This is a genomic window from Paucibacter soli (assembly GCF_037482845.1).
Classification (GTDB): domain Bacteria; phylum Pseudomonadota; class Gammaproteobacteria; order Burkholderiales; family Burkholderiaceae_C; genus Paucibacter_B; species Paucibacter_B soli.
Genome location: NZ_JBBHJW010000009.1, coordinates 1 through 226,371 on the forward strand (window position 1 = coordinate 1; position 226,371 = coordinate 226,371).

Here is a 226,371-nt window from a genome sequence, read left to right on the forward strand (position 1 = left end):
TCGTAAGCGTGAACGGGCGGCCGTCATTGGTCAGGAACACCGGGCCTAGCTGGACCAGGCCGCGCCACTGAGAGCGCCAGGCTGTCACCCCCTGCCCCATCTTCACCCGCTCGGCGAAGTAGGCATCCAAGGCGTCGCATAGCTTCGAGTTAACCCAGTACACCGGCCGGGCCCGACCGTTGAAGCTGATGGCCGCGCGAACCTCCGACCGTCGCCTGAACTCGCCGCGCTCATCGAGCACGTCGGCGACTTCGAGTAGGGCAACTTCGGTGGCTGTCATTCCTGTGCCGTACAGGACATGCAACAGCGCCACATCGCGGGCTGCCGTCTGCCCGGTGACGGCCGCCACCTTGAATGCGTGGCGCATCGCGGCGTCTTCGATCACGGGAGCCTTGGCCATCGGAATAGTCCTCCAGGCCACGAGAATACGAGACGATTTCGGCAGCATCACGCCAGAACTGTCCGCAAAGCCGCGCCAACCCTACGAATCTAGGAAACTTGGGCCGAACAGTCCTTCCCGTCCGGCCATGAAGAAGCCCCGGCATCCGATGAAGGATGCGCGGGGCTTGGGGTGTTGAGAGTGCGGTCGGTCAGACTTTTCGCCAGCCTCGATATGGGTTGAAGACACAGGTCGTTGGCAAGACTTGATACTCGGTGCGGAGTACCTCGTTCGGGCAGCGCTCCAAGTAGTCGAGCTGTGCCGACATCTGCAGGTGTTCTGCCAAGCTGCTCTCAGCCCGGTAGAACTCACCTGCCTTGCGGATCGCCAACACGACTGCAAGCAAGCAGTCCTGCGGTGACAGCAACGTCGTCGGGGTGGGATTGGTTCGTCGTCATTTTCATTGTTCTCCTGTTTGATGGAGAGCACCGGCCCGGAGGGCATTGAGCGCCCTCCGAGGATGTTGAAATCAGCCTCGGGGCCGCTCTGCCATAGCCAACAGTTCCTGAGCCGCCTCAGCTTCTTCGGCGTCGTTGAGCTTTGGTCCGGTCTTCAGCGCCATGGATCCCTGACGCAGGTATGAATCGACATGCTCGCCAACTTCGTCCTTCGGCATTCCCCACTTCATTGCGAAGGTGTCGATAGCCGAGTCACGACGTACTGCCAAACTCCATTCCGGAGCCACTTTTTCGAGACGTGAGAACTCAGCGTCGAGTTCAACATTGTTGGTGTTCATTTTCAGTTTCTCCTATTTGTGAAGAGCACCGGCCCGGGTGGGCATCAGATGCCCATCTGGGTGAGGTGACTAGATAAGCCGGCAGTCTTGGCTCAGGTCGCGGCCATCAATGGCTGCGTCCAGAACGTCAAGAGCCGCGTAGCCCGTGATCCAGTGGTGGTCCGAGCGTTTGACAGCGCCTTGAATGACTTCGCGAGCTTCGCTCAATGAGGTCACTGCAGGGTCATCGCGAAGTTCCGCGGTTTGCTTCGCCAACGCAACAGCCTGGCTGAGCGTGTACTGTGCAAACGGGTGCTTGACGTCATTGGCGCCAAAGGTCGCCGAGCGTTGCGAATCTACGTTTCCGATCATTTTCAGCCTGCATTGTTGCCGTAGGCATCGAGAGCAGTCTCGATAGCTGCTTCCAGCACACCAGGCGGCGAGTCGGCCAGCGCAAGCGCCATGGACTCCAGGGCATCACGATAGCCTGATTCGTACCTGTGTTTTCCAGGAAGTGCTTCAGCAACCTTCGAGGCAATTGGTTCAAGACGCGCATTGCGTGCGTTTCCGCTCATTTTCCGTTTCTCCTATTTGGCGGAGAGCACCGGCCCGGTGGGGCAGCAAGTGCCCGTCCGGGTTGGTTTTGATTCAAGGCTCGTCGCGTTGGTTCCAGTCGCCCGTTGTGAGGGCGGTAGTGGCTGCGTCTTCTGTTGGCCAGTATTCGACGGACTCGCGACTGCAAGGCCCGTCGTCAGTCGCCGTTCCGATGTAGAAGCCAGCCTGAGAGCGAAGCACCTGCAGCGGAAGACGCATGCCGCAGTAGGCGAAAGCATGCTGTCCACTTCGTGTGGTTGCCATCATTTTCAGTGCCTCCTTCAGCCGATCTGCAGATTGCCGTCAGGTCGGGTGAACATGCCCTTTGTGCAAGGCCGCGTGGACTTGCCGTCAGGCCACTTCACGACCAGGCGGCGACCGGTGCAGCCCTCCATCTGGCAGCGATAGCCGGCTAGATTGCTGGCGACACCAGTCGTCAGTCCGTCTCTACTGACGACTGAAGCTGTCTTTCCGTTGTTCGTCATTTTCCGTTTCTCCTTGAAAGGCAGAGCACCGGCCACAAAGTCAACAGGTGATGCTCAGAGTTTGACCCTTACTGCTGTACAGATATCACGCACGGTTGGCGCCGACAAGGCCCATCAGGGCGTTTCAAGGAAAGTTGGCGCATAGGCTTCTAGTTCGGCACGGGACGGCCAAACCGGATTTCGACGAGGGTAAACGCAGCCGAAACCGAATACCCGGTCTTCCTAGCCCATCGCCTTCATTGAAGCCTTGGCGTCCGCCCACTTTTCGGCGTCCGCCTTGCTGCATTCGATTGCTGTCGTACAGCGCCCTTGGGCCGCCGCCTTAGTGGTTGGGTACTTTACGGCTGTCACGTCGCCAGCGATAAGTCTGACTGCGACATCGCAGATCAACTCGTGCCGGCTGCGTTCTGACCCAGCAGCGCGGCAAGCCACGGCCTTCAGGCCGGAGAAGGAAAGCGCCGAGCCTGGCGTCCTGCCAGGCGAGTTGGCACGTTTCCGGTCCATGTGATATCTCGATTTCGTGAGCATCAAGGCCTATCGATTCCAACTACGCACTCGACCGGCGGTCGAGGCTCAGTTGCGTCGATACGCCGGCATGGGTCGGCAAGTCTGGAACAGAGCCTTGGCCGAGCAGCGTGCACGGCATGCCCGCGGCGAGAAGTACGCCGGCCATGCCGAGATGTGCAAATGGCTCACAGTCTGGCGCAACGCGCCGGCGACTGCTTGGCTTGCTGAAGGCCCGGTTCACCCGCAGCAGCAGGTGCTGCGGCGACTCGATGAGGCGTACAAGCGGTTCTTCGCCGCTGCGAAGGCAGGACAAGCAGGAGGCCGCGGCCGCACCGGACCACCGGAGTTCAAGCGCTACGGCGATGAGCCTGGCATCCGCTTCCCCGACCCGAAGCAGTTCAGCATGGATGCGGCCAACGGCCGCATCAAACTGCCCAAGCTCAACTGGGTGCGGCTTCGCATGAGTCAGCGGGTCGATGGTGTGCTGCGCAATGTGAGCATCACCCGCGAAGGTTCGAAGTGGTTTGCGTCGATCCAGGTCGAGACTCGCGAAACTGTGCCGGCGCTTGGTGTTGCGCCAACGCTGGGAATCGACCTGGGGCTGGCGGCGTTCGCCGCCACCTCGGCTGGATTCCTGGTCGCGCCGCTCAAGGCGCTGGCCAGGCAGCAGGTGCGCCTGCGGCGCTACCAGCGCAGCGTTTCTCGCAAGAAGAAGGGCTCGGCCAATCGCAAGAAGGCGGTAGCCCGGCTCGGCGCGCTGCATCGTCGCATCGCGCATCAGCGCAGCGACTGGCTGCACAAGCTCTCCACCGACTTGGCCGACCAGCACCCGGTCATCGCGCTCGAAGACCTGCGCATCAAGAACATGTCGGCCAGTGCCAAGGGCACCGTCGAAGCGCCGGGCAAGAACGCCCGAGCGAAGGCCGGGCTGAACCGCGGCATCCTCGATGCCGCATGGGGCGAGTTCGCCAGGCAGCTCACCTACAAGGTCCAGTGGCGCGGTGGCCAGGTCATCCTGGTCAACCCGGCATACACGAGTCGCACCTGTCGCATCTGCGGACACGAGTCGGCTGAGAACAGGAAGAGCCAATCGCTCTTCAACTGCGTGGCCTGTGGCCACACAGAGAACGCGGACGCTCACGCCGCGAAGAACATCTTGGCCGCGGGGCACGCGGTCTGGTCGATGGAAACTTCGACCGTTGCCTGTGGAGGAGAGGTCAGTCGCGCAGCGGCCCAGCGTCAAGCTCGGTCGAGGCGCGCAGCTCCGATGAAGCAGGAACCCACCGAAGCAAAGGCTTTGGTATGAGCTTGTCTCATTCCAAGTCCAGCGCAGTAGGAATCCTCGGCCTTCAGGCCGGGGAGGATGTCAATTTGAAGCAGATTTCGGCAGACCCTCAAGGGTCGCTGCTTGACATGAAGCGAGGTGGGCCGTCGCTTGCTGGCAGTGATCCAGATCCTTGAGCATGGACACGATCTCGTCTTCGGTGATCGGCTCTTTGCGGGCCAGCTTGGCATAGGTCGCCTGGATGTCGGAGCGCATCGATCAGGCCTCCAAAACTGTTCCGCCGGCTGCAATGACCGCAGCCTTGATGGCGTCCAACTTGTCCAGCGGGGCCTCGATCATCAGTGCCGCCGTGCTTTGAGCCTTCAGCCACTCGCTGGCGTGGCTGACCATGTCCATGTCATCACCGTCGTCATAACAGACGATGCCGCCACGGATCTCCACCTTGTCGGTGTCCTTCATCGACTCGACATCGAGATCATCCGTCTTGGTGCCATTGACGAAAATTTCATTGTCGTCGTGAAACGCGCCATCAGGCCACCACGCCGGATCCTCGTAGTACCGTTTGAACTGCGCGCCGGTGAGAGTGATGCTCATAGGTTGACTCCTTATGCAGTTGAGATATCACGCACTGTTGGCGCCGACAAGGCCTGTCATGGCATCAGGCTCAGGCATGCGCCTTCGCAGACCTCGCCGACCACCTTGTGCAGAGCCCCGGTCTCTGGCGAAACCAGGTCTTCGGCCCACTCGAATCTCATGAGCTTGAGTGCGGCCCCGAAGATCGCTAGACACTCCATGCCATGCTGCTGGGCAGACAGGTAGATGATGCCCTGATAGCCCGCTGCCGCGGCCTGCTTGGCCAGGTCTTGAGTGAATCCAAACCGCAAGGACTGGAGAACGGGCCTGGACGATGCGTGCGGCCGCAGGTCCAGCAGCTTGATCTCGGCATCAGCGCGCATGCAGAGCAGCTCGCGCTTGGCGACTTCAGCCAAGGACAGCCACATCTTCTCGCGCCTGGCCAGGGCTTCGTAGGCTGCTGTGCAGGGTTGCATTGCGAAGTAACCAACAAGGTCATCATGGAGGTCAAAGCGACCCCTCATGAGGCCAGGGGGCGCCAGGCGCAGCTTTCCCACTCGACGTGTGCCAGGGCGCGGCTTGGAGCACTGAATTCGAAATACTGCTGTTGTGGCCGGCAGCAGATAGGCCGGTGATTGCTCAAATTCGTTGAGGTCCATCGGGAGGGATCAGGTGCCCTCCGCTCCCGCCAGCTCCATCACCCTTGCCAGCTCGCCTTGCTCAATGGCTTGGCGCGGCGTTCTGCCGTCCAGGCCGCCTTGCGGCGTCTCCAGAAATCCCAGGATGGCCCATCCATCAGTCACATCAAGTGCAGCGGACAGTCGCTGGATCGCTGGCCACATCGCCGGCTCGAACTGCCAGCGCGGCAGCTTGAACCCGCGCGTGGTCTGGGCGAGGCCGATGGCCCTGCCCTTCTTGATCCATGCGTTGATCGTGACTCTCGATGTTCCAGCCATTTCAGCGGCCTGGTCTGTATTGACCATGTCCTCAGCTTCCAGCCGCTTCATTCGGTCAGCTTGACCCGAAGCGATGAGCGCGGTTGTGGCCGCCAGGGACATGTAGGGTGAATGTCGGTCGGCTTGGGCGCCCATTGGCCGCCCAGGAGCGGAAGTTGTTGTCGAAAGGTGCTTCATATCGCTTTCGCGTCCCTCTGGGGGTCAGGGCAAGTTTCGGCCGTCTACCTTGCTAGTGCCGAAATAGCCATTGGCACGCACTGGAGTGGTCCAAGTGGCGATTTGCAGGTTCACGCGCTGCAGGAAACTGCGGGCGAGCACCCACATCAAGAGTGCTGACTTCCGGCAAGCGTCCGCAGCGAGACTGCATCCAACCTTGAGCAGGTGGCGAATGATCCGCCGGTCTTCGACTGCGTGCTGGACCTCATCCAGCGCAGAAAGAATCGAATTTAGGTTGTGATGCGCTCGGCGCACCGTGGCAACAAGCGACTCGTACGGCGACAGCGCTTGATTCAGGACATCTTCTAGATCATCCTGAGTTAACGCAGTCTTGTCGGCAAAACCTCGAAGTCTACGAATCTGCTCCGCAGCCCTGGCAGCCATTCCACGAGACTGGCGCCCACACCCCCGATGCCGCTGCAGTCGCAGGTCGGCGAGCACACCATCAAGGCGCGCATCGCTATCCGCAAAGCAGTGGGTCAGCTCAAGGAGCTCCATGGGGATCTGTTAATCTCGTTAAGTTCGTAAACGGATTATAGGCACAGTTTTCTGGAGGTGCACAAGGTCCGGGTGACGACCTTCTTAGTATCTCCGGCCTCAAGCTCCTCGAATCTGCACCCAACGACTTGCCAGCATGGACACATAGTCCCTCGCCTCGACGGCGCGCCCATAGAGCCCCAGGGCCCAGGCGTCATTGACTTCGCAGACCACGGTCTCTCCGGTGTCCAGCACCCCGACATCGAGCCCATACGCCGCCGGCGCACCCTTCGAGTCCGACATCAGATCGACCGCCCGTCGCACCAGGTCCGCGTCTGGAGTCGGCGCCTCGTCCTCGCCGTCCTGGTCGTACCTGGCCGAGCCAAGGATGAGCCCGCCCTGGACGTAGACGCGCCACTCGCAAAGGAATCGGACCGGCTCGGCAACGTAGACCATGGTCTCCGGCTTCAATCCGCGCGTGACTTCCAGTTGCTCGAGGTCGTGCTCACTGTAGGTCTCATCGGGTGCCGAAGGATCCCAAACGAAGCCAGTGAAGATCTTGGTCGTGACCGGCTTGATGAACTTGCGCCCCCGAACTCTGTCCAGCGGCATCACGTCCAGTTGGCGGCCTAGCAGTACATTGAGCTCGACTGGGTAGCTCATGGACTCGGGTTCATTGATCCCGGCAACCCGCATGGCCTCGCGCACGAACTCAACGGTGCCCACCGGCAGCGCGCCGGCGCGGAGCAGGCCCGCGTGCTCCACCAGCTGATGGATCTCCACGCGGTGTATGGGAATGTCGCGCATCAGCGCGACCTGGCCGACGGCGTTGTGCTCCGTAGCCATGGCCATGCCGGGCAACTGGGGTTGTCGAAGAATCGAAGACGGCAGAATCATGATCGGGTCCAATGAACCTCCCGCCACTAAGCGCGTAGCGCTGTAGTGGGGGTTTCCTGGCTCGCGCCGGGAACTTCCTGCTTCGTCGACATGAGCCTCGGGCGCCTTGGCGCTCGAGGGCTTACCGGTGTCTCCACAGGCGTAGCTTCGGACCGTTCCGGCCCTAGGATTTCGGAGACTGCGGTCGAAGGTTGGCGCCGCAGGCTGCCAACCTTCTTTTTCTCCCGCAGGGTGTAGCTTCCCGAGACCACGGCCTCGACCCCGCGGCGCGCGATGACGCGCGCTGCGTTGGTGTCGGCGTTCTCGGCATGCCCGCAACGCTGGCAGACGAACCGGCTCTGGCAAATGTGCGCTGGTCGGTTGTCCGCATGAGTGTGGCCGCAGGCCGAGCACTCTTGCGAGCTATGGTGTGGCGGCACCTCGATGCAGAGCTTGCCTGCGGCGAGGGCCTTGTACTTCGTGAAGAGCTTCGTCTCGCCCCAGCTGCTCGCCAGGATGGAGCGGTTGAGGCCGCGCTTCTGCGCGACTTTCTTCCCTGGCGCGTCCACCGTGCCGGCGGCCGAGCGGGTCATGTTCTTGACCTGCAGCGCTTCGAAGACGAATAGCAGACTCGGGCCGTCAACCAGCGCGCGGCTGGTCTGGTGCGCGAAGTCCGTGCGGACGTCGGCTGCATAGAGCCCGGCGCGCGCCGCGCGCTGGCTCGCCTTGCGCCGGTTCCTCGAACCCTTGACGCGACGAGCGGCCCGGCGCTGCCAGCGCTTGCGCTGCTGCTCCTTCTTGGCCAGGCGCCGCTTCTGGATGTCGAGCAGCTCGAAGGCCCGGGGCGGTGCAGCGCCTGCGGCGACGGTCGCCATCAGCGGTACAGCCACACCGCGGTCCAGGCCAACGGTCTTGGCCGCAAGCTCGGCCGCGGTGAAGCTGCGCAGATGATCGAGCGTCTCTTGCTCGGTTGGAGTGACAACGCCATGGCCAGCCTCGTTGCTGAACGAGACATGCCACCGCCCGGCGTTGACCGACACATGGATGGACGCCGGTGGCGTCCATCCTGGCTTGTGGCCAGCGATGTGGTCCTTGAAGGGCAACTCGCCGCAGGGAAATTTCTTCGTGCCGATGAGCAGCCTCCAGGCGGTGACGACGCCATCGGCGTCGTGCTTGGCCGGCACGAACTCGAACAACTCGGAGGTGAGCCACGCCGACTGCTCGCCGTGGCGCGAGGTGATGGTCGGCCGGCGCGCCAGGCCTTTGAAGAAGCGCTGGTACGCCTGGTAGAAGCGCACCGCGCCGTTGCGCAGCACATGCGAAGGCACTTCGCGCAGCCAGGCGGTATTGGCGTCTTCGCATCCGCCACCATCGCCGATAAGGTGCGAGTACGCCTGGTCCACCGGCGCGTGCTGCCCAGCGAAGGCGGCGAAGCGCCGCTGGAACGCTCGGTAGTAGCGGTCCTCCCGAACCTTGGCGTTCTTGATGAAGCGTTGGCAGCCAATCCAGCGCGCGAGCACACCGGCGACTTGGTCGTCGGGGTAGGCGCGGAAGCGGTAGCCGGTGCTCATGTTGCTGGTGTATTAGCTATAATATATGCTAGGCCGCATGAATCAGCAACCGCATCGCTCCTCTTCTCACGCTGTATTCCAGATTAGGCTGCACATTGTTTTGGTGACCAAGTACCGGCGCAAGACTCTCTCGCCTGAGTTGATCGACTACCTGCGCCAGGCCTTCGGCGAGGTGCTCGCCGATTGGCGCTGCGAGTTGCTGGAGTTCGGTGGCGAAGCCGACCAAGCGCATCTGCTGGCCGACATCCATCCGGCGCTGAACATCTCGACGCTCATCAACAACCTGAAGACAGCTTCAGCGCGCCGGTGCGGCGCTCGCTTTCGCGAGCACCTGGCCGGCTTCTACAAGAAGCTGGCCTTCTGGCACCGGGCCTACTTTGCCTCCAGAGTGGGCGGCGTCACGCTCGATGTGGTGAAGCAGTACGTCAGAACCAGGGGACGACGGACAAGCCAGGCCGTAGACCCAAGTCCGTGGAGGCTCTCGCAGGGCGCGAGAGCCTCGCCCGCCAGACCCCTCCTGGCGATTCGGCTCACGCCTTGGGGCAACCCTCCGGGCTGCCAGCTCGCCTAGGAAGGGGAATGCGCGGACGCCGCGTGGCCTGGCCAACCGGCGCCCGAAGGTCTTTCTCTTGGGCGCCGTTGCGCAAGGTCTGCAGCAGGATGGCTGTATTCAGGGCGTCGTCAGAACCACTGTGCTGGCGCCCCTGGAAGTCCAAGCCGAGCTCCTTCAAGGCGGTCTTGAGTCCAACGCCGTCGCTAGATCCCTTGGGGCGCTGCCCACCGGAGACCTCATAGACCATCGATGTCAAGAGTCGCTTGATGTCGAAATGAGGCAGGCCCTCGAATGGGTTTTCAACGCCGGCACCGACGCATTGCTTGTGGAGTAGGTTCTGGTCCTGCCCCCACGACACCCATGCCTGAGCACCAAAGTCCGTCGCCAGGGCCTGGATCAGCGGGGCTCGTTGCTCAAAGATCGGCAACCCTTCCAGCTCGTGCGGGTAGATGCCCGTCAAGTGGGTGCAGAACTTGTTCACCTCGGATCGGGTCGGCCTCACCTTGATGGAGATCGCCCGCGCGCGATCAATCTCCTCGCCCCGGATCCACTGGTAGGCGCCGACCTCGATGATGTCCGAGGTTCCAGGTGTCACCCCGGGCCCGCAGGTGTTCTCGAAGTCGATCACCAGCAGGCGCTCCAGGGAGAGCACGTCGTATCGCTGCGGGGTTCGCATGGCTCCCTCTCAGGCGGAAGGGACGCGGCGCTTATCGCGCGCGGTGGCCTGGCTCGCGCCGGCGATTGCCCGGCGCATCCGATCCACCATCTCTTGTGCGGCTGTGAACTTCTCCACATCCTGTGCCATCAGGCAGCGAAGCACCTGGGCGTCGAGGAAGTTGTTGCGCTGGTCATCACTCAGGTGATCCCATCCAGCGCCATAGCGTGTCTTGGCTTCAGCAAGGATGGTCTGGGCGCGGCTTTGATCCCAGGCCGACACCTTCGCTGGCGAAACTGGCTCACTCACATGAACAGCGTTTCCGACGTGCGTGCCGTTGGCAGCATCGAGCGCGTAAACCTCCGAGATCCGAGCGCTTTCGATGGACTCGCAAACGACAGTGAAGTTCACCACGAAGCTTGCCGCGTCAGCGCCATCCCCATCTTGATCTGGCGTGCAGAACACCTTGCGAGTGATCTCCCTTCCGGGGGTCATGCCCTCCCAGCCATTGCTGGCCTCCACCTCGACTCCCGGGCCGAAGTTGTCGGCGGCAAAGGCCATGTCGGCCTGCTTGGTTCGGATTGTGTGGAGGTTCAATCGAGTTCCTTGGTTCTATCGCTTGGGCCTAAATATCACACGAGCTTGGCAATGCCAAGGGAGGTCGCAGGCTCCCGTTTTGGCAAGCTGGCACAGGAGAGTGGGTGGGGTTTGGGTGTGTTCCTTGGTGAGAAATTCTCTCTATTTCATGGCTTTGTGTGTGGCTAAGTGCCCGTTACCATTGAACATTTAGTGTGTATATGATATCTTATCAGCAATGCAGAGATGCAGTCATCACCTTCAAAGCCTCACCCGAAAGACCTGAATCATGAACGCTCCCATTGCCCATTCCGTCCTGGCCGCAGCTGCTATGGAACCCCAGCAAGTCAGTGTTGACGTGTTGCAGGAAAAGTACGCCAAGGGTGATGAGGTTGGCTTTCAGCCGATTTACGCCCGGGTGGCAAAGGCATTGGCCGCTGTCGAGGTTGAAAGCAAGCGCGAAGCTGTGGAGATCGAGTTTCTGGCTGCCCTCAACGCCGGTTTCGTTCCCGCAGGTCGCATCATGTCCGCAGCTGGCACCGAGCTGGAAGCCACTCTGATGAACTGCTTTGTGCAGCCCGTTGGTGACTCCATCGGCAAGCCCGACAAGGATGGCTATCCTGGCATCTACACTGCCCTCAAAGAGGCAGCTGAGACCATGCGTCGCGGCGGTGGTGTTGGCTACGACTTCTCGCGCATTCGTCCGAAGGGTTCCTGGGTGGGCTCGACTCACTCGAGTGCCTCGGGTCCGGTGAGCTACATGCACGTCTTTGACCGTAGCTGCGAAACCGTCGAGTCTGCCGGTGCCCGTCGAGGCGCTCAGATGGGCGTCCTGCGTTGCGATCACCCCGATATCGAAGAGTTCATCCACGCCAAGGACAAGGGCGCCCTGAAGAACTTCAACGTGTCCATCGGCGTGACCGATGCCTTCATGGAGGCTGTCGAGGCCGGCGCTGATGTGGACCTGGTGCATTCGGCAGCCCCTGGTGAGCCGCAGAAGGCCGCTGGCGCCTATCAGCGCGAAGATGGCAAGTGGGTCTATCGCAAGGTCGCCGCCCTGGATCTGTGGAACCAGATCATGCAGGCCACCTACGATCATGCAGAGCCTGGCATCCTCTACATCGACCGCATGAACTCGGAGAACAACCTCTGGTACTGCGAAGTCATCGAGGCAACCAACCCCTGTGCCGAAGAGCCCCTGCCTCCCTATGGCTGCTGCGATCTGGGCTCCATCAACCTGACCCGTTTCGTTCTCGATGCCTTCACTCCGAATGCCCGCATGGACATGGCCGGCATTGCTGCGCTGAGCAAGACCGCCATTCGCATGCTCGACAACGTGCTGTCCGCCACCTACTGGCCGCTGCCTCAGCAGAAGAAAGAATCCGACAGCAAGCGTCGCGTCGGTCTGGGCTACCTGGGCCTGGGTGATGCGCTCGTGATGCTGGGCCTGCGCTACGACAGCGAAGAAGGCCGTGCCATGGCCGCTGAGATCACCCGCGTGATGCGTGATGCCGCCTACATGGCATCGGTCGATCTCGCCGAGGAGAAGGGTTCGTTCCCTCTGCTTGACGCTGAGAAGTTCTTGCAAGGTGGCTTTGCCAGCCGCTTGCCTGACTTCATCAAGGACGCAATCCGCACCCGTGGTCTGCGCAACAGCCACCTGTTGGCCATCGCCCCCACTGGCACGATCACTCTGGCCTTCGCTGACAACTCCAGCAACGGCATCGAACCGGCCTTCTCCTGGACCTACACCCGCAAGAAGCGCATGGTCGACGGCAGCTTCCAGGACTACGAAGTGGCTGACCACGCCTGGCGCCTGTATCGCCACCTCGGCCACGACATGACCAAGCTGCCGGAGCAGTTTGTGACGGCATTGGATATGTCGGCCGACAACCACATGAAGATGCTGGAGGCTGTGCAACCCTTCCTGGATACCTCGATCAGCAAGACCGTGAACGTCCCCGCTGACTACCCCTACGAGGACTTCAAGAACCTGTACATGGATGGCTGGAAGGCCAACCTGAAGGGCCTGGCCACCTACCGTCCCAACTCCGTGATCGGCTCGGTTCTGTCGGTCACCTCGGCTGCTCCTGCACCTGCCCCTGTGGCTCCCGTGCTGGCTGACGTTGATCCGATGCGTGTGGCGTTGGAGAACCGCGCTGAAGGCGATCTCGAGGCCGTTTCGAAGCGCGTCAACTACTACACCAGGGAAGGCAAGCAGTCGGTATTCCTCATCATCAGCTTCGCCCAGGTCGACGGCGTCGTGAACGGCAAGCCGGTGAAGATCGAGCGTCCCGTCGAGTTCTTCCTGCCCTCGAACCAGATCGGCCAGGGCCAGCAATGGGCCGCCTCGCACATGATGCAGCTGTCGCTGTCGGCCCGCTACGGCGTTCCGATTGTGAAGGCCCTGAAGAACATGGCCAAGATCACCTGGGAAAACGGCTCAATCATGTACGGCACCGTCGACAAGGCTGATGGCAGCAAGGGTGGCCTGTTCCATGGTTCCGAAGTGGCCGTCATCGGTCACGCAATCAAGGAAGTGCTGATCGATCGTGGCTTCCTGGACGCCAACGGCAAGCAGAACTCTGTCGAAGTGCTGGCCGCAAACCTGGCCAAGCGCCAAGGCTGCTTCCGGGCCTCTGCCGTCGACGCTGCTCCCGCGGCCACTGAGGCCGTTCGCACCGGTGTCGAAGCGATGTTCCCGGCTGGCACTGGCAAGAAGTGCAATGACTGCGGCGCTAGCGACGTCCATGACATCAACGGCTGCACCAAGTGCCTGAATTGCGGCACCGTTGGCGCCTGCGGTTGAGCTTGCGGCCCTGGGACTGCTCAGGGTCTATCTGAACAGAAAGCCGCCTAGTGCGGCTTTTTTGTTTCCTAGGAAACGGACACACGAATGCGCAAAGAGCCCCGCCCAATGACGGCCCAATCTATGCGGCTGGCGACACAGATGTCGGCAGCTCGAGTGTTGGATCTGCTGAAGCTGGCAAAGAAATTGCAGGACGATCCTCAGCAATGCAATCGTCTGGCGGAGCAGCAATGCAAGGCCTGTTTCTATTTCGTCGGGTTGGCCGGGCAGGCCTTCGCGGTTCAGCCTTGCATGTGCTGCGGCGTGGACCAGCAGTACAGCAGCACAAAAACGTCTGCCATGTGCGTTCCTTGCGCGAAGTCCGGGGGACTTTGTCGACACTGTGGCGGGGACTTGGGCCTGGACACGACGCGGGGAATCTGGCCTTCGGCCTATCGTGGCGACGAAGGGACCAACAATCCCAGGCCATGACCCCTCCTCTGCCAGCTTGCAAAAAATGAACTCATCACGCCCAGGCTTGCCTTGCGCTTGCAACAGGAAGTGCTATTTCAAGTGCATCATCCGTCGCCATCCAAACCATCGAACCACCTTTGCTTTATGACCACCCTTTCCACCCCGATCCAAGTCGCTCTCTGCGTTCGCAGTGAGGACACTCCTTTCGCTTCGGCTGTCGCTTGCTCGCTGCTGCCGATCCCTGCAGGCTTCTTCGATCTCCCGACTTCACTGCGCGGTCGCAAGGTCAATGAGTGCTGCGAGAACGACCCCAGCTGGAAGCAGCTGCTTCCGTATGTCGTTGCGTTGGATGACTCCGGAGACATCTTTGCCTATACCCGCGGCAAGGCCGGCGCCGAGGGCCGCTTGCATGGCAACATCAGCATCGGCTTGGGTGGCCACGTGGATCTGCCGCCGGAGGCTGGCCAGCCCCTGGAGTCCCACCTGGTTGCCGAGGCCAACCGTGAACTCGACGAGGAGGCTTGCCTTCCTCCTGCCCATCTGAAGTTCGAGGGTCTGATCTGCGATCCAACCAATGAAGTCGGCCAGGTCCACATCGGCCTGCTGTCCATCCGCCAGGTCAGCGCCTCCGAGAAGGAGGCAATGATGGCTGAAGCCGGTGTCGTCGAGAAGGGTATGTTCGTGACCCTGGACTACCTGCTGCAGCCCGATGTTTTCGAGCGCCTTGAGAACTGGTCCAAATGCGCCGTTTTGCACATCGCGCAGATGCGCGGCGCAGCGCCGGTTTCGCAGAAGGACCCCGTCGCAGCCTGAGACCGCTCTGCGGGTGGCGCCAAGCCCGGCCGCGCGCCGGGCTTTTCTTCGCTCCATATCCAGCACAGGAGGACTGCTATGAATCCAGCAACAGAGGTCTATGGACTGCCGAGCGCCTTCCAACTCGCAAACCTGGCTTCTCAGAAGCCGCGCGTGCTAAATGGCGCGGTGAGCGTCAAGCGCTATCGCATCACGGTCGAGGAGATCGAGGAGCCCAAAGAAGTGCTGGCCGGCCGCCTGCGCGCCCTGCTGCAGTCGAAGCTGCACATGGACTCTCAGGCGGCGATCCGCCGCTATGCCGAACAGTTCGACATTCCCCTGTGAGTCGCGGTGCGCACGAGTCGACTTGTTCATTCGATGTGGAAGTGATATCTAAACCACATACCCAACTCTTCAACATTCACCATGCCCACCTCCGCTCCTGAAACCCGCACCGCTCGCGTCCAAGAAGCCTTCATCGCCGAGATCCAGAAGAACGGCATCCTGCATGCGCTCGAATGGATTGGTGCCTGGTATCAGAAGGCCGCGGCCGCCCATCTCGAAGACGAGCTGTCCCGTCAGCTGGGTGGTCATGCCCGCGACCGGGAGCTGGTCGCGCTGGCCTTGACCGATATGCTGCTGTCTGACGGCTCACTGGTTGCAAACTACAGCAGCGGCCCCGGCGAGAACCTGATGCGCCAGGCCACCGTTGCCGAGGTCTCGCGGCGCCTGCGCGAGATCACCGCCCATCAGCGAAGCCAGCAGCTCGATGCCATCCATGCCCGCCTGACGGCTGCGGCAAAGCCTCAAGCTGAAGCCGGCGCGGCCGCCTGACTGTGAGCGCCGTGCAACTTCGCGTCGACGCCGTGCTCTTCGAGTACGAGCAGCCGCTCATCGTTGCCGCGATGGACGATGTGGGGCGCCGCTTTGTCGGTGTTGCCTATGGACCCGATCTGGAGGGCCTGGACCAGAGCTTCGTCTTCATCGAGGCGTCTGCCGAGCAGCTGGCCGACTTCACTTCCGGTGCCGTCGATCTGCGCTCTGTGATCGACGAGCGCGAGGGCATGGTCCTGACCGGCGTTGCCGAGGGCAATGCCGGTGACCTGGTTGACTGCCAGGTCACCGCCGGCGTGCCCGCGCAAGCGAGGCCGGGCCCGGGTTTGGTTCTGCCCGCGGAAGTTGTGCGAGTGGTCTCTGGCCAGTTTGTGCCCGCTGCCTAAATTGCGACTCTGAGGAGATTGTCGTGCCCATCGATACCGTCACCAACCTTTCACGCGCCCAGAAGATCAAGGCCTTGCTGGCCGAGCTGGTCACTGAAACCGGATGCACCGAAAAGGAAGCCCTGGTCGACCTGATTTGCAACACCATGCACTACGCGCGGATGCGCAACGCAGATACACATGATTTCGAGGCCTCGTTCAATGAGGCCCTCTACACCGCGCGCAGTCAGCACGAGGTCGAATTCAATGAGGATCCGGAGGGGGTTGCTGATGTCCGGGACGCTCCCGCGCTCCTGGCTATGGATTCGATTCCGGCGACTGCTCGAAAGGTGCGCCGTCCTCGGTGAGAATGCCTCATGCCCAGGCTCACCGCCAATTCACTTCTGCAGCGCGCTATCAGCCCAGCGGTCCTGGATCGCGAGTCATTGGCGGACGCCTATGGAAAGAAGGGCGAGACAGCTGCGCAGGCCATGGACCTGGCCGGCAAGATTCAGAACCTTCGCGGCCGTCGATTCGACTCCCTGAGCGAGGATGAGCTCAACGTGGCCATGTGCGCATTTATCTACGCGGAGCAGTGGGAGCAATCCCTGGCCGAGTCCAGGCCCGGCAAGGATGTCGAACGCCGGGCGCGCCGCAATGCGGCCTACTTCAAAACCCTCCGACATCAAATCTGGGGCAAGACCCAGCTCGAAGTCAGTCTTGAGCGCGGGACCAGGGTGAACATCGAGTCCCTCCCCTGACCGCGAGACCAGCATGAAAAGCCGCCCGAGGGCGGCTTCTTCATTGGTGCATTGTTTCAGGCTTTGTCAGCTGCAGGTGCAGTTTGCGGACTCGACGCAGTCGGCGCAGTCGGCGCACTCGGTGCGTTTGTCGGAGCCGCCTGCTTGGGCTTGGCCGAGGCCTTCTTGGCTACCGGCTTCGGCGCAACCTTCTTCACGACTGCCTTTTTCGGTGCAGACGCTTTGGTCGCAGCGGCAGGTGCCGCCGCTGGTTTCTTTGTGGTCGGCTTGGTGGCTGCAGCTTTCTTCACCGGAGTCGCCATCTTCACGGCTGGCTTGGTGGCAGCAGCCTTTTTCACCGGAGCCACCGTTTTCACGGCTGGCTTGGCGGCGGCAGCCATCTTTACCGGAGCCGCCATCTTCACGGCCTTCTTGGTAGCCTTAGGAGTCGACTTCTCGGCGGGCGCTGATTTGGCCTTGATTGCCTTGGTGACCTTCTTTGCGGCGCCGATCAGGAAGTCCTCGATCTTCTTGCCTTCAGCGACAGCGGCTCGAATCCAGCGCGGCTGCGCGCCACGACCAGACCACGTGTTGGCGCCGTCGGTGTACTTTGCGGGTACCTTTGCCTTCACAGGTGCCGGCAGGGTGGAAACAGCAGTCACAGCATCCTTGGCGGTGCCGAAGATGTCTTCTGCAGTGATTCCGAACTTTGCGACGTCCTTCTTGATCCTGGCAATGACTTTGCCTGCGCCCTTTCGGGCCTGTGCCAACCTCGCCTGGAGAGTGGCAATCTGACGTTCGATCTGAAGTGGGGACAGTGCAGCCTTGGCCATTTGGAACCTTGCAGTGGAGATTCGCGAAGTCTAGCGCTATAGAGCCATGAGATCTCGTATTCGCACAGGATGCGTGGACTGCATGGTACGTCGGCACATTCAATGGAGCGAGAACGAGCTCAGGTTGGTCTCCACGCACTGGAACTGCACCGGGAGCAAGTCATCACGAAAATCACCGGCGCGCTCGATTCCGAACATCCGGACCTCAATGGCGTGCTTGATGGCCTTGAGGACGCAGAAGCCGGCCAGGCTCATTTGGGCGACATGTTCATTGAACGTCGGCTTCTTGAGGAGCGTGCACTGCTCATGGATGAACTCGAGCACTTCCCTGGGATTCCCGGACTCTGGGCAGTGACCGCAGAACGACTCGATGTCGTCCTGCACTTGCTCGGAGAGCCAGACCTGGCCATCGTGAAAGTTGATCGATGGAAGGTAGGGGTTGATTGCGAAGAGATTGAGCGATTGCAGCGTGTACATGCCATGTAGATATTGCACGCGATCAAGTTTGCCCAGTCCCCTTGACGATATTCGTGCCGTCAAATATCTAGAGTCATCCGCAACCACTGGAGGAATCCTTGAAAAAACTGTCCGCTCTCATCGCTCTGGCACTGGCCGGCGCCCTGCCCCTGGCCAACGCGGCCGACTCGCCCAAGCCCGACGCCAACGCCGTGTGGAAGGATGTCGCCAATTGCATGCCGGCCGCCCGCGGCAAGGTGGCCTCGGTGAGGGCTGGGAAGTTCGGCGGCCAGGCTGGTGTCGAGGTCAAGGTGAAGTTCGACAAGGGGAGCAAGACGTTCGCATCGACGGTGGTCGGTGCCAGGGTGGACGACTTCAAGGTCGGCACCGCCTTCTGCGCTGTCGACTACACGACCGACTGAGGGCGCTATGGCCAAGAAGTCCAAGAACGGCAAGGCGCTGAAGCCCGGCAAGGCCTATCAACAATCGGGCCGCTCGTCCAAGGACCCCTCGTGGATGATTGCCGTCAGCGAAAATGACTATCTGTGCGGTGCTGATGGTTGCATTGTCTTCTTCAACACTGCGCGCGAGGCCGAGAAAGCTTATCGCGCTCGCTATCCCACCTGAGCTCGGTCCCGCTCCAGATCATGACGGCCCACCATCCATGGCTGAGGGGGCTGCGCCCAAGCGGTCTGGCACGAAGTGCCTGGAGGAAACGCCGACCTGTTTGGGGGCAGGGGAATCATCTCCGGGCTGACGCCCTGTCAGGCCGGGTTCGTGAACTCAAGTCACGAAGCCTTGTACGACTTCAACCTATGTGATATCCGATAGTGATGCAGCGTCGCAAGGTTACCTACAAGCTCTACCCCTCGGCCCGCCAGGCCGAGGGCCTGCTGGCGCTGCTGCGCCAGCACAAAGAGCTGTGGAACGCAGCGCTCGAGGAACGCATCGACGCCTGGCGCAAGGCCGGCAAGAGCATCTCGTACGAGGACCAGTGCCGCTCCCTAACGCAGCTGCGCGGCGAGTTGCCCGCGGACTGGGCGACGATGAACTGCTCGTCGCAGCAAATCACGCTGCGCCGGCTGGACAAGGCTTTCAAGGCCTTCTTCGAGCGGGTGCGCCGTGGCGCGTCACCAGGCTTCCCGCGCTTCAAATCCCTCTCGCGCATGCCGGGAATCGGCTTCAAGGGCCATGGCGATGGGTGGCGCTTCGCGCCGAACATCGCCAACGACGGTCGGCCGGACGACTTCGGCGTCATCCACTGGGCCAAGCACGGCACGCTGCGCCTGCAGGGCCTGGGGCATATCAAGTGCCGCGGCCAGGCGCGCGCGGCCGGCGTCATCAAGAGCTGCGAACTGCTGTACAGGCATGGTGAGTGGCATGTCTCGGTGACGCTCGAGTGCGCCGATGCGGATGTCGCGCGCCGGCGTACCGAGCATCACGCGATGGCGGCCGACTGGGGCGTCAGCCGCCTGCTGACCATCGCGCGCACCGATGGCCCGCATCGCGAGGCCGTCGAGCTCGAGGACAACCCGCGCTGGTACGCCGGCGCGCAGGCTCGCCTGGTCGAGCTCGACCGGGCGGTGAGCGCCAAGCGCCGCGGTGGCAAGAACTGGCGCAAGGCCTGCGCCGTGCGCGGCGCCTTCAAGGCCAAGCTCGCACGTAAGCGCCATGAGCACCAGCATCAGCTGAGCGCTCGCCTGGCGTCTCGCTGCTCGGTCTTTGCAACCGAGAAGCTCAGCATCAAGAACATGACGGGTTCGGCCGCCGGCACGGTGGAAGAGCCTGGCACGAATGTCCAGCAGAAGGCTGGACTGAACCGAGAGATTCTCGACACCGCTCCGGCGGCGTTGCTTCAGAAGGTCGCGTACAAAGTGCAGGAGACTGGCGCGCTGTACCTCGAAGCTCCGACGAGAAAACTCAAGCCCTCGCAGACCTGCCCAGCCTGCGGCACTGTGACCAAGAAGCTGCTGGGGCAGCGCTGGCACTGCTGCCATGCGTGCGGGCACGAGGAGGACCGGGACTCAGCCGCAGCGCGCGTCGTGCTGCGCTGGGCGCTGGGCACATTGGATTGCGGCCAGGAACTGGCCGAAGCGGCTTAGCCGCCGCGAGACCGCCTCCAACCTACGGATTGGTGGCGGTAGTTCATTTCGGTGGGCCTACTTGTTTCCGCCTCTTGATGATCCTCACACGTGGTGATACTTCGATCCCATGAACACGCCCGTCCTCTTTGACCGCGCTGAGATGCTGTCGATGCTTCCGGTCACCATCAGCGACCTCAAACACGCCGAGCGCGGCCGCCGGGCGCCGACCAATGGGAACATCCGTGCAGCCCTGTATGCCTACGTGATTCGAGAGCTCTTTTCGAAGGAGCGCTTCTTCTTCGAAGAGTCGGTCGACGGCGGTCGCGGTGGTCTCTTCATCAAGGGATATGTCCGGGACGTCTGGCAGTACCTCGAGGAGGCTTACGACCTCATCCATGGCACCGACTTCGAGCGGGACTTTCGCGCGCAGATCGCGCCGGCGTGGCTTCATGCGGCCGAAGAGCGTCCGGCCATCGATCCAGCTGTGCGTGCTTTGCTTTCGCACCTGGTTCGTCGCCTGCGCAATGCGCGAGCAAGTCTTCGGCGCGCCGTGGAATCGAAGCATCCCGATGTCGCCATCGAAAACGCGCGCGGTGCAGCCCTCGAGGCATGGAATAGTTACCAGGCCGCCAAGGCTGTGGTTGCCGGCGCTTAAGCCCTATGACATCACCTCGTCGCACATCCAGAAGTGTCTTGGTGCCGGTTCGCCGGCTGGCCCGGCACTGCAACCCCTTCGATCCGGTCTGGGACACGCCTGACCTGCGCCGGCATCGAATCACACTGGCCCAGGTGCGCAAGTGCATCGAGCTCCGCCAATTTGAGCCGACGCCCTTCAACCCGGCATCCGACTGCCCCACCTGGCGGCTTTCGCGGCACGCGCGCCGGGTCGCCTACCTGGCGGTCCATGGCTGGGGTGATCCCATCCACATCGACGTCGGCGTGCCTGCCATGTGCTGCCATGTTGATTGGCTTGTCGAGGATGGGAATCACCGCCTCGCCGCGGCCATCGTGCGCAACGATGAGCACATCGCCTCGATCATCTCGGGCAGCCACGACTATTGCCGCGAGATCCTGGGCGTTGCCCCTCGATAGCGGGCGCTGCGCCTCTTCAGCGCCATCAAACTATTGCGGCGTCTTTCGACTCATCAGCCGCCTCCGCGCGTCTGCACCGCGTTCGATGGCCTCATCACTTGGTGGCTGGGTCAGACCGCCTGCTTCCCGCTCCTCGCCAAAGTTCACGGACTCGGCGTTCGTCTGCCAGTCCCTCAGCGCAGCAACCAGATCCCATCGCTCAGCGAGCTCACCCAGAAGCTGATGATCGAGCGCCGCCATGTCGACATCGACCGGTGGCAAAGTGACGCGAGACCTATCCAGTCCGGCCAGGTGCAGCCATTGAAGCAGCGCTGCCTCAGGTCGAAAGGTTTCGCATTGGCTGCCGGGCTGCAGCATATCGAAGCGATCCTGAGAGTTCTTTGGGAAGAACTTCTCAGCAAGCCCCAGAAACCGAAAACGGTCACCAGATGAAGTGACAAGTTCACCAAGCTTCGGTCGCTTGGTTGCCGACGATGGTAGGACCGCGGTAACCATCTGGTCTGTGCTGTTGTTCAGGAAGCCGCACTTCCCGAGCACCGAATTCAATGAGATTACGGCGCCGGCGCGAATGAACTGGGCAACTTCTTCCATCTCGGCCGGAGGGACTGCGCGCTTGTTCAAGAACACCCCGCTTGAGACTCTACGAAGAGCGCCTGCCGACACCAACATGTCAGCAGTCACGCGAGCGGTGCTTGCTGACGCTGTGGGCCTGAATTCGCGGACGAAGCTAAGCAGTTCTGCGGCCGTGTAGACCCGGCGCGCCGATGCCGTGGCGAGCCCACCAAGAAGGGCGAACTTCCAGTCTGCGCCGCCTTTGTATGTTTGCTCGTTGTCGATGCTCTTCTTGTCGTCGTGCTGCATGGTCATTTATGAAGTCTTTCCGCTCATCAAGTCAACTTGAAGTCTGAAAGGATCACAAGTCCGGCGCTAGGAACTCCATCTTGGGCGGCCTTGTTGTTTGCGGCATTGACGTTTCAATGCGTATATGATATCCTAAATGCAGCTCAGAATGGAGCTATCCACCATGAATGCACCCGACAAAGTCCCCGCTCAAGCCCCTTCGGAATTGGTCCTGGACTTCGACTCTGACGAGCCGCTGCCGGTCTGCCCGATGCGCAAGGACGGCATGGGTGCCGGCGAAATCTGCGAGGCTTGCCAGTGATGGTGGCCCAGCAGCCCAGGAATGCCATGTCGGTCGACGAGATCCGCGCACGTGCGGACTCGATGGTGCTGGCGCATGCGCGCCGCGATCTGCGCATTCCGCTCGATGACTCGGATCGCTCGGTCCTGGCGCCCTTTGGTCGCCTGGCTCGCAAGCGCTTGTTCCGTTGGGGTGTGCTGATTACATGCCTGGCCCTCGCCGTCGTTGCCGTGGTGCGCTGAAGCTATGTCCCCTCTTCTCAAGACGGCCGAACAGCGGCTGGGTGAAGTCGAGTTCGAGTTGAATCAAGCTCGCGCAGCCCTCGCCTTGGCCCGCGCAGCCCTCGCCCAGTCTCAAACCGGTGGCGGCGGTTCTGACGGTTCCGGATCGCATCTCGATCCATCGTTGCTCGACCGGGCCGCGCGCTGCGCGGCGGACCATCGGGCGCTGACTCATGGCGACTTCATCGCTGCGCTTCGTCACCAGGTGGAACCTGACCCGGGAATGCTGCGTTGCACGAAGGCGCTCTATGCGTGCGATGGCGACTTCCAGAGAGCGCTGGAATCGTTTCGAAGTGGGGCCTGGACCGTTGGCGTTCTCGTCGACAGTAGGCCTCGCTAGGCCTATACCGGTCTCTGTTGTTTAGTGTCACCGGCCGCCTGCGGGCGGCCTTTGCTTGGCCGGGCGCGCCGATGGCCGCCTTGTCCGAAAAGGAATTCAGACATGAGCAAGGCAGCATTGAAGCGCGGCACGTTCCGCTATGGCGAGATCCTCGGCCACGTGGGCCTGGACGCTGCAACCGCCGCCACGGCCGCAGAGTTCGCGTCGGACTACTACGCCTCGCAGGAGGCCATCGAGTTCTCCGGTGACGACGTCGAGACGTTCGAGGTTCCCGAGTGGTTCCCATCCATCGAGTCTCTATTGCCGGCAGCTCACCTGGCGAAGTTCGGGCTGCGCTGGTCTGGGCGGATCAATTACAACGAGCTCATCGCCACTCTGGGCGTCGACCAGCATGTCGACGACATCTATGGCACCGTCCTGTGTCTGGTGCTGCACAACGATGGTCTCACTTTCAAGCAGGGCGGCGTCTCTCACAAGCCGGCCGCCGGCGACTGGTTCGTCTTCAACGACCGCGTGAACCATGGTGTGAAGGAGGCCAAAGGCGCCTCCGTCTTCTTGGCGATGACGCTCCCCCTTGTTCCCCTGGAGGCATGATGCTGGCCGATCCCAATGAAGCGAACCTGGCCGCCAGGTCGTACGCCGAGCAGGAGGTTCTCCAGCTCCTCGCCGGCCACACCTATGAGCAGGTGCGCGAGATCACTGGTTGGTCTCGCGGCCGCATCTACCAGGCGGCATGCCGCCAGGGCGCGCGCAAGACCGAGGAGCGCATCCGCCAGCGCGCGGCAGCTCGCGAGCAGATGCAGGCCGACTTCCTCTCGGAAATCCTCGGTACGACAGCTCACATGGACGTGCTGGACTTCCTGGATGGACTTCCTGACGACACCGTCGACCTCTTCCTGACCTCGCCGCCCTACAACCTTGGGAAGAAGTACGGCAACAGCGGCGTCGACGCCATGCGCTTCAGCCGCTTCTATGGTTGGCTGGTGATGTGCCTGAGCGAGATGTCGCGCGTGATGAAGCCGGGCGGCACGCTGTGCCTGAACCTGGGCCAGACTCGCGACTGGACCGAGCAGTTGTACCCGATGGATGTCATGCTCTTCGAGGACCTGCGCCGGATGGGTCTCATCTACCAGACCCGCGTGGTCTGGACCTTCAAGCACGGCCTGACCCCAAAGAAGCGCTTGAGCGAGCGCTACGAGACCATCCTGGTCTTCTCCAAGGGCCCGCAGCAGACCTTCAACGCGAACGCCGCGCGCGTGCCCCAGATGAATCCGGGTAAGCGGGCCTACAAGGGCCCGAACCGCGGCCAGCTCTCTGGGCACCCGCTTGGCGCGGCGCCGTCGAATGTCTGGGACGACATCCCGCAGGTGAAGGCCAACCACGCAGAGAAGACCGATCACCCGTGCCAGTTCCCGGTGCCGCTGGTCAAGCGCGCCATCCTGCTCTACACCAACGCCGGTGCACTGGTCTGCGATCCGTTCTCCGGCAGCGGCTCGACGCACGAGGGCTGCATCCTGACGGGCCGCGGTTTCGTCGGCGCCGATCTCTTCTATGAAGACACCCGGCGCAAGCGCTTGGCCAAGGTGATGCCTGAGCTGGTGAGCCTGCTGCCCGGCGTGACCGACCAATCTGTTGCCGTTTGGCAGGCCGAAGCTCGCAGGGTCGACCTGGCCGCAAACCCGATCAGCGACGAGGCCGAGCTCGCGATGCTGTGCGAGTAGCCCGGGGCGGCAGAGGCGACTTGCGCGTTTGGTTCGAAGTGATATCTCTCCTGCGAACCTGGAGATTTTGATGGCCACCTGGATTGCTGCATTCAACCACCCGACCAAGAGCTGGAGCACCGGCGGAGCCGCGTCGGAATACGCGCGGCCGCACTGGGACCTCTACGAGGTCAAAGCGAGCGACCGTGATCGCGCCCAAACGCTCGCGCGCGGCTTGCGAGCAAAGCAGCGCAACCTGCCCGCAAAGCAAGCCCTCCTCCTGGCCAGCCTGCTCAAAGAAGCCGACAGCCTGGCGATCCAGGGTGAGGCCGAGTCGTGGATGGAGGTGACGGTCAACGAGGCGGCCGCCTCGGCGTCGCTTGTGGCAAAGGGACTGCTGCTGGCCAAGGATGAATCGTGTCGGCACGTCAAGCTCACCATCTGCTCGCGTAACCAGCTGGGCCTTCCTGCCCTCTGAGCGGGTTGCACTTCGAGTGAAATGTGCTATCTCAAGGCGAGCGCAAAGGATTCCCATGACTGCCACCGACACCGATCAAAAGTTCGCCCTCATCTTCAAGCCGGAGGTCCCCGGTGATGGGCATCGTCTATTCAAGGAACTTGCGACACAGCGCATCGTGATCGCCGATGCGTCGGGCAGCACGCCTGACCGTTGTGACGATGGCCCGCTCTACGTCACCCATGGCGCCCAGATCGAGATCGTCCTCAGCACATCGGGCTCCGTTGTCGCCGTTGTCCGGGCCACCGACTCGGCAGGATGCAAGGCCCGCGTCTGGACTTCGCCTGCTACAGCAGCTGCGCTGCAGAAGCTCGTGCCACTGACTGTGATGGTCGAGGACAAGAAGATCGTCGACCTCCTTGCTGCTTTCGAGGTCCTGGGCTTCGATCCCATGGTGATTCGGGAGAAGCTGGGCTACGGTGACTACGAGTGGCAGGGGCGCCGGGTGAGCTATTTGCCGGACAACGACGAGGTCCGCTGCGAGCACTTCGACATTCCGCCGGCTGTCGCGGCTTGCGTGCGCTTCGCGTACCAGAATAGGTTCACGGGTCGCTTCACAGCCGGCGGCGTCGAGCTGTTCTGCCACGGCTGAGGACTCTTCTGTGGCTGTCTACGTGGACGACTTCGAGATCGAATGGCGCGGCATGAAGATGTCCCACATGATTGCTGACTCCGACGAAGAGCTTCACGCAATGGCCGCAAAGATCGGAGTTCAGCGTCGTTGGTGGCAGTCGCCAGAGAAGACCTCTGGCAGCCACTACGACATCTGCCTGTCCATGAAGGCCAAGGCCATCAAGCTTGGCGCCATTGCGATCACGGATCGCCAATGCGCGTCGATGAACCGTCGCCGGCAGGTCACCGGCGTTCTTGGCGACCCCGAATCTTCCGTTAACTGGGTGCGCGCCTATCGGGCGCATCTTCGCTCTGGCTTGCCCCTTCTTGCGCCGCCGCTAGCGGCCTTCCCTGGACAATCTTTGGCACACTCTCCTAAGCAACATGAACTCGGCTTTTAAGGCCACCGCAATGAACGACGACATAGAAGAACGGATGGCCAAGCTTCGTCAGGCCGGCGAGCGCCTCATCAAAGAGGTTGGCTGGTACGTGCAGAGCGTTGCACCGGTGGCGGGTGAAGAGGGTTGTGCCTTCAACTATTCGGTCGGCCTGTATGACAAGGGGCTCCCTGAGATCCTGGTGCTGGGTCTTCCTTTGCAGGTTGGCCACGAGCTCATCAACGATGTTGCGCGCTACCTGATCGCCCAGAAGGCTATGGGCTCAAAGCTTGCCGGCGAGGTCAGATTGCCTCGCTGGCCGACTTCCTTCGTGCTGCTGGCCGCCGATCCCGCGCAGGTCGGCGAGTATGCCTATTGTGCAGTCTCTCGCAGCCAGGGCGCAGCGCAGTTCCTGCAGATCGTGTGGCCTGATAAAGAAGGTCGCTTCCCTTGGGCTCATGGTGCGACTGACAGTTTCCGCGCAGCGCAGCCGGTTCTGGCCACGGTGAACTGATGGCCGAGGTCGGCTTCTTGGAAAGGCTGTTGCGCGCCGAAGCTGAGCTTGGCCTGGTCGGCGCACGCTTCATCTTGGCGGCTGGACGAGGATACGGTGCTCACGCTTCCTCAGACGACTTTCCGCGCGGCATTCCTCAAGCTTGCTACGCAAACGCATTTCGGTTGTCACAGGAGGATGAGCGTCTTACGTATGTCGAAGGTGTCGCCTTGAGTCTCGGGATCGTCCCTATCGAGCACGCTTGGTGCGTGAACCGCGAGGGGCTGATCGTGGACAACACATGGGATGGTCGAGAGCAGCAGTATTACGGGGTCGCCTTCGACAGTGCGTGGATGGCTGGCCGAGTGCTATCGCAAGGCCGCTTTGGAATCATGCCTGAACTGTTTCCGCGCGATCTGCTCGACCTCGATCCATCAACCTTCTTGGCGATGCCAACGCCGTCACAGGCACTTGCGGTCCGAAGTCTCTTCGCTGTAGTTCTCGATGAGATTCGCCAAAGGTCCCGCTCCAACCAGCGGGCGGATCGAAAAGGCGGCTGAGCGGACATTCGCCATGTGCGACTGCCATCAGTTCGTCGTTAAGAATTAAGCAAGCTGGCAGAGGAGTGTGGGCTGTTTTTTGGCCTGCGCTCGACGGGTTGCACTTCGCAGAGGATGTGATATCTCATCTCCAACGCAATCAACTTTTCGCCTGGAGATCAAGATGACCAAGACCCTTCGTTTCGCATTCGTGGTGACTCTGACTGCAGCTCTTGCCGCTTGCGGCGGTGGCGGTGGTTCCTCGACTGCTCCGTCCACTCCCACTACGCCTACCACTCCGACCACTCCGGTTCCGGTGGTTTCTGACGCTGGCAACCTGAAGACTTCGGCGGCTGCACCGACCTATGCTGCCGGCACTCTGGCCGAAAGCGCCTATACGGCCCTGAACACGGTGCGCCTGGCCGCCGGCGCTGGCCTGTTGTCCCAGGACGCTCAGATCGACGTGGCAGCGGCAGCGCACGCCAAGTACCTGACCACGAATCTGTCCACTGTGACGAGCTATCACAACGAAGATTCGAGCAAGTTCGACTTCTACGCGGTGACCCCGGGCGACCGCATCGCCAAGGCTGGCTATTCGGCTGCGTTCAGCACCGAAGCCGTTGGTGGGACTGGCGCCTCGCAACTCGGCGCGGACTGTGTCCTTGGCCTCTTGAACACGGTCTATCACGGTGCGGCGCTGCTGTCGCGCAACTCGGCCGTCGGCTTCGGCTTCGGCCTCGATGGTGCTCAGATCCCGCTGTGTGTGGCTGACCTTGCAAGTCCGGTTGCTGACAAGATCGGTCAGGTCCCCGCTGTGGCAAGCTTGGTTGCGTACCCGTACGCCGGCCAGAAGAGTGTGATGGAAACCTTCTATGTCGGCGCTGAGTCGCCGCGTCCGTCGGCAGTTCTGTTCCCGAATGCGACGGCCGGCACTCCGGTCCTGGTGAGCGTGCGCAATGCCGACTACTTGAACTTCCAGGATGCTGGCACCCTGAATGCTACGGTCACGGAATTCAGCCTGAAGGATGCGGGTGGCAACGCCGTGGCGGCCGCCGTCGTCGCGAACTCCGCTTTGAAGGGCCAGGGCGTGACGCTGAACGCTGACGCCAACTTGGCCGAAGGCTTTGCTGTGCTGGTGCCCCTGGCGCCGCTGGTGAAGGGTCAGACCTACACCGCTACGTTCACGGCCACGCTGAAGGCTGGTGGCGCCGCGCTGACCAAGACCTGGTCGTTCTCGACGAACCAGTGATTCCGGCGAGGATCTGAACAAGGGGCTTCGGCCCCTTTGTTCAAATTGTGTACGCCTCCTTCCGTGCGAGTGGTAAAACACTTGGCCGCCCTAGGCCCAGCTTCAACCAATTTCGAGGACCGACATGACCACAAAACAAGCCGAACTCTCCAAGATCCATAAGGCAATGGAGTTGAACAAGCAGCTTTTGGAGGTTGTGAATGCTCCCGCGACTAAACGCCTGACGGCGCTGTAGTCGGGGCATCTGGGCATGAGGCGAAGCTCATGCCAAGACACCCGCCGGCGAAGCCGGACGGTTAGAGGCCCCGCGCAACGCCTGGGCGTGAGCCCAGATGTCGGCGAGGACCAACGGCATTCTCGTGACAGGGCCGGAGCTTTTGCCGGCGTCTGCCTTGTGTTCGTTGCTGGGCTTGATGCCCAGCAGCATCGCGAGCCCGCGGGCTGCGATGTTCAACGCGCCGTTCAGGTCCGCGTTGTAGCGCTTCCCGCTGGCGAACTTCGCCAGCTGCGCGTTCTCCTTCGAGCGGTGCACCTTGCCCGAGCCGTCGTAAGCCCAGCGGCTCGTGCCGCGGGCGAAGACCTCGAGCATGCGCAGGCCCTGCTCCTGAGCCTTGTGGGCCAAGCACTGGACGAGCGCACGATGCTGGAAGCGGTGGAACCGCTTCCTCATCGCACGGCTGGGGCCCTTCGGCCGCCAGCCCTTGAGGTCTTCGATGACGAAGGCCTTGGCGCCGTGCGCCGCGGCGAACGCCGCCAGCTCGGACGCCAGAGTCCGAGCCGCATCGAGGCTGTAGCCCGCGATGCGCCGGTGCAGCGCCACCGCGTGGCGCTCACCCCTACCCACTGAGCCTGAGAGGCTCTGCTTGCCAGCGATGGCCGCTGCCAGAGCGTCGCGCCGGTCGTTGTGCCTGCCGCACGTCAAGAACGTGCGGGCTATCACCGTGCCGGTAGAGTCGACGATGGCGGCGGTCGCCGCGGTGTTGATGCCCACGTCGACGGAGCACACCCGAGAGGACTCGGGCGCGCCGGCGGCGAAGGACTTGTTCGTGAGGTACTTTGGTGGCCGCATCACACCGGTCAGCTCGACCGGGCAGGACAACCAGACCTTCGCCCCGCGCTGCATCAGCGTCGGGCACAGGTCCATCTTGTTCGCGGCGGGCAGCAGCCGCTTGAAGCGGCCCTTGAGCGCCAGCGGTGCGCTGAACGACCAGGTGCCGTCGGCGCGCAGCAGCTTCACCTGCACCGTGCGCAGACCTGCGCCCACCAGGATCATGTTCCCACCGTACAGCGACGGGAACACGTTGCTGAAGCCTAGGCGCGGAGGCCGAGAGCCGACGGCGCGGGCCTTGCCGCCAATCTCGCCGTCGAGCCAGTTCGAGTAGTTCGACAAGAACGAAGCGACCGCGCCGTAGGCGTGCTCGATGGCCGCGCGCCGCAGGTAGCTCGGCATCTTGCCGAGCAGGCGGTCCAAGACCGCATAGCGCACCACCGGTCGCCTGGCGGTGGCATGAAACAGCGCTTCGACAGCCTGGCACTTGGACTTTGCCTTGGCCAGGCTCGGCCAGTGCACCAGGATGACCCCGCTCAGCGCGCGCACCGCACGGCGGTAGGCGGCAATGGTCCGCTCCACATCGGCACGAACCTCAGGCGAGGTTGTGAGCGAATGCGCTTCGGTGCGGATGATGGTACTGGACACATATACAGTATACTGTGGCGAGATTAAATCGACACGGTGAAGTGTCATGCCTGATGGCCTGAAGACAAGCAAACACGCGGCTTACAGCCTTCACTACCACATCATCCTGTCGATTAAATACAGGCACAAGTGCTTGACGGCCGAGATGCTGGAGCGCCTGCGCGCCATCTTCTCGGACGTGAGCCAGTCGTGGCGCTGCAGGCTCGTGGAGTTCGGTGGTGAGGCCGACCATGTGCATCTGCTGGTCGAGGCTCACCCTTCGATGAACCTGGCTCGCTTCGTTGGCAACCTGAAGACCGTCAGCTCGCGCTACGTGCGCAAAGAGTTCGCCAAGCACTTGAAGCGGTTCTTCTGGAAGTCCCGCTTCTGGAACAACGCCTACGGCGTTGTGAGCGCCGGCGGCCACGCGAGCATCGAGCAGCTGCTCGACTACATCCAGGACCAGGAGACACCGCCGTAACCACTCCTGACTGAGCGCGCATGGCGCGCGCACAGCGTGCCGCTTGACCCGCGACTAAGCAGGTCGGCTCCGCCTCCAGGCACTTCGTGCCAGCCTGCTGTAGTCGGGGGATGCGCGGCACATTTGCTCAAGACCATTCCCGGCAGCAAGGTTCCATTCCTGGGGCACATGTCGCTGCAGTGGATCGAGCAGTCGCTGATCCTGCGCAATGGTCTGGACCTTTCCGAGCAAGAACTCTCCGACCCTGAAACCTGATTCGAACCATCGGAGCCGCCTGACCGGCGCCGATAATTGCCACCCTTTCACTCTTGCGGCGCCTGTTCAATGACCCAACTCAGCCATCTCACCGCCGATCATCTGTCTCGCTTGAATGCGAGCTGCGAACTGGTGGAGCGCGAATATGTCACCCGCGAGACCGGCGAGGTCGTTCCATCTTCTTCCTCAACGGATGCTTCCCACGCGGCAGCGCGCAAGCATCTGGCCGACACCCTGGCGTCGATCCCGGATAAGGCCGTTGTCGAATTGCTCGCGCTCATGTGGCTTGGTCGCGGAGACAGCGGGACGGATTTTTCTGAGATCCTGGAACACGCTCGCAAGGACTTCGACGCGCACACTCGCGGCTACCTCGCCGCCAAGTCGCCGCTGCGCTCCTACATCGCCAAGGGCCTGGCCGCGTCTGGCGCGATCCCGCGCTAACTCGAGAGTTCCATAGGGAATTCCGCTAGGCTTCTGGCGAGGCCTGGCGTGCTCATGTATGTTGCATTTCGCAGCGTATGTGATATCTCATGTTCAATCCGATTGACTTTTCGGCACTGAACATGACACACGCAGCCCAACTGAGTTTCTTTGACCTCTTCGACGCCGAGATGGCGCCGTCGCTGGTGACGCCTGTTGCTGCTGCTGCGCAGATTGCTCTTGCTGCCAATGATCCTCTGGCAAGCGTTGAGGCTGTTGGTGGGTCGCTGGTCCTGCCTGGCGACGAGGACGTCGAGGCGCAATTCCAATCGGTCTACAACCTCTCTACGGAAGATAAGGTTGCGCGCTCCAAGGCTGCAATCCATCGCGTCTTTGACGATGGCCACCCCATCGTTCTGGCTTACTCGGCCGGCAAGGATTCGACCGTCATGCTGTACCTGGCGCTCGAAGTCGCTGTTGAACGCAAGGCCCAAGACCTTCCGATGAACCAGATCCTCATCACGCACGCCTCGACCCTGGTCGACAACCCTGCGTACGAGGAAGTCACGCGCCACGAGATCGCGAAGATCCGCGCCTTCATCACCGAGCACGACCTCCCTGCCCGCCTCGACATTGCCAGCCCGTCTCTGAACGACACCTGGGCGGTGCGCATCATTTCCGGCCGCGCGCTGCCCACCTTTGCGAACAGCTCTTCGCGCGACTGCTCCATCTCGCTCAAGATCCAGCCTCAGCAGCGCCAACGCAAGGCCGCCCTCAAGGAGCTGTCCGTGTCCGGCGCACCGGTGGTCATGGTCGGCACGCGATTCGACGAGTCCGCATCCCGCAACGCCCGGATGAAGCTCCGCGGCGAGACCGACGACAAGGTCTGGCTCGAAGAGGTCCGCTCGCCCGTCGGCAAGAAGATCCGTGATGAGCTTCGCTTGTCGCCGATCTGCTTCTACAGCCAGGAAGACATCTGGGTGATCCTGTCTGAGTTGCAGAGTGGCGAGCTTCAGTCCTACACCGATGCTGCATCAATCTGGGAGGCCTATCGTGATGGTGGCAACACAAGCTGCGCAGTGGTGTCAGATGACGTGATGAAGGCCTCCGCTAAGGCCTGTGGTGCGCGTTTCGGATGTTGGAGCTGCGCGGCCGTGGGGCGAGATAAGAGCCTGGAGTCGATGATTGAGTCTGATGAAAAGTACGCATTCATGCGCGGTCTGAACCGCCTGCAGCGCTTCATTGTCGACACTCAATACGACATGGCTCGTCGCCAGTGGGTTGGTCGCACCGTCACCAAGGACGGCTATATCGCCATCGCTCCTGACGCTTACTCCCCCAAGATGCAGCGTGACCTTCTGCTGTATGCGCTGACTCTGGACAAGAAGGAGCGTCAGGCTGCGCGTGAACTTGGCATTGAGCCACGCTTTGAGATCGTGACTCTGCAACAGCTGATCGCCATCGACATCATCTGGTCGATGCAAGGCCACCAGCCTCGAGCGTTTGAGGCCGTGCACCTTTGGATGGACGTGAACGAGAAGGGCAGCGACTACTTCCCGCCGGAAGTCGGCCAGATCGCTGCGGCCGACAAGAAGGTGCCAAAGCCCGTCTGGCTGAACGTTGGCCGTGACTATGACTCTGATGCTGGCTACTCCAGCTTCTACACCGGCGCCCGCAACATCATGGCCGACCTGGTCGGCGCGACCGAGACCGGTGGCTGCCAGCAGAACATCGAACTCGGCGACGGCCGCGTCGTCATGGGTGTGGACAAGTCGGACTTCTTCGAAGTCGACGCCCAGGGTGCCGAGGACTTCTTCTTCTGGGAGGTCATTGAGAGCCGCGTGCACGAGCGCAAGGGCGACCTGGACTCCGGCGAGGCCTTCCGCCACTACCAGATGCTCGGCACGTTCTCCACGGCCCGTCGTCACCTGGGCGAGCAGGACTACATGCTGCGCCGCGCCGAGTGGAAGCGCCGCCATGGCGTCTATCAGATGACCCGCGAGCAATTGCTGTCAGCCAGCGTCAGCGACGCCCAGCGCGCTGCCGGTCTGCGCGCCCCTGAGGGCGTCAAGTCTCTGCCTGAGCGCTACCAGGAGCGCCTCGATGCCGAGCATGCCCGCCGCACTGCCGGCGCCTGGCGGCCGGGCGCGCCGCAAGTCGACATGGAGGCGATCCGCCGCGGCGAATTGAAGACCCGGTACTTGCCTGCGGACTCGGCAGTGGCCGCCTAATGTGGCAGACTCGCCTGCAAAGCCCCCTCTTTGGATTTCGCCATGACCCATTTCGAGCTCACCAAGCCAGTCCTCACCAGTCTCACGACACATGGCTCCTTAGGTCAGCGCTTCGAGGTGAAGCAGATTAAGCGGGGCGGGTTGATCGGCAGCATGCGCGTCCTGCTGGGCGGCATCGTCGTAGCGGAGGCGCGCGAAATGAGTCTGACGGCACCAGAGTCCCTCATTGTTCGTCTTCAGTTCCACGGCGGTCGCAATACCTGGATGGTTGAGCTCGAGCGTGTCTCTCCGTACCGCATCTATCCGCGCGCAGACTGGTGGGGCACCCTGCCAGAGATGATGGCCGCATTCCAGCGGGCTACCGGCATCGAACTCCCCGCCATCTCAATTGCCGACATCGGCGTTGGCATCTCTGAGTACACCGCCAAGGGCGTCTCCGTGCTTCCGGGCAATCCCTGGCGCCTCGAGGTCGGCCAGACCTACCATGTGACACGGGATCGACTGGGCGACCATCGTCGCTTCCAGGTCGTCGAACGCGCCGGCCGCGTCGAGATTTGCTTCGAGTCTCCCGACGGATTGAGTGAGTCCTTCGACCCTACCCTTGTCCTCAATGAGATGGCCTGGCTCACCCTCAGGAGGGTTGATGCCTCCGAGCAGTTGGTCGCTGCGCCGGTTGCTCAGCCGGCCGCGCGGAGCATGCGCCCTTGAACCTCTGCCAGGCAGGTGATCGCAATGCGCGGCAAACCTCGGCCTTCAGGCCGGGGAAGGATAGCGCCGCGCCTGGCGTCCCGCCAGGCGAGTTGGCACGGGCCGGCAACTGAGGGGCGCACCCAGGTCGATATCCAGCTCGCCTTGCGCGATGCGCAAGCGTCCGGTTGCTGAGCTTGCGCGGCGCCAAGAATTTCGTCACGCGTTATGATTCATCGATGAGCGTGAACATCAAGCCATCCATATCGTCCAACGCATCTGCTGCTGAAACCCGGACCGCGGCCAAGCGCGGCCGAAAGCCTAAGGGCGACGAAGCAATGACAGGCTCACAGCGTCAGTCTCTGTATCGGGCGCGGATCAAGGATGCCTCGCTAACTGCGGCAGTCAGCCCTGAGCAGGTTCCAAGAGTTGCCCTTATGGATCGTCTGAACGAGTCCTTGGCCAAACTGGACGACCCCAAGAAAGGGCGTTGGCACCCCCGGCACCGCGAATACGCCGCCTTGGTTGTTGCTGAGCTCAAGAAGCGTTACGGCCTCTGAGCCGGCACGGCGGTCTGGCCGTAACCGACGGCTGCGGCATCCCAATAGTCGCTTGCCTTGCGCTGGTGTATACGGTATCATCTGCACTGCGTCATTCGGTTGACGCCAGTGGCATATGGAACGAAAACCCCTCTTTGGCGCGCGCGCGGCGCAGCTCGCCCAGCAAGAGGCCGCTGACATGGCCTCTGGGATCTGGGCATCCTGGCTCTGTGACGCCATCCGCAAACACAAGTACGACGACATGCTCACTCTCCTGAGGGGGAGTGACCGTTTCCCGCGGCCGCGAGAGGCCGTGCTTGCCGGACTGAAGTTGGATGGAATTCAGGGCAACTCCAGCGCCAGGATGCTTGCCCAGGTTTGCATGGACTCCAGCAACGTCCATGCCCTCGCCTTGATAGCTGAGCAGCAACCCAGCGGCATCACATTGGCTGACTGCTGCCGCTCCTACGTCAAAAGCGGCGTACTCGAGGTCAGCAGCGATCTGTCGCTGCTTCAGCTTTCCATGAAATACGGGAACGCGGAAGCCTTGCGCTTGGCGCTGAAGTATGAATCTGGCCATCCATGCGTATCTGGAACCGAGGACATCTTCCGTGGTGGCTCGGTGCACTATGAGGCGCTGCGCGAGGCCGTTACTTCTACAAATTGTGCTGCCTCTGCTCTCTACGCGAAATGCTGCCGCGTGGCTCTCGAGTTCGGACTCCCCTTCGCGCACACAAGGGCTGAAGGAGTTTCCACCATGAGCGACCTCTTCTTCCGCAACCGCTGGAATCGCGATCACCTTGGTGCCGTTCTCGTCCCGCTGTTGGCGGACTACGTAAAGGCCGGCTTGCTCGATCTCGATGCAGTCAACACGAACGGTCATCGACCAGTGGCCGCAGCAATCTTCGTCGGCAATGGTGAGGCCGCGGCTGCAGCCATTGACCTCGGTTGCGATTTGAAAGGTGCCATTCAAGGAACCGCGGCCGCCGATCTCCTCGCACTTGCCGGTGAGCAGTGCACTGGTGAAGCGGTCGCGCAAGTGACTGCCGCGCTCATGAGGCGCCAGGTGCGCAATCCGGCAGCCCAAGAGGGAACCAAGTTGGCGACGATTCAACCCTCGCGCCGAGCTGCGCGGATTGGGCTCTGACGATGAGGCCTCACGACACCTGGCCCAACGACGTCAGCCTGGCGGTTGCTGAGCACCGGCACGAAGATCTGCTCGAGCTCTTCGCCGGCCCTGATGCCCGCAGCCGAATGCTCCTTGGATTCGTCGTTCCTCCGGATCTCGACGGTGGCTATTGCTTCGCGCAGCTCTGCCTCCATCACCGCAACATCGACGCGCTTCGCCTGATCGTCGAGCGCGCGCCCGCCGGCATCAGCTACCAGGACACGATCACCTACGACTGCCACCATGGCACCTCGTCGCTCTTCAAGACGGTGACCAACCTGCCCATGGAGGCGCTGAATTGCAGGTCAGCCGCCGCATTGCAGCTTGCTGCTGAGCATGAGCCGAAGAGTCCGCACTTCAAGACTCCGATCAAGGCCCACGGCAACAAAACCTTGCACCTGGCGGGCCTGGACTGGCTCTTCCAGAAGAGAACGACAGCGGCTGACGCCGCCGACCTGGCCGACGCCTGCAGGGTCCTGATGAAGATGGGGGCTCCGGCCCATTCGAAGGATGACGGCTCCCTGAGCCTCGTCACCATCCTCTTCTCGCGCGCCTGGCATTCGTACCCGGCGGCTGACCAGCTTACCCAGCTGGTGCGCGACTACGTTGCGGCCGGCGCAATCCAGCTTGCTGGTCGAGGCCCCGCCAATCAGGACCAGTCACCGCACGCCGCCTACGGCAACACGCCGCTGGAGTACGCGATCAAGGCCGGCAACGGTTTGGCCGCGGCCGTGGCCATTGAACTCGGCGCCGACATGAAGGCGGCCACGCCGGCTGGTCACGAATGCTTGATCTCCTTCGCCAAGGATTTCGCCGTCCTTGATGACACTCAGACGTTGGTTCCTCGAATCACGGAGGCAGTCATGCGTCGCCAGATTCGCGCCGTCGAAGCCCAAGAGGCAACGCTCTCCTCTGCCAGCTTGCCACCAACATCTCCACCGCCCCGCGTGGGGCGACTGGGCCTTTGATCGCGCAGATCGGAACGCTATGTACCCAACCATCTTCGAGTTGATCGACGCCGCCGACGCTGAAGGCGTGCTGCGATTCACGTATCCCACCTACCTGAACGACCACCTCTCGGCGAACCGGCAGAAGGCACTGGCCGAGATGGTCGAGCGCGAACTCCACAACGCTGGCTTTGCATTGCCGCGCATTGTGCGTGGCCAGTGGGCAGACGTCGTCCAGGCCCAGGCCACCAAGAACGGCGCCGGTGAATGGGAAGTCCGCATCAACCTGGCCAAGGCCCTGCTGTTGCTTCGATGCCGCGCCCTTGGCCTCGACGATGGCAACGGTGCCACTCAACCACTCCCGGACTCATCCGAGCCCCAGGTCAACCTTTCGCTCTTCGATGACCCAAGTTGTCGGCCAGCTCCGACTCGACGCACATCCAGGCCCTGACCTCGCTTCCTGAAACTCATCACTTTTCAATTTGGAGTCCTCATGAGCACGACGAAACAAATGAGCTACGGCGGCGCAAACGCTGTAAAGATCCTTGCGGCCGAGCGCATGGGGATCACTGTTGCCCTGTCGGATCTAGCGAAATCACTGCTCCGCGGTGAGGCGGTTGATCCATCAGCCGGCGTCGCAATTGAACGTGAGGCCGTTCGGTTGCACAACGCCATCCGAAAGGACGGAACCCGTCTCCCGGTGGCGAATCGACATGCCCAGGACGTTCTCATGGAGTATGGATTTGAAATTCCGTACACCTCCCCTGGTGCCGTTGCTCCCGCGAGTCGGCTTGCACGCCCCGGCGTTCATTGATCGGCACCTGAGGATTTAGGCTAACTAAAGCGATCAATGTCTCAGACACGATACTCGTCTCATCAGATCGGCGCCCTGCGACGCAAGATTGGGCCCATCCACGCCGCCATTGATGCCGGCGACATGGAGGTCTTCAAGCAGCTGCTGCTCGTCAACGATGCCGACGGCGCGCCCAGGGTTGCAGATGAGATGGCCAGGGCCTTGATGGCCGGCTACCCAGCTGACGATTCTCCGAAGCCTGATATCTGGTCGCTTGGCGAGCGCTGCCTTCACCGGAACCAGCCTGAAATGCTTCGGGTCGCCCTCAGCGCGCGCCACCCTGATATGGTCAATAGTCTCCTGGCTGGCTCCAAGGCCTCGTGGCTCACGAACTTGTGCACCAAGCACTTTCTGGGTGAGTTCGCCAGCAACAGCTTGGTGGCAGCCGCCGATTGGAACGATCTTCCATGGGCTGTCCCCTTCATCAAAATCGTTCTTGAGATCGATCCTGATGACCGCGGTCTCTGGAGTATTACGGCCGGGACCAGCAGTGCTGCCATGGTTGCAGCAGCCCAGATGGAACTGCAGGTCGAGGCTGCCCTGCTCAGTTCGGAGCCGGTGACCGCCGGCGTCGCCTCCAGGCCGCGGAGAGATCGCCATGTCTGAGCCAGGCTTCATTCAATACGACGGGCCCAACCATCTGCTGGCGCAGCTGAAGTCTGGCGACATCCGCCCTAATGAGAAGGCGCCCTTGGTGCGCGGGGACGACAAAGTCTGGGCCCGGTCGATCCACGTGGCCGTCCTCGAGAACATGCTGTGGTCGGACGATGGAACGGAGTTCGAGCAGTTCAAGGACTGCATGGAGGCTCTGCTCGAGCTCAAGCTCTTTGACGAGCACATGTCACTGAACGACTCCGCACGACTCTTTGCGGACTCGATATGGTTGGACGACAGGGAATACGTCTGTGACCTGATGCGTCGCTTCATCGAGCTCGACTTCCTCAAGGTCAACGAGATCATTCCCGGGGAGCTCGACAGCCAGGACTGCGAGCGCAGCGTCTACGGCATGAAGCCGCTCGCCGCCGCCATTTTCCTGGGTCACCCAGATGCCGTCCGGATACTTGACGCCGCCGGCGCCAGCTGGAATCTTGGCCCAGTGATTCGAGATGGGCAACCACGCATGGCCGTTGAGTTCGCGCAGGAGTGCTCCGGACTCGTCTATGGCGCGCCCGAGGTCTTCGCCTACTTCACCGAGAAGCTGATGACTCAGCGCATCGACGCCATCCTGCCAGGCCCGGCAGATGATTCCAACGACACCCCTCGCCCAGGCCGCCGCGCCAGGCTATGAATCCACGGACACCCAATGACTTCACACCTGAAACTCATCACCTTCCCCGCCTCGATGTCTCCCGAGCAACTGCAGGCGGTCGACGCCATGCGCGGTCAACACACTGGTCGTGTGTACGCCGTGCTGCCGCGAACGATCCCGCTTGAAAAGGTCGTTGCCATCCGAGTGGATGGCGCGAACGTGGACATCGAATTCGACGCCTACGAGAACATCCGGGCCGGTGCCGTCCGCATCAAGCAATCCCGCTTCGATGATCCTGTGATGGTTCGCTTGCGCATGACCCATCAATCTGTCGTCCTCGACACTCTGGCGCGGCAGTCTCATGGCCGGGCAGCGGATATCGACATCTCCCATGACATCCTCTTCAACGAGGGCACGTTGCACGAGCACGCCTATCTCGGCGCCGCGAAGGACGATCTCCTGGCATTGGTGAAGTCGGCCACGCCGCTCGAGCCCCAGACCGGTTTCATGGAATATGCACCTGCTGAAACGACGATCTCCAGCTTCGTGAGTGCGATCCAGAAGTGGTTCGCCAAAAGCGTAGAGGGCAGCAAGACTGTCCTCTCTGCCGACCCCAATGTCTGCTCCCATATGCTCTATGTCACCTACCGTGACGAGTTCCGGCTGCACAACGCGGCCGAGGTCAAGGCGGCCATCAAGGGCTCGAAGGACCCGGGTGTTCAGCGCGTCCTGAACGATCTCTGGGGCGTCACGCCGACAGCGACAGCTGCAGTCGACACCCCCGAGGGCTCCCTGCGGACTCGCCGGCCGCGCCCATAAAGCATCTGCAGCTCCCGCGCCTTCCGGAACGTCGGCGCCGGCGCGCCGAGCAAGAGCACTCTGAACTGCGGTGATCCTGGACGCCGGCCGCTGTGTATCGTATACTGTATGTGCTGTTGCAGCTTCACCTGCCGCGGCGCCTCAGCCACACCTGGCAGACGGCCAATGAGATTTCACTACTCATGCTGATCCGTTGGCGTCGCCATGCCCTCGACCTCCGCCCTCCCTGCCCGCGCCAAGCCTTCGAGCGACGATCTCGCCAAGGCTGAGTCGATCCGCGCGTACCTGAGCTCGAACACCATCGACATGGACGGCATGGGCGCGGACGTTCTTGAGGCGGTCAACTCACTGCCAGAATCGATCAACGCACGTGAGTGGGTCAGGGGCGGCTTCTCGGGCTCGAAGTTTGGTGCTCGACAACTCTCACTTGCAGAGAAGCTTGTCCGCTATGAGAGCGTCCGGGCCATTCGACTTCTTGTACAACACAACACACTCGGCCTGGACTTGGACGACCTATGCACCGTCTACCGCAATCCTCAGTACAAGAGCGAACTGGAGACCATTTCGCTTGTTGCGACGTCAGTTCTCGAAGCTGATTCACCGGGAGGCGTTTCCCTCGCTTTGCAGCTTCAACCTCATCATCAGGATTTGACCAGGCTCCATTCCTTTGGGACGACGCGTGCGACCCTCCACTACATCGCTCTACATCGGGGCATCCGAGGTGAAGGTAGCGATGGCGCGCTTGGGCAAGGGCATCTGAACTGCGCGCGACTGTTGCTCGATCATCAAGCGCCAATCTTGAACTACGAATACCGGGATGCGTCGGTCGTTGGAGCTCTCTTTGGTGCGGGCTGGAAGGGGGATGCGGCCTTTAGGGCGGAGGTGGCGTTGAGCTATTTTCGTGCCGGTCTCCTGGATCCCAACAAGCCGCTACCGTCCAATCAGCGCCCATTTGGCTCGCAGCTCCCATTGGCTGCGACGTTCCGACAAAAGAACGCTCACGGCGCGGCGGTGTTGCTCGCCATGGGTGCGAACGTCCAGGAATCCCTGCCGCATAGCAACACCGACCTGATTGAGTTTGCTCACAAGATATGGGATGACCCTGAGATGGTCGCCCTCATTACCGCCGGCCTCATGGAGCGCCGCATCGAGACAGCGGCCGCGAATCCCCAGCAAAGCACGGCTGCTCAGTCAATGCGCTCCCAACGGCTTGGACTCTGAAAGACCTCAAAATGAAACACGCCATCTACGTCAAGCTCTGGTCCCCCTCTCTCGCGCACACGTTCGAGCTGACGCGGTCCGCAAAGCTGCACGGCGAAGGCGCCGCGCCTGAGCTGAGCGAGACGGTCTTTGAGGCCACGATTGCTGCATTCCGGGTCTTACCCGACGGCTTCAAAGAGCAGGCCGCCCAGATCAAGCTGGACCAGGTTGCCTGGGAACACTTTCGCGACAACGTCGCTACCGACGAGTTCATTCGCGATTGCATGGGACTCAGCGAGACCAGCCTTCGGATGGCCGTCGAAGCCCAGGTCAACTGGATGACAAATCACTACGAACATGAGGAGTGCGGCTCAATCTGGTCGGACCCCCACTCCTGCGCGTGCGACGACGAATGCCCTGAATGCGGCGTCTCGGTATCGCCCGACTTCAGTGATAAGCACACGCTCCTCACCGAGCTGAACGACCGGCCTGGTGTCTACGGCCTCACCGGCACCAGCCACCAGGCCAAGCACAAGGGGCCTGGACCGGCGACCGTGGAGTCGACCGTAGCCTCTCACGGCGCGCGCCAGGTGCCGCGCCCCGCTCCCTGACAGCCATTCGAGCGAGACATCCCCCATGAATCCGCACTCCATCTTCATCACCACCTGGTCGCCAGGCGACACCTTCGAGTTCGAGCTGACGCCCGCGACTACCTTGCGCCATCCAGGCCCCGAATCCGGGGTGCTGATCGACTCGCAGCCAGTGTTCGAGGCGACAGTGAGCCTGGTCAAGAACTACCCAAATGGCGACGGCGAGCTACTTGAGAAGGTCAAGCTCACCGGTGAGCAGTGGCTCGACTTCCGCGAAAACCTGAACGTGCCCGGCTTCATGAAGGACATCCAGGAGTCCGGCCACACCGGCCTCAAGGGCCACATCCAGAAGAACCTGATGCCCGGCCCGGTCGACAACCCACACTACTTGGCCAACGCTGTGATGTCTCTCATGGGCTCCGGCTTTGCCGCCATCGGCTACACGATGATGTCCACCGAGGGAGACGAGCGCGTGCGCCGCTGCCACATCGCAGTGGACTACATCGACGAGAACGACGCTCGGTTCGCCTGGAACGTGGGCACGACCGAGGTGACGCCGATCTGCGCCCAGACCAGCCCCAAGCGAGTCTCCTCTCACTCTCCCAGCGGCTTCCACTACAACATCAGGCCCGGCGGCCAGTTCAGTGTGTCGATGTCCTGCAATACGCCGGCGGAAGCTGCGCTTGCCATCAAGCTCTTCACCCAGCCGGACTCTCCGGATGGCAAGGTCAGGGGCCCGATGAGCTACAGCAAGGCTGACCTGGCTGCCCTCCTGAGCTCGCTCGGCCAGGCGGCCGCGCCTGGTGCTCGGAACCGACCGCGGCCGCAGTAAAGGTGCCGAGCCCATGAGTCAGCCGATCACACCGACGTCGTACAAAGACATCGTTCCCGCAATCTACCGCGGCGACGGGCAGTTCATCATCGACGCGCTCCACGCCCTTCCCGTCGGCGCCAAACCGAAGGAGCTGATACGCAGGGGGCTCGAGTCGCAAGCCGCTCATGGCGGCCTGCGCTCCTTTGCTTGGCATTGCGTCCAGGCCGATCAGCCTGGCGTGCTGTCCTACTTCCTGCACGCCAACGGCCTCGGCATCACGCTCGACGACTGCTGCAATCGCCGTGTCTACACCCCTCAATCGGCCGATGAATACCGCAGCCTGGCTGAGGAGTCAGTCCGTGCCAGCAACTACTACTGCCTGCGGCTGGCGCTCGAGCTCGAACCCGAGCAGGAGGCGCTGACTTTCTCAAGCTTCGCCTACGAGTCCGCCAATTGCTCGCTGCACTACATGGCCTTGGCCGATGCAGTGGAGCAAAAATCCGCTGAAGCCTTGCACTGCGCGCAATTGCTGAGAGATGACGGCGCACCGATCTTTGTCACCACAGGCGGCCAACAGTCGACCCTTCATGCTCTGCAGCGAAAGTCCTGGCCTGATGAGCTCGCACCCCAGCTCGGCGCCGCGCTACGCAAGTACCACGAACTCGGCCTTGTCGATCTCGACATGCCTGTGCCCAACTGCAGCTGGACCCGGTATGGCGTCGGCCACCCTCCGCTGCTTCACGCGATCGTTGCCGGATATCACTACCTCGCCGGCGAGCTCATCAAGCTCGGATGCGATCTGGATCTCGACTTCGACAAGAAGTTTGCCGGCAGTTGCTCGGATCTGATGGACCTGGTTGACCAGGCTGGCCTGGCGCAGCCCGAGCACATGCGGGCGCACCTGACCGAAGCGCTGATGTCTCGCCAGATCGGGACCTCTCTGGCGGGTGTTGATCCGACACCTTCGGAGTCGACTCTTCGCCGCCCCTCGCGGGTCGGTCTCTAAGCGGGCTGGCAGGATGGAAGCGACGCAATTCAAGACCAGCGATCTCATTGCGGCCATTGGCGCCGGCGACGCGGCTGCTGTCATCGAGCTCCTGCAGCTTCGCGCCCAGTGCAATGGCGAGACCCTCAGACAAGCCGTGCGCAAGGGATTCCAGCTCGACTCCGAGCATGCTTCCTTGGCCAACCTCTGCATGAAGCATGACCAGGTGCAGCTGCTGGAGCACGTCCTGGCAGCAGAGGACCTTGGCCTGACGCTCGACGATGTCCTGACCAGCCAGGTTTGGCGCAATGGATCCCAAGGGTTGAGCAGGCGGTTTCAGACCAGTTCACTTCCCCTCGAGGCCGTCAGCCACGGCTGTGCCGACGGCGTGCGCTTGGCGATGCGACTTCAGCCTGGCCATGAGGACTTCACGAAGGGACACGACTTCCTCGGCTCGACTTGCTCGCTGCACTACATGGCTCTCTACCGCGGCATCAGCCTCGGCCACACCTCGCACCTGGCGTGCTGCGAACTGCTGCTCGAGGCCGGACATCCGGTTCATGAGGTCGCCCGCCCGAACAGCCCAGTGGAGAGCTGCTTCTTCTGGTTCGAATGGGACGACGAGAACCGTGATCGCTATCTGGCACTGACCAGGAAGTACCACGCAGCTGGCGCGCTCGATCTGAACAAGCCGCTCGAAGGCGATACCCGCAGCAGCTGCCACGGGAGTGTTCCATTGGCCGCGGCCATTGCGACGGGCAACAAAGCCGCGGCGCGCGAGCTCATCCTGCTGGGCGCCGATGTCGCGCTGGCAACGCCGGCCGAGCACCCAGACCTGCTGTCCTACGCCAGGTCCTGGAAGCTGTCCGATGAAGAAGCCATGGTCGCGGGGCTCACCGACGCCCTCATGCACCGACAAATCGCGGCATCAATCCAGCGACAAGAATTGTCACCCGCTGGCGATGTGGCAAATATTGTCACCCGTGACGAAATTCGATCAACACGAAGCAGAAGGGCTGGCCTATGAGCGAGCATTTGGACGACGATGGCCTGGTTTTGATGGCCGAAAAGGCTGCGCTGGGCTTGCCGGCACTCTCTGCGCATCTGGACGACGTCACAGGCGTCAATGGCGAGCGCTGGTTGAGCGAGACCTCTGGCCTCAAGAACGCTCCTCTCGAGCACAGCAGCCTCCAGTTCACCACGCTGAACTCCGAGGATCCTGAGCTCCTGATCGCCATGGCGACGAGTCCTGCATTCAAGACCATCGACCGGGTGGTCGCCTCCATCCGTCTCCTCCAGATCCCGCTGTCCAAACTCCCCTCCTCTTGCCAGCCTGCTGAATACGAGCTGCTGTGCGACCGCGCGCAGCAGCAACTCTCCGCCCTCCTCGTGGATCATCCGGTGCTGCTGCACCCGCGCATCTTCATCAAGAGCCTGCCCATCAGCGGCGCGGAGATGGGCCCCATTGCACACGTGATCGCCAACTCTCCCAGAATTGAGTTCCCACGAGCGCGCCATGGAGTGGACCTGGCCAAGATTGAGGCCTTCGCCAAGCACCCTTGCGTGCGCGTCGGCTTCACTTCATCGTCTCCATTCGCCCTCAATAGGGAAGCCAAGAAATACTATCGCTTCCAGGGCATCACGCTCGTGAGGTTCATCTCAACCCTTTCGCGCAGTTCGACCCGGGCGCTGGTGTCCATCATGGAGCTGGATGATCTGCGCCGTAAGGGGTTGAAGAAAGCCCCAGCAAGCTTCCTCGCGGTCAGGGATGGCAACGTGGCCACGGCCCTGCAGATCCAGTTGCGCCGCTCGTTCCAGGTCGCTTGCGGCCTGGTCGCACCCGATGCCTCGAGCTTCGAGTTGAACGCGGATGGCTTCATCGCCGCACTGGCCAAGTCCGGCCATCTTGATGTGGGCATGCTGCTGCCCAATCTCAGCACCTCGCTTTGGTCCTGGGGCGGCGTCTCGAACGACAAGAAGGCCGACAGCCTTCGCGCTCTGGTCCACGGCCTGGTCGCTCTCCAACCGCCTCAGCTTCGCACGCCAACGCAAGAGGTGATGGGCCAGCCCTCCACTACCGTCGAGGCGGCCCAGTGGGTGATTCGCGGCATGCTGCAAGGGAGCTCATCCGGTATCAAGCGCATTCCTCAGGTCGACGGCGCCGGCGCCGCGGCCTTTGTCGACGTCATGGTCGAGTTCGATCCTGAGGGCGCCGCCAGCGGCCGCCTGTACGACCAGATCGAGTCCGCCCTGGCGGGCAACTACAAGGACTACTGGGTCTCTGCCTTGACGGCGAGGAGGATGGCCAACGTCATCAAGGCAGCTGATGCCGAGGCGCCGGTCCAGGCCCCAGCTTCGATTCCACTCAGAAGATCCCGCGTGCTCTGAAGCTCGCAAGAGCTCACTGGGCCGCTTGTTGAGCGCGAACCTGTGATGTAGTATCTATTCATAATCAATTCACAGAGAATCCATGGTGACCCTCTCTCGCGATCATCAGCTCATCCTGGGACTCCTGTCCAGTCAGGGGATTGCTTCGTCGAAAGAGTTGCAGGACATCACTGGTAAAAGCCAGCCCACGGTCTCCCGTTTGATCTCTGAATTGAGCTCTCAGGTTCTCGTTTTTGGGTCCGCCAGAGCAACCCGCTATGGCCTCCCAAAATCTATCAGAGGATTCCCGGCTCAGCACGCCGTTTACTGGACCTCTGAAGATGGCCGGATTCATTCCATCGGCAAGATCACTCTGCTGGCCAACGATGTCCTGCACGTCGAGTCCGACCTGGTGTCGAGCACGACAACTGGTGAGCTGCCGTGGTTCCTGTCGCCGTTGAAGGCTCAGGGCTTTCTTGGCCGCCTGCTGGCTCAGCGCCTCGAGCCCCAGGGGCTCGGTGCCAACCCAGAGCACTGGGGTCTGGAGTCGATTTTGTATGGCGCCCTGCAGCTGCACGACGCCCCGGGCTCCATTTCCATTGGCGACCCCACCTCCGGATCGAAGCACGACATCCTCCCCATTGATCCTGATGGCCTCGCTGAGGGCCTGGACCGGATGGCGTCGGATGTGGCTGCCACGCTTCCGGCTGGATCCTCGGCCGGCGGCGAGCAGCCAAAGTTCCTGGCGGCTCTGCCTGGCGGGCGTCACGTGCTCGTGAAGTTTTCGCCTCCGCTTGGGGCCCCCTTCGGTGATCGCTGGGCGGACCTGCTCAGCGCCGAGGATCTCGCAAGCAAGGTGCTGCGAGAACATGGGGTTGAGACTGCGAATTCGACTGTCGTGCGCACGAAGACCCGCGCCTACCTGATGAGCGACCGCTTTGATCGGGTCGGCGCCCGCGGCCGCAAGCACGTCGTCTCTGTGGGCGACGTCCATCGAGAGTTCGTGGCTGACTCGTACGCCAACTGGGCAACCACTTGCCAGGCTCTGGCCGGGCAGAGGCGACTCACCAGCGAGGATGCCGAGCGCGCCAAGCTCGCATTGCAGTTCGGCCGCCTCATCGGCAACACCGACATGCACTCCGGCAACTTGGGGCTCTTTGTGAGGCCGGAGGATATGGCCCGCGGCCGCTTCTCGCTGGCGCCGATCTACGACATGCTCCCGATGCGCTGGCGCCCGAACCCAATGTTGGGTGGCCTGCCCGACTACCAGGTCTTCGATCTCGACCCGATGAGTGTTGATGGCCCAGCTGCGGCGCCGGCGCTGGCATTCTGGAGCACCCTCACCGAGCACGACGGCGTCAGCAAGGGTCTGCGTACGCTTGCTGCCCAGGTGCGCGATCTGCTGGCCCAGCAGATGGGATCCGCAGCTACCGCATCTTCGAGCGCGCCCACTCCTTCTCTTCGTCGCCCGCATCGCCCGAAATGACACTGTGCGCCGAAGCCACACCCGCCGTGATCGCCCTCGCCTGTGTGGGGTCCAGGGACAATTGGCAGACTATGGTCCTCTGCGAAGTGCCCACCCGGGACTACCGCTGGGCGTTTTGCTCAGCATCTGAGACTATGCCCTCGGAATCGCCTTCAACCCGCCGCCGCCGCTCCAGGGGAACCCCTGAGCAGCACGAGCTTTCGATCTATGCCGCCATCAGCCCCAATTTCCTGGTGTTCAGCAGTGTCGTCAGTTCATTGCCGACCGAGTTCCGGTCAAAGGCGGCGCCGCCGTTCCTTTTGCGAAGATGGTGAGGTGGAACTATCCGAGCACGGTCAAGAGCCTGTTTGCCGAGTACGTTGCCTGCGGTCTCGTGGACATCAACTCCGATGTCGATGGCGGCTTGCCCATCGAGCGAGCCATTGAGCAAGGCAATGTCCAGGCCCTCGAGATGTTCCTTCACCACGGCGCCGACGTACGCTTGGTTCCCTCCAAGGGCTGGCTCGATGCCCGCGCGGAGCGCCTGGCGAAGTTGCAGTCGCAGCCGAACATGCGCCCGCCAAAGCGCCCAAAACCGGTCGTGAAGGACGCCATCGAGTTCGCTGCCAAGCATTGCCGGGACCGGCATGTCATACCTCTGATTCAAGCCCGACTGAGAGAGGCATCTATGAAGCTCGTGATCGAGGAGGCAATGGCGTCGTCTGGTGTGCAGCCCAACTCTGAGGTGGCTCCTGCCGCCCCCACTCGCCGGCGCGCCGCGGCCAAGCTCTGACCCCACCGTGGCCGAAGATTTTGCTTGATTTCCACTGCGTATGTGATATCATGTGGACTCGCGCTGGATGCTGGCCGAGGTGGTTTTCGACTTCCACTTTGGCTGGCTGCCCAGCAAAGCAGGTTCCAGGATGGCTTGGTCGGCAGCTCTCGAGCGGCGGTCGACTAACCGGTCTCAGTGGCATTCATATTGCGATGTCGAAAATTTCGAGATCGGCGCCATCTTGGAGCGCTGCTTCCTGACCATGGGTGCCGTGTGCATCGTGGAGCCAGGGCTGTAGTAGGCAGTTTCCTCAGCTGGTGACGGCGCCCTCGATCTTCGACGGCGCCGTTTTCCATTCAAGGCCTCGATTTCTGATGACGACACCACTATCGGCTATCCAAGACACCGGCGATTCGCCCGGCGCCGCCGAGCTGTCGACAGGTGAGGCCGCCGCCGACCCCATCGCTGACCATTCCTACTCCCTCGGGAACGTCTTCATCAACGCGAACCAGCGTGATGGCACCAACGCTGAACTGGCTGAATGGGCCCGAAAGTTCCTGCCATCGGAGCTGGAAGTGTGTCGCGCGATGATCGCCTCACGGACTCCATGCACGCTGTTCGAGAACGGCGTGGCCATGAAGTTCCTGGAGCGCCACGATTGGGCCCGGCACCCTGAGATCGTCGAGCTCTTCAGGGACTATGTGGCGGCCGGCATGCTCGATGTCGACGGCCCGCTGCGCAACGGCAACGTCTTCACCGGTGTTGGCACCCCGCCGAACAACCTGGTGCTGCCGCTCGAGTTCGCGATCATCAACGACAACCTCGACGCCTTCCGCGTATTCCTCGAGGCCGGCGCTGATCTGGCCAAGATCCCCTCGCGAGACTGGACTCAGACCTCTAACACACGTGCCAAGAGCGATGGCACGCCGCCGGCTGACATCTACGAGGTCATCACCGCCAAGGTGCGGAATCCAGCTCTTGGACCCCTGATGGCTTCGGTGGTCACCGAGGTCTTGATGCGCAAGCGCATCGACGCCACCCTTGATGGCCACGAGATGCCCGCGGGTCCCCGCGCGCGCCGCGCTGGCCGAGTTCTCTGAGGCCAGCATGAAATCGAGTCCCGCATCTTCCCTTGAGTCCGAGCGTGTCGAAGCGCATTCGCTGGCCTACTTGGGCGTCTTCCTGCTTGTGGAACGGATCCTGAACCCGCTACCGCCCGGCAAATCGGTTCCGCCTGGCCATCCGCCCAACGACGGTACCGAACCGCGCGTCGCGCTCGCTGAGCGGCTGAGTGCTTGCGCTGACTTTCGGGCTCGCGGGATCGGCATCAAGAGTCCGTTCTACACCGATCACGCGCCGGCCGCATTCATCGCAAGCCAGTTCCTGACCCGGCATGGATGGAGCGGCTTCCCTGAGGTTAAGAGCCTGCTGGGCGACTACGCCGCGGCCGGCTACCTCGACATCAATGACGCAATTGGCGGTCTCGGCAGGGAAATGTTTCGGACTCGGACTCGGCCCGATGCGTGCCGCCCGGCCGAGCTGGCCATCGCCAACGGCCATCAGGAGGCCTTCGAGCTACTCCTGGAGATGGGTGTCGACCTGAGTCTGCCGCCTACCTGTGACTGGCGGTCTCTTGATCTTCGTGGCCCCGAGAACTACCGCGGCAATGGCATCGCGCCGAACCTGCGTGAGCTCATCCACACCCTGCCGCTGACCGAGCAGATCGCCGGCGCCATGAATGCGCAGCTGGTCGCCTTCGAGATGCGCAAGCACGTCGATGGTGTCCAAGCCTCGGGCCTGGACACGTCAGATCAGTCGAGGCCCGCCTCTCGGCGCGCCGGCCGGGCCCTGTGATGTCGACCTCGAGCTCACCTGCTACCGAGTCCCACCCGGTCATCAACGGGATTCTGGAATCGCTTGCCCAGCTTTCATTGCCTGGCAAGCTCATGGTCTTCGGATCAGTCGCGCGCGCGGGCTCGAAGCCTTCTGACGTCGATGCCGTTGTCGACCTGCGGCCCCTCACGCGCAAGCAGTACCTGGCCACGGACCCGGACGGCGCCCAGCTCCGGCCCCTGCTCTACCTGGCGGAGAACCGGTATGGCTGGTTCGATCCCTTCCTGCGCTTCGCCAACGACGACCTGCTCGTTCGCAGTGACGATGCCCGCAAATGGGTGAAGGCCCAGAACGCCGCGGCGATCATGGCGAACATGGACCGCGATTGCATCCCCTTGTCGGACGCCATTGAGTTGCGCCGGCCGCCGGCCGCCGCCGTGCCATCGACTCCGATCCTGGCCTATCACGGCACCGTGGCTGCTGAGGATTTCGACAAGTTCGAGTTCACCGAGGACATCGGCTTTCACTTCGGGCCCATTGAGGCGGCCAACCGCCGCCTGGCCGACATCCTCGAGTTTGGGGACCCCGAGGACCTGCAGAATGCCCGGGTCCTGGTCTGCAACCTGCACCTGGCCAGGCCGCTGCGCCTGGCTGACTGCTACACCTGGGGATCCCAGAACGTGCTGTCCGCCCTACACGGCGCCGGCGCGCTGACTGACGCCCGCTATGAAGAGCTGAGCTCGGACGGTTACCTGGATCACGAGCTGTTCCGTGAGATCGTCGAGGCCGCCGGCTACGACTCCGTCGTCTACTCGAATGCCACCGAGGGTGGCGGGGATTCGTACATCGCCTTGCGGCCGGAACAGGTCACCTTCGTGCTCGAGACGATCCCGACGCCTCCAGCATCCCCTCCAGCATCCGTGCCCGCGGCCGCGGCAGCTCCATCAGCTCGGCGTCCTCGCCCATGAACGACACCACACCTCTCCTGGTCCCGGAGCGACTCTCCGGACTCGTGGCGCCTGACGGCCGCCCGGCCGCCGAGCACTTCCAGCGCTGGTTTGGCGGCAGCCAGGTCGTTGACGCCCAGGGCGCCCCTCTCGTCGTCTTCCACGGCACGGGCCTGGACATCGAGCGCTTTCGCGAGGGTCCGGCGTTCTTCACCTCGGACCCGGAGATGGCCAGCGGCTACGCGCGGCGCGCCGGCGACGGCGGCAACGTGATGCCGGTGTACCTGGCCCTGAAGAATCCCAAGCGCATGGACTTCTTGCCGCCGCACGTGCCCTCGTACTACGAGCGGCGCCGGCGCGCGCTCTATTCGCAGGGCTATGACGGGATCGTCACCTCCGACGGCGTCTGCGTGGCCTTCTGGCCAGGCCAGATCAAGAGTGCATTGGGAAACAGCGGCTTGTTCCGCGGCGACAGCAACCTGGTCAATGACCTCGAGCCATGTCAGTTGGCGCCGACGCGCCTGGTGAGTCCGCCAGTCCAAGCCCAGAGTCCCGCCTCCGCGCCTCGCCGCGCGCGGCCACGTTGACTGGTCAAAAAACCTCATACTCCGCATCCGTGATGAAACCCCTGAAGCCACACTTCCGCCCCCAGAGTCCGCTGCAGCTCGAGCACGTCATCGCGCCCAATGGCCGCTCGGTCGCCGAGAACTTCAAGGCCTGGTTCCGGGACTCCAAGGTCGTCGACGCCGCGGGGCACCCGCTGGTGCTGTATCACGGCACCACTCAGGACTTCACCGCCTTCGACAAGAAGTGCATCGGTGACAACTTCCGGGCTGACGAGGCCGGCTTCTTCTTCACCTCGGACCCGAAATCGGCCAGCGACTACGCTGAGAACGACACCGTGGGCCTGAACAAGCGTCTCGAGTGCCACGTCATGCCGGTCTATGTCGCCCTGCAGCGGCCGCTGATCGTTGACGACGCCTTCCTGCGCAGCGAGGGCATGGAGCGCCTGGGAGTCACCGAGGACACGATCAGTTTCTGGGACGTCTACCAGTCCCTGATCCTCGAGTGGGCCAGTGATCGCCGCGCCGACGGCGTCATCTTGGTCGACAACAGCTACCGGCCCACCGGTGAGCCCACCCGCCTGGTGGTTGCGTTTGAGCCGCACCAGGTCAAGAGTGCACTGGGGAACTCTGGTCTCTACGCCCCTCTGAGTGCCTCGCTGCATGATCTCCAAGTCGGACCCGGGCTTGTGGCTACGGCCCGCCGGCGCCGCGCGATCAACCCCTGAGCTGCGCGCCGCTTGCAGCCGGTGGCGCCAGCTCGGCGCTGTGAGCCGGACGCTCCTCGCGCAAGCACCTCGGCAGGTGATCGACCCAGCCGAACGCCAGCATCGCCGCGGCGACCACGGCACCGGCAATGAGCGCGGACCTGGTCCGCACCTCTCCAGCCTCGGCTGGGCCTGGACCTGCTGACTTGACCTTCTGTCTGTTGGCCACCTTGCTCAGCAGCAACTCGAGCACGAAGCCGCTGCCGATGGCAATCAGGGCGGCCAGGGTGATTCGTAGCGTGTCGACCTCGACGATCCGGAAGCACCCGGCTGGCGCATCCATCTCCGCCATGCGACCGGTGTCGGCGGTGAAGAGCAGCCCTTGGGTAAAGCTGTTCGCGTAGAGCAGGCCGAAGAGCCCCAGCACCAGGAGGCCGATCATCATCAGAGCGACGCCGATGGTCTTGCCGGCCCGGACTGGGCCTGCGCCACCTTGGCGACCCTGCTCGAGAAGGGCTAGGCGCGCGAGTTGCCCGAAGCACGCCACCGGCGCGACGAAGGCAATGTGGTGAGACAAGCTGGCATGGGGGAGGAGGCGAAACAGAGCGGCTGAGATGACCAGGCTCATGCCCCAGATGGCTGGCCACGACGTCCACACCCGGCGGATCCCCACCTGCGCGATGGACACCGCGATGACCGGAAACGGGCCCAGCAGCATCAGCATGTCCAGGAGATCGAATGGATTGAAGGACATCAGCTGGGCCTCGGTTCGGCATTGTTGAGGGCGACGACGCTGCGACACATGGTAGTTCGCGCCGCTGATCCACCAGGCCGAGGCCATGGTTCAAATTCCCAATGCCACACCGTCTGTGCGTTATGCGACCAACTGGAGTCGATTCACTGCATACCGTAGTGACTTCATGGCGTTCCGTCATGAGTCGATTGCAAGCGCCTTCGGATTCAGGCGCTTTGGCTTCGATCAGCCTGCGCCTGAGACCTCGTACTCCGCGGCAACCTTGAACCCAGTCAAGCCAGCATTGGCAATCTTCGCCCACAACTCTTCACAGACAAGCACCGAGCCAGCGATGCCCGTGAATGGGCCCCCCGTCTCAATGAATCCTTGCGGGAGAGCCATCTCCGGGTGCTGCAAGGTCAGGGGGAAGATGTACTGCGAGCCCTTCTTCTTGAAGAGCTGAGCACCCTTCGACGTGAATCCGATCCTGTAACCCTCGGCACCATCGATGTCGAGTTGCGTCGTTCGAAGGAATGCATCTGCTCCGACGATTTGGCCTGCCTTTTGAGAGAAGGCGATGGAGAGCGTTGAAGCCCTCGGAAAGTCCGGCAGCTGCCTTGGATCGATTCCAAGAGCATGCATCTGGATGCTGCATTCGACCTTGTCGCCGACCCAGTCGAGGTAAGAGTCCATGCCAGATGAAGTGGCGTTGAGCTCAATGCCGCGCACGTACTCCAAACACACCAGCTTCAATTTGATCCCCTGAAAATCTGTTCGCCTTGCCCTTCCAGGGACAAGCTGGAAGGGCGGAACTCTCGGCCCGATGAGCTGAGCTCATCACTCAGCTCCTTCAGGGCGGTTCGGACACCAGCGCATTGCTCAGCATCGAAGCCCGTCACCAGCTTGTCCAGCACATGCTGGAAGTAGTTTTCCTTGTGCAACTTGGGGTGGTAGGCCCCAGTGCAATTTGATTCCTTTGGGTCCTTTCGATTCGGCAAAAAGACACCATTGATCGCATCGTTGATGTCGATCTTGCATCTCTCCAGCATTCTCCGGGACAAATCTGAAAGCGATGGCTGTTCAGGCGTGCCGCCATAGCCCTTTTCCGGAACGATGTGGTGTGCAGCACACCCAGCCGGGCCGACGCCCTTGCCTGCGGCTTTCATGTTGCCGCGCAGCTTGTCGGTCACCTTGAAGATTCCGATCTCCTGCTGCAGCTCATAGGCGGCATATGCGTACTTCGGCTTCGTCCAGTCATCTGGCGTCGTAGGGCACGTGAGTCGCATCCCCAACCCCTGCTGCGTCAGCAATGAACTTCCAGGATGGAATTCCCCGAGAGCATCGAATTCGCCGCCACCCGCAGCGCACCTCTTCACGTAGCCATCGACGGCGATGGCTGCAACTCCAAGTGCACCGCCAATCAAGATGTTCTTCGGAGTGAAGTCCAGCAGCCCTGCCGACGCCTTTGTCGGCGCGGCCAATGCAATCATGATGAGCACAACGAATCGGAGCGGATGGCAGGTCATGCTTTGAGATATCACAGGGCCCTCACACCTTCAAGTGCTCAGCCACCAAGCGCTTTACTCGTGTACTCGATCCAGCGACGTCCGCGCGCTATTCGACCAACGGCGGTCGATTCAGTGCATAACGTAGTGACTTCATGACAAATGGCTGTGAGTTCATCGCGAGTTCCATCTCCAAGTCACCCTCCACCCGCCAGGTCGAACCCCCCGCTCTGCCAGCTTGCTCCTGAAAGCCATCGGCTGTCAGCCCCGTGCCAACATCAGCTCCTCTTGACCGTTCGTAAAAGACGAACAACAATCTGCTCGCGGTTGGCAATAGAGCGGGCCGCACTCTAGGAGATCCCCATGACATCAACGCGCTCCCTGCGCGCCAAGGCATTGCTCACCCTTCAGAGCATCGGCCTCGCCCCAATCCCCGACGTGCCAGACGAGATGGCCGGCAACCTCAGTGCAGCGGAATGCCAGGCCGCGCGCCAGTTGCTGCTCATGACCCAGGCGGAGGCCGCGGAGTGGATGTCCACGACACCGGTGAGTGAGAGAGCCTGGCAATACTGGGAGGCTGGTAGACGTGCTGTCCCGGCCGACGTGGCCATGACCTTGCGCAGCGCCTGCATCAGCCGCGACATGGCCATCGCCCGCGCGCTGGAGGCGATCCACCAGGCCCCTGGCCAACGCCAGGTGGGCGTCTGGTACGCCAAAGTGGATGACTGGAAATGGACCCTGCGACGCCATGGCTTGGACTGGAAGCTGCACAACAGCGTCGTTGCCCATCTCACCGGGCAAGGCCTGGTCAAACTGGTCGGCTTTGACGAAGCCGCCTACCTCGCATGGAGCCGGGACCTGCCCAAGATCACGTCGGATGGCGAGATGACCAGGCACGCCGAATGGGCCCGAAGCACCTTGGCGCCTCCGCCTCGAGGTTGACGACGGCCGCACTCAGTTCTGGGTGCGAATCTCTGCCGCAGTGAATAACATATTCTGTACAATGTTGTCAGTTTTCGTCCGTTGATCGGGCGTCACCGACATTTTGCGGCACCAGCTGCACTTCAGGACGTGCCCGTGGCAGAACCGACCCCATCACCAGAGAGCCAGGGAGGCCCAAAGGCCGACCTGGCCAAGGGCTTCGAGATCATCTTGCCTGCGTTCTCGGAAACCAGTCGCCTTGTTGAGCCCAGCCCGACCCTGTTCAGGTTCCACGTTGACCAGGCTTTCATCGACCACGTCAATGCCATGTCGAAGCTTGTCGGAGATGCGAAGGCGATCTCCATCAAGACTGGCAAGTTTCCTGGCCAAGAGCTCGTCCGGTCAGACCATGAAGGCACAGGCATGTGGACCTTGGTCGTCGACGATGAGACCTTCCATTTTGTCCCCGACCAGGGCGCTGCAGGCACCAAGACACTCACTGTCTTCATGGGCGAGCTGGAGGACGCCATCAACGGGGAGCTCATCACACTCGTGCATCGCTGGTACGGCGGCGCCTTGCTGGTGAACAACGGCACCAACAAGCTCGAGAAAATGGACAAGCTCGTCGACCGAGCCTTCCCTGACCTCCAGGCGGCCGAGTTCGCCCTGAAGATGTCGTCGACGATTCAGGCCACCCTGGCCACCAAAGTTGGTGCCGAGAACTCGACCTCGGGGTCGTCGCCTGCCACGGCGACTCAAACCTCACGCCGCCGGCGCAACGTCTGATGGGCTCGACAGCTTTTCTGGCAGCCGGCGTTGCTTCTCACATTGGCGCCGATCCGAGCGTCAAGCCAGGTTGTGGCTCACCGGTTCGCGACAAAGGCGTTTGTGGATCACTTTCGGTCAGATGTGAGCGACAAGCTGGACAGGCCTGGACTCCCCGGCTCGGCCATCAACGGACCCTTGGAGCAAATGCATGAGCACGTCCGAAGAGCTGCGTCGCCGACACCTCACCGCGCTCAAGAGCGTCTTGGAGTTCTCCAACGCCAGCGACATCTCATGGTCCCGCGGCGCCGCCCAGGCCTGTGCCAGTGAAATCACCCAGGTCCGTAGCTACATCGCCAATGGCGTTCCTTGCGGGCCAGGCGCCACCGATCTCCTCGAGTTCTTTCTCGCCGCGCGCTGGGAGGGTCGAGTGGACTTCGAAGGCCTCTGGCAGGACTACGTGAAAGCCGGCTTCGTCAAGCCCGCGACGGTGCTCTTCATCCGCTATAAGAATGGCTTCGTGCATGCCCTCCCCTTGGAAGCGGCGCTGCTGGCCGGTAACCTGAAGATGTTCGACGGTCTCCTCCAGAGCGGCGCGAAGGTCCTGGATGTCCCCAGCCGTCCCTGGCGCCCTTCGAAGAAGACTGGCAAGTGCTCGATCAAGGGCATCGAGGGCTTTATCAAGTTCTGCATCAAGGATCCGACCAAGCGCATGCCGTTCGAGGCCTCAGCGCTGGCGGCATCGATGGCCGAGGTGATTGAGCGCCGCCTGGCCGGCAAAGAGCCAATCGAACCGGTCAAGCCTGCGAAGCCCGTGAAGGCACCCAAGGCCGCCAAGCCACCGAAAGTGGCAAAGCCCGGGAAGAAGGTGAAGCAAGCTGGCAAAGAGGAAGGGGCTGCTGAGCAGCAAGCCGATCTGTTCTACGCGACACCTGAGCCATCAGCTGAAGCTGAGATGCCGAGGCCTTTCCTGGACCCGATGACTGGAATTCGCCCTGGGCCGACAGCGCCAACTGTTGCAGCTCATGCAGCTCCTGCGGTACCGGCGTATCCGCTTGGCATCGAGACACGTTCGGCGCCTATCGTGAACCCCCGCATGCGCCGCGGCGGGCTTTGATAAAAGCAAAGCGGCAGGCCGATATCGACCGCCGCCAAATCAAGGACTCATTAAAGGATGATGAGCTTGTCGCCGTTCCAACGGAAGTTGGCCTCGTCATCTTTCCAGTCGTAGCCCGGGAACATGCGCTTGTAGCTGCAATTCCACATGGTGTCGCGGATAGCTCGGCACTTCGAGTCCATCTGGAACTCGATTTTGAAGCCTTTGTTTGCTTCAATGGCGGCCTTGATATCTTCGGCCTTTGGTTCTTTGTTTGCGGTGCCGCTGCAGCCAACAAGACCCAGCGCAGCCAAACACGCTATAGCAAGCAAACTCTTCATCACCCGATTCCTTTCATGAAACTGCAAAATTGCAGCCAGCAGTGTTTCGGGTATCTTATTCGCTGTTTATTGATCCCGCGCAGTTGCAGAGAAATCAATATGACTGGATTCGTCACCCAATCGCGAACCAAAGCCTTACAACGGCATCAGGCGGCCGTAGCGACGCGCCAATTTGGTTTCGTGGCGGTAAACCCGCGTGCGAACCTCTTCGATGCGGCGCAGCTTCGGCTCTTGTTTGGCGCCAAGGAGCAGCGACACGGCGGCGCAGAGCATCAAGCCCATGGCCATCAGGCCTTCGTTCTGCAGTCGCGCCTGGCCGGCGAGTGCGCCGAAGAGGCAAGGGGCAACCGCCATCAGCAGAACCGCTTTGATCTGCGCCTGGCGGAGGATCTTGGTCATCGAGGTGTAGGAGGTGCTCATGGATTTGAGATATCACACCCAGCGCGACCATCAAGTTCATATACGGTTAAAAATATTTGACAACAGCGGTCTAGCTTGGTACTCTTCCACCATCATGTTGGCGATTCCATATCTCAATGAAATCGTTCGGACCCGCAGGTCCGATATGGGCATTTCCCAGACACTGCTCGCGAAGCTCAGTGGCCTCTCCCGTGTCACTGTCACCCAAATCGAGAGCGGAACCATCAAGGATCTGAGCGTCGGCCGCACGATGCGGTTGCTTTCTGAGCTGGGTCTTTCGTTGCACCTCTCTCCCGCTCGCGGACGTGAGAAGGCGTTGAAGCCGACCATGTCGGCGGTCGAGCAGGCCGCGCTCTCTGCGAGCGTCAGCTACCGCTCGCGTCTGAGCCCCGAAACCCTTGCGCGTGCCGTTGTCACCGGCGAGATTCCGGAGGGCTTCGAACCGCACATGAACGCGTTCCTTGACGATGCCTCTGCAGCCTTGTTGGCTAACGTGGTCGAGCAGGTGCATCTGCAGTCCTCGTTGCCGCGGTCGTTGATCTGGTCCAACATGCGCGCCCTTGCGGCCAGTCTTGGAAACAAAAGGCCCCTTTGGAAATGAAGTCAGTCGATTTCTCGCGGCCCGGTGATTGGCAGGTTCTCCTCCCCCACGCTCTGCGTCTGATGGCTCACCTCGAGTCCGAGACGGATAGTCCAGTCTGGACCTTTGGGGGCGGCACCGTGCTGATGCTTCGGTTGGCGCACCGCCTCAGCAAGGACATCGACCTGTTCGTTGATGACCCTCAGTATCTGGGGTACATCAATCCTCGCCTGAGCGATGTCGCCGAAAGCATCAGTACCGACTACGAAGAGAATGCCGAGTTCATCAAGCTGCGCCTGACTCACGGGGAAATCGACGTCGTTGTCGGATCCTCATTGACGCCGAATCCTTTTGAGACGGTGTCGTACGGTGACCGTTCGATCAGGGTGGAGACCTGCTCAGAAATCTTGGCCAAGAAGATGTGGCACCGAGGGAATCGTGCCAAGGTGCGCGATCTGTTCGATCTCTGGTCGATTGCCACCATGGAGCCTGAAGCCATCGCGGCCGCCGCGCCATTCATGCAGAAGCATGGGCGCGCCTTCCTGGATGCGTTCGCCAACCCGACTGCACTCCAGCGGAGTGATCTCGATCAGATTGAGACCCTTGGTCTACGACCCACGCTCGAAGAGTGCGTCAAGGTCGCGAGCGCCGTCATATCCCCTCTTCTTGAGCCACCCGCCCCATCTCTTCGGCGTCGTCGACCGTAAGTCGATCAGCGTGCGCTCACCTTGCCAACCTCGACTTTACGGTCGCGGCACCCTGGCCCGGATCTGGGGCTGAGCGTCAGCAGCCGCCTTGATGCTTCGCTGCATCAGCTCCTCCGAGATGGCTGATGCAACACGTTCTGCCCTCGCCGCGCTATTGCTGATGTGCTCGTACGAGATGAACCTTGCATAGCTGACGATGTCCTTGAACCCAGTTCCAGCAATCGCCAGGGCTTCATCGGCGCCGGCGCGCACAAGCACCCTTGCAGCGTGCGCATTGAAGCTGAAGCATGCCAGACGAGCGCGTCTTTGACGTGCCTGGCGTCAGACTCGCACATGATCCGGATCATGAAGCTCTGAAGGGCCTTGTAGTGAAGGCTCTGCTCGTTGGCGGAGGCATTCAGCTCTTCCGGCGACAGGCTGCCGATCAGTTCACCCAGGGCCTTGGGGTCGGAGTTCCAGGCCGCCTCAAAGGCGGCTTCCAGTTTGGGGTTGGTGCTCATGCTTGCGTCTCGTGCATTGTGAAATCTCATTGATGCGCGAGCCAGCTATCAGCCGGCGAGCTCGACAGCCTGGCCGGACGCGAAGCGAAATGGGTATATTGTACGCTGCGCCAAGTCGGACGCAATCACCCCAAGAGCTTCGACACCCCTTCTCTGAATGCTTTGGCGCCACCATTAGCTGGATGCCTGACCTGGGCCTGGACTCGCACGCGCAGCTCGCCCAGGATCTCCTCCGACACCTTGCCGATTGCCACGACACGGCCGCTTGGGAAGAGGTCCATGAACTGCTCGAGCAGCGGGAGCCCGATCTGCAGCTCCTGTTTGGTCGGCTTCCGGTTGGTGAGCCAGGCTCCATCAGCTTTCATCGGGTCCGGGGCAAAGGCGTTCCAGAGTGCGACATCTCGCGTGTCGATGCCAGACTGCTTCAATGCACCCCAGACGATGGTGGCTGTGGGCTCGTTGGCGCCCAGCGCGGGGGTCTTCTTGGTCACCTGGCTGGTGCGCTGGCCGCCGCCGGCGATCACGTCCTCGGCGTTGATGCCGGCCTTGGCCAGGTTGCCCAGCAGGATGCGCTCGCTGGTCATGGCGATCCCGGAGAAATGCCCTCCCTGGTAGCCCAGAGCCTCAGCGATGAGCATCAGCTTGGCGCGGCCGGCGCGCTCGGTGAGGTAGCGGTGCAAGTGGTCAGCGCGAGCGGCCGGTGACCGCGGGCCGAGATCGTGAACCGGGTCGATATCCCGCCAGGGGTTGAAGACGCCAGGCAGGCGTGGCAGCGCCTGCAGGGCCTGGACGAAGTCGTCGATCTTTGTCGTCATGGCATTGTTTGGCTGGGGAGGAAATTTCCAACGGCGTCTTGGGGCAAGAGGCCACACGTGATTTCACCGGCGCCCAGTTCTTTCAGGGCTTGTGCAAGCGTGGGCTTGTTTCTCAGCATGCTTCTCTCGCACTCTTCTTGCGCGCGGATGAGGTCGCTGATGAACTGCGAAAGCGGCAAGCACCCATGGGCCGCCAGCCTGCTCTTGATGACACCTGAGGCACTACCGTTCCTTGGAATGAACAACAATGGGCCGTCGCCAAATCGTTCTGGAACCGTGAGCATCAGGCATTCGCCAAGAATCTTCGACACGCAGGACATGGCTTGCCTCGAGATCCATGTCGGTACCTGAACAATTTCGTAGCTGTCGAGAAGTTGATTCCAGAGCGGCACATTGAGGTACGAGACAACTACATCTGCGGCGAGCGGGACCACTGCGCCCAGTCGTCTGGCGATGTAGGCCGCTCCAGCAAAGTGATGGGACCCGCCTGCGTTGGATAGAAAGAGTCTTCCATCCCACATCGAAACATGAAACTGGTCGATGCCAGGTGCATGGATGACCCTGATCTCAGGATGCCGAAGCATCATTTCCAGGCCCCTTGTGTCAACTGATGCCCCTTGCTCCTCTGCGAAGTAGCACCCGAACTCATCGACGTCTTTGAAGGGTAGTTCAGCAGACTTGCTGGCCGCGATTCCGTCGACATCAAGAATGTCGCACTGGAAGTTGGGGAGGATCCTTGTCTTCACCAGCGAACTCGACAGTTCGCTGCACTTCAGTTGGCCGCTTGAGATGCTCGCGACCGTTGAATTTCGATCCCAGGATCCGCAGTGAGCCAGGAGATCCAGGCGCAGAACCGACTCCCCAAAGATGCCAGCGCGCGGCAGCCAGGGGTCCATCGATAGAGGCTTCTGCCACGGACCAGGAAGCAGCCCATCCAGCTTTCCCCAAGCAAGGATTCGTTGGCGCGCCGAGAAGTCGGGCAGCCCCACCCAGCGCCGCCAGATGGGCCACTCGTTGAACTTCAATACTTCAGGTGGGATGCTCATTTGCTGTGGCAACTCTATTCGCGACCGAATGCGAATCTCGATGCAATTTCTCGTTCCGAACGCACTGGCTGTAGGGATATCACAAACTGGGCTCTAGCACACGACTTGTATAGGTGCTCTTCGTTGTACCAGCGCACGAGTGCTGTGGCCCAGCGGCGCGCTTGCAGCAGGTCTTCGAACGGTTTGACGGGCAGCTCCGGGCGGTACTTCAGGGTGCGGAACAGGGACTCCGAATAGGGGTTGTCATTGCTCACCGAGGGGCGGCTGCGGCTGGGCGCCACGCCCAGGCGCTGCATGGTCGCCAGCATGGTTTCGCCCTTCATCGGGGAGCCGTTGTCCGAGTGCACCACGAGCTGACCAGCGGCGATGCCGTGTCTGGCGCAGATGTCCTGCAGCAGCCCCGCCGCCAGCTCCGCGCTCTCGCAGTCAAACACCTGCCAGCCCACGATCTTGCGGCTGAAGAGATCGACGAACAGGTACAGATAGAAGTGGATGCCGCGCACGCAGGTGGGCAAATAGGTGATGTCCCAGCAAAAGATCTGCTCGGGCCGTGTCGCCGTCAGCGCGCGCGGTCTGCTGCGCTTTTGCGGCGTGCGCTCCAGCCGGCGATGGTGCATCTGGCCGGCCTGATGCAGCAGCCTGTACAGCGTCGATTCGCTGGCGATGTAGCGGCCCTGGTCGGCCAGGCGGGGCACGATCTGGCTGGGTGGCAGGTTCTTGAACTCGTCGCCGTTGAGCACCGCCATGGCGGTCTTGCGCTCGGCTTGGCTGAGCTTGTTGGCGGGCTCCGCTCGCTCGTGCAGGCCCGCCACGCGGCGATCCCCGCCTTGGCCTTCGGGGCGCTGCCAGCGCTGCACGGTGCGCGCGGACAAGCCGATCTGGGCGCAGGCCGAATCCAGCCTCGCGCCGGCCGCGCAGGCTTCGTGAATCAGCCCCAGCAGAGTCTGGCGCTGTTGGGTGCAAGTCATCAGTCCTCGTCCCCCAACAGCGCTTGGAACTTTTTTTGCAGCACCAGCAGCGCTGCCGCCTCGGCCAGGGCGCGCTCCTTTCTGCGCAGCTCGCGCTGCAGCACCTCGTGCCTGCCTTGCAGGACCTTGAGCTCGGCCTTGGCCTCGCGCCGTTCCTGGGCCGTCTCTGGCTCAGGGCCGCTGCAAAAGGCTTCGCGCCAGGCCGTCAGCTGGTGCTCGAACAAGCCCTTCTCGCGGCACCAGGCGTGCAAGGCCTCCCCGCTGAGGCCGTGGCTCTCCTGCAGCGCCAACAAGCGCTCGGCGGCGCTCCATTGGCGGGCCGGCAGGCTTTGCGGGAGGCTGCTGGGCATCACGACCTCAGCTTTGCCCTTGCGCGACTCCTTGAGCCAGCCCTTGAGGGTGTGCAGCGGCATGTTCAGCTCTGCCGCAACGTCGTCCAGCGTACGCGATCCGCGCTGCCTGGCTTTGCTCAGCGCCTGCTCTTTGAACTCAGGCGTTCTTCTCAATTTCTGCATGTGTACTTGTCGTTCCGATGCGGGTCACCCGCTGGAAAATGGGGACGACAACTATTCTGACGCGGGGGGGGGTTTGGCAACCACCAAATTGACTTCTCCAAAAAGATCCCTATTTCGCGCAACGAGATTGTCACGTTCCTCATCTTTGAGTGGAACCAGGACACCAACACGTCTGGGCCCCGTCGGCAGATTCATTTCTGGACTTAATCGTTGCCAACGAAAAGGCCCGCATGTGCGGGCCTGGACTCACATGCGCCGCGGCCTGAAGGGCGAGGCTGGCTGCGCAACCGGGTCAGGCGGCCTGTGCCAATGCCGACGGGAACATTGGCACCTGGTTCAGGGCCGCAACCGAGAGCAGGTGGCCAGCATCGGTCAGACCAGCGCTGCGCAACACCTGAGCGACTTCGCGGGAGCGTTCGAAGGCCTTGGGCAGGATGAGCAGGAAGCCGTCAGGAGCACTCCAGGGCAGGCTCAGATAAGCCCATGGCGTCTGCAGGCGACTCATGAGCTCGTGCAGTTCCGTCTCCGGCGCGCGGCAGCTGACCAGGGCATCGGAATCGTCGGCTGGCTCGGGAAAGCCAACGAAGAAAATGTCGTACTGGTTGACCAGGTTGATGACCGCTGCCATGTTGATGGTGTGCATGGTCAGTTGAGCACCAACCTTGATGTCGGTGCGGGTCTGCAGGGCAATCCATCGTGCCGCGGCAAAGTGGTGACTGCCGTCGCAGTTGCTGAAGAAGAAGCGCTCATCCCACTGGTGCCAGACGAAGTTGTCTGGCGGCGCTTTGGGCTCGAGGCCTTCGACCCAGAGTCGGACGTTGCCCTTGCTGAGCAGCGCGCGTGCCGCTTGCGGAGTGACGTCGCTTAGCAGGTCCGTGCAGTGGGCTGTAGCGAAAGCGTCGAGCTCGGGGAAGTTCTCGATTGGGCTCTTCGATGCGGACAGGCCCTGGACCTCGCGGATGCTGAGTTCAACGTGGCCGACGCGTTCCTGGCGGGTCACGGCGAACTGCGCAGGACTCTGGCGTGACGCGACCATGCCGCCAAAGCCGTCCGGTTGCCACAGCAACAAGTTGGCGTTTGCGTTGCCGACGTGGTGCCACGGGAAGACATTGGCCAGGGCTGCGGTCATGCCGTCAAACCCTGGGGGCAAGGCTTGCATTGTCTTGGCGTACGCAGACAAGGCTTCGAGATTGGCCGTTCGGCCGCTGAGTGTGTGCCACAAGCCGCGAGCAATGGCTTGGAGGGGGTTGAAGATGAATTCCATGATCTGGAGGGTGCTCCGAAAGTTGGTGGTATCAGGTATAGGCAAAAGTTCTAAATGGCCGCGCCACGAGGCTCTTCCACCCCTCCCTGCTGCCAGCCTGCTCACTTCACTTCAGCTATGGCTCATGCGAGCAAAGTGACTCGATACGGTACTTCGGCAAGATATCACATACACGCCTCATGTCCAAAGTATTGACGTTGCATCATGACTTCATAACGGGCGGGCATGAGTTGATTTCATTGTTCATTGAAGTCAATTCTCGCGCCACATCGTGCAGTAGCGCACACTCGGTGCCATATTCGTATGTGATATCCTATACGCAGTCTCATTGTTCACATACTCCAGTACGCCCTCCCGGGTGATTCCAACAAAGACCTGCCCGGCGACGAATTGGCCTCTGAGCTTGGAACCGACACCGACATCCAGCATCCAGCATCCATATGGGCACGAACGTATCTCCCTCTGAAGTTGTCGCACCGTTTCGGTCGCACCGTATTGACGAGTGGGCCGTCGTCTATGACGCGCCAACATCTCAGCCTGGACGCCTTGCTCTTAGCTCCAGTGTCTTTCGCGGAATGCGTGACAAGGATGCGGCGATTGCCTATGCCGATTTCTTGGCTGCCAAGTTCAAGGAACTCAAGGCGCCGCACTCTGTCTTTGTGGTGGCTGGACCTACCAGTACGACAAAGTCTCCCTTCGAGGTGGTCACCGCGAGCGGTGGCTACTCGATCATTCACCGGACTCAGCCACCATCGGGTGCGTTGCTCAGGGGAATCCTGAGGGGTGCGACCCGCTCGACGCGCCTGGTTGGCGACGTCCAGGACCCAGTTGCCCGAGACATCCTGGATTCCCAGTACCTGGGCGGCCTGGAGAACGAACTGCAACGCCTGGATCTAGGAGAACTCGAGAAGTTCCAAATCATCGGGGCTGGCGCATCTTCCGTGGTGCTCGGCTCCGGCAGCAAGGTGATCCGCCTGGGCCTTGGCGACCTGCCGCGGCGCGACAAGCTCGATGAGGTCCTGCAGGCGGAGTACGTTGGCAAGATCGGGGACCTTCGTTATGAGGTGTTGCCGTTGGTGGTCGTTGTCGGGATCACCCCCATGCACGTCGAGGCGCTGGCGCACAGTCTGGCAATGCGCGGATACGAGTGGGGCGATCAAGGGGCGGACAACGTAGGACTTCTGGATGGCCGGCCGGTCATCTTCGACTCGGACAGCGTACGACCTACTGCGGCGAATCGGGAGACCGCGCTGGCGCGCTCGGAAGCGCCTGGCGGCGCGGTCATAAGCGAGCTGGCACAGGAGAATGTGTCGGACAAAGCACTCTTCGATGCGATGTTTGCCGCAGAGGAGTTGCACGGCGAGCTCGAACTGCCTGGCGTCATTGCCGATGTTGTGGCTGTGCGCGGCGGATCCTCGGCGATCTACGGCTGGACTGGCGACGGCACCGGCCGGACTCGTGCAGCACTTCAGGCCCTGAAGGAATACGGCAACGGCGTCCTTGAGGTTCATGACCCGGGTGAGCCCGACTCTTCTAGCTTCGACTACTGGGCAAAGATGCTCCAGGAAGGCTTGGTCACTTCGCTCTTTGACGCGCTGGGTGATCGAATCACAGTCAGCAATAGTTTGGCGGATTCTTCGGCATCAACCAAAAAGCGTGGACCGCGGACGTGAGCATCGCTGGCAAAGGTCTGGATGAACTGGCCTGGTTTTGCGGCAGCCGGGTGGTTGATGCCGCCGGCAATCCACTGATGGTCTTCCACGGGACCCTTTTTGCTGAGTTCGATGAGTTCGACATCAGTGCGGAGAACGCCTACGAAGGCGGGGCCTTCTTCAGCACGAGCCACGCGGTGGCCAGCCATTTCGCAGATCCGGATGTTCGGGGCCTAGATCACGACGATGAGGACCTGCAGCCAGGCGTGATCCCTGTCTATCTGTCGATCAAGAATCCAAAGCGACTTGGTCCTGAGGATGTGTTTCGAGCGAACAATAGCCACAGCTTCGATGTCATGCGAAAGGCACTCGCTAAGGCGAAGCTGGAAGGGTACGACGGGGCTCATATCGTCGGCATCGCTGATGGCGACAAGACTGCAGATCAATGGGTCGCATTCCATCCGGATCAGATCAGGAGTGCAATTGCTCATCCGATGCCCGCGGTTCGACATGCCCAGCCGCGGCCACGTACGCGGAGGCACCCGTGATGGTTCCAAGCGGTCCTGATTCACAAGCTCGACCAACCCCGCCACCAATCCCACGAGAGCATATGCGTCCATGAACGCTGATAAGACGTGTGTTCAGCAGGACCGGGATAGTCTTGGTCTTGGTGAAAAGCCCCACTGGAGCTTTCCTCGCCTGGTGCAGGAGTTTGAGAATTAGCCCACTTGCCCGGCGCTGGCTGAGATCCTGGTGAAGCACGATCCCGGCAATCAAGGCATTGGGAATCTCGCCGGCACGGTCGCTCATTCGCTCATCATGCAGAGGCTGATGCAGGGCCATCTTTGGCATCTGGGTCAACTCGGGGTCCTTGTCGAGGGTGACGAGCGCGTCTCGATTGGGGATGCGCCTGATTCGCAAGGCGATGGTTCGATGCCGTTGGCTTCGCGCCGACGCCGTTTGGGGTTGTGATGGCACACATTCCTGGTTCCACAGTGAAAAATGACTACCGCCTGGCAGAGAACTATGCTGCCAACTCTGGTTTCCTGAAGCATGCCGGCCGCCACGTTGAACTGTGCGCCTACGACGATGGCGAAGGAGGCGTCGATCCTGAATGCGAGCTGCGTGTCGCGCTCGCACGCATGCGCGACGCTGGTCATGAGTCGGCCGTGGTGAAGCTCCGCGAAACCAAGGCGGGGATCGGGATCATCGCTCTCAAGGGGAAAACTGACCTCCAGATACACGACGAGCTCTACGAGAAGTTTGATTGGGCACTGGTTGCGCACGCCGGAAAGATGGGCGCCTTCATTGTGCAGTCTCATGTGGTCATGGAGCACGAGTACCGCATGGTCGTTGTCTCCGGCTATCTCGTTGGGGGCGCAGGTTGCATAGAGGAGTTCACCCCTCTGGACAATGGAGGTTTCCATTTCGACACCCGAACTCGTCGCAGTCGCGGCTCGTTTGGAAGCAAGTGCAGTGTGATCGACTCTCATCCAGAGATCGTCAAGCAGTACCTGAAGGCTTCTCCTCAGATCATTAAAGACCTGCGGGAAGCCGAATACGGGACTGGCGCAGACGTTCCCCATGGCCCCGAGACCTTTGTGCTCGACCTTTGCCTGGTCAATGGCAACGTCGCAGTGGTGGAGGTCAATCCTGCGCGCAACTTCGGCCTATATGCCATGAACTACCAGGGGATCATGGTGGCTATGAGGTGGGTCGCAAATCGCCACATTCACGGTGACGGACCGACGCAAATTGTCACCAGCCCCAAGCCCTATTCCACAGCAAAGAAGATGCGCCCATGAACAAGACCATTCAAAAAGAGTCCCGCGGTTTCACGTTGATCGAAATCTTGATCGCCTTGGCCGTGGTCGGCATCCTGGTGGCGGTGGCGCTACCTTCCTATCGCGACTATGTGACGCGCTCGAAGCTTTCGGAAGCCACCGATGCCGTGGTTCCAATGCAGATGGAGCTCGGCCAGGCTTGTATGGGAAAGTATCTGGCAAACGCAACGAATTCTTCGTTGAAGCTTCGATCCCCTACTTCGTATGCGACGAAGACCGCAGTACAGTCGATTTCAGTCGATGGCGTGAGCGCCTCGTTGGCGAAGATCACCGTGAAGCTGAATGCCTTCGGCGCAGTCCAATCTGGCGCATCACTGATATACGCTGGAAGCTGCTCTTCCAGCGGCGGCCTCAATTGGAAGATTGATGCTTCCTCCACCCTGCAGAAGCAGTATCAGCCAAGAGTCTGACAGCGCCTACTTCATCGCCCCTCTATCGTCCAATCCATCGGTTACTTGCCGATCCGCTGTGTATATGCTATCTTGTACATAGTCAGATCTTCCTGTTCGCACTCCTCTTTGCGTCACCTTCGCGCTTTCAAGGAGTTGTCGAATTGGTCGCCTTTCTTGCTGCTTTGGCATCGGCGCGTCATCTTTTTTAAATGACGACTCATGCACAAACATGTCATCTCATCCTGAGATGAGAACGCGCCTATGGACCCGAAATTCGACACACTGACTCCGGCCTTTCTCGATGGGCTCACGAAACCCTTCCTGGGAATCAAGCCTGACTGGAGTCAGGGTCATACATCTTTGGTCTCGATAAGCAGCAACTCATTGGCGTCGAATCTCAAGACCACGGATCAGTTTGTCCACTTCATCCCGGGCGAAGATTTGATCTCTCGAGCGGGTCTGATGGCGTTGGCACAGGAGGTTGCCTTCGATGCCAATATGGCTCTGATTGAGCTCAGTGCGCTTGGTAGCCTGAACGTCAGGTGCATCGGATCCAGCGGCGTCGGCACTGCAGTGGAGATGATGTCCCGGGAGGCGATCTCCAAGCGAGTCCATCAGCTGCTTGATTGGCACCCGCATCTCTTGCACCCGAACCTTCTCGTCTACAGCTCTTCAACCCGCGATAACTGCTCGATGCTGAAGCACCTGGTGGCCTCAGGCGTGGAGCTGGACCCCCAGTTGATGAAGCGCCTGGCCGACCGCCATGTTCTGCCTGGCCACAGCTTCATCAAGAACCTTGGTGTGCCCGATGACCAGCAGGCTGAGCTCGTGGAGTTCGCGTTCAGCAAGGGCTTCCACAGAATTTCCGCAGCGCACTCTTTGCTGGCTGTCTTCGGCCGGCCGGAGATGGTCGGCGAGACCATCATGGAGCGACTCGGAGAGTCGGCCGGCGTCGCATCGATTGTGTGCGACCGCCAGTTCCGCGGCTTCGTCAAGATGCTCGAGCTCATCCAGAAGATCCAGGATGCCGCCGGCGGCGACGACGCCCGGGCCGAGTGGTTCATGCAAGGCGGCGAAGCCCTGGCGATGACCGACATGGCCTGGTCGAATGCCAAGCACCAGCACCCCGTTCTCATCATGATCTTCAAGGCGGCCGCGACCGCGGTTGCGGTGAACGCGACTCGCCCTGGTAGCGTCGCTGGATTCCCGGCCCGACCCATCGAGTCCTTGGCAGCCGGTCTCAATGGCATCCTGAAGCCGGAGTTTCGGCTTCCGATGTTTTTGCTCTCGAACAACCAGCTCCTGAAACTCGTCACTTTGTGCGCACAGGCAAGTGAGCACGGGTCGCTGATTAAGCACTACCGAGAGGGCATGACATCGACAGCCAAGCGGATGGAACGCCACCCAGAGGCGATCATCGAGTGGGCTCTGACTCGCGAGACTGGAGTCGACGGCCCGATCAAAGTTTCCGACATCGAATTCGACCTGGATCGCTATACGAAGCTGCTGGGTGGGCGGTTCGTCAGCGAGATCATGGCCAAGGTCACCGCAGCACAGATGTCCCAGATCATCGATAGCAAGACATCGAATTCTGTCCAGGCCCTGGGCCTGGACGCATCCATGGAATCAGAAACTGCAGCGTCGGCACCCGCCAGGCGCAGGAGCCGAGTTCTGTGAGCACCGAACTAGTCGTAATCACCTCACCCATCACCTCACCCACAGTCAAGGCCGCAAAGGCATTGGTGACGGCATGGACGGCCGGCATTTCCCATGGAAACGCGCTACGCGAGTGGCTGAAATCAGGCGAGCACAAGGATCTCGCTGCATGTCGTTACGCAATCGCGCGAGGCGACCGCTGCACGAATCACTTTGGCGACAGCATTGCTGCTCTTCTGTTCTCGAAGCATCGTTGGATCGAGTCCAAAACTGAGCAGACGCGCCAGTTGATGATGGACTACGTCGCCGCCGGTCTAATCAAAGTGGAATCGCCTCTAACCTTGAGTGAAGGCGATCCAAGCTTTGCCTACAACAGGCTCATGCCCCTTGAGCTCGCGATGGTCTGCACGAATGCGGAAACGACCTGCGTTCTCCTGGAGTCTGGCGCAATGGATGTGACCAAATTTGACGCCGTCCTGACAGATTTCGGCACCGGCGAGCCTCGGCCAGGAGAGGCCTTCGACGCCTTCGCACGAAGCCAATTCGCAAGCGCCCCGGAATCCCTGGCTAGGTTCACCGAGATCATTCTGCGTCGGCAGCTGGAAGGATTGACGGCGCCGGTTGCAGCTTCGGAATCGGTCGAGGTGGCGGCTACAGCGCCACTCCGGCGCAAGAGGGTGTTGTGATGTCCAAAGCAACCTCTCCGACACCTGACCCGATCCGCTGGTCGGCAGTGCGTCGCAAACAGCTCAGACGCCGGCGCGGCGATCACCTTCGTCGGGATCCGATGGAACTTCGATCACCGCGACGAGACGGCTGCATTGATGCGTGAGTACATCGACGCTGGCGTGCTCAAGCTCGACGAGCCCATGGTCATGAAGCTCGACTACTTCAACCGCAAGCCAGTCGATTACGAAGAGAACCACGGCCTGCTGCCGCTAGTGGCAGCCATGAATAATCGCAACTTTGAGGCGACCCTGGCGCTGGTGCGTGCCGGCGCCGTGGCGGTGACGGACTTCGCCGGGCACTTGTTGCCAGGTGCCCTCGATGGCGCCACCGATCCTCACCAAGTTGGCTTTGAGCTGTACGCGAGGCGCCAATGGGGCGACCTGGTTCACGCGCATGCTAGGATCAACGAAGCCATCATGAGCTGGCGGATTCAGCTGGCATTGGCGTCGGGGCCTGGACAGGACTCGGTCTCCACCCCATCGGCAGCATCTGCGCCACGGCGGCGCGCGGGGATGTGATCGCGACTGCCACTACGGCTCCAACTCGCAAGTTCATCATGAACGACCCGCTGAAGGACCTGCAGCGCCTGGATGACATGGAGCCGGAGCACATCCACGGCGAGCACTTCATCGTGCTCTGGGAATTGACCCGGGAACCCGAGTCGCGGCGTGATGATCTCGAGAGGGTTGCCCAGGACTGCATTGACCTCGCCAACGTCGGTGTCGATTGCCTTAAGAAGGGGCGTCCTCACCTCGCGATCCGGAAGTTCATCAACGCGTTCTGGAATGACCGCTCGGTCGACACGATGGCCAGGGTTTTCAAGGCATACGTCGACACCGGGATCATCGACGTCGACCAGGCCCTCGATGGCGAGCTCGCCCTGGCAGGCGCCATCCTGAACGGCAATATCCACACTGCCGAGCACCTAGTGCTGCATGGTGCCTCTACTGTGGGGCAGGATGGTCAATGCCTGATCGATCTGGCCAGAACACACTTCGGCCGCGACTCGATCTTCAAGGCGCCTCCAGAGGATCAGGAGAAAGCCGCAGCTCGATTGCTGGCCGCCTCGCTAAAGCATCAGATCCAAGATCGATTGATCGAGGCGCCAAAGGATCAATTGGCTTCACCACCAAAGACCCGGCAAAGGCTCGGAGCGCTCTGATCTCTATGCTCGGGCTCCATGCTTGGGGGACCCCAAGCTTTTGCCATCATTGGCTTTCAGACTGAGCCCTCTCAGGCTAAGGCGTCAGCATGCTCTGGCGCCAATGGCCCATATTGGGTTGCCACATAACGCGATCATTTATTCCGTTATGTATCTTCTTGCAAATCTACTTCGTCCACATTCTTCTGGCGTTTGGTGATCTGCTCAACAATCTTGCAAACGCTTTCAAGCTATCAGGGTAACTGTCACGAATTTTCCACGTTATCTTCGAAGGCCTCCATGAGGAAACATCTCGAACGCAGCAAGAAAAAGCCTCAGCAATGAACTCGTGGAATCCGGCATTATTTGGCCCAAATATGCGCCGAAAAGAGCGATATCCTGGAAACACAGGCTCCAGCTTCACTGTTGGTGTCCGACAAGGCCATCTCGACCTCATCGCCGTCGGGTGTCCGTATTGTGTAAAGTGACTCCTGGATAGGTATCGATCTCGGGCACAATGCTTGCCGCTCACCTTGCGAGACTCCAGTCTCCACGCCCTGAATACTTTCATTGCGCGGTTTAGACTTCGAGAAGTGAAGTGCGTTGGCCAGTGACCAAACAGAGCGTGACCGAGTTCATGCGCAAGCAGATCTGCTCTTCTGCTCCCTCGGTACCTGGCCGTGTCCACTGATATCGTGCCGGACTGTGAGGAGGCGATCATGCGATTCTTTCCTGGAGCCAAGCAAGATTGCTGCTTGACCACAAATCGTATGTTGCCAACTTCCTGCAGTTTCGATCCGGACCAAGGATCTCTGAGCCTATTTAAAGGCCTCCTTAGTTTCTTAATATCAGTCTCGAGCAAATCTATAGTTGATTTCGCAACCATACTAAATAAAATCCCTTTGTCGACAAGGATTTGTGGCGCAGAACCTCTTGTTCCTGATGTATTCATTTAGTTACTTGGTCTGGGCATGTTTGTGTCGAGGCGTCACATTTTATCGAAGTTGGCATACTTCAATAGTATCGATCTGTAGATGAGTCATCAAACTAATTGCGGTTCAATTTTTACCGATATTAACCAATCCATACTTGAAGTCTCCAGTATTCAAGATATGAAGAAGGTGCTGATTCGATTTGCTAATAGCCTCGACTGCGATATTATGGCAGCCTCTGCCATTACTGATTTGCCACACGACGGCATAGAATTAATCACCGTCGATAACACTCCAACCAGTTACCTTGAAATATACAACGACGTTGAGTCAAAGCAATTCGATCCAATTTGTCGGCACTGCAAAACTCAAAACACGCCGATTGTCTGGGATCAGTCAACATATGCCAATATCGGCCTAGGCGAATTGTGGGAGATACAAGCGCAGTACGGCTACAAATCGGGCATGACCATCGCGCTTCATCTGGGTGGTGGGCGCCACTTCATGTTCGGGATCGACCGTGACGAAAAGCTTCTCGAGCGCCGAGAGGTCCTGACTTCACATGTCGCCAAGCTGCAGTTGTTTTCCGTTTTCGCACAAGAGTCCGCTTGGCGACTGTTGACCAACAGGCCCACGATCCAGGAGGAAGTGCACCTCACGCCACGAGAGATCGACTGCCTCAGGTGGACCATGGCAGGCAAAACGGCCTGGGAAGTCGGCGTGATCCTTGGGATTTCCGAGAGAGCTGTCGTTGCCTATATTGGTAACGCAAACATCAAGTTGAATTGCACCAGCAAGTACCAGTCAGTGTTGAAGGCGATTCAACTGGGGTTAATACGGTAGTCCTGTCAAACCGTCACCTTGTCGGCGCATTTCACTTTGGTGGCCTCGCTCCTCTTGTAGGCGTTTTTGTGCGTCGACTTCACGCATGAGTTCCTTATTTGGGCCTGGACTTGTCTTTTGCGCGCGATTTCATCTGGGTATTTTTTTAGCTCGGCCAGGCCGAGGTGCTGCTTTCTGGCAAATGGGGCACCACGAATTCTTGTTCTTGACGTTGTCCCAGTTGGCACCCCATTCGTGACCGGCGAAGCAGCGCCATTTAACGGGCACCTTGGCGCTTTTGTAGGCGCCGGATAGGCACAGGCCTCCCATTCTCTGTGCATGGGCCTGCAAGAGCTTCAGTTCAGCCTCCTTGAGCAGGTCGGTCTCTATCCTGGCGCACTCGGCGCACCAAATTCCGCGCGCCAGGTTTCGAGATGCAATGTCGAACTCGTGCTTGCGTGCGCAGCGCACAGTGAGCAAGTAGGACCTCGAACCTTCAACCGGCGGCCCTACAAGCAGCAGGATACCCATCCTGACCGCGCTATACCGCTTGAAGGTGTCCACACGAGCCTTGGCAAAGCCAGGCCGCTTGACGTCGACGATGCCGGGCTTTGACTTGTGCTCTGGGCCCGTATGCTTCCGCGGCTCAGTCTTCATGACGGTTCTTCATGTTCGTTCTAGCGTTTCTTGATAAATGTCAAGATAGCTCAGGGCTCCGCAGAAATCGCGTCCAAAGGCCCGGAAATCTGCAAAAAGGGCCCGTTTAGGCTTCAGTGAAGTGTTCGCGGGTGCACTTCTGACGCTTCGGTTTCTTCCTGAGCCTGGATGGCGTCCTGAGCAACCAGGCGCCATAGCTCCAGGGTTAGGAATCCAACTTCGACTCGCACGCCTGTGTCTTCGAATAGCCCGGAGCCGAGCAGGGGCGCGCGCAAGGACTCGTTCTCGTCGACAGTCTTGGCCAGGAACATGTCGGGATAGATGTTGGCCTCTGGCACGTTCACGCTGATCTGCCCCCACGGCGTGTTGTTGTGGACCAGGTAGATGGCCAGGCGCCCGTTCTTGTAGCGGGTGCGCATGACGTCGACCTCGAGTCCGTCATCGATGAGTGAGCCCAATCGAACTGGAAACTCATCGGGCTTTGGTGGTGGCGGCGGCGTTGAGGTACTCATCTGCGAAGCATACCAACTCATGGGACAGTTAGGCATCATATTGACAGTGTTTGTGATATTTCGTACACTGCGATTCGCACCCTCTCGTTGCGGTCTCTTCTTTCCAATTCCATTCGGAACACGCCGAAAGCATCATGACGACCTCAACACGCCCCTCTCTTGCCGTGATCTCTGCCCTGGATGAGCCTATCGCGTTCGTGGGGGTCGCCAAGACAACTCTCGCCGAAGCTCCCGTGGCCGAGCCGTTTGACGCTGTCGCTGAGGTCGCCAATATGCTTGACGGCATCACCGCCAAGTCGACGCGCACTGAACTTGGTGAAGTCCTCAGGCAGGTTCGGTGCTCCACCAATCCGGACTTGCTCACGGCCAAAACTGCGGCCATGTGCTTGAGGAAAGTGAGCCATCTCGTCGCCTCCAACGAGAAAGAATTTGGGTTTTTTGCCTGGAGCGAAGGATACGTTCATGACCTTGGCGCCCTCATCAGAGAAGCGGCTGACGAGGATCTTCGCCTGGCCTACGAGGTTGCCATCTCCATGAGTCGGCATCCCATCGAGTTGCGGGACACGATTTCCATTGCTCAGTTCGGCTGTCTGCAGGGCTTGATTAGAGACCTCAAGAAGGAGCCGGATTTCAAGGAGATCCTTCTCGAATTGAGCTCCAAGGTCCCGGGCTTTCTGGCTCATCTGCCGGGTCCGTGGGAGCACGGCGCTGTCATCACCAAGGACATGGCGGACACTGCAACGAATAGCATTGAGCGGTTCGCATACGCCCCGGATACAACGCATGCATTGCGTGGACTGGCGCTGGACCGCCTCGCCTCCATCAGGAGGCTCTTCGATCTCGATTGGATGCCGCCGCGCGAAGCCATGACGGAGCTGCGCGTGCGCTTCAGCTGGGATCGCGCAGTTCGATTCAAAGGAGCTGACGACGAGCACTTCAAGCTGATCCTCGAGAAGGCCGTAGAGAACCTAGCCGGCCTTGGGAATCCCTTGGCGCATATCAGTCTCAACTATCAACAGTTTCAGAAACGACTACGAGAAATCGCTGGCTTCTCCGAGCGCATTCAGCAGTTCGACCTCATCAAGGACTTCTTCACCATCGCGGCTCCTCGTCTCTCGCTCTACGGGCATCAGGTTCCGATGCGCGCAATGCGATTTATTGCCGACGCGCACAAGCCCGAGGTTGCCAGCAAGATGCTCATCGCGGCTGCTGCCTCGGCCAAGGATGGCCTCCTGGCGGCGCCATCCGTGGATGCTGGATTCGTGGTCAGAAATTTCGCCCACTTCTGCGCTTCCATCGTGCATCGCCAAGACCCTTTGGATGCTGGGGCCAGGTATAGGAACGTAGCTGACGCCAAGGAAGTGCACAAGCTGATCCTCTCCATCGACTGGGAATCACTGGCTGTTGACATCCCGACGCTTGATGTCGACTTCCGCGTGGCTGAGCGCAAAGCCACCATGGATTCAAGGTCGGCTGTCCGCGCAGTTCGCTTCGCCTTTGTCGAGGCCGGCGTCATTGAGTTAAGCCGCCTTCCCAAGAAGGATCTCACCATGGCGAACCTCGGGCCCATCCTGCTCAGGTCCCCGAAGCGCCTGGCTGAGGTCACTGATCTCGAGTCGTTCAAGCGTCTGGCTCGCCAGGCCAGGATCCCAGTGCGGATTCCCAGCGAGGCTACTGCGACCTCTGCGACCTCTGCGCCCGCCCCCAGCAAGGGTGCCGCCGAAAACGGCCCCGAGATCGCCGCATGCATGCGACGTCAGATAGAGGAAGTCTCGCAGTCTCCAGCAGCGCAGCTGCAGGTCTTCGGCCGTGTGCGTCGCGCGCTCAAGCCCTAAGGGCCTGGACATGGAACCCGATGCCTCGAGCATCGTCGTTGAGCGCCACCTCGGCGCTCACGCCTACTTCGCCAAGATTGGCGATGTCGTCGTCGGCAAGGCATCGGCCTGGACCGACTCGGCCGGCAGCTTCACCATTCAGGAAGTTGTCGTGCACGCCGCCTTCAGGCGCCGCGGCGTGGCCCGCGCGCTCTACTCGCGCATCGAGGCAGAAGCCGGCAAGCTGCTCGTGCCCGCCGTGTCGCTGAGCGACGATGCCTTCGAGTTCTGGAAGCGCTTCAGGCCAGAAGCCGTCGCGTTGGACCTGCGACATCGTCGTACTGAGTTCATGGATCAGAAGGTCGAAAAGTCTGGCCGCCTGGCCACGATCATCCGGGTCAGCGCCCGCGTCGTCACTGCGCGCTACGACGATGCCGTCGAGCGCGCGAACTCCGAGACCTGCATCCATCGGCGTGAACTCGACCAGGCGCTGGCCGCCGGCCGGGCCCGGGTCATGTCCACCCGAATCGCGCAGATCCACGAAGCGCCAGCGGCCGCTGAATCAGCTGCATCAACTGCATCAGCCGAGGCCAGCGAACCGGCGCGCCGCGCGCGTTCGCCGGCGCCTGTATGAACTCCATGGGACCTGCGGGCGCCGCGTCATTCGCGTCAACTCACCTGGCGGGCGCCAGGTTCCGCCAGGCGGCTCACGTCAGCCACGTCAGCCACGTCAGCCACGTCAGCCACGTCAGCCACGTCAGCCACGTCAGCGCCTTTCGAGCTCGAACCGGCCTCCGCCGCGCCCCAATCACCCATCCAATCGCCCATCCAATCACCCACCGGGACTCCGAAACCGGACTCGGGACTCTCGCTCCTGTCCAGGCCCGCTCCGAGTCTTACTTGGAGTCGGACTCAGAGTCCCGAGTTCATGCTCAATTCAACATCAATTGGACATCAATTGAGCATCTCTGTGCCGAACATTCCCAGTCGCTCGGCCTCGAACACATCAGTTGAGCATCAGTTGAGCATCAACTGCGCGCCCTGCGAACAAACGCGATCTCTTCAAAAATTGACCTAGAAACGATGCAGCCCCTATCAACAATCAGCAGAGACGATTTCCTGGCGATCAGCGACCTGGCCATCAGCGAAGCTCCGAGCAGCTTCTTGACGCTCGGCAAGCGCCTGGGGCAGCTGAACGCGACCACGAAGACCGAGGAGATGGCGGGTGACATAGAGGTCAGCGGCGCCACCACGACGGTGGTAACCGGCCTAGCGATCTCCAAGCTGCAGTCGATGTCCGAGCTCGAGACGATCTATGAGTTTCCGCCCGAGCTGCAGCATCCGGCCGAGCAGGTCACGGTGTGCCTGGCCATGCTGCGCAAGATGGAGGAGGACTCGGCCGACGGCGGCGATCTGATCGAGCCTTCCAAGTTCACCTACAACCAGGTCCAGCGCCGGCTGAGCCGCCTGCTGGTCGACCATCCCGTGATGATGGATCCACGTATCTTGGTCGGCGTGAAGACGGTGTCTGGCTACGAGTTCTCGACGGTCCCTTGCGCCATTGCTGAGCTATCGTTCGGCGCCCTGCCCTGCCAGGTGCACGGTCTGACCCAGCGCGAGCTGCGGATCTTTACCGGCAAAACCAGTGTGCAGAATGGGATCGGCAACGCCAGCCCGCAGACCACAGTGCCTAAGTCGTCCGTCCGCGGCCGCACGCCGCTGTGCATCGCCTTCGGAAACTCCGCTACGCCGGCGGTATCTGGCGCCACCCGCGGCGCCTTCTTGGCTTCCCTGCTCGAGCTCAGTCACCTTGCCACGCTGCACAACGGGCGTCCGCTGGTCGACTACAGGTACCGTGTCGGAGGCGACCGCGACGGTTTCTTCAAAGGCCTGATCGCCATCTTCTGGGATGTAGCCACCACCGGCGGCCGCAATTCCAACCTCTCCCTTGGCCAGCTCGCTCAAACACTTCTTCTTCCCGCGCCTTTCAGCCTCGCCGACAAGGTGATTGAATCGCAGGAGTCAGCCGCATCGAAGTGGACGGTGGCCAGTTACGGTTCAGTCCAGGAAGGTGCTCTATCAGGTATGACTGGAAAGCTCGGCCTGGGTCTTTGCGCCTCTATCGACAAGCATCTGTTCAACGTAGGAGGTGCTCCTGTAGATGCTGGCGACCTGCGTGATCGCACACGCGGAACCATCAAGCTTCTTGCCGCAGTAGGCTTGACAGACAGTGAAACTCAAGCCGCCCAGCTGCTGTGCCGCGTGGCCATCGGCGCCGGTCGCCCTGATCCCATGTGGGCAGGACCCGATGTCCCCATGGAATCCGCATTTGGCTTCCTGGATGCGCTCCACGCCTACGGAGTGGTTCCATCAAAGGTTGGGAACGAGGCAGCCAAGGCTGCTGATGTCTGGATGAACGCACTGCGGATCCACTCAGCCACCAAGAGCATGGAGAGTGTGTTCGCCAAGATCCCATGTGGCATGGTTGCTCAGCCCGGCTCAGGCAATTCAGGCAATGACGCGCCCGCCGGCCGCGCGCGCCGCAACAGGATAGTGTGAGGCGACGATGACTCCAGACCAGCTTCGACATCTCGCAGACGTTTTCAAGGCATCGCCAAGGGAGGCGGACGCCTTCATCGACTCGATCATCGGGTCCAGGCCCGGCTCAGGCGTGTACGTGAAAGGGAAGGGAGCTCGCCGTTATCTGGTTGAGCGTCCAGGCCCTGAAATTGGCGAGAGCACCGCCGACCGTGATCGTCTTGAGCACCTGGGTGACCTCATGCGGCTGGCCGGCTTCGGCGCCGAGTTGCGCAAGCTTCGCAAGGCATGCGAGACCCGAACTCCCGTGGATCCGCGTCAGCATGTCCCATCGGAGCCCTGGGTTGCCACTGCGGAACGAGTGGATCCGAATGCTGAGCCTGATGTCCAGGCCCTGGCGTGCATGCGCCTGCAGGTGCACACCGTCTTCCTCACTTCGAAGCCCTGGATTCAAGTCCTTGCCGCCAGGCGCCTGAGCCAGTTGCTGGTCGAGTTTCCGGCTCTGATGCATCCGCGCCTAGCCTTTGAATGGAATCGACGCGTAGAGGGCCCTGACCGCGAGCCAACCGAGCCTCACTCGATGGCGATGTTCTTTGCGAAGTGCTCGAATGCTCTGGCATGCATGCCCATCACCGCGCACGACATCTCTAGCAAGCAGCTCGTGGACTTCGCGGCTCACCCGGTCGTTGCTGCCGGCATCCGCGCCAAGGCCCCAACCATCCCAGGCGTCCACGCAGCAGGTGGGTCAGCTCAAGGGTTCACGATGATGGGGTACATCACTCAGACGGGCATCTCCAGGCCTGGGCTTGCGGCTTCTATGCTGCAGCTTGATCGGCTACGTCAGAAGCACACCAAGGGCGCCTCGCTGTTCATCGGGCGCGATGGGGATAGCTCCGGCTTCCTGAGGCTGCTCGGGGACTCCTTGCGCCGCCTCTGGATCAAGCCCGATGCCGATGCCTCGCGGCTATACAGGGAAATTCTGGTCTCTGAGGTGCGTCGCTCGCCGACTTTTCCTCCAAACGCGCTCAACTTGAGGCCCGTCTTGTGGCCCGTCTTGTGGCACGCGCCCGGCATCTTCCACGACAAGGTTGGGGCATCAATCCAGCGATCCACGGATCCGGAGGCCCGGTTCGAGCGCCTGAAGTCGCTGCTCGTCGAGATCGGTGGGGTGCCTGACGAGTCCGCGGCAACCATCGAAATCATGAAGGCTGTGTTTCCGAAGCCCGGTGATGCTCTTCCGTTCTCGACGGCCGTCGACCAGGCCACGGTGTCCACCGCCAACCGGATGATCGGTTCCTGGCTTTGCGCTGGCGTCGATCTGGAGGACCTACGGACCCGCCTGGCGCGCTGCCAGTCATCCGAGGAATCTCCGTGGGTCCAGGCCCTGCAGCCCTATGTGCACGAGAAGGTGATGCGGGACACGATTGATGCCGCCGGCGCTGGCCATGCCGCTGATTCCGCTGATTCCGCCGATCCCACGGCCGATCCGGTCTCCACATCAAGGCCCAGGCGCTCCAGGGTTCTTTGAGGGGCTCGGCAAGTTTCTGTGGCATCAACGCGGCTTCGGCCGCGTTTGTGTTTCCAAGGTGCATGTGATATCCAATAGACTGTGGCTCTCCGCGTCAATCATCCAGAAAATCTCTCAGCATCATGAATAAGCTCCTCTCTGCTGTCGCCGTAGCCCTGTCCATCAGTTCCATGAGCGCTTCCGCGGCCAATGTGTCCATTGAGGTGCAGTTCAATGGCTCCGAGCTCCCCTACTTTGGCGTCACGGCCAACTCGATCCGCCGGGCGGTTGCAAACCAGCTTCAGGCCGCTGGTCACACCATCGTTGACCGGGAATCGAATCCGAACGGCTACGTCGTGTACGCGCAGTTCAGCGGCTGGAGCACGGTGATGGACCAGGGTCGCACGACCTTGGCCAAGTCCGAGGGCATGCTGCAACTGTTCGAGTCCTTCAACGTGGTCGTCAATGACGCGGATACCAAGCCAGAGGCTGCCGCTGATCCGGCCTCGGCCGCCAAAGCCGATGCCAAGGGCGATGTGAAGCCCGGCGGCAAGAAGAAGCCGGCCGATATCAAGCCCGCGGCTGTGAAGCCTGTTCAGACCAAGATCGTCACGGCCGCGACGAACAGTCGCCTGTGCTCCGGCCTGGCCACCGACGACCGCCGGTCCCTCTTGTCGGAAACGATTGAGCGCTGCGTCGCCAACTTCATCAAGTCGCTGTGACGTCGTGAGCCCGTTCTTCGGGCCTGGACCGATTCTCAAGGCCTCCTCAGGGAGGCTTTTTCATTGGCGCCCCTGGTATCCGCGATCTGAGTTGCGCGGTTGATGCTGAGGTGATATCTCATCTGCAGCATGACGATCTCGAGCATTTTCCGGCGTGCGCGCGGCCTGGTTGTGCTGCCTTTGGCCATCACGGCCACGCCTGCGCTTGCCGCTGAAATCACCAGGCAGTCTCTCACCATGGCTGCGGCCGGCCAGCGCGCGCGGGAGCTGGTGGAGTTCGTCAAACCCATCTTCGAGTCCGGGCTGCAGCTCTGCGGTGCCGTTCTCATGTGCAATGTGATCCTGCTTTGCGTGGGTCTCGCCAGGCGTGATTTGCAGGGACTCGTCCAAGGCGGCTCCTATCTTGGCCAGGATCGCATGGGAGACATTCTTCGTCGCTCCGCCGCCTGCGTGGTCTGCTTCACGGGCCCGGCGCTGATCCAGGCCCTGGCTGTCTATGTCAGGGATCAGGGTCTCGTGCCCTTGCTGGTGGACTCGCTGCGCGCGGCGCGACACCTGCGGCCGCTCTGAGTTTCATTGAGTCCCATTGAGTTCCACAACTAGCCCAGCATGAGTGACATCAGTCGTCGAATCAAGACAGCCCGCGGCGGCCCGCATGCGCTTCGCCTCGAGTCCCCTGCAACAGCTCCGGATTCGTTGATTCACGAGCTCGAGGCTATTGCCGATTCCGATGCGGGCCTGGACGGGCCGATCTCGAAGCATTTCCTGCTCGCCGGCTTCACCAGCGCTGACCTAGCCCTGGGCCCGGAGTGCAACTCGGTCACGTGTGAAGAGGAGTGGTATCGGGCGGTTCTGGCCTGGGACCAGGCCGCGCGCCCAGGTGAGCCCGGCTTCTGGGCTGAGTCTGGCCCGGCGCCGTCAATCGCTGACAGGGTGATCGTCTGCCTGCACGCGCTCTCGATGCCTGCAGGTGGGGCGGCTCAAAGCTACTTCCCCGGCGCCGGCGAGCGCGCTCAGCTGGTGCTCAATGAGTTGCTGCTGTCACATCCGGTGCTGATGCACCCGCGGATCCGAGTGAGGGTCAGGTCTCTGGATGGCAAGACGACGGAAACGACCTCCTTGGCTCACGCGATCTGCACCTCGACACACGGCCATCTCCCAAGGTTCTCTGACTGGCCCGCCGGCGCCGCTCCTCTTGATCGGCTGGCCGCTTTTGCGAATCACCCCGTTACCAGGCTGGGTCTGACGACGTCGCAATTGACACATCGTGGGCAACTCAAGGCTGCTCAGTTCCGGACCCCTATCCATGCCGGGTATCAGTTTGAGCGCGAACTCGGCGCAGTAATTGGAAATCTGGTTTCGCTCTGGGAGCTTGGTCGCCTGGCAGATCCTGGTTCCAAGGCAGGAATCTTCTTGGATGCCTGGTCAGCCATCGATGTCGGACCTGGTGCAGGAGTCCTTGCCCCATATCTGACATCCGCGATGGCGCGGCTTTGCGGCATCGGTGGCTCTTCCACCGGAAACGGGCCTGGACCTGCCTGGGGTGCCGTGGATCCTGATTTCATTGGGCTCATGAGGGCGCAAAGCATGGATTCCCGGGCGCTTGTTGCTCAAGGATTCTCAAGCTTGGTCGAGTCCGTAGTTCTTGGCGACATGGTCGCTCAACAAGGGCCTGTGCATCGCTCCGCAGACGAGGTTGAGAAGCACTTTGTAGCCCTGGCTCATCTTTTGGTCGATACCAAACTGAGCACCGATCTCGTTTCGGCTGCCCGGTGGATTCGGGAGCAAGTTCAGTGTGAGCCCGAAACAGAAGTCTCCGCTGCCTTAGGCTTCATCCGGACCCTACGCAAGCATGACCTTGATTTCGTTGATCCAGCCCAGCCCCTGGGGCCTGGATGGGTCCAGGCCCTGGAAATCGACAGGACTGAGCGTCTGATGATTGAGGTTATTGGTTCCGTAACAGCAACGGGTCCCGCGCCTTCGACGCGGCATAGGGTCTCCCGAGCAGGCCTGTAAGAGAGTCCGCGAATGCCGGCCTAGCCGGCGAATCAGGATTCGGAGTCCTATTGATCCCCAGGTATTGCAGTGTTGTCGCATATGTAATATCTCATGCACATGCTCGACAACATCGACTTGCACCATCTGAACTCCCTGGTCTCCCGAGAGATCGCATCAGGCAAGTCCGGCGCCGAAGCTCTTGCAGCATTGGCCTCGGAGCTTTCTGGTCGCGTGATCCAAGCCAAGGAATTCGCCTTCGACCGAGGCCACGCCGACCAAGAATTGCCTGAGCATCTACTGCTCTGCGATACGGCGCCGCTCACCAGGTCTACTGCCGATCTCTATGCCGGCCTCAGCGGCACCGGGAAAGGTTACGACGGCATGTTCGGCAACGGTGAGATGCTCCGAAACCAGCCAGCCGCAGACTCCCTCCACCGCGGAAGCAGTTCACCGGCATCGATCCCGGTCCAGGTGACGTTGTGCCTTCGGATTCTCGGAGGCCCCCAGGTCTCCATGGAGCCGGCGCTCGTCGACGCGGTGCGCCTGCGGCTCAGCAGCATCCTCCTTGAGTACCCTGTGCTGATGCACCCGGCAATCCTCGTTCCCGTCAGGAACTCCGGAAACATCGAATTCACCACCATCGCATCAGCCTTAGCCACTACGCCTCACGGCGGCCTGCCGCGCCCTGGGCACTTTCCGATTCCGCTGGGCCTGGACAGCCAGGCCTTGATGAGGAGCCTCACTGAGTTCGCGGTCAACCCTTGTGTGATCGCAGCAATGTCAGAGCCCATGATTCGAGTCCGTGACCAGGCAGCAGGCAAGGGTGGCATCCGTTCCGACCCAAAGGTCTCCCGTGAAGTCCTTGCCCGATCCCTCCTGCGAGCCATCGGCCCGCGCGTCGAGTTCCTCGGTTCGGTGATGGAGCTCGATGATCTGCGAGCCAAGGCGTCCGGTGACTCGAAGCCGACCCCTCCTTTCTGGTGTGCCATGCAAGGCGCTCCCCAGTTGCGGCCACAGCTGCTCGGAATGATGGCGCAGTCCACGGCTGCCGCCTCCGGCCTTGTGCACACCAGCTCCACTGCCGGCCACATGCCGGACTCGATGTTCAGGCATCGCTACGACGCCAGTTTCCTTGCTTGCGTGCGGGCCCGGATGGGCGAATTGAGGCCGCTCGATATTTCGGTTGACTCGTTTGTGTCGACCATGGCCTCCGGCATGCAGCGCCGCATCTTCCTTGGCCGAGGCGACGAGGTCAGTCCTGGCGAAATCGCCCACAACACGGAAGCCTTGATTCGAGGCCTCGTGGAATCCGGTACCTTTGCGAGTACCGAGGCCGCGGCCATCTTCTCGATTCAGCACTGCATCGGGCCCGGCAGGCCTGATGACGTCCTTCCTCGTACCGACACCACCGGCGCCATCGCCTTCTTGAAGACCATCGACGCGCTGGGCGGTCTGGGCGACGGGTCCGACGAAGCGGCGCTGCGGTCGCTTGCCTTAATCCGGCATGAGGTCGCGACGATCCCGGCGCACCCGACACCCTTCCGTGATGCCTGGACAACCGCCTGTGACGTCACGATCTCCGAGCGCTCCATGTTTGCGGTGATTAACCGGATCATCCCCAGCAAGCTCGCCACCAACGCTGAGGACCGTCAGATGGCACTCGACCTCGGTGGGTCCGGTCCAGCCAATGGCGCCAGCAGCTCGCCCCCACGACGCCGATCCCGCGCAACGCTCTGAGCACAGGCCCGCTACTGCGGGCCTTTCCATTTCCGGCAACGAGTGCCCTCACGGCGGGTTTGCTTACATTTTGTTACACGGGATGACTTAGCCGTGGTGCCCCTGTCAGGCCTGCCGGTCGAGTTCCGGTGGTGCAGGTAGCAAGGGCGGGTGAGGTGCTGCGCGCTGGGTCGGGTTCGGCTGGGTGGGTGAAGTTGACCTGAGCTTTGGTGGGCCGATCTCTTCGCCTCCACCATTCAGCCCTACCCCAAGACCGCCATCGATGACATAGACCTTGATGCCCGTCCTCTTGGTGGGCCTTGTCTTGTTGATCCCTGCTCTCCTGATGCCTGTGGGTTCATCGCCTTGGTTCCCTGGCGACGTGGTGGCTCGACATCGTCTTGCCTTTGAGCTCTAAGAAGTCGTCTTTCGATATCCGTTTCACGTCTCTCGATTTCCTTGTTCTTTTTTCTCTGCCCACGTTACAGGGACAAAGCGCTGTCAACTCCATAGCGTTACACGGGACGAGATCAGCCTGGCTTGGCGAATGCGTCCGTGGCTCGAATTGGCTGTTTCCTGAGGACGCTGAAGCCCTCTGAGGACGCCGAAATCGCTCGCCCGGCCAGCGCCTTGGCAGCGAATGCCGGTGCTCCACGCGCCGTTCCGTGGGCTCCTCGTGGGCTGAGACGTGGCCAAGGGCCTGATTGATGCGCAACTGAACATCAACTGGACACCACTTGAACATCCCGAGCCCAAAATCCGACGTTTCCCAGGTTTTGCTGCTGACTGAACATCGACTAGACATCGATTGAGCATCAACTAGACATCAACTGAGCATCAAGCACGCCGCCGAGTGGACAGTCTCCGACTTTGGTGTTTGACTTCATTACGTTTTGACCTCAAATCACCAAAATTCACCACGGGACATGGGCTCTCGTGGTGATTTCTAGCGATTTGACGTGGATTGGACGCGCATTGGGACGCTGCAAATGGCGACACCAAAGTCGCGCCTTGTCAAACCGCTACTTTGGTGTTCTATGTGAGCACCTATTTCCGGGTCGCGGGCTCGAAAACTTGACGCTCGGTGATCTTGGTGTTTAATGAATTGGGCCTTTTGTGGTTTGAATCGCAAGAACTCACCACCGGACCCGGCCGCTCGTGGGTTCCTCTGGTGAATTGATGCTGGCCGGTAGGTATGCCGATGGGCTCCCACTACCGCGCAGATCGCTCCCAATCGATAGCCTGGCGGCTCGTGTAACGCTTCGCGGGGCGCTGGCTCCACGTCGAAAACGAATAGAGGGATTGCGATGACCAACAACACAAAGAGCACCGAGGCCCGGGTCGCCGTCCTTGTGGATTGCGACAACACCTCTCCGGAGATCCTCGAGTTCGCGCTCACCGTCGTCGCCCAGTTCGGCCGGCTGGTCCTGCGCCGCGGGTACGGCAACCACACGACCTTGGCCAACAAGTGGCAGGACGCCCTGGTTCGCCTGGCCTTCACTCCGTGCCTGCAATTCCAGTACGCCGCCGGAAAGAACACTTCCGACATCGCGCCGGCTCTCGATGCCATGGAGGCGATGTTCGATGATCGCGCGGACACCTTTTGCCTGGTCACCAGCGATTCGGACTTCGCCTATCTGTGCCGGAAACTTCGAGAGCGCGGCGGCACGGTTCATATCGTCGGCGAGGCCAAATCGCCAGATGCCCTCCGGAATGCCAGCGACCAATTCTTTAAATGGGTCCCGCAGGAAGCTGCACCTGGTGCGCCGAACCAAGCCGGCGCCAAGAAGAAGGCCCCGAAGCCGCCGGCTAGGCGCCGCCCCAAGGCGGTCATCAATGCCGTGACACTGATTGCCGCTGACACCCCTGACGGACAGATTGGGCTCGGGGCGCTGGGCCAGTACCTGAAGCGGACCGACCCAGCCTTTGCCCCCAAGTCCTTCGGGTACCCCACCCTCTCGGACATGGTGCGGGCCTACCCCGAGCTGATGGTCAGCAGCGAGACCGGGACAGGAATCTGGGTTTCTCTGAAACGAGGCCCTGAGCACCAGGAGGATTGATCCTGAGAGAAGCCGGCACCGCTTGGCGACATGTTGCCGCCGGGCGGTGCTGCTCACTCGGCCCTGTTGGGCTTGGATCTGCCGACAGCACCCTCAGCCCTTCCTCTTTACGCAGACCGAATGAGCCACTCGGAGAGCTATATCTGTGCATGCTGCTTGCCACCTACTGGGATCCTCGAGACGCAGGGCAGTCATATCGGCTTCCGCCTGGACCACCTCCGGACTCTTCAATAATTTCCTCGCCAAGGTTAGCGTCGACGGTTCGTGTTCAGACCACCAACTGACTTGATCTGCCAGGTAGCTCATTTCATCCAGCGAAACAGGCACTAGGAACTTTTCAGGGTATGCGCTCGGATCCATGAAGCGACGCTTCATGACCAGCTCCCTAAGCGCCGGAGCCTGAAACACCGCCAGCAACAAATGCTCAAGCGCATACGTGCGCGCCATTTCGGATTTGCTGGAAAGCATCAACAGCCCGATAAGGAAATGCCCGCGCACCCCGGGCATCCATGCGCCAAGCCCAGTCAGGCGAGAATTGACCGTCTTGCTGTCTATCAGCTCCAGTGTCCGGAGTCGAACGTAGTGGTCCCGCACTCCCAAGTTGTCGCTTGGGTTGAGTGCCATTAGCCACTCGGCTAACTTCACGGCGTCAGCTGGATTCAACTCCTCGCTTGCCTCCATCAAGGCGTACAAGAGGCGGTGGAAAAATCGATTGCTCAAGCTTCCCCAGTTCATTGATCGCACGCCATGCTGCTCCAACAACTGCATTCCTCGACGCACGCCATCTGCGAGCACGGTCATGTATTTCTCGTCCCCTCGATCTTTGAGCACCTGACCCAAGACAAGGTAGCCGTACAGGAAGTCTTGGCGCTTGTCGAGCAATGCCGCAAGCTCCTTCGCATTTACGGCGTCGTCAGGCTGAGGCCGCCTGGCTTCTTCATTGGGGAATTCATCTTGCAAGAACCAAGCGTCTTGCTGTGCCACAAGCCGCCGGCATGCAGCTGACTCGGTAAAGGAGGCCTCGCCTGGCGGCTCCATCCGGCCATCCCAGCGGCGGATGCCGTACAGGGGAGAACTCGACGCTGAGATGTCTCGCCCAGAAAGTCCGCCCCAGTCCTTGGCCCCGTAGACAAAAGCCAATGCGTCGCGGACTACTGGCTCCGAGGCCTTTAGTTCGGTGGCGAGCTCGGAAGCGAACCTCTCCAGTGTCGCTTTTTGCTTTTCATTTGGGGGAACCTCTGGTGGCAACTGAATCAGCATCCGCAGGCACTTTGCTAGCGGCGCCATCGACGATGGGTCGACGCTCTCGGAGTCCGCCATACGCTGCAGGGTGGTCTGCATCGCGTGCCACTGAGCAAATCCTGCGCACACCGAAAGCGCCTCTAGGCACTGGGTGTGCATACTGCTGGGTAGTTTTTTTCGAAGCGCTTTCGCGTGCCGCTTGACAGCATCGAGCAAATATTCCGCGAGCCTGGGAACAAGTGTTGACGTGAGATTGATATAGCCGATACCCGCCTCATCGGCGGCGGCTTGCAGGGCCTGGTCCATTGTTGGTCTCCAAGCGCGCCACGCAATGATGAACAGCTCACTTGTTCAAGGGCGCGCGAGGTGACGAACATTTGGAGGCGCAAACCCTAGGAATCCGACCGGTTCGTACGTTCGCCATCGTGAGCGGCTGGCGCACCGGGAGGCGCCGTTGACGATTTTGTAGAACCGCTTTGTAGTCGTCAAGCTGGGCGCTACTTAGGCGCGTGCAATCGGGATCTCGTTCAAGCATGTGGTGTAGCGCGGCGTCCTTCTCTCCTGCCGCATCGACCAAGTCGCCTTCTCCTGGCTCACGCCGGTGCTGGCCACGTGCAGCGACCCGCGGCCGTACCTGGCATTCACCTGGTCCATCGCGGACATCAGTTTGCTTCGGTCGCGGCGTTCCTCGTGGGCGCCCTCCCCTGCCCCGCCTTCGACAAAGAGATCGAGTTCCCCCTGCGCGAGCCCTTCAGGCTGCAGGTCGACGAGCATGACGCCGCATTTGGCAAAGCGGTAGCCTTCTCTGAATATGGCTCGCAGCCCACGGGTGGCCGCGGAAACGATCAGATTAGTGTCCGAGGTCGGCCTGACCAGCGGGACCGTGATGCTCCCGCTGTACTGGGCGTCTTTCAGTCGGAATAGCGAGGTCCGGATGAACACCGAAACGGCGCCGGCGAAGCTGGACTGGCCTCTCAGCTTCTCGGCCGCCCGGGAGGCAAACGCCGAGCTCGCCTCGATCAAGTCGGCCTCGCACATCACCGGACGTCCGAATGAACGCGAGCACATGATCTGCTGGCGAGGCTGGGGCACCTCATCAATGGAAATGCACGAGACGCCCTGCAGCTCGCGCACCGTCTTCTCGAGCACCAAGGAAAACCGCTTCCTGATCGTCGCGACGTCGACGCGCACCAGGTCGAGCACCGTCCGGATCCCCGCTGCCTCGAGCTGGGCCCCGATTCGCGGCCCGACGCCCCAGACCTCTTGCACCGGTGTCACGGCAAGAAGCTTGTCCAACTCCTCCTGAGCCAGCTCGCCCAAATGGCACACCTTCGCAAGGTGTGCCGGGTACAGGCCCGGCTTGCGCTCCGCCGACTTGGCGATGTGATTGGCCAGCTTGGCAAGGGTCTTGGTCGGCCCGAATCCGACGCAGGTGGGAATGCCGGTCCACATCAGAACCTTGGCGTGGATGGCCCAACCGATCTCGGTGAGATCCTTATTCACCCCTGCGAAATCAAGGAACGACTCATCGATGGAGTAAATGGACTGGCGAGGGGCGAAGGACCCGACTATGGCCATCATCCGCTCGCTCACATCGCCGTACAGCTCAAAGTTGGCCGATAGGGAGATCAGGCCGGCGGTGCGCTCCAGCTCTTTGAGGCGGAACGCTGGCTCACCCATCTTTATGCCCAGGTCCTTCGCTTCGTTGCTCCGGGCGATGGCGCAGCCATCGTTGTTGCTCAAAACCACGACAGGCTGGCCCTGGAGGGATGGGCGAAACGACCTTTCTGCGGACACGTAGAAGGCGTTGCCGTCGACGAGGGCGTACATGAGGTCCCCTCAGATCGAGAACTGTTTGACCGCCGTGGTGACGACGCCCCAAATCTCGATGACCTGGCCGTCCTTGGGCACGATGTCGGGGAAGGTCGGGTTCTCGGCCTTCAGCTTAATGTTCGACCCCATCTTCCAGAGACGCTTGACCGTGAACTCACCATCCACGATGGCGACCACGATGTGGCGGTGAGAAGGTTTGACTGACCGATCCACCAGGATGACGTCCCCGTCATCGATACCAGCATCTCGCATCGAAGCGCCGCTCACCCTCATCAGGTAGGTGGCATGCTGATTTCGAACGAAGGCATCGTTCAGGTCGATTCGCTTGCCACCCAGGTCCTCGGCCGGGCTCGGGAATCCGGCCTGTACAGAGAAAGTGACGGCATCGACGCCGGCGGACACAGCTGCGCCACCAGGGGCGACCTGCGCAAAATCAACGTCTTGAATACTACTGTGCATCCATACAGTCTATCGCGGCCGATCTGAAGCGCCAGGCGCCAATGACAAAGGGCGCCGCGGCATTTGCCGGCGGCGCCCTTGAGGCTTGGATGTCGAGGCCTTACTTCTTCTTCTTGGCCTCGTGATGCACTGCATCGGCGAGGCCGTGCACCTTCATCCAAGAAGGGAACAGGATCTCGCAGCGTTCATCGCCCTGCGTGGTGTTGAAGATGCATACATCCGGACGAATCAGGGCGACTTGCCTGATGCGACCTGGCGCGTCGATATCGTCGGCAACCGGAAGCACCATCACCTTGACATGACGTACATCTGCGTCAGCGGCGAGCCACTTGGCGAACAGGTCGGGGCGAAGCGCGATCTGCGAAACCCGATCCATTTCCTTGGAGAAGTCGCCACCCTCTTTCTTGATGAAGACCTGAAACCTGTGGAGCACTTCCTTCTGGAAGTCGGCCTGCATGCGACGGATATTCAAGAAACCGTAGGCATCACCGGTGTCTTTGAGCATGGCACGATTGACGAGCTGCTGCGAGATTTCGCCGACTTTGACTTCGTAGTCGATATAGGCGAACTGAGCATGCAAGTGTCGAGCGCGTTCACGCCAAAACTGCAACTCCTGCAGGGCATCGCGATGTCCGTATAGGGCCAATACACCTTCACCGTCCTTCGGTGCGCGTTCGCCGAAAGCGTCCGAGTGGAACGGCGCCGACTTCAGCAGCAGCTGAATTTTTCCGTCCTCGGTGAAGCGGCCAGCTTCAGCGCCGGCAACGACTTCAATTTGGGCGTCAGGGGTTCCTGGCGTGCCATGCACTCGGTACAAGCAAAACGAAGTCAGCTTGACTGAGGCCGAGTTTGGCGGCTTAGCAAGGGTCATGTGAGAACCTCAAAATAAGATATCTACTTCGCACCACTTTCGTCTTGCGTGCGGACAGCGTTTCGCATATCATTTGCACCATTGACGAATATGGCAAAGAGCCCATAAGCGAGCCATCTAGTTAGAGATTCTATATCACATACACCACCTGTCAAAATACTTTCTAGACGTTGGTGAATGTTTTCAGCTAATCCCACTCTTTTGAGCGACAACAGGAGTATTCATGATCCCAACAGACCGGCCAGTAGTTGGCAAGGACCTCGATTCGATCCGTATCATGCATGGGATGCTGACTGCTGATGCCTGCTGGTTGTTCGGCATGTCCATCACCAAGTGGATGCACGTTGTACGCCAGGCTCCCAACGAGCCTCTGCGTGACCCAACGCTTGCGCTGCTGATTCGCTTCCTCGACCAGCACCCTGAAATGTCGGTGATCCCAAAGTTTCCGGAAGCCCCGGAGATGTTTGATCTCATCAACAAGATCCAGGACGTTGACCAGAAGCGCTTCTCTGTCCTGTTCGGCTCCGAGTCGTCGGCCACCTATCGCTGGCTGAAATCGCCTGGCTCGCGCGTTTCTCCGGCCGTCGGCCGACTGATGCACTACCTGAAGATGTCCCTGCTTGCCAACCCACCTGAGCGCCGCGGCGTCATGCTCGAAGAGTGGCGTCAGACCGTGCAGACGGAGGCCACAGCCCGCGGTGTCAATGACATCTTCAAATCGGGCTCCTGGAAGCCAAAAGAGCCGAAGCCGCCCCGCAAACGCGCTCCCAAGAAGAATGCCACAAGTACTGAAGTCACTACTTGAACCCAAACTGGTTCCTCAAGCCATCCTTGGCGTTTGAGATACCAGCAGCGCCACGTACCAGGTTTCAGGTCAGTGGTTTTCCAGATATCAGAAAGCCGCCCATGGGCGGCTTTCTTGTCTGCAGTCGGGGGGGGTCAGCCTCGCTTTCGCGACTCAGTGCTGATCCAGGTCCGAGACCGACCGGTGTCGACGTGCACGAACCCGCGGTTGACGTAGATTCCATTGCCGCCAGCGACGTTGAACTGCTTGGCCATAGCGCCGAGCATAGAGCTGGAAATGCCCTCGACACGGATGTCTGCTGCCTTGGCGTATAGATGCAGCGAATTCAGCGCCGCGCCCTCGGTTGCGCTGTTTGTCTGTAGGGATCTGAAGCCAGACAAGATCTCAAAGTTTGCCTCTCGGCCATTGTGCTGAGCCCAGCGCTGCATGCCACAAAGGAGATCGAGGAGCCCTGGATCCATTGCAGCCAGCTTTCCGGCCTGGACATCGCGGAGCAGCATGCAGGCTTGCGCATAACCCTCACGATCCAGAAGGCCGTCCTGTGTGCAGTAGCGAACCCGACGAAGGGCGCCATCTCGCCGCATAGTGATCGACCGCTCACCGGAGAGCAGCGCCCTGCGCCAGTCTTGCTGGGAGGCCACCGGCGCCTGCCACCACCGCTCTGCTTCCTGCTGATCTGCCGGCGTCGCCTGCGCTCGCGCCTCTTCGTCGGCCCTTGCCTGGGCCTCGGCAATCGAGTTGCGCAGATACCCGGAATCGAACTCTGGCGTGCCAGCGATCAATGTCTGAGCCCGCGCTTGGGTTGAAGCGGCGAGCGCCACAGCCGCAAGCCCAAGGAATCCTCGCCGATCCAGGCGATCAATCAAACCCACGCCCAACTCAGTCTCCCAAATCGGCAGCAACGCCGAGGATCTCGGTCACGCGCGTGGCGACCTCTGAGAACCTGTTCATATCAGGCTTCTTTGCCGGCGCCTGCAGCGGGTACTTTGTGGCCTGACCAAGATCGCCTGCCACGATATTCGCAGTCAATTCGGCTTCTTCTGAAGAGGCACCCATCGCCTTCTCGATTTCAGCGATACCCGAGACGGTCGCGTCGCGGTTGAGGAGCCCCTCTTCCGCCAGTGGCTCATCGAATCCGAGTGTCATGTCGTAGCCAGCACCAACATCTGACTCGTCTTGGGGCAGATCCTGGCCCCCGCCATCGATGTCGTTGTCCGCCATAGCAACCATTGGAGGCATCGCGGCTGCGTCGCCGCCGAAGAGATCCGTGGCAGTTGCGAAATCGTGCTCCACCAGCGCGGCCGGCACCAGTTGTGCACGCTCTGGAACCAAAACAGGTGGCGCGAACTCCTCTCCAAACTCATCTTCACCGCCAGGTTGAGCAAACTCTGTGCCCGGCTCGACCAGCCCGTCGTCATCGCTAAACGGGAAGTCATAAGCAGCTGAAGGCTCCTTCAGTTCCTGCGCCTGCACTTGACCGAATCCGCCGCCGATGCCTGTCTGAGCTCCTGCAGCCTCCAGGATTGGCTCAATTTCACCTTCGTGGAACAGACCCTTGTTCGGCTCGTCCAGAGCCGCCGCTTGCTGACCAGAAGACTGATCCGCAGGTCCACCCCATGGAGGCTGCTGCTCCATCTCTCCCCAAGGTGATTCACTGTGAGCAAGAGCGCCCGCCTGCATTTCGCCGGCGAAGTCGATTGGTTGAGATTCGTCGCCCTCGTCGAATTCGAAGTTGCTTGCAGTCAGCTTTGTGAAGGTGCTCGCCCGACGAGCTTCCGCTTGCTGGCAATGAGCCAGCACCATGCCTGCGCGCATCAGGGCTGGTTGATCCTTGAACTGGGCAAATGCATCAAGAACGTCCTTCAAGTCAGCAACTGAACCAGCGACATCCATGAAGGACTTCATACCGCCGTCGGCCATCACCGCGCGCTTGAACTTGTCGCTACTGCTGGCGAATGCCGCGACCTCGTCTGGGTCCGGGCGAGCAACTCGAATGAAGTGATTCACCCGCAGCTGCTTCACATTCTTTGGGTTGGCGAAGAACGACTTCACGCGCAACATCGTGTTGCCGTAGAACAGGTTCCACTCACCTGAAATTTGCCCCCGCAGACCCTCAAGGCTAACGCGATCCATTCTCTCCACGCTGACATTCTGCTCAGCCTTGAAGCCAGTGGGGCCCAGCGAGCCAGGATCCGTCTCGTATCGACCGTAGCGCGTGAAGAGACCTTGACCGCCAAGGCTCTGGAAATACTTGTACGTATCAACGCACTCAAGCTTGCCGCAGAGCTTTGTATTCGTGTTGGCCAGCGTCGACTTTGCCTCTTCCTTCGAGGCCTTCTCAAAAGCCGGCAAATCCTGTCCTGCAAAAATGGCAGAAAAACCGAGCGAACGAGCCTGCGCCGGCACAACGGCGAAGCCCTCAACAGCGTAATAGCCGTACTCATCCAGCACGCACATGAACGGGCTAGGGCTGTTCGTAGGCTTGGCCGAGATCACCTTGGCCCAGTCACCTTCAATGGCAGATCCAAGGCCCTTAGCCATAGTCGCCTTGATCGAGGCAACAACGATTCGACCCAGGTTGGTCAGCTCGGTGGGCGACTTTTCCAGAGCCGGCAGCAGCACGACCAGGATGCGGCGGTTCAAGAACACATCAACGAAGTCGATCTCCGCAAGGGGAGTCTTCATGATGTAGCCGTAGGTGTCAGATAGTGAGTTGAACGTCCGGCCGAGCTGCATGGAGATGTAGCCGTGCTGCTCGTGCGTTGTCTCGCTCTGGTCGTGGTACTTTTCTTTCTTGTACCCTGGCTTATTCATCAGGTAGGCGCGGATCCCGTCCAGCGCCCCAGATTCAGCCAAACCTGCATATCGTTCGGGGTCGCGCCATGCAAGGTCCTCGATCTTGTTGAGCTCAAAGTAATCTCGGATGACGTTCACGTCTAGGTTCAGGCCGTGGTTGTCACGAAGATAGACCAGCGGCTTGATGAGCGCTTCAACGAACGACTCGGCTTGTTGCGTCCAAGTGCTCTTTTCACCGGTCGCCATCAGGCCTTTGACCAGTTCGCTCAACATGCCTGACGAGCCGACGGCAAACGGATTCAGTGTGTTCGAGAGCTTGCTCGACTGCGCACCGTAAATGTCTTTTGCACCCGTCTGGAAATTGATGACGAGGACATCGTCTTCGCGCCCCATCGAGCGCGCCATTGAGTAAATCTTTCCGTACAGCGAGGAATCCGCCTTGCCGTCAACATAGATCAGGCCGGACCCGTGGATCAGTGCGTTGTAGACGAGGGAAATGAGGTACTCAGTCTTGCCTGAACCAGTAGTTCCCATGAACAGCATGTGCGTCCGTGCCATGCCGTCAGAGAGCCAAACTTCTTCACCCGTATCTTCGTCATTGCCCATGTAGACAATGCCCTCCGCCGGCGAAGGCTTGCGGTCCTTAGGGCTGATTTCCTTCGGGTCGATCTCATTCGACGTCTTGGGCATCCGCAGCGCCAGGCCGGACTTCTTCTGCACGGAGCGCGCGTAGAAGAAGAAGGCCACGCAAAGCAGGAAGAGCCACTCAGCGAATTGACGTCCAAAGAAGATGGCGATGCCGAAGCCGACCATCACCATGGCAACATTTTCCTCGCTCGCCAACGCGTCAGCCATGCGGTCGCCGAGGCTCCGCGTGTCATAGATCAGCGTGGACTCTTTGCGCTCCAGCCTTGTATTCAGCCCTTTGACCATCGGGATCTACCTTCGAAGTGGCTGAATTAGCGTGGAGCGCAGTTCAACGCCGGTGGCTCAATACTGGGGGCCTGGAGCTGCGGCTTGAACTCGTACTGGCCGGCAGCCAGCTGCTCAAGCGTTGGTTCACCAGGGTTGAACGACTTCGATCCGACCGCTTGCTGTTGATGGACCTGGCGCGCCGCTTGATCCCCAGCTGACGCGGAGGGTGCCGAGAGAGTGCCCAACATCAGCGCCACGAAAAACAAGCCAGCGAGGCCACCAACCCACTTACCCAGTTGACCCAGCCGGAACTCACCACCAATACCTGCGTGCGCCTTCATCAGTTGGGCGTGCGCATTTTTAGCACCGAGCTCCGAACCAAAGCTGGCCAGCTTGGTCAAGGCCGTGTCATCAGGGCCGGAGCCGCCCATAAGGCAACTGACGCCCGAACCCTGCGGATGCACTTGAACCGTGATGAATTTGTAGGCCTCGGCATCGACCGTGAATGCGTTCGTTCCGTTGGTCAAGATCACTGGACCAGTGCGGCTTAGGAATTCCCCCCTCCGACGCTGTCGGCGAGCCGACACAGCATCTGTCTCAGGAAATCCGGGAACGAAGGTTTTGGCCTGCTTACGGAATGGCTTGGACATGGGCAGCTTAATGTCAGTGGTGTACTGGATATATTCTATACTAATGGAGCAAAACTGTCAATTTCACCCCAGGCAATCGACTACAAGAACAGCCGATGCTCTTCGTCGCTCTCGCTGAAGTCCTTCAAGGCCAGATCGAGTCCGTCAATGGCTTTCTCAACCATCGGGCTGGGGCACGCAGCCCCAACGGTCTTCTCGAAGAGCCAGTGGCCCATGATGCCAGCGCACTCCACATGAAATGAGTACCGACCAACATTGTTCAGCGTGTACCAGAGCTTCCGATCCACCGTCTTCAGCCAGATGAACATTGGGCTCGCCAGGACGCCGTCTGCCCGCGATATCTGCAGCATGGTCGCCATCACGGTGAAGACATAGGCGTGACGCTCGATCACCATCTTTGCTAGGCGATGGCTCCCATGCTCAGCGATGGCCGCATCTGCGAATGAAGTGTCCATGCCATTGATGCCGCCTGTCTTGAAAGTTGAGGCCATCTTCCGGAAGGCAGTCGTTGAGTCGGTGCCCTTCCCTGCAATGCGTAGCAAGAGTGCCGCATACAACGCCCTTGTGTGCTTTGGTAGTGCATCGGGACCAGCCCAGATCGTACCCAGCTGCGCGGAGAAAACGTCGCGACTCCTATCGCGGTCGAGCTTGCCCCCTCGCTGCGCCAGCTTGTTCTTTTCAGCAAACTCCCACTCAGTGAGAGCCACGGCGTACTCGCCCTTCGTGATGTCGCCTTCAACCATTTCGACCTGCCGTCCAGCCACAGGCGCAATTTCGGGCCATAGCGCAGCTTCCTGCTTAGCAAGCGAAGACATTGAGTGTCGCTTGGCATACCGACCGCGGAAGGACTTCACGTACAAGTAGTACGTCATGACGAGTATTGGCGGAATGAACAGGAACCTGACGTAGTTGCCCGTCTTGGTCAGCATGTGCACTGTCTCGACAAACTCCAGTGAGCCGCCATTCAAAATCTTCAGTTTTCCATACAGATCAGCGGCGCCGTCAAAGAATGGCATGAAAAGCGAGAGCTCGTACTTTCGGACAACGCCCATGAAGGCCGAGTAGTGCCTGCCAAAGAACACCCAGAATATGAGCGCCATGATCGTGATTGCCAATGCAATGACGAAGATGTTCCCTTCGAGGTTCGGGTCTGATTGACCAGGTGACTTTTGCGCCATGAAATTTCCTTGGTGGGGTGATCCCCGTGACTATTTACTGCCTTGCTGACCGTGGATCCAGCACAATCGACTGCATCTGCTGATGAACCTTCAAGATGTACCTGGCTGACAAATCCGACCTCTTGTTGTGATACCTCCCGATGCCATACCAGAAGTCGCCACCAGCTTCGTTGGTTCGCTTGCGGAGAAGGAATGCGCCCACAGCAACATTGAAGCAGCCGTCGTAGGCCAGCAGCTGAGCCATGGCGGGACTGGTAATGCCGTAGAGCGCTGATAGCTCTTTTAGGTGGATCGTGTTGATCTGCATCGGCCCCATGTCGTAAGAGCCGTCGGAGTTCAAGCTGAACTGCCCGACCCGACCGCCCTCGGTCTTCATCACCGATGCCAGTCGCCACGGCTCGAGATTTTGCCGCTCAGCTTCAGCGTTCAGACATGCTTGAGTTACCGGCCTCGACCACCCTGGCGTGCTTGTGACGGCTGTGGGCGCCGGCCTGGACTCGATAACTGACGCGGCCTGTATGGCCTGCAAGATTGCAACGTCCATCATCACCGGGGCCTGGGCGAAGCGCTGCGACGTTGAGATGGCGCGGCGCTCGACACTGTCGCAGGCGCGAAAACATCCTTGGCCGTCTCGATGACCGCGAGGAACGCCTGACCAAACTGTTCATTGACCGGCATGAGAAGGGTTGCAATGGGGGTCTCCCCCATCTGGTGCCAGCTGGCATCGCAAGCGGGGTCTGACAGTTTGTCGAGCCGGTGAATCTCGTCGAGTGAAACGGCTCGCCAAGTCGCAGCATAGAGCTTGGCTGCTGAATGAATTAATGACTGTGTGAGCATCAGCTTCGAGGCTTTAGACGCCTGGGCAGGCGACAAAGAATCTGCCGCATCCATTGCAGCCTTGACTACGACCTTTCCCGCCTCACGAATGCACTCATTCGGGGTGTGGGCGAAGTCAAACTCCAGAATCTCAACCGAGACCTGAGAGATTGCCGCAGCTGCCGTCAAACGAAGCGCCACCATCGAATCCATGTCGGCTGGGTATGCCGGCTCAACCATCTTGATGACCGCTCTTGAGCGAGCGACCTCGACCAGAGTTGTCACGCCAGTCTTCGCAACAACTTCAAGCTCAACGGTTCTCTGGAAGTTCTTCTGCGAACGTAGCGCTGCATCTGACAACACAAGGCACGCGGCCTCAAGCATCATCGGCATCACTGATTCAACACGAGCCTCATCTTCGACATCAAAGCCAATGCTGCTGAGGACATCCAAAGCCATCGACTGCGCGACAGCAACCGCACGTGTCGAGTCGATGCCGGTCAGCATGGTGGCCGCACCAAGAGATGACGCCCGCTTGATTCCGTTGCACGCCTTACGCACGTCGACCGCTGCCTCAGACACACCAGAAAGGATACTCAGTCGACGAGGCGATGCGCCTGCCGCTTGCGACGAGTTGCTATTACCAGGGGATGTCATGTCCACCTCAGCCTTGGAGCTTCATGGAGTTGGCCGCGGTTTCGACGCTCTTGTGCGCAACGCCCATGGATGCACAAAACTGAGACACGAGACCGCGGAGCTCAACCGCGCCAGGGTGCTTTTCGGAGCGCGGAAGATGCTGTCGAGCATCTTCCGCAGCCTCCAGAAGGAAGCACATTAGCTCAGAGCCAGAGCGCTGCACACGATCCAGGCTTACCGAGCGAAGCAGCAGTGCCTCATCGTCTTCAAAGAATTCAAGACCAATGCCGGAATCCTTGACTGCGAAGCGGTAGAGGTTGTCTGCGTGCCAGGCCAGAACAGGCAAAAGGCTCGTTGGCGACCCGACTTCACCGTCGGCAACTGGGGAGTCGTCGAGCGTGAAGACCGGAAAGCCTCCGCACCTCTCCCTCGCCCGCTTTGCCCAGGCTGCAAGGAAGCCTTCGGCCATCACCGTGTTTGAGTCGCCGGCTGATGCTGAGGTTCGTTTATGCATGGTTTCGTGCCTGTCGAAGCGCCTTGTCAGAATGACTGTTGTTGTGTATAGTGTATCACATATGCGTGTCGCATTCAAGTCGACCGCCGTGACCAACCAGAGATATGCATCAGACAGCCATGACCCCACAAAATGGAGTAGTTGCCCATATGCGCCGTAGTGCACATGGCGGCAGAGCCTCATCTCAAGGTCAATTTGGAGACAGAGAATCCTGCGCTGCTCGAGATTTCGTGCGATGGTTTGGTGAGCAGCATGGCGCTGGAAACATCGCGATGCCGTTTGACCGCATGCTTAGCGTTCAGCCTTCATTGAGCGCCGACTTCTGTGTCGGGCTGCATGACATGCGTTACTTCGCAGGCATTCCAAAGTCCTGCAAGGACTGGTTCTCGGCCCTTCCTTGGGCCTGCGTCTCAATCGACCCCTTGACCGGCCGTTTGGCTTTCATTTGCCGAGAGGTCGACGCTCCGGGGCTCCATGTCCCTGCCTTTGCTCTTTCGTTTGACGTCAGCCCTGCTGGCTATACAGACGCCCTGACCAATTATCACTTCATCGACGTTCGTTCGATTGAGCCCATTCCGGGCTCCGCATCGCTTCGAATCAGTCGCGAGGTCGTACTTACCCCCGCGATCCGTGTGGAAGAGCCGTTGAAGCTTCTCTCGGATCTTGCCGCGGATTCCTTGCAGTGAAGTGCGAGAACAGGAAGCTCCAATGAACCGTTCCATCAAGAGCCGAATCTACGGCTTCACACTGGTTGAGTTGATGGTCGTCCTGGCCATCTCGGGAATGATCGCTGTGTATGTGGCTCAGCGGGCTCGTGAGGCCGCTGAGGATCGATTGACCGCCAGCTCCGCCGACAATGCGATCATGCTCGGCAAGGCCCTCGCAATCCACATGTCCAACAACACGGCAGTCTTGGCTGGCGCGGCGGCTACGCTGCCGACTGTCGCCGATCTTCAGTTGCCGAACTCGTGCGGGCCTGGCGCATCATGCTTGGCCAGCACTTTCCAGCCATCATCCTGGATGGGGGGCTGGACAATGAAGATCACACGCATTGGCGCCGGTTCGCCGTATCAATTTGAAGCCCTCGCGTGCACCAATAATCCCTGGACTGTGAATGGCACCACACGCATCGACTTGGTTGGCAGCACGGTGAAAAAAATTGGCGGGCTGGGTGGCATGACATATGACGCCACGGGTGCTGTCGGAAATGGCGGTTCTTGGGCTGGTTCTGTTGCCGCTTACCCATTTGCAAACGTTGCAGGCAAGCTCTGTTACTTTGTGTCCCAGTCCTTGACGGCTTTGGACAGCTTGTACCTTCGTACGGATGGCACGAACAAGATGAATGCCGCGCTTCAGATGAACGGAAACGACATTCAAAGCGCCAAAGACATCACTGCCACCGGTATTGTTGACGCCAACGCTATGAAGTCTGCAACGTCAGTAGATGCTGCAACAATGACTGCAACGGGACTAGTCAAAGGAGCAACGCTCACTTCAGATGGCGATATCAACGTTGGCGCGGGATCGAGCATCAAGAGCACTGGTGCAATGAGCATCCAGGCAGGCGGCAATCTAATCTTGCAGCCTCAAGACAACGGGGCAGGAAGTAAGACCGTTGTCGGTGGAAGTGGCGGATCAGGCTCGCTCGAGGCGATAACGATCACCGCAACTGACAAAATGACGGCGACGAACGATGTCGAGATTACATCACTGACAAGTCGCCCGTCTGCACCCACTACGGTATCAGTGAAGTCCTTGCTTCCATCACTTGTTGAGGTGAACTCCCACACTTTGACGGCCGACGGCCAGTCAATTCCTGCGGCAGTCTGCCCTGCAGGTAGTTCCGGATCTCGTGTTTTCATAATTCCGCAGCAGGCCCGCGGCACCGTCACCGGCACCGCGCTTTGGGGATCGACGATGTATGCATCCGGCCCTCTGGGTGGCCCCTGGACCCTGTATGCCAAGGATGCGAACGGCGCGAGCATGACGGTCAGCGGTGGTGCACCGTTTCTCGCCCTGGCTCGGGTTTTCTGCGCATTCTGATTTGGCTCTACGCTTATGAGTTCGCTGCAGCATCCACTGGTTGTTGCGGCCGACCGTCTCGCCGAGGCTGCGCATCGGCGTGTCAACCAGTTGCAGCCCTACACGGGGCTGCCCTACATCGCCCATCCTCGCGAAGTTGCAGCTCTGGTTGCGCAGTTCATTGCCACCCCGGAAGTGATCGCCGGCGCGCTTGTGCACGACTGCATTGCCGACACCGACGAGACGGAAGCATCAATTACAGGCGCCCTCGGCAATGAGGTTGCGCACTACGCCACTGAGCTCACCGAACAGTATGAGCACGGGTGGACTCGATCCCGCAAGGCAACGTCCGAAGCGGCCAGGCTCAGCTCGATCAGCCGCAACGGCAAGAGCATCAAGTGCGCCGATGTCACCGTCAATGTGCGGTCCATTGTTGAGAGGAGCCCGGGCTTCGCACGCGTATACGTGCCCGAGAAGCGGCTGATCCTCCCTTCTCTCCTGGGGGCGCACCCAGAGCTCTATCGACTTGCTGCTGAGGCGGTGGAGTCGGCCGAGCGCAAGTTGGCCCAGCTGCCAAAGAAGCCTAGGCCCTGATCCTGCACGCGCGCGCATTGGCGAACGTCATCGGGCGCCACCTTGATACGACTGGCGTCAGCGATTCGCAACAAATCGGACTCAAGACCTTGTTCGCGAGTTCGGTCGAATTGCTTTCGCGGCCACCCTAAGTGCATGATTTGCCTGATGACCGCGTAGGGTCAGGCTTCATCAACCTGCGCCTGGAGACTCCTTCCAAGCGCTTCGGCCGCATGCGGCCTGGAGGCGAAGCTGCAGATCTTGGTGGGAGAGGAATGGCGCCGCGCCTGGCGCCCTGCCAGGCGTGCACTTGCGTGAATCCTGCAATGTGATATCTCGAATACGTGACCTTGGAAGCCCTGCCCTCTCTCGATGACTCCGGCGATGCGCCTCGGCGCAAGCGCGAGCCGCGCTCGCGTGTCGGCGCCTCGGTTCGTGTGCTGCGGCTTCGGGTGAAGGACAAGCACTGCGGGTTCTTCGGTCAATGCGCTCGCGAGGTGAACCAGGTCTTCAACTTCGTCAACGATCTGGGCCAGAAAGTTCTTGAGCGCGAAGGCCGGTGGATGTCCGGCTTCGACTACTGGCCCTACCTCAAGGGCGTCACCCGCGATGGCGCCTGTGGCGGAGCTGGTGCGGCGCTGATCCTGCCCGTACAGACGGTGCAGGAGGTCGCGGAATAACAAGCTCGGCGCCGGCGCCAGCACGGCAAGCGTCGTCTGGCCTGGCGCAAGAGCCGCGGCGCCAGGCGCTCGCTCGGCTGGGTGCCCTTCAAGGTGAAGACGCTGGAGCTGCGTCAAGGCCAGGTCCGCTTCGCGGGTCACTGGATCTCGCTGTTCGACAGCTACGGCCTGAAGGGACTGGCGCCCGGGTCGCTGGAGCTCCGAGCCGGATCGTTTTCCGAGGACGCGCGCGGCCGCTGGTACCTGAATGTCTCCATCGAAGTGCCGAGCCATGAGTCGTATGTCGGTCCTCCGGCGCCACGCGCCGCTGGCTCTGTCGACGACATCGGCATCGATCTGGGCCTGAAGGATCTGGCCGCCTGCAGCGACGGCCGCAAAGAAGAGGCTCGGCGGTTCTACCGCGACCTGGAGCCGGCTCTGGCTGCGGCTCAGCGCGCCGGCAAGAAGGATCGCGTCAAGGCGATTCACGCCAAGATCGCGAACCGCCGCAAGGATGCCTTGCACAAGTTTTCCACCGCGCTGGTGAAGGATCATCAGCGCATCTTCGTTGGCAACGTGAACGCGTCCGCCCTGGCCAAAACGAGCATGGCGAAGTCCGTGCTCGACGCCGGGTGGTCGACGCTCAGAACCATGCTGCAGTACAAGTGCGATGACGCAGGCGTGTGGTTCGAGGAAGTCAACGAAGCCTATTCCACCCAGACGTGCAGCGCCTGTGGCGAGCGCACAGGCCCGAAGGGCCAGGCCGAGCTCCACATCCGGCGGTGGACTTGCCTGGCCTGCGGCGAGCAGCATGATCGCGACGTGAACGCGGCGCGCAACATCTTGCTCGCAGGACTGGCGGCCGTTGCCGCGCGGGCTGCACCTGGTGTGGCGGAACAACCCGCCCCGTGCCGGCCTGGTCGAAAGACGAAAGTCTCTAAGCCAGCCGAAGCACGGGTGTCGAATGAGGCCGGGCTCTGCCCGGCTGTGGCCGGGCATGGCCCTCTTGCAGAAGGAATCCCCCTCCAATGAGCAAAGCTCTTTGGTGGCGCGAGGATGTCAATTGTGGCGCACGCTCCGCCAGGCTCAAGGGCCAACCGAGTGGAAATTTAGCAACTGATAAAGATTTCTTGCTCAAGGTGTTGACAGCGTATTGAGTAGTCGCTACACTCTCGTCATTCGCTCAAAAGAGCGGGCAAATTTCAACCCAACAGAAACCGAAACGACATCATGAACGCGACCAGAATCACAGCACGGAAAGCAGCGCTTCAGCGCCGCGGCCTGGCCGTGGTCCGTGCGTTTGCGAACGTCTTTACGGGTTCACTGTTGTGGCCCGCCTCGCGAGAGTCGGATTGCCGCATGGCCAAGAGCAGCCCGAAATCCGGGATGCATTACGTGCGCCCCAATCAGATTTGCTCGCCCCGAGGTTTTCGGACATTGGTCCAGGTGTAGTTGGAGAACATCCACAGACGCCTACCAGCAGTCTAAGAAAACCCGGGGCATCGCAAGGACCCCGGGTTTTTTCATTTCCAAACCCCTTTTCGCCCTCCCTGGCGCCATTGAACGATGAAACAGGGATCGGATGCTGCGGACGCCGCGCCATCGACACGCTCTTTAAGAATTCGCTCGAAGTAGTTTCAAGGTGCCGCAGCTGTGCGGGATCGCACGTGGATGTTCCATGGGCGAATTCAGCTGGGTTGCGGCACCCATTTGCGGGCTTAGCCTAGTGGCCAGGCCGTGGCCTTCCAAGCCATTCAGGCGGGTTCGATTCCCGCAGCCCGCTCCATCCCTCAGTGCATCCTGGGTCGCAGCAAACGAGGAAGTTCCCCGTCCGTTTTGCATTGCGCTCGAGTGTCTTGAGGCATGGATAACTACTGTGTGTAGCATATTCATTATGCAATGGCCTAGCCAGGCCTTCCTTTATCAAAACGGGCCCAAAAGATTGGTGCGTGGTCGCGCCGCCTTGCAAGCGGTGAGAGGGGGTTGAACTCCCCCTGGGTCCACCAACGAAGCAACTAAGAAGGAGTGTCGACATGAAGCTGAAGCAAGCCCTGCCGGCACTCAAGCCGCGCAACATCTTTGCAGTCCTGGCCCGCCGGCGTCACGCTGGCCGGCACCGGGCGAAGCCGGCGAGCCGGCAGCGGCCTCGAGACGAGATCGAGGAATGGCTGCACAGCATTCGCTCGGCCGGCATGTGACTTTTGGAACGGTGGCAGAGAGGCTAAATGCGCTGCACTCGAAATGCAGAGTCGGGAAACCGGCACCGAGGTTCGAACCCTCGTCGTTCCGCCAGCTTGCACAACATTGGCCAGGCCAATAGGCATGCAAGATAAACGTGGGGATCTCCCCACCCAAGTCAGTTCATCGAGACCGCGACGTCGGGTTACCAAGCCGGCGGAGTGGGTTAGGCAGTGTGTGGCGTGCACAGCTGCCCCAGGCCTGGCGAGGCGCGTTGGTAGCGCGTAGTACCCAGACACCAGGGCGGCCAGCGGGGGTTCGAATCCCTCTCTATTCGCTCGATGAGCCCCAAACGTCACCTTGCTCCGTGGTGGTGACCCAAGAAGACGGAGAAGCCAGGCAGAGGCCTTGGATGCAGTCGGCGCTATAGCCGGCGCTACCCGGGACACCCGCCGAAGCACGCGACACGAGATCCGTGAAGAGATCGAGTGGTCGGACGCAACCCGATGACTGCCGTGAATAGCGCGGCCATGCCGAGTTAGCTCAGTCGGAAGAGCGGCGGATTGTCTATCCGATGGTCAGGGGTTCGAGCCCCCTACTTGGCGCCAATTCATGGAAGTGTGACCGAGAGGCTGAAGGTGCCTGGCTGTAACCCAGGTTCGAGAAATCGACGCAGTGGTTCGAATCCACTCGCTTCCACCATGTTCATTGGCGGGCGGCCGGCCGGTCGTCGGATTGGGGCTCATATCCCCAAGGTAAGCCTCGTTCGACACGAGGGCCCGCAACCATTTTTTGTATGCCTCGGTAGCTCAGTCGGTAGAGCGGCGCGTTGAAAGCGCGTGCGTCACAGGTTCGACACCTGTGCTTGGCACCACCTCTTTGGCCCGTTAGCTTAACGACAAAGCAGCGGCCTCATAAGCCGTCAGTCGCAGGGTAAGCACCTGCACGGGCTACCACTCAGGAGATCCTCATGAAACGAAAACGGAAGTCCCGAAAACACTCGATGGGGGCATAGCGCAGTTGGTAGCGCAACGGGCTTTTAACCCGCTGGTCGTCAGTTCGAGCCTGACTGCCCCCGCCAGTCCGCATTTCTTTCGAGAGCTGGCCATCTGGTCTGCTGCCGAAAGCGATGCCTCGTTAGCTCAGTTGGACTAGAGCGTCGGTCTACGAAACCGAAGGTCGCACGTTCGAATCGTGCACGAGGCTCCACGCATTTTTAGGGGGTTCGCCAAGCTGGTCTAAGGCACCTGATTTTGATTCAGGCATTCGCAGGTTCGACTCCTGCACCCTCTGCCAATTTCCATTCCCTGATAGCTCAGTCGGTAGTAGCGCTTGACTGTTAATCAAGAGGTCCCAGGTTCGAACCCTGGTCGGGGAGCCACTTCATCATGTTCTGTTCGTCTAGTTGGCCTAGGACACCACCCTTTCAAGGTGAGAACGCGGGTTCGAATCCCGTACAGAACTCCAGTTAGCACTTTTCTTGCGGACATAGCTCAGTTGGTAGAGCGCAACCTTGCCAAGGTTGAGGCCTCGAGTTCGACCCTCGATGTCCGCTCCAGTTTCCGTATCGCGGTAGTTCAGTTGGCAGAACGCTGGTCTCCAAAACCAGATGTCGAGGGTTCGAATCCTTCCCGCGGTGCCAGGTCTTGCGCGTGTGTAGCTCAGCGGTAGTAGCACCCTCTTGATAAGGGGGAGGTCAGTGGTTCGACACCACTCACACGCACCAAATTTTCGACTGCTTAGGTGTGGCCATAGCTCAATAGGCCAGAGCCCCGGGATGTGACCCCGAAGGTTGCGAGTTCGATCCTCGCTGGCCACCCCTAAGCAGTTGATCGCTCAACATGCCCACGTAGCGCAGCCCGGTAGCGCAACTCCCTTGTAAGGAGTGGGTCGTCAGTTCGAATCTTGACCGTGGGCACCAAGTTCGTGATGTAGCTCAGTTGGCAGAGTAAGCCCCTCATAAGGGATAGGTCGCTGGTTCGATCCCAGCCTTCACGACCAAGTTCAATATCTCGATGGCCGAGTGGTCCAAGGCGCCTGATTGCAATCCAGGTGGGCGAAAGCCCGACAACGGTTCGAATCCGTTTCGAGATTCCAGTTTGATATGCCCAGGTGGTGGAATTGGTAGACACGCTACCTTGAGGGGGTAGTGATCGAAAGGTCGTGCGAGTTCGAGTCTCGCCCTGGGCACCAGCATTGTTTGTTCTGCATCGACGAGCTCATTGAGAGTGAGTTGGTCGATGTTGAATCCGGGCCGCGTGTGGTCCGCAAGATAAGTCGTGGCAACACGATCAAAGAGAGGAGTCCTACCTCCCCTCTCGCCAGGTGCGCGAGCACCAGGTCAATCACGCAAGCTCACCGAGGCGCCACAAGCGTCGGGTCGTCTTCCCAAGGGGCGGTCCAAGTCGGGACGTGAGCGTCAGGCAAAGAACTGGGGTCTGCCCGCCGAAGTTGTGCTCGCACAGCCAAGGGAACGGAGGCACCGGAACAGGGAAACGCGTGGTGGCGTCCCGGCCTGGCACAACCAGCTCGCCATCGAATATCGGAAAGGGTAGCGCGCATAGTCTGAGCCTCGCAAGCGAGGGCGGCGCGCAGATCACGTGGGACGTGGGCTTCGCAAGAGGCACGCGGATCGCAAAGGTCGGCTGAGTAACCCGCGGGGTGAAAGGCAGGCGGTGTGTTGCATTCGGTGGCCCAAAAGGTCATCGAACGACTGGAGACGCACATCGCTGTAGGTTGCAAGTAGCTCAGTTGGTAGAGCATCGCCCTGTTAAGGCGACGGTCGCAGGTTCAATTCCTGTCTGTCTAAAAGCAAAGACGTCTCCGGCATTCATCGAAAGTGGCGTAAGCCTCGGCAGCGCAAGCTGAACTGAGGTTGCTGATGGCTCGCAAGGCCTGACGCGATTGATTCGAGTCCGCACGTAATGGCTAGCCCCATGAACGGCCCGCAAGGTCGGCGGTAGGACGAAAGTTGAGTCGATGGATGTGACGAGTGACAAGCCGCACTCTCAAAAAGGCCGCCATGTCGACGTACGGTGTCGCACCGCAAGGTGGGTGCCGTGGATGAGTTGGCAAGACACGACGCAATCGTGTCGTACTCCAGCGCAAGTGTCGATGAGCGACGGCGTAGTCTCAGCCGTAGCTGGAGCCTCGAGATCAGAGCGCAAGCCGCGATCTCGGGTGCTCTCGTGAGTTGCAGGTGCTGCACTTCACGAAAGCACCCTCCCCATCAATACGTGTTGCGAACTCGAGTGGCAGAGTACCGGACTCTTAATCCGGCATGTGCGGGTTCGAGCCCCGCGCGACACACCAAACATAGCCCAGCTGGTGAAATTCCGGTAGACACACCAGGTTCAGGGCCTGGCGCCGCAAGGCATGCGCGTTCGAGTCGCGCGCTGGGCACCACTCATCTCCGTCGATAGGCAATGCCGACGCGCCTTCTGGCGCGTCGCTTCGCGAAGCGGGCTGGCCAGCGATGGGTTTTCGATCAATCCGCTCGTGGCGAAATTGGCAGCACGCGAGTGCCTCAAAAGCACTTGTCGAAAGACGTACCAGTTCGAGTCTGGTCGAGCGGACCACTTCATTCACAGTTGACATCACGCCGCGTGCGTGATATCATATGCACCATTGCTTTCGGAAAGTTGGCCGAGTGGTTTAAGGCAGCGGGCTTGAAACCCGCCGAGGGGCTAGTACCCCCTCCCTGGGTTCGAATCCCAGATTTTCCACCAGTGTATAGGATATCGTCGGCGTATAGCGCAGTCTGGTAGCGCACCTGCTTTGGGAGCAGGGGGTCCAAGGTTCAAATCCTTGTATGCCGACCATCATTTTGGGAATCTAGCTCAGTTGGTAGAGCGGCTCCTTTACACGGAGCGGGTCACGGGTTCGATCCCTGTGGTTCCCACCACGACAGGCAAGGCCCCTCGGCCCGAGGGTCAGGTCTTAACAGAAGCGTCGGGCCCGGCGATGAGCAAGTCGGAAGCTCGACATTGACAAGCCGACAGCTTCACCAATGCGTCCTTAGCTCAGCTGGATAGAGCGCGCCCCTCCTAAGGGCGAGGCCAGTGATTCGATTTCACTAGGACGCACCACCCTCTTTGCGGCCGTAGCTCAACTGGATAGAGCGCAGCCCTCCGAAGGCTGAGGTTGTGGATTCGACCTCCGCCGGCCGCACCAGGACACCCACATGCACCGGATCCCGAAGGCGGGCTTCGATTGCGGCCCCCGCATCAGCCTCACCTTCCGCGGATACGTCGCCTAACTCGGGGGGCCTTGCGCCCTCCTCATCTCTGCCGTCGTAGCTCATTCTGGTAGAGCGCCGGATTCGTATTCCGGAGGTGGCTTGTTCGAAGCAGGCCGACGGCTCCATTTCATCGTCCCCCGCTTTGGGGTCCTTCTCCGCATGGCGCAGTTGGTAGCGCGCGAGCTCGGGGAGCTCGAGGCCACCCGTTCGATCCGGGTTGTGGAGACCACATCAAGGAGCTGCAGATGTCTCAAGCGATTCGCAAGGGCGGCCCAGCTGCCGGCCAACGCCGGCGTCCGGACTCCGTCGACCTGAAGAAGTTCAATCCGATCTCGCAATTCGCGCGCGCCGCAGTCGACGACCTGGTGCGCCGAGGCGCTCGCGTGATCTCTGTTCGACCAACCCTCGTAACCCTTCGTCGCGGCGAGCAAACCGCCCGCATCGACGACATGGGGCGAGTCAACTGGGCCCACTGACGGGCCCGCAGCCGGCGCACGCCGGCGACCAATTCATGGATCGGTGCCCGAGTGGTTAAAGGGGCTCGCCTGCTAAGCGAGAGTGGTCTCAAGACTGCACTAGGGTTCGAATCCCTATCGATCCGCCAAGTTCTTCAACGCAACTTCGGAGGGCATCATGTATGCGCCATTGCTCACGCGCGACGCCTTCCGAGAGGGCGTGTTCAAACGCGATAACCACCGCTGCGTCTTCTGCCATCGAGTAGCAGTCGACGCCCACCACATCATTGAGCGGCGCCTGTTCGCCGACGGGGGCTACTACCTGGACAACGGCGCTTCGGTCTGCGAAGAGCATCACCTGCTCTGCGAGATGACCACGATCAGCCTGGACCAGGTCCGCCAGGCCTGTGGCATTCGCCGCGTCATCGTTCCATCGCATCTCTATCCTGACCAGGCCTACGACAAGTGGGGCAATCCGGTGCTGGCCAATGGCCAGCGCACTCGCGGTGAGCTCTTCTTTGACGAGAGCGTCCAGAAGATCCTGGCGCGCGGCGGCGCCCTCGAGCTCTTCACCAATCGTGTGAAGTTTCCGAGGACCCATCACCTGCCCTGGTCAGAAGGAATGCATGACGACGACAGGCGGATCGACTCGCTCGAGCGCTTCATCGGCCGGCGCGTGATCGCAACGATCAAAATGGACGGCGAGAACACCAGTTTGTACAGCGACTACCTGCATGCTCGCAGCGTCGACGGCCGCCATCACGAATCTCGCAACTGGGTCAAGGGCTTCTGGGCTTCTATCAGCCAGGACATCCCTCCTGACTGGCGGATCTGTGGCGAGAACCTCTTCGCCGTCCACAGTATCGCCTATCAGGATCTGCAGAGCTTCTTCATGGGCTTCGGCGTCTGGAACGAGCGCAACGTGTGCCTTTCTTGGGACGACACGAAGCAGTGGTTCGAGCTGCTCGGCATCACGCCGGTCGAAGTGATCTTCGACGGACTCTTCGATGAGAACGCAATCCGCAAGCTCTACGACCCGAAGCGCGACTGGGCGACCAGTGAAGGCTTTGTCTTGCGCGTGGCTGATGCTTTCTCGTACGGTGACTACCGAACGCACGTCGCGAAGTTCGTCCGCAAGGGCCACATCCAGACCACGAAGCACTGGATGCATGGCCAACGTGTCGTCCGCAACGGCCTGGCCGCCTAGCGCGGCCGCGCCTCTTCTTCTTGGTGTGATCCCATAACTGGTATTGGCTTCGATTGGAAATCGAATGGCTGCTCACGCGGCTTTGGGGTTCGAGTCCCCATCACACCGCCATCTCAATGTGACGTTAGCTCAGTTGGATAGAGCGCCTGCCTTCTAAGCAGGAGGTCGGTTTTCGGGTTCAAGTCCCCCACGTTGCACCACTCCCCTGGCCAGCCTGCTTGAACGCGGCCGCTGGCCGCACCTTCTTTGCCACGCCGGCAGGCCTCGATGCCGGCACATCTCATAGGAGGGTCGGATGACCTCGATTCTTGAACTCGATGCCGCCGGCACTCCGAACCGGTGGATCTCTCCCAAGCAAGCTGCTCAGCACATCTTCAGCGGCAGCGTGGCCTGGTCGGTCGGTGAACCGCGCGTGACGCTGCGAGGCGGCATCAACGCGGCCACAGGGCGGCAGTCCCTGCTCGCTGTACCGCCCATCATTGCCGTCGACGGCGTGCCGTTTTCGAGCAAGAGCTTCCACACGCCGGCTGTGACGCGCGAGGCTCTCTTTGAGCGCGACCGGTGCCAGTGCGCGTACTGCGGCCAAGTCTTCAACTCCGAGGACCTGACCGCTGACCACATCCTTCCTGTGTCCCGCGGCGGTCCCTGGAGCTGGATGAACCTGGTGAGCGCCTGCGGTGGATCCGGTGGCTGCAACGGCCGCAAGGGCAACCGTCGACCTGAAGAGGCTGGGATGCCTCTTCTGTACCTGCCGTACGTCCCAAGCCGACATGAGCACCTGATCTTGTCCGGTCGCCGGATTTGCGCAGACCAGCACGCCTGGCTGATGTCAGGCGTTCCGGCCCACAGCCGGCTCTGGTCTTGACCCCTACTTCGAGCGAATCCTTAAAGAGCGGTCAAAGTGATGACCTGCAGGTCATCACATTAGCCCTCCCCTACTTCTTCCGCATTGCCCGCGAACGCTCGAAAGCCAGTAGCTCGCCGGCGCTGGGCATCCATCCGTCGCCGGCCTGCTCCTTCGCCAACCAGCTGAAGAACCTGCTGGAGATCAGTGGCGCCTTGATCCCAGACTTCTTGTACGTCGACTGCACAGATGGCGGCGCCGTATTCAGACTCTCGCGCTCGAAGCGCGCCTCGTAGTCCATCTTGACTTCAATGGGCACATCTGGGTACTTGGCCCTTGCTTCCGATATCAGATTGGCCTGGAAGTCCTTCAAGGTCTCTTCGAGCGCCTCATCGACTGACAGGGACGTGTTGGCCGGCTGGGCCATCGGCGGGAGCTTCTTGGCTGCCTCGGCGGCCTTGTGCAGTTCGGTGACGAAGTAGCCTTCAGGCTTCTTGATCGTGGCCTGGCTGCCGTCCGCCACTCGCTTCTTCACCTGCTCGGCCACTTCCAGGCAGAGCTCCGGGCTGTGCTCATCCGCGAGCTCAAGGGCGAATTTCTTTGTCAACCCTAGCTCGACCATGGCATCAAGCGCTTGACCCGTCATAGCGTCGTATGCGGGCTTTGCAGGGGGTTTGTAGTCCTCCCTGGTGATGATCCGGAACTGGAGGTCGTGAATCGTCCGGCTGCCACTCTTCCGGCCCGGCAAGGGCTCCACCCAGAATTCGTCCTGAACGGCGTTGAGCTCAGCCACGGCTTTCGAGATCACATCTCGGTTGAAGTACCTGAACTCACGGTACTTTTCATCGCTGCCGTCCTCAGCCGCCGCCTTGGACTTCTTCCCGCCGGTGCCTTTCCTTGTCATGCGGGCGGCTTCTTCTGACTCGCCAGTAAAGATTGGCACCCACTCGCGCCAGGGCCGCCTGATGGTCAACCCATTTGGGCTAGTCTTGTACCGGCTGGCCAACGAGAGCAACGCCAAGGTCGAATACCTGCTGATCTGCGTCGCCACCAGGAGCGACGACTCGTAATACTGCTTGTGCTCCCGGATTTGCCTCAGCAAGACGGCCGGCAGAGACCACTCCACACAATGTCGACCCGACACGTCGATCACGAACTCGACTGATCCCAGAAGCTGCGTGGACGACCAGGGCTTGATTTCACCCTTCCTGTCCCGTGCTGAGCTCGACCAGTCGACTAGGGTTCTCTGAAGCTCACGGATGCTGTCGCGCAGGTGATCGAGGTCGTTGCTGTCGTAAGCAGCGTCTCGTTTCAGCGTGTTCAGGGCGACGCGCCAGGTCACGCCTTCGTCAGTTGCTACGCCCTTCGCCTGCAGCGAGTACGAGATCATGAACATCCATAGCTTGCGGCTCAGCGCCGAAATCCGCCAGGTGACAGGCACCAGGGCGGCAAACTCAACGGGATGGCGAACAACCCTCAAGTCACCGTCGTGGCGCCGGAGGGCCTTGTCATCGACTTCGTGCGCCGTCTCGGACGCCGGCTTCTCAGCAATGATCTCTGAGGCTACTGAAGTTGGCTGGCCATCTGGAGACGAGTTTTCGCCATCGCTGAATAGCGACGGCTGTACTTCCTTGTCTCCGGTGTTCTTCTTGGCCACGCGATGGATCAATGTGATATGTGACGACTCAACCGTGTCACTTTACTCGATGTGACAAGCAGGTGTCGAATCTTGTGGGTTGGTATTTCTCCTGCAAGCGTTAGCGACAGTCCTGTCTTGACTGTTATTGCTATAAAACAGTCTGTTTGAAGCCCTTGAGTCAGTTTGAGAGGGGCAAAAGTCCAGACGTGACAGTCAGTTAGATTCGATCCGCGGATGATCTACAGGAGGCATGGTGAGGAGTTCCGGGACCATTGGTGATGAGTTTCGGGGTTTGGTACGTTTTTATCGGATGGGCTTCGGGTAACTCGGTGAGTGGATACGGGAGTGGCTTTTTTGCCCAATGTGATGATCTTCAGGAAGATGGCGTCCGACGCTCTATGACCTCAGGTGTGGTCCGCAGTCGCAATGCCTGGCGACCAAAGTGATGAGTTTCAGGAAGTCAGGTTACGGGTCAAAGTGATGAGTTTCAGGAGCTCGAGCAAGACGGGAATGGCAACCAAAGTGATGCGTTTTAGGAAGCTAGGCCACGGGTCAATGTGATGAGTTTCAGGTGCTCGTGCAAGACGAGACTGGCGACCAAAGTGATGAGTTTCAGGAAGTCAGTTACAGGCGATCCAGGGGTCAAAGTGATGAGTTTCAGGAAGCTGATCCGGCGGCGGGGCTAGGCCACCAGGCCAGAAATTGTCCCCATAGCCTTAGATGCATGGGGGTCAAAGTGATGAGTTTCAGGAGGCCCCGATCTGGCCAACGATGGCAAAGTGATGAGCTTCAGGAGGCTGGATCTGAATTCGTGCGCGCAGCTGGAATCGAGGCAAAAGAGGCCGCCTGGCGCCTCACTTTGACGTTTTCACATCGAATTCGATAGCTTCGCGATATCTTATATGCTGCGAAAGTGGATTTCTGCTCACCTGAGCGAGTCCGAAGACAGGGAAATGTGAGAACTTTCAGGACGGTCCAGTGCCCGTAGTTGCGGCCGGCCGCTGCCGCTCATGCCGCGGACTCGAGCCAAATCGGCGAAAGCGGATGAGTTTCAGGAGGCCGGTTGAGTGCGTCCGCACGTTCAGTATGCCAGCCCCTTCTGTCAGAAACCTATCCTTCAGCGAGAAGACTTCATTGTAAATCAAGCACTTACGAGCACATAGCGAGCTGCCCTGGGGCTCACCTGTCGTTAGATTGCAATTTCTTTTGCGTCGCCAGATTGCGTGATGGTAGCAAAATCGCAAATGTGGTGGAAAATCGCACCATTGACTGATATTTCCACCACATAAGGGAATCTACATGAGTGACGACGTTTCGACCCTGCCCGCAGTCGGTGGCAAGTTGGGAGTTGATAGGGTCTCAATCGGAGACCTAGGCGAGCTGAGCGATCACCTCGGGGTGATGATGGGCCGCCTTAAGACGGCGATCTACCGGCCGAACTCTCAGAAGCAGGCCCCGAAGTTCAATGCAGCCCAGCTGGCCGCCCTCTGCGGGAAGAGTGCGAACTCTATGCTGAGGATGCTGGAATCGGCTGAGAAGCGTGGGCTGGCAACTGGTCTCGTTACCGACGCGACCGGTCAAAAGACTGCTGCACACAGAAGCTTCACCGTGGAGCAGGCCATCGAGTGGGTCCGGGCAATTGGCAACAAGTGCTTCAAGCGCAAGCCTGGCCAGGCCGGCGCGGTCATTACGGTGGGCTTCTTTAAGGGTGGCGTCGGCAAGACGATCTTGGCCACCTCGCTCGCCCAGGGCCTGAGCCTGAAGGGGTACCGGGTTCTCGCCATCGACTTCGACCCGCAAGGTTCGATGTCAGCAATGCTTGGCGTAGACCCAGCTGAAGTCGACGTCAGCGAAACCTTCACGCCGATTGCCTTGCCGAAGGGAGTCGATGGGCACAGCGAAAACCTGGGCGACTCTGTTCGTCCAACCTATTGGAGCGGCGTTGACATCATTGCCGGCAACACCGCACTCTTCAATTGCGAGTTCTATCTGCCCATCAGATCAATGAATGCGCAAAAGGAAGGGAAACGCTTCAACTTCCTCGAGGTCCTCACGAAGGGCCTGCAGATGGGGCTGCGCGACGAGTACGACTACATCATCATCGACACGCCCCCTGCCCTCAGCTACACGACCATGAACGCCTACTGGGCGGCCGACGCCATCCTCATGCCGGTGGTTCCAGAAGGCCTTAGCCTGCAGAGCTCTGTTCAATTTTGGGATCAGTTCACTGAGCTGGCGCAAGAAGCAGCAAAGCAATCGCTTGAGCCTAAGGACTACTCCTGGCTCGGCATCGTTCCCAGCAAGGTCGAAGGGCACAAGCCTTCCGTCCAGGAAATGATGAAGTGGATCCGCCTCTTCTATGGCGAGTACGTCATGTCGAGTGAGATCCCGCAAACCGATGCAGTCAAAACCGGCGGCACCGAGTTCAAGTCGGTCTATGACATCTCGCGTGCCAGTGAGTACATGGGCAGCTCGCAGACCTACGCACGAGCGCGAGAAGCTTTTGATCGCATGGTGAATGAGGTCGATGCAATGACTCGTCGTTCGTACTGGCTTGAGCAGCAAGGAGAGTGACATGAGCACCGAAACCAAGAAGCCAAGCCGCGGCGTCGCAAGCCATCTTGCAGGCCTGACGGCCCAACTGGAAGGTAGCCCTGATGGACCAGGCATGCCAGCGATTGGCATGCGCCGTCGCGGATCAGCGGCATCAAGCGCGCCGGTGGCGCTGGCCGCGTTCTCAAACGACTACCAGAAGCTGGAGCAGAAGGTTGAGGAGCTCGAGGCGAGAGAAGGGCGGCCGTTGGTAGTTGAGATTGTCGGCCTGGTCTACAGCCCGTTCCATATCGGCCCCATCGTCGAGTCGCGTGTCCTCGGCCTCGTGGCCAACCTGGCTGAGAACAAGCTCAACAGTCCGATTGTTGTCCGCCGCCTTGCCGATGGAGCGCTGCAGGTCATTGCCGGCCGGCATCGGATCGAGGCATACAAGCGCCTGGGTCGCACCACCATCGAGGCGGTCCTCAAGGAGTACACCGACGAAGAAGTCGTCGCCCTCGTCTTCTTCGACAACCTGTGGGCTCCCGTCACGCCGGACTACTTCAAGTACCTCGGCTTCAAGCAGCTGCAATCGCAACTGAACCTGAGCTATTCGGAGCTCGCCACAAAGTCCGGCATCAGCAAGACGCAAGTTTCTCGCTTGCTCTCGTTCGACAAGCTCCCCCAGGAAGCCCACGAGATCATCTCTGCCAACGCTGAAAAGTTTGGCGCCAACCTTGCTGAAAAGCTTGCCCCGTTGGTCGCCGACTTTGCCGAGTTGATCCCTCGAGCATGCTCTCTGGTCGCCGCTGGCGAGTTGGACCAGGACCTGGCGGCCGATTGGGTTCGAGACAATGTCCCCGGCCGGGAGCACTCCCAGGCGAAGAGGGCGCAAGCAGAGAAGCGCGAAATCTCCCATGAGGGTCGCAAGTACGCCACTCTCGCGATCAAGGGCAAGAAGCTCACGATCACGCTGCCCAATCCAGATGAAATTGCCGCTATCGAAAGCGCGCTCACGAAGGTACTTCAAGATCGCGCGGCGGCGTCCTCGAAGCTCAAAAGCAAGAAGCAAAGGTGAGTTCGAACCGCCCCATCAAACCCGCCGCTGGCGGGTTTTTTTGCCTCTACCGATACCGCTCTCTCAATTGCGCCCATAGATTCATGGGCACCTTTGCGACCACGTGGATGTCGAATCGATCATCGTTCCTACTAGGAACGACTCCCAAGTGCTGGGCTATTCCACCAGCCGTTGGTCGGCTATTCGTTCATCGTTCCTAGTAGGAACGATGCGGAAATTTGGAGCTGTTTGGCGACTCACTTGAGGTTGAATCCAGAATCGTTCCTACTAGGAACGATGAGCAGATGATCGTCGACCTAGAAAGGCGCCAGCACCCCAAGAGCGCGACGCATCCCGCGGCGAGAGCATCAATTAAGCTTCAATTGATGTTCAACTGATGCTCAATTGATGTCCAACTGAGCATCACGGTCTCGGAGACCCGCGCCCGCTGCACAGCTGAAACGCAGCAGAGGAGAGGCGACAGGAATGCCTGGCGGAGAGCCCGGACGGGGAGGGTAGGGCGCCAAGCTGCTGACCCGAGAGCGCAGAGTGCGCCATCGTTCCTACTAGGAACGATGGCTGGTGGAGCCCAAAAGGACGGCGGGCCTGGCGCACTCGAGAGCACAGATTGTGCAGTCGTTCCTACTAGGAACGATCCCAGAATTCACACTGGCTGAAGCGAATCCGAAGTGCGTTCAGACCGTCGCTCCTACTAGGAGCGATGACTGGCGGATGCCAAGAGGACGGTTGGCCAGGCGCACCCGAGAGAGCAGAATGCACCATCGTTCCTACTAGGAACGATCCCAGATTTCACGCTGGCTGAAGCGAATCCGAAGTGGGTTCAGACCGTCGTTCCTACTAGGAACGATGACTGGTGGATGCCAAGAGGACGGTTGGCCAGGCCACCTGAGAGAGCAGAGTGCGCCATCGTTCCTACTAGGAACGACCCCTCGAATCACGCTGACTAAAACGATTCCGAGGTGCGTTCAAACCATCGTTCCTACTAGGAACGATAGGTGGTCGATGCAATGAGGGCAGTGGTCCCGGCGCACCCGAGAGCGCAGAGCGAGCAGTCGTTCCTACTAGGAACGATCCTCCGAATTCATCTGACTGAAGCGAATCCGAGGTGCGCTCAGATCGTCGTTCCTACTAGGAACGATGGCTGGTGGAGGCCAGCAGGACGGTGGGCCTGGCGCGGAATCGGCTCGATACCCAGCGCAGAATGGAGGGCGGTTAGGGGCGCGGCCTCTTGGCTGCGGACACCCTTTCCGGGGCCTTGCCGATTCGGTGAACAACCTCTGGGTGGCCGGTGGCCTTGTTCAACAAGGCCTGCAGATCGAGCTCATTCGTGAATGCCTTGATCTGCCATGACTCAGCCGGGAAGGATCCGAAGACCTCTGCCGATGGCTTGATCCAGCGCAGCGCCTGCTCGGCGTTGGCGAAGGTGCGGCTTCCTTGGTACCCTAGAGTGCCGTCGACGACGACGCCCTGAATCAGCATCCTTGATGCCGGGGCAATGCTCTCCAGCAATCGAATCAAGGGGGAGTCGGGCTTGACCCCCTGAGGAAGCCGACCAGTCGTTTGGAAGCGAATCAAGTCCCGAGGATTGGTCGCTAGGCGGTGCATTTGCTTGGAGGTCACCATGGCTTCATTGTCTCCGGATACGAAATGGTAGGGGAGGGCGGAGCGCCAGGCTTTACCCGGTAGCCCATGCGTGGTGGAGCCGAATCCTTGGAGGGTTGTAGGCAATTACCGGCCCACCCTGAACTCGCTCAGCCTGAAAGATGGCCCGCGCAAGGGTGTCCGTCGATGCAATGTCCACTCTGATCGCCACCTGACGCAAGGCAGTGAGTCCACCTCGAGCCGCGCTGCAAACGAAGCAGGCGAGCGCTGACGAGTTGCTCGGCCGGCCAAGCAGATACTGGAACGCCGCGGCCATTCCAGCATTTCCTCCGCCGTGATTCATGATGATGTCCGCCACGTCATGCCGAAGGTGTGGCACGTCGTAGGATGTGAGAATCTCACCCGGAGTGCTCTCGTCGACGTCCAACAATATGAAACGCGGGGTCACCCGCTCTGGCGACGAGCCTTCCTTGACCAGGATTTCGTAGATGTACTGCGCCGCGCCATTGAAGTCACTCGACTCCATGAAGCGATGTCTGCGCATGGCGAAGCTCCCCGGCAACGGGGGAGGGGAGGGCGGGCGACTCATGCGCCTGCCGATTGCTGGTTCTGCACCCCACTGCTGGCCAGATCGCTGCGCTGCTCCCGCTCAGCGGGAGCTCGGTCCGGTCGGACGTGGCGCTTCACCAGGTCGACGCCAATGGGAAGTCGGACAGTTCCTCGAAGGCCGTTCATGCCGCACTTGCCGTTGTGCTCCCAGGTGGTGTCCTCAAGAGCCATTGTGAAGGCCGTGAACTTCCTGCCACGCTCGCGAGCCATATCCTGGGCGACAACCAAGGCCTCGCCAATGTCCTTATCTTGCGAGGCAACAATTGCGCGGGTCAGGCCGTCATTGACAGCTCTCAGGATCTCGCTGGCAATGCGTACGTCGACACCCTTTTCTTGCACGCGAACTTCTTGCGTGGAGTGATCCTTGTAGTAGGACAAGGGGAGGGCGGTCACCTTCACACCGTTGCGCTCGAGCCAGCGCAAGCGCTTGACCATTGCCTCGTGCTTTTGAGGTTCGCGGCGGGGATCGTGAATTCCTGTCACCACATGAATCTCACGGAGATCCATGCGATGCACCGCAGCGAAGTCGCGAAGTAAATTGGGAATATGAACCTGGGTGGCCGCAACCCGGCAGTTTTCCTTGAGGAAGTAATGAAGGTTCTGGAGGTCGACGAAAACAGCAACATCCTCCTCCGTGTAGCGGAGCGCCGGCTCGCTTGGCTTTTGATCCCTGGCTGAGCGCGCTTGCTTTGCCAATACACGGATCAGCTGGTGTCTGACCAGGTCCATGAACTGCCGGTTGAACATTCGAAAATTCCTCTGGGATATCACTGGGGCCGCGAAAGACGCAGCACATAAGATACATTGTACACCGCTCTACTATTCAAGAATAGAGCCCGGGTGGATGGCCCGGGTGAGCATTCATTCATCGAAGACGGCGTCCATGCCATCCATGAGCTTCTCGAGTTGAGTCTTGGAATACTGCATTGTCATACGCGGGTCAGCGTGACCGAGCTGCTCCTGAACCATGGCCAGGCTGGCGCCGCGTTCCAGCGCCCGGGTGCCGCACGTGTGCCTGAGCCAGTGCAATGAAGCCTTGTAGGCAGTTGCGCGCTCCATCGCCGAGAGGCCCGAGGCCATGATCGCCTTCCGAAACCACGCCTTCGTGGATTCGTACAGCGGGCGGTAGGTAACCGGCTCCATGGGATCTAGGACACTGGAAACCAAGGGTGTGCCTTCAGGACATTCACCAAGCTGCGGAAGGCCTCTGGCATCCAGGTAGCGCTCAAGGGCTGCCTGGGCCTGTTTAGGAACAGCGATGACGCGATTCTTCGATCCCTTGCCGTGGACCTGCAGCGCCCATCGCGCCTTGAATGGCTTGAAGGAGTCCAGCTTGGTGCCCACGAGCTCGGAAGCTCTCAAGCCAGTGGCCTCGCCGAAGTCCATGATGAAAATCGTCCTCGAGCGGGCAGGGGAGGGTTCGGCCTGGTCGAGAAAGGACCGGACTGCCGTCCACGCGTCTTCAGTGAACGCCCGCGATGCCAGGATGCTTTTCGTAGCATCGTCGCCTGTCTTGCGGTTGACCAACACCCAGGGGTTGGCCACAAGGTAGCTCGCCTTGACGGCCCAGGCAAAGAATGCGGAGATGACCACAATCGCCTGCCGACGGCTATCAAAGCTCAGCTGCCGGGAAAAGGGCGCCCAGCCCTCCTCAAACCGGTCAACGCCGCGGCGGGATATCCACGCCGGTGGGATGCGCTCCAAAAATGCCATGTAGGCGAGGCAATCATCTAGGTTCATGGAGGAAAGTGCCTTTTTTCGCTCCGAAATGCACCATAGCAGCAGTCGCTCGGTCTCGCGGCGGTACGATTTGGCCGTCTCCTCACTGCCCACGCGCGCGGCTATCCAGGCCTCAATTGCTTCTTTGTCGTTTCGCGCGGTAGAGCCCGAGGCTGTGGCCAGGGCTCTATTTGGCCCCGAACTGCCGTCCAGGGGGGCCGGCTGATGGCGAGCTGGCAAAGGGGAGGGTGGTGATGGCAGAATCTCCATGGGCACGGTTTCTGGGGCCCGTGGAAGGGTGGTGAGCTGCTTCGTCGCCTCGGCGATTCGCATCTGATCCATCGACCTGACGGGCTCGCCGCACATGGCGACCAGGTACTTTTCAATCCGCTCGGCCTTGCCTTGCCCGATTGCTGGGATTCCCGACCACCAGCGGCCGCCGCGGGCGATGACCTTGCGGAGCTCGCCGATCATCAGGAGCCCTGATTGCTTCAGGCGCTGGCTTGTGGCGTCGTCGAACCAACCCTCTATCAAGTCGGTTGGCTTGGGCGGCTGAGCTGCGACGTCCTGCAGCGATTTCAGCAGTTCCATCTGCCGCTCACGAAGCCTGACGTTGCGCGTTTCCTTGCGATCTGGCGGAAACGCCTCCTGGTACATCTCCATCAGTTCTTCGTGGCGCCAGCCATCGAGGCCTTGCTCGGCGGCCCAGTCATAGAGATCCGGGCGCTGCTGGGCGCTGGCACCGGACCGGATGGCCAGGCCGATCAGACGCCAGTGCTTGTCGCCTCGACGGCGCGCCAAGGCTCGAAGCTTGTCGACGACCTGGCGGTGCACCGTTCGCGTCGAATGCCCGTGCTCGAGCCCCAGGTACCGCTTGGCCGCCTCCTGCATGTCCAGGCCCTCGCCAATCGCCCTCAGGTAGGCGAAGTGATGCAGGCCGAGCTGGCGAATGTGCATGGAGGGCTGGGAAGTTCGATTTGCCACCAAATGGCCTCCGACCGGTCGCCGCGCGCCAGCTCGGCCGCGGACAGTTCAAAGTTGAGTGAACACAAGTTGTTGTCAGGCCTCGAAAAAATCCAAGGCCGGCGCCTACAAGCCGTTTTGACGACAATTTATTGCCATCAGATTATTACAGTAATCTGATGGCAATAAATGCCGATTTTGGGGGAGGTGGGTGTTTCGTGTTCGTCAGCCGGCGCAGGCGACATTTTTTGGGCCCATCCCGGGCTGCCTGGCCGACGCGACCTGTGGCATCAGCTGTTAAAGCCGAGCCTGCATGAGTAGATTAGACGACGCTCGCCAGAAGATCAAGAGTCGGTGCTCAGTGCAGTGGGAGGCTTTGAGTTCAGAAATCAGTCTGGCCGTTGCAATATCAGATGCGTTGCCGTTCAAATATGTCCATCAACACTGCACTATGATTCCGACCGGCCATGAATCGCCACCTCAGCCGAGAGCAGCAGATCGCGCTTCACCAGGTCGAAACCATAATGGAGTATTGGGGGATCGAGTCTGCTGAGCTGGGTCGAATCCCATCACCAGCTTTGACGTCGACGGGGGCTTGCAAGGACTCGTGTCCAAAGTACGTTCACCCGGTTACCGGGGAAACCTGGGACGGTCAGGGACTTCAGCCAGAGTGGCTTAAGCGAGCCCTGACAACTGATGGATTTCGGGTCCTCGACCTAATCCCCTCCTCTGCTTCGAGCGACCAACATAGATAGCTATGGCACGGTCAAGTATTCAGCCAGGGCGGCGACAGAAACCGCTTACATGAACACATTCGACGCGTCTTGACCAGTGCTGTCGAACGTGTATAATGTATGCAATACACCGTCGCAATGCGATAGCCTACCTATTGAATGTCGAATTCCTGTGCAGAAGCATCGCTCGATTAACGCTGTGACGTCTGGCCAAGTTGTGGCAACGGAGTCCCTTGCATGAAGGCGTACTTCGGAAAATGCTCTGTCTCTTATCAGAAGGGCCAGGACGTCAACATCATATGGGACTCGTCGCTGCTGCAGAACGGTCACACGCTGTTCATTGGCCGACCTGGAGCCGGCAAGACCCACCAGCTGCGACGGTTCCTTAGCGCCTTCCAAGAAGGCAGTGACGAGGCACGCGTCCATATCTTCGACGTGCATGACGACTTGGACATTCCTGGCGCCAGCGAGGTCATCTTCTCCCAGTCGACTCCTTATGGGCTGAACCCACTCGAAGTTGGCTCGGATCCTCATTTTGGTGGCGTGAACAAGTGCATCAACGCCTTCCTGCGAACCGTCAACAAGGTCACTGGCAACTTGGGTGCGCGTCAGCAGCCGTTGTTGCGTAACCTGCTTTTGGATGTCTACCGTGCCCGCGGCTTCAACCCAGATGACCCGCGCACATGGCACGTGGACCCGGCTCAAGCGCACTTTCTTTCGGATGGCTCTGATGGGCGTTTGTACCTGTCGATTCCGTTCGAGGAGAAAGAAGAGGCCAAGTCCGTGGCCAACGTGACCTGGGATCGCAATATGCGGGCGCCTGGGTATGAGACCGGCTGCTGGTGGATTCGCGAGAATGAGTACACCGGCGCAATCACGCGCTGGTTTCCTGCGACAGCTGGTCGAATGCACCCGTCGCTCGACGACGTCATCCTCTACGCCAAGCGCCAAATGATGATCGCCTTCATGGGAAGCGATCAGGCAGCGGTGACGGCGCTCGAGGCCTTTGTCAAGGCTTCACGCGCGCACTACAAGCAGGAGCTCCTGCAGCTCAAGGCTGGCGGCGTCAACAGGCCCGATGACCTGGAGAGCAGCAGTTCGGCCAAGGAGCGCGCTGCAGGCAAGGCGATGGAGGCCTATGGTCGCTACCTGGAAGCAGTGCGCACAGGCGACGAGGTCGAGAACATCCTCAAGTACGACAAGGCTGACTTCAAGTCTGTGATCGACCGTCTGGAGTCGCTGCGCGCATCGGGCATCTTCAAGAGCGAGCCGCCGCCGTTCGATAGCTATTCGCGTGTCTGGCGCTATAGGATTCGCGCTCTCGAGCGGGAAGAGAAGCGACTCTTTGTGCTGTTCCGGCTGCGCGAGCTCTACAACGAGGCCGTCGAACGTGGCGAATGCACGGGCCTCCGAGACATCATCGTCGTCGACGAGGCTCACCTTTACGCCGACGAAGACGGTGAGGACATGCTCAGCGTGCTGGCCCGGGAGGCTCGCAAGTTCGGCGTTGCCGTCATCGCCGCAAATCAGACGCCCGAGCTTCCCAAGGACTTCATCGCGTCCCTGGCGACGAAGGTTGTCCTCGGTATCGCCAGCGAATTCGATCAGCAGGCCGTCTCGAAGATGGGCATGACCAAGGAGCTGTTGAAGTGGATCCAGCCCAAAGCCACCCTGGCAATCCAGATGCAAGACTCGAGCAAGACGTCGGGGCAATGGCGTCCAGTGCTCTTGCGCAAGCCGGTGTCGGCCAACCAGGCGGGTGTTCAGCAAGCCGCTTGATTCGTCACCCGTGACTAAAAGGGCCAGCGCTTCGCAGCAGCTGGCCCTTTCTTTTTGCCCCGACCTCAGGAGGCGGCTATCGCGTCCGCATTGATGAGCATCGGCCGCATCCAAATCACTTTGGTCAGAGAGAGTCCAGGCCCATGGCGCTGATGGCGGAAGTGGCCGTCTCGCCAATGCGTCTTGACCGTCCTGTGCTCGCCATCGGTCACCGTGCTCGAGGTGGCAGGCGCCGGCGGCGCGTCGACCATGATTCGGTCGTAGCTTCTGGCCACGGTTCGGCCGGCCTTGCGCTTGTGAGCACCAGACTGGGCTCGCAGCAGCACCTTCTTGGCCTCGGTGCGCTCAAGAAACTCCTTCTTCATCGCCTCGGGCAGGCCCAGGAACAGAATGCACTTGGCCAGCAGCTCAAGCTGTGGGGATGCGGCGCGCGCCTGGCCGTGCAGCTTCTCCTGATCGTCGAAGTAGCCAGACTGCTCCAGGGAGTCATGGGCCGGCTGGGTGTACGCAACGGTCAGGGCCGCTTCTATGCTCACGCCATCGTCGCACTTCATCGCGGCCCACTCGACCACGTCGTCCATCACGTCGTCGCGACCGACCGGGGATCCCGTGAGGGTGATCTCCAGCACCTGGCGGCCTTCGCCGTCGACCACGGCCGAAACGTATGCGCCTTCCAGCGGGTGAAAGCCGGACTGGGCGTGCTCCAGGTTCATCGGCGCAGCGTTTCGATCCGTGCCCAGCTCGATGTAGATGTTCGGACTCGGCAGCTTGAGCTCCGAAATCGGAACCTCGGTGCCGATCTTGGTCTTGCCCAGCAGCTGCACGAGCTCGTTGCTGAAGCTGTAGATCCGGCCGCCGCACTGTTGGAAGCGCAGTGCTTGAACCATGGGCCCGGCGGTGCCGGCGCCGAAGCCACCGGTGGCCTCGGCTGTGCCGCGGTGCAGTGCATGGAAGATGTGGATGCGCTTGTCGTCCAGATCGTCCAGGCCCTTGAAGATGTCGATGGTGGCCAGGCCCTTGTCCAGCCAGGCCGTGACCTTGCTCTGGTTCTTGGGTTCCGCCAGGGTCATCATGGTCATGGCCGGCGCGGTGCTCGGCGAGGCGAGCACGCGACCCGGGTGCGGCAGCTGGAAGATGGCCGGCTCATCCAGCCAGGCCGAGGCCTCGCGCATTTGCTTCTCGAGCTGCAGGAGCTGCCGGTCCTCGGCTTTGGTCAGATCGAAGTAGTCCCTCAAATGCATGCGGCGACTCCGGTCCGAAGTGCCGTGGCCACCGGTGCAAATGAGCGTCGGTGGGCCGGGCACGGCCCGAATTCGGCAAGCCTGGCCATGTGAGCCGGACTGCCGTAGCCGGCGCTCTTGGCGAAACCGTATCCTGGGTAAGTAGTCTCCATGTCGGCCATGATACGGTCGCGAGTTACCTTCGCGATCACCGAGGCGGCCGAGATCGCCGCGACCCTCGCGTCGCCCTTCACCAGCGTGCGGGCGGTGGCGCCAATCGCCTCGCAATCCTGAGAGAACGGATCGGTCAGGTAATTTCCGTCAACGATGACGAAATTGATGGCCTGGCCAGCCATCTTGGAATGCAGCTGCCGCAGGGCTTCCTGCATGGCCATGAAATTCGCCTGCAGGATGTTGACTTGGTCGATCACGTCGGGGCCGATGATGCCGACACCGATGTGGGCGCATCCCTGAAGGGCTGCGAAGAGGGACTCTCGACGCTTCGAAGTGAGCGCCTTCGAGTCAGTGAGGCCAGCTGGGACTGGGCCGTGGAGGGACACGGCGGCCGCGACAACGGGCCCGGCCAGGGCGCCGCGGCCGGCCTCATCAACCCCACACAGCACCTTGCCAGCCTGCCTGCATTGCTCGAGCAGCAGCTCGAGCTTCCCATCGTCAAGTTCGTAGTGCCTCATAGCGCCCCAGAGGTGAGAAAGGCGCCGTGAGGCGCCTGGTCGTGAATTGCGTGCGGATCAGATGAGCACCCAGAGGGCCAGTCGACCGAGGATCAGTCGCCAACCAGCCTTGCGGCCATTTTCGATCATGGTCGAAAGCTCGAAGATGGTCTGGGAGTGGGTCTGGCTCGGGTTGTGAGCCGGACCTTCAAAGTGACCCCAGGGATCCTTCTTCGCCCGCAGGTAGCGGAACTGATACCGGCCGAAGTCAAAGCCGCCGTCGGCCTTGATCGGCCCCTCTGCGGGTTGTGGCGTTGCGGAGGCAAGGCTTGAATTTAGGTCGCTCATGAATGATTCCGTTGCGTAGTAAATATAACATACACAGCGTAATTCATCAAGTCCAAGGGCAATTGCCTGGCTCGGGCTTCGAGGCGAATGTCCCGGATGGAGATGTCAAAACGCTAAAACTGACCACGCGATGGCATGTGCCGTGGTGATTTTTAGTGGTTTGAAGCCTTTGCGTCGTGAATTCACGCCTCTGTGATATGAATTCATGGCGTCTGGGCATCGAGGCTGAAGCGCCTGTTGCTGGCTTAGGCTGGCTCACAAGGTAGTGAAGTGACTACATTGTGTACTGACTTCATTGCGCTTGCCGCATGATGAAGTCGATCTGACCCTGACCGTTTTCAAGCTTCAGCTGCTCTTTGTAGCGGCGTACCGATCTTTGATTCCAAAGCCCCAGTCTGTACTGCAGCAGGTGGTCCGAGGATCCTGCTTTGATTTCCGTGAGCGCGAAGGCGCGACGAAGTCCTTGAGCGCCGCGGCAAAGGACCCATTTGGTCTCGTCTGTGAGGATCCCGCAGCTCATCGCTTCCTTGGAAAGGTTCTTGAGGTTGCGATACACCGTCGTTGAGTCGAGTTCCTTGCCACTCAACGTGGCCGGAAAGACCAGGTCGCCAGCGGGCAGCGCTACGCCGGCGGCCGCGATTCCATTCCGGGAAAACCCAGTCCATCTCCTGGACCACCACATCTCCATCAAGTCGACGGAGGCCTCACTCGCGTAGGAGCTGTGCTCTCTTGAGGTTGGGACGGTGCAGCTCTTTGGAATGCTGAACTCGAATCGATCTTGCGCGCTGCTACCTGGAAAGTGCTTGACGCGCTCCCTGGTCAGAAGCAGCAGCTCAGCGCACCGAAGTCCTGACCCAAGGCTGATCGAGCACAAAGTGAGATCCCTGGCGACGCGCCAGTTGCCCGACGCAATCTCCGCCCTGCCCTTTGAGTACAGCCAGTCCTGCAGGCGCCAAACCGTAGCTTCATCAATGAAGTCAGGAGGAGCCTGAGTCCGCCCGACCTTGGGTGACTCCCCTGAGTCGATCTTCATGTGGACCCAGTCGGTTACTGGGTTGCGCTGCAGCAGCTCGTTGGCCACCAGGTGCAGGAACACGCGCTCGAGCAGCCGGATATACCGCCAGGCAGTCTCCCTCGTGGTGTTTCGAAGCGCCCCTTCGACAAAGGCGCCGATATGCCGCGGCTCCGTGGCCATGAGCGATGTGCTCATGCTGTCCAAGTGGCCGAGGAACTTTGAGAACATGGTCTGGTAGACCTCGACCGAGTTGTCTCGCACCTTCTGGCCAGCCTTCATCGGACTCGATGAGGTGCTGGTGCGATTGAACTCCTCGGACTTGACCAGGCTGATGAAGGCCAGCTCCGGCATTCCCTCCCAATCGAAGAGTGAGTTCGTGGTCTGAGTAATTTCGCTGGCCATCGATGCTGAATGCTGAAGTCGAAAATATGGAGCAGTGCTCGCAGCCCATGTTCGTCTGGACTCTACGCTTTGGGAAAGACGATAACGACCATCAGACCGGACTCGGCCGGACCAGGCGCATTCCGAAACTGAATCGTGGCCTTGGTGCGACTCGCCAGCTCAAGAGCAATAGGAATTCCAAGGCCTTGGCCGGGCTTCTGCACGGACGATTGACCTCTAAAAAATGGTTCACCAAGAAGTCTCATTTCCTCCTCAGAGACGCCAGGCCCATTGTCGATGATGTCGAGGGAGAACGAGTTCCGGCCAATAACTGCCCTGACCTTCACTTGACCGGAAGGGCCGGAGTATCGAATAGCATTCTGTAGAAGGATCTCCAGCATTCGCGCCGATGACTTCTCATTGGCCAGGACGGTGATCTCCGGAGGGATTGGATCGAGGTGGACCTGGCCCGCGGATCCAGCCCCGTCCTCTGCTGACTTGATGGCGTCGCGCACCATCGAGTCCAGTGAAAGTGGAATCACAGAATCCTTAACCGTACTCCCACGCAAAGTCATGAGCTCGATGGCACGGCGGACAACGTCCGAGAGTTTCTTGGACTCTGTTGCGGCCAGGTCATAGAGGCGCCTCTCCTCAGGATCGACCGTCTTGGTGGCCATATCTTGGAGCACCGCAATGGCTTCTCTTACATGGAGCGCTGGACCGATGATTTCTCTCGACAAATGCTGCAGGTAGGTAGTCTGGGATGCACGAAATGCTTCAGCCGAGATCACCTTTGACTGAGTTTTCAGGGCATCGGTGATATTGAGTGATACGCCCGTAAACCCGAGAAATCCACCTTCTCCATCGTAGAGTGGTGAAGCAGTGCTTTGAAAGGTGAGGCGCTCACCGTCGATGTCGCGGACAATCACACGATTCCAGTGGGAACGACTTTTGATCGCGTTCTTCAGCGTCTCGCTGACGGTCTCTTTGTCTGAGATGTTGGCCACAACCTCATCAAAGTCCACGCTGGTTCCGTGAATGCCAGCAACGTCCTGCCAAGGGCCAAACAGTTCGAATTTCCCGTCGTCGGAGACAAACCAGAGTAACGTGCCGGTGCTCTCGGCGATGTTGCGCATAGACGAGAGCATGAGCGACTTACGTGAGTCTTTGGTACGCCCGATCTCATCGGTCAGGGCGAGCTGGCTAAGAGAGGCGCGATGGTGCCTTTGAATCAGCCAGGTGACGGCGACTAGAAAAAGGGCTGCGAGGCTGGAAAACCAGTAACCCAAGGCGATGGCGAATGCGCTCTTGGCTCGCTCGCCAGCCTGAATGGTGAGCACGAAAATATCGGCACCGATGCGGATCTTGGTGCTCGCGTTGAAATCCGATGCAGACAAATCGAACTGGGCGGATCGCTCCAAAAGATCGTTCCCAGGCCCGTACAGTTCATAGTCTGAAATCAGCGGTGTTGAGCTGGTGATGGCGCCGATGATGTTGTGCAATGACGTGATGCCGCAGATCAACTCGATATCACTTTGTTTGACGCAAACCATCAGGCCGGTCGGATCTTGAGCGGTCCACCGATAGACCCCAGCCTCGTCGGAATTGACGCGACCGTTGAGAACAACCTGGTCGCCGACTCTCAACTTGACAGGCGATGAGCCCGGCTCGATGTGGGTCACAACAAGCCTAGCCCCCTCATCCTTCAGGTAGGCGTAGGTCTCGACCTGGCTTGTGCGCCGCTCCAGTTTTGGGAGGCCAAGGGCCGACCGTGCGGATCGCAACTGGACGCGGTCCAGCAGCGCGGAGATCACGGTCTCCGCCGATTTTCCAAGGGCGGGAGCACGGCTTGCGATGAAGAGCTCTAGCTCTGCTCGGCGCAAACTAACAAAGGCAAACCCCGAGGCGATCAGCGTGACACCTGAGAACAAAACCACGGCAGCCAAGCTGAGGTGTCGGCGGCGCATGGAAAGCTGCGGCGCAACTGGTGCTGCTGAATCGAACAATTGTTATCTCCCAAGGTTCCCAGCCTAACAGAGCGCTCGGGGACCATCTAAGGTGATGCAGTAGCGCCATCGTTCGCCTAAACGATCGGCGCGGGGCAGTCACATGCTTCGAGTTCTTCTGATGACCTTGAGGGCAATGTTGCCGCGTGCTTTCACTGCTACATCGGCCTCAATGGGAACGATACACGCGTGAACTCAAAAAATCAATTAACGGCCCTACCACCTGATGTCCATGCGAACTTGGTAGTTGGACTGCCTGCTCCGAATGGGTCTTGTTGTCTAGACCCTATGGCTTTGGTCCCGGAATTCAACCTTTAAGGAGCTCTTGGTCGCCAATGTTGATGACGATGGTCGTTTAAGCACCCCGTCCTTTTGTCACGACTCTGTCAATCAGTGCTAGCAGGGCCGTTAGTTGATTTTAGACATACATGACATACATGGCAGCTCCAGTCCCAATCACGGCACCGAAAATCACCGCCACTACCAGTTGAAGGGCAACCCTTCCCAGGGGGCCTTCAAAGGCTGACTCTTGACGATGAGTTGGAGCGGGAAAGGCTGAAGGGAGGAAGCTCGACTGAGCCTCTCCCTGTAAGATTGCGGTCGCCCGTGAAGTGCGCAGCACCGTCCTCCTCCCGCTCTCGATTACTTCTGGAGGGCCAGTTTTGCCTCGATGGCGGCGGCATCGATGTAGCCAGGAACGCGGGATCCGTCAGCCAGGAAGATGGTTGGGGTGCCGGAAACACCCAGACGCTGAGCCAGGAGGCCATTGCGCTTGATTGCCGAGGTGTCGCATTCGCCGTCGGCCTTAACGTCGCCACCCTGCATCACCGTCGTCCAGGCGGCAACGCGATCCTTTGCACACCATAGATCATTGTTCTTAGCCTCCGAAGCTGGGCCGAGGACCGACACCGGGAAGGTGTAGACCGTCAGGTTCTGAATCTTGGCCAGCTCGGGATGCAACTTCTTGCAGTAGCCGCAGTTAGGATCTTCAAAGGTTACCAAGACACGTCCGGGAGTTGCCTGCCCCAGGGTAGTCTTGATAGCGTCAGCCAGGTTCAGCGAGCGCCAATCCATTGGAGGCAAGCCTTTGGTCGCCAGATCAGCTTTTTTGGCGGCAGTCAACGACCGCTTGGTGTCCATGTCCACGAGGTGACCATCGAATAGCCATTTGCCGTCTCTGTCCACGTAATAGATGTTCGACAACACCGTAACTTCGTAGAAGCCTGCAATGGGCGATGACTCAATGCGACTCGGCGTCATGCCAAGCTTCTTCCCCATGATGTCAGTCACGCGTTGCTTTTCGGCAGCCGAAACCTCGGGCAGCGAGGTCGGGGCTGAAGGTGCGGCCGGCAGTAGGGGCAGCGGTTTGACGAGCTTGGCCAAATCGCTGGCCTGTGAAATGCCGGCAGACAGCAATACGCTCAAAACAGCGATGGACTGGCCGAGAGCTCGAATCGAGTGCTTCATTGTGGTTGCCTAAAAATGCGTAGCGTATAGGATATCATATCCACAACGGCTACACAACCACATCCCAAACACCCTGGCTGTCAGTACCTGGGCTAGTTACTCGCTTCTGGATGGCGGCTCCGTGCTCGTCATGACGATGCGGGCCTGCAAACCAACACCTTGAGGCCCGGATTCAAGGGTGAGGCTTGCCCCGTGCAGTTTGGACACCGCCTTCACGAGAGCTAGTCCGAGGCCATGTGAGGTTTTGTCGACTCCCGCGCCAAGAGTGCGATCCCGACGGGTTCCGAACGTCATGTTCCCGCGCTCATCCAGGCCCATTGAGCCGTAAAAGGGTTCGAACACCCGCTCGCGCTCAGACTCAGGGATGCCTGGCCCCTGGTCCTGGATGATGACTGAGATCACCTTGGTGCCTGGAAGTCGCGCAGCTTGGACCAGGATTTTTGAATCCTCGGGCGAATATCGGATTGCATTGTCGACCAATGACGAGATCATCTCTTGCAGTAGCGCGCTCAAGCCACGAACCCAGAGCCCTGCTTCGACGTTGCAATCTAGGACGATGCGTTTGTCTGCGGCCAGCCGCTCTCGATGCCGAACGAGTGTCATGATCTCTGTGCTTAGATTTGCCCTTTGATTCCCAATTCCCTTTTCTTCGACCGCGCCGACATAGCCCAAGGCAAGCATCTGCTCGATGAGGGACGACGTGTTCATGCAAAGCGACGCAATGGACTGCAGCTCGCGCCTGGCGATTTCTCCACCTTGTTCTGGGACAGAATTTCCTGCTTTCTCGGCGTGAGACTTAATCATCGCAAGAGGACTCTTCAGTTGGTGCGATAGGTGCCGGAAGAGATCCCGCCTGACACTCTCAACGGCGATTTCAGATACACGCCCCGCCCTCGCCTGGCGCTCAATCGCTACGAGCTCTGCTGGTAGATTCATGTTCATGTCCAGCTTCGGGGCCGGGCTAATGGATGCCAGCATGGCACTGAACTCAAAGCTGTTGGAGAGCAGATCTACATCTGAGTGCTCAACTTGGTCATAGTGGTCTTCCTCGACGTCCCCATAGTTACGCAGCTCCAGGCGCCGCTTTAGGACTTCGATGGGGGCCATCAGCGTTCCTGTAACGCGCGCGGCAACAAACAGACATAGAAAAAGAGCGCCGATCACCAGCACGTTCTGGGCGGCCCCGTGGGCCAGCAGCAATCCAGGCGCAGCTGCGAGCATGGCCACGGCGAACAGTGACCAATAGACTTTTGTGCGCAGCCGCTGGGTCTGACGTTCTCGACCGCTCTCGACCAGATTGATCTCAGGCTCGGTTGCCATGCCGCGGGGCTACTTCTGGAGATGCTCGAGCATGTATCCAAACCCATGCTGAGTGGAAATCTCAGCAGTGCAGCCCGCGTCCTGCAAGCGCTTGCGCAGCCGTGAAATCTGAGTGTGGACAGACTCGAAGCTGGAACCCTCGTCATCCATGTTCATGAGGAAATCCTTGTTCACCGGCTGATTCCTGCGGCGGAACAGGGCCTCCAGAATGGCATGCTGCTTGGGCGGCAATGTAAGAACTGCCCCTTCTACGGTGAAGTAGCCTTTGCCAGCATCAAGCGAGAGATTCCCGCAACTCGGTTTGATGGACTCGGCCTCAGAAATTCTGCGGCGAGTGATAGCTCGGAGTCTGGCCAGCAGCTCAACGGTCTCAAATGGCTTGGCCAGATAGTCGTCAGCACCAGTTTCTAGGCCGTCAACGCGGTCGGCAAGAGTTCGGCGCGCTGTCAGGATCAGGACAGGCGTTTGGTCGCCGGCTTTGCGCACGGCCTTCAAGACATCCATCCCGTCCATTCCCGGCAGCGACAGGTCCAGTAGGATGGCGTCGTAGGCACGCTTCAAGCGGCGCGACTGCTCAATCATCGCCAGAGCGTGCACACCATTCCCGGCCAGCGTCGGAATCATGTTCGCTGTGGAGAGTATCCCAGCGATGGATTCCGCCAGGGCTGGCTCATCTTCAACAACTAATACCCTCATACGGATTGATCTCCCATGGGTGCAATTGTGAATCAGAGCAGCCCATGCGGCCAGTAGAGGTGTTGTCGTCCCCTCAGTGCGCTTCGGCAGCCACCAACCCCGAGATGACGTCGAGTAGCTGAGTTTCCTCGTAAGGTTTTGCAAGGTATGCAGAAGCCCCGAGTTCTATCGCGCGCTCACGGTGCTTTTCCGCAGTGCGTGAGGTAATCACCACGATTGGCGTCGACGCAAACCGCTCGATGCGGCGAACCTCAGCAATCAACTCGAAACCGCCCATCCCGGGCATTTCCAAGTCGAACAGGAAGACATCGGGCCTGGACCCCTTCGCAAGCATCTGCAAGGCCTCAATTCCATCGCGTGCAGCTTCGGCCGAGTACCCGCAACGTTTTAGGAACCTGGTAGTTACAAGGCGCACAGTCGACGAGTCATCGACAACCATCACACGCCGAGTCGACTGGCTGAATTTGGCCTCTTGGTTGGTCGAGTTGAGCTCGTCCAGTGCCAACGGGTTCACGATCAAGCCGACTGCGCCATTTGGTAGTGTCGTGCCGGCAATCATCCCTGGTATGTCTCGCACGAAGGGGCCCAGAGGTTTCACAGGCACCCTGGTCTGATTCGCCACAGCGTCTACTAAGACAGCCTTGACCACGTTCGACACCTTCATGAGCACCAAGACTCCGCGGCCGGAACGGGCTGCAGTGCGCCCAGATGGTACGCGCTTGGAGAGATCGACCAGTTCGTACTCAACACCGCCCACGGTCGCCTTGCGAGATGACAGGTCGACTTGAACTTCTGCGCCTGCGGAAATGGGCACGATTCTGCGAACCAGGGTGAGAGGAAGCAGGCACTTGAAGCCGGCCGAGGTGACCGGAATAACGGCCATGGTATCCGAGTCAGTTGGCAGCGCCAGGATGAACTCCGTACCTTGTCCAGGTGTCGATGAGACCGTCACAACGCCACCCAAGGACGATACCGTGGCCCGAACCACGTCCAGGCCCACGCCACGACCTGACAATTCACTCACATGGTCGGCCGTAGAAAAACCCGAGGCAAAAAGCAGCTCGCGAATCGCATCGTCAGACAACTTGGCACCAGGCGCCACGAGACCGCGGCGCTCAGCGAATTCCTGCACACGCGCCAAATCGATCCCCGCGCCATCATCGCGGATCGAGATACGCACGACACCGCCTTCGCTGGTCTCACTGACAGGAACTGAAATCGTCAACATGCCGGCCACCTGCTTTCCAGATGCCTCGCGCGTATCTCTGGACTCAATTCCGTGGGCAACCGAGTTCCGGAGCAAATGCTCAAAGACAGGCATTAGCTTGTCCATGGCGGCCGTTGGGACCCGAGCGGCCGAGTCCACAGACAAGTTGGCGGTCTTGCCGGTGTCGGCACAGGCCTTGGCGACAACTCGCTCAAGGCGAGACTGTTGAGTCAAGACCGGAGCCAGCAGCAATTCAGAGGAGCCGCGCTGCAGCTCATCGGAGATCAGCGCTCGGTCCGCTTCACTTGTGCTTGCGCGGCGCAGATCCTCCGCAACCAGCCCTGCTGAGCTCATGGCATCGCCATAAGCTTCAGTCAGCCGGCGGGCCACTTCCTGCAGCTCCGTATAGCGATCCAACTCCAGTGGATCGAATCCGGACGTTGCTCCCCCCGAGCTTGCTGAAGCAATGCTCGAAGCAGCCATGATTTCCAGTTGCCGAAGGTCAGGGCCCAGGCGACGAAGATTCTCCTCGAGTTCACGAACCGAGCGGGCAATAGCGTCCAGCTCTTCAATTGCCTGGCGAGAACCAGCCATGACCTGACTGGATGTCCTGCCGACCTTATCGGCCAACGAAATGGGAATCCGAACGGTGCCGGATTGCTGACCAAGGCGTGCCCCCTGCGTCGGCCGCTGAGTCGCCGGCGCCGGCTCAGAGATGGACAGCGACTTCGATTCAGGCTGTGCTACGACCTGGTCGACCACCGCGGAATGCGGAGACTCTTCCACATGCTTGATTTCGACTTCGACGACAGTCTCGGCAAGTTCCTCGACTGGATGGGGATCCACGACAAAGCTCACTTCGGCGTCAGGGATGACTTCGGCCGACCCAACGCCTACAGCCTGGTGGCGTGCACGCTCCTGGTCCAACTGCTCGCGCACAGCTTCCATGGCGCCTTCGAAGGCGGAAAGTACCGGCTCCATCACGCCCGAGTCGTTGGGCATCGCGTCGAGTCGGTCCTCCATAGCGTGCAGGATTGCGCCGGCGGCATCGAGGCCGCAGGTGCGGCACACGCCCTTTAAGGTATGGATCAGGCGTCGTGCATCGGCAACATGCTCCTCACTGTCATCTAGCGCTCGCACGCCGGCGAAAGCCTTTTCGATGCCGTCCATGCACTCCCAGGACTCATCGAACATGATCGCCAGGAGTTCGTCGTCCGCTCCGTCGAGCGAGTTAAGTCGACCTTCTTGGGCGCCAATGAACTCGTTGAGCAGCTCTTCTGGCGCCGGGAGATCGGCGACCACAACGGGAATTGCGTCGAAGCCAAACGCCTCTTCGCCGATGTCGAAAGGATCGATGGTCGGCGAATCCGAAGAAAGTCCCGTATCGAGGTCATCTGCAACTAAGGTGGCGATGTCGAAGGAGGGCTGAAAAGCCGGGTCCGTGATGACAGGAGAAACTTCCTGCTCCAAGGCCAGCTGGTTGTGATGAGTATCCTCAGCCGACGCAGCAACTTCGTCGACGACGACCTCCCCTGGGGCCTGGACATCGTTTGGAACTTCGGCCTCGACAGGCCCCGTGGCCAGAATGGCTTCATCCACTACATCATCACCTGATTCTTCAGGCTCAGGTTTCCGAGCATGGACCTCTTCCCGGGTGAACAGCTGGATGACTTGGGCGCTTGTTTCAACGCGCAGGTCGCGCTCTTCGTCGGGCTCAATATCCAGCAAGCTACCAGGACGCAGTCGTGCCATGAAGAGATTCACTCGGGTCAGGTTGTCGAACAACATCGACCTGGCCGCCCGAGTGCCCCAGGACTCAGGAGAAGAAGCCTGAACCGCCACAGCAGCCGCGAAGGCGCCGGCACGAGGTAGGTTCCAGCACATCACGACACCCGAAATGGTATTCAGGTATTTTGTGAGAGGCGCGCCGGCCACATCCGCAATGCGTGCGGCGTTCGACTCGGGGATGTCTTCATTGCCGACTGCACGCAACGCGCTTTCGATGCTCAAATTGAGTTTTTTGAAGGATGCTGCGATAACTTCGCTGGTCTTCTGGACAGCAGCAGCTCGCACCGAGGCCTGAAGACTTGGGCAAACATGGATTTGGCCGTCCTCAACCATCTGATCGGCCTGAGCCGAGAGCTGTGACTGAGCGTCGGCATTCCCCCAGGTCTTTGCAGATTCGGTCATCAGTAGAAGCACGGCCGAACCGAGTACCCAATCCGACTGCCGAACTTCACCTGTCGTCCAGCCCTGAGTGACCTCCATCATGAGCATAGCGAACTTCGTGAATGGTTCGCTGTCCAGCCTATGGCTGTCGCCGGCAACAGACTTCGCCAACTTGGCGACTACTACTGGCGTGCGAGTAATGGTTGCCTGTGTGAACGACTCCTGAAAACGACGCATGCCCTCACTGAACTTCTTGGCTACGTCATGCATCGAGACATCGGTGGCGCCCGGTTTCATGAGCGAATAGCGGCGGCGAACCTTGGCCGTGGCTTCATCGGATGCGTCTGACTGAGCGACTGCAAAGAGCACCCTGGAGAATAGGAAGCCGTCCGGCGCCGGCAGTTGTGAGGGAAGGCCATCGACCAGCAGGCTATCGATCCGTTCCAGTTCATGGATCACGTCTGAGCCAGTCTTCATAGCCCCTACAAAGCCTGCCTCACACGCCATTGCGTCGAAGAGGCCTGAAAGGGTCCGGTATGGATTCACCGAGGCTAGCGACGCCGCCAGGCCTGGAGTCATGGCCTTGGCATTCAGGATGTCGGCAATCGCGAGGCGCAGGGCGTCATTCGAAGCTCCTTGCTCAGGCTCCCAGAATGCTTCAACTTCAAGTGACGGCGGCGCCGGCATGAAGAGGAAGGGCTCAATCTCGCTGGGCGAGACCTCGAGCAACTGGGGGCGCGCCTTGCGGACAACGCGTCCGAACTGCTCATTGAGTGCGCTGTATGAAACCACGTTGCCGTAGGACAGATCGCGAAGGTACCCGCCCAAGGCAGCAATGCCATCGGAAAGCGTTTTCACGCGTTCGAGGTGTTCGTTCCGATTGACGGTGCTCGGCGGGATTGCCTCAATGCCAGCAGATAGCTCTCGTAGCGCGCTCAGGAAATTGCCAACGCCCCAGAGCCCTGTGAAGGCGGCTGCCTTAGCCAGCTTCTCCAGTTTCATGGAGATAGCGTTCGACTTCGGCGCATCGGCGAAGGCATTCATGCCGCCAGCCATCTGCTTGAGGACGCCAAGGATCGCTGTGGAGATGATCGTCAGCGAGTGCAGTCGTGCTGCGGCATTAGGGGCGGTCATCGCTTGCATTCATGTCCCTTAGATGGCTTCGGCAGAGGACTTCATTCCCGTGATCGAGCGCAAAGCCTGCTGCATTGATTCACGGCTGGCCGCGGTCGGGCGCTGCAAGCGATCAGCACGCGCAATCACTTCATCCAGTCCGCGTTGCAGGCCATTCGCGGATGCTGAGGATTGTCGAGAAGCCTCGGCAGTTGCCTTGGCACGGACTTGAATCTCCCTGGCCATAGCGCCGATGGTCTCGGCCAGCGGAGCGAGAACGCTCAGCAAGGCCTGGGAAACCGCACCGACATTGGCGCCGGCAACCACTTGGCCGGTCGAACGTTCGACAGACTCAGCAGCGGATCTTGCATCCGCCTGAACGCCCTGAACCAGCCCGGAAATCGCCAATAGAGACGATTCAGCCCGGCGCGCCAAAGCCTTCACTTCGCGCGCAACAGTCCGAAAGCCAACCCCTGCATCGCCAGCTCGCTCTGCTTCCAGTTCGGCGTTCAATGCCAGAACGCCGATCTGTTCAGACAAAGCCTCCAGACCCTCAACTACGGTCGAAATTTCGAGAGCGCGCTCACCCAGGCGCTTTACGCGCTTGGCCGTGTCTTGCAGGCCGTCGCGCATCGAATCGAGCCTGGATGCGGCATCTTGAGCAACACGGGTGGCGTCAGCTGACTGTGTAGAGGCCTCTCCTGCAGCATTGACCAGCGACTCCGCATCGAAGGAGATCGAAGTAGCTGACCGAGCGCAGCCATCCAGAGATTTGACATCGGCAATCAGCTCGCCAGATGCATTGGCCACTTGCTGACGCAGCGCAGCGGCGATTTCCACAATCTCAGCGTTGTTCGCGACTCCATCCTGGAGTGATGACTCAACTTGCTCGATAGACAAGCGGACACGACCGATCACAGAATTAACTAGGCGGGCCAGCTCTGCCATCTCGGGCGATGATTGAGGAATCTCGATTTCATCACTGAGTGAACCATCCTGTAGGGAGCGGAGGGATTGGGCGAGATCAATTCTGGCTTGCTCAGATGACCTGAACTGCTGTGTAGCCCGCGCATAGCGACGGGAAAACTCAGAAAGCGCGCCGCGCAGTCCAAGGATGACAGCTACCACCCCGATAAGCGCCAATAGAGCAGCTGCGCCGCCCAATGCAGCACTACCGCCGGACTGAGAGGCAGCGTTTGCCAAATTGTCTGCAGCTGCCTTTGCTGAAATCGCTGCTTCCGAGATTGGTGCCAGCTGGTCCCTACTGACCTTGATAGCAGATGCAGCCTTGGTAAGAGCAGCCAGCGGCTCGATGAATGCAATTTCTTGCCGCAGTTCCGTAGAGCCGAGGTCGGCCGCAAGGACCTGTAAGTCGTACCCTACACGCTGCACGGAGGCGAGGCCAAATCCGGTTTCAGCGATGACCAGGAGTCGATTCACGGACTCATATGCACGTGCCATCGATCCTGACTGCTTACCGCTCGCCTCGATCTTCTTCGTAAGGCTGTGGATGGCCTGTCCACTGCGTCCCAGCGCATCGCTTAGCTCGGCGGCCGATGCAGCCCCTTGACCCACCGCTGACATGGTGCCTCGAAGATTTCCCCACGCCGCATAAGCCTCTGCTGCCGGCGTCTTGATCGACGGAAGAGCCAATACTGAGTCTGCGCTACCCGCCAAATCCTTGAAGGCTGCAGTCACCTGCGAAGAGGACGTGGTTGCAATACCGAGTCTAGGCGCGCCACCGCTGCCGAAACTTTGGGCCCCTTGCAGAACCTGAGACGAGCTGGCGTGCAGGAGGCGGGCAGCGCCGGCGGAAGCTGCGGTCGCGCGCGCATTTGTGTTGGAGGCGACGGCCAGGATTGCGGAAACTGCGAACAGCAGGACGCCACAGGCAATAGAGGCTAGATCCCCTCGGGCGACATCTCCCATAGAGAACGATGCCACCTGAATACGACGTTTGCTCATATATTTTCTCCATGTCGCCCAGCCTTCTTGCTGAGCCTTGCATACAAGCTTTCAGGATCAAGCAGCGTCGCGCCAGCCAGGTCATCCAACGATTCGACTCGATCACGAACACGGTCAACCATCAGAGCGATGCCCTTGAGGGACCCATCAGCACACACGATCAAACGCGATTTCAGGCTTCGGACAGTGGCCGCTGCGCCGAAGAGAAGGCTCACATCGACAACAGTGAGCAGTTCTCCGTCAGCAGAGATGACGCCAAGGACGCAGTCCGGTGAGCCGGCGTAGCCCTGAAGAGATGTGACTTCAGAAGGAATCGCGAGGCGCGCAACATCGGAGCACTTCACCACCCACAGCTGACCTGCGGACTCAAAAGGCATGTACATCGGACCCGGCTGAGCGGCGTCAGGCCGAGCAGCGGCCGCAATCAGATTCCTCTGCAATTCCACCAGTGACGACGAGTGCATCATCGAACCACCAGAGGGCCAAGATGTTCTTCGACCACCTTGCGCATATCCGGCGCCTGAAAGGGCTTGACGATAGCTCCGTTGAAGCCGAGCAAGCGGCCTCGCGCGAGGTCGAAAACACCTCCTTTGGACGACATCATCAATATGGGAGTTTCCTTGAAGGCTTCATTTAGGCGAATCAGGGCAACCGTCTCGTACCCATCAAGGTTTGGCATCGTGATATCGACGAAGACCAGATCTGGCTTGAACGCCGCAATCGTGGAAACCGCTTCGAGCCCGTCTTCGCAATACATCACGTCGTAGTCGGCGGCCAGTGCAGTCTTCGCAGCTGCACGCATGCTTTGGCTGTCATCGACAACCAATATCCGTTTCTTTGCGGTGGTCACGTGATTGCTCCTGTGCGGTTCTTTTCCAAGAGGGAATTGATGAGGGAATCGTTACCCCGAGCCAATAGCGTCTTCTGCTGATCGAGCTCAGTACTGAGCTGCGGCAAAGCGCCACGACGAATGTTGGCGGCAACGCTTGAGTTAGCGCGCATCGACAGCAAAGACGAGACCGACAGCTTGCCGCCTTGCAGCTTTTGATGGATCACAGCTCTCAGCGAGTGCGCCAAAAGGGAGCACGCCTCCTCTTGACCCATTGAGTCCTTGGCCAGTGCAAGCATTCGTTCCAGTGCTGCAATGGGGTCCCCGGCATGCAGGGTGGTGAACACCAACTGGCCGTTCACCGCTGCGCGGAGCACGTGACCGGCAGCTTGTCCATCACGAACCTCACCGACCATCAACATGGAGCCACGCATATTGGAGGGATAGCAGCGCAGGGCATCCTTGAGTTCGTGCGCGAAGCTTTCCGACTTAGCCGGAACCTGGATGACCTGTCCGATTCGGTTCTCGCGACTCGGATACTCACCGTGCATCGCAAACTCTGGAGGATCTTCTACCGTCAGGCAAAAGTACCCGAATCGACGAACGCGCTCCACGAGTATCGCGGCATTGGTCGTGCTCTTTCCTTGCCCAGGCCCGCCCGAAACGATGACCAAGCCACCGCTGTCTCCGAAGTTTTGCCAGGACAGAATTCGAACCAGCTCCGGTGGAATGCCTAGCTTGCCCAACACAGGAAGCTCGGTAGACATCTTTCGGAAAATATAGAGAGTCCCACCAACGGTGGATTGGCGGTGCACGCGGAAGGTCAGACCTTCGTACTCTGCCTTCCAATCTCTGGGATTTGAGGTGTCCTGGCTGTGGCGCCAAACTGCGTCATCTCGCAGCTTATGCGCTGTGGCGCGAAGGCCGCCATCTGCCTTGATTGCGCCTGGGTACACCAGTACGTCCAGTCCATCATCTTCCGGGATGTACCAATCGGTCACATCGCGAAACGTGAGACCAGCATCGCTGACTTCGCTGACAGCCTCAGGCATCAATCACTCACCCCAAAAAGATCGCCCGACAGATCGGGCGATAGACTCAAAACCGCAGCAATAGCGGCCAATCGCTGGCGCCTTCAGCCCAACTTAGTTGGCGTTGAAGACGATAGATGCAGAGGCGCTGGCTTCGCAGGCCGTCTTCGCCGTGTCCAAGTCAGCTTGGGGGGCGCCGTTCTTGGTCTTGGTTGAGTTGATCGTGACTTCGTTGTAGCTTCGCGATGTGTTCGCTACCAGTTCGATACAGGCCGAGGACGGGACACCGTTGTACGTGATGTCTACCGACGTGTTGCCGGCGCCAGCGGCGACCGTCACCGCACCTTGCCAGATGTTGACTACATTGGCGCCATCCACCATCGAGGTCGGGAAGGCGCCTTGCGACAAAAGAAGTGCCGTGTTGACGCCCGAATAGTTGGACCGACCAGCAAACGTCGAGTTCACTTTCCCCAAGATGGCGGTGAGGTTGCCCGACTCGGTTTGGATCATCGCGGTCTGATTGGTCGCGTTGCGTCGCGCAATGATGCCTGCAGCAGCGGCCACGATGATGGCGACGACGACTGCCAACTCGACCAGGGTGAAGCCGCGTTGCTTACGGGTGATATTCGAGCGCATGGTATCTCCTGAAATGATGGAGGATGGAAAGAACAGTAGCGTACAGCATATCACATGCGCAGTGCTTTGACAACTGATAATGCGTGTGATTGGTGACGCCTGGAGGTAAAGCTAAGACAGACCGCGTCGGGAATGGTTACCGTCTTGGCTGACTGATCGTGGTCTTCTGCTGATTGTTTGCGCGCTGGGCGGCATCGCTAATGCCCATCATGGCATCGAACATCCATGCGACGAACAAGCCCATCAGAAGTGTGGCGACAGTCTTGCCAAAGCCTGCCTTGCGGGTGATGTCTTCAATGCCAACCTTGATGGCCTCTCGCCCGAGTGAACTCATTGCCTTCTCGAAGTCAGACGTCTTTGAATAGATGGCCACGGTGTCCGCGAGGTCATCCGTCAGCAGACCGACATCCAGCGACTCACCCTGATCTGCACCAGACCGAAGGCGACCAATCATTACCGCCAGATGCTCCTTCATCCATGGCATTGACTTGCCGCTGATAAACCGGATGGCTGTCTCGATTGAGACGCCTGCGCGGATGAGCGCGGCCAATGAAATCATGAACGTCGATCCGCTGTAGGTTCGATAAACAGACCAAGGTGGCAACTTGTCCAGAATCTTGCGTGCAGGCCCCGTGTAGCGCGGCATGCTCCACAAGGCCGCCCATATAAGCCCGATCAGAACCGGCACGCCGATGAACCATGTGCGTGCAACAACATCAGCCAGTCCAAAGAGCATCCTCTGGCTGTCGTCAAGGGCCCATTTAGGCACCGACTTAGCCAGGCCTGGAGCAACGGAAGTCGAGAAACCGACCAGTATGACCAGTAGCACGACTATCTGAAGGACTGGCGTCGCGAGCTCATTTCGAACAGCTTTGGTGATATCGACGCCAGCTCGAGCAACGACTGCTGCTTGCTCAAAGGCCACACCTAGATCGCCAGACTTCTCACCTGACGAGAGGATGATGAACTCAGTGTCTGAGACGTAATTTTTGATAGCGTCGGCGAAAGGTTTGCCTTCGTCGAGTGAACTGACGAGAGAGCGCATGATCGATGCGTTGGGGCGCTTCTTCTTCTGGTATCGCGACGCAAGCTCGCGCAGTGAAGCGTCCAGCGCTTTTCCGTCCTTGATAAGCGAGCTCATCATCTCGAAAAAGCGAGCCCGCTGGATGCCTGAACTTCGAAACTGGAAAGTGATCCACTTGTCCTCGATTGACGAGGTGCGGCCGCGGTGCTGCTTACGTACCATGTTGCTTCCTTAACCCGCGAGTCCGAGCGATGCGCCGGTTCTTGTGTTGATGTCGCTTCGCGTAAAGTCGTGCAACAGTCCAAGGCTGCTCTCGACAGATATCGGCGAGACATCACCGCGGCGCATTTTCTGGATTGCGTGATCCAAGGCGGTGGCACCCAACATGGAATCTTGGTCGTCCAGGTCACGCAGACCACGCCAATGTTCACGTGCCTTTCGCATGTCGCCAGCCATTATCGCCTCGCGGATCACGTTGTCTGGGACCACCATTTCGGCGCAAACGGTTCGACCGACGATGCCAGTAAATTTGCAGTGCTTGCAGCCTGTTTCCGACTCAACAAAGAGCGTGTCACCAGGCTTTGCAACGTGCCGAACGCGATCTCCCAAGGGGCCAGCAACGAGGTCGGGCCTCGACTCAAACTCGACCTTGCAATGCGGGCAAAGAGTTGGCACTAGTGTCTGGAAGACGAGGCCCGATAGGAACCCGCGGGCGCCAAGGACATCCGGGTCCACGCCCATATTTCGAAGGCGGCCGATAATGCCAAGTGCAGACTCGGTATGGATAGTGGTCAGCGCCTTGTGCCCTGATGTAACCATACCAGTCATCAGATCTGCGGTAATCGAATCACGGATCTCACCCAGCATGATGACGTCCGGATCCATCCGCATAGTGTTGCGCATTGGCGCCACGAATGGGTTCTCGTCTGGCTTATCACGGCGGCGCGCAACAGGAATCTGCGTCACACCTTCAAGCACGTACTCTGGAGGATCTTCGATTGAAATCAACTTCAGTCCGTGATCGGTCGACCGGATCATGTGCATGATCGTTTGCAAGGTCGTAGTTTTTCCCGAGCCGGTTTCACCTGCGATAACGATCAGGCCATGTGGCGAGGCGCGCATGTACTCCAGCATGGCAATGTGATCGGAGGAATAGCCAAGATCGGCAAGAGATCGGACCTGAGCCTTCGCATCAACCATCAGTACACGGATCACGATGTCAATCGCGCCATCCGGGTAAGCCGGAGAAAGTTGAGCACGCAGCTTCACCTTGGCGCCATTGGGGAGCTCGCGGGTCACTGAAAGCTGCGCGTCGGTATTGAAAGTCGGCGACTTTGACTCCTCATCCGCCATCGTGTGGAGCGCGCGAGCGAGGGTCATCACGTAGTCGGCGGTCCAGGAATCGCTGTGCTTTCGGAGACGGCCGTTGATGCGAAACCGAACCATTGCGCCAGAGCCGCGCGTCTCGATATGGATGTCGGAGACCCGCTCTTCCATTGCATCGAAGACGAGCTTCTCGATGTCGCGCATGATTGGCTTGACATCCTCACTGCCGGAAGACTCTTCTGACTCTTCACGATTGATTCTGTTGATGAGGGCCCCGTCGGCAATCCCCGCCTGCCGAACAGATCCACCCAAGTCGGAGATCCGCTCTTGGATGCTCTTGAAAGCGGCACTACCGTAATGCTCTCTCGTTGCGCCGATCAGAAAGGCGTTCTCTGGCGTCGCAAGCTCTAGGACGAAGATGTGCTGCCGCATTGACTGGGATAGCTCAACACTACCACCCCGGATGGATGCCACCGACTTGTGTGCCGGCAGGTCCGACGCGGACTTGTAGGTTGGGGGCGGCGTCGCCGTTCGCTGCTGCGCGGGACGAAGTGGGACAGCTTGAGATGCGCTACGCGGTGAAACTTGTGGGCTAGGGCTGCGTCGAGTTGGCATACCCACATTGGGCCCAGGCTTAGGGCGCTTGCCAATGCCCAAAAGGGAAAGCAAACTCATCAATAGTCCTTGTTGGCGCCCTAGACGCGGCGCTGTTGTTCGAGGAACTCAGTGACCAAGAGGGCAGCTGGCATCGTTCCCACCGTCGTCACCATGTACTTGCTGTTCCAGAGTGAGGGAATCCGCTTTCGAAGCGCTGAATGCCTCGCCCGAAGGGCCGAAGAAGATGCCGACTTGAGTCGAGTCACAGCTCGATGGATACCTACCGTTGGGTCAACAGTCACACGGATTGAAACGGCACTTGGAGTGACGACCAACTCAGTGAGTCCGAACTGCCCTGATGCAGCCTCAGACTTCAGTAGATCCTCTACTTCCTCAATGTACTCATCGAGCACCGGTCGAGCGAACTTCGTCGACCAGACAACCACGTATTCGCAATGGTGCGTAACCTCTCGTCGATGGCGTGGCGCGTGAATTGAAAGATCAAGTGGTGTCATCTCACATACTGGCTGCACATCGAATTCGATATGTTGTCTATAGCATATCACATACGCTGTTCATTGTCTAGAAATCGCCAACGAAAGACGGCCCAAAGGCCGTCTAAAGTGCTGCAGACTGGCAGTCAGGGGGTGACATTTCCAGGAAGTGGCGGAGCAACAGCGGGCTGGAACGAACTGTCGGGCTTTGCGATCCCGGCCGGTAGTGGCGGGATTTCAGGACGCAGGCTGGACTGGCGAGGTGTATTTGCACTGGATACCTGCAAGTCGGCATCCGTTGCCTTAATGAGCTTGTAGGTTTCGTAGTCGCGGCGAGTCTGCACTTGCACGATCCCAGAAGGCATCGCTCCCATGGCTGCATCTGAAACGCCCTCGATTCCTTGATCCAGCAATGAGGCTGAACGAGCGGCTTGCATTGAGGCGCTGGCTGTGGGCGCCGGTTGTGGCACGGATGCAGCCGCGACCGCTTCGGGTGAGCGCGATGCCCCAAGCTCCGTTGTCACGATGGGTTGCATGATTTGAAGCGGCGTCAACCGCCTGTGCACTGTCACACCTTCCGGTGAGATTTCGGCCACTGTCCAGCGCCCGAGTTGGTCGCCTTGCTTCACGGTCGTGATCTTGCCATCGGAAATCAAATCGGCCCTCGCTCGTCCAGCCACCAGGATCACCTTGAGGACCTTGGCCGTCGGGGGAACAACAGGCTCATGCATGGGGGGCGAAGCAAATAGGGGTGGCGCAGACTGCGGTTGCGTCGACAGAGTAGCCTTATTGCCCTTGCTGTTTCCACGGGCATTTCCAGTGTGGGCCAACGTCGGCGTAGCAGTCAGAACAGGCGTGGCCGTCGACAGGTTCGGGGTCTGTTGTGCCTGGATCGTCGGTGTGGCCTCGGCGACCTTTTTGCGCAACTCGGCAAGAGCTGCGAGACGCTGAAGCGATTCGAGTTCCCGCAGGGTCCCCTGTTCAACTGCGGCAGGCTTGCCGATTGCAACAGCCTTTACGGCTGCAGCATTTACTGTCTTGGGCACTTCGGCCGTTGGGGCTGATGCACCCGATGGTGGCAAGAGCGCGAAGGAGGCAGTTGCCGACAAAGTAAGGATGGTAACGGCGACAGCCTTCATGATCGGCTTAGCGTGTTGCATAGTTCATCTCCATAGTCCATTCTCCAGACTTGACGTCAACGCTGACGCGCTTGATAGACAGCCCAGGATGAGTCACATAGTTCGGCAGTTCGCGCAGTTCGAACAACTTGGTTCCGCGAACTGTTGCGGTACCAACCTTGTATGGAAGCGCCTGGCCTGGCTCTGCAGGAAGTCCAGCCTTTCCGCCGACCGGCTTCGTTGCTGGCATCAATTTTTCCAATGGCTCAGGCTTGAACACCTCGTAGCGCAACCCCAAAGGCGAGGCCTCCTGCAGCTTTGACTCAAATGCCGCCAGGAATGGAGCACTTTCATCTAGCTGGTCAATACTCGCGGATCGAGATTCGACGTCCAGGGCGTGGTTTGTGACGGCATCGTTGCCGGCAATGTTTCCAATAACCCAGCCATTTCCTTCTGCTGCCGTCATGAAGGTCAACATTGTTGAACCCTGTCCGCGCTTCCAGTGCAGGCGGCAGGCGCGCGCGTCGCAATCAAAGCTGACCAGAGACCAGCCAGCCATAGTCAGAGGCTTAGACTCGACTGCGGCAAAAATGGTACCGACTACGCTGTCCAGTGCCGGCTGATCCAGCACGACATTGCGAAGCATCACCTCGGCCGCCGCAACATACTCTTGATGGGCCTTTGCCACGGATTCAGCGGTCTTGCGTTCTTGATCGCTGTTCAGCTTTGCCAGCTTGATCTTTGCCTTCTCTCGAGCTTGCATCGTGCTGTACGCGTCAAACCCGTACCAGGCTGCCATAGCCAGAACAGCCATAGCGACAAGCGCTACCAGTAGAGGGTTGAAGCCCGCAATTCGCTCGATTTTGGGTGCTGGAGTGTTCGCAACCAGCTCCGCAAACGACTGCGGTGAGACTCGCTCATATGTAACCTCCAGGTTCTCCAGAGTCGAGTAAATCTTGGCATCTGGACTCTGCAGCTGAAAGTCCTGCAGGCGCGAATGGAGATCCTGTATGTCGATGACGACATCCATGTTCTGGACCGGTAGTCCAGCCCGCACGGCGCAAATCCAGAGCCTGGAGTCATCCAGCGGCTCAACCAGAATCACAGCACTGCGGCCACACGCAGCGGCAAGCCATGCCGCACCACATGTGGCGCCCTCAGCCTTTTCATGGCTCAGTCCCACAATGGTGACGCCAGCTTCGTCATCGGAAATGACGCAGCCAAACTTCACGCCCTCAGACTTTGCCAGGGCGTCGATTTCCTTTCGCTCCGACGTGGCGCCCTTCAGGGCGCGCCAATCCAGTGCAATTGCGACTGGCTTGGTGAGATTGGCGATGTCAACGGTTGCCATACTGTTGTCGGCCTGGCTTAGCGAACGGGGTTCACGATGTGCGGCGTGACTGTCACGAAAATTGTCTTGCGAGACTCTTTCGAGCTGTGCTGACCGCCTGTCAACGTGTTGATGAGCGCAGTCCCGGTGTTTCCAGAATCCTGAAAGTTTGCCAAGGCTTCACGCAACCCGTAGATGTAGGTTTCGCCAGATCGCAAATGAACACTCATCGGTAGAGAGCGACTCGAGCGCTGTGGCGTGCGGATGGTCTGGCCGCCCGATGATGCTTCCTCGATTCGGTCGATGGAACTGACGTCCAGGACACCCTTCAGCAGGATGCCGTCGCCGCTCAGGACGATGGGCAACACGGTCATTGAGAAGCCTTCAGTGACGGTGGACTGCTTCAGTGAGGTCTGCGTGCCGGCGTTCGGAACCGAGCTGGTCGTGACTTCGCTGAGGTAGTTGACCTCGCGCATTGAGTTCACAGGAACTGCCTCGCCCGACAGCACCATTTGCGAACTTTCGACGGCCACATTGGTGTTGCCCAATGTGCTGAGTGCATTCAGCATGAGTTGAGTGCCGGCGAACGGGCTAGTGGAGCCCTTACCCAACACTGCAGTCAGCGTGCCAGCAGCTGTGTTGGTGCCACCCGGTAGCGCCGAGGTGATTCCAAGGTCCTTGGCCATCTTTGTGAAAGCCAGATCCCACTTCATACCGAAGTCACGTCCGCTTGTCGTGTCGACGGTATAGGCCCGGATTTCAAGCGCAACTTGACGTGTACGAGTTGCATTGAGGTCCTTGACGTAGCTTTCAACAGCAGCCAAGGTTGATGGGGTTCCAGTGACTGTGATCGATTGCGTCGATTCCGAAACGGTGAACGATCCGTCCTTGCCATCACGCGACATCAGGTTCTTGATGTCGTTTTGGAGGCCCTTCCAGAAGTCGAGTTTGACCGCGTACTTCAGATCCTGGCCAGCAGAAGCGGATGAGGTTGCTCCCGTAGAACCGCCAGCCGCCCCCCCGGAACCACCAGTGCTGTTCCGATTCCCGACCTGGGCGCTCATGTCCGTCGTCCCGGGCAGAACAGCAATCTGGAACACCTGGGTATCAAATCGATAAATTTCGACCGACCCACCACGGTACTTCCAGCTCATGTTCTGCTGAGCGGTCAGCAGATTGAGCACCTGGCGGAGATCTCCTTCGCTGCGGAAACCCGCATTCAGAATTTTTTCTTCGACATCCTTCAGGACGTCGGGAGCAAACGAAAAGCGAAGGCCGGTTTCTCGGGACACCATGTTGGTGACATCGCGGAGGCTCGAACGCGTCTCGAATCCGATGCTCAGCGCTGAACGAAAGACGGCCGGCAGCTGTGCTTCCTTCAGTGAAACGGATCGCTTGTTGACCCAGATGCCATCGGACTCGATTACGCGCTGACTTGCTACCGGCTGAACGACGGCATCGAATTGCCGATTGACGTCGGAGGCTTTCGCCTGGCCTTCGTACTTGGCAATGGTGTGATCCACCACTGCGCAGCCGCCGAGCGTGCTGGCGACAAAGGCGATGATCGAAAGCTTGGTAAAAAGATTCATCATTACTCCAGTTCGATGCAGCGCTTAGTGCGCGCTAGAGTTCTTGACCGTCGCCATGTCGCCAATCGCACTTGCGGGACCTCGGGCAGGCGTCACAACTTGTTTCTCGAATCCGGCCGGCTTGACGTCTGGAACCTGGTGAAGTCGAACTTCAACGACGCGATTGCCGCGGAAGAACTCGATCTGCAAAGGAAAGTCGGCATCGCTGTAGGCAGTGATGACCTTGGCCATAGCTCCGGCAGAGCCCAGCAGTTCACCTGAAAACTCAACCTTGGCATCGACTGGGTAGTCGATCACGCTGTCCCCATTCACTGCATTCCAGAGCAAGTTCCAACCGGCTGCGTTTGCCCAGCGACGCAGGTTTTCACGCAGCGTGTGCTCTGTCGACAAGACCCAGACCACCTCCTTCTTGGCTTCCGGAACCTTCGATGGCTCAACAGAGGCCGCAACAGCGGTTGCTGCTGCAACATTGGCGGCCTTCGTGGCGTCAGCCTTAGGCGCTTCAGAGGTCGCTCGAACCTCAACACCCTTGCCGGGACCTGCAACCAGTGGCTGGGTTACTTCTTCTTTCGGCGCCGGGGCAAAGAACATCACTTCGTGAGTCTTCCAGTCGACGTGAGCTCGCATGTCGCGATCTGCCAGCAGGCCGTGGAGAACCATCGGCCATGTGCGATTGCCACTCCAACTCACTATCTGATCGAGCTCCAGGTCCTGGTCAGAATAGGCGCCCCATCCGGTGGGAAGAATCTGGCGAAGTGCGTCTTCCAGGGTCACATTGCGACCCATACCCTTGATGGCTGGAAGCTCAGAAGGCAGCTCTCCGGACTGCGTGATTCGAGAGGTCAACTTCGACTCGAGGTCAATGCGCTGACGATTCATTCGAGCCAGCCTATCCACCTTGGCTGAGGTGTCGACATTCCGACCGCCAGCGACAGCTGATTGCTGCGATTGAGCGTCCGCGTACTTGGAAACGGACGAAATCGGCTGCGCCTGGGCTGGCTTGGCAGCCACAGGCGGCGAGCTTTCAAAGAGAAAGCCAGCGTGCGCCATGCAATGCTGACCAAGCATGGCAACTGCCAGGCTGACCTGCAGCGCGATTGCGCTGAGACGGGGGGTAGTTCGCTGGTTCATTGAAGCTGCTCTCGTTTCAGTTCTTGCTTGACTTGCCTGTTGTGAAGAAGTCCTTAAGGACTCCTGCCGCCTTAATTGGGACTGCGATCTCATCGCCTTCGCCATCACTGCCAACTTCAGGCTGGCCTGAAGACGCCGGTGCTGGTGGTGCTGGTGCTGCCGGTGATCGCGCGATGGACGCGACCTTGTTCTCCATTGGTGCAGGAGACAAATCACGGACTGCCGGAGCAATCCTGGAAATGCCCGCCTGCTGTGCATCCAGTGCAGCCATCCCAAGCTCCAAGAGTTGCCGCAGGAACAGCCCCTTGCGATTGCGCGGGGTCTGGTTGTACGCGTCTAGCAGCCGCTGCTCAAAGGGGACTTCGTCACTCAAGCGAAGAGGAACAATCGTGACCCCCATCACCTATCCCTTACAGGCTCAGGAATTTTGCGAAGCCACGAGCGTTGGCCAACTCCGGCTGAGCGGGAATCGACACGTTCGGGTAGCTCTTGGCTACGTCCTTGAACAGGTAGGCACCGCCGCCAACCAGCAGGAATCGGTCCACATCGGGTGACTTGCCCAGGCGACGACTCACCTCGCGAAGCACAGTGTCAGTGCCGCGCCCGACGGCTGCATCGATCTCAGCGCCGATGTCATGCATCTTGCCGTACACCTTGATCTGGCGGTCGCGCAATGCCTTCTCGACCATGGCGCTGGGGATGTCAACGCCGAAACGAGCTTGCAGGGCAACGGCGACGTCCCCCACGACATCCAGGACGCCGATATCGGCCGAACCGCATCGCGCGTGATCGATGCGCCGTCCCGGCAGAACAACTGCCGAGTCGGTGGTGCGACCACCAATGTCGATGATCGCGACGGTCTCATTGGGATCAGCTCGCAGGTTACCCTTGTCATCGACAGCGTAGTCCACCCATGCGGCCAAGCCTTCAGGATAGACCTCGTGACGCACAATGATCGCGGTGTCGCTGTCGTCCATAGCGCGAACAGCTACCTCGAGGGACTGCTTCTTGCGGTCAATCAGGACTTGATTCGGCTCGCCACCCTTGTAATACCAGCCCAGCGGTAGGCCAGTAGCGATGACCACTTCCTTTCCGCCCAGGCCAGCCGTGCGAAGAGCATGGTGAATGATGACGCGATTCATCGGCGACGTCGGATAGTCGTCGAAGCGAGCTGACTCTGCATCGGCCAGGTCGCCCACGGTGAACTGCACGCCAGCCGTGTCATAGCAAGGAATTACCGAGCCTTCCGTAGCGTCGCCGCCGATCACCGTCGTGCCTTGGATGCCAGATCGAGCACGGCTCGGCATGACGAAGGTGCGAGGCGCTTGACCCGGATCCATGATAACGAGGTCGGTTGCAGCATTCCCATCGTCGCAGCCGACGAAGATTTGGCCCTGTGCCTTGGCTGCGGTATCTGTCTTCTTGCTCATGTTGAATCTCCGTGAACGTGGCACTCTAGCCGTGCATAGCATATATGATACACCATTGGTGTTCAGTTGTCCAGTCGTTTGCTGAACATCGACTTGCGTCGCTTCACCTGCTTGCCTGCGATCCATGCTCGAACCGCCAGCAATGCCACCGGCGGCGAGTATCCAAAGTTCTCGATTACCGTCATCACGGCAATCGTGGATACCAAAACGCCAAGCGTCCACCAACGGATATGCAGCAAAAACAGCATCAAAGGGACTGCAACGTATGCGCTCATGAAGAAGAGCCGAGCTGCGCGAGCGGACTCCCTCCAGAACCCCTGAAGAATCTTGAAGCCCTTCATCGATCAATCTCCTCCGAATCCGATATCTTCAATTAGGTCGGACCGCGACTCACGTTCGAAGATGCTCATGTAGTCGGCCGAAATGTGTCCGGCATCGAACGCTCGCTGGGCGGCGCTCAGCATGGTCTGGCCACGCTTCTCAACTAGCTTCGACACAACGTGAACTGCTTCACGAAGCGATGAAACCACCCGAAGATGATCCCGCACGGTCTGGTCGAAAGGTAGAAACTCGCGCAAGGCGACTCGTCCCTTGCCGTCGGCCCGCGGAACCAGGCGCTGGACAACAATCATGCGCAAGGCCTCCGAGAGCTCGAAGACCTTTGTCATCCGCTCAGATGGAGGGAACATGTTGGCCAGACGGGAGATCGTCTGTGCCACCGAGTCGGCATGTACCGTTGTGTATACCGTGTGACCTGTCTGCGATGCTTCGAGCGAAGCGCTTACGGTTTCGCCATCACGGGTCTCGCCGACCAGAATGATCTTTGGAGCGCGACGAAGAGTGTTTCGGACACCGCGTGCAAAAGACTTTAGATGGCGAGGGATCTCGTGTTGACTAACGATAGTTGTGGCGCGGTCGATGTCGTCGTAGGTGAACTCAATCGGCGCTTCGAGGGTAATGATTTTCTTGTGCGAATCCGGATCCTCGATGATCTTGCGCATTCCGCCAGCCAGGAGGGTGGACTTGCCAGACCCTGTCGGGCCGACAACGCAAACCATCCCCTGCTCGGGGAAGAAGCTTTCAACGATACCTTCTTCGATGCCCATCTCGGACAGTCGCATGGGGGTCGACTTGATGCTCCGGCATGTGATCTGCATGCCATTCTCGTCACCGCGGGCCCAACAGCCGGTGATATTCACCCGGAAGCCCATCTTCTCGACCTTCGGGGTTGAGCCATTGACACCAGGCGTTCGGATCACAACAGGATGCCTGGTGTCGATATCCTCGCCACTCCGGATCCGTGACACGCCGGCGGATCCATAGATGTAATTGGTGATGAGCTCGATCTCGTTGCTATTGAACGAGCGCTTCGTCAGGCGAATGTTATTGCCGTCGATGTAAGCGAAGACAGGCTCTTCAGTCTGGAGTGTTATGTCTGATGCCCCCTTTCTCGTTGCGTGAATGAGCAAGTTGTCGAAGTCTTCCTTCTGAAAGGAACGGGGCTCATCGGGAAAGCCGAACTCAGGGATGTAACCGGGCCAGGGGTTGCTGAAGAGGGAGCTCATCGACCTTTGTCCTTGACCATGCCGGAAGCTTGCGCCTCTTTCAGCATGCGCGCAGCCAGTTCAGGGTCGGCTGCGCTCCGAAGTCGGTCGGCTGTGCCGCTGCGGGCATTGCCGTTCCACTTTGTCGGGTCCCCAACAAAGTCCGGGGATGCGGTGATGCGAAGGAAAACTTCTCCAACATGCATCGATCCATCGTCTGCACGAATGACACCCTGGCGAGTCGAGGCAACATATGGTTTGGTCACCATGCCCGCCTCCAGCATTTGGTGGTATTTCACCATTCCAAGGAAATCGCGCTGCAAGCGGGCGAAGTTCTCTTTCAGGATGCTGTCTGCCTGATCGCTGCCTAGCTTGAACCCCTCTTCAACGGCCGTCTTCCACAGGTTTCGCTCTTGATCGTTCTGAGGCGAGACTGCGGCAACCACGTTCTTGTCGAACTCGTAGCCCATCATCAGATAGGCGCGCCAAGTGGGTGGGGCGTACGAAAAACGGGCCTGCTGCTCGATGCGAAACACTTTGCCGATTACACGCAGCAAGTCGTCGTTACTCTGATCGTAGACGTCAGAAGTTTCCGACAACACGGGAGGGACGACATTACCCTCCATGAGTAGAGCCTGAAAGTTGTAAATAACGTCTAGCTGATGCGCCTGACGATCCAGCCTGGCAAGGTTCTCATAGGAGCGGCGCGCAAGACCAGCCTGTGCTCCAAATGTGACCGCTGTTTCGCGGATAGCGTTGAACCGAATCGATGGCATCCCTGCGGCTTCTGGGGATGCGGGATTCTCGCGAAGGATCTCGTCCAGGCCCATCGGAGGCTTTGATGCCGCCTGCGCTTGGGCCGACACTGCCACGATCATGGTCAGTGCTGCGCACGCAAGGTGGTGGTTCAGGCGAAAATTCATGCTCTAGGCCTCAGCGCTGGAGGTAACGGACGCTGATAGTCCGATTCGATTCCGACACCAGAATGTCCGCCGACGTCCCAGCAATCGCCCCAATGTCTCGGAGCAGGTCGAAAGCGGAGCGGTTGTCTGCGCTGATACTGATAACGACTGGCACGACGCGGAAGCCAGTCGCCGCACCCATCTGCCAGCCAGCCTCTTGGGCAACGCGACTCAGCAACTGTTCCAACTCTCCGGTCCATCGAACCGTAATGAGTCGTTCAAGTCCTGCAGGCGGGACGGACAGAAGGCCACCCGAAGCGACCACGCCAGATGAACCTGCAATGATGGACTGCCCAACTTGAGGTGTGTATTGAAATGCGGGTGCTCTCGGCGCATCAGCATCAACGGCAATTGCGCTGCCGCGGGCAGCCATGCTCAATGCCCGCGGAGGGTTGACCTGTGTGGGTTGCGGGGCGGGCGCGCTCACTTCGCGCGTCGGCTTTTGAGCCGCAACAACACGAGAAGAGCCGGAGGCCTCGGACAGCTCTCGCAAGGCCTGAGTCGCGACGGCCGCATTGCTTGCGATCAGACCATCCACAGGGTCCCGCTCGATCAATGCCGGGGCAGGCGACGTAGCGCAGCCTGCAAGGCCGAGAATAGCCATAGCGAGAAGTAGTGAAGAATGACGTTTCATCAATGCGTCCTGAGTTTTGCTCGGTGACTGTGTTCTAGATATCACATACAGTATAGCGCAATCGTTGCAAGTTGACAAGTCTCGTTGATTTCCATTGAGCTCGCGAATCAGCAAAGAACATGTATCAATGGCGCCAATTGCTGACAAGCAATGGCCACTTCGTTGATGAATGCGAACGTGTATGGTATATTTCCGTCACCATCATGTCAACGACGCGCTACTCAAACGTAATCCCTGTACAGCTTGAAGACAATGCTCGGGCTGCCAAGATAACGCGCTCGCCTCAGACAGAGATGAGCTACCTTCGCCGGGCAATGTTGTTTGAGGCCTCAACGGCCAAAGTTCTCTCCATTGCCAACCCGTCAGCCCAAGTTATCGCTGCTCATGCCCTTGAGATGCGCGCCGAATGGTCAAAGTCATCATGGCGCCAAATGAAAGCGTCGCTGATCTTTCGCTTCGAGGCCATGGGTACTCAGGCGGCTGCAGATGCCGTCATGCTTTTGCGTGAAGGTCATCAATCCGTCTGCGCAAAGAGTTCCACACGGACCTCTGGTCGCCGAGCCAAGTCTGTCGGGGACGATGCGTTTCAGGCTGTTGTGAAGCGTGTCATGAAGTCCGCGAGTGAGTTCAGTTCAATCTTGTCTACATGGCTGCTCTTGGGTTCGCGAATCGGCCTGCGTCCGCACGAATGGGGTCAGGCCGAGCTCATCTATGCCGAGGCCAAGGACGTTGGCGACACCGGGGAGACTCGCGAGTCCGCCCTGCCCTACCTCCGGATTCGAAATGCCAAGAACACCAATGGGCGGTCCCATGGTCAGTATCGGCACCTCAACCTTTCGGCTCTCGATCCGAAGCTGATTGCCGTGGTGTCGGACTTCGCCAAGCTCATGACCGGTGTCACCGAGTCGGGCGAGTACCCGCGCATCTACGAGGGGTGCCGAAAGCTGCTGTTCAGGATCAACTCCGATCTGAACAGGAAGAACTCCAAGCGCTGGGTCCAGCTTTACAGCACGCGTCACAAATTCTCCTCCGAAGCGAAGAAGCAGTTGTCCCGTGAGGAAGTGGCGGCGCTGATGGGCCATGCCACCAACAAGACAGGCGGCGAGCACTATGGCCGCCGGATCAGCGCGACCGGAACATTGGGCCCAAGGCCGATTGCCTCTGAGGTTGCTCGCGTCCGCATCGTGCGTCAGGCACAGGCTCGGCATAACGCGCGGAGCAGCCCGAGCGCGACGGGGCCGGACACCAAGCCCGAAACCCCGGGCACCTAAAAGCCTCCAGGCTCTTAGGGACCGTTCCTGCGGGTGGCAGCCGGCGCTGCTGGCGGGCGAACATATGAGCGGCGGCGCTCAGCTTCAATGTGGTCGTTGATGCTATTGGCGGCATCATCTTCAGCGCTGAACGAGCCGCTCAGTGATGCTTCATCGACGCCGGCGGTGGCGCGCTTGCGCTTGGCGCTTTCGATCTCCTCGATCATCATCATGCAGCGCACATCGAAGAGGCTCTTTGCGCGGTCAACGTGATCCACTGATGTCGAGTGATTTTTGATGGCCGCGGGGAGGTTGTCGGCGATCCGTCGGGCCCACATGGGGATAGCGGTGGCCAAGAAGTCAGCCATCGTGTCCACCTCGGCCGCATCGATGCCGAACTTCTTGCCCAGGGCCCTGAAGCCAGCAAGGGTGTGATTGCGGCTGCCGCCCAGCGAGATCGCCGAGCTCTTGGCGTCGCCAGGGTAGACCTGCGTGCACAGAACGTCGTACATCGGCGAAAGCCTGATGCTCGAGAAACCTTTGCGGATATCCTCGCTCTCCTTCAGGAGCAGCAGATTCTTCAAGTGCATGTCGCCATTGAAGGTCAGCCACGAGAACATCGCCTGAGTCAGGAGTCGCCGGCCGTCCGTTTCCGAGTCGGTCGAGTGCTTCATGATGACGTCGGCGACGTCCATCAGCTCACCCTTGTACTTCTGATTCTTGTCCTGCATGCCCGCGATGGACCAGAAGTCTTCCGTGAGGATCAAGCGCTTGTCGTTGAAATCCTTGCGGATGTCGAATCGCTCGACCAGGAGTCCAGGCCCGCGATCCCCGAGGTCTACAAGAGCGAACTCCTCCACATGCAATCCGCAGGCCTTGGCGATGGTCAGCGAGTACCACTCCATTGTGCCCAGAGTCGAGTAGGCGTTGGTGCCGGCGGAGACCTTCAGGATGTGCGTGAAGGCCTTGTCGATGGACAGGGAGAGATCGCCGTTTCCGGCCAGATTCGCTGGCAGCTTGACTTGCATGCCCGAGAGCCGCGGCATGCTGGGGTTGTCCTGCATCCGCACCAGGAACTCTTCATCGTTGGTGGTCTGCACCAGGGTCTTGTCCAGCCGCCCCCGGAACTCGAGGTGCGGCGTCTTGAAGCGCGCCAGCTCCCCCTCGAGCATGTCCGGAATCACTTCCTGGCCAGGCGAGTTCGACTGGTGGACCGTGATGTTGGAGATGTACCGGTGCGCATCACGGAAGGCCTCGAGCTGCTCGCCCATGGTGCCGTTGGCCTTGGGTCCCATTTCCGACAGCAGCGACGCCATGAAGGCTGGGACAGACCGCTTGCCAGGCCGCTCGCCCAGGGAAAGCTGAATCTGCACGCCGCGCTCGTAGTCGAAGCTCCAGATGTGACCGTCGTGCGAGAGTGTGGCCACGGGCGACTTGTGCCAGTAGACCTTCAAGGCCGTAATCGGCTTGATAGCTTCCGTGTAGTTGCCTACCCCATCCACGAACTGAGAGACCGACTTCAGCTGAGGCGTGAGTCCGTTGTGCCTGGCCAGGCCCTCCAGGCGGCGCATGAGCTGCTCACGGCCGCCCAGCATGCGCATCGCACGCTCGACCACGGCCGACAGGTCAGGGATATTCAGGTAGGTTGACTGTGGGCGGCCGCGCTGCACCTGGAAGTTCTTTAGGATCAGCATTTCATCGGCCATGCGCTTCACGGTCGAGGAGCCGAAGTCATCCTCGATGGTCACATGCTCGACTTCCCGGTTCATCCCCACGTCGAGCATCGACCTGGTGAAGTAGACCGTGAACACGCCGCCGATATCCATGGGCTTCCCGCCCCACGGCGTGGTGACGAGCATGGTGCGGCCGACCGGCTGCCGATGGTAGGCGCTCGAGCCGGCCAGGATGGCTCCGTTGATCGCCCTGGAGACGATCCGAGCGGCGTTGCGCTCAATCACTTCCTTTCGGTCTTCGGGCGAAAGGGTCGCGTTGAGGTAGACGCCTGGAGCGATTCGCTCCAGCTGCTTGGTGCGAACGCCATAGTAGGCGCGACCTTGGTCGATGTTCAGGTCGACCAGGTACAAGGGAGTGTCGAATGGATTGACGTTCATGGTCGGCTCTCAAATCATGCCCGAGGGCGGCGGAATAGCGAAGTGCGTTGGCCAGGCGTTGACGCCTGGGTTGCGGCAGCGATTGCTGCCTGCTGTATGGTTGGCGAGCTGGCAGCGGGAGTGAGTCGCGAGGATCCGAGAGTGGGCGTAGGGATTGCGTCCCCGAATGCGCGCCGAATCTCGTCAGCCAGGCCGGTCCAGCGGCGCAGCCCGGGCTTGCTCACTGCATGCTTCAGCGTAGCTAGGTCACCGACGATGTCCGACTGCTTCTTGCCGCGGGTCATGCCGGTGTAAATGATGCTGCGATTCAGCATTCGGCGATGGGACGGCGCCACGACGGTCAGAACGCCGGCGTACTCACTGCCCTGCGATTTGTGGACAGTCGTCGCGTAGGCGTGGATTAGGGCACGAAGCTCTTTCCCAGTGTGGACAACCGAGCGGTCGCCGAAGTCAACGGTGACCGACTTGTTCTCGACGTCGACGGCCGAGATGACACCCACTTCGCCGTTGGAGACCTTGAGCTTCTTGTTGTTGGACGTCCGCATGACACGGTCGCCAAGGCGGAGGCTCCACCCCCGAAGTTCGATCTCCGGCTTGCTCGGGCTGGCCGGATTCATGATCGGCCGAATGAGCTCGTTCAGAGCGTCGACGCCGACAGTCGTGTTCTTCTGGGCAGCCAGAATCTGGACGTTGTCGATGCCGAAGCGGTCGACCATGTCCAGGTACTTCTCGAGGACCGTCTGCCGGATTGCCGCTTCATCGGTGGCGCCGTGGAATCGGAAGTCCTTCTTGCCCTGCAGGTCCAGGCCCTCGAAGTCGCCGTTGATGATCTTGTGGGCGTTGACCACGATGTCAGAGTCCATCGCCGTGCGGTGGATCGTCTGAAGCCGCGTGACGGACACCTTGCCCGACTCGATGAGGTCGAGCAGCACTGCGCCGGGTCCAACGGAGGCCAGTTGATCGACGTCGCCGATGAAGACGACGCGGGCACCCTTGGGAATCGCATCCAGGAACGCGCGCGTCAGCGCCGTGTCCGACATCGAGAACTCGTCGAGCAAAAAAATGTCGCCCTTGAGGGGGTTGCTAGCGTCGTAGATGAAACCGCCCTCACCCTCTGGCTGGTATCCCAGCTTTGCGTGCATGGTGTCGGCAGGGTGTCCGGAGGCATCCTCCATCCGGCGGGCCGCCTTGCCGGTCGGCGCGCACATGACTACCTTCAAGCCGGCCGCGAGAGCGACGTCCTTGATGACCCTGGTGACGGTCGACTTGCCGCACCCGGGGCGACCAGTAATCACGGACACCGGCGAGGCGAAGACATTGGTCACCGCGTCTGACTGATCCGCATCCTTCAGATGCACAGCCGCAGCCCTGGCCTTCTTGACCAGGTTGTCATCCGACTTCCCGGCATCGGTCAGGATCTTGAGGCGCTGGGCAATGCCCCGCTCCATCTCTACGACCGAGGCCAGCGCCAGGCAGCTGGAGCCGTTGATGCTTCGCGGCACCAGGCGACCCTGCGTCACCATGGCCTGCAGGATGTCCTCGACGACCTGGATCTTGCTGTCGGACTCGAGGCCGGTCAGCTTTTGCACCTCATCGACCATGGAACCCATGGGCTTCGCGGTGTGCCCCTGCGAGGCCGTTGCTTCGAGCAGGTACTCAATTGCGCCGGCAATTCGCTCGCTTGAGTCAGCCCGGATGCCACGGCCGGCCGCAATCTTGTCAATCACGTCGAAACCAACACCCTCAACTGTTGCCAGCTCGTACGGGCGCTTCTGGGCGACCTCCATGGCCTTGTTGCCGAACTTGGCGTAGATCCGGGCAGCCACCTCGCCGTTGATGCCGTGCTTCGACAGGAAGTCCCAGATGTTGCGGACGATGAGGTCCTCAGCCCAGGAGTCGGTGATTCGCTTGAGCTTGGGCTCCGTGACTCCCCCTACACCCAAGAGTCGCTTAGGTTGATGCTGAATGACATCGAAGATGGACTCGCCGAACACGTCGTACAGCTTGTTGGCCACGGCCTGGCCAACGCCGTCGAGCGCGCGGACCATGTATGCCACCGCCCCATCCCTGTCGATTGGCACCTGCTCGGTGATGATTTGTGCGACGTACTGGGCGCCAAACTTCGGGTGCTCTTCAAGGACCGCCTTGGCGGAAATTCGCCGACCGACCTCGGCTTCGCAAGTCAACGTTCCTTGCAGCTTGAACGGCGCACCAGTCTTGCCCTGCACCAGGAGTCCGACCTTGCTGGATTTGCCGTCGGCGCCGAAGAGCACGCGAACAATCTTCCCGGAGACATCAACCAGGTCGGAATTCTTCTCGGCGGGCTTGGGCGCCGGAGCCGCCCGGGTCTGCCACAGCGTTGCCCGTGCTGGTGCAGCAGACGGCTTGGGGAGCGCCTGTGGCGCGAGGGCCAATGCAGGCTTTAGTGATGGCGCGCCTGGGCGCGTCAGGGTGGGCGTCGATGTGATCGGCTTGGCGCCGCCCCTGAATCGCGGCAGCTGAAATGGTGTGGCAGCAGGGGTGGGCGCGGCGGCTGGCGCCGGCGCAGCAACTTGGGCCTGGACTGGAGGCGCAGCCTCAGCCTTGGCGCCGATCTGCGCGCGTGCACGAGCCATGCGCTCCTTGAGGCTCAAGGCAGGGGGAGACCCGCTGTTTCCAGAATTGCTGATGGGGGCAGACATGCCGACTCACTCGTTCGATTGGAAACAAGATGGCCGGAAGAGCTCCGGCAGCGGCACTGAGCAAAGGATTCTGCGCCAAGGTGTTTATGATATCACCTGCGCAGCATCATTTCAAGGCACCATCGACGTGGCGCATACGTTTCTAGGTTGAGGCGGGCTCAGCCAAAGGCTTTGCCACTTTGGGCGGCCTGCCAAGCTTGCGAGGAGCCTTGGGGTCGATCCCCGCTACTGCCTCGCTGCTGTCTGCCAGACGGCACAGGCCGCCGGAGCAAGTGAACAACCCCTGATTGCCGAGGTAGACGCGAGCAGTCGACTCGCGAATGCCGGCGGCGAGCATGGCCTGAACCAAGTCTGCACGCCGCACCGACTTCTGGCCCCTTGACCTGGCCAGCAGATCACGGAAGACCTTCACCATCAGAACCTGGATGCCACTGACACCTCGCCCGGACTGCCCTTTCAGCGGAGCCATAGGTCGGATCTCGTCCTCCTGGACGTCGAAACCAGCCAGCTCCAGGAGTGCCCGGAGGGCCGACTCGGGGATCGTCATGTTTTCATCGGCGTACGACGACCTGTTGTAGCGCTGATGGAACTCGTTGATCGCCTCGAATGAACCGTGCCCAAAGAGCTCAACCCGAGTCGTTGCCTTCCGAAGGAAGTCGTTGGCGGAGTTGAAAAAGGCAAACCAGTCGTCACCATCATGCCGGCCCAGGTGCACAGCAAAGGGACGCAAGAATGCGACCGCCTCGTTGGGCGCCAGCGCAACGCCGGACTTGTCGGCATACCGTTGCGCCAATTGGCCGGCTGCGACAATCCCTGCGCCACGAGAGTAGCGACGGGAGAAGTTGATGAAGTGCTCGAAGACCTCGGGCATCTCAATCGGAACGACGCCAGTAACCGTTTCTCGACGAACCTTGTCTGCGGCAGTCGCAAGCTTAACCCGCTCATCGTCGGCGAACTTGGTTCGTGCAGTCCACTTTGTCAGACGCAAGCCATGATGCACACCGAGAATATCTGCCATCCGCACGACACATGCCGGAGAGGCGTAAAGCGGCTCGAAATCGGCTGCGAGGGCGGACTGAATATCAGAGTCGGCACCGGGCGCGTGCTTCTCGATTCTTTGCAGAGCGGCGCCGAGGTTGGACTTAAGCATTTCGAGCCCAGCACCCCCTTCGGCCTTCAGGCGCGCCAAAGCCCCCTCTTCCAGCTCGCCTACGAGTTGTCGAATTCGCTCCGCCGAAAGACCATTCGAGACGCCACGAAGAGAACGCGGATCTTCGCCACCAAGGCCACGGAGCTGAATGAACACTTCTGCGCTTCGCTTGGACCCGCCAGCCTCTATCAAGAGTGCCTTTAGGTCCTCAGCGAAAGTGGCCTCGTTGGTGCGAAAGTCAATCAGATTTGCCAAGATCACCTGCCCAGTTACATTCCGCCGACGGCGTACCTCGGCTCGGCGTCAGGCAACTCAACGAGGCGCAGCGCTGGGCGGCCTTGAATTGCAGCTTGCTTTTCTGCCTCGTCTTCTGTTGCGTCGGATTCGTCAGCTCGGGACACAATGAAGCGCATGAGTTCCACCTTGCTCACGCCATTCACTCGCGATGCCACCCGAATGTCATCCCAGGTCAAGGCATCAACGCCCAGGAAGAGTTCATCGAACTCACCCTCGGTCAGATCGCGTGCGATCAGGCCTTCAATCAGTTCGTGATTGGCAATCGGCACGGTCGAATCTGCGCGGTCCTTGCAAACCCAGTCTGCCGATGGAACGAACGACAGATCAAACTTCTTGCTACCGGAGCCCACGAAGAGAGCTCGGAAGTGATCGTTCTGGACCACATGCATGCGACCGCGCCACTTGAATGCCCGGATGCCAGTTCCGACCTTCAGCTCAGCGGCACGGACGTTCCGCGCCAAAAGTCCGACACCACGCATCGCCTGGCGAAACTCCTCAGAGCCAGCCCGCGCCTTGATGCGGTCGACCTGGAAAATGTGAACCTGCCCTGCGGCGAAACGCATGACAGACAGGTCGATTCCCAGCACTTGGGCTACGCGCTTGATAGCGCCCTTCTTGATCGATCCGGCACCGTAATCATTGAAGATCGACTCCACCAACTGCATCGGGATGCCCGACGAGCGAGCGATTGCGTCCGCGTCGATGCCCTTCAGCATGGCAACAGAGCGCAATAGGAGCCCCGTTGGGCGACCATCAACAACGTAGCGCTCGAGCTCACTGCGATGCATTTGGACTCGCTGTGCGGCCGGGTGCGCCGGTCCCGTAAGTTCGCCTTGTTGACCTGCGGTAGCTACGGTATTGGTATGCATGCAATCCACTCCTTAATCGTGAAGGCCGCCTGAAGCGCGAATGAAATCCGCACAACAAACAAGTCATTGTTCACAGTATATCTTGTACGCTGCTTCTCGTCAATTGTGCCTGGTAGTGTCATGCGAATGGGACGCCGTGGCGTCCCATTCTTATGCGGCCTGCTTCAGCATTTGACGTTGCTCCCACCGATCCAGGGCCTCTTTTGCCACCTCGCTGACAGCATTGCTACGGCCAGCCTCGCGGAGTCGTTCGACGGCGGCTTTGGCTCCGCCTGGGTAGGCGGCCGCCAATGCCATCCGACCATTGGCTGCACCAATGGCTGAGCAGACAGCCTCCCGCACGAGTACATCTTCGCTGGTCGTTGAAAGCGCCCAGCGGGTTTCTAGACCCAGTGTCGAGACCAGTAGCTGGGTGAATGTCCCCTGCTGAGTGGTGATGTTTGCCAGCAATGGTGCACCAGAGCTCTTGGGACCGTTCACGTAATTCGTGAGCAGCTCACGTGCCGTGTCGTTGAAGCCGAAGAACTTCTGCAGTTCGCGGGCATTGGTTTCGCTGCCCGCATCAACGATGAACGTTCCGGTTGCGAATTCGCGCATGGTTGGAGGGAAATCATTTGCACCCTGGCTCGAAAGTACAACGCCAATGTTGTACTTGCGGCCTTCACGCATGTCGACGAGCACCGAGCCTTGGACCGAAGGGCTAGAGGCCGTACGGTGGAATTCGTCGTAAGCGATCCATTTGAGCTCTTCCTTGGTCTCCCGCACCTTCTTGAGGTGATAGTCGCGATACATCTCCGGCATCCGCATGGCTGCCACAGTGTCCTTGTCCATCCGGTAGTCCTTTGTGAGGACATAGGATGCCAAGAGATACATCACGGCAGTTTGCTTGTTGGCAGCGTCAGAACCGGACTTGGCAACTTCTTCCAGATTGATTGCCGCAACTCTCACTTCACCCATATCGAAGCGGGTTTCGACCGACAGATTCGGGAAGTCAACCAACGCCGAGGAGATCAAGCTCGAGAAGGCCTCAGGGAGACTCTGGCCAGACTCGACTGTGATTCGACCGAAGAGATCGACGATCTGTGGCGACAGGGCGACGCAGTCCTGAATGAGTGGCACAGCGAATCGCTGAGCCAGTGTCGCCTCATGTGAGTGCCCCTTGCTGAACAGAAAGTCAACGACACTCCACCAGCTGGTCTCGCGCGAAGAGTGGAAGCCGTAGTGTTCGAGAAGCTCGTCAACCTTGGGCTCAGTGGACTGGGAGTACCGCTTGGGTGAGCAGCGCGCGCCCTCGTCGCTGTAGGCGGCGTATATGTCATCCACCACTTTGGACGCCATTTCAGACATCCGCGCGTATGGGCTGCTGGATTCCGCCGGCGTAGCGATCTGTGTCAGGATGTTGACAATAAATGCTTTGTGCTCCGGGGTAGGGAATCTCGATCCCAATGGCAGGTCCATCGGATTGATGGCGTAGTCAACACTGGTCTTAAGTTTGAAGCCCTGGGCTTGGTGTCGCCGATTCTTCGGGAGAGAGTCCCGAATCATGTTGACGAAATACTGCGAGCTCGGGCCGATATCAACAATGCCAATGCGCGGCAGCTGGTGGATGCCGGGCTGCATGCAGGAGCTCAGCAACAAGTTCAGCATCTGCACCGACTTACCGAAACCAGGTCTGCCAAAGAAGATGTAATTCCAGGTTGACTGCATCGATGAGCCCGGCAGGAAAGGCATCACGCGCCCGTCCAAGGTTCGATACAGGATCGAACCGGCCTTCCAAGGGCTCGCAGGACGCATAACGGGCAACATGCGCGAAATGTGAGCGAGCGGGGCTACGCCGGCATTTGCTGCGCACTCCTCCGTCACGAACGGTACGGTAGACATCATGCCGAGCATCGAGTCGCCGGACACCTCACGAACCTCGCAGTTGCCCCAAGCAGACAGAGTCTGCGCGAGGCGCGCCGAACGGCGGACCAATAGTTCACGATTGCTGGCCGGCGCCCATGTGCAAAAGCTCATCCGGATTCGAACGTTCGTGTTCCCCTCGAACTCGACACGCTTGAGATCCTTCATGGCCTCGGCTATGCGCTGATTGGCACCCGACGTGATCGAGAGAATGGTAGACAGTGCATCCTTTGTCCCCATGTACTTCATGCCTCCGCCGTCCAGGCGGAATTGAGCGCGCCAGGGGATCTTTGCCGAATTCAGCTTGTCAAATAGCGCCTCGAACGGCATGACCTCGCGGGGCGGAATCTCAACGAAGACCGGAGCGAACGCGCGCTCTCCCACGACGACGAACTTAGAGTCGAGCCTGAAGGCATCACGTGGGAAAAGTTGCCGGGCAACGGACGGAATCTGAATATCCGCGTAGTCAAGCGAAGTTGCGTCTTCCCGGCGCAGCACACCGGGAGATTGCAATACAGGGATAGTGTCACCAACCAACGTTGGTTTCCAGTCTGGCGCCGTGAAGTCGGGATCAATCTCGAGACGCGCCACACGCAGCATGTCATGGACAGTGAGCTTCTCGCACATCAGGCCAGCACTGCGCAAGTCTTCATAGACCGACTGGACAGTCGCCTCATGCCGCTCACGAAGAGCGCGGATCGTCGAGAAGGGATCTTGAACATTGCGGCCGATGGGAGGTACCTTTCGTGCTGCAGCATGCAACTCCTTCACTCCATCGCTCGCCTCGCGCTTTGAGAGCAAGCTTGGGCGAGACCAAATGGTCATGTAGACAGCTTCGGCAGCCGTATGCTTTGCAACCTCGTTCTCATTGGCACTGATGATGTCACCGACCTCCAGACCGATGGCCTCGCAGGTCTTACGAACCCCGCTGGACATGGTGCGAAGTTGGCTGCGAACTGCAGAGGCATCGCGAGATGCAAAAACATCAATGGTGTGGCCAGGATTGTTCAGGAAACTCTGGAAAGCACGGGTGATGATGTCGACGGTGCGCTCAAACTCCTCAGGACCGACAGCGAACTTCATGCCATCGAGTTTGAGACCGGATACCAATGCGCCGCGCTTTGTAACAAGTGCGTAGTCTGTGTCTGCAGTCTCGATGTCGCAGTATGCAGGCATGTTGGTGTGAAAAACCTGCCCCAGAGCTGATGCGACTTCTTCGACGAATTTCGAGATAAATGTCATTTGATTCCTAGATGTCATATCGGTCAGGCTTGCTTGGAAGCTTTCAGCTCAAGGTTGCGCAGAATTCTTTCGATGGCATCTATGCCCTCTTGCATCGCCGCCTCTTCAGCGCCTTCTGAAACCCGATTCGCTGGTCCGAGTAGCAGCCCTTGGATTCGATCTAGTTCCATTAGAACTTCAGAGTTTCCGGAGATCCTGGCATTGAGCTCAATGGAAAAGAAAAGGTCCCGCTGCTGATCGCTGGACTCAATAGGGGCTGCAGGAATGATTCTCGGGATGCTATTCATTGCTGGCCTCCAAGCGGGACTTCATGGATCTCTCGAGCATGGAATGCGGCTTGCTCCAGATACTTCAGCCCAGTTGGATATGAGAGCAACTTCGAGGCTGCAACATGCTTTCGCAAATTCCGGAGTGCGCGGCGATTGATGGACACGGTCAAATGTGACTGTCCAACATAGGTGACATTGAAGTTTGATTGCGCGAGTGCCAAAGCCTCCTGGAGCATGTATGACCTGGCCACGGAAGCCAGCCAGGCTGCACGCACAGTGAATACCTGCGGCGTCGGCATACCTCTTTCAACTTGATTCAAGGCAGCGGCTGAGCTCACTGCATGCAAGTAGAGCTCAGCGAAGAGCCCAGCTGAGATCGATGCGGCCGCAGCAGGTGAGAACACAGGAGGCGGGATGACCAGCGAGGCTTGCGGCGACACCAGGTCCCCGGCAATAAAGATTCGCTTTGGCACGATATCAATTAATCGTGAAAGGGCGACGATTTCCGGCAGCGCCACCCAGCGCGAAGTGCCTGCGGCCAACTGGCGCGCCAGAGGAGACGTCATGCGGGCGCGAAGAATGGCATCGTCCATCGGTTCTTGTGAACCTACCGCCAGACGGGCGGCAGCTGCCTTTGCCTTTGCATTCGGCCCCTTGATCGTCACCTGGCAGATTACCGGCTGTCGATTGCCAATGGAGTGGCTCAGCGCCATGCCCGGGGATGGAAAGCGATCCATATCGACTTCGGACCAACCGCCCGCAGGAACTGCCGATGACAAAACAACCTGCGACAACCTCAGGCGATTGGCCGGAATCCGAATTGCAATGTCGCCAACAGCCGAGGAACTCAGCGGCGCAGCGGGCTTGAACATTCCAGGCATTGCGTCAAGCAAGTCAGCCGGCATTGCCTCGTGCCTGAGTGCAGGCGCGACGATTGGCTGGAAGTAACTCAATAGCGTTTGCGCGCCACTCTCTTCGAATGGCATCGAATTCGGGACCATCAGCCCGACCATGCCATGCACACGATTCAGAACCTCAGACACGCGTTGGACGACTTCTGGCGCTGGAGCGCCGTCACGTGCGCCCAACTCCTGGGCAATTGCAAGCATGGGCGTTGGTAGAAAGTTCCCGTGCCTCAAGAACGGTAGGCTTGCCCCGTTCTCCACCAAGAATTGCGATTCCGATGTAGAAACGATCCAGAGCCCACCGCGCTCCTGCAACGTATCAAGACCGGTAAATCGGAATGCCTCCTCACCGGCAAAGCTGGCAATGCCACCAGACGAGAGTCGGCCGCTCTGATTTATGAATGCGCACCCGAGCGACTGGCTGGTCACAATTTCTACCTCAGCCAAGCGCCGGTTCAGCGTCGAAGGAAACCGACGTTTCGTCGACCATGGCGGCAGCGCTTCGCTGCGCGGCCTCTTCGGCCAGTTTTGTCCAGGTCGGGACAGGGAACTGACTGGTGACAAGGCGCGAGACCTTGTCGATATAGGACTCGAAGGCCTTGGGATTTGGGAGGAGGCGCATTCCATCCACGCGAGCAGCGAGCTCGCTGGGCTTCAGCTTCGCTTCGCGCTGCACACGGACAAGCAGGCTGGCTACATGAACTGGGTTTGACAGGCTTTGGCGTGGCATCAAGGCCTTGACAGTGCTCCCACCGAGGAATGTTTCGATGGATTCAGCCCTACGCTCAAACGCTTCGTACAGGCGAGAGGAAGCTTGCGCAACGCCCTTGGCGTCTTCGCTTGAGCGATAGACACCCTGGCGACTGATGGCCACAAACATGGCCAAGCACAGCACATTCAGTTGCTCTTGAGGCATTTCCGGCAACCAGATCACTCGACCGGCTTTGGATCGGCCGGCATGGTCCAGATGCAGGCACATATGGCACAGAGGACACAGGTAGGCAGAGCGACCTTTACCCACACGATGCTCCTCAAGCAGCTCACCGTTCTGACCGCCAGGAGCATTGCATGCCTGGCACTCGCCGGGTCGGTCGGCTCCATTGGCGGATTGCCTGCGCCCGGGAATGCATGTCTGAACGGATACGCCGAGATTGAGCATTGTCTGAATACGTTGTTGATAATTGCGTTGAAGTCCAGCGGTTAGCCCGCCGGACCACTCAACGACTCAGGTACCGCGGCTTAGTTGCCGAAGGTCGGCGACGGCGGCTTGACCGTTTGGACAGTCCCAGTGCCGAAGATCGAGCCCATGCCGCCGCCGATGACGGTCGGAGCCGCGATACAGAAGACCGAGGCGATCAGGTACACGGCAATCAGGCCCGGGCTGCCATCCCGGCCTTCGGACTTCTTCCACTTCACCAGAGCGAAGATAAACATCGTGATGAAGATGATGCCAGCCAGATACAGACCGGCTTCAATCAGTGCGGTGGCGTCGACCAGCGAATTGGCCGCGTTCTTGGACATCTTGCCCAGGCTCTGGTTGTTCGCCTGCACGTTACCGAACGCACTGTTGGTTTGGGCAATAGCCATGGAGCTGAAAGCGAAGGCGCCGGCGGCGACCAGGGTGGCCTTGATACGGTTCTTGAACTTCATGTGACTCTCCAGTCGTTGAGGAAGGAAGGATTGAAAAATGGGCGAAAGAACACTCAGCAAAGGCCTTCACCCAACTTGAGGCCAGTTGCGGAATTGATGATTGCCAAGAGCTGCTGCATGTGCACCAGGCAGATGCCGGAGATACACAGAACGCTTCCGCGGGTGACAGTTGCATTCCCACGCGAGTAGTTGCCGTACATGCCGACAGTGCGAAAGACGATCAATCCGCGGATCACAGCGATGTAGCCGAAAACCATGAGCAACGGACGGATACCCCGGAGCGTGCAGTTCCCCATGCCCAACTGCCCATTCAAGTGGCTCGAGTAGACGAGTGGATTCGTATCCGCCAGGCCGGAGAAGAACGTGCCCCCCAGAGCAGACATCGTCTCCGGCAAAGCGAACAGAAGGACGCCGGTTAAAAGGCTCCACCACCAACTCATTCCGCCATATGCGGCCCTTGCCGTCGGATCTGCCGCTTTCGTCATCATCACGAAGGCGAGAAATACGAAAAGAAGGCCGGCTGCATAGGCGAACGCCGTCACCAGCGTCATGAAGTCGGCAGCCTGCATGCCCAGGGCATTAAGGACTGACTCGAAGCCGTTGATAGCTTGATTCATTTGGTGGCCAGATCAAGATCAGTGAAGGACGGCTTCAGCGGATCTCGCCGGTGCTCGTGTAGACGATTGCCTTGTCCTTGTCCAAACCCGTAACACGGGTTCCGTCAGGAAGGGGCGAATCGGAACCGATGGCAAAAGGCTCGCCATCAGCGCCCTTGATCCAAAATCGCTGGTCGACAAAGGCATAGATCGCGTAGTCGCTGCGAACCTTGACCTTGCTCTTTGCCAAGGCCGGCGCTTGTGTGACAGGGGCAGCTAACGCGGTCGGCTCGGCCGCCTTCTCTGCAGCCACCTTGACCTCGACCTTTGCAGGAGCCGGCTTGGAAGCTTCAACCTTCGGAGTCACCTGTTTCGGAGTGACCGGCGCTTGCGGGCGCAAAGCAACCTTGTCACGCAGCGAGGCAAGCTCACCACGCAAAGCGTCGTATTCGCGACTGCGCTCAGCCAGGCTGGACTTCAATGCCGACAGTTCAAATCGCACCTTGTCCAACTCGGCCGACGCCACATCTTGGCTGGGCTTCGCGGGCGGCTGAGTCACCGGCAACTGTGCCTGGGGCTGCGCGTGAAGATTGACTGCCTCCTGCTGATTGGACTTTGACGCAGGCTCGACGCGCGTCAATGCAGGAGCCGAAGATTGAGGTGCGGGAGCCTGGAGACCGAAATCAAGCGCCGCCGGTGCGGACGCCGGCGCAGCGATTGAAGCGCCGTCAATGATCGGCTTAGCCTGCATGCTTGGCTGGGGGCCAACCTGCGCAATGACTTGCGCCTGGTCCGTCTGACCTTGAGGCGAAGTCTGAGCCAGTTGATCGGCCTGGATCTGGGCCGGTCGCAGCACCTTCATCGCGATAAGACCAGCAATAACCAGACCGCCAAAGCCAACGGCGCCATAGATCACCCGCATGCCTTGCTTTTGCTTGAGTGCGCGTGTTGCGGCCTGCTCTTGAGCGGCGGCAGCGTCCTCGGCAAGGATCCCTTCATCGCCTTCTGGCTCCGGCAGAATCGAATCATTCTGATCCTGGGCGCGATGGTCGGTGCGGCTGCCGCGCAGTTCGGTCTCCAAAACTTCGTTGCCTGGGCCGTTCTCGACTTCACTCTTGCCTCGGCTGCCCCATTTATCCAGTGCGGTCATAAAATCAAATCTCCTACGGACTGTGTGTCGTGTATTGGATATATTCTACACAATGGTTCTGTTTAGTCAAGCCCAGGCTTGACGTCCGGCCACGAAGAACGTTTCTTTATTTGCTCTTCGGCGTGTAAACGACGTCACTGCCGAACACAACACCGACTACGGCACCGCGGTGAACACGAACAGTTGGGGTTGTATCCAAAGCGTTTGCGTCGGTGTTGACCTGCTGAGCGGCGCTGCCGGCAACGATCTGACTGGCCTTCTTGCTAGTCAGCTCAGGCTGTGAAGAAACCGTCGTGCTTCCATTTACGGTGACAGTCGTACCGGAGTTCTTCAAGTAGTCGCCAACCGCGGCGAATCCAGCCGCCAGCGGCTTGATTGCATACTTGGTTAGCAGCTTTCGGTCCACTTCAGTAGCAGTGCCGCCCTCGCCTGTCTCGGCATCGAGCACCGTGCAAGAAGCAGGCAAGCTCACGCCCTGGTTTGGGAACGAAATGGTGCGGCAAGTCATCTGCGCCAGCTCGCCCCGGCGTTGTACAACGCCAATAAGCTTCGCACCGGCGTAGCGGCCTGTAACCAGCGTGGCAACAAAATCACCACCTACGTCTGTGTTGACCGCAGTGTCAATGCGTGCCGATTCAATCGATCCGGCAGCAATCAACGTGTACTGAGGGTTCTGTACCTGCTGCGCAACAGGGGACATGACCTGCCTTTGCGATCCAGTCATGGGAGCCGTAGTGCCCGCTTGAACGGGCGTGGCTTGGGCGTTGTCGACCATAGCGAAAACCTGGCTGCCGCGCGCACGATTTGCACTGAGCGCCAAAATTGCCTGCTGCGCGTTCTGCATCATTTGCTGATAGGCTGGATCCTGCATTGAGACCTGCGTAGGTGCGGCTACTTGGCCTTGAGCGACGGCTTGTCGATTCGCGATCTCAACCATCTGCCGCTGCGCATCACCGAGCGCCTTGGACTCTTGGTCGGCCTTCCGCTCCTTGGCTGCGATCTCTTCAAGCTCAGCGGGAGTCTTTGACTGACGCAGCGAAGCCTCGACCGTTGCAGCCAGGGGCTGAGTGCTCAGGCCACTTTGCGCCGCTTCAGATGCGCGTTGAGCACCTGCTTGAGCAACTATGTCCTGGTACTGAGTCGACTGAGCCAGTGCTGGATTGGCTGTCTCATCGAGGCTGGTAGGGGCCTGCCCTACTGCGGCGCCAGTAATTGAAGCGGGTGGTTCAGGCGCTGGACGCCTGTTCTTGGAGATGACTCCCATCGTTGCAATCGCGCCCACGACAAGTACCGCACCAGCGGTAAAGATGACAACGCGGCGAGTCTTTGGGTTCTTGGTCAGCCCGGTGACGTTTTCGAGTTTCGAAGGCGGCGCAGTCGAAATGGGCCCATTCCCGACGTGCTGCACATCATCGTCCACCGGCTCATCATCAAATAGCGGGTTCTCGTTGCTCATGCCGGGCTCCTTACTTCGTGGCGATCTGCGTCATCGTGGGAGGCGAAAAGCCAGAGAGCTTCAACCGGCCAACTGAACCGCCCTGCATGAGCAGAACCTCTGGTGCATGTGGTAGTTCATACACCTTCGTACCATCGGCACCTGTAGCAACCTTGCCATCCTTTGGGACGGGCGGTGCAAGCACATTCGCTTTCGAGCGGACATACATACGCTCACCGATGACCCAGGCAGAAATTTCCGGGAAATCGCTGGAGACAACCTTCAATGGCTTCGCTTGTGCAGGCGTGAGGCCGGACACCATCGTGGTCAGCTCTGCCGACACGCTTTCAGCCAGGCCGCGCGAGATCGCTGGCATCACGGCAGCCGGCCCGCGGGCCTGGACTGAGATGTCAGCACGGAAGTCGACTTCCTTCTGATTGGTGGCCACCACCATCACGACTGGAGCCGGTGCGCCTTCAAGGAACACGGCCACATTGGTCGAGATGTGATCGTCCAAGGGGACGATGGTGAACATATTGGTCTTCGTGCCTGGGGCGTCCTTGTCTCTGGAGATGTCCAGCAGGTCCTTGGCGCCAGCGATCACGCGGACGACATTCCAAGGCGCACCGGTGACATCATTGAAGATGACAGAAGTGACGGTGTCCGAGGACAGGCGCAGGATGTGCGGCTCTGCTCCCGCCGAAAGCTTGACACGCGCGGTGACGCTGACAGGCTTCGGGGCTGGGCCAACGCGAGCATTGCGCGCCTGCTTGACGGCGTCGGAGACCTGATTCACCTGGCGGACCTGATTAGGGCTCAAGGGCATCTGCTGGTTCAGCAGCGCTCCGAATTGTTCAGGAGACAGACCCACGCCGGGTTTGTTAGCGTCAGAGGTCGCAAGGGCAGCGACGTCTTTCGGCAACTTAGGAATCACTGCTGCGGGCGCCGAAGCGGCAGCAGCGGGTGTGCTGGCCCCTTGTTGGGCCCATGAAGCACCGACAGTCACAGTCATTGCTGCGAAGATCAGGGCATTTATTTGGTAGCGGTTCATCAGCTTGTTCCCCATGAATTTGCTGAATTGAATGGATCAGTCGAAGGCGGTGAAATGAGTCCGGCCGTCCATCAGGTAGCTCCGCAGGAAGCTGGCGGTCTCGCTTTCAACAGGAGCCTTGTCCAGGTGGTCCTTGAGTGCTGCCACCGAAGGCGCGGCCATCGTGTCCAGCTCGAATTCCCAGTCATCCTGAGTGAAGAAGCCGTCGGCATCAAGCGCGCCGCTTGCACGGCCATTGGCCTCGAAGGTTGCGATATCAGTTGCAGTTGCTGCGGCAACAAGTGCTTGTGCGGTCATCTAAGGCTCCAGGGTGAACTTGGTATGCGGTTAACGGGGTTGGGGAACATCCGTATTCGGCTTCGCTAGCAGCTCGAATGAAACGAATTGTGTCGAAACGTTCTGTCTCAATCCTGTCCACCTAGCACCCCCCTAAGAGGGCCTCCCCGCTGATACCTGTGACGAACATCACAGATATCACCTCACTTTTGTAACTTCAAGAGTCGGAAGCGACGAATTGGCTAATGCCGATGCCGTCCGGGCTTTCAATCGTCTGACGGCGAACAACCGTGACTTCCACGATCCGCTTCTTCTGGGCGGTCTTCGTGCCAGATCGAAAGTCGACCAGCATCGGAATTTGGACCTTCCAGTAATAGATGCCGTTGACTTCGCCGCGTGCTGCCACGATAGGGGCTCCCATCGGGACGCCCGACATGACCAAGAGGTTCTTGGTGATGAGATCGATGGTCCCAGAAGACTGGAGCGATTGGACGTACTGTTCATACCCCTCAGGCGTGTAGAACGGCTGCAGGTCACCGACCTGTCGGCGATAGTTCTGCGGATCCATCGAATAGGAGCGCGAAACCTTCTCACTCACCCAGGTTGCCAAATAGGCATCGGTAACGTATGGCTCCTGCAAGGAGCGGATCGGGACAATCCGGCCGGCTGGGTCAACGGCAAAATACCTGTCCTGGGGCTTGCGAGTTGCAAGTACGAAATTCATGCAGATCGACAGAAGCAGTGCGACCAGAAGAATAGGCATCGAGGTCGCCATCGCACGAAACTTGTCCCTGTAGAACTCGTTGCGCAGTTGGACCCTCTCGGTCGCACCAGTCGAACGCGGCTTGGTGGTCTGGGAATTGGGCGGTGCCATGGTCTCTCCTGATACTGAAATTGGTGCCGGGCTCAAGCAGCCAGGCGGTGTTGATCGAAGCCCGTGTCATTGACACTCACAAACTTCGTGTTCTTTTGGATGTAGCCCATCCGCACGACGCCAGTCGGGCCTTCGCGCTGCTTCTCGACTATTAGTTCGGCCTGATCGTCCTCACGGTGAATGAAAATGATGACGTCGGCGTCTTGCTCGATGGCGCCGGACTCGCGGAGGTCCGACATCTGCGGACGCTGGACGGCTCGGTTCTCGACGGCTCGGTTCAGCTGCGACAGGGCAATCACAGGGATGCCCAGCTGCATTGCCAGCTTCTTTAGGCCTCGGGAGATCGCGGCAACTTCCTGCTCGCGATTCGTGTGCTTTCCACCTACGGTCTCCATGAGCTGCAGGTAGTCCACGATGATGAGGTCGCACTTCCCTTCCCTGTGCAGGCGGCGCGCCAGCGCAGAGAGGGCTGTCAGCGTCACGCTGGGCATGTCCACGACGTTGAACGGCAACTCGGAGAGTTCCTCCCCGCCGGCGACAATCGCCTCCCAGTCCTCTTCAGACAGGGCGCCCATTCGAATGGCGTGCGAGTCGACTCCTGAGACGATGGCAAGCGCGCGTTTGGACAGCTCCTTGGCCTTCATCTCCATCGAGGCCATTAGGACGTGGGTGCCAGCTGCCGCCGTACCCAGGCCAAGCGACATCACGAGCGCGGTCTTGCCGACCGCCGGCCGGGCCGCAACGATAATGAGCTGCCCCGCGTGCAGGCCGGCCGTCAGCGCATCAAGGTCAGGGTAGCTGGTGGTGATCCCCATGGTCGAAACACCCGAGCTTGCTCGCTCGGCCATCTCGGTGAGGGCCTCTACAGCTGCCGCACCGATGGACTTGATCGGTAGGGATCGAGCCTCAGTCGCGCCTGTCAGCAACTTCTGAATCTCGCCGGCGCGCTCTTCAACCGGCGTGTCGCCTGCGGATATGGCTTGAGCCTGCGTCACTGCTGCGCGGAGCTTTCGCTCCTGCGAAGCAGTGGCCACCACCTTGGCGTGCGAAACGGCCGCTTCAGGGTTGGCGCCTACGGCGGCAACGAGCGCCTGAAGGTCTTCAGTCGATGCGAGCTGGCAGACAGAGGGGAGACTGGCAACCGAAATGGTGTCGGCAACGTCGATGCCGTCGACGCGCCCCTCGATGATCTCGACAATTCCGGCGAACACCGCCGAAAGGATCGGGCTCGCAATATCGGATGCAACGATAACGTCGGCAATGGCGTCGAAGAGCGCGTTGTTGGCTAGGATTGCTCCGACCACCGAGCGCTCGGCCATCTGCACGGCAGAAGACCCGGCAACAGGCTCAGCCATCACCGGAATCTCTCCGATGGGGTGGGCGTCAGACTCATCGCCGCGGCGCGCAAAAAGTGAGACACGGGTATTCAACGGGACTCTCCCTTTGCTGACTCGCGAGGGCCGCGCACATTTCGCTGGCCTTCCCAGTCAAAAATGATCGGCTCGGTACCGGCCAAGATCCGGGACACGACACGCTCGTCGAGATCGCGGTTCAGGCGCTCAAGAGGCCGATTGCTGATCGCCAGAGTCGGGAATCCAGGCTGCTCATAGCGGGCGTTGATGATGTCGTAGAGGGTGCTGTAGTCGTTGTCTGAGGTGCCGTGCAGGTCGATTTCGTCGAGCACCAGGAAGTCGGCCTCCACGAGCGACTTGATGATCTGCTCCACGCCGCGCGGCTTCCCGTACGCGTTCCGAATCTCGCGCGTCAACCTGGGCAGGCTGGTGTAAACGGCCGAGATCCCTTGCGCCACAAGGGCCTGGACCATCGAGCAGGCCAAGTGCGTCTTGGCAGTGCCCGGCAAGCCAATGAAGATGAAGCCAGTCCGCTTGAATCGCGCAACCTGGAAGTTGCCGCAATAGTTGCGCAAGACAGTCACGAGCTTCCCGGCCTTCTCATTGGAAGCACGGAAGGTCTCGAAGGACTCAGCAAAGAAGGTCGGCGGAATGCCGGCGGCCGCCTGCAGGGATTGATGGCGATAGGCTTCCTGACGAGCTTTCAGGCTCGACCAGGCCTGGCTGGCGTCGACGCTGGCGCGGCCCAAGCATGCGGTGCACACCAACTGGTCACCCAGCATGCGCATCGGCTTTCCGTGCTCCAGGCACGTAGAAGAGATCGGATGGGTCATTTGCGGCCAAACTGGTCACTGAGGCGTCGCTGCGCACCGCTGGCGCGCCACGCAGGGGCGCTGGTGCGGCTGCCGCGAGCCAGCATCGCTGCCGAAGGGCGGACTGCGGACGGGGCCGCTTGAGGAATAGCTGCAACCTGCGTGGCGGCGCTGGTAGCCGGCTTCAGATCGGTTTCCAGACCATCTAGGTCGGAGAGGTCGTCGCCAAAAGGAGTCGAAGAGCCGGCTTGGTGATCCGCCTCAGGCCCGCCGTATGAGCCACCCTGGCCAAAGCCATTCCCCGTCTTGCCAGCTCGCACAACCGCTTGGCGCACATCCGCATCACGCGAGGCGTTCGACAGCCACGAATTGATGAAGCGGCGCAGGCCAGTGAAGGTCTTTTGACGCGCCTTGTTCGACTCGCACCAGAGGGCGGCCATCCGCAGCTGCTGCTCGACGTCGAGGCTCTTGAAAGTGACCTGCAGGTGGTCAACCAAGGACTTCGCAATCTCGGCAGTACGGTCGCCCTCGCAGGCGATGCGGACCATGGTCGGGTCATCGTCGCCGGGTTCGATCTTGTCGTTGATGCCGAAGCGACGCACCAGGACAGAACCACTTAGCTTTCGGGCTGGAGTTGCCGCAGGTGCTGCGACCGGAGCAGTGGCCGGCGGAATACCAGGAAGGTGGCCAGACTCCGCAGGAGCGATAGTGTCTGCGGTCGCAGCGGGAGCCGAAGCCGGCGCCGGCGCCGGCGCCGAAACCACATTGGCCCGATCTGGGGCAGCCGCAAGTGCTTTGCTCGCCAGGCCGGATTCCGATGTGCGCTTGACCCAACCCTTCGAACGATTTGCAACTTGCGCCAGCTGCTCACTGAGCACCATGTCGATGGAGGCGATCCGAAGTCCGCTCTCATCTTCTCGGAGAAGGCCCAGGGCGCAGAGTGCATCTACCGAGCCACAGGCTTCTGTATACGGCATGCCTCGCATCTGCAGAACAGCCTTCGCCTCATCCAGGCCCAAGCGAGGAGATTCAACCATCGGTTCCGAGGCCAGCAAGCGCTGAGCAATAGCAACGAGGCCGCCTATCAACGCAGGCGCCAGGTTTGCGATCTCGCGTTGGATCATGAGCTCGCCAAGAGCGTGCCGAGAAATCTTGAGGGCCCGAGCACGAGCGTGGTCAGCGCGTGTGGCCGGACGGCCACTTGCGCAACCATCAGCGGCCCGGGTTGGTCTCTGTTTCATGTCGGCTTGTGTCTTCATAGCGGTGGTGAACGAGATATAGTCTACACGTTTGCTAAAAACTGTCAAGGCGCTTGGGGCCTCTGGGTTGAGACATTCATTTGTCTCTTGTCATTAGATAGCACATGGCCAACGAACCGCCAAGGGATTGGGCCAGCAGTGCAAATTATTCAGCTTGACAATAGCTGCGTATGTGATATTCTCTGTGCCGTTACTGATGAATCGAACGTACCGGCAGGGCAATCCTGACGGGTCCTGCGGGCAATTGATATTTCGCGGCCAACCTCGGTTGGTGCTTAACGGTTCTCGAGCCAGCGCCTTGCGCCTGCTCGCGGCCCCGAAGCGACGTTCGGATAGGGCTTGGGCCTCGTCGTATTCAGCAACCGTCCATGGCATTAAGGAGCCAAAAAATGGAACGTACTCACCTGTTTGCCAAGAAGACCTCTGGCAACGCTCGCCCCGAAACCTTCGCCATCAAAGTCATCGCGTACGACACCACTGGCAAGCAGCACATGGTCCACGGCAAGCGCCTGGACAACGGTGAAGAGGTTTCCGTCTACCTCCGTGATGTCGAATACGAACGTCGCAGCTCGTTCAAGCGCTCGGAAATCAAGGACTTCGCCGCTCCGCGCAAGGATCGCCAGCATCCCGGCACGGCCCCCGAAGGTATCCTGCTGATCCAGGAGGCGTTCCCACAGGGAGACAACAAGTTTGGCGCCCGCTGGATTCAGTCGCTGTCGCATACCAAGGGCGAGGCTGAGGTCTTCATGGCCACCGTCCACGTGTCGCCAGTGAAGCGCGGCAACGCCAAGAGCGCCGACTTCCCGGAAGGTCGTCCGTACTCGTTGATGACCGTCTTGCACGATGGTGACTTCAGGCACCTCAGTGACGAGATGGCTGATGCGCTGAAGCTCCAGCCACCCTTCCAGGTTCAGAACACGGCTGAACTGAAGCAGGCCCTCACTGAACTGTTGAGCGACGGCATCGGCGCCGGTGTCCGTCTGTCGAGCAGTGCTGGCTTCGACGCCATGTATGTCGGTCGCTCGCGCGACTCCTCGCCTGACGACGACGTGGCCGCCTTCATGAAGGAGATCGAGCCGATGCAGGAGGCCGTCGATAGTGGCGAGTTTGCCTGTGAAGTGATTCCGTACGGCAACGTATGGGCCGGCCCGAAGACCACTGACGTCATGATGGCGAACAAGGTGGTGCAGAACCGCCTGAAGCAGTTCAACCAGGAGGCAGTCAGCGATGCCGGCCGCAGCTATACCCTGACGAACTACCGACCGGCCATTGTGGCGGTGCGTTTGACTGATCCTGGTGCGGACGGCAAGCGCGCTGTGTTCTTTAGCCACTTCGAGCCGCTGTGGACGCGTCAGCCTACCGCTGGCCTGGTCAACGCCATCTGCTATGCGCAGACCGACGTCCTGTCGCCTGAGCCGCCGAAGCCGACCACGGCGAATGCGGTCAATCCGACGGAGCCGGAAGCTCGTGGCGAGGTCCTGGACTCTGGCTTCGGCAGCTTTGATGCCAGCGATGACCTGATGGGTGCCGCTGGAGGCCCTCCCGGGCAAGGTGGTGACCACGACATCGGCGATGACATCCCCGCTGGCGGCGCCCCGGCCGCTTCGGCCGCCAATGAGGGTGCCGAACAGGCCGCCCCCGGCCGCCGCTACCGCCGCGGCGCTGCCCGTTGATCTGAATCGCAAAGACGATCCGAAGGCCCCTGTTGGGGCCTTCTTTCCAAAGCGCCACGACACCTTGGCGTTTTGCAAAGAACTCTACTGAGTGCACCCAATGAGCCAGAACATCGCCCCCTCCCCTCGCAAGCGTCCTTGGCCAGACATGTCGGCCTATGGGATCCACTTTGGCGTCCTCGACATGCCGAATGGAGAGCCGCGGATGGTCATGGTTGACCGAGATGGCGCATGGCGCGAACTCGCTCGCCGGATGGGTTTCTCCCAGTCACGATGGTTTGGCTTGTACGTCAAATCGTCGTTGAAGCTTGATATCCCTGGCTTTGGCACGAACTTCCCACTGGCGTCGGTCCTGCAACTTACAGACCAAGAAATCCGGGACCGTGTACGTCCGTTGATTCTCGAGCGCCGCGATCAGCGCTTGAGTCAGATGGCAGCCGGGAAGGGACGCCTTAGCTGGCATCCGACGAAAACATTGGTAGCTGAGGCGGTCAACCAGGTCGCTGGCAACTCGGTCGACGAGTCTGATGGTGACGCGAGCGACACGCTTAGTCCGGCGGCAGCGCTTCGTCAGACCCTCTTCCTGGGCCTGAACGCCCAAGGACAGGAGGTCTACGAGTCCGGCGATGGTCAGCGTTTTGCCAAGTCCGGAGTGAGCATCATTGCTCGAGAAGCTGGCGAGGTCTCATCGGGGCCGATGTTCTTGCGCGCTACGACCAACGAGGAGTTGGTCCAGGTTGCGGCGGGCATGGTCAAGGAAATTCAGGGCGGCCGCCGACTGCACTCCGACGACTTCATCCGTTATGTGGAGGCCGTCAGCGGCCCGAATTCAACAGAAGACAAGAGCGTCGTCAGCCGATTCCATGCTGCAGTCGACGCTGCAATGCTGGAGCGCGTCTCATCTGTCGAGGGCGCTGGACAGGACGCATTTGAGGCAGCACTTCAACTGCACGAAGGACGCCCGCCGTTCTGGCGCGAGAGCGGGACATGGACCACGCCGCTTCCAATCGCAGTTGTCATGCAATCACTAGCATCCGCGAGCGCTCTTTCGAGCGAATCGGGTGAGCTTCCCAAGGTCATCGACATCTCAAGCGCCCCGGGTTCCCACTCCTGGTCGTTTGGTGCTGAATCTGTCTCTCAGTCTTCGATACCTGAGCATGACATTGCTTTGGGCGCCGTATTTGGTGAGGCGCTGGATCCTCAATCTTTGGGTGGAGTCCGAGTAACTCGGACTGACTCGGAGGCATTGTTGTCGGCGATTGGCAAGCGCAACCCGGATGGCCTCACCGTCTTCCTGTTGTCCACTGAAAAGGCCGGCAAACTGGACAACGAGTTCCGCCGCGTGATCTCGGCACTGGGCCAGCGATTCGAGATCGCCGGCTTGGTCGACATCGCTCCGTCCTTGATCGGGCCAGGCGCAACCGATGGCTCTCGAATGGTCGTAGTTGGACGCAAACGCTCTGAGCCGGACTACGCCTTCTCTGTTGGCGCCGACATCCCGGTTTTGTTCGACTACGGCAGTCTGTGGAGCTGGGCCGAGTCTCTCCGCGCCTCTCAGATGGGCGAAGTTCACACCTTCGGTGACGACGGTCGCGAAGAGAACCGCTGGCAAGCGCCCTACATCGCGTCCTCGCAGGTTTCAGAGCCTGAGACCATGAGCCCCAGAAATCTGCTCGGTCCGGTCCGCATGGCCCTGGCTCACATTGTTGACAGCAACGGCCTGGGAATCGATGAGTTTGTTTGCTCGAAGCTTGGTTGGACCATGGAGCAGCTCGAGCAGCGGTTGAGCTCTGAGCAGACCGATGCCGTCGCTATCGGCATCCAGTCGATTGACGACGGCATGGGCATGGTTGAGGCGGACGCGACCGGCCTGGGCAAGGGCCGAGTGGCCGCAACGCTGGCTGTCTACGCCAAGAAGATCGGGATGCCCGTGGTCTTCATGACTGAGAAGGCTGACCTCTTCTCTGACTTCTATCGTGACGTGCAGGACATCAACTGCATGGACGAGCTCGGCAACCCCTTCATCGTCAACAACGAGCTGATCGTCCGCGATACGGCGACGCAAAAGGAAATTGCTCGTAGCCCCAAGCGCGATGCGGCCCAGATGACGATGGCGTGCGGCGACTTCCCCGCCGACCACGATATCGTTCTGGCCACCTACTCGCAGTTCAATCGCAAGTACGAGTCTGGCTCGGCGTTTCGCAACTCGATCCTGGCCCGGTGCATCCGTGACTTGCTGAAGACCGATGCGGACGTCTTCGCGGCCTTGAGCAAGGCAGGAAGCCAGCTCGGCCTCGGCGACTACGCCAGCAACGGCGTCACCACTCTTGATGGCGCAGTCGCCTATGAGAAGTCGGCTTCGCTCGCGTTCCGTGCCCGAGGCGAAAGCGACCTGGCCGACCAGGCGGACCGCAATGCCGCCCTACTGCAGTTGAGCAAGGACGACATGCTCAAGGACCTGTCCGAGCGCATCAAGTCCGACATGACCACCTTGAAGCACCAGTGGCTCTACTCGGGTGCGTTCAATGGCGCGCTGCTCATTCTCGATGAGTCGCACGTTGCTGCTGGTGAGAAGTCCCAGACGGGCACGAACCTGCGATTCCTGGTTGAAAACGCCGGCGCCGTCGCCTACTCGTCGGCCACCTTCGCCAAAGACATTGGCAACTTCATTCTGTATTCGCGCCTGTTCCCGTCCAATCTGCGCGCGTCGACCATCGGCGAGACGCTGACCCGCGGCGGCGAGGCCATGCAGGAGATCGTGTCCGGCATGCTGGCCAAGGACGGCCGGTTGATCCGCCGTGAGCATGACCTGTCGAACCTCGAGTTCAAGGTCACGGTCGACAAGGACCGCAAGGAGCGAAACGAATACTGGGCAAACGGCTTCGCCCAGGTCTTGGCCGCGATGAGCTATGTCTCTGGTGAGGTCGAGGAAATCGCCATTTCGATGAATGAGGAACTCGAGAAGAGCCTCAAGGCCGCCAAGAAGAGCAAGAGCGGACCAAACGGGTCCAGCAATGCGCCAGCTGTACCTACCGTCGGCGTGCAGTACACGAACTTCTCGAGCAAGTTCTACAACCTCTCGCGCGCCTTCATGATGGCCGTCAACGCCGACCAGTCGGCAGACCTGGCGATCAATGCCCTGAAGGAGGGTCGCAAGCCCGTCATCACGGTCGAGAACACTATGGAGACGGTGCTCAAGGAGTTGATCGACGGCGTCGAGCTGGACCACGAGCTCCTGAGCGAAGCGATTCGCGCAGCGGGCGACCAGTCGAGCCTTGCTGCTGCCGATCCCCTGGCCAACGTCGGCAACGAGCCGGGTCTCTTCGACGGCCTGGCTGAGCAGGGTGACGAGAAGAAGGGTCGCTCCAAGCTGCCCGAAGTCATCGAGCTCGGCCGCACCGTGAGCTTCAAGGACATCCTGCACAAGTATGTCGACTCGATGTTCAAGGCATCGAAGCAGACTCGCAAGGGCAATCGACTCATCAGCAGCACGCCGATGAATCTGATGACGCCAGAGCTGGAGGACTCCGTCGCCCAGCTCAAGATGATGATCGACGCGATGCCTGACGTCCCGTTGTCGCCTATCGACCTGGTGCGCGACCGAATCTCCGAGGCCGGCTACACCGTCGATGAAATCTCTGGTCGTCGCATGCGCCTCCAGGTCAATGCCGACGGGACCCACCGCGTCGTGCGCATGTCCGAGCGCAAGAAGCTTCCGCTGAAGAATGCCTTCAACAATGGCTCTCTGGATGCGTTGATCCTCTCGAAGTCTGGATCGACTGGCATTTCTCTGCACGCCAGCCGCACCTTTGGCGATCAAAGCCAGCGTGAGCTGATCGAACTCCAGCCGGCCTCTGACATCGCCCAGCGCCTCCAGTTCTGGGGTCGCGTGAATCGCAAGGGTCAGGTCTGCTGGCCAGTCATCCACATGGTCAGTTCAGGCTTGCCTGCTGAGAACCGCCTCATCACGATGCAGAACGCCAAGCTGCGCAAGATGAGTGCCAACATCAGCGGCAATGCTGACAACTCGGCCTTGAACGAGGATGTCCCTGACATCCTGAACAAGATTGGCAACGAGGTCTGCTATCGCTGGATGGAATCCAACCCGCAAGTCAGTCGAATCATTGGCTACCGGGTTGGTGAGATCCCAGAAGATCAGGCCAAGTTTGGCAACACCAAGTTCGTTGACATGCTGACCGGCCGACTGCTGATGTTGGATGTGGACACGCAGACTCGCGTCTATCGTGAAATCACCGCTGAGTTCAAGGCCCTCATTGAGCAGTACGAACTCGAGGGGGTCAATCCTTTGAAGTCGGCGGAATACGATCTGCGAGCCCAGAAGACAGGCAGTGCAGTTTTGCAGGTCGCCGGCGGCTACGACTCCGTTTTCAATGAAGCCGTGACAGTAACCGAGCTCACCTACCCAATCCAACTCCCAGGCCTGAACAAGGACGAGGTTTTGGCTGCCATCGAGATCGGCCGGGCCGCACTGGTGGAAAAGTTTGGCAAGGACTTCGCCAAGGTTGTCGTCGCAAACAGTGACCGCGCCTTGACACCAGCCCTGCATGGCATGCTACCCAAGCGCTTCGCCACCATCGAACAGGCGATGATGGACGATAAGCCGAACGCGGTCAGGAATGCCGCCAACAAGTTCGCCTGGCTGTCCAAACGCCTGCCGAAATGCACGCCAGGATCTGTGCTGACCTTCACCGATCCCGGGAATGCTGAAGCACTCGGAACCGGAAATGATGATGATGCGCGTCACGATATCTCCGACTATGTTTTTGGATACGGTGATGGAATTTTCATCACCGGCTGGAAAGTTCCGGAGACCAATTTCCTTTCCATGGCTGAGTACAAGCTGACTGGCTACTCGCTGAAATCTCGTAAGAAGATTGAGATTTCTCTGTCCTCCCTCTACACGAGAACCTGCATGACTACGATCAATGCAGCAAAGGACACCATAAAGAGCATCGAATCGGACTACGAGCGGATCTTCGAATCGCTTTCGCAGCCGGTAGTCGGCAGCGAGAAGCGGATCATTCTCGAGGGGAATCTGTATCGGGCGGCCGAAATTGCCGAGACCCAAAAGCAAGGTACTGCCGTCACCTATTCGGACGAACGCGGTATTTGGCACCACGCGATCCTGATGCCGAAGTCGCAAACTTTGAAGACGATCCATGAGCTTCCGGTTTCCGTTGACACGGCTGAGACGCTGATCGCGGCCTTTGCCTCAAAAACTGAACAGGGGGAATACCTCGAGGTTTGCGATGACCATCGCCTCAAGTCTGATACTCGCCAGTACAGCATCCATGGTCGAACTGGCCACGTCTACATCAATGTCTACGCCTCAGCCGAAAAAGGTGCCTGGATTCTGAACAATGCCGAGATCAAGTCTTGCCTCAAGAATGCAGACTTTGAAGGATCACGAGGCAGTCGCGGTGCCCGTGTCCTACCTGGTCTCGAAGAGAAGTTCTTCTCGGAGTTCATGCGTGCTGCGAACGATTCCAGCGCTCAGGTCTCCATGAGCGGCGGCATGCGAGAGTGGTACAACGACTACCTTACGAAAAAGCTCGATGCCAAGGTAGATCAGAAGACCGTCGACGCTGCGATGTCGAACAACGATGAGGAAGAACTCGGCGCACTTCTGGCTATGCACTGATTTCTCGCCCAAGCAAAAGGCCCTGAACTATCGTTCAGGGCCTTTTCTTTTTGGCTCTTTGCTCATTAGCTGTTGACGAACTCAAGCGCCGACGGCCAGAGCCAGGAACGGCGCGGGCTGGCGGGGAGCTTGTGCTGACCGGTCGATGGCCCGGAACCAGCCCAGGTAGCTGGCCAGGTACGAACTGGCGACGCCCTTGAAGCGGCGCATCCAGTTCTTGAGCCGACCGTGATAGCCGTTGGCGTTCTGAATGTGCCAGGCGCCCTGAACGCGTTGGCCTTTGGAGATGTTCAGCGCGTGGTGCTCAATGCCCAGGTGCCGGGCTGCCGCTCCGAGTGCCCCGCCACAGTCCGTGCACAGTACAGCGTCGCGGGCCAGCACCCGTGCCAATGCTTCGATGGTGTGCGCCTTGTCTGCCCTCTCCAGGATGAAGTCTGCCGTGGCGCCAGAACGGTCGCGAGCCACCAGCACCGGCTCTTGCTCGTCGGACAGGCCGCGCTTGGCGGCGCTGCCACCGCGATGCCGAGGTTTGCGCGAGCGTACCGGCTGACCCTTGCTGGAGCGCAGGAAGTAGGTCTCGTCGGCCTCGACCACACCCTGCAGCAGCTGGGCCTTCACGCCCTGGGTCAGTCGCAGGAAGCGGTGGCGCCAGCGGAACGCCGTGCTGGGCGCCACGGTCAGCATCGCGGCCGACTGGTGCACGCTCAACCCGTCGCGCAGCACCTGGGCTTGCTGTTCCCACTTGTCGGTAGCGCCGCAACCCACTGGCGTGGCCATGGCGTACCAGGCGCGTACTGCTGCAATGCGGGCACATGCTCGGCCGGGATTCCAGCACCTCGACCACCCGGGCCACGTCGTCGGTCTCGCTCAAGACCGATAGCAGTTGCTGCTTCTGCGAGGGCGTCAGCTTCGCCGCCTGTTCCAGCAACTTCTCCATCTCTCGACTGCGCATGCCTGGCTCCTCAGGCCCCAATCCCTAGGCCTTGCCTGCCAGTCTTCACGACCAGTAGCTCACCAGATGAGCCTGCAACAGATAACGAGCAAAGAGCCTTCTTTTTTGGGACTGTGGTGGCTTCAGGCCTCCATTGGTCTGGTCACCTCAGTGAATCCAGCTGGAGCAGGCTTCTCCTCATCCTTGAAAACGATGAGAACCGCTTCTGTGTAAGAGGATCTTGGGGACGAGAGTCTCGCTCCAACTGCGGGGCCGACACCCACTAGGTTGAGCCCCTGGAGTGCGGTAGCCCCATTTCTGGTTGGCATCCAGACGACGCTCAAGAATGAGCCTTCATCGGCTCCTCTGACATTCTTGCATTCGAATAGGAAGTCAACTTCCTGTCCGCGTGATCCCGATAGAATAGAAAATGATTCATTTGAGACCAAGATGGACGCATCGGACTGGACAAGTACGGCCGGCTCAGATATCGAGTCGATGACCGCTTTGAACCAGGCCTCCGGGCTCTGCCCGTCCTCTTCAATGGCTCCGGTACTCTCACATGGGGTGCCAATGAAAATCATCTCATTCATCTTGCCTGAGCTGACCGTAAACCTGAACTGCCTTCGCTTGCCCGCCACGTCATGCAGCCAGACCGCGTAGGGCGGAAGCGCGTCCCCAGGACCGATGCTACTCTCCGTGCAGTCAGCAGCAACCGACTCCCGTAGTCTTCTCCAAGACTCTCGAGACCCCGAATGCATCAAGGCAGTCGCCGCCTCATCGTCCAGTTCGATCCTGCCATCGCCCGCCTTGCGAAGTAGCGGGTCTGCCCCAAAAGCATTCCAGGCCGCAGAGTTCACGTAACTCCAGGTTAAGTTTCTCCCAACCACAACCACACAGACGCCTGCATTCGCGAGGGCAGTCTGTCGATTGGCCATCAGGATTCGAAGCTTTCCAAGGCCGCGCCTAGCCTCGGCAATTCGCTCACCTGCACAGACTGCAATGTAGAGCGCAGCTATCGCGACGCATAGACCAACAATCACAAATCCAAGCCGAGTCCCTGCTGGCTCGCCCTTGAGCAACAGGACACCAACCAGCGTGACAGCGCTGAAGCTAGACAACCCGTGAGCAAGTCCTCGCAAAGTCATCGCTGCGGGGATGGCGTAGGCAGAGCATAGAACCAGACTGGTTCCCAGGAGCTCGCCTATGCGACTGGCGACCACGCAAACAAGAGCTGTAAGGGCAGCGACAAAAAGCCAGCTCCAGGCCCTCTTGGCCATACCGGCGCTTTCGCCTTCATGCAGCAGTGTTAGCAGTTCGATAGGTGACTTCATTGACCGAGAGAATCGCACAGTCGGCTTGCAAAGTTCTGTCCACCACTCCAAAGGGTGGTTCCAATTCTTGCAGCCGCACAAATTCATAGATTGGCAAGCTGGACGCTCGGAGCTTGCTTTCAATTGTGCACAAGTGCGCACCCTAAAGTGAGCGGATAGACCCCAGGGTTCGCAGATTTGCTTGCGAGTAGTTGCCAAAACATTGCATATGTGATATTCTATCCGCTGCGTCATACACCGCCTTCACTTATGAACCACCCCCTACCGCAAAGCGCTCAGCACGCGCGGGTCCTGGACCTATCAGCTGCAGGTGTGCAACGGCACTGGTTGGCTCAGGGGGTTGAAAAGCTTATCAATGCGATGGAGCGTTGCGAGCCATGGGCCATCGATGTTCGCCCTGAGTACCGTGCCAGGGCTGAGCAGCTGGTGGCCTTGGTGAGCAGCAGCTTCAACCGTGCCAGTTCGACTCGTGTGACTGAGTCTGTCACGCGCGACCCTGGAGTGACTATCGAGTTCATGGGGTATTTGCGGTCAGGACGTGCGTTGGCTCTTTTTGCCTGGCTGACCCAGGTACACCCCGACATCCCACGCCACCTGGTGGATCAGGCTCGTTTTGGCGATGAAGGGTTCGGCTCGATCTTGGTCGAGCGAATCACAACTCTTGAGCGACAGCACTTGCTGTCGCGAGTCTTCAGTCCTGAGCGGATCGCGTATGTGATCGAACTGTTGGCTGAGGCTGGCTACACCAACGACTAAACGGGATCATCTATGAAGCTGAATACGATTTTTGTGGCTCTTGCGGTCACATTTCTCGCGGGTACTGCCTTCGCTCAGGCGACAAGCGGCGCCCAGCGCTGCCAGGCGCTTGCTCAGGACGTTCAAAGCACCTATCAGAAGGCTGTGCAAGCTCGCGTGCCTAAGCAGGATCCGAGCTCCTATACCCAGGAGTCCCAAGATATCAAGGGCCTGATGAGCATCGACGCGGCTGGCGGCCTGTCAAAGCTGATGAATCTCGACTTCAGCGGCATCATGAACAAGCTGGTCGATCAGGCGATGACCACTGCAGCAAACAAGGGTCAGGCAACGTTCAACAACAAGATGAACGGCATCCTCAATGACGTTGGCGTCAAGGGTATGAACTTCCAGGGCTCGGTGACGAATAGTGGTGTATCTGGTTTGGCCCCCGCGATCAGCGGCAATGTGCTTTCCAGCACCGTGAGCGGCAAGGTCGGCCAGCTGAACTCAAGTGTCTACTCCCGCCCTAACACCGGAAAGTAAGGTCTAGCTATGCACGCCGGCGTTGTGAACACAGGCCTCTCGAAGCTGGGATTCGGTCTCTTTGGCGTCGCTATGGCCGCGCTGATGAGTTCGCCTGCGATTGCTGAAGATGGGGATGGTGTGTCGCTGCGGCAAACGATCTCTGAGTCTGAGGCTGCGGTTCGCGCCGAAATTCTGAAGTCGGCGATGGTCAGCAAGGCTGTGGCCGAAGGACTGGCTGGGTACCGGGCACAAGGCAAGCTGCAGACGAAGGCTGCCCAGATCAAGGAGGACCTGACCCAGCCGGATGCCATGTGCTACGCGATGGACAGCCAAGACGCGATCACTGAGGGCGAAATCGCCGCTCGTGCTGGCGCCATGCGTGGACAGAAAGTAGTTCGCGCCCAAGCGGCTGCCAACGTCAACACGTACCTGGCCATGCAAGCCGTCCATTTGGCGTCAAACCAGAGGTTTTGCACTGAGGGCGAGGCTGCGACCGGTGTCTGCAAGGTGTCGACTGATGCCCAGTTTGTCAATCTTGCTGGTGCAGATCAGAACGCTCTTTTCCTCTTCCAAAGCCGTAGCGGCGGTGACACCTACGAGGGGAAGCGCGATGGGGCCCAATTCACGGCGGTGAATGCATATATCGCCCGAGTGGTCTATGGGCCCACTCCACCAGAGCAGCTTCGGCGTGACAAGGGTATTTACGAGAAGCTTCCGCAAGCGAGGGCCTACGCTGAACTCCAGCGTCGATATGCCGCATATCTGTCCATGGCTGCTTACTCCCTGAATCAGATCAAGGAATCGAGGAATCCGAAGTGATGCTGAAGAACAGACTGTTGGCGCGCATCCAGGCCCAGTTCGCGCAGTTTCGCCGGGCATTGACAGCGCTGCTGATGGGCGCCACCTTGAATCTGGCGCTCCAAGGCGCAGCACATGCCCAGCTGGCGCCTCTGTACAACGACCTGATGAACACGATTCAGCAGCAGGCGATGAACAAGTTCATGGCCACCATGGGGCTGGGCGTTGAGGGTGCTGTCACACAATCTGGTGCGGCTACTCGCGCTGAAATCCTCAAGGGAGCAATGGCCAAGAAGTCGGTCGCCGAGGGGCTTGAGCAGTATCGTCAGCAGGTCAAGCTTCAGAACACCACCCAGGATCTTGCGGGTTCCCTGAAGCAGCCAGCCCTGACCTGCGACACCATGGCAGTCCAAGATGGGTTGAGTGGCTCGGTGATGGCTGGACGTGCCAAGGTCAACGGCAGCCAGAAACGAGTTCTTGCGCAGATTACGGGGAACAAAAACACGGCCGACCTGGTCGACAAGGCGCACGCGGCAAGCAATGAGTTGACTTGCACCCCGGCCGAGCAGGCTCGTGGGATATGCAAGGTCGGCAATGTAGCCCTGGCCGGCGCTGACCAGAACGCCGCCTTCCTCTTCCAGGGAAAGGATGCGAGTCCGTCCTATGACGGGCCGCGCGACGGGCCTCATGGGCGCGCAGTCGATGCGTACATCACGCGAGTCGTTGCTGCCCTTCCCCCTCAGCAACTCGAGGGTGTTCAGTATGAGAAGAATCCCGCTAGCCGTGCCTATGTGGAGCTGATGCGGCGCTTTGCTGCCGTCTCCTCGATGAGCGCCTACTCGCTCAACCAGATCAAAGAGGCTCACACGACCCAGCCTGGTCTTGGGACCAGCACCAACATGGCGAACGTGACAGCTGGTGGCTTCACTTCTGGGAAGGCTGACATGTCCATCCTTGAGGCGATGCAACGATTCGTGGCCAAGAAGTTCTCGCCGGAATCGATGAAGGACGCTGCCACCGCAACGAACGCGAATCTGATCCTGCGCGACATGGCGCAGACCAATGCATTCCAACTATGGATGGAGCATCAGACGCTGCTGCAGGACTCGCGAACAGAAGCGTTGATGGCGCACCAGCTTGCGCTCATGACAGAGCATGTCCTCCGCCCTCAACTTGAAGCCCAACGAGTTGCCGCAGCCAAGGCCGCGGCCACCGCTCGCTGAGGGGTATCAACATGAACTTCAAACTCAAAGCTACTGCTGTCATTTGCGTCACTGCTGTTTTCGTGAACTTCACGACGCCTGGTCGCGCATTCGCCGTCTGGTGCCAGGCCGACGCATCAAAGGTCTACCTGAACATGGTCGGCAACTTCATGCCCTTCGTCTCGAAGCTCGTGGGCAGCACCGGCCTAGGCATCGAGGAATCGGTGATCCAGTCGGGAGCCAGTGTTCGTGCTGAGGTAGCGAAAGCGGCCATGGCTGACAAGGCGGTCTCTGAGGGCATCGAGGCTTATGAGCAGCAGGAAGACCTGCGCAATCGAGCCGCTGATCTCCAGGCGGCCATGCAGCAGCCCGTGCAAACTTGCGAGGCAGTGTCCACGGCCTCTGGCCTGAGTACGGCAACTCAGGCGACACAGGTAGCGGCATTCAAGAGCCAGGGCGCTCTCATGTCCAAGATCAGTGCTTCTGCGAATCCCAACACTTTCAGCGCCGTCGAGGCCTCCTTCAAGTCATCGAGCGCCAAGTTCTGCACGCCCGAAGAGCAGGACCAGGGAATCTGCAAGGTGAGTGGCGGCGAGTACAAGAATCTGGCGGGCGCTGATCGAGACGCAGCCTTCCTGTTCCAGAGTCCTGACGGCTCCAGCTCTTTTGAGGGAAATGGGAATGCTCAGGGCCAAGCCGCTGACGCGTTCATTGAACGTGTGGTTGGTGGCGTACCGCCTGAAGCCTTGGAGCAAAAGGGTGAGGATTACTACCGCAAGAATCGCCAGGCACGCGCCTATGTGGAGCTCGCCCGCCGTTACGCTGCGATGCAGTCGATGGCAGCGTATGCACTGAATCAGAACAAGGAAGCACATCGTACGCAGCCTGGGTTGGGCAAGGACACCATGATGGACAGCGTTCCAGTTGCTGGGTTCGTGTCCGGCAAGGTTGACATGTCGATGGCTGAAGTGGTCGAGCGCTTTGTGGCGTCGAAGTTCTCTCCGAAAAACGTGGCCGACCTGATGAAGGCCACCAGCCCGAATCTGATTCTCCGCGACATGGCTCAGATGAACAACTTCCAGTTGTGGATGAGCTTTCAAGCCATGCAGCAAAGTTCGCGCGTCGAGGCCCTCCAGGCCCACCAGCTAAGCCTCATGGCCGAGCAGGTCCTTAAGCCGCAGCTAATGGCTCAGCGTGTTGCAGCAGCCAAAGCAGCAGTCACCGGCAAGTGACCATGAAGCACGCTTCCGCCCTCCTCCTTGCCAGCCTGCTCTCTTCGGTCGCGTTCGCGGCAGAGAGAGCCCCTCCGGGGCGACAGTTTGGTGGCGCGCTGCAGTGCGCCGGCGCCAACCAGACGTCCACCCTGCTGGCTGCTAAGTCGAGCAGCGGCTTTGCACCCAAAGTTGAAGACCTGACTTGGGCGTTGGATTCCATGAACCGTGTCGGCTATCCGGCCTCGGCACCCAAGGCGGGCCCTGCACTGGAGGCGGCTACGGTGGCTTCGAGCCTACTTCGCGGCGGGAATCTTGTGGCCGCAAAGATGGCTCGGGATGAGGCAGGCACAAAAATTTCCGACTTTGACGCAAGCCAGTTCGCTAAGAGCCTGGAAGCCTTGTTGACGATCCTCACCCAGCCTGTGCCACACGCCTCATACCCGACATCTGTGCGTGCTGAGGGTGAGCACCGTGTTGCGTCGTCGACTCACTCGCATGGCGCTGACCTCGAAGACATGAGTGCCAGTCTTGCCGAGATCGTCGGCCGAGCTGCAACGTCGCAGAAGGCTATGGGCGATGCCTATTCCAAGCCTGCCGTCAGGTTCTATTTGCTGGCCCATGGATTCCGAGATGCGATTGCTCTTGAGTCCGCTACGGCACAGGTCTGTGCCGTCAAGCTGAACGAGTCCACGCGCCGGCGTCTGGATGTGTCGGCACGCTTCATGGCGATGCCGTCGCGCACTGAAGTTACCCAGGAGCCCAACTGATGTTATCCGCGCTCCGCACTGCCCTCTCGGTCGCAGCCGCGGCCCTCGGCCTGGCGGCTTCACTGCAGCCTACGGTTGCGCTGGCGCAGTCCTGCATTCAGGTGCCTGTCAGCTGCAGCGTGACCAGCGCCTTCGGTCCGCGCTTCAATCCGATCACGAAAAACTACTCATCCGAATACCATCACGGTGTGGACTTCGGCTGCCCGATTGGCACCCAGGTGGTAGCCGCTGACGCAGGGGTCGTCAATGTGTCTGGCTTCAGTCAATCAGCCGGCAACTGGGTGGTGGTGCGGAGTGCCGGAAACGGCCCTCTCATCAAGTACATGCACCACGAGCGAAATATTGCGACCGTTGGCAATTTGGTCCAGAAGGGTCAGCAGCTTGCGCTCTCCGGAAACACCGGCCGTTCGACTGGCCCGCACCTGCATTTCCAGGTTGAGGCTGGCGGTCAGGCTGTGGACCCAATAGCACGCTTCTGCAGCCGCCCACCGCTTCGGGATGGCGTGCTTCAAGGCGGAACTCCTCCCCAGAGTGATGTGATCGACCCTGGCAGCCAGGCGGCAGCACCTGATGGCGGCACTCCGCCGGCTATGGGCCTGGACGGTAGCGTGCATGAAGTGCTCGGAGACCTGATTGCTTCGCGTGCAATGAATCCCGACTACCTCAGGCAGATTGGCAGTCTGACCGAACCTCGGCTCTATGCCGAGTTGGCGTACATGAAGGCGATCCGACTGAAGGTCCAGCATGAGCGCGGGCAGCACCGCGAGCGGATTCTGGCCACCCAGGCCATGCTTGAAATGCTCATGGCTGATGCAGCTCTCCGTCCTCAAATGGAAGCTCAGCGCTCAATTGCCTCCCGCTCGGGGTCGGTCAGCCGCTAGTCGGCCAGTGATATTGGAATAACCGCGGCCGCAGGTGCCGAATGAACAGGAGCGCATATGTCCTTGCAAGACCTCCTGGCCGATACTGGCCATGAAACCCATAAGAGTCCGGCCGGTGGCGGCAACCAGATCGAAGACCCGATCTTCATTCCGCGGTTCGATGGCGAAGTCGAGGGCATGGTCATCGGCGCGGCCGATTTGAACCACCCTTTTTCTCCGCATTCGCCCAGGTTTGCCGAAGGCCTGACTGAAGACGATGTGGCGGCGGATCCGTCGCACATCCCAGGCGTCGAACGTCGTCCGTATCCGAGTCTCAGCCTGAACCCCGCGGAGATGGAGGCGCAGCTGCAGGCCATCCTTGAGAAGGCCCGGGAAGAGTCCGCCGAGACCAGTAACCTGATCCTGGAGTTCGGCCCGTTCACGACGCTCGAGCAGCGCCTCCGCGGCATCTCGCAGGACCTGACGGACCTGGATGTCGCCGAGGTCATCATGACCAAAATGCGCCGCGTGATTCACGACGTTGTGGTTCAGGACCCAATGCTGAACGAGCGCGAAGGCCGCGAGGCCGGCCTGACTGCTCGGATGACCGCCATCGAGTCGATCATCGAAGGCTTTGCCCAGGAGGTTGAGCCCTTCCTCCAAACCATGGATGAGGCCGGCATGAAGGTCGGTAACGTTCGCGAGGGCCTGGTTACCTCGCTGTCCAAAGAGCAGCAGCGCCTGGAGATCCTGAGCAAGTCGTTGGCTCCTGCCACCATCGGAAACCAAATCTTCGAAAGCCTTTCGAACTGGAAGAACGAACTCTTCGCCGGCGGCCCCACGCCGCTTGTTGGGGATCTGCGCCGTCACCGGAACGATCAGCTGGCCAGAAGCCTGTCGAATTTAGCGGAAGTCAGCTCCGAGTTGCGGCAAAACGCCGGCGACGCAGAGTGGGAGCGCACCCACGGTCAGATGGCTTCGGAGATGGCCGAGACTCTGGTCAACGACGTCAAGGAACTCATCCGCGGCGTCGAGAACCAGGTCGACCTAAACTCGGTCAACAAGGCACTGGATGGCGCGACCGAGAATCTCGACTTCGCCGCCCAGAATGCCGTCGATGAGGAGCACAAGAGTCGAATGCAAAAGATGATCGAAGGCATCCGCGAGGCTGTGGCCGCGATGATGGCCGCTCTCAGCAAGGTGTTCGGCATGAATCGTGACGGCACCGCTACGCCCAACAAGGCTCCGCCCCCCTGACCGCGGGATTCGGCCAGTGATTTCCGGGCTTTGCCTTTAAGACACTGGCATTTCCGCTGTGTTTAGGATACATTATCTACTAAGGACTCCCTCATTTATGAGTAATCCAGCTTACCCGACTCCCAAGGATTCACCATGACCCCCGTGATTCGCTCTTCTGCGGTGGCTTTCCAACCAGCCTCCCCCGAGACTGCATTGGCCGCTGACAATTTCATTTCGAAGGTCTCCGACTGGGGTCTCCGCTTCCATGCCGCCAAGGATGAGCTGAAGGCCTTCGTCCAACAGAACGTCAACGCATCGGTTCGCGGCTTCGTGTCGAAGGACCCGCTGAACATGTCCGTTTTCGGCCTGATTTTTGACAAGGCGCCGGATCAAGGCTTTCTCGCGGTGCCCAACGACATCGCGACCGATCTGCGCGCCCAGGGCCTGCGCGGCGATGCCTATTTCCCGGACCCCGAGACCGATCTCGGCAAGCAGGTCCTGAAGCTGATGAGCAAGGTCTCGCGCCTGGCCGAACAGCGCCCCCTGCTCCAGGCCCCTGGCATCGCCCCCGTAGTGATCGAGGACAACCGCCTGGTCATCAGCCGCGCCATGGTCACCGATGACGGCGTCGTCCTGAAGGCGGCTGCAAGTGCCGTTTCCGCTGACGCCAAGGTCACTCGCGTCCTCGAAGTTGCTGCTGCCGCCACCCAGCAGGCGAGCCAGCGCACCGCCCAGACCAGCCGCATGAGCATGTAAGCGCAGCGAGCAAAGCAAAGGCCCCTCTCGAGGGGCCTTTGCTTTTGCCTGCGCCATGATGGAGCAGTTGCACTCGACGCGGATATGCCGGGTAGGGTGTACTGCTGCTCATGGCAAGAGCACCAACTTCACTTCTACTGCTGATTGATCGGCGCAACCGCCTTGAGGGCGAGCTGAGGCGCCTCGCGGTCGTGAAAAGGGAGGCATCAGACCTGCATCGGCACATCAAGCGTGCGCTGACAGAAGTTGACGGCTTGCTTGTCCAGCATCGGGTCCCGATCGATTGGTCAATCCTCGAGCCGAAGGTCACGTATGCCAAGAGTCCCTTCGACTATGGCGTCTTGACGGCGCAGGTGTTTCGCGCCCTCAAGGGAGCGCCGGAAACCGGGATGACGTCGTCTCAGATCGCAGACGCGATCGACGCAGCATGGCCGGAATCGCTACCTCGCCCAGCGGAACGCAGGGACTTCATGGTGCGACTGAGGAAACGGCTCAAGGCACTTCGGGCAACCGGTGGGTTGCTTTCTCCTCATGTAGGTGATGGACGCAGATCCCGAACCACTTGGATCATCAACCCGGAGCGGTGGAGTTTCGTCGACCAGGCGTAGTCCACTCCACTGCCCGCCGAGTGCCTTGGAAGTAGCCTGCGAACGATGGCGATGGCCCACATTGCCGAATGCGCTTGAAGAGATCCTGCATGCGCTGCCGAATGGTGCTTCGCCGGTAGTCCTCACGCCAGCACATTTCTATGCAGTAGTCCAAGAAGTAGTTGGGTCGCATGCCGCGAAAGACACCGTACTCGCCGCGACGCAGGCGGGACATGAACGACTCGGCCTGATTGTTGTTGACCCCATCGAGCGTCGAGTACTCCCTCGTGTGGTTCACCATCTCCAGATCGAACTCGGCGATCAGCGGAGAAAACGCGGTTCCAGAGTCGGTCATGATTCTGCTGCCCGGCTTGACCGCTGCCTTCACCGCAGGGAAGACCGACGCGGCAACCTCCTGCTTCAAGATGGCTACGGTGCTGCGGACGGCACCAGAGCCTGGTTCCACCGAGACCTGACGTATCGCCAGCACTACTCGGCGCTTCTTGAGCTTCTCCTTGTTCCAGCTCTCCATATGCGCACGCTTAATCGTCGGGTCGATGGCTGCCTTGCGGCTTCGTAGCCGGGCATTCACGGCGACGGAATCCAGCTTCTTCCGCCGATTTGCTCGGTGAGGTTTGCCGCAGAAATGACCGCCGTCGGCCTGCACCACGCCTTCCATCGGACGTGTATCCCAGGTGAAAACGAAGGCCTCGCGGATCTTCGAGAACAGCAACCAGGCCGTCTTGGGGTCCACGCCCAGCACTGCTGCTGCACGCCCAGCGGCCTCTCCGTTGGAGCCTGTGACGTACATGACGATGGCCTGCAGAAGCTTCATGCACGGGATCTTGCGTTTGTGAAACGCGGTGTTCGACGTTGGGCTGAAGTACGCGTCGCAGTCTCGGCATCGGAACTGCTTTCGGGTCTTTCTCAGGTAGTGCTTGCCGATCACGCCGCAGTGCGGGCAGGCGAAGATCTCGCGATGCCCAAACGCGAATTCCGTGAGGATGAGGAAGGCCTCGTGCTCGCTGGTGACAGCCGACAGGTTGAAATCCCTGAACTTGGCCGCCTGTGTGAAGTGCCGCGCCATCGGACGCTCGCCAGAAAGGCACCGCAGCTGCGCCGCACAAGTACAGCGCCCTCCGGCAACCGCCGGCTACCAGCCGGCACCTGTGAGGCGAGATGGCGAGCAAGGTCAAGACACCGAGGCAACCTCGGTGTCGTCTTGACCTCAATGGCTCATCGGCACATACTTGGCGTGCAAGCACCCGCTTGTGCACACCGAAGGGCCCGAATTTCCCCTGCCAGGGAGTCGGGCCCTGTGCTTTTCTGGCCCCGTCGTCTGTTGTCCAGCTACGTGGTCATGGCTGGCCTCCTTTTTGTTCGGATCGTTCGTCGTGTAGCCCCAGCCGCGCGCGGGCCAGCCACTGCGCCACCTCACGGGTCAACGCGAATTGGCCGCGCCGATTTGGCATGGTGAAAAGCGGCACGACAACCTGCCCGCGCCGGCGCGCTTGTCGCAGTGACGCGGCGCTGCGATGACCGAGTGCGGATGCCAAATCTGAGCCACCGAGCACAGGTCCATGTCGACGCTCCAGTTCGTCCAGTAGCGCCTGGCACAGCTTGGCGTAGGTATCGTCCTGGGAGTGGGCTGGTAAGCGTTGCATGGCTTTGCCAAGTTCGGTCGTCACGCAGTGTTCGCCAGAATGCGTGGAGCTTCCACCCGAACCGATATTGGGAGTTTCAGTACACGAGCATGGCTACCGTTCTTCCGCCCCGGCCGGGGCGACCTTCCCGCCATCCCGTCGATGTGTTGCGCACTCAGATCTGGTTCCGAGCGCTGAAGCTAGCTTCGGGTTTGCCATCGGCCTATGCCATCGAAGCGGCTTTGGAAGGTCGGCCGGGAGACGGCGCCGGCGCCACTGTCTGGCGACCGCGCAAATGGGATGGCTACGAGCGCGGACGCAAGGTTCCTGAAGCCCGGCCAGGTCGAGTCGATGCAGTGGAGCGAGCGGAAGCGGTATTTCCGGGAACCGCCCGGTGGTTTCACAGTCCGCTGTGGCGGGTGCTCAAGAGGGAGCCGATGGAGTCTCACCAGATCGAAGCGGCGCTGCTTTCGCTACAGCCTGAGGTGGTGGATCTGCTCTTCAAGGATGACCCCGGCTCTCTCCAGCGCAAGCGCCTCGCTGCCATGACGATCCAACACTTGGACCGACTTGCGGCTTTGAGCAGTTTTGATGCTCTGGTGGCTGCCGTCTTGTTGGTCCAGCTGTCGACCGCAGTTGGTTCGGCTGAACTTCGCGAATGGGCGTTGACGACTTATGGGATCTTGCAACCTGAGGTCGCGGACGCGCCGGAAACTCAGCTCAACTATCCCGAGCTCTTTACTTTTGTCGACCGCGCATGCCCCCACTGGGTCCAGGTGTCCCCCAGCATGCGGCTGAACGTGCACGTGTTCTGGCACGAGGTGGCGCGCAAGAGCTGGGGTCAGGACCGAATGGACTATATCGAGGCCCGGCTGACGCAGCTTGGGCTCATCCAGTTCGACAATCCCGCTTGGCAATCGCTGGCTGATCTGTAGCTACCTACACAGTTGCAGGCCACTCCCGTACCATGTTCGCAAGAACATAGGGAGGACTATGCACATTGAGACCGTTTGGGTTCGCAACTTCCGGCGCCTTCAGGACGCGCGTATTGACCTAGCGTCCGACATTTCGATCTTCGTCGGAGCCAACAACAGCGGCAAGACTTCGGCTGCTCACGCGTTGCAACTGTTCACTGTCGCATCGAAAGATCGGTTTTCACTCCACGACTTCAGCTCTGAATGCTGGGATGCAATCAACGCGTTCGGCGAGGGCGTTGAAGGCGCTGCACTGCCAACGATTTCGATCGATATCTGGTTCAGCGTCCAGCCTGCAGACCTGCACCGGGTGGTGGACCTGCTGCCGAGCTTGGAATGGCAAGGCGGCCGAGTTGGAATTCGTGTGGAACTTGCTGCATCGGACGCACCTGCACTGCGAGCCAGCTTTCAAGAGGCGCGCGCCCGGGCCCGGCTTGCGCAGCCCCAGCAGGCTGAGCAGCCTCAAGCACCAGGCATGAGCGAACAGCCGGTGCAGCGAGATACCGCGTACGACCCTCAGCCACGCACACTCTGTGACTACCTTGCCGATGCCATTGGCGATCGCTTTCGGCGTGATTTTGAACTGCGCTATTACGTTCTCGACAGCGCGCAGTTCGACATGAATATGCGAGCGGCTGAAGGCTACACGCCGCTGCGAATGATGCCCGACAAGGGCCGAAGCGGTAGGGACGTGATAGCCAGTCTGGTAAAGGTCGATTTCCTTCACGCACAGCGCCACTTGTCAGATTCGAATGGCGGCGCGCGATCCGAAGATTTGTCTCGTTGCTTGAGTCGGTTCTACGAGAGAAACCTGGAAAAGCGGGGCGAGGACTACGACGCACAGCGAGCGCTGTCGCAATCCGAGGCCTTGCTGAACGACCATTTGGAGCGCGTCTTCGGCCCAACACTTGAACGGTTGGCCGAGCTTGGCTATCCAGGTATCAACAACCCTCGGCTGCTGATCAAGACTGCACTGAATCCTGCGACGATCCTCAGCAGCCATGAAGGAGCCCGGGTTCACTACGCGGTGGGAGCTATCGGCTCCGATACCTCGGCTACGCTGCCGGATAGGTACAACGGCCTGGGGTTCAAGAATCTGATCTACATGGTTGTCGAATTGCTCGACGCCCATTCGAGGTGGTTGGACATCGACGAAAACCGGCCGCCTTTGCACTTGATCTTCATTGAAGAGCCTGAAGCTCATCTGCATGCGCAGCTGCAGCAGGTCTTCGTACGGAAGGTGCTCGACATCCTTGCGGTGCCCGAAGAAGACGCGCCGTACTGCACCAGCCAGCTCGTCATCTCGACCCATTCACCGCATGTGCTCTTCGAGCGCGGATTTCGGCCCATCCGATATTTCCGCCGCACGACAGACTCCGGCGTGCAGCGGTCCCAGGTTCTCAGCATGGCAGCCTTCTATGAGAAGGCCAATGACCCGAACGACCCTGCAGACCGAACGAGGGACTTCCTGGAGCGTTATCTCAGACTCACGCATTGCGATCTGTTTTTTGCTGACGCGGCTGTCTTGGTGGAGGGCAATGTCGAACGTCTCTTGATGCAGCAGATGATCGCCAAGTCGGCGCCACGGCTGCAGTCAACTTACCTCAGCATCCTTGAGATCGGCGGCGCCTTCGGTCACCGATTCAAAGGCCTCGTCGACTTCCTGGGCCTGACCGCTCTGATCGTGACCGACATCGACAGTGTCTTGCCTCCTGCCGCCGGCACAATGGCGGCAGAAGGGGCCGGGACAGTCGACGAAGATCATGCCGACGCTGATCCCGATGCCGACGAGGAAGCGGAAGAGGCTGACGCAAGTCGTCGTGGACGCAAAGCGTGTATGGTCCACGAGGCCGGGGCACTCACCTCGAATCAAACGCTGGTCAAGTGGCTTCCTGGGTGCAGCACTATCGCCGACCTTCTCGCAGCGACAGCCGACCAGCGCATTCAACCTCGGGTTGTAGCTGAAGACGCGCTTGTGCGCGTCGCGTATCAGATGCCTGTTGAGGTAACTTGGCGCGGCGCGACGGAGATGAGAACGGGAAGGACCTTGGAAGAGGCCTTCGCTCTGCAAAATTTGTCGTGGTGCCAGGACGCTGCCCGTCAGGACCTGGGCTTGCGGATCAAAGGCTGCAACAAGCTGAGCCTTGGCGAACTCTCACAGAGCTTGTATCGCAAGGTCAAGAATCCGAGTTTCCACAAGACTGACTTCGCACTCGCACTGCTGGCCCAGGACCCGACAGCCTGGACTGTACCGAGCTACATCGCCGATGGCCTGCAGTGGCTGGAGGATCGAGTGGCACCGTCTAGCCCCCCGGCGGAGCCCCTAGCCGGTAACGCGGATGTCGCACCATGACTCGGCGCGTCGGACAGCCTGATACACAGGCGGATTTGGACCTGCGTGCTTGCTTGGACGAGCGGCCTCCGCGCAGTTTTGTAATGGTCGCCGGTGCCGGGTCCGGGAAGACAACGTCGCTCGTGAAGGCCCTTGCCCATCTCGGACAGACGCGGCGCGATGAGCTCAAGACACGAGGCCAGCGAATTGCCTGCATCACATACACGGACGTGGCGGTCAAGGAAATATGGGGCGACGTAGGGAACGATCTGCTCTTCCACGTTTCAACGATTCACAGCTTCTTGTGGACCGTAGTGCGGCCATTCCAGGTCAACCTGAAGACATGGGTCATCAAGCGGATTCACGAAAAGATCGCCGAGGCTCAGGAACACCATGACAAACCAAGGACGCGCGCCGCGACGCGCGAGCGCTTGGTCGGTGACATTGCCCGCTATCGACGTCACATGGAGGCCGTGGGACAACGAACGCACTTCTCGTACGGAGCCGGCAGCGATTTCGCGCGCGGCGTCCTTGGTCATACGGACGTCATTGCGGCAGCTGTCGACCTGATCGAGCAAAGTCAACTGCTGCGCGATGTCATTGCAAGCCGATATCCGGTTCTGTTTGTCGATGAGAGTCAGGACACGCGGCCCGATATCGTTGCAGCCTTTCGTCGAATTGCCGAGACGACCCCGGTCGAGTTCTGTCTTGGCTTCTTCGGTGATCCCATGCAGAAGATCTACATGGACGGCGCCGGTGCCATTGATGCGCCTGCGGGCTGGCGACAGATCACCAAGCCAGAGAATTTTCGGTGTCCGAAGCATGTGCTGCGCCTCGTGAATGCCGTTCGCCAGCCAGGCGACGGCCTGGTTCAAACACGCGGCCGAACAGAAATGATCGACGGAAAATCGGTCCAGGTTGAGGGCTCGGCGAGGATCTTCTTACTCGCGGCCGACGCGAACCGCTCGGCGAAGCTGGAGAAAGTCCGTGAATGGCTTCGCCGGGTCAACAAGGACGAGCGATGGGTGAGCGGCGATCGCGAAGCCGATGTCCGAGTATTGGTAGTCGTGCACCGTATGGCCGCGACGAGATTGGGTTTTCCCAATCTGTATGCCGCGCTGAACGACGAGGCTCCTTCAAGCATCAAGGAAGGCCTGAAGGACGGCACCGCCTGGCCGCTTCGGCCGTTCTTGACTTTCCTGTTGCCGTTGACAATGGCTGTGCTCGAGGATCGGAGCTTCGATGTGATGACGCTTCTGCGCGCCGAGTGCCCGCTGCTAAGTTCTTCAAGCCTGATCGGCAACACCGCCCCCGATGTTTTGACGAGGCTAAGGGCGTCGACCGACGAATTGGCGCGGTTGATGCAGTCCAGCAACTCCACGCTTCGGGAAGCGCTCACGAGTGCATTGGATGGCGGTCTACTGGTGCTCGACGAGGCCTGGACCAAGTATCTCGATGCAGATCCAGATTTGCTCGCTGCCGATGATGATCCTGAAGTGCCTTCTGTGTTGGCGCTACTTGGATGCAGGGTCAGTGAGTTGGATGGTTATCGCCACTACCTTGAAGATTTGTCGCCGTTTGCCACACAGCAAGGCGTGAAAGGTGCAGAGTTTGAGAGGGTGCTCGTCCTCATCGATGACGACGAGGGTCGCGGGCAACGGCAGTTCTCGTACGAGAAGTACCTCGGCATGGTCGCGCTGTCGGACACGGACAACGAGAACATCGCGAGCGGCACCGATAGCGTTGTTGATCGCACGAGGCGGCTTTTCTATGTGTGCTGTTCCAGAGCCACGCGTGATCTTGCTGTGGTTCTCTTTGCGGCCGACGTCGACCTGGCCCGAGAAAGCGTCGAGAGAACTGGCCTCTTCACATCAGAAGCTATCGTGGATGAAGCAGCCCTCGAAGGGGTCCTGGAATGAACGGTGATCGCTTGGCGACGTGAGGAGGCCCAGGAGGCGTCTAAGAGGGGCTCAGTCAGACGCCGAACAGGTCACCAAGGCTCTGTGCGTTTTCTAGATACAGCTGGAACTGCGGAGGCTGATCGCGCGCGACATCCGTTGCAAGCCTCAGATCTTGAACGACGTAGCTAGCCAGCGCTTTCCTCACTCGCAAAGCCATCGAAGCCTTACCCCCGAAATATTCCCGACGAAGTAGGCGTTGATTCCCCTCCCCGAGCGCAGGGTGAGCCACAACCTTCAGAGTGACATACCTATTCCAGTCGGTGTCGTGCCTCCGAAGCTTTGGGGCGGGGGCGCTTAGTGGCTGGAACGAAAGCACACGCCCCAGAGCGAAGTCCCGGAAGTCCTTTCGCAGTTCACACCATGCCCGTACATGCCAGCGTCGTGGCGCGCGCACGAGACCATGAGGAAAGATGGTTCTTTCCACTCCGTCTGGGTGATTCATAGAGCCATAGGCAATACGCAGACCTGTGTTTGATCGGATTGCATTAACCAGGGCTGCAAAGAGCAGGGGGTCCTCGCTCAACAGGGCCGGCCTGGCATCAATCACCAAGTCTGAACAGGCCAGACTGCTGGCCGCACCAGAGAGCAGCCGAAGATAGTCATCGGCCGATGTCGCAGGCACGTCTTTGTCGAATCGCGTCGATGGCTTTACGGGCGCACGCGGGCTTGAGCGAGTGACCACTGCGCCGCGCTCTGCAATGTAGGCGGCGAGCAGCCGGCTCGACTGGACCGCCTGAACACCGAAAACCTCTCGGATTCGCGCGTTTGAGAGCTCACCTTCCCAGCGCACAAGGACGTCCATGTCCCTGATGCGCTGCGAGGCATCTTCTTGGCTACTTCCCGGGGAAGGTTTGGCGCTAGAGGTGGGCACGGTGTGATTATTCACTGAGGATAACTGTTGAAGTATACAGGGGGCACGCTCGCCTTCAATGAGCAGATTGCAATACTTATCCTGATGGATATGTTATCGTTGCGGCTAACTGTAAAAAATTTCAGACTAACTGCACAATGGACTGCATGCCGCTGTTGAGGTTGAGCGCACGACTGCTTGACCTTCACGACGCCCAGCGAGAGCCGGGAAACGCGCCTGTTTACGTGCAAGAGGAGCGCGCAGGTTTGCGCGATGGGCGATATCTTGATCTCGCAGCCCTCGTGCTCGACGCGCTCCGAGGGTTTGCACATGAGTCCGGCAACGAATTCATTGGGTTCGACGCGCTGTTGATCGCTGTCGGGGAAGTCGCGCCTCAGGTCGATCCCGAGGATCTCCGCTACGTCCTCAATGTGCTCTCGCGGCCGACGGAGCTGTGGGCAATCGATAGATCCGACGAGCGGTCAGACCTTGTTAGCGACAAGCAGACGAACTTGGTAGAGCGGACGCACTACGCCGATGACTACCGGCTGACGTCCACAGGCCGGGATGCGATCAGCGTCTCTTCCAACATCAGCGACTTCGCCTATGCGGAAGGTGATGCCCTCAAGCTTTTGCGCGCCATTGAGTCCGGCGATTTTGATGTGGTGCCCTCCTTCTCCGATGGCCTCTTGGACACGATTCGGTTCGCCAGCGTAGAGCTGCGGCAGGAGATTGAGCGAGGCCAGGTGGACCGGGACTCGGAGGTGTTCAGGGTCAAGATGCCGCGATTTCGCGATGTCATCGAGAAGACGTCCGAACTCCTTCGTCAGGCTGAGGCGCGACTGAAGTCCTGGCGTGCACCTGACAACGACGAACTTGACGACACGTTGGTCGTGGACGTGTACGACCTTGAGCACCAAGTTCTACGCGTCTACCAAGCGCTGGAATCGTTCGGGCGCGACCTGGCGGAGCTGACGAAGATCGCTGCCAAGCGCCGCACGTCAGCGGTCAGTGCCACCGATTTCCTTGAAGTGGCATTGAACCTGGTCAAGCGCCCGCCGTCGGATCGCCAGATCGAGTCGCTGTTTCGCCGGTTCGGTCCGCTTCGTCTCAATGGGATCTTTCCATCGCCGGCAGATGTCCGAGGCAGAGTGCGGATTTCGTTGACCAGGGAAGAGATGGCGCCGCGCTTCGAGACTGATTTGGGAGCAACAGACGTCGTTGATACCCGTTTGAGATTTCTTGGCGAGTACGGGGACGTGATCCGGTCTCGCCTTGCGTCCGGGCCGCTGCCGCTGTCTGAAGCGCTGGAACGTGGGTGGTGCGTCCTGGATGGCAGGCTCGAGCTGGCAGAACTGCTTGGTGTCTATGTAGCTCCCTGGGCATTGAGCGAGGACGAGCCCATTGAACTTCGGATTCCGCACGAGGTGGTGACCCGGTCCGACGGCCTGCTTGGCGAGTTGATCTATTCCGACCTGGAGTTGACCAGGGGCGAAAGGGGGGAATCAGCATGAACCGAATCGAGATGGGCCGCGTCCAGGCTTTCCTGCTTCAGCATCGCCGGATGGAGACGATCCCCCGAGGGAAAGGACGCGCGGACGAGCGCGAACTGGCTCGACTGCTGAACGACGCCGACCTTGAGGCACGCACCGAACTCGAAGGCCTACTGCAGGGTTTCGGTTTCGACCTAGTGGCGCTGGACGACTTCCAGACGCAGGGATTGGCTCATGGAGGCAAGGTCTTTCTGTTGCCGCGGCGCTTGGACCAGGTGAGCGCGTTGTTCAGCGAGCGATGGATCGACGAACGCATGCAGCTCAAGAACGAGACCATCACAACGCGGCGCATCTGGTTCACCCAGCTCTGGTTCGTGCTGCTGGCCCTTTTCTACACCCATCGCAACCGCGTCGCCACAGAAGTGACGCGCTATGTGGAGACGACCTTTACGCGCGCCGACCTCGTGCAGGCCATGCATGAGTACATCAACGACTTGGTCCGAAAAATTGGGCATGACGCGCTGGAGGGTGACGCGGTCTACAACTGCTTGATCTCGGAGAGCGGCACCCAGGTGGACAAGTACGCAGGGCGGTTCATCGAGCTGATGGTGGACGGCGTGCAAGTCGATGACCTCGGTGCGGACCGCTACCGCCAGTCACTGCTCGGTGCGCTGGAGATGAAGAACAACCATCTCCAGGGTCTTGAACCCTGGATCCAAGCCACTGCCCCCCTTGAGGCAGGTCGTGAGTTGCTGGTTCGCCCCTCCGATTCCTCCGAAAGCTGAAAAACCATGGCACTCATCAACCGAATCGAGATCGTCAATTACCTCTGCGAAGGCTGGGTGCCCAGCATGGGTGTTGCGAACTGGCGCCCGCTATGGCCAGCCAACGTCATAAACCTTTGTGGTGCGTCTACTGCGGTGCAAGTTCCCAACGGCGGAGGCAAGACGTCGCTGACCAACGCGGTCCTTTACCTGCTGAGCCAGGATCGCGTGCTGAAGCCTCGCTTTCTCGAACGGTGCTCACCGGCTGGCATGGTGCCCACACACATTCGAATCGAGTTCGCGATCCTCCAGGATCAAGACCTGACCCAGCGGGACCTGATGACGCCAGACCCGGAAAACTCGCCGGCCGAAACTTTCGTGATCGGGGTCTGTGCCAACCGCGATGACGACAGCCCACTCTTCTACCGCTATTCCGGCGCGCTGGAGGACGTTCCGGCCTGCCGGATGGACGGCACCGCCATCGAGTTCACCACCTTGTCCGCTTTGAAAGCCGCAGTCAAGAACATCCGAGGTCAATGGAATATCGGGAGCACCGCTGGCGAGTGGAGCAAGGTGGTCGGGATGTTCATGAGCCCAGATGTCGTCAGGCAGAACGTCATGTTCCATCGCGAAGGTGCTGGCGATGCGTCTGCAGCTTTCTCCAAGGTCACGCCCGGACCGGGGGAGCGATTCGACGAGGCTTACTTTCGCCAGGTCGTCGCGCCCCAACTCCTGATGAACGTCATGGGAGATTCAGCCGAAGAGGACGAGCGCAATGTCGAAGACACCATCATGAGGTCGATGAGCAGCTTCATCGACGCCAAGCTGCAGGTGGAATCCAAGGAGGCCTATCTCAAGGGCCGCGAGGCGCTGGAGGCCGAACTGCGGCCGGTTCTGGATGCCGCCGGCAAGATCGAGGACGCCTCGGGCGCCTATCAGACTCAGCTACAGACCCTGGCCGTCGATGCAGCCTTCCTGAAACGCTTTGTCGACATGAAGGATTCCAGGGTGCCAGGCGTACCCAACGAACTGGGAGAGTTCTCGCTGAGCGCCAAAGTCAAGGAGTGTTTGAAGGCCATGGTGTTGGACAAGGACGGCAGCGTCCTCATCGAAAGCTCCGGCCTAGCGGCGCTTCTGGGCTTGAACACGGGTCGGCTGAATGAGATCGCCGGCCGTGCATCGACCGCTCAATCAGCGATTCCCCATCGGGTGGCAAGCTCGCAAGTCATTGATTTATATTGCGATATCAAAGAATCTGGGGGCCGCGGGGGCCAGCGCAAGGCGCTTCGGTACTACGATCTGGTGTCGGCGCGCGAGCTCGCATCGCACCGTCCGGAAGCCGCATCCGATCTGCTCGCTGTTTTGGACGAAGCGTTTGAGTTCGCCCGGACCACGCTGGACACGAACATCTTTCGCCATGAGGTGCGGCGCTTGACCCGCAGCAAGGCGACTCTGAAGGAGGGCATCGCGGACGCGGAGCGCGCCGGACGCGCCGCAGACGACGACAAGGAACGTCTAGAGCGTCAGGTCACCGAATGGCGCGAGAACCAGGGGGCGTACCAGGAGTTCTGCGCGCAATTTCACCTGCTGCCACAGGAATTCCACGATGCTCCGGCTCTTGTCCCGGCTTGGCTGGAAATGCAGACGAAGGTGCGCACCGATGCGGTCAACCAGCACATCAGGCGGGTCGGTGAACTGTCCGGCGGGTGGGCAGAACTCAACAAGGTTCGTAATGACTTGGGCCTGATCGGCATCGAAGATCGCATCGAGGAACTGCAAGCCGAACGCACCAGGGTCGAAACCTCCAAGGCGGACCGGTCGACCGATTTGCGGACCGCGCAGGCCGCATGCGACGACGGCGCAAAGGCTGCTGCCGACTTGCGTCGCGACATCGCCAGCACAGTAGCGCAGCTCAGCACGCTGTCGGAGCACCGCGAGGCGTTTGAAGCGTTTGTCGGCATCTTCGGCAAAGTGGATCCGCAGAAGGTTGCTCCCCCGGTGGATGAACACCGGCAGCTGGGCCTGAAGCGCCAGCAGTGGGAGGGGTTGCGCCGCACGAAGGTGCAGTCACAGGAGACGATGCAGCGCCTTGCAGGCGCCACGCGCGACTTCAAGCGGCTCTTCGGCGATGTCGACCCCCTGACCGTATCGCCGCAGCGACACCATGAAACCCTGTTGGAAGCGCAGAGCGCCGCTCAGGCGGAATACGCCCAGCACCAGCCCTTGGCGGAGAGCCTGGAGGAACACCTGGAGCGAACGGGACAGGATCCCGGCGTCTGGCTGCGGGACACGGACACGGCTCACGCCGACGCACTGGAGCGGGCGCGGCAGGCTCGCGCGTTGGTCGCAAAACTGGACCTCGAACTGGCGGCGCTCGACGACCTCGACCAGGTCGGCAATGCGGACTACGCCTCAGCCCATGGTGCTCTTGAGGCGGCGAGCATTCGCGTCGGCCGTGTCCTGGATGTGATCCGCGGTCTCAACCTGCCGAAGGATGATGCGTTGCCGCTGCTGGCCGCGCTGGGGCCGTTGCTGGATGCGCCCGTGGCCGTCGACATGGACCAGGCGGAAGCGGCCCTCTCGATCCTGCATCGCGGCGATCATGACGTGCCGGTGCTGCTGCTTGATCCGCTGATCGAGCGGCTCAAGCAAGGGCCGGGTCACCACACCGCGACTTCCGCCTCCCTGGGATTCTTTGCGGGCGCCAAGTCCCGGCGAATGCGCGCCATCGTCGATCCGGAGGCGTTGGCCGAGGAACGCTTGGCGCTTGCGCAGAAGAGGCAGGAGCATGAGGGGCACCGACAAACCGCCATGGCAGCGGCGGAGTCACTCACCCCGCACACCGACGCCTATCGTCAGGCCGTACGCGCCCAAGACGCCCAGAAGCGTGGCTCGGTCGCCAAGGCTGCTGCAGCCAGAACCGAACTGGCGACTTTGGAGGCGGCGCTTGAGGCAGCCAAGCGTCTTGTGTCCACCGAAGCGCTGACGCTGCTCCAGGATGCCAGCAAATTCGTCCAGGCCGGCGCCGATGAAGCGTTGGCCGCGGTGACTCAGGACATCGAAGAACTCACAGAGCAGCTCGTCAAGCTGGAGGAACGGGTGGCAGAAATCGCTCCCCTGGTCACGAGGGAGGCGATCGTCGCGCACGATGGCGCGCGCCGGTTCGTGCTGGCGGGTGGAGATGAGATGTTCCGAGCGCTGAGCGACAAGCGGTTGTCGCTTGAACAGCAGGTCGGGGCGATTGACGCCGAGATGCCTGCGCGCGCAACCAGATTGGCGAAATGCCAGTCCGATTTCGCTGCAGCCAGTGCTCGTGAACTCGCGTTCATGTCGACGTTCCAGACCACGCTGGATGGCCTGGTGCGGGCGCAGAAGTTCGAAGCAGATGGCCATGCGGCCTTCATGGAAACCCAGGCCCAGGTCCTCGCTGGACTCGAGGAGCTCCGCGATGCACTCGACCCGCTGAAGAAGATCAACTATCAGCGCGCGCATGACTTCAAGCTGCACCAGGGGCAGGATGAGGCGACCCTGCAGCGTCAGATCGGTGAGGCCAGGGCGCGCCGAGCCGACGCGGCGGCTAAGGCGATCAAGCTCAATGGAGAAGTAGAAACCCTGGAAGGCGAAATCGCGGAAACGCAGCTGGCTGCAGACGCCATGCACGAACTTGCCTTCTTCATGCGCAGCCGCAGGAATGCTGCGGCGCCGTTCGAAGAGGATCTGAGAAGCCGCGAAATCGGCTACTCACCCGCTGAAGCCCATGAGGCCTACGATGCTACGGAATCGCTGCGGTGGCAGTTGCGGGACTGGCGACCTGAACAGGGTCGGTTCGACCGCGCCTCCATCAGCGTGGTTCGCGGCGAGGTCGAAGCCATGGACATCGCTCGTACCGGCAAGGAGGTCGGGGACGCGCGCAAGTACGCCAACCGCGCCAGGTCAGACTTTGAGCGGGTCCGCGGCGAGTTTTGCACTAAAGCGCGTGCGTCGACCAGCGGTGGCTTCTCCGAAGGCGAGATCGAGGCGATCCAGTCCGCCAACACGTCTGCGGAGCTCTCGGACCTGGCCAAGATCAGTGAGCGTCTGCACGATCAGCTCAAGGCAGAGAAGGCCGAGCTCGAGCAGCTTCAGCAGTCGACCCAAGTGATCGAGTCAGCAAGCATCGAGACGCTGACGCGGCTCGTCGAGAGCTGCAAGGGTAACCTGGTGACGATGAATGCCGTGATGGCGCGCAACCCCAAAGCCCGTTTCACGATCAAGGCAGAGGTCATTTCGACGGAGAGCATCAAGCAGCTGATGGAGGATCTGCGCGATCACATCGAGGGCCGCAAGCGCGAGGCCAAGGATCGACAGAAGCTGACCCGTGGCGTCGGCGAAAGCAACGTCCGGACTGACATCCGCCGTGCGCTGATCGAGAGAATCTTCGTCAATCCTTCTGTCGAGTTCATCCATGTCGGCATGTGGGAAGGCAAGGAGCGGCCAGTACAGCCTGGCATGTCGGAGGGACAGAAGTCGGCGCTGCAGATGCTGTGGCTCATTCGCGAATCCGAGTACCACCTGGAATGTGCCGTGCTCCGGCACCTGGGTGGCGGCTCCAAGAAAAGGCTGCGCAGCAGGTCGCAACGCGTCCTGTTCTTCGACGGGCTCTTCAGCAATCTGACCGACCGTCGTCTCATCGACGAGGCGTTCATGGGGCTGGGTCAGGCCGACAGCAGCCTCCAGCTGATCGGGCTCATCCACAACCCAGAGTACCGAAACAACTCAAAGATCTTCCCGACATATGTCGTCGGCCGGCGCGTTGGCAACCGCGATACGGAAGGCCGACGCAGCTACATCCGGTTCGAAGACGGGCGGCCGGAGGGTTCAATGGGGCTCGCCACATTCATGCACAAGCGCCAACCAAACAGCAATGGAGCGCTCGATGGATGAAATCGGCAGCCCTTTGCTCGCGTGGTTGCGTCGTGCCTCGGGTCCCAAGGGGCGCAAACTCCTTGCGGCGGACGTGGCCTCTCGCGCGGCCCAGGCGCTCCGAACAGACCTGGTTTCCGTCTACGACGCACTCCGACAGTTGCGGGTGAGCGAACTGATCTCCTACAAGCCCGACACGATGGGGCTTCCGTACGCGGGATACCTGACCGTCGTCCCCGTCGCTGCCGATGTGTCGGCTACTGAGAAGGCTTGGCGCGAAGCTCTGGTGGCAGTGACCGACGACGCTCAACTCGCCGACGCTTTGGCGGTTTCCCATGCGATCTTCGATGGCCTGGAGGCCATCGACATGCAGCGTGTCATCCAGGGACTGATTCGAATCCGAGGCGCAGCAGCTTCGTTGGAAGATGACTTCGGATTCAGCGTGAGCGCGCGGCACATCCTGGGCTCATCCAAGGTGCTGAGCCGCTTGCCGCTGGCAACCCAGAGGCTATTGGGTATTGACCGACTCCCGTCGACCCCTCGCTACCTGGTCGTGGCGGGTCCAGCGCAGCCAACCGCAGTGCTGTTCATTGAGAACACGACCAGCTTCGAGCTTGCGGTCAAGGCAGGCGTGGACTCGAGCATCGCTTTGATCGCGGCCTACGGCTACGGCCTGAACATGATGTCTGACAGCAGCGCTGGTCTAGCTCTACTGGAAAGCGTACGAAGCCGGGGCTGCGAAATACTGAGCCGAACTGGCAGTGGGCACGATTTGGCAGAGTTGTTTTCCCACCAGCGGACCTATTTTTGGGGTGATTTGGATCGTGAAGGCTTGCGCATCGCACATGCCTTGCGGCAGCACATTCCACAGCTGGAACTTAGTGGGCTGTATCTACCAATGCGCGCCATGGTTGATCGCGATGAGAGCTCCCATCCATACATCATGCTGAGTGGCAAGGCGCAGCAGGCGCCTTGGACTCCCACCGGGAATGTTCAACTCGACGAACTTGCAACTGCTTGCGATGCTCGCGCAGTGGACCAGGAGGCAGTTGACATAGGCGGTTGCAAGCATCTGGCCTCGACTAGTTTCAGGGATGCAATGTCAACGCATTTCGATGTCTAGCAAGTTCGGGCCACAGTCCACTAGCCTCCGCCCAAAATTGAGAAAAGGGCCACCGCGACGCGTTTTGTGCAACTGCTCCATCAGGGCGTTTGCCTGCGTCATGCCAGGCGCATCAAATCCGGTAGCGCGATGTCACGCGGCGAGCGGCAACCGGAGCTGCAGGAGTCTGTGCTGCTGCGGGCTCCTGGGCCTGGACCGGCTCAGGCTCAGCGACTTGCTCGCGCGGCGCGGGAGCCGCGGCAGGGGTGGCAGCTGCAGCCCCAGGCCGAGCCGGTGCGCCCGAAGCCTCGGCTTCGAGTTTGAGGAGTCTGCGCTGCATGAGCGCAATCGCATCCTTCAATTCCCTTGCTGAGACACCCTCGCCCAGGCCGGTGACATTGAGCGCAGCGTCGACGAGCGATGCTGCGTTGATGGCACGTGCTTCGGCTACGATTTGCTCTTGGATCAGTGGAGCCACAACAAAGTTTGCAGCCAACTTCTGAGCCTCTGCCAGGAATCGAGCCCGGCCTTCTGGATAGCTGAGATCGTGTCCATTCAGGTTCGACTCCATCAGGAACCTGGAGAGCGGAGTCGCATGCTCGCAGAGCGTCCGGAAAGCCTCTTCACCGTGCGCCAGCACATACTCATCCGGATCCATGCCGGTCGGGAGTCGGGCAATCGCGATCTCGCAGCCGTCCGGCATCGACGGGGCCGCGGCGAGTACCGAGCGAAGCGCGCCAGCGTCGCCGGCACTGTCACCATCCAGGCAGAAGACCACTCGACGAGTCATTGCCCAGAGATTCTGGAATGTGGTCTCGTTTGCCGAGGCACCCATGACGGCGACGGCATTGTCGACACCGAACTGGTGCAACATCGCAACGTCCATGTAGCCCTCGACGACGACCGCATACCCGCAGCGCGAGATGCCTGCATAGGCCTCGTGCGCCCCGAACAGCAACTCCGACTTATGGAACCACTGAGTCTCCGGGGAGTTCATGTACTTCGGGCCGTGGGTGTTGAAGCCGCCCGGCACCAGGCGGCCAGCAAAGCCTACAACGCGGCCACTTCGGTCTTTGACCGGGAAGGTAATCCGGCCAGCCATGAAGGAACGTACCGGCTTAGTGGGATCGTCCTTGCTGGGCTCCCTGGCTAGGCCGGTTGCAATGGCCATTCGGGTCTGAGCCTGGTCGAGGTTCTGGAACTCACGCCCCCAGCAGAAGCCGATCCCAAATCGCTTGATCGTTTCCTCATTGATCCCGCGAGTGGCCAGATAGGCCATCGCATCATCCCTGCGGGCCAACTGCCAGGCGAACTTGCCCGCGGCGCGGCTCAACATGGACTCGGCGTCATCGAGGCGCCGTTCGTTGAACACGCCCAGCTCACGGCCCAGCGCGAACTTGGCGTCATCATCTTCCATGCCGTTGATGATTGCGTAAGCACCACAGACATTGCCGCTGATGCCGCAACCGTGGCAGCTGTAGATTTGCTTGGCGGTGTTCACGTAGAACGACGGCTTGTCGTCCTCGTGCGCTGGGGAAATGCACTTCCCGAAATACTCGTCCTTAGATTTAGGCGACGCCTTCATCTCCCTGAAGCGCTTTATGTAGTCAAGCAGGGGGAGACGATCCTTGATACGCTGCATCAGCGTCACTTGAGGCGCCGGAGCGACAGAACCTGCGCCATCCGACTGGGCGTTGGAAGATGCGCTGCGCGCAGTTGAGGCGGGCTGGCGTGGAGTCGGTTGGCTCTCAGCTGGCGGAGGGGCCCCGAGAGGAGACTGGGAGTCGGCTCCGTATGCTCCTGGCATGGTGGGCGAACGGGAGAACAGGACTTGGCGCTGCATGATGTTTCTCGTGACCAGAAAAAGAAGATGGATCGACTTCGGCAGCGCCAGCCGAATCACGAAAACACGTTGAGTGACGCCGTGAATCTGATACACTGTACACCATTTCAAGAGTCCAAACAAGTGAACAGAGCCTCCCAGTTGACCGCCGCTACCGCCCAATCCCTGGCCAAGCCCATACCGCCGGCTGACACGGTGGCTCTGGCTGTTCGGGCGCTTGAGTCCATTCAAACCCAGCTGTCTGGCGAAGGTGCCATGAAGGCTTTGAAGGCCGGCAACTCCTGCGCCAATGTGGATCCGAACCTGTGGTCTCCCGCCTGGGAGGGGGCGCGCGTTTTCCGTGACCAGTGGCTGATGGGCCTGGCGAGGAATACGCGCAACGAATGGCGGCGCGATGTCGCAGACATCATGGCAAATCAGCCCGCCTTCAACCAGGAGTCCAAGATCGCCGAGTCCCTCGAGGCCCGCCTGCGAATCACGCTGGACTTCGCGTTCACATACTTGACCCCACGTCATGTCTGCTTTCTCGGCGACGCGCTGATGCTTGCATTCGATTCCTCGATCCCGCCGGCGGAGCTCTCGAAAGAGATTGCGAACGCTGCAGCCCGATCTCCGAAACGGTCGGATCGACTCCTCGATGCGCTTGTCCTTGGTGTGAGCGGCATGTACCGGTACCAACCTGAGCGGGTGATGGCATCCAGCACTGGCGGCACGAACTTCTAAGGTGACTATGAACAAAGATTTCGACTTGTTCGCTCAAGACAGGAGCCCGACTTCCCATCCAGTGGCGCCGAAGAAGATTGATCTCGGTAAGGTGATCCAGGACGCCATGAAGGTGGCCGACAGGGATCCACTCTCTGACACTGTCGATGCGATCCGCAGGATCCCGGAGGAGTTGCGCCCACAGGTCGAGCGCATTGCTGAGCAGCTCTACAAGGATGCTTTCGTCTACCTCTACGAGCGAGCTTACGCCATTGATGGGGGTCTGAAGACATATGGCACCACACCGAATTCCTTGAATCACTCGGCCAAGTTGGCTGCAATGAGCGCCGTCGGCGGCTTTGCGCTGGAACCCTGGCATATGGTGGATGCCGCGGCGCTCTCCAAGATTGCAGATGCGCTAGTGGATGCTGAGTCGTTCCAGCCGGCAATTGACGCTCTGAGCACAATTAAGGGCGTGAACCTCTTCGTTGCGGCCACCGAAGCAGACGACCGCGATTCGTACCTCAAGGCCGTAAAGGCCATGCTGAAGCGTCACCGCGTCCGCCAGTTGGTATTCGATGCTGAACTGGTTGAGTGGCGCCCAGCCAGTGACTTTCTCGAGGCTTGCTCCATTGTCAACATCGGCCCCGCGCATGTTGGTATTGCAACCCGGGACCTCGCCAGCAAGCACAGCATCATGGCCACGAGCCGGATGACGGGTGTCCCGGCGCTGTATGTTGACAGCGGTGGTCGCCAGATGGTTCCTGACTCCACTGGACGGCTTGAGTTGCCAGCTCTGGCCCAGGGCTCGATATCGACTCCTCGCCAGGCTGCGGCCCCTCAGGCTCGAATCGAGACGCCTTTAACCGAAGCCCGCGACGCGCAAGGTTTGTCTCCAAGCCTGGCAACGAAGGATCGGCTAGCAAACCTCCGATCTGCGCAGCAACGATACCGAGCTCGGCCATAGCCCTTGCATGTTTTTGCGTATGTGATATCCACAATGCATGCGCTTTCTAATCCAATTGGATTCGACTGACCTATCCCGAGGCCAATGAATATGACACCGCAACATACTGATCGATCTGCACACGCACTGACGCGGCAGGCTGACGCCTTTGGCCCGGTGGCCTTGACGACTTTTGCGGCGAATCCGGCTGGCTCGCACCTGTTCCGGGTTCAGCACGAACAGCTGACTGCCTTGATGACTTCGATCCTGGCTGCCACTGAGGTCGATGTGACCGGAGATGCGGGCGTCCTGGCCCGCAACAAGTTGACTTCCCTCGCTACCCTGCTCCCGCTTCATCAGTCTATGGAAGAGGGGTTGGTGCACCGCGCGCTGTCGGCAGAGCCGCGGCTGCGGATGACTGCAGAGACATTTGAGCGGGAAATGTCGCCGTTGGTTGCCGAGCTTGCGGCCTTGTCGCGCCGCTTCCCATCGGCCAGCTCGATCATCAATTCACCGCGCGGCGAGTTCGCGCAGGCATGCTCCAGCCTGTTCACCCGTCTGCAGGAGCGGTTTCGCCGCGAAGAGCGCGACATTTTCTCGGCGTTTGATCGAGTGGTTGGGGTTGGTGCTGTCAGTGTGGCGGTGGCCGCGTGAACTCCCGTGCAGCCGGTAGACGCGAAGAGCTGGAGGAGGCGCAGAACCGTGCTTACGACGGCCTCAACTCCTGTCGCCGTGCTGCTGGCGTAGCCAGGATCGTCATGGGCGTCCACCTCGCGCGATTGCAGGACAACGAGGGTTGGCGAGGTCGCACTGGCGCACTTTCCTTCCGGCGCTTCCTTCAGGAAGAGGGCGTAGAGCCTAGGGCAGCCTATCAGTACATCGCTGTTGCTCGCGCCTTTGTTCTTGAGCACGACGTTGATCCCAAGCAAATTGCTCTCGTTGGCATGCGTGCCCTGGCGGCGGCGGTGCCATTCCTTCGGGCCGCATCGACAGATGGATCGACGCCAGGAAACGTCGAGGACGTCGTCTCGACTCTGATTTCGCTTCCATCCGCTGAGGCTCTGGAGACCTTGGCTGAGCGATATGGGCCTCCTGTCGTCGAGGAGAAGCCAAGAATTTCTGCCCCTGTCAGCCAGATCCTGGGGCGAGTTGATGGGCTGACTATCGAGCAGAGATCTGAGCTGTTCACGACCCTTCGAGTTCGAACTCCCCATGGGGCCAAGACTGCGCGCCCCCAATGACATTCCTATCACCACTGGGACACTCCCATGAGCGAAGCCAAAAACGGCATCAACAAGCCGATCCCGCAGCCAGTCGCGATTCCACCTGCGACGGGCAACATTGACCCGTCCTCGTTGATCTTCACGGAGGATTTCGCTTTTGTGGACACCGAGACGACGGGTATGGATGCCGCCGTCGACAAGATCGTTGAAATCGCGATCTATCGTGTTCGCAACGGCGTGCCGGAGGTGTTCCACACCCTGGTGAACCCGGCTATGCCCATTCCTCCGACTGCCTCGGCCGTCCACCACATCACTGATGAGATGGTGGCCGACAAGCCCAGGTTTGAGGACATTGCAGAGCAGGTCATCCACGCTCTGGATGGCGCTTATGTGATCGCTCATAACGCGCCCTTCGACAGTCCGTTCGTCGATGGCGAGCTCGGTGTCGAGCCCGACCCGAAGAGCTGGATCTGTTCGGTGCGCCTGGCAAAACACCTGATGCCGAATGCTCCGGCCTATGGCAACCAGGTACTGCGCTACTGGCTCAAGACCAATCCAAAATCAGAAGGCTTGGGTGCTCACCGGGCCATCGACGACGTGCACGTCTCGGTCGAGAACGTTCGTCACATGCTGAAGATTGCTCAGGAAAAAGGTCTCAAGAACTTCGGCCAGGTTCTCGATCTGTCCAACGAGCCCATCATTGCCCCGTTCATGCCTTTCGGCGAGCACGTGGGTAAGGAATTCAAGGACATCCCGAGCAGCTACCTCAAGTGGGCGCTCGGCCTGATCCCTGGCAAGAAGGGCTTGGACCTCGATGCGGACATGCGCGTCACCATGGAGCGCCAGCTTGAGATCCCGAATCGCTCGGTCGACGTTGTTGTGCCTGACATGGTCATGAATTTCGGCAAGCCCCACAACGGCAAGAAGATGGCGGATGTGCCCACCGAGTACCTGGAGTGGATCGAGCGAGAGAATCCGCGCACTTGCCCTCCAGGTGTACGTGTTGGTGTTGATAAGGAGCTGTCTCGTCGTCGCGCTGAGCTTGGCGCAAGCCCGGCCCCCAAGGCGCTCGACCTGCAGATCGCCGGCCTGACCGAGAAGGCTCAGTTCGCTTTCAACCGTCTGGCTGCGATGGTCAGCCCTGGCTCTGATGATGAGCAGTCCCTGATTGGCATCTCGTTCTCGGACAATGCTGGTGCCGATTTCGAACGCTACCTCAAGGACTTCGGGAAGGCGAGGCCGGCCGAATATGCGCGCGTTGCTGCTCTTGTTGGTGGCGAGGGCTGCAGCTACATGATCGACGTGGCGCAGCTGAATTCCGCATCGTCGAACCGCTCTCCTTCGCGGGCCCCCGCACCGGCTCCGGTGCAGAAGGACCCCAGTCGCCTGAACCTGCTCAACCGCACTCCGCAAGGTGAGCCGGACCAGGATGGACTGGATGGTCCGCCGCCCATGGAGGAATCCGCCCCTTTCGAGGCGGCATCCGGGACTCGTCGCCCTCGGATGCGCTGAAACCAGAGACGGCCGGCCTGGCGGAGCCATCCGGATATAAGTTCCATCGGGATCGAGCGATTCCCGATGACGACTCAATCTGGGTCTTCGGATCCAACACAGCCGGTCGCCATGGCAAAGGTGCAGCCGAAGTCGCTCGCCTCCAGTTCGGCGCACAACGTGGAGTAGGCGTCGGACGCACTGGCAGGAGCTACGGCATCCCGACCAAGTTTGAAGCCAAGGATCGCTCGTTGAGGGTCCTCCCTTTGGGTGATGTGATGGCTCATATTGCCGACTTCTTGAGCTATGGGCAGGCGAACCCTGAGCTGAAGTTCTTTGTGACCAGGGTGGGGTGCGAGTTGGCCCGCCATGGTGACTCTGAAATCGCGCCGCTTTTTAAGGGCGCCCCAAGCAATTGCAATTTCCCGGAAGAGTGGCGGCCTTACCTCGCCGCTCAGCCTGACTTGGCGCGCCGGCCGCGCCCCCGATAACTCGGACCCATCGGAATCAGATGCCCAAATTCAACCAACTGTTCATCGCTGAAAAAGCTTCCGCCGGCAAGGCCCTGGCCGAGCTCTTGGCGAAGACCACTGGTCAGCAGCTGCACATGCAGAACGCTTACGCCCAGGTTGGAAGCGATATCGTGACCTGGATGAGTGGGCACCTGCTGGAGCAGGTGGAGGCTCACGCCTACGATGCTCGCTTTGAAAAGTGGAACCTACAGGACCTGCCGATCATCCCGGATCCGTTTCGCCTAGCGGTGAAGAATGACCCGCGCGGCAGCGCCAAAGCGAAGGTAGACCTCATCAAGAAGCTGCTCGTCGATTGCACGACTGTTGTAGGCTTCGGGGACCCGGACGCCGAAGGTCAGCTCCTGCAGGACGAGTTGCTGATCTACCTGGGCAACAAGAAGCCTGTGATTCGCCTTTGGGCCCAGGCGCTTGACGACGCCTCGCTCACAAAGGCGCTCGGCGCCATGAAGCCCAACTCAGACTACGTCGGCTGGTACGAGTCGGCGTTGTCTCGATCACAGTCGGACTGGCTGTACGGCATCAATTTGACACGCGCCTGCACCCTGCACGCGCGCGCCGCCGGCGCCGACTGGGTGACCACGGTTGGCCGCGTCCAAACTCCGACGCTTGCGTTGGTGGTCAATCGCGAACTCGAGATCAAAAACTTCAAGCCCGTCGACTTCCATGTCCCGTACATCGGACTGGCGACCAGCCCTGGCTTCAGGGCAACCTGGCAGCCCAAGAAGGACCAAGCCGGGGCCATTGATGACCAGCGCGTCGATGGCGAAGGGCGCATCCTCAACAAGGCCCATGCCGACGCCATCGCAGCCGGCGCCAAGCAGGCCGGCGCAGCCATCGTCGTCCAGGCCGAGACGAAGCCCGGCACCGAGTCCGCCCCGCTCCCCTTCTCCCTCAGCTCGCTTCAGGCTCACTGCTCCAAGCTCTACGGCTTGTCGGCCAAGCAGACTCTGGACGTCGCCCAGTCTCTCTACATCAAGAAACTGACCTCGTATCCGCGCGTGGACAGCGACTACTTGCCGGAGAGTCAGCACACGGAAGCGCCGCGGATCTTGTCTTCCTTGGCCAAGGCCCAGCTGCCGACGGCCTTTGCTACAGCACTCCTTGGCGCCAAGCCAGCTCTGAAGAGCAAGGCGTGGAACGACAAGCAGGTGACGGCCCACCATGCCATCGTCCCGATTCACCTGGACAACCCTGGCGATGTAGCTCGCCTCGAGGACATCGAGGCCAAGGTCTACTACGAGATCGTCAAGCGGTACATCTTGCAGTTCTGGCCTGTGGCCAAGTTCAACGCCACGGATGTGACCTTGTCCTGCGGCCCAGCGGGCGCCGAGGAGTGCTTCACTGCACGTGGCAAGACATTCATCGACGACGGCTGGCGCAAGGCGTTCACGCTTCCGCGAGAGGATGACGATGAGGAATCGCAGCAAGCGGCCACCCTGCCAGCATTGAGCAAAGGCCAGGCCTTGCCGCTGGCGGTGGCAGGAGTCGACTCGAAGCGGACTACCGCCCCGAAGCGCTTCACGGACGGCACTCTCATCACTGCGATGAAGAACATCCACCTGTACGTGAAGGACCCCGAGTTCCGTCGCCGCCTCAAAGAAGGCGTCGGCATCGGCACCGAGGCTACTCGTGGGTCAATTATCGAGGGCCTGATGAAGCGTCAGTTCCTTGTGCTCAAGGGCAAGGAAATCCATCCCACGGACATCGCTATCCGCATCATCACTTCGCTGCCGGAGTCGATGCGCACTCCCGACATGACTGCCATGTGGCAGCAGATGAACGAGGACGTCATGGCAAGGCGGTCGAACCATGCCGCCTTCATCGCCAAGATGACTCCGTGGGTGAAGGATCTCGTCGCCAAGTCAGCAACGTTCTTCAAGCCTGGTCAGTTTGGCGACGTCGCCAAGACCGGAAAGCCGAGGATTATCGAGAGTGAGCACAAGTGCTTTGGCACCTTGGAGAAGAACGGTTGCGGCTCTCCCCTTCGCCACATTCCTGGCGTGACGGGTAAGTACCGGAGCTTCTTTGGTTGCTCCAACAAGGACTGCGGCAAGACGTTCCAGGACGTCAACGGCTCGCCAGTCGAGCGCCAGGCCACAGTACCTGTTGACCAATCGATTGGTTGCCCAAAGTGCAAAGCAGGCTTCATGCGCCAAGTGCCTCGCAAGGGGCCAGAGGGCGGGTTTTTCTGGGGATGTAGTAACTGGAAGGGTGGATGCAAGTGCACTTGCAACGACCTCAATGGAACCCCTGACTTTGAAGGCAAGACCAGCCGCCAAGCAGCGCCGGCCGACCCGAACCAGAAGCAGTACACCTGCCCCGTCTGTTCGCAAGGCCAACTACATCGCAGAGAGAGGCGAGATAAGTCTGGCTACTTCTGGGGCTGCAGCGACTGGCAGGTCGGTTGCAAGGGGATGTTCAACGACCACGAGGGTGAACCGGACCTGGAAGGTAAGTCACGCCAGGGCGGCGGCTGGAAAAACGGTGCGCCAGTAGTGGCCAAACCAAGGAACAGTGGGCACAGTTCAGGCTTCCGAGGCGGGAGGCAAGTCACGCCGCAGATGACTGCTCCCAAACGGTAGTTTGAAGCAGGCTGGCAGAGAGGTCAGCTTGCAACAGAAGCTGTGAATGTGATATCCTGTACGCGATATCAGCATAACTACGCCCCAATCAATCTCTTCGAGATCCTGCATGAGTACCAGCAATGAAGACCAACCCTCCGGAAAGACGGCGTCTCGCGGCGTTCTGCGTGAGATCGGCCGTGACTTTCGAGCTCAGCGCAAGAAGGGCCTGATCCGGCAGCAGCGAGATATGGCAGTTAGCGAGCGCCAGGTTGAGTTCATTTCCGAGACCAAGGGTTTAATTCAGCGGGTTCTGGCCCTGAAAGTTGCACCCACTCGTGTTGAGACCTTCGAAGCCGCCGTGAAACGCCTACGCCTCAGCGACGAGTTCCTTGAAGCTCAAATGCAGCGGCACAAGTCAATTCACCTCGCGCTTTACATGGTCGCCGGCGCCCTACTGGTGTACGGGTTCTGGATGTATCTGAACACCGGCGTTATTGCTGCCATGGCCGTACTGGTTGCAGCGAGCGGCGCCACGGTGAATGGCTATCTGCACGGTTATCGTGCCTGGCAGATCGAGAACCGAAATCTGATTCGGCTCCAGGATGCCGTGCGAATGCCCAGCACCTACCTCGTACTGTGAGGAATCCAATGACCCAAATGCAGAAACAGGCGCGGGCGGCTAATTGGGCTGCGCTGCTGATGCTCCTCATGGTGCCAGCTCTTGCGATGGCACAGTCGAGCCCAAACCCGCTGGACAGTTTCGATCCCTCCCAGAAAGACATGACCCGCTGGATCATTGCGGCCGTCTTCGGGGATTGGAAGTCCTCGTCTACCGTCCCTATGATCGGCAGCGCAATGCGGGTCTTGAACCTCTTTGCCTTGGGGTTCGGCACGTTGATGTTCACGTATGTAGCCGTCATCGGTACGCTCAATTCCGCACAAGATGGTGAAGTGTTGGGGAAGAAGTGGAGCTCGATGTGGATCCCAGTCCGCTTCACGGCCGGCACCGCGCTGCTCGTGCCGCTTGCTTCTGGCTACTCAACGATTCAACACACCATTCTCTGGCTTGCACTGGCCGGTGGTGGAGCTGCCAGCCAGGTGTGGAGCGCGGCCATTGAAAACTTCTCTGGTCAGATGCAGACCCAGGTCATCACTACACCGGAATTCGACTCCAAGGTCCGCCTGCTGATGAGGGATGTGCTGAAGGCCGAATATTGCTCGGCAAAGAATTCTCTTCGCCAGTCAGATTCCTTTGGTTTGAACCTCAAGCCAGCGGGTGAGGACTCGATGGCCGACCCAATGATGGGTCAGGTCTCGAGCTACAACCGCGTCGCCCGCTGGGGTGCTCTCACGGACACTTCGGGCAAGGCCGCGGACTCTTGCGGATCCGCAAAGACGTCAACGTTTACCAATCTGAATGGCTCCAGCTACCAGTTGACGCCGTCTCAGGGACTGGGCGGTAACTACATGGACGGCGGCGGCTTTGATGACACGGCCGGCGCAGCAAAGATGAACGACCTCGGTCGAAAGGTGATCGACGACCAGATCCAAGGCTTGACCGTAGCCGCAGCAAAGCTGCGCCCTCTTGCAATGAAGCTAGCGACAGCTGCAGAAATCGCTCAGAAGCCAGATGCGGAGATCATTTCCGCCATCAAGGAAGCAAGCACCCTTTACAAGGCGGCAATCAGTGGCTCCGTCGAGCAAGCGGCAAAAGGTTTCGACACTCGGCTGACGAAGTTCACCGACGCATCGCGTGAGGCCGGCTGGATCATGGCGGGTTCAACGTTTTTCCAGATGGCTCAAATCAAGTCCTCGGCTTCGAAAATGATGCAGCAGCTTCCGACGATGACGGCTGGTGAGGCCGCAACTTCGGATCCTGTGATCGGTGTCACCGACACTGACTCATCCATCGACATGAAGGCGATGGAGACGATGATCGACAAGAACTTCAAGGGTGACGAATCCGATTGGTGGAACCCTGGCGAGAAGATTGTCCAAATCTTCATGAAGGTATTTGGCTTCGATCCGAATAGCGGGAAGCACTCGTTGGTTCAGATCAAGGACACCGGTGACACCATCATTGTGGCCAGCGAGACTGCTGCCGTCAGCTTCTTGGCTGTCCAGACGACGACCATCGCGACCGGCAACACAGCAATCGGCAGAGTGGTTGACGCCGTTAGTGGTGCGAAGTCCACATGGTCTGAAATCGTAGGAATGCTGCTGCCGGCCATTTATGGAGGCTTCATTGCAGCATTCGGCGTAGGGATCACCATGGCCTTCGTCCTCCCAATGCTGCCGTTCACACTGACGGTTGGTTCAATTGTTGGCTGGATGATGGCTCTCTTCTCTGCCGTTGTGGCTGGTCCCGTTTGGTTGGCTGGACATCTCCACCCCGAAGGCGACGACCTGGCCGGCAAGGGCGTTGGCGGTTACATGATTCTGCTGGAGACGGTCACCCGTCCGATTTTCATCGTCTTTGGCTTGATCGGTGCCTTCCTGCTGATGGATCCAGTCCTGAAGCTTGTGTCGCTGATGTTCAAGACAATGATGTCATCGCTTCAAGGCAACAGCACTACCGGCATCGTTTCCATTGCAGTGCTATCCATGCTCTACGTTGGCATCGTTTTTACGACCGTTCGATCCGTGATGTCGCTGGTCTATGTTCTGAGCGAAACCGTCTATCGCTGGATCGGTGGCGCGCATGCCGGCATGGAACAAGCCCGCGAGTTCAACCAGCACGCTCAGCAAAGCGCAGAGGTATCCAAGACTCAGCTGCAGGCTGCCGGCGCCATGACCGCAGCCTCGAGGCGGCGCCTGGTTGGCGAGCGTGACAAGACTGACGAGCAGAAGGGTGCGCTTCCAAAAGCCTGACCCTTTTGCTCGGCAAGCCTCGGCCTTCAGGCCGGAGACGATGTCAAGAATTTGGATAGCGCCCTGAAAGAAAGGCCCGGCAATGCCGGGCCTTTCTCATTCTGTTCCACAAAGAAAGAGGCCCGCAAACTGCGGGCCTTCCTGCATCTCGGGAGATTCCTTACTTCTTCGGGCTCTTCGGGATCTGCGGCGCAACCCGAGGGGTCATTGCTCGCTGCCGAAGACTCGTGCTGACTTCGTGCTTGGCCGACTTCAACAGGAGTAGCTCGCCTTGAGCGAACTGAACAGCCCCGTCGCTGAGTCGCTTGAGTTGACCTGTCGCCGTGTCTGCAAATGCTTCGTTGCGCCCTTTGATATTGGCAGGGTCGCTCAGACGTCGCACCTTTAGAGTTCCAGCCTGTTCTGCAGCGATCTCGTTGACCACCTCGTTCAATACAGCTTTAGCAGCATCCTTCAGTGCTGCCGCGCCAAGGGCGGTGCGGCTCGCGTCTTGAAGTTCTTGGCGCAGCCTTGCTCGCTCGGCTTTGAAGTCTTTGGTGTCTTGTTCGCCGGCCCAGGCTAAGCCAATCAAGGCGCCCTCTCCTGGGCCGATCAGTGGTTTGTTCATATCGCTGATCTCACTTGATTGGGCGCTGAGCTTTGAGCTTCGCGCGAGTGTCAGCGCTCATGCGAAGTTTGCCGCCGCTGAGACGATTCACGTTTTCGGCTGCATGTTCGATGTAGGCGGAGTTGCGAGCATCTGAGTTGCCAGGATCACTCAATCGGCGTGTTCGCGTCTTGCCTGCCTGGATGGCTGCCTCTTCGTCAACGATCTCGGTAACGACATCGGCAGCAGCTTGGGCAAAAGCCTTGTCGTACAGGCCGCCGGCGATGGCTTTCTTTAGCTCATCGCGCATGGCCTGCAGATCGTCCTTGTAACCCTGGGCAGCTTCTTCGTTTGAAGACGCTTTTTGCCCAATCATGTACCCCATGGCTGGGGTCCATAGCTCACTCATGTCGTCCTCGACTTGTGATAGATCGGAAAAAATAGCTGCACATAGAGTATATCCTTCACCATTACTTGGGTCAACGAGAATGCACAATCACTGCGTCAGCCATGCAAACTTCGGGCCTGGATCGGCCCTTCTCGCCGCCTTCCGCAACCGTGACTGTGTTCCTTCTGAGAATCCTCATCACCGCCTCCATCAACAATTGTGCAGTGGTCAGCCAAATGCTACGCATTCATGACTATTCCGGTACCGGTGACATTGGACATTCTTCCTCGATTTCGTTGCCATTTCACAGTCCGGGAAATAAAAATGACCCCGCATTGCGAGGCCATTTGTATCGAGCGATGTTC

Annotated in this window: 217 protein-coding genes, 32 tRNA genes and 1 pseudogene; 150 read left to right on the plus strand and 100 right to left on the minus strand. The window is 60.0% G+C overall.

The features are described 5' to 3' along the window. The 5 genes from WG898_RS17835 to WG898_RS17860 form a co-directional block, all read right to left on the minus strand. The coding region (locus WG898_RS17835; RefSeq protein WP_506546833.1) for a site-specific integrase at window positions 1–400 on the minus strand (400 nt) is incomplete at its 3' end. A 508-nt stretch (window positions 401–908) separates the two neighbouring features. Beyond that, window positions 909–1,175, minus strand: coding sequence for a hypothetical protein (locus WG898_RS17840; protein ID WP_339604153.1), 267 nt, complete (start codon window positions 1,173–1,175; stop codon window positions 909–911). A 69-nt stretch (window positions 1,176–1,244) separates the two neighbouring features. Next, window positions 1,245–1,526, minus strand: coding sequence for a hypothetical protein (locus WG898_RS17845; RefSeq protein WP_339604154.1), 282 nt, complete (start codon window positions 1,524–1,526; stop codon window positions 1,245–1,247). A gap of 2 nt (window positions 1,527–1,528) precedes the next feature. Next, the gene (locus tag WG898_RS17850) at window positions 1,529–1,729 is read right to left on the minus strand and encodes a hypothetical protein (RefSeq protein WP_339604155.1); all 201 of its coding nucleotides are present in this window, start codon (window positions 1,727–1,729) and stop codon (window positions 1,529–1,531) included. A gap of 300 nt (window positions 1,730–2,029) precedes the next feature. Further along, the gene (locus tag WG898_RS17860; protein ID WP_339604157.1) at window positions 2,030–2,233 is read right to left on the minus strand and encodes a hypothetical protein; all 204 of its coding nucleotides are present in this window, start codon (window positions 2,231–2,233) and stop codon (window positions 2,030–2,032) included. Window positions 2,234–2,753: 520 nt separating this feature from the next. Here WG898_RS17860 and WG898_RS17865 point away from each other — a divergent pair. Beyond that, complete coding sequence (locus tag WG898_RS17865; protein ID WP_339604158.1) at window positions 2,754–4,046, plus strand: RNA-guided endonuclease InsQ/TnpB family protein; 1,293 nt, start codon at window positions 2,754–2,756, stop codon at window positions 4,044–4,046. A gap of 60 nt (window positions 4,047–4,106) precedes the next feature. Here WG898_RS17865 and WG898_RS17870 read toward each other — a convergent pair whose 3' ends face one another. The 7 genes from WG898_RS17870 to WG898_RS17900 all read right to left on the minus strand — a co-directional run bounded on the left by WG898_RS17870 (window position 4,107) and on the right by WG898_RS17900 (window position 8,694). After that, window positions 4,107–4,280, minus strand: a complete 174-nt coding sequence (locus WG898_RS17870) for a hypothetical protein (RefSeq protein ID WP_339604159.1) — start codon at window positions 4,278–4,280, stop codon at window positions 4,107–4,109. A gap of 3 nt (window positions 4,281–4,283) precedes the next feature. Continuing rightward, entirely contained in the window at window positions 4,284–4,619 is a 336-nt protein-coding gene (locus WG898_RS17875; RefSeq protein WP_339604160.1) for a hypothetical protein, read from the minus strand. Window positions 4,620–4,675: 56 nt separating this feature from the next. Continuing rightward, complete coding sequence (locus WG898_RS17880) at window positions 4,676–5,257, minus strand: RES family NAD+ phosphorylase (RefSeq protein WP_339604161.1); 582 nt, start codon at window positions 5,255–5,257, stop codon at window positions 4,676–4,678. A 9-nt stretch (window positions 5,258–5,266) separates the two neighbouring features. Continuing rightward, a complete protein-coding gene (locus WG898_RS17885) occupies window positions 5,267–5,656 on the minus strand; it encodes a hypothetical protein (protein ID WP_339604162.1) in 390 nt (129 codons plus the stop codon). A gap of 99 nt (window positions 5,657–5,755) precedes the next feature. Beyond that, window positions 5,756–6,268, minus strand: coding sequence for a hypothetical protein (locus WG898_RS17890; protein WP_339604163.1), 513 nt, complete (start codon window positions 6,266–6,268; stop codon window positions 5,756–5,758). A 99-nt stretch (window positions 6,269–6,367) separates the two neighbouring features. Beyond that, a complete protein-coding gene (locus tag WG898_RS17895) occupies window positions 6,368–7,156 on the minus strand; it encodes an ATP-grasp domain-containing protein (protein WP_339604164.1) in 789 nt (262 codons plus the stop codon). A gap of 14 nt (window positions 7,157–7,170) precedes the next feature. Beyond that, complete coding sequence (locus tag WG898_RS17900; RefSeq protein ID WP_339604165.1) at window positions 7,171–8,694, minus strand: RNA-guided endonuclease InsQ/TnpB family protein; 1,524 nt, start codon at window positions 8,692–8,694, stop codon at window positions 7,171–7,173. A 37-nt stretch (window positions 8,695–8,731) separates the two neighbouring features. Here WG898_RS17900 and tnpA (WG898_RS17905) point away from each other — a divergent pair, with 37 nt between their 5' ends. Next, on the plus strand, window positions 8,732–9,265 hold the full coding sequence (tnpA, locus tag WG898_RS17905) for an IS200/IS605 family transposase (protein WP_339604166.1): 534 nt from the start codon (window positions 8,732–8,734) through the stop codon (window positions 9,263–9,265). Here the strand turns inward: tnpA (WG898_RS17905) and WG898_RS17910 are convergent. Both WG898_RS17910 and WG898_RS17915 read right to left on the minus strand, forming a co-directional pair. After that, window positions 9,225–9,923 (minus strand): exonuclease domain-containing protein, encoded by a 699-nt coding sequence (locus WG898_RS17910; protein WP_339604167.1) that lies wholly within the window; start codon window positions 9,921–9,923, stop codon window positions 9,225–9,227. The two genes, tnpA (WG898_RS17905) and WG898_RS17910, sit on opposite strands and share 41 nt — an antisense overlap. Before the next feature lie 9 nt (window positions 9,924–9,932). Continuing rightward, window positions 9,933–10,463 (minus strand): hypothetical protein, encoded by a 531-nt coding sequence (locus WG898_RS17915; protein WP_339604168.1) that lies wholly within the window; start codon window positions 10,461–10,463, stop codon window positions 9,933–9,935. A 304-nt stretch (window positions 10,464–10,767) separates the two neighbouring features. Here WG898_RS17915 and WG898_RS17920 point away from each other — a divergent pair, with 304 nt between their 5' ends. From WG898_RS17920 to WG898_RS17950, 8 genes are all read left to right on the plus strand, one after another. Continuing rightward, window positions 10,768–13,287, plus strand: coding sequence for an adenosylcobalamin-dependent ribonucleoside-diphosphate reductase (locus WG898_RS17920; protein ID WP_339604169.1), 2,520 nt, complete (start codon window positions 10,768–10,770; stop codon window positions 13,285–13,287). Between the two features lie 141 nt (window positions 13,288–13,428). Then, window positions 13,429–13,758 (plus strand): K201_gp033 family CxxC-rich protein, encoded by a 330-nt coding sequence (locus WG898_RS25360; RefSeq protein ID WP_506546838.1) that lies wholly within the window; start codon window positions 13,429–13,431, stop codon window positions 13,756–13,758. Window positions 13,759–13,884: 126 nt separating this feature from the next. Continuing rightward, window positions 13,885–14,553, plus strand: a complete 669-nt coding sequence (locus tag WG898_RS17925; RefSeq protein ID WP_339604170.1) for a hypothetical protein — start codon at window positions 13,885–13,887, stop codon at window positions 14,551–14,553. A gap of 78 nt (window positions 14,554–14,631) precedes the next feature. Continuing rightward, window positions 14,632–14,877, plus strand: coding sequence for a hypothetical protein (locus tag WG898_RS17930; RefSeq protein WP_339604171.1), 246 nt, complete (start codon window positions 14,632–14,634; stop codon window positions 14,875–14,877). A gap of 81 nt (window positions 14,878–14,958) precedes the next feature. Beyond that, on the plus strand, window positions 14,959–15,366 hold the full coding sequence (locus tag WG898_RS17935) for a hypothetical protein (RefSeq protein ID WP_339604172.1): 408 nt from the start codon (window positions 14,959–14,961) through the stop codon (window positions 15,364–15,366). Between the two features lie 11 nt (window positions 15,367–15,377). Beyond that, on the plus strand, window positions 15,378–15,752 hold the full coding sequence (locus tag WG898_RS17940) for a hypothetical protein (RefSeq protein WP_339604173.1): 375 nt from the start codon (window positions 15,378–15,380) through the stop codon (window positions 15,750–15,752). A 23-nt stretch (window positions 15,753–15,775) separates the two neighbouring features. Continuing rightward, entirely contained in the window at window positions 15,776–16,099 is a 324-nt protein-coding gene (locus WG898_RS17945; protein WP_339604174.1) for a hypothetical protein, read from the plus strand. Between the two features lie 9 nt (window positions 16,100–16,108). Next, complete coding sequence (locus WG898_RS17950) at window positions 16,109–16,492, plus strand: hypothetical protein (protein ID WP_339604175.1); 384 nt, start codon at window positions 16,109–16,111, stop codon at window positions 16,490–16,492. 56 nt (window positions 16,493–16,548) lie between these two features. Here the strand turns inward: WG898_RS17950 and WG898_RS17955 are convergent, their stop codons facing one another. Together WG898_RS17955 and WG898_RS17960 are read right to left on the minus strand one after the other, a co-directional pair. Further along, the gene (locus WG898_RS17955; protein WP_339604176.1) at window positions 16,549–17,304 is read right to left on the minus strand and encodes an H-NS histone family protein; all 756 of its coding nucleotides are present in this window, start codon (window positions 17,302–17,304) and stop codon (window positions 16,549–16,551) included. 99 nt (window positions 17,305–17,403) lie between these two features. Next, window positions 17,404–17,781 (minus strand): hypothetical protein, encoded by a 378-nt coding sequence (locus tag WG898_RS17960; RefSeq protein ID WP_339604177.1) that lies wholly within the window; start codon window positions 17,779–17,781, stop codon window positions 17,404–17,406. A gap of 98 nt (window positions 17,782–17,879) precedes the next feature. On the opposite strand from WG898_RS17960, the gene WG898_RS17965 reads away from it, so the two are divergent. The 5 genes from WG898_RS17965 (at window position 17,880) to WG898_RS17985 (ending at window position 20,936) form a co-directional block, all read left to right on the plus strand. Further along, window positions 17,880–18,182, plus strand: a complete 303-nt coding sequence (locus tag WG898_RS17965) for a hypothetical protein (RefSeq protein ID WP_339604178.1) — start codon at window positions 17,880–17,882, stop codon at window positions 18,180–18,182. Between the two features lie 7 nt (window positions 18,183–18,189). Then, window positions 18,190–18,387: a hypothetical protein gene (locus WG898_RS17970; RefSeq protein ID WP_339604179.1), complete on the plus strand. Its 198-nt coding sequence runs from the start codon at window positions 18,190–18,192 to the stop codon at window positions 18,385–18,387. Window positions 18,388–18,593: 206 nt separating this feature from the next. Then, on the plus strand, window positions 18,594–19,862 hold the full coding sequence (locus tag WG898_RS17975; RefSeq protein WP_339604180.1) for an RNA-guided endonuclease InsQ/TnpB family protein: 1,269 nt from the start codon (window positions 18,594–18,596) through the stop codon (window positions 19,860–19,862). A gap of 109 nt (window positions 19,863–19,971) precedes the next feature. Continuing rightward, window positions 19,972–20,499 carry a hypothetical protein gene (locus tag WG898_RS17980; RefSeq protein ID WP_339604181.1) on the plus strand — a complete coding sequence of 176 codons (528 nt, stop codon included), beginning with the start codon at window positions 19,972–19,974 and terminating at the stop codon, window positions 20,497–20,499. Between the two features lie 38 nt (window positions 20,500–20,537). Continuing rightward, window positions 20,538–20,936, plus strand: a complete 399-nt coding sequence (locus WG898_RS17985) for a hypothetical protein (RefSeq protein WP_339604182.1) — start codon at window positions 20,538–20,540, stop codon at window positions 20,934–20,936. Window positions 20,937–20,966: 30 nt separating this feature from the next. Here the strand turns inward: WG898_RS17985 and WG898_RS17990 are convergent, their stop codons facing one another. Beyond that, window positions 20,967–21,803: a hypothetical protein gene (locus tag WG898_RS17990; protein ID WP_339604183.1), complete on the minus strand. Its 837-nt coding sequence runs from the start codon at window positions 21,801–21,803 to the stop codon at window positions 20,967–20,969. A 157-nt stretch (window positions 21,804–21,960) separates the two neighbouring features. Between WG898_RS17990 and WG898_RS17995 the strand changes: the two genes are divergently transcribed. From WG898_RS17995 to WG898_RS18045, 11 genes are all read left to right on the plus strand, one after another. After that, window positions 21,961–22,098, plus strand: a complete 138-nt coding sequence (locus WG898_RS17995) for a hypothetical protein (RefSeq protein ID WP_339604184.1) — start codon at window positions 21,961–21,963, stop codon at window positions 22,096–22,098. Between the two features lie 26 nt (window positions 22,099–22,124). Next, the gene (locus WG898_RS18000; protein WP_339604185.1) at window positions 22,125–22,319 is read left to right on the plus strand and encodes a hypothetical protein; all 195 of its coding nucleotides are present in this window, start codon (window positions 22,125–22,127) and stop codon (window positions 22,317–22,319) included. 4 nt (window positions 22,320–22,323) lie between these two features. Further along, on the plus strand, window positions 22,324–22,698 hold the full coding sequence (locus tag WG898_RS18005) for a hypothetical protein (RefSeq protein WP_339604186.1): 375 nt from the start codon (window positions 22,324–22,326) through the stop codon (window positions 22,696–22,698). 102 nt (window positions 22,699–22,800) lie between these two features. Beyond that, on the plus strand, window positions 22,801–23,292 hold the full coding sequence (locus tag WG898_RS18010) for a hypothetical protein (protein ID WP_339604187.1): 492 nt from the start codon (window positions 22,801–22,803) through the stop codon (window positions 23,290–23,292). Further along, window positions 23,289–24,419 (plus strand): DNA-methyltransferase, encoded by a 1,131-nt coding sequence (locus tag WG898_RS18015; RefSeq protein WP_339604188.1) that lies wholly within the window; start codon window positions 23,289–23,291, stop codon window positions 24,417–24,419. The genes WG898_RS18010 and WG898_RS18015 overlap by 4 nt, the downstream gene beginning before the upstream one ends. 70 nt (window positions 24,420–24,489) lie before the next feature. Continuing rightward, window positions 24,490–24,876: a hypothetical protein gene (locus WG898_RS18020; protein ID WP_339604189.1), complete on the plus strand. Its 387-nt coding sequence runs from the start codon at window positions 24,490–24,492 to the stop codon at window positions 24,874–24,876. A 55-nt stretch (window positions 24,877–24,931) separates the two neighbouring features. Continuing rightward, complete coding sequence (locus WG898_RS18025; protein WP_339604190.1) at window positions 24,932–25,507, plus strand: hypothetical protein; 576 nt, start codon at window positions 24,932–24,934, stop codon at window positions 25,505–25,507. 22 nt (window positions 25,508–25,529) lie between these two features. Next, window positions 25,530–25,928 (plus strand): DUF4031 domain-containing protein, encoded by a 399-nt coding sequence (locus WG898_RS18030; protein ID WP_339604191.1) that lies wholly within the window; start codon window positions 25,530–25,532, stop codon window positions 25,926–25,928. A 10-nt stretch (window positions 25,929–25,938) separates the two neighbouring features. Next, window positions 25,939–26,418, plus strand: a complete 480-nt coding sequence (locus tag WG898_RS18035; protein ID WP_339604192.1) for a DUF4262 domain-containing protein — start codon at window positions 25,939–25,941, stop codon at window positions 26,416–26,418. Then, window positions 26,418–26,957: a hypothetical protein gene (locus WG898_RS18040; protein WP_339604193.1), complete on the plus strand. Its 540-nt coding sequence runs from the start codon at window positions 26,418–26,420 to the stop codon at window positions 26,955–26,957. The genes WG898_RS18035 and WG898_RS18040 overlap by 1 nt, the downstream gene beginning before the upstream one ends. A 163-nt stretch (window positions 26,958–27,120) precedes the next feature. After that, a complete protein-coding gene (locus tag WG898_RS18045) occupies window positions 27,121–28,185 on the plus strand; it encodes a CAP domain-containing protein (RefSeq protein WP_339604194.1) in 1,065 nt (354 codons plus the stop codon). Window positions 28,186–28,447: 262 nt separating this feature from the next. Here WG898_RS18045 and WG898_RS18050 read toward each other — a convergent pair whose 3' ends face one another. Further along, the gene (locus WG898_RS18050; RefSeq protein WP_339604195.1) at window positions 28,448–29,881 is read right to left on the minus strand and encodes an IS200/IS605 family accessory protein TnpB-related protein; all 1,434 of its coding nucleotides are present in this window, start codon (window positions 29,879–29,881) and stop codon (window positions 28,448–28,450) included. Window positions 29,882–29,927: 46 nt separating this feature from the next. Here WG898_RS18050 and tnpA (WG898_RS18055) point away from each other — a divergent pair, with 46 nt between their 5' ends. The 26 genes from tnpA (WG898_RS18055) to WG898_RS18180 all read left to right on the plus strand — a co-directional run bounded on the left by tnpA (WG898_RS18055) (window position 29,928) and on the right by WG898_RS18180 (window position 51,776). Further along, complete coding sequence (gene tnpA / locus WG898_RS18055) at window positions 29,928–30,341, plus strand: IS200/IS605 family transposase (protein ID WP_339604196.1); 414 nt, start codon at window positions 29,928–29,930, stop codon at window positions 30,339–30,341. A gap of 123 nt (window positions 30,342–30,464) precedes the next feature. After that, window positions 30,465–30,596: a hypothetical protein gene (locus tag WG898_RS18060; RefSeq protein ID WP_339604197.1), complete on the plus strand. Its 132-nt coding sequence runs from the start codon at window positions 30,465–30,467 to the stop codon at window positions 30,594–30,596. A 69-nt stretch (window positions 30,597–30,665) separates the two neighbouring features. After that, the gene (locus WG898_RS18065) at window positions 30,666–31,037 is read left to right on the plus strand and encodes a DUF3775 domain-containing protein (RefSeq protein WP_339604198.1); all 372 of its coding nucleotides are present in this window, start codon (window positions 30,666–30,668) and stop codon (window positions 31,035–31,037) included. Between the two features lie 89 nt (window positions 31,038–31,126). Continuing rightward, window positions 31,127–33,247, plus strand: a complete 2,121-nt coding sequence (locus tag WG898_RS18070; RefSeq protein ID WP_339604199.1) for a phosphoadenosine phosphosulfate reductase domain-containing protein — start codon at window positions 31,127–31,129, stop codon at window positions 33,245–33,247. Window positions 33,248–33,289: 42 nt separating this feature from the next. Further along, window positions 33,290–33,955: a hypothetical protein gene (locus WG898_RS18075; RefSeq protein ID WP_339604200.1), complete on the plus strand. Its 666-nt coding sequence runs from the start codon at window positions 33,290–33,292 to the stop codon at window positions 33,953–33,955. Window positions 33,956–34,173: 218 nt separating this feature from the next. After that, window positions 34,174–34,494, plus strand: a complete 321-nt coding sequence (locus WG898_RS18080) for a hypothetical protein (protein ID WP_339604201.1) — start codon at window positions 34,174–34,176, stop codon at window positions 34,492–34,494. A 115-nt stretch (window positions 34,495–34,609) separates the two neighbouring features. Beyond that, complete coding sequence (locus WG898_RS18085; RefSeq protein WP_339604202.1) at window positions 34,610–35,620, plus strand: hypothetical protein; 1,011 nt, start codon at window positions 34,610–34,612, stop codon at window positions 35,618–35,620. A gap of 2 nt (window positions 35,621–35,622) precedes the next feature. Continuing rightward, the gene (locus WG898_RS18090; RefSeq protein WP_339604203.1) at window positions 35,623–36,609 is read left to right on the plus strand and encodes an ankyrin repeat domain-containing protein; all 987 of its coding nucleotides are present in this window, start codon (window positions 35,623–35,625) and stop codon (window positions 36,607–36,609) included. A 19-nt stretch (window positions 36,610–36,628) separates the two neighbouring features. Further along, on the plus strand, window positions 36,629–37,039 hold the full coding sequence (locus WG898_RS18095) for a hypothetical protein (protein ID WP_339604204.1): 411 nt from the start codon (window positions 36,629–36,631) through the stop codon (window positions 37,037–37,039). A gap of 42 nt (window positions 37,040–37,081) precedes the next feature. Next, window positions 37,082–37,402: a hypothetical protein gene (locus tag WG898_RS18100; protein WP_339604205.1), complete on the plus strand. Its 321-nt coding sequence runs from the start codon at window positions 37,082–37,084 to the stop codon at window positions 37,400–37,402. 36 nt (window positions 37,403–37,438) lie between these two features. Beyond that, window positions 37,439–38,047 carry a hypothetical protein gene (locus WG898_RS18105; RefSeq protein WP_339604206.1) on the plus strand — a complete coding sequence of 203 codons (609 nt, stop codon included), beginning with the start codon at window positions 37,439–37,441 and terminating at the stop codon, window positions 38,045–38,047. Continuing rightward, window positions 38,040–38,729: a hypothetical protein gene (locus WG898_RS18110; protein WP_339604207.1), complete on the plus strand. Its 690-nt coding sequence runs from the start codon at window positions 38,040–38,042 to the stop codon at window positions 38,727–38,729. The genes WG898_RS18105 and WG898_RS18110 overlap by 8 nt, the downstream gene beginning before the upstream one ends. 15 nt (window positions 38,730–38,744) lie before the next feature. Further along, a complete protein-coding gene (locus WG898_RS18115; RefSeq protein WP_339604208.1) occupies window positions 38,745–39,509 on the plus strand; it encodes a hypothetical protein in 765 nt (254 codons plus the stop codon). Between the two features lie 204 nt (window positions 39,510–39,713). After that, the gene (locus tag WG898_RS18120; RefSeq protein ID WP_339604209.1) at window positions 39,714–40,730 is read left to right on the plus strand and encodes a hypothetical protein; all 1,017 of its coding nucleotides are present in this window, start codon (window positions 39,714–39,716) and stop codon (window positions 40,728–40,730) included. 11 nt (window positions 40,731–40,741) lie between these two features. After that, window positions 40,742–41,320 carry a hypothetical protein gene (locus WG898_RS18125; protein ID WP_339604210.1) on the plus strand — a complete coding sequence of 193 codons (579 nt, stop codon included), beginning with the start codon at window positions 40,742–40,744 and terminating at the stop codon, window positions 41,318–41,320. 25 nt (window positions 41,321–41,345) lie between these two features. Beyond that, window positions 41,346–42,131, plus strand: a complete 786-nt coding sequence (locus WG898_RS18130; protein WP_339604211.1) for a hypothetical protein — start codon at window positions 41,346–41,348, stop codon at window positions 42,129–42,131. A gap of 13 nt (window positions 42,132–42,144) precedes the next feature. Continuing rightward, a complete protein-coding gene (locus WG898_RS18135; RefSeq protein WP_339604212.1) occupies window positions 42,145–43,119 on the plus strand; it encodes a hypothetical protein in 975 nt (324 codons plus the stop codon). A gap of 13 nt (window positions 43,120–43,132) precedes the next feature. Continuing rightward, on the plus strand, window positions 43,133–44,125 hold the full coding sequence (locus tag WG898_RS18140; RefSeq protein ID WP_339604213.1) for a hypothetical protein: 993 nt from the start codon (window positions 43,133–43,135) through the stop codon (window positions 44,123–44,125). After that, window positions 44,122–45,486 (plus strand): hypothetical protein, encoded by a 1,365-nt coding sequence (locus WG898_RS18145; RefSeq protein ID WP_339604214.1) that lies wholly within the window; start codon window positions 44,122–44,124, stop codon window positions 45,484–45,486. Before WG898_RS18140 ends, WG898_RS18145 begins: the two co-directional genes overlap by 4 nt. 82 nt (window positions 45,487–45,568) lie before the next feature. After that, window positions 45,569–46,951: a HipA domain-containing protein gene (locus WG898_RS18150; protein ID WP_339604215.1), complete on the plus strand. Its 1,383-nt coding sequence runs from the start codon at window positions 45,569–45,571 to the stop codon at window positions 46,949–46,951. Between the two features lie 373 nt (window positions 46,952–47,324). Beyond that, window positions 47,325–47,723: a hypothetical protein gene (locus WG898_RS18155; RefSeq protein WP_339604216.1), complete on the plus strand. Its 399-nt coding sequence runs from the start codon at window positions 47,325–47,327 to the stop codon at window positions 47,721–47,723. 356 nt (window positions 47,724–48,079) lie between these two features. Next, a complete protein-coding gene (locus WG898_RS18160; RefSeq protein WP_339604217.1) occupies window positions 48,080–48,805 on the plus strand; it encodes a hypothetical protein in 726 nt (241 codons plus the stop codon). Between the two features lie 7 nt (window positions 48,806–48,812). After that, window positions 48,813–49,559, plus strand: a complete 747-nt coding sequence (locus WG898_RS18165) for a hypothetical protein (protein WP_339604218.1) — start codon at window positions 48,813–48,815, stop codon at window positions 49,557–49,559. After that, entirely contained in the window at window positions 49,559–50,506 is a 948-nt protein-coding gene (locus tag WG898_RS18170; RefSeq protein ID WP_339604219.1) for a hypothetical protein, read from the plus strand. The genes WG898_RS18165 and WG898_RS18170 overlap by 1 nt, the downstream gene beginning before the upstream one ends. Beyond that, window positions 50,503–51,072, plus strand: coding sequence for an ADP-ribosyltransferase-containing protein (locus tag WG898_RS18175; protein WP_339604220.1), 570 nt, complete (start codon window positions 50,503–50,505; stop codon window positions 51,070–51,072). Before WG898_RS18170 ends, WG898_RS18175 begins: the two co-directional genes overlap by 4 nt. 32 nt (window positions 51,073–51,104) lie before the next feature. After that, on the plus strand, window positions 51,105–51,776 hold the full coding sequence (locus WG898_RS18180) for an ADP-ribosyltransferase-containing protein (RefSeq protein WP_339604221.1): 672 nt from the start codon (window positions 51,105–51,107) through the stop codon (window positions 51,774–51,776). Here WG898_RS18180 and WG898_RS18185 read toward each other — a convergent pair. The 3 genes from WG898_RS18185 to WG898_RS18195 form a co-directional block, all read right to left on the minus strand. Then, window positions 51,766–52,596 carry a hypothetical protein gene (locus WG898_RS18185; RefSeq protein WP_339604222.1) on the minus strand — a complete coding sequence of 277 codons (831 nt, stop codon included), beginning with the start codon at window positions 52,594–52,596 and terminating at the stop codon, window positions 51,766–51,768. The two genes, WG898_RS18180 and WG898_RS18185, sit on opposite strands and share 11 nt — an antisense overlap. 138 nt (window positions 52,597–52,734) lie before the next feature. Then, window positions 52,735–53,181: a hypothetical protein gene (locus WG898_RS18190; RefSeq protein WP_339604223.1), complete on the minus strand. Its 447-nt coding sequence runs from the start codon at window positions 53,179–53,181 to the stop codon at window positions 52,735–52,737. A 56-nt stretch (window positions 53,182–53,237) separates the two neighbouring features. Continuing rightward, on the minus strand, window positions 53,238–53,978 hold the full coding sequence (locus WG898_RS18195) for an AHH domain-containing protein (protein WP_339604224.1): 741 nt from the start codon (window positions 53,976–53,978) through the stop codon (window positions 53,238–53,240). A gap of 378 nt (window positions 53,979–54,356) precedes the next feature. Here WG898_RS18195 and WG898_RS18200 point away from each other — a divergent pair, with 378 nt between their 5' ends. The 3 genes from WG898_RS18200 (at window position 54,357) to WG898_RS18210 (ending at window position 56,796) form a co-directional block, all read left to right on the plus strand. Beyond that, a complete protein-coding gene (locus WG898_RS18200; RefSeq protein ID WP_339604225.1) occupies window positions 54,357–54,935 on the plus strand; it encodes an Aca2/YdiL-like domain-containing protein in 579 nt (192 codons plus the stop codon). A gap of 135 nt (window positions 54,936–55,070) precedes the next feature. Then, a complete protein-coding gene (locus tag WG898_RS18205; RefSeq protein ID WP_339604226.1) occupies window positions 55,071–55,700 on the plus strand; it encodes a hypothetical protein in 630 nt (209 codons plus the stop codon). 190 nt (window positions 55,701–55,890) lie between these two features. Further along, window positions 55,891–56,796 carry a hypothetical protein gene (locus tag WG898_RS18210; RefSeq protein WP_339604227.1) on the plus strand — a complete coding sequence of 302 codons (906 nt, stop codon included), beginning with the start codon at window positions 55,891–55,893 and terminating at the stop codon, window positions 56,794–56,796. A gap of 50 nt (window positions 56,797–56,846) precedes the next feature. Here WG898_RS18210 and WG898_RS18215 read toward each other — a convergent pair whose 3' ends face one another. After that, complete coding sequence (locus tag WG898_RS18215) at window positions 56,847–57,116, minus strand: hypothetical protein (RefSeq protein ID WP_339604228.1); 270 nt, start codon at window positions 57,114–57,116, stop codon at window positions 56,847–56,849. A 135-nt stretch (window positions 57,117–57,251) separates the two neighbouring features. Next, entirely contained in the window at window positions 57,252–57,536 is a 285-nt protein-coding gene (locus WG898_RS18220) for a hypothetical protein (RefSeq protein WP_339604229.1), read from the minus strand. Between WG898_RS18220 and WG898_RS18225 the strand changes: the two genes are divergently transcribed. Both WG898_RS18225 and WG898_RS18230 read left to right on the plus strand, forming a co-directional pair. Next, window positions 57,535–58,137: a helix-turn-helix domain-containing protein gene (locus WG898_RS18225; protein ID WP_339604230.1), complete on the plus strand. Its 603-nt coding sequence runs from the start codon at window positions 57,535–57,537 to the stop codon at window positions 58,135–58,137. The genes WG898_RS18220 and WG898_RS18225 overlap by 2 nt on opposite strands. Beyond that, entirely contained in the window at window positions 58,134–58,823 is a 690-nt protein-coding gene (locus tag WG898_RS18230; RefSeq protein ID WP_339604231.1) for a nucleotidyl transferase AbiEii/AbiGii toxin family protein, read from the plus strand. The genes WG898_RS18225 and WG898_RS18230 overlap by 4 nt, the downstream gene beginning before the upstream one ends. A 104-nt stretch (window positions 58,824–58,927) precedes the next feature. Here the strand turns inward: WG898_RS18230 and WG898_RS18235 are convergent, their stop codons facing one another. The 6 genes from WG898_RS18235 to WG898_RS18260 all read right to left on the minus strand — a co-directional run bounded on the left by WG898_RS18235 (window position 58,928) and on the right by WG898_RS18260 (window position 63,931). After that, window positions 58,928–59,323: a hypothetical protein gene (locus tag WG898_RS18235; RefSeq protein ID WP_339604232.1), complete on the minus strand. Its 396-nt coding sequence runs from the start codon at window positions 59,321–59,323 to the stop codon at window positions 58,928–58,930. 125 nt (window positions 59,324–59,448) lie between these two features. Further along, complete coding sequence (locus WG898_RS18240; protein ID WP_339604233.1) at window positions 59,449–60,138, minus strand: uracil-DNA glycosylase; 690 nt, start codon at window positions 60,136–60,138, stop codon at window positions 59,449–59,451. Further along, window positions 60,135–61,184 carry a DUF6685 family protein gene (locus WG898_RS18245; protein ID WP_339604234.1) on the minus strand — a complete coding sequence of 350 codons (1,050 nt, stop codon included), beginning with the start codon at window positions 61,182–61,184 and terminating at the stop codon, window positions 60,135–60,137. The genes WG898_RS18240 and WG898_RS18245 overlap by 4 nt, the downstream gene beginning before the upstream one ends. A gap of 14 nt (window positions 61,185–61,198) precedes the next feature. Further along, entirely contained in the window at window positions 61,199–62,152 is a 954-nt protein-coding gene (locus WG898_RS18250) for an IS3 family transposase (RefSeq protein WP_339604235.1), read from the minus strand. Further along, window positions 62,152–62,565 (minus strand): transposase, encoded by a 414-nt coding sequence (locus WG898_RS18255; RefSeq protein ID WP_339604236.1) that lies wholly within the window; start codon window positions 62,563–62,565, stop codon window positions 62,152–62,154. The genes WG898_RS18250 and WG898_RS18255 overlap by 1 nt, the downstream gene beginning before the upstream one ends. A gap of 394 nt (window positions 62,566–62,959) precedes the next feature. Beyond that, the gene (locus tag WG898_RS18260) at window positions 62,960–63,931 is read right to left on the minus strand and encodes a DUF6685 family protein (RefSeq protein WP_339604237.1); all 972 of its coding nucleotides are present in this window, start codon (window positions 63,929–63,931) and stop codon (window positions 62,960–62,962) included. 440 nt (window positions 63,932–64,371) lie between these two features. On the opposite strand from WG898_RS18260, the gene WG898_RS18265 reads away from it, so the two are divergent. The 10 genes from WG898_RS18265 to WG898_RS18310 all read left to right on the plus strand — a co-directional run bounded on the left by WG898_RS18265 (window position 64,372) and on the right by WG898_RS18310 (window position 73,120). Further along, window positions 64,372–65,604, plus strand: a complete 1,233-nt coding sequence (locus WG898_RS18265) for a hypothetical protein (protein WP_339604238.1) — start codon at window positions 64,372–64,374, stop codon at window positions 65,602–65,604. Then, window positions 65,601–66,131, plus strand: coding sequence for an ADP-ribosyltransferase-containing protein (locus WG898_RS18270; RefSeq protein WP_339604239.1), 531 nt, complete (start codon window positions 65,601–65,603; stop codon window positions 66,129–66,131). Before WG898_RS18265 ends, WG898_RS18270 begins: the two co-directional genes overlap by 4 nt. A 205-nt stretch (window positions 66,132–66,336) precedes the next feature. After that, window positions 66,337–66,555 (plus strand): hypothetical protein, encoded by a 219-nt coding sequence (locus tag WG898_RS18275; RefSeq protein ID WP_339604240.1) that lies wholly within the window; start codon window positions 66,337–66,339, stop codon window positions 66,553–66,555. Beyond that, window positions 66,555–67,388 carry a hypothetical protein gene (locus WG898_RS18280; protein ID WP_339604241.1) on the plus strand — a complete coding sequence of 278 codons (834 nt, stop codon included), beginning with the start codon at window positions 66,555–66,557 and terminating at the stop codon, window positions 67,386–67,388. The genes WG898_RS18275 and WG898_RS18280 overlap by 1 nt, the downstream gene beginning before the upstream one ends. Then, window positions 67,385–67,837, plus strand: a complete 453-nt coding sequence (locus WG898_RS18285) for a type IV pilin protein (protein WP_339604242.1) — start codon at window positions 67,385–67,387, stop codon at window positions 67,835–67,837. Before WG898_RS18280 ends, WG898_RS18285 begins: the two co-directional genes overlap by 4 nt. Window positions 67,838–68,080: 243 nt before the next feature. Further along, window positions 68,081–69,496 carry a hypothetical protein gene (locus WG898_RS18290; RefSeq protein ID WP_339604243.1) on the plus strand — a complete coding sequence of 472 codons (1,416 nt, stop codon included), beginning with the start codon at window positions 68,081–68,083 and terminating at the stop codon, window positions 69,494–69,496. Beyond that, a complete protein-coding gene (locus WG898_RS18295; RefSeq protein WP_339604244.1) occupies window positions 69,493–70,161 on the plus strand; it encodes a hypothetical protein in 669 nt (222 codons plus the stop codon). Before WG898_RS18290 ends, WG898_RS18295 begins: the two co-directional genes overlap by 4 nt. 138 nt (window positions 70,162–70,299) lie before the next feature. Beyond that, on the plus strand, window positions 70,300–70,722 hold the full coding sequence (locus WG898_RS18300) for a hypothetical protein (protein WP_339604245.1): 423 nt from the start codon (window positions 70,300–70,302) through the stop codon (window positions 70,720–70,722). Between the two features lie 38 nt (window positions 70,723–70,760). After that, window positions 70,761–71,366 carry a hypothetical protein gene (locus tag WG898_RS18305; protein WP_339604246.1) on the plus strand — a complete coding sequence of 202 codons (606 nt, stop codon included), beginning with the start codon at window positions 70,761–70,763 and terminating at the stop codon, window positions 71,364–71,366. A gap of 1,013 nt (window positions 71,367–72,379) precedes the next feature. Then, on the plus strand, window positions 72,380–73,120 hold the full coding sequence (locus WG898_RS18310; RefSeq protein ID WP_339604247.1) for a helix-turn-helix transcriptional regulator: 741 nt from the start codon (window positions 72,380–72,382) through the stop codon (window positions 73,118–73,120). Window positions 73,121–73,249: 129 nt separating this feature from the next. Here WG898_RS18310 and WG898_RS18315 read toward each other — a convergent pair whose 3' ends face one another. Both WG898_RS18315 and WG898_RS18320 read right to left on the minus strand, forming a co-directional pair. Beyond that, complete coding sequence (locus tag WG898_RS18315; protein ID WP_339604248.1) at window positions 73,250–73,756, minus strand: hypothetical protein; 507 nt, start codon at window positions 73,754–73,756, stop codon at window positions 73,250–73,252. Between the two features lie 113 nt (window positions 73,757–73,869). Continuing rightward, window positions 73,870–74,268 carry a hypothetical protein gene (locus tag WG898_RS18320; RefSeq protein ID WP_339604249.1) on the minus strand — a complete coding sequence of 133 codons (399 nt, stop codon included), beginning with the start codon at window positions 74,266–74,268 and terminating at the stop codon, window positions 73,870–73,872. 134 nt (window positions 74,269–74,402) lie between these two features. On the opposite strand from WG898_RS18320, the gene WG898_RS18325 reads away from it, so the two are divergent. From WG898_RS18325 to WG898_RS18365, 9 genes are all read left to right on the plus strand, one after another. Beyond that, complete coding sequence (locus WG898_RS18325) at window positions 74,403–76,103, plus strand: hypothetical protein (protein ID WP_339604250.1); 1,701 nt, start codon at window positions 74,403–74,405, stop codon at window positions 76,101–76,103. Window positions 76,104–76,113: 10 nt separating this feature from the next. After that, window positions 76,114–76,716 carry a GNAT family N-acetyltransferase gene (locus WG898_RS18330; protein WP_339604251.1) on the plus strand — a complete coding sequence of 201 codons (603 nt, stop codon included), beginning with the start codon at window positions 76,114–76,116 and terminating at the stop codon, window positions 76,714–76,716. A gap of 449 nt (window positions 76,717–77,165) precedes the next feature. Further along, window positions 77,166–78,641, plus strand: a complete 1,476-nt coding sequence (locus WG898_RS18335) for a hypothetical protein (RefSeq protein ID WP_339604252.1) — start codon at window positions 77,166–77,168, stop codon at window positions 78,639–78,641. Window positions 78,642–78,648: 7 nt separating this feature from the next. Then, on the plus strand, window positions 78,649–80,148 hold the full coding sequence (locus WG898_RS18340; protein ID WP_339604253.1) for a hypothetical protein: 1,500 nt from the start codon (window positions 78,649–78,651) through the stop codon (window positions 80,146–80,148). 122 nt (window positions 80,149–80,270) lie between these two features. Then, on the plus strand, window positions 80,271–80,849 hold the full coding sequence (locus WG898_RS18345; RefSeq protein WP_339604254.1) for a hypothetical protein: 579 nt from the start codon (window positions 80,271–80,273) through the stop codon (window positions 80,847–80,849). Between the two features lie 129 nt (window positions 80,850–80,978). Further along, complete coding sequence (locus WG898_RS18350) at window positions 80,979–81,419, plus strand: hypothetical protein (RefSeq protein ID WP_339604255.1); 441 nt, start codon at window positions 80,979–80,981, stop codon at window positions 81,417–81,419. A gap of 39 nt (window positions 81,420–81,458) precedes the next feature. Beyond that, complete coding sequence (locus tag WG898_RS18355; RefSeq protein WP_339604256.1) at window positions 81,459–82,865, plus strand: hypothetical protein; 1,407 nt, start codon at window positions 81,459–81,461, stop codon at window positions 82,863–82,865. 99 nt (window positions 82,866–82,964) lie between these two features. Next, window positions 82,965–84,584 carry a hypothetical protein gene (locus WG898_RS18360; protein ID WP_339604257.1) on the plus strand — a complete coding sequence of 540 codons (1,620 nt, stop codon included), beginning with the start codon at window positions 82,965–82,967 and terminating at the stop codon, window positions 84,582–84,584. A 1,286-nt stretch (window positions 84,585–85,870) separates the two neighbouring features. Then, entirely contained in the window at window positions 85,871–86,623 is a 753-nt protein-coding gene (locus tag WG898_RS18365) for an NYN domain-containing protein (protein WP_339604258.1), read from the plus strand. A 93-nt stretch (window positions 86,624–86,716) separates the two neighbouring features. Here WG898_RS18365 and WG898_RS18370 read toward each other — a convergent pair whose 3' ends face one another. The 4 genes from WG898_RS18370 to WG898_RS18385 all read right to left on the minus strand — a co-directional run bounded on the left by WG898_RS18370 (window position 86,717) and on the right by WG898_RS18385 (window position 91,028). Continuing rightward, entirely contained in the window at window positions 86,717–88,171 is a 1,455-nt protein-coding gene (locus tag WG898_RS18370; protein ID WP_339604259.1) for a hypothetical protein, read from the minus strand. A 195-nt stretch (window positions 88,172–88,366) separates the two neighbouring features. Further along, the gene (gene umuC / locus WG898_RS18375) at window positions 88,367–89,695 is read right to left on the minus strand and encodes a translesion error-prone DNA polymerase V subunit UmuC (RefSeq protein WP_339604260.1); all 1,329 of its coding nucleotides are present in this window, start codon (window positions 89,693–89,695) and stop codon (window positions 88,367–88,369) included. 9 nt (window positions 89,696–89,704) lie between these two features. Beyond that, window positions 89,705–90,157, minus strand: coding sequence for a LexA family protein (locus WG898_RS18380; RefSeq protein ID WP_339604261.1), 453 nt, complete (start codon window positions 90,155–90,157; stop codon window positions 89,705–89,707). Window positions 90,158–90,257: 100 nt separating this feature from the next. Further along, complete coding sequence (locus WG898_RS18385) at window positions 90,258–91,028, minus strand: hypothetical protein (RefSeq protein WP_339604262.1); 771 nt, start codon at window positions 91,026–91,028, stop codon at window positions 90,258–90,260. A 223-nt stretch (window positions 91,029–91,251) separates the two neighbouring features. Between WG898_RS18385 and WG898_RS18390 the strand changes: the two genes are divergently transcribed. Then, window positions 91,252–91,833 (plus strand): hypothetical protein, encoded by a 582-nt coding sequence (locus tag WG898_RS18390; RefSeq protein WP_339604263.1) that lies wholly within the window; start codon window positions 91,252–91,254, stop codon window positions 91,831–91,833. Window positions 91,834–91,967: 134 nt separating this feature from the next. Here WG898_RS18390 and WG898_RS18395 read toward each other — a convergent pair whose 3' ends face one another. The 7 genes from WG898_RS18395 to WG898_RS18425 all read right to left on the minus strand — a co-directional run bounded on the left by WG898_RS18395 (window position 91,968) and on the right by WG898_RS18425 (window position 99,338). Beyond that, the gene (locus WG898_RS18395) at window positions 91,968–92,705 is read right to left on the minus strand and encodes a YcbK family protein (protein ID WP_339604264.1); all 738 of its coding nucleotides are present in this window, start codon (window positions 92,703–92,705) and stop codon (window positions 91,968–91,970) included. A 7-nt stretch (window positions 92,706–92,712) separates the two neighbouring features. Continuing rightward, on the minus strand, window positions 92,713–95,562 hold the full coding sequence (locus WG898_RS18400) for a type IV secretory system conjugative DNA transfer family protein (protein WP_339604265.1): 2,850 nt from the start codon (window positions 95,560–95,562) through the stop codon (window positions 92,713–92,715). 26 nt (window positions 95,563–95,588) lie between these two features. Next, window positions 95,589–96,077, minus strand: coding sequence for a hypothetical protein (locus WG898_RS18405; protein ID WP_339604266.1), 489 nt, complete (start codon window positions 96,075–96,077; stop codon window positions 95,589–95,591). Window positions 96,078–96,274: 197 nt separating this feature from the next. Then, window positions 96,275–97,372, minus strand: a complete 1,098-nt coding sequence (gene icmP, locus WG898_RS18410; protein WP_339604267.1) for a type IVB secretion system coupling complex protein DotM/IcmP — start codon at window positions 97,370–97,372, stop codon at window positions 96,275–96,277. A gap of 34 nt (window positions 97,373–97,406) precedes the next feature. Next, window positions 97,407–97,751 carry a lytic transglycosylase domain-containing protein gene (locus tag WG898_RS18415; protein WP_339604268.1) on the minus strand — a complete coding sequence of 115 codons (345 nt, stop codon included), beginning with the start codon at window positions 97,749–97,751 and terminating at the stop codon, window positions 97,407–97,409. Window positions 97,752–97,918: 167 nt separating this feature from the next. Next, window positions 97,919–98,695, minus strand: coding sequence for a hypothetical protein (locus WG898_RS18420; RefSeq protein ID WP_339604269.1), 777 nt, complete (start codon window positions 98,693–98,695; stop codon window positions 97,919–97,921). Between the two features lie 157 nt (window positions 98,696–98,852). Beyond that, entirely contained in the window at window positions 98,853–99,338 is a 486-nt protein-coding gene (locus WG898_RS18425; RefSeq protein ID WP_339604270.1) for a hypothetical protein, read from the minus strand. A 104-nt stretch (window positions 99,339–99,442) separates the two neighbouring features. On the opposite strand from WG898_RS18425, the gene WG898_RS18430 reads away from it, so the two are divergent. From WG898_RS18430 to WG898_RS18630, 41 genes are all read left to right on the plus strand, one after another. Beyond that, on the plus strand, window positions 99,443–100,024 hold the full coding sequence (locus WG898_RS18430; RefSeq protein ID WP_339604271.1) for a hypothetical protein: 582 nt from the start codon (window positions 99,443–99,445) through the stop codon (window positions 100,022–100,024). A gap of 22 nt (window positions 100,025–100,046) precedes the next feature. Then, window positions 100,047–101,381 carry a prepilin-type N-terminal cleavage/methylation domain-containing protein gene (locus WG898_RS18435; RefSeq protein ID WP_339604272.1) on the plus strand — a complete coding sequence of 445 codons (1,335 nt, stop codon included), beginning with the start codon at window positions 100,047–100,049 and terminating at the stop codon, window positions 101,379–101,381. A gap of 15 nt (window positions 101,382–101,396) precedes the next feature. After that, window positions 101,397–101,954 (plus strand): HD domain-containing protein, encoded by a 558-nt coding sequence (locus WG898_RS18440; protein WP_339604273.1) that lies wholly within the window; start codon window positions 101,397–101,399, stop codon window positions 101,952–101,954. 329 nt (window positions 101,955–102,283) lie between these two features. Further along, entirely contained in the window at window positions 102,284–102,613 is a 330-nt protein-coding gene (locus WG898_RS18445; RefSeq protein ID WP_339604274.1) for a hypothetical protein, read from the plus strand. Window positions 102,614–102,694: 81 nt separating this feature from the next. Continuing rightward, entirely contained in the window at window positions 102,695–103,624 is a 930-nt protein-coding gene (locus WG898_RS18450; protein ID WP_339604275.1) for an RNA-guided endonuclease InsQ/TnpB family protein, read from the plus strand. 680 nt (window positions 103,625–104,304) lie between these two features. Then, window positions 104,305–104,378 (plus strand) — tRNA-Gly (locus WG898_RS18455). A 144-nt stretch (window positions 104,379–104,522) separates the two neighbouring features. Further along, window positions 104,523–104,598 (plus strand) — tRNA-OTHER (locus tag WG898_RS18460). 27 nt (window positions 104,599–104,625) lie between these two features. Beyond that, window positions 104,626–104,790, plus strand: coding sequence for a hypothetical protein (locus WG898_RS18465; RefSeq protein ID WP_339604276.1), 165 nt, complete (start codon window positions 104,626–104,628; stop codon window positions 104,788–104,790). 5 nt (window positions 104,791–104,795) lie between these two features. After that, window positions 104,796–104,884: transfer RNA gene (locus tag WG898_RS18470), tRNA-Ser, on the plus strand. A gap of 418 nt (window positions 104,885–105,302) precedes the next feature. After that, window positions 105,303–105,378: transfer RNA gene (locus WG898_RS18475), tRNA-Asp, on the plus strand. Between the two features lie 6 nt (window positions 105,379–105,384). Next, window positions 105,385–105,472: transfer RNA gene (locus WG898_RS18480), tRNA-Tyr, on the plus strand. A 179-nt stretch (window positions 105,473–105,651) separates the two neighbouring features. After that, a tRNA-Ile gene (locus tag WG898_RS18485) sits at window positions 105,652–105,726 on the plus strand. Between the two features lie 49 nt (window positions 105,727–105,775). Next, window positions 105,776–105,851: transfer RNA gene (locus WG898_RS18490), tRNA-Lys, on the plus strand. Window positions 105,852–105,901: 50 nt separating this feature from the next. Continuing rightward, window positions 105,902–105,979 (plus strand) — tRNA-Arg (locus WG898_RS18495). A gap of 9 nt (window positions 105,980–105,988) precedes the next feature. Continuing rightward, window positions 105,989–106,066: transfer RNA gene (locus WG898_RS18500), tRNA-Gln, on the plus strand. Window positions 106,067–106,074: 8 nt separating this feature from the next. After that, window positions 106,075–106,151: transfer RNA gene (locus WG898_RS18505), tRNA-Asn, on the plus strand. Window positions 106,152–106,160: 9 nt separating this feature from the next. Continuing rightward, window positions 106,161–106,237, plus strand: a tRNA-Glu gene (locus WG898_RS18510). A 15-nt stretch (window positions 106,238–106,252) separates the two neighbouring features. Continuing rightward, window positions 106,253–106,328, plus strand: a tRNA-Gly gene (locus tag WG898_RS18515). Between the two features lie 8 nt (window positions 106,329–106,336). Then, window positions 106,337–106,412 (plus strand) — tRNA-Trp (locus WG898_RS18520). A gap of 8 nt (window positions 106,413–106,420) precedes the next feature. Then, window positions 106,421–106,496: transfer RNA gene (locus tag WG898_RS18525), tRNA-Ile, on the plus strand. 19 nt (window positions 106,497–106,515) lie between these two features. Continuing rightward, window positions 106,516–106,589: transfer RNA gene (locus WG898_RS18530), tRNA-His, on the plus strand. Between the two features lie 24 nt (window positions 106,590–106,613). Next, window positions 106,614–106,691: transfer RNA gene (locus WG898_RS18535), tRNA-Thr, on the plus strand. 4 nt (window positions 106,692–106,695) lie between these two features. Then, window positions 106,696–106,771: transfer RNA gene (locus WG898_RS18540), tRNA-Met, on the plus strand. Between the two features lie 8 nt (window positions 106,772–106,779). Beyond that, window positions 106,780–106,867 (plus strand) — tRNA-Cys (locus WG898_RS18545). Window positions 106,868–106,876: 9 nt separating this feature from the next. Further along, a tRNA-Leu gene (locus tag WG898_RS18550) sits at window positions 106,877–106,963 on the plus strand. A gap of 1,043 nt (window positions 106,964–108,006) precedes the next feature. Beyond that, window positions 108,007–108,082: transfer RNA gene (locus tag WG898_RS18555), tRNA-Lys, on the plus strand. Window positions 108,083–108,088: 6 nt separating this feature from the next. Further along, window positions 108,089–108,175 (plus strand) — tRNA-Leu (locus WG898_RS18560). Between the two features lie 87 nt (window positions 108,176–108,262). Then, window positions 108,263–108,348: transfer RNA gene (locus tag WG898_RS18565), tRNA-Leu, on the plus strand. Window positions 108,349–108,405: 57 nt separating this feature from the next. After that, window positions 108,406–108,498 (plus strand) — tRNA-Ser (locus WG898_RS18570). A 16-nt stretch (window positions 108,499–108,514) separates the two neighbouring features. Beyond that, window positions 108,515–108,591: transfer RNA gene (locus WG898_RS18575), tRNA-Pro, on the plus strand. Window positions 108,592–108,598: 7 nt separating this feature from the next. Further along, window positions 108,599–108,674 (plus strand) — tRNA-Val (locus tag WG898_RS18580). A 107-nt stretch (window positions 108,675–108,781) separates the two neighbouring features. Then, a tRNA-Arg gene (locus WG898_RS18585) sits at window positions 108,782–108,858 on the plus strand. Between the two features lie 8 nt (window positions 108,859–108,866). Beyond that, a tRNA-Arg gene (locus WG898_RS18590) sits at window positions 108,867–108,943 on the plus strand. Between the two features lie 115 nt (window positions 108,944–109,058). After that, window positions 109,059–109,135 (plus strand) — tRNA-Thr (locus WG898_RS18595). Between the two features lie 28 nt (window positions 109,136–109,163). Then, a tRNA-Pro gene (locus WG898_RS18600) sits at window positions 109,164–109,239 on the plus strand. Window positions 109,240–109,255: 16 nt separating this feature from the next. Further along, window positions 109,256–109,486 (plus strand): hypothetical protein, encoded by a 231-nt coding sequence (locus WG898_RS18605; RefSeq protein ID WP_339604277.1) that lies wholly within the window; start codon window positions 109,256–109,258, stop codon window positions 109,484–109,486. A 37-nt stretch (window positions 109,487–109,523) separates the two neighbouring features. Further along, window positions 109,524–109,614 (plus strand) — tRNA-Ser (locus WG898_RS18610). 29 nt (window positions 109,615–109,643) lie between these two features. Further along, window positions 109,644–110,672, plus strand: coding sequence for an RNA ligase family protein (locus tag WG898_RS18615; RefSeq protein ID WP_339604278.1), 1,029 nt, complete (start codon window positions 109,644–109,646; stop codon window positions 110,670–110,672). A gap of 22 nt (window positions 110,673–110,694) precedes the next feature. Beyond that, window positions 110,695–110,783 (plus strand) — tRNA-Ser (locus WG898_RS18620). Between the two features lie 7 nt (window positions 110,784–110,790). Further along, window positions 110,791–110,872 (plus strand) — tRNA-Arg (locus WG898_RS18625). A 95-nt stretch (window positions 110,873–110,967) separates the two neighbouring features. Then, window positions 110,968–111,537, plus strand: a complete 570-nt coding sequence (locus WG898_RS18630) for an HNH endonuclease (RefSeq protein WP_339604279.1) — start codon at window positions 110,968–110,970, stop codon at window positions 111,535–111,537. Window positions 111,538–111,607: 70 nt separating this feature from the next. Here WG898_RS18630 and WG898_RS18635 read toward each other — a convergent pair whose 3' ends face one another. Beyond that, a complete protein-coding gene (locus tag WG898_RS18635; protein WP_339604280.1) occupies window positions 111,608–113,173 on the minus strand; it encodes a replication initiation protein in 1,566 nt (521 codons plus the stop codon). 1,281 nt (window positions 113,174–114,454) lie between these two features. Between WG898_RS18635 and WG898_RS18640 the strand changes: the two genes are divergently transcribed. Together WG898_RS18640 and WG898_RS18645 are read left to right on the plus strand one after the other, a co-directional pair. Beyond that, on the plus strand, window positions 114,455–115,729 hold the full coding sequence (locus WG898_RS18640; protein ID WP_339604281.1) for a ParA family protein: 1,275 nt from the start codon (window positions 114,455–114,457) through the stop codon (window positions 115,727–115,729). Between the two features lies 1 nt (window position 115,730). Further along, on the plus strand, window positions 115,731–116,765 hold the full coding sequence (locus tag WG898_RS18645) for a ParB/RepB/Spo0J family partition protein (RefSeq protein ID WP_339604282.1): 1,035 nt from the start codon (window positions 115,731–115,733) through the stop codon (window positions 116,763–116,765). A gap of 1,212 nt (window positions 116,766–117,977) precedes the next feature. Here the strand turns inward: WG898_RS18645 and WG898_RS18650 are convergent. From WG898_RS18650 to WG898_RS18665, 4 genes are all read right to left on the minus strand, one after another. Next, entirely contained in the window at window positions 117,978–118,388 is a 411-nt protein-coding gene (locus WG898_RS18650; RefSeq protein WP_339604283.1) for a hypothetical protein, read from the minus strand. Window positions 118,389–118,440: 52 nt separating this feature from the next. Further along, entirely contained in the window at window positions 118,441–118,911 is a 471-nt protein-coding gene (locus WG898_RS18655; RefSeq protein ID WP_339604284.1) for a hypothetical protein, read from the minus strand. A gap of 41 nt (window positions 118,912–118,952) precedes the next feature. After that, window positions 118,953–119,723 carry an NYN domain-containing protein gene (locus tag WG898_RS18660; RefSeq protein ID WP_339604285.1) on the minus strand — a complete coding sequence of 257 codons (771 nt, stop codon included), beginning with the start codon at window positions 119,721–119,723 and terminating at the stop codon, window positions 118,953–118,955. Window positions 119,724–119,837: 114 nt separating this feature from the next. After that, window positions 119,838–121,652 carry a site-specific integrase gene (locus tag WG898_RS18665; protein WP_339604286.1) on the minus strand — a complete coding sequence of 605 codons (1,815 nt, stop codon included), beginning with the start codon at window positions 121,650–121,652 and terminating at the stop codon, window positions 119,838–119,840. Between the two features lie 530 nt (window positions 121,653–122,182). Between WG898_RS18665 and WG898_RS25310 the strand changes: the two genes are divergently transcribed. After that, window positions 122,183–122,413, plus strand: a complete 231-nt coding sequence (locus WG898_RS25310; protein ID WP_444718972.1) for an H-NS histone family protein — start codon at window positions 122,183–122,185, stop codon at window positions 122,411–122,413. A gap of 216 nt (window positions 122,414–122,629) precedes the next feature. Continuing rightward, window positions 122,630–124,171, plus strand: coding sequence for a DUF5710 domain-containing protein (locus tag WG898_RS18670; RefSeq protein WP_339604287.1), 1,542 nt, complete (start codon window positions 122,630–122,632; stop codon window positions 124,169–124,171). Between the two features lie 65 nt (window positions 124,172–124,236). Here WG898_RS18670 and WG898_RS18675 read toward each other — a convergent pair whose 3' ends face one another. The 27 genes from WG898_RS18675 to WG898_RS18800 form a co-directional block, all read right to left on the minus strand. After that, on the minus strand, window positions 124,237–125,412 hold the full coding sequence (locus WG898_RS18675; protein WP_339604288.1) for an AcrVA2 family anti-CRISPR protein: 1,176 nt from the start codon (window positions 125,410–125,412) through the stop codon (window positions 124,237–124,239). Then, window positions 125,403–126,083 carry a ribonuclease HII gene (rnhB, locus tag WG898_RS18680; protein WP_339604289.1) on the minus strand — a complete coding sequence of 227 codons (681 nt, stop codon included), beginning with the start codon at window positions 126,081–126,083 and terminating at the stop codon, window positions 125,403–125,405. Before rnhB ends, WG898_RS18675 begins: the two co-directional genes overlap by 10 nt. Before the next feature lie 57 nt (window positions 126,084–126,140). Then, window positions 126,141–126,410, minus strand: coding sequence for a hypothetical protein (locus WG898_RS18685; RefSeq protein WP_339604290.1), 270 nt, complete (start codon window positions 126,408–126,410; stop codon window positions 126,141–126,143). Between the two features lie 292 nt (window positions 126,411–126,702). Continuing rightward, window positions 126,703–127,827 (minus strand): site-specific integrase, encoded by a 1,125-nt coding sequence (locus WG898_RS18690; RefSeq protein WP_339604291.1) that lies wholly within the window; start codon window positions 127,825–127,827, stop codon window positions 126,703–126,705. A gap of 62 nt (window positions 127,828–127,889) precedes the next feature. Next, window positions 127,890–129,812, minus strand: a complete 1,923-nt coding sequence (locus WG898_RS18695; RefSeq protein ID WP_339604292.1) for a PAS domain-containing sensor histidine kinase — start codon at window positions 129,810–129,812, stop codon at window positions 127,890–127,892. Window positions 129,813–130,454: 642 nt separating this feature from the next. Next, window positions 130,455–131,279 carry a DsbC family protein gene (locus WG898_RS18700; protein WP_339604293.1) on the minus strand — a complete coding sequence of 275 codons (825 nt, stop codon included), beginning with the start codon at window positions 131,277–131,279 and terminating at the stop codon, window positions 130,455–130,457. Between the two features lie 96 nt (window positions 131,280–131,375). Beyond that, window positions 131,376–132,599, minus strand: coding sequence for a sensor histidine kinase (locus WG898_RS18705; RefSeq protein ID WP_339604294.1), 1,224 nt, complete (start codon window positions 132,597–132,599; stop codon window positions 131,376–131,378). 9 nt (window positions 132,600–132,608) lie between these two features. Continuing rightward, entirely contained in the window at window positions 132,609–133,295 is a 687-nt protein-coding gene (locus tag WG898_RS18710; protein WP_339604295.1) for a response regulator transcription factor, read from the minus strand. 73 nt (window positions 133,296–133,368) lie between these two features. Next, on the minus strand, window positions 133,369–137,814 hold the full coding sequence (locus WG898_RS18715; RefSeq protein WP_339604296.1) for a hybrid sensor histidine kinase/response regulator: 4,446 nt from the start codon (window positions 137,812–137,814) through the stop codon (window positions 133,369–133,371). Window positions 137,815–137,823: 9 nt separating this feature from the next. Then, window positions 137,824–139,749: a methyl-accepting chemotaxis protein gene (locus WG898_RS18720; RefSeq protein WP_339604297.1), complete on the minus strand. Its 1,926-nt coding sequence runs from the start codon at window positions 139,747–139,749 to the stop codon at window positions 137,824–137,826. Continuing rightward, window positions 139,746–140,216 (minus strand): chemotaxis protein CheW, encoded by a 471-nt coding sequence (locus WG898_RS18725; protein WP_339604298.1) that lies wholly within the window; start codon window positions 140,214–140,216, stop codon window positions 139,746–139,748. The genes WG898_RS18720 and WG898_RS18725 overlap by 4 nt, the downstream gene beginning before the upstream one ends. Next, window positions 140,213–140,599, minus strand: coding sequence for a response regulator (locus tag WG898_RS18730; RefSeq protein WP_339604299.1), 387 nt, complete (start codon window positions 140,597–140,599; stop codon window positions 140,213–140,215). Before WG898_RS18730 ends, WG898_RS18725 begins: the two co-directional genes overlap by 4 nt. Continuing rightward, window positions 140,596–141,630, minus strand: a complete 1,035-nt coding sequence (locus WG898_RS18735) for an ATPase, T2SS/T4P/T4SS family (RefSeq protein WP_339604300.1) — start codon at window positions 141,628–141,630, stop codon at window positions 140,596–140,598. Before WG898_RS18735 ends, WG898_RS18730 begins: the two co-directional genes overlap by 4 nt. 93 nt (window positions 141,631–141,723) lie before the next feature. Then, window positions 141,724–142,245: a type 4 pilus major pilin gene (locus WG898_RS18740; RefSeq protein ID WP_339604301.1), complete on the minus strand. Its 522-nt coding sequence runs from the start codon at window positions 142,243–142,245 to the stop codon at window positions 141,724–141,726. Window positions 142,246–142,381: 136 nt separating this feature from the next. Continuing rightward, complete coding sequence (locus WG898_RS18745) at window positions 142,382–143,491, minus strand: type II secretion system F family protein (protein ID WP_339604302.1); 1,110 nt, start codon at window positions 143,489–143,491, stop codon at window positions 142,382–142,384. Between the two features lie 9 nt (window positions 143,492–143,500). Next, window positions 143,501–145,027 (minus strand): GspE/PulE family protein, encoded by a 1,527-nt coding sequence (locus tag WG898_RS18750; protein WP_339604303.1) that lies wholly within the window; start codon window positions 145,025–145,027, stop codon window positions 143,501–143,503. A 263-nt stretch (window positions 145,028–145,290) separates the two neighbouring features. After that, window positions 145,291–145,707, minus strand: coding sequence for an IS200/IS605 family transposase (gene tnpA / locus WG898_RS25315; protein ID WP_444718970.1), 417 nt, complete (start codon window positions 145,705–145,707; stop codon window positions 145,291–145,293). Window positions 145,708–145,832: 125 nt separating this feature from the next. Next, window positions 145,833–146,846, minus strand: a complete 1,014-nt coding sequence (locus tag WG898_RS18755) for a hypothetical protein (protein ID WP_339604304.1) — start codon at window positions 146,844–146,846, stop codon at window positions 145,833–145,835. Then, window positions 146,833–148,155: a type 4b pilus protein PilO2 gene (gene pilO2, locus WG898_RS18760; protein WP_339604305.1), complete on the minus strand. Its 1,323-nt coding sequence runs from the start codon at window positions 148,153–148,155 to the stop codon at window positions 146,833–146,835. The genes WG898_RS18755 and pilO2 overlap by 14 nt, the downstream gene beginning before the upstream one ends. Before the next feature lie 17 nt (window positions 148,156–148,172). Beyond that, entirely contained in the window at window positions 148,173–149,723 is a 1,551-nt protein-coding gene (locus WG898_RS18765; protein ID WP_339604306.1) for a type II secretion system protein GspD, read from the minus strand. A 24-nt stretch (window positions 149,724–149,747) separates the two neighbouring features. Next, complete coding sequence (locus WG898_RS18770; protein ID WP_339604307.1) at window positions 149,748–150,854, minus strand: TcpQ domain-containing protein; 1,107 nt, start codon at window positions 150,852–150,854, stop codon at window positions 149,748–149,750. Between the two features lie 16 nt (window positions 150,855–150,870). After that, on the minus strand, window positions 150,871–151,227 hold the full coding sequence (locus tag WG898_RS18775) for a hypothetical protein (RefSeq protein ID WP_339604308.1): 357 nt from the start codon (window positions 151,225–151,227) through the stop codon (window positions 150,871–150,873). A 37-nt stretch (window positions 151,228–151,264) separates the two neighbouring features. Next, entirely contained in the window at window positions 151,265–152,284 is a 1,020-nt protein-coding gene (gene parM, locus WG898_RS18780; RefSeq protein WP_339604309.1) for a plasmid segregation protein ParM domain-containing protein, read from the minus strand. A gap of 62 nt (window positions 152,285–152,346) precedes the next feature. Further along, window positions 152,347–152,625 (minus strand): IcmT/TraK family protein, encoded by a 279-nt coding sequence (gene icmT / locus WG898_RS18785; RefSeq protein ID WP_339604310.1) that lies wholly within the window; start codon window positions 152,623–152,625, stop codon window positions 152,347–152,349. Between the two features lie 3 nt (window positions 152,626–152,628). Next, window positions 152,629–153,849 (minus strand): type IV pilus twitching motility protein PilT, encoded by a 1,221-nt coding sequence (locus WG898_RS18790; protein ID WP_339604311.1) that lies wholly within the window; start codon window positions 153,847–153,849, stop codon window positions 152,629–152,631. Next, complete coding sequence (locus WG898_RS18795) at window positions 153,846–154,751, minus strand: type IV secretory system conjugative DNA transfer family protein (RefSeq protein WP_339604312.1); 906 nt, start codon at window positions 154,749–154,751, stop codon at window positions 153,846–153,848. Before WG898_RS18795 ends, WG898_RS18790 begins: the two co-directional genes overlap by 4 nt. 10 nt (window positions 154,752–154,761) lie before the next feature. After that, window positions 154,762–155,424, minus strand: a complete 663-nt coding sequence (locus WG898_RS18800; protein WP_339604313.1) for a DotD/TraH family lipoprotein — start codon at window positions 155,422–155,424, stop codon at window positions 154,762–154,764. A gap of 119 nt (window positions 155,425–155,543) precedes the next feature. Here WG898_RS18800 and WG898_RS18805 point away from each other — a divergent pair, with 119 nt between their 5' ends. Continuing rightward, the gene (locus WG898_RS18805) at window positions 155,544–156,695 is read left to right on the plus strand and encodes a hypothetical protein (protein WP_339604314.1); all 1,152 of its coding nucleotides are present in this window, start codon (window positions 155,544–155,546) and stop codon (window positions 156,693–156,695) included. 14 nt (window positions 156,696–156,709) lie between these two features. On the opposite strand, the gene WG898_RS18810 is transcribed toward WG898_RS18805, so the two are convergent. The 18 genes from WG898_RS18810 to WG898_RS18895 form a co-directional block, all read right to left on the minus strand. Next, on the minus strand, window positions 156,710–158,785 hold the full coding sequence (locus WG898_RS18810) for a type II toxin-antitoxin system HipA family toxin (RefSeq protein ID WP_339604315.1): 2,076 nt from the start codon (window positions 158,783–158,785) through the stop codon (window positions 156,710–156,712). Window positions 158,786–158,799: 14 nt separating this feature from the next. After that, a complete protein-coding gene (recD2, locus tag WG898_RS18815; protein ID WP_339604316.1) occupies window positions 158,800–161,466 on the minus strand; it encodes an SF1B family DNA helicase RecD2 in 2,667 nt (888 codons plus the stop codon). Window positions 161,467–161,608: 142 nt separating this feature from the next. Then, complete coding sequence (locus WG898_RS18820; RefSeq protein WP_339604317.1) at window positions 161,609–162,871, minus strand: sigma-70 family RNA polymerase sigma factor; 1,263 nt, start codon at window positions 162,869–162,871, stop codon at window positions 161,609–161,611. 14 nt (window positions 162,872–162,885) lie between these two features. Beyond that, window positions 162,886–163,782 (minus strand): hypothetical protein, encoded by an 897-nt coding sequence (locus WG898_RS18825; protein WP_339604318.1) that lies wholly within the window; start codon window positions 163,780–163,782, stop codon window positions 162,886–162,888. 150 nt (window positions 163,783–163,932) lie between these two features. Beyond that, on the minus strand, window positions 163,933–166,926 hold the full coding sequence (locus WG898_RS18830) for a putative type IV secretion/conjugal transfer ATPase (protein WP_339604319.1): 2,994 nt from the start codon (window positions 166,924–166,926) through the stop codon (window positions 163,933–163,935). Window positions 166,927–166,949: 23 nt separating this feature from the next. Beyond that, window positions 166,950–167,213, minus strand: a complete 264-nt coding sequence (locus tag WG898_RS18835; RefSeq protein ID WP_339604320.1) for a hypothetical protein — start codon at window positions 167,211–167,213, stop codon at window positions 166,950–166,952. Next, on the minus strand, window positions 167,210–168,304 hold the full coding sequence (locus WG898_RS18840; RefSeq protein WP_339604321.1) for a hypothetical protein: 1,095 nt from the start codon (window positions 168,302–168,304) through the stop codon (window positions 167,210–167,212). Before WG898_RS18840 ends, WG898_RS18835 begins: the two co-directional genes overlap by 4 nt. Window positions 168,305–168,539: 235 nt before the next feature. Continuing rightward, entirely contained in the window at window positions 168,540–169,079 is a 540-nt protein-coding gene (locus tag WG898_RS18845; protein ID WP_339604322.1) for a hypothetical protein, read from the minus strand. 260 nt (window positions 169,080–169,339) lie between these two features. Next, window positions 169,340–169,750, minus strand: a complete 411-nt coding sequence (locus WG898_RS18850) for a hypothetical protein (protein WP_339604323.1) — start codon at window positions 169,748–169,750, stop codon at window positions 169,340–169,342. 53 nt (window positions 169,751–169,803) lie between these two features. Then, the gene (locus tag WG898_RS18855; RefSeq protein WP_339604324.1) at window positions 169,804–170,367 is read right to left on the minus strand and encodes a hypothetical protein; all 564 of its coding nucleotides are present in this window, start codon (window positions 170,365–170,367) and stop codon (window positions 169,804–169,806) included. Between the two features lie 34 nt (window positions 170,368–170,401). Next, complete coding sequence (locus WG898_RS18860) at window positions 170,402–171,496, minus strand: hypothetical protein (RefSeq protein ID WP_339604325.1); 1,095 nt, start codon at window positions 171,494–171,496, stop codon at window positions 170,402–170,404. Window positions 171,497–171,602: 106 nt separating this feature from the next. Next, the gene (locus WG898_RS18865; RefSeq protein ID WP_339604326.1) at window positions 171,603–172,952 is read right to left on the minus strand and encodes a DotG/IcmE/VirB10 family protein; all 1,350 of its coding nucleotides are present in this window, start codon (window positions 172,950–172,952) and stop codon (window positions 171,603–171,605) included. A 10-nt stretch (window positions 172,953–172,962) separates the two neighbouring features. Then, a complete protein-coding gene (locus WG898_RS18870) occupies window positions 172,963–173,982 on the minus strand; it encodes a DotH/IcmK family type IV secretion protein (protein WP_339604327.1) in 1,020 nt (339 codons plus the stop codon). Window positions 173,983–174,018: 36 nt separating this feature from the next. After that, complete coding sequence (locus tag WG898_RS18875) at window positions 174,019–174,279, minus strand: hypothetical protein (RefSeq protein ID WP_339604328.1); 261 nt, start codon at window positions 174,277–174,279, stop codon at window positions 174,019–174,021. 196 nt (window positions 174,280–174,475) lie between these two features. Next, on the minus strand, window positions 174,476–175,132 hold the full coding sequence (locus WG898_RS18880; RefSeq protein ID WP_339604329.1) for a type IVB secretion system apparatus protein IcmL/DotI: 657 nt from the start codon (window positions 175,130–175,132) through the stop codon (window positions 174,476–174,478). Between the two features lie 32 nt (window positions 175,133–175,164). After that, entirely contained in the window at window positions 175,165–176,562 is a 1,398-nt protein-coding gene (locus tag WG898_RS18885; protein WP_339604330.1) for a replicative DNA helicase, read from the minus strand. Continuing rightward, window positions 176,559–177,272, minus strand: coding sequence for an ATP-binding protein (locus WG898_RS18890; protein WP_339604331.1), 714 nt, complete (start codon window positions 177,270–177,272; stop codon window positions 176,559–176,561). Before WG898_RS18890 ends, WG898_RS18885 begins: the two co-directional genes overlap by 4 nt. A gap of 41 nt (window positions 177,273–177,313) precedes the next feature. Next, the gene (locus tag WG898_RS18895) at window positions 177,314–178,420 is read right to left on the minus strand and encodes a hypothetical protein (protein WP_339604332.1); all 1,107 of its coding nucleotides are present in this window, start codon (window positions 178,418–178,420) and stop codon (window positions 177,314–177,316) included. A 524-nt stretch (window positions 178,421–178,944) separates the two neighbouring features. Between WG898_RS18895 and WG898_RS18900 the strand changes: the two genes are divergently transcribed. Together WG898_RS18900 and WG898_RS18905 are read left to right on the plus strand one after the other, a co-directional pair. Beyond that, window positions 178,945–180,228 (plus strand): hypothetical protein, encoded by a 1,284-nt coding sequence (locus WG898_RS18900; protein WP_339604333.1) that lies wholly within the window; start codon window positions 178,945–178,947, stop codon window positions 180,226–180,228. Between the two features lie 100 nt (window positions 180,229–180,328). Then, complete coding sequence (locus tag WG898_RS18905; RefSeq protein ID WP_339604334.1) at window positions 180,329–185,890, plus strand: strawberry notch C-terminal domain-containing protein; 5,562 nt, start codon at window positions 180,329–180,331, stop codon at window positions 185,888–185,890. Window positions 185,891–185,971: 81 nt separating this feature from the next. Here the strand turns inward: WG898_RS18905 and WG898_RS18910 are convergent. Both WG898_RS18910 and WG898_RS18915 read right to left on the minus strand, forming a co-directional pair. Further along, a pseudogene (locus WG898_RS18910) lies at window positions 185,972–186,842 on the minus strand (IS1595 family transposase). Between the two features lie 122 nt (window positions 186,843–186,964). Beyond that, window positions 186,965–188,155, minus strand: coding sequence for a hypothetical protein (locus WG898_RS18915; RefSeq protein WP_339604335.1), 1,191 nt, complete (start codon window positions 188,153–188,155; stop codon window positions 186,965–186,967). Window positions 188,156–188,404: 249 nt separating this feature from the next. Here WG898_RS18915 and WG898_RS18920 point away from each other — a divergent pair, with 249 nt between their 5' ends. The 9 genes from WG898_RS18920 to WG898_RS18960 all read left to right on the plus strand — a co-directional run bounded on the left by WG898_RS18920 (window position 188,405) and on the right by WG898_RS18960 (window position 196,251). Continuing rightward, window positions 188,405–188,911, plus strand: coding sequence for a type IVB secretion system protein IcmW (locus tag WG898_RS18920; protein ID WP_339604336.1), 507 nt, complete (start codon window positions 188,405–188,407; stop codon window positions 188,909–188,911). Window positions 188,912–188,923: 12 nt separating this feature from the next. After that, on the plus strand, window positions 188,924–189,433 hold the full coding sequence (locus WG898_RS18925; RefSeq protein WP_339604337.1) for a hypothetical protein: 510 nt from the start codon (window positions 188,924–188,926) through the stop codon (window positions 189,431–189,433). A 72-nt stretch (window positions 189,434–189,505) separates the two neighbouring features. After that, complete coding sequence (locus tag WG898_RS18930) at window positions 189,506–190,234, plus strand: conjugal transfer protein TraW family protein (RefSeq protein ID WP_339604338.1); 729 nt, start codon at window positions 189,506–189,508, stop codon at window positions 190,232–190,234. Continuing rightward, a complete protein-coding gene (locus WG898_RS18935) occupies window positions 190,234–191,436 on the plus strand; it encodes a conjugal transfer protein TraW family protein (RefSeq protein WP_339604339.1) in 1,203 nt (400 codons plus the stop codon). The genes WG898_RS18930 and WG898_RS18935 overlap by 1 nt, the downstream gene beginning before the upstream one ends. An 11-nt stretch (window positions 191,437–191,447) precedes the next feature. Further along, window positions 191,448–192,647, plus strand: coding sequence for a conjugal transfer protein TraW family protein (locus WG898_RS18940; RefSeq protein WP_339604340.1), 1,200 nt, complete (start codon window positions 191,448–191,450; stop codon window positions 192,645–192,647). Between the two features lie 2 nt (window positions 192,648–192,649). Further along, window positions 192,650–193,396 (plus strand): hypothetical protein, encoded by a 747-nt coding sequence (locus tag WG898_RS18945; RefSeq protein WP_339604341.1) that lies wholly within the window; start codon window positions 192,650–192,652, stop codon window positions 193,394–193,396. Beyond that, window positions 193,396–194,277 (plus strand): M23 family metallopeptidase, encoded by an 882-nt coding sequence (locus WG898_RS18950; RefSeq protein ID WP_339604342.1) that lies wholly within the window; start codon window positions 193,396–193,398, stop codon window positions 194,275–194,277. The genes WG898_RS18945 and WG898_RS18950 overlap by 1 nt, the downstream gene beginning before the upstream one ends. Before the next feature lie 57 nt (window positions 194,278–194,334). Next, window positions 194,335–195,513: a hypothetical protein gene (locus WG898_RS18955; RefSeq protein ID WP_339604343.1), complete on the plus strand. Its 1,179-nt coding sequence runs from the start codon at window positions 194,335–194,337 to the stop codon at window positions 195,511–195,513. A 135-nt stretch (window positions 195,514–195,648) separates the two neighbouring features. After that, window positions 195,649–196,251: a hypothetical protein gene (locus tag WG898_RS18960; protein WP_339604344.1), complete on the plus strand. Its 603-nt coding sequence runs from the start codon at window positions 195,649–195,651 to the stop codon at window positions 196,249–196,251. Window positions 196,252–196,821: 570 nt separating this feature from the next. Here the strand turns inward: WG898_RS18960 and WG898_RS18965 are convergent. Both WG898_RS18965 and WG898_RS18970 read right to left on the minus strand, forming a co-directional pair. Further along, window positions 196,822–197,925: an IS1595 family transposase gene (locus WG898_RS18965; protein WP_339604345.1), complete on the minus strand. Its 1,104-nt coding sequence runs from the start codon at window positions 197,923–197,925 to the stop codon at window positions 196,822–196,824. A 271-nt stretch (window positions 197,926–198,196) separates the two neighbouring features. Continuing rightward, window positions 198,197–198,526, minus strand: coding sequence for a hypothetical protein (locus WG898_RS18970; protein WP_339604346.1), 330 nt, complete (start codon window positions 198,524–198,526; stop codon window positions 198,197–198,199). 65 nt (window positions 198,527–198,591) lie between these two features. Between WG898_RS18970 and WG898_RS18975 the strand changes: the two genes are divergently transcribed. The 3 genes from WG898_RS18975 to WG898_RS18985 are packed head-to-tail and all read left to right on the plus strand — an operon-like array spanning window position 198,592 to window position 203,706. Continuing rightward, window positions 198,592–199,416 carry a hypothetical protein gene (locus WG898_RS18975; protein WP_339604347.1) on the plus strand — a complete coding sequence of 275 codons (825 nt, stop codon included), beginning with the start codon at window positions 198,592–198,594 and terminating at the stop codon, window positions 199,414–199,416. A 58-nt stretch (window positions 199,417–199,474) separates the two neighbouring features. Next, window positions 199,475–201,808 (plus strand): ATP-dependent nuclease, encoded by a 2,334-nt coding sequence (locus WG898_RS18980; protein ID WP_339604348.1) that lies wholly within the window; start codon window positions 199,475–199,477, stop codon window positions 201,806–201,808. Next, window positions 201,805–203,706: a UvrD-helicase domain-containing protein gene (locus tag WG898_RS18985; RefSeq protein WP_444718971.1), complete on the plus strand. Its 1,902-nt coding sequence runs from the start codon at window positions 201,805–201,807 to the stop codon at window positions 203,704–203,706. Before WG898_RS18980 ends, WG898_RS18985 begins: the two co-directional genes overlap by 4 nt. Window positions 203,707–203,761: 55 nt before the next feature. On the opposite strand, the gene WG898_RS18990 is transcribed toward WG898_RS18985, so the two are convergent. Further along, window positions 203,762–204,634, minus strand: a complete 873-nt coding sequence (locus WG898_RS18990) for a helix-turn-helix transcriptional regulator (protein ID WP_506546837.1) — start codon at window positions 204,632–204,634, stop codon at window positions 203,762–203,764. A gap of 131 nt (window positions 204,635–204,765) precedes the next feature. Here WG898_RS18990 and WG898_RS18995 point away from each other — a divergent pair, with 131 nt between their 5' ends. From WG898_RS18995 to WG898_RS19010, 4 genes are read left to right on the plus strand one after another with little or no spacing between them, the layout of a single operon-like run. Next, entirely contained in the window at window positions 204,766–206,112 is a 1,347-nt protein-coding gene (locus WG898_RS18995) for a hypothetical protein (RefSeq protein WP_339604350.1), read from the plus strand. After that, window positions 206,109–206,876 carry a hypothetical protein gene (locus WG898_RS19000; RefSeq protein ID WP_339604351.1) on the plus strand — a complete coding sequence of 256 codons (768 nt, stop codon included), beginning with the start codon at window positions 206,109–206,111 and terminating at the stop codon, window positions 206,874–206,876. The genes WG898_RS18995 and WG898_RS19000 overlap by 4 nt, the downstream gene beginning before the upstream one ends. 6 nt (window positions 206,877–206,882) lie before the next feature. After that, complete coding sequence (locus WG898_RS19005) at window positions 206,883–211,778, plus strand: coiled-coil domain-containing protein (protein ID WP_339604352.1); 4,896 nt, start codon at window positions 206,883–206,885, stop codon at window positions 211,776–211,778. Then, window positions 211,771–212,880 carry a Wadjet anti-phage system protein JetD domain-containing protein gene (locus WG898_RS19010; protein WP_339604353.1) on the plus strand — a complete coding sequence of 370 codons (1,110 nt, stop codon included), beginning with the start codon at window positions 211,771–211,773 and terminating at the stop codon, window positions 212,878–212,880. The genes WG898_RS19005 and WG898_RS19010 overlap by 8 nt, the downstream gene beginning before the upstream one ends. 112 nt (window positions 212,881–212,992) lie before the next feature. Here WG898_RS19010 and WG898_RS19015 read toward each other — a convergent pair whose 3' ends face one another. After that, the gene (locus WG898_RS19015) at window positions 212,993–214,501 is read right to left on the minus strand and encodes a DNA primase (RefSeq protein WP_339604354.1); all 1,509 of its coding nucleotides are present in this window, start codon (window positions 214,499–214,501) and stop codon (window positions 212,993–212,995) included. Between the two features lie 189 nt (window positions 214,502–214,690). Between WG898_RS19015 and WG898_RS19020 the strand changes: the two genes are divergently transcribed. The 9 genes from WG898_RS19020 to WG898_RS19060 all read left to right on the plus strand — a co-directional run bounded on the left by WG898_RS19020 (window position 214,691) and on the right by WG898_RS19060 (window position 225,032). Beyond that, window positions 214,691–215,425, plus strand: coding sequence for a hypothetical protein (locus tag WG898_RS19020; protein ID WP_339604355.1), 735 nt, complete (start codon window positions 214,691–214,693; stop codon window positions 215,423–215,425). Window positions 215,426–215,432: 7 nt separating this feature from the next. Then, the gene (locus WG898_RS19025; protein ID WP_339604356.1) at window positions 215,433–216,371 is read left to right on the plus strand and encodes a hypothetical protein; all 939 of its coding nucleotides are present in this window, start codon (window positions 215,433–215,435) and stop codon (window positions 216,369–216,371) included. Window positions 216,372–216,461: 90 nt separating this feature from the next. Continuing rightward, complete coding sequence (locus WG898_RS19030) at window positions 216,462–217,004, plus strand: hemerythrin domain-containing protein (RefSeq protein ID WP_339604357.1); 543 nt, start codon at window positions 216,462–216,464, stop codon at window positions 217,002–217,004. A gap of 104 nt (window positions 217,005–217,108) precedes the next feature. Continuing rightward, window positions 217,109–217,591 (plus strand): hypothetical protein, encoded by a 483-nt coding sequence (locus WG898_RS19035; protein WP_339604358.1) that lies wholly within the window; start codon window positions 217,109–217,111, stop codon window positions 217,589–217,591. Window positions 217,592–217,618: 27 nt separating this feature from the next. Beyond that, window positions 217,619–219,085, plus strand: coding sequence for a 3'-5' exonuclease (locus WG898_RS19040; RefSeq protein ID WP_339604359.1), 1,467 nt, complete (start codon window positions 217,619–217,621; stop codon window positions 219,083–219,085). 77 nt (window positions 219,086–219,162) lie between these two features. Next, window positions 219,163–219,555 carry an A1S_2505 family phage non-structural protein gene (locus WG898_RS25320; RefSeq protein ID WP_444718973.1) on the plus strand — a complete coding sequence of 131 codons (393 nt, stop codon included), beginning with the start codon at window positions 219,163–219,165 and terminating at the stop codon, window positions 219,553–219,555. A 20-nt stretch (window positions 219,556–219,575) separates the two neighbouring features. Beyond that, the gene (locus tag WG898_RS19050) at window positions 219,576–222,179 is read left to right on the plus strand and encodes a DNA topoisomerase 3 (RefSeq protein ID WP_339604361.1); all 2,604 of its coding nucleotides are present in this window, start codon (window positions 219,576–219,578) and stop codon (window positions 222,177–222,179) included. A 109-nt stretch (window positions 222,180–222,288) separates the two neighbouring features. Then, window positions 222,289–222,801, plus strand: coding sequence for a hypothetical protein (locus WG898_RS19055; RefSeq protein WP_339604362.1), 513 nt, complete (start codon window positions 222,289–222,291; stop codon window positions 222,799–222,801). Between the two features lie 8 nt (window positions 222,802–222,809). Then, window positions 222,810–225,032, plus strand: coding sequence for a DotA/TraY family protein (locus tag WG898_RS19060; RefSeq protein ID WP_339604363.1), 2,223 nt, complete (start codon window positions 222,810–222,812; stop codon window positions 225,030–225,032). Window positions 225,033–225,192: 160 nt separating this feature from the next. Here WG898_RS19060 and WG898_RS19065 read toward each other — a convergent pair whose 3' ends face one another. Beyond that, on the minus strand, window positions 225,193–225,639 hold the full coding sequence (locus WG898_RS19065) for a hypothetical protein (protein ID WP_339604364.1): 447 nt from the start codon (window positions 225,637–225,639) through the stop codon (window positions 225,193–225,195). 10 nt (window positions 225,640–225,649) lie between these two features. Next, window positions 225,650–226,003, minus strand: a complete 354-nt coding sequence (locus WG898_RS19070; RefSeq protein ID WP_339604365.1) for a hypothetical protein — start codon at window positions 226,001–226,003, stop codon at window positions 225,650–225,652. Window positions 226,004–226,371: the final 368 nt, after the last annotated feature.

What these genes read in the sequence shown, in the direction of transcription:
- WG898_RS17840 (WP_339604153.1), bottom strand. Translation starts at nt 1,175, where the DNA reads ATGAACACCAACAATGTTGAACTCGACGCTGAGTTCTCACGTCTCGAA.
- WG898_RS17845 (WP_339604154.1), bottom strand. Translation starts at nt 1,526, where the DNA reads ATGATCGGAAACGTAGATTCGCAACGCTCGGCGACCTTTGGCGCCAAT.
- WG898_RS17850 (WP_339604155.1), bottom strand. Translation starts at nt 1,729, where the DNA reads ATGAGCGGAAACGCACGCAATGCGCGTCTTGAACCAATTGCCTCGAAG.
- WG898_RS17860 (WP_339604157.1), bottom strand. Translation starts at nt 2,233, where the DNA reads ATGACGAACAACGGAAAGACAGCTTCAGTCGTCAGTAGAGACGGACTG.
- WG898_RS17870 (WP_339604159.1), bottom strand. Translation starts at nt 4,280, where the DNA reads ATGCGCTCCGACATCCAGGCGACCTATGCCAAGCTGGCCCGCAAAGAG.
- WG898_RS17875 (WP_339604160.1), bottom strand. Translation starts at nt 4,619, where the DNA reads ATGAGCATCACTCTCACCGGCGCGCAGTTCAAACGGTACTACGAGGAT.
- WG898_RS17880 (WP_339604161.1), bottom strand. Translation starts at nt 5,257, where the DNA reads ATGGACCTCAACGAATTTGAGCAATCACCGGCCTATCTGCTGCCGGCC.
- WG898_RS17885 (WP_339604162.1), bottom strand. Translation starts at nt 5,656, where the DNA reads ATGTCCCTGGCGGCCACAACCGCGCTCATCGCTTCGGGTCAAGCTGAC.
- WG898_RS17890 (WP_339604163.1), bottom strand. Translation starts at nt 6,268, where the DNA reads ATGGAGCTCCTTGAGCTGACCCACTGCTTTGCGGATAGCGATGCGCGC.
- WG898_RS17900 (WP_339604165.1), bottom strand. Translation starts at nt 8,694, where the DNA reads ATGAGCACCGGCTACCGCTTCCGCGCCTACCCCGACGACCAAGTCGCC.
- tnpA (WP_339604166.1), top strand. Translation starts at nt 8,732, where the DNA reads ATGAATCAGCAACCGCATCGCTCCTCTTCTCACGCTGTATTCCAGATT.
- WG898_RS17910 (WP_339604167.1), bottom strand. Translation starts at nt 9,923, where the DNA reads ATGCGAACCCCGCAGCGATACGACGTGCTCTCCCTGGAGCGCCTGCTG.
- WG898_RS17915 (WP_339604168.1), bottom strand. Translation starts at nt 10,463, where the DNA reads ATGGCCTTTGCCGCCGACAACTTCGGCCCGGGAGTCGAGGTGGAGGCC.
- WG898_RS17920 (WP_339604169.1), top strand. Translation starts at nt 10,768, where the DNA reads ATGAACGCTCCCATTGCCCATTCCGTCCTGGCCGCAGCTGCTATGGAA.
- WG898_RS25360 (WP_506546838.1), top strand. Translation starts at nt 13,429, where the DNA reads ATGTCGGCAGCTCGAGTGTTGGATCTGCTGAAGCTGGCAAAGAAATTG.
- WG898_RS17925 (WP_339604170.1), top strand. Translation starts at nt 13,885, where the DNA reads ATGACCACCCTTTCCACCCCGATCCAAGTCGCTCTCTGCGTTCGCAGT.
- WG898_RS17930 (WP_339604171.1), top strand. Translation starts at nt 14,632, where the DNA reads ATGAATCCAGCAACAGAGGTCTATGGACTGCCGAGCGCCTTCCAACTC.
- WG898_RS17935 (WP_339604172.1), top strand. Translation starts at nt 14,959, where the DNA reads ATGCCCACCTCCGCTCCTGAAACCCGCACCGCTCGCGTCCAAGAAGCC.
- WG898_RS17950 (WP_339604175.1), top strand. Translation starts at nt 16,109, where the DNA reads ATGCCCAGGCTCACCGCCAATTCACTTCTGCAGCGCGCTATCAGCCCA.
- WG898_RS17955 (WP_339604176.1), bottom strand. Translation starts at nt 17,304, where the DNA reads ATGGCCAAGGCTGCACTGTCCCCACTTCAGATCGAACGTCAGATTGCC.
- WG898_RS17960 (WP_339604177.1), bottom strand. Translation starts at nt 17,781, where the DNA reads ATGTACACGCTGCAATCGCTCAATCTCTTCGCAATCAACCCCTACCTT.
- WG898_RS17970 (WP_339604179.1), top strand. Translation starts at nt 18,190, where the DNA reads ATGGCCAAGAAGTCCAAGAACGGCAAGGCGCTGAAGCCCGGCAAGGCC.
- WG898_RS17975 (WP_339604180.1), top strand. Translation starts at nt 18,594, where the DNA reads ATGCAGCGTCGCAAGGTTACCTACAAGCTCTACCCCTCGGCCCGCCAG.
- WG898_RS17980 (WP_339604181.1), top strand. Translation starts at nt 19,972, where the DNA reads ATGAACACGCCCGTCCTCTTTGACCGCGCTGAGATGCTGTCGATGCTT.
- WG898_RS17990 (WP_339604183.1), bottom strand. Translation starts at nt 21,803, where the DNA reads ATGACCATGCAGCACGACGACAAGAAGAGCATCGACAACGAGCAAACA.
- WG898_RS17995 (WP_339604184.1), top strand. Translation starts at nt 21,961, where the DNA reads ATGAATGCACCCGACAAAGTCCCCGCTCAAGCCCCTTCGGAATTGGTC.
- WG898_RS18000 (WP_339604185.1), top strand. Translation starts at nt 22,125, where the DNA reads ATGTCGGTCGACGAGATCCGCGCACGTGCGGACTCGATGGTGCTGGCG.
- WG898_RS18005 (WP_339604186.1), top strand. Translation starts at nt 22,324, where the DNA reads ATGTCCCCTCTTCTCAAGACGGCCGAACAGCGGCTGGGTGAAGTCGAG.
- WG898_RS18010 (WP_339604187.1), top strand. Translation starts at nt 22,801, where the DNA reads ATGAGCAAGGCAGCATTGAAGCGCGGCACGTTCCGCTATGGCGAGATC.
- WG898_RS18015 (WP_339604188.1), top strand. Translation starts at nt 23,289, where the DNA reads ATGATGCTGGCCGATCCCAATGAAGCGAACCTGGCCGCCAGGTCGTAC.
- WG898_RS18020 (WP_339604189.1), top strand. Translation starts at nt 24,490, where the DNA reads ATGGCCACCTGGATTGCTGCATTCAACCACCCGACCAAGAGCTGGAGC.
- WG898_RS18025 (WP_339604190.1), top strand. Translation starts at nt 24,932, where the DNA reads ATGACTGCCACCGACACCGATCAAAAGTTCGCCCTCATCTTCAAGCCG.
- WG898_RS18035 (WP_339604192.1), top strand. Translation starts at nt 25,939, where the DNA reads ATGAACGACGACATAGAAGAACGGATGGCCAAGCTTCGTCAGGCCGGC.
- WG898_RS18040 (WP_339604193.1), top strand. Translation starts at nt 26,418, where the DNA reads ATGGCCGAGGTCGGCTTCTTGGAAAGGCTGTTGCGCGCCGAAGCTGAG.
- WG898_RS18045 (WP_339604194.1), top strand. Translation starts at nt 27,121, where the DNA reads ATGACCAAGACCCTTCGTTTCGCATTCGTGGTGACTCTGACTGCAGCT.
- tnpA (WP_339604196.1), top strand. Translation starts at nt 29,928, where the DNA reads ATGCCTGATGGCCTGAAGACAAGCAAACACGCGGCTTACAGCCTTCAC.
- WG898_RS18065 (WP_339604198.1), top strand. Translation starts at nt 30,666, where the DNA reads ATGACCCAACTCAGCCATCTCACCGCCGATCATCTGTCTCGCTTGAAT.
- WG898_RS18070 (WP_339604199.1), top strand. Translation starts at nt 31,127, where the DNA reads ATGTTCAATCCGATTGACTTTTCGGCACTGAACATGACACACGCAGCC.
- WG898_RS18075 (WP_339604200.1), top strand. Translation starts at nt 33,290, where the DNA reads ATGACCCATTTCGAGCTCACCAAGCCAGTCCTCACCAGTCTCACGACA.
- WG898_RS18080 (WP_339604201.1), top strand. Translation starts at nt 34,174, where the DNA reads ATGAGCGTGAACATCAAGCCATCCATATCGTCCAACGCATCTGCTGCT.
- WG898_RS18085 (WP_339604202.1), top strand. Translation starts at nt 34,610, where the DNA reads ATGGAACGAAAACCCCTCTTTGGCGCGCGCGCGGCGCAGCTCGCCCAG.
- WG898_RS18090 (WP_339604203.1), top strand. Translation starts at nt 35,623, where the DNA reads ATGAGGCCTCACGACACCTGGCCCAACGACGTCAGCCTGGCGGTTGCT.
- WG898_RS18095 (WP_339604204.1), top strand. Translation starts at nt 36,629, where the DNA reads ATGTACCCAACCATCTTCGAGTTGATCGACGCCGCCGACGCTGAAGGC.
- WG898_RS18100 (WP_339604205.1), top strand. Translation starts at nt 37,082, where the DNA reads ATGAGCACGACGAAACAAATGAGCTACGGCGGCGCAAACGCTGTAAAG.
- WG898_RS18105 (WP_339604206.1), top strand. Translation starts at nt 37,439, where the DNA reads ATGTCTCAGACACGATACTCGTCTCATCAGATCGGCGCCCTGCGACGC.
- WG898_RS18110 (WP_339604207.1), top strand. Translation starts at nt 38,040, where the DNA reads ATGTCTGAGCCAGGCTTCATTCAATACGACGGGCCCAACCATCTGCTG.
- WG898_RS18115 (WP_339604208.1), top strand. Translation starts at nt 38,745, where the DNA reads ATGACTTCACACCTGAAACTCATCACCTTCCCCGCCTCGATGTCTCCC.
- WG898_RS18120 (WP_339604209.1), top strand. Translation starts at nt 39,714, where the DNA reads ATGCCCTCGACCTCCGCCCTCCCTGCCCGCGCCAAGCCTTCGAGCGAC.
- WG898_RS18125 (WP_339604210.1), top strand. Translation starts at nt 40,742, where the DNA reads ATGAAACACGCCATCTACGTCAAGCTCTGGTCCCCCTCTCTCGCGCAC.
- WG898_RS18130 (WP_339604211.1), top strand. Translation starts at nt 41,346, where the DNA reads ATGAATCCGCACTCCATCTTCATCACCACCTGGTCGCCAGGCGACACC.
- WG898_RS18135 (WP_339604212.1), top strand. Translation starts at nt 42,145, where the DNA reads ATGAGTCAGCCGATCACACCGACGTCGTACAAAGACATCGTTCCCGCA.
- WG898_RS18140 (WP_339604213.1), top strand. Translation starts at nt 43,133, where the DNA reads ATGGAAGCGACGCAATTCAAGACCAGCGATCTCATTGCGGCCATTGGC.
- WG898_RS18145 (WP_339604214.1), top strand. Translation starts at nt 44,122, where the DNA reads ATGAGCGAGCATTTGGACGACGATGGCCTGGTTTTGATGGCCGAAAAG.
- WG898_RS18150 (WP_339604215.1), top strand. Translation starts at nt 45,569, where the DNA reads ATGGTGACCCTCTCTCGCGATCATCAGCTCATCCTGGGACTCCTGTCC.
- WG898_RS18160 (WP_339604217.1), top strand. Translation starts at nt 48,080, where the DNA reads ATGACGACACCACTATCGGCTATCCAAGACACCGGCGATTCGCCCGGC.
- WG898_RS18165 (WP_339604218.1), top strand. Translation starts at nt 48,813, where the DNA reads ATGAAATCGAGTCCCGCATCTTCCCTTGAGTCCGAGCGTGTCGAAGCG.
- WG898_RS18170 (WP_339604219.1), top strand. Translation starts at nt 49,559, where the DNA reads ATGTCGACCTCGAGCTCACCTGCTACCGAGTCCCACCCGGTCATCAAC.
- WG898_RS18175 (WP_339604220.1), top strand. Translation starts at nt 50,503, where the DNA reads ATGAACGACACCACACCTCTCCTGGTCCCGGAGCGACTCTCCGGACTC.
- WG898_RS18180 (WP_339604221.1), top strand. Translation starts at nt 51,105, where the DNA reads ATGAAACCCCTGAAGCCACACTTCCGCCCCCAGAGTCCGCTGCAGCTC.
- WG898_RS18185 (WP_339604222.1), bottom strand. Translation starts at nt 52,596, where the DNA reads ATGGCCTCGGCCTGGTGGATCAGCGGCGCGAACTACCATGTGTCGCAG.
- WG898_RS18190 (WP_339604223.1), bottom strand. Translation starts at nt 53,181, where the DNA reads ATGGACTCTTACCTCGACTGGGTCGGCGACAAGGTCGAATGCAGCATC.
- WG898_RS18195 (WP_339604224.1), bottom strand. Translation starts at nt 53,978, where the DNA reads ATGATTGCATTGGCCGCGCCGACAAAGGCGTCGGCAGGGCTGCTGGAC.
- WG898_RS18200 (WP_339604225.1), top strand. Translation starts at nt 54,357, where the DNA reads ATGACATCAACGCGCTCCCTGCGCGCCAAGGCATTGCTCACCCTTCAG.
- WG898_RS18210 (WP_339604227.1), top strand. Translation starts at nt 55,891, where the DNA reads ATGAGCACGTCCGAAGAGCTGCGTCGCCGACACCTCACCGCGCTCAAG.
- WG898_RS18215 (WP_339604228.1), bottom strand. Translation starts at nt 57,116, where the DNA reads ATGAAGAGTTTGCTTGCTATAGCGTGTTTGGCTGCGCTGGGTCTTGTT.
- WG898_RS18225 (WP_339604230.1), top strand. Translation starts at nt 57,535, where the DNA reads ATGGATTTGAGATATCACACCCAGCGCGACCATCAAGTTCATATACGG.
- WG898_RS18220 (WP_339604229.1), bottom strand. Translation starts at nt 57,536, where the DNA reads ATGAGCACCTCCTACACCTCGATGACCAAGATCCTCCGCCAGGCGCAG.
- WG898_RS18230 (WP_339604231.1), top strand. Translation starts at nt 58,134, where the DNA reads ATGAAGTCAGTCGATTTCTCGCGGCCCGGTGATTGGCAGGTTCTCCTC.
- WG898_RS18235 (WP_339604232.1), bottom strand. Translation starts at nt 59,323, where the DNA reads ATGAGCACCAACCCCAAACTGGAAGCCGCCTTTGAGGCGGCCTGGAAC.
- WG898_RS18240 (WP_339604233.1), bottom strand. Translation starts at nt 60,138, where the DNA reads ATGACGACAAAGATCGACGACTTCGTCCAGGCCCTGCAGGCGCTGCCA.
- WG898_RS18245 (WP_339604234.1), bottom strand. Translation starts at nt 61,184, where the DNA reads ATGAGCATCCCACCTGAAGTATTGAAGTTCAACGAGTGGCCCATCTGG.
- WG898_RS18250 (WP_339604235.1), bottom strand. Translation starts at nt 62,152, where the DNA reads ATGACTTGCACCCAACAGCGCCAGACTCTGCTGGGGCTGATTCACGAA.
- WG898_RS18255 (WP_339604236.1), bottom strand. Translation starts at nt 62,565, where the DNA reads ATGCCGCTGCACACCCTCAAGGGCTGGCTCAAGGAGTCGCGCAAGGGC.
- WG898_RS18260 (WP_339604237.1), bottom strand. Translation starts at nt 63,931, where the DNA reads ATGGAATTCATCTTCAACCCCCTCCAAGCCATTGCTCGCGGCTTGTGG.
- WG898_RS18265 (WP_339604238.1), top strand. Translation starts at nt 64,372, where the DNA reads ATGGGCACGAACGTATCTCCCTCTGAAGTTGTCGCACCGTTTCGGTCG.
- WG898_RS18280 (WP_339604241.1), top strand. Translation starts at nt 66,555, where the DNA reads ATGGCACACATTCCTGGTTCCACAGTGAAAAATGACTACCGCCTGGCA.
- WG898_RS18285 (WP_339604242.1), top strand. Translation starts at nt 67,385, where the DNA reads ATGAACAAGACCATTCAAAAAGAGTCCCGCGGTTTCACGTTGATCGAA.
- WG898_RS18290 (WP_339604243.1), top strand. Translation starts at nt 68,081, where the DNA reads ATGGACCCGAAATTCGACACACTGACTCCGGCCTTTCTCGATGGGCTC.
- WG898_RS18300 (WP_339604245.1), top strand. Translation starts at nt 70,300, where the DNA reads ATGCGTGAGTACATCGACGCTGGCGTGCTCAAGCTCGACGAGCCCATG.
- WG898_RS18305 (WP_339604246.1), top strand. Translation starts at nt 70,761, where the DNA reads ATGAACGACCCGCTGAAGGACCTGCAGCGCCTGGATGACATGGAGCCG.
- WG898_RS18310 (WP_339604247.1), top strand. Translation starts at nt 72,380, where the DNA reads ATGAGTCATCAAACTAATTGCGGTTCAATTTTTACCGATATTAACCAA.
- WG898_RS18315 (WP_339604248.1), bottom strand. Translation starts at nt 73,756, where the DNA reads ATGAAGACTGAGCCGCGGAAGCATACGGGCCCAGAGCACAAGTCAAAG.
- WG898_RS18320 (WP_339604249.1), bottom strand. Translation starts at nt 74,268, where the DNA reads ATGAGTACCTCAACGCCGCCGCCACCACCAAAGCCCGATGAGTTTCCA.
- WG898_RS18325 (WP_339604250.1), top strand. Translation starts at nt 74,403, where the DNA reads ATGACGACCTCAACACGCCCCTCTCTTGCCGTGATCTCTGCCCTGGAT.
- WG898_RS18330 (WP_339604251.1), top strand. Translation starts at nt 76,114, where the DNA reads ATGGAACCCGATGCCTCGAGCATCGTCGTTGAGCGCCACCTCGGCGCT.
- WG898_RS18335 (WP_339604252.1), top strand. Translation starts at nt 77,166, where the DNA reads ATGCAGCCCCTATCAACAATCAGCAGAGACGATTTCCTGGCGATCAGC.
- WG898_RS18340 (WP_339604253.1), top strand. Translation starts at nt 78,649, where the DNA reads ATGACTCCAGACCAGCTTCGACATCTCGCAGACGTTTTCAAGGCATCG.
- WG898_RS18345 (WP_339604254.1), top strand. Translation starts at nt 80,271, where the DNA reads ATGAATAAGCTCCTCTCTGCTGTCGCCGTAGCCCTGTCCATCAGTTCC.
- WG898_RS18350 (WP_339604255.1), top strand. Translation starts at nt 80,979, where the DNA reads ATGACGATCTCGAGCATTTTCCGGCGTGCGCGCGGCCTGGTTGTGCTG.
- WG898_RS18355 (WP_339604256.1), top strand. Translation starts at nt 81,459, where the DNA reads ATGAGTGACATCAGTCGTCGAATCAAGACAGCCCGCGGCGGCCCGCAT.
- WG898_RS18360 (WP_339604257.1), top strand. Translation starts at nt 82,965, where the DNA reads ATGCTCGACAACATCGACTTGCACCATCTGAACTCCCTGGTCTCCCGA.
- WG898_RS18365 (WP_339604258.1), top strand. Translation starts at nt 85,871, where the DNA reads ATGACCAACAACACAAAGAGCACCGAGGCCCGGGTCGCCGTCCTTGTG.
- WG898_RS18370 (WP_339604259.1), bottom strand. Translation starts at nt 88,171, where the DNA reads ATGGACCAGGCCCTGCAAGCCGCCGCCGATGAGGCGGGTATCGGCTAT.
- umuC (WP_339604260.1), bottom strand. Translation starts at nt 89,695, where the DNA reads ATGTACGCCCTCGTCGACGGCAACGCCTTCTACGTGTCCGCAGAAAGG.
- WG898_RS18380 (WP_339604261.1), bottom strand. Translation starts at nt 90,157, where the DNA reads ATGCACAGTAGTATTCAAGACGTTGATTTTGCGCAGGTCGCCCCTGGT.
- WG898_RS18385 (WP_339604262.1), bottom strand. Translation starts at nt 91,028, where the DNA reads ATGACCCTTGCTAAGCCGCCAAACTCGGCCTCAGTCAAGCTGACTTCG.
- WG898_RS18390 (WP_339604263.1), top strand. Translation starts at nt 91,252, where the DNA reads ATGATCCCAACAGACCGGCCAGTAGTTGGCAAGGACCTCGATTCGATC.
- WG898_RS18400 (WP_339604265.1), bottom strand. Translation starts at nt 95,562, where the DNA reads ATGGTCAAAGGGCTGAATACAAGGCTGGAGCGCAAAGAGTCCACGCTG.
- icmP (WP_339604267.1), bottom strand. Translation starts at nt 97,372, where the DNA reads ATGGCGCAAAAGTCACCTGGTCAATCAGACCCGAACCTCGAAGGGAAC.
- WG898_RS18420 (WP_339604269.1), bottom strand. Translation starts at nt 98,695, where the DNA reads ATGCTGACCGGCATCGACTCGACACGTGCGGTTGCTGTCGCGCAGTCG.
- WG898_RS18425 (WP_339604270.1), bottom strand. Translation starts at nt 99,338, where the DNA reads ATGCATAAACGAACCTCAGCATCAGCCGGCGACTCAAACACGGTGATG.
- WG898_RS18430 (WP_339604271.1), top strand. Translation starts at nt 99,443, where the DNA reads ATGCATCAGACAGCCATGACCCCACAAAATGGAGTAGTTGCCCATATG.
- WG898_RS18435 (WP_339604272.1), top strand. Translation starts at nt 100,047, where the DNA reads ATGAACCGTTCCATCAAGAGCCGAATCTACGGCTTCACACTGGTTGAG.
- WG898_RS18440 (WP_339604273.1), top strand. Translation starts at nt 101,397, where the DNA reads ATGAGTTCGCTGCAGCATCCACTGGTTGTTGCGGCCGACCGTCTCGCC.
- WG898_RS18465 (WP_339604276.1), top strand. Translation starts at nt 104,626, where the DNA reads ATGAAGCTGAAGCAAGCCCTGCCGGCACTCAAGCCGCGCAACATCTTT.
- WG898_RS18605 (WP_339604277.1), top strand. Translation starts at nt 109,256, where the DNA reads ATGTCTCAAGCGATTCGCAAGGGCGGCCCAGCTGCCGGCCAACGCCGG.
- WG898_RS18615 (WP_339604278.1), top strand. Translation starts at nt 109,644, where the DNA reads ATGTATGCGCCATTGCTCACGCGCGACGCCTTCCGAGAGGGCGTGTTC.
- WG898_RS18630 (WP_339604279.1), top strand. Translation starts at nt 110,968, where the DNA reads ATGACCTCGATTCTTGAACTCGATGCCGCCGGCACTCCGAACCGGTGG.
- WG898_RS18640 (WP_339604281.1), top strand. Translation starts at nt 114,455, where the DNA reads ATGAGTGACGACGTTTCGACCCTGCCCGCAGTCGGTGGCAAGTTGGGA.
- WG898_RS18645 (WP_339604282.1), top strand. Translation starts at nt 115,731, where the DNA reads ATGAGCACCGAAACCAAGAAGCCAAGCCGCGGCGTCGCAAGCCATCTT.
- WG898_RS18650 (WP_339604283.1), bottom strand. Translation starts at nt 118,388, where the DNA reads ATGGTGACCTCCAAGCAAATGCACCGCCTAGCGACCAATCCTCGGGAC.
- WG898_RS18655 (WP_339604284.1), bottom strand. Translation starts at nt 118,911, where the DNA reads ATGCGCAGACATCGCTTCATGGAGTCGAGTGACTTCAATGGCGCGGCG.
- WG898_RS18660 (WP_339604285.1), bottom strand. Translation starts at nt 119,723, where the DNA reads ATGTTCAACCGGCAGTTCATGGACCTGGTCAGACACCAGCTGATCCGT.
- WG898_RS18665 (WP_339604286.1), bottom strand. Translation starts at nt 121,652, where the DNA reads ATGCACATTCGCCAGCTCGGCCTGCATCACTTCGCCTACCTGAGGGCG.
- WG898_RS25310 (WP_444718972.1), top strand. Translation starts at nt 122,183, where the DNA reads ATGGAGTATTGGGGGATCGAGTCTGCTGAGCTGGGTCGAATCCCATCA.
- WG898_RS18670 (WP_339604287.1), top strand. Translation starts at nt 122,630, where the DNA reads ATGAAGGCGTACTTCGGAAAATGCTCTGTCTCTTATCAGAAGGGCCAG.
- WG898_RS18675 (WP_339604288.1), bottom strand. Translation starts at nt 125,412, where the DNA reads ATGCATTTGAGGGACTACTTCGATCTGACCAAAGCCGAGGACCGGCAG.
- rnhB (WP_339604289.1), bottom strand. Translation starts at nt 126,083, where the DNA reads ATGAGGCACTACGAACTTGACGATGGGAAGCTCGAGCTGCTGCTCGAG.
- WG898_RS18685 (WP_339604290.1), bottom strand. Translation starts at nt 126,410, where the DNA reads ATGAGCGACCTAAATTCAAGCCTTGCCTCCGCAACGCCACAACCCGCA.
- WG898_RS18690 (WP_339604291.1), bottom strand. Translation starts at nt 127,827, where the DNA reads ATGGCCAGCGAAATTACTCAGACCACGAACTCACTCTTCGATTGGGAG.
- WG898_RS18700 (WP_339604293.1), bottom strand. Translation starts at nt 131,279, where the DNA reads ATGAAGCACTCGATTCGAGCTCTCGGCCAGTCCATCGCTGTTTTGAGC.
- WG898_RS18705 (WP_339604294.1), bottom strand. Translation starts at nt 132,599, where the DNA reads ATGGCAACCGAGCCTGAGATCAATCTGGTCGAGAGCGGTCGAGAACGT.
- WG898_RS18710 (WP_339604295.1), bottom strand. Translation starts at nt 133,295, where the DNA reads ATGAGGGTATTAGTTGTTGAAGATGAGCCAGCCCTGGCGGAATCCATC.
- WG898_RS18715 (WP_339604296.1), bottom strand. Translation starts at nt 137,814, where the DNA reads ATGCAAGCGATGACCGCCCCTAATGCCGCAGCACGACTGCACTCGCTG.
- WG898_RS18720 (WP_339604297.1), bottom strand. Translation starts at nt 139,749, where the DNA reads ATGAGCAAACGTCGTATTCAGGTGGCATCGTTCTCTATGGGAGATGTC.
- WG898_RS18725 (WP_339604298.1), bottom strand. Translation starts at nt 140,216, where the DNA reads ATGATGCACTCGTCGTCACTGGTGGAATTGCAGAGGAATCTGATTGCG.
- WG898_RS18735 (WP_339604300.1), bottom strand. Translation starts at nt 141,630, where the DNA reads ATGCCTGAGGCTGTCAGCGAAGTCAGCGATGCTGGTCTCACGTTTCGC.
- WG898_RS18740 (WP_339604301.1), bottom strand. Translation starts at nt 142,245, where the DNA reads ATGCGCTCGAATATCACCCGTAAGCAACGCGGCTTCACCCTGGTCGAG.
- WG898_RS18745 (WP_339604302.1), bottom strand. Translation starts at nt 143,491, where the DNA reads ATGGTACGTAAGCAGCACCGCGGCCGCACCTCGTCAATCGAGGACAAG.
- WG898_RS18750 (WP_339604303.1), bottom strand. Translation starts at nt 145,027, where the DNA reads ATGCGGCAGCACATCTTCGTCCTAGAGCTTGCGACGCCAGAGAACGCC.
- tnpA (WP_444718970.1), bottom strand. Translation starts at nt 145,707, where the DNA reads ATGACACCACTTGATCTTTCAATTCACGCGCCACGCCATCGACGAGAG.
- WG898_RS18755 (WP_339604304.1), bottom strand. Translation starts at nt 146,846, where the DNA reads ATGCAACACGCTAAGCCGATCATGAAGGCTGTCGCCGTTACCATCCTT.
- pilO2 (WP_339604305.1), bottom strand. Translation starts at nt 148,155, where the DNA reads ATGGCAACCGTTGACATCGCCAATCTCACCAAGCCAGTCGCAATTGCA.
- WG898_RS18765 (WP_339604306.1), bottom strand. Translation starts at nt 149,723, where the DNA reads ATGAATCTTTTTACCAAGCTTTCGATCATCGCCTTTGTCGCCAGCACG.
- WG898_RS18770 (WP_339604307.1), bottom strand. Translation starts at nt 150,854, where the DNA reads ATGAACCAGCGAACTACCCCCCGTCTCAGCGCAATCGCGCTGCAGGTC.
- parM (WP_339604309.1), bottom strand. Translation starts at nt 152,284, where the DNA reads ATGAGCAAGAAGACAGATACCGCAGCCAAGGCACAGGGCCAAATCTTC.
- icmT (WP_339604310.1), bottom strand. Translation starts at nt 152,625, where the DNA reads ATGAAGGGCTTCAAGATTCTTCAGGGGTTCTGGAGGGAGTCCGCTCGC.
- WG898_RS18790 (WP_339604311.1), bottom strand. Translation starts at nt 153,849, where the DNA reads ATGAGCTCCCTCTTCAGCAACCCCTGGCCCGGTTACATCCCTGAGTTC.
- WG898_RS18795 (WP_339604312.1), bottom strand. Translation starts at nt 154,751, where the DNA reads ATGAATTTTCGCCTGAACCACCACCTTGCGTGCGCAGCACTGACCATG.
- WG898_RS18800 (WP_339604313.1), bottom strand. Translation starts at nt 155,424, where the DNA reads ATGAAACGTCATTCTTCACTACTTCTCGCTATGGCTATTCTCGGCCTT.
- WG898_RS18805 (WP_339604314.1), top strand. Translation starts at nt 155,544, where the DNA reads ATGTATCAATGGCGCCAATTGCTGACAAGCAATGGCCACTTCGTTGAT.
- WG898_RS18810 (WP_339604315.1), bottom strand. Translation starts at nt 158,785, where the DNA reads ATGAACGTCAATCCATTCGACACTCCCTTGTACCTGGTCGACCTGAAC.
- recD2 (WP_339604316.1), bottom strand. Translation starts at nt 161,466, where the DNA reads ATGTCTGCCCCCATCAGCAATTCTGGAAACAGCGGGTCTCCCCCTGCC.
- WG898_RS18825 (WP_339604318.1), bottom strand. Translation starts at nt 163,782, where the DNA reads ATGCATACCAATACCGTAGCTACCGCAGGTCAACAAGGCGAACTTACG.
- WG898_RS18830 (WP_339604319.1), bottom strand. Translation starts at nt 166,926, where the DNA reads ATGACATTTATCTCGAAATTCGTCGAAGAAGTCGCATCAGCTCTGGGG.
- WG898_RS18835 (WP_339604320.1), bottom strand. Translation starts at nt 167,213, where the DNA reads ATGAATAGCATCCCGAGAATCATTCCTGCAGCCCCTATTGAGTCCAGC.
- WG898_RS18840 (WP_339604321.1), bottom strand. Translation starts at nt 168,304, where the DNA reads ATGCTTGCAATTGCCCAGGAGTTGGGCGCACGTGACGGCGCTCCAGCG.
- WG898_RS18845 (WP_339604322.1), bottom strand. Translation starts at nt 169,079, where the DNA reads ATGTGCCTGCATCTGGACCATGCCGGCCGATCCAAAGCCGGTCGAGTG.
- WG898_RS18850 (WP_339604323.1), bottom strand. Translation starts at nt 169,750, where the DNA reads ATGAAGTTCAAGAACCGTATCAAGGCCACCCTGGTCGCCGCCGGCGCC.
- WG898_RS18855 (WP_339604324.1), bottom strand. Translation starts at nt 170,367, where the DNA reads ATGAATCAAGCTATCAACGGCTTCGAGTCAGTCCTTAATGCCCTGGGC.
- WG898_RS18860 (WP_339604325.1), bottom strand. Translation starts at nt 171,496, where the DNA reads ATGACCGCACTGGATAAATGGGGCAGCCGAGGCAAGAGTGAAGTCGAG.
- WG898_RS18865 (WP_339604326.1), bottom strand. Translation starts at nt 172,952, where the DNA reads ATGAGCAACGAGAACCCGCTATTTGATGATGAGCCGGTGGACGATGAT.
- WG898_RS18870 (WP_339604327.1), bottom strand. Translation starts at nt 173,982, where the DNA reads ATGAACCGCTACCAAATAAATGCCCTGATCTTCGCAGCAATGACTGTG.
- WG898_RS18875 (WP_339604328.1), bottom strand. Translation starts at nt 174,279, where the DNA reads ATGACCGCACAAGCACTTGTTGCCGCAGCAACTGCAACTGATATCGCA.
- WG898_RS18880 (WP_339604329.1), bottom strand. Translation starts at nt 175,132, where the DNA reads ATGGCACCGCCCAATTCCCAGACCACCAAGCCGCGTTCGACTGGTGCG.
- WG898_RS18890 (WP_339604331.1), bottom strand. Translation starts at nt 177,272, where the DNA reads ATGCGCATGCTGGGTGACCAGTTGGTGTGCACCGCATGCTTGGGCCGC.
- WG898_RS18895 (WP_339604332.1), bottom strand. Translation starts at nt 178,420, where the DNA reads ATGATCCAACGCGAGATCGCAAACCTGGCGCCTGCGTTGATAGGCGGC.
- WG898_RS18900 (WP_339604333.1), top strand. Translation starts at nt 178,945, where the DNA reads ATGGAACGTACTCACCTGTTTGCCAAGAAGACCTCTGGCAACGCTCGC.
- WG898_RS18905 (WP_339604334.1), top strand. Translation starts at nt 180,329, where the DNA reads ATGAGCCAGAACATCGCCCCCTCCCCTCGCAAGCGTCCTTGGCCAGAC.
- WG898_RS18915 (WP_339604335.1), bottom strand. Translation starts at nt 188,155, where the DNA reads ATGAAGTCACCTATCGAACTGCTAACACTGCTGCATGAAGGCGAAAGC.
- WG898_RS18920 (WP_339604336.1), top strand. Translation starts at nt 188,405, where the DNA reads ATGAACCACCCCCTACCGCAAAGCGCTCAGCACGCGCGGGTCCTGGAC.
- WG898_RS18925 (WP_339604337.1), top strand. Translation starts at nt 188,924, where the DNA reads ATGAAGCTGAATACGATTTTTGTGGCTCTTGCGGTCACATTTCTCGCG.
- WG898_RS18930 (WP_339604338.1), top strand. Translation starts at nt 189,506, where the DNA reads ATGGCCGCGCTGATGAGTTCGCCTGCGATTGCTGAAGATGGGGATGGT.
- WG898_RS18935 (WP_339604339.1), top strand. Translation starts at nt 190,234, where the DNA reads ATGCTGAAGAACAGACTGTTGGCGCGCATCCAGGCCCAGTTCGCGCAG.
- WG898_RS18940 (WP_339604340.1), top strand. Translation starts at nt 191,448, where the DNA reads ATGAACTTCAAACTCAAAGCTACTGCTGTCATTTGCGTCACTGCTGTT.
- WG898_RS18945 (WP_339604341.1), top strand. Translation starts at nt 192,650, where the DNA reads ATGAAGCACGCTTCCGCCCTCCTCCTTGCCAGCCTGCTCTCTTCGGTC.
- WG898_RS18950 (WP_339604342.1), top strand. Translation starts at nt 193,396, where the DNA reads ATGTTATCCGCGCTCCGCACTGCCCTCTCGGTCGCAGCCGCGGCCCTC.
- WG898_RS18955 (WP_339604343.1), top strand. Translation starts at nt 194,335, where the DNA reads ATGTCCTTGCAAGACCTCCTGGCCGATACTGGCCATGAAACCCATAAG.
- WG898_RS18960 (WP_339604344.1), top strand. Translation starts at nt 195,649, where the DNA reads ATGACCCCCGTGATTCGCTCTTCTGCGGTGGCTTTCCAACCAGCCTCC.
- WG898_RS18965 (WP_339604345.1), bottom strand. Translation starts at nt 197,925, where the DNA reads ATGGCGCGGCACTTCACACAGGCGGCCAAGTTCAGGGATTTCAACCTG.
- WG898_RS18975 (WP_339604347.1), top strand. Translation starts at nt 198,592, where the DNA reads ATGGCTACCGTTCTTCCGCCCCGGCCGGGGCGACCTTCCCGCCATCCC.
- WG898_RS18980 (WP_339604348.1), top strand. Translation starts at nt 199,475, where the DNA reads ATGCACATTGAGACCGTTTGGGTTCGCAACTTCCGGCGCCTTCAGGAC.
- WG898_RS18985 (WP_444718971.1), top strand. Translation starts at nt 201,805, where the DNA reads ATGACTCGGCGCGTCGGACAGCCTGATACACAGGCGGATTTGGACCTG.
- WG898_RS18995 (WP_339604350.1), top strand. Translation starts at nt 204,766, where the DNA reads ATGCCGCTGTTGAGGTTGAGCGCACGACTGCTTGACCTTCACGACGCC.
- WG898_RS19000 (WP_339604351.1), top strand. Translation starts at nt 206,109, where the DNA reads ATGAACCGAATCGAGATGGGCCGCGTCCAGGCTTTCCTGCTTCAGCAT.
- WG898_RS19005 (WP_339604352.1), top strand. Translation starts at nt 206,883, where the DNA reads ATGGCACTCATCAACCGAATCGAGATCGTCAATTACCTCTGCGAAGGC.
- WG898_RS19010 (WP_339604353.1), top strand. Translation starts at nt 211,771, where the DNA reads ATGGATGAAATCGGCAGCCCTTTGCTCGCGTGGTTGCGTCGTGCCTCG.
- WG898_RS19015 (WP_339604354.1), bottom strand. Translation starts at nt 214,501, where the DNA reads ATGCAGCGTATCAAGGATCGTCTCCCCCTGCTTGACTACATAAAGCGC.
- WG898_RS19025 (WP_339604356.1), top strand. Translation starts at nt 215,433, where the DNA reads ATGAACAAAGATTTCGACTTGTTCGCTCAAGACAGGAGCCCGACTTCC.
- WG898_RS19030 (WP_339604357.1), top strand. Translation starts at nt 216,462, where the DNA reads ATGACACCGCAACATACTGATCGATCTGCACACGCACTGACGCGGCAG.
- WG898_RS19035 (WP_339604358.1), top strand. Translation starts at nt 217,109, where the DNA reads ATGGGCGTCCACCTCGCGCGATTGCAGGACAACGAGGGTTGGCGAGGT.
- WG898_RS19040 (WP_339604359.1), top strand. Translation starts at nt 217,619, where the DNA reads ATGAGCGAAGCCAAAAACGGCATCAACAAGCCGATCCCGCAGCCAGTC.
- WG898_RS19050 (WP_339604361.1), top strand. Translation starts at nt 219,576, where the DNA reads ATGCCCAAATTCAACCAACTGTTCATCGCTGAAAAAGCTTCCGCCGGC.
- WG898_RS19055 (WP_339604362.1), top strand. Translation starts at nt 222,289, where the DNA reads ATGAGTACCAGCAATGAAGACCAACCCTCCGGAAAGACGGCGTCTCGC.
- WG898_RS19060 (WP_339604363.1), top strand. Translation starts at nt 222,810, where the DNA reads ATGACCCAAATGCAGAAACAGGCGCGGGCGGCTAATTGGGCTGCGCTG.
- WG898_RS19065 (WP_339604364.1), bottom strand. Translation starts at nt 225,639, where the DNA reads ATGAACAAACCACTGATCGGCCCAGGAGAGGGCGCCTTGATTGGCTTA.
- WG898_RS19070 (WP_339604365.1), bottom strand. Translation starts at nt 226,003, where the DNA reads ATGGGGTACATGATTGGGCAAAAAGCGTCTTCAAACGAAGAAGCTGCC.